Source organism: Olsenella sp. kh2p3, assembly GCA_900119625.1.
Taxonomy (GTDB): Bacteria; Actinomycetota; Coriobacteriia; order Coriobacteriales; family Atopobiaceae; genus Tractidigestivibacter.
The window spans coordinates 1-172160 of record FPKD01000004.1 but is presented as its reverse complement, the minus strand read 5'-3'; the positions used below and the strand labels follow the sequence as shown (position 1 = coordinate 172160).

At 62.9% G+C, this 172160-nt stretch carries 169 protein-coding genes, 1 rRNA gene, 1 other RNA gene, 2 pseudogenes and 1 riboswitch; of the genes and pseudogenes, 68 read left to right on the top strand and 105 right to left on the bottom strand.

All coding sequences use genetic code 11. The annotated features are described in order from the left end of the window. The coding region (locus tag BT122_RS10975) for an MFS transporter (protein ID WP_502685897.1) at positions 1 to 633 on the top strand (633 nt) is incomplete at its 5' end. 104 nt (positions 634 to 737) lie between these two features. Next, the gene (locus BT122_RS06685; protein WP_072355191.1) at positions 738 to 1349 is read left to right on the top strand and encodes a DUF4125 family protein; all 612 of its coding nucleotides are present in this window, start codon (positions 738 to 740) and stop codon (positions 1347 to 1349) included. Positions 1350 to 1430: 81 nt separating this feature from the next. Here the strand turns inward: BT122_RS06685 and BT122_RS06680 are convergent, their stop codons facing one another. Next, the gene (locus BT122_RS06680) at positions 1431 to 2591 is read right to left on the bottom strand and encodes an iron-containing alcohol dehydrogenase (RefSeq protein ID WP_072355190.1); all 1161 of its coding nucleotides are present in this window, start codon (positions 2589 to 2591) and stop codon (positions 1431 to 1433) included. A 335-nt stretch (positions 2592 to 2926) separates the two neighbouring features. Here BT122_RS06680 and BT122_RS06675 point away from each other — a divergent pair, with 335 nt between their 5' ends. Next, positions 2927 to 4144, top strand: a complete 1218-nt coding sequence (locus tag BT122_RS06675) for a hypothetical protein (protein WP_072355189.1) — start codon at positions 2927 to 2929, stop codon at positions 4142 to 4144. Between the two features lie 466 nt (positions 4145 to 4610). Further along, positions 4611 to 5225, top strand: a complete 615-nt coding sequence (locus tag BT122_RS06670; protein WP_072355188.1) for a MurR/RpiR family transcriptional regulator — start codon at positions 4611 to 4613, stop codon at positions 5223 to 5225. A 7-nt stretch (positions 5226 to 5232) separates the two neighbouring features. On the opposite strand, the gene BT122_RS06665 is transcribed toward BT122_RS06670, so the two are convergent. Both BT122_RS06665 and BT122_RS06660 read right to left on the bottom strand, forming a co-directional pair. Continuing rightward, a complete protein-coding gene (locus BT122_RS06665) occupies positions 5233 to 6648 on the bottom strand; it encodes a hypothetical protein (protein ID WP_072355187.1) in 1416 nt (471 codons plus the stop codon). Between the two features lie 132 nt (positions 6649 to 6780). Then, positions 6781 to 7374, bottom strand: coding sequence for a TetR/AcrR family transcriptional regulator (locus BT122_RS06660; RefSeq protein WP_072355186.1), 594 nt, complete (start codon positions 7372 to 7374; stop codon positions 6781 to 6783). Positions 7375 to 7553: 179 nt separating this feature from the next. On the opposite strand from BT122_RS06660, the gene BT122_RS06655 reads away from it, so the two are divergent. After that, positions 7554 to 9677 (top strand): efflux RND transporter permease subunit, encoded by a 2124-nt coding sequence (locus BT122_RS06655; protein ID WP_072355185.1) that lies wholly within the window; start codon positions 7554 to 7556, stop codon positions 9675 to 9677. A gap of 68 nt (positions 9678 to 9745) precedes the next feature. After that, positions 9746 to 12607, top strand: a complete 2862-nt coding sequence (locus tag BT122_RS06650; RefSeq protein ID WP_072355184.1) for a YhgE/Pip domain-containing protein — start codon at positions 9746 to 9748, stop codon at positions 12605 to 12607. Between the two features lie 210 nt (positions 12608 to 12817). Here BT122_RS06650 and BT122_RS06645 read toward each other — a convergent pair whose 3' ends face one another. The 4 genes from BT122_RS06645 to BT122_RS06630 form a co-directional block, all read right to left on the bottom strand. Beyond that, a complete protein-coding gene (locus BT122_RS06645) occupies positions 12818 to 13198 on the bottom strand; it encodes a hypothetical protein (RefSeq protein ID WP_072355183.1) in 381 nt (126 codons plus the stop codon). 9 nt (positions 13199 to 13207) lie between these two features. Next, positions 13208 to 13627, bottom strand: coding sequence for a peptide deformylase (locus tag BT122_RS06640; protein WP_059054946.1), 420 nt, complete (start codon positions 13625 to 13627; stop codon positions 13208 to 13210). 397 nt (positions 13628 to 14024) lie between these two features. After that, positions 14025 to 15461, bottom strand: coding sequence for a radical SAM/SPASM domain-containing protein (locus BT122_RS06635; RefSeq protein ID WP_072355182.1), 1437 nt, complete (start codon positions 15459 to 15461; stop codon positions 14025 to 14027). Positions 15462 to 15938: 477 nt separating this feature from the next. Continuing rightward, positions 15939 to 16367: an Hsp20/alpha crystallin family protein gene (locus tag BT122_RS06630; protein ID WP_059054945.1), complete on the bottom strand. Its 429-nt coding sequence runs from the start codon at positions 16365 to 16367 to the stop codon at positions 15939 to 15941. Between the two features lie 721 nt (positions 16368 to 17088). Here BT122_RS06630 and BT122_RS06625 point away from each other — a divergent pair. Beyond that, positions 17089 to 18207, top strand: a complete 1119-nt coding sequence (locus tag BT122_RS06625) for a DUF3810 domain-containing protein (protein ID WP_072355181.1) — start codon at positions 17089 to 17091, stop codon at positions 18205 to 18207. Here BT122_RS06625 and BT122_RS06620 read toward each other — a convergent pair. Beyond that, the gene (locus BT122_RS06620) at positions 18180 to 19787 is read right to left on the bottom strand and encodes an alpha-amylase (protein WP_072355180.1); all 1608 of its coding nucleotides are present in this window, start codon (positions 19785 to 19787) and stop codon (positions 18180 to 18182) included. The genes BT122_RS06625 and BT122_RS06620 overlap by 28 nt on opposite strands. Before the next feature lie 5 nt (positions 19788 to 19792). Beyond that, positions 19793 to 20053 (bottom strand): hypothetical protein, encoded by a 261-nt coding sequence (locus BT122_RS06615; protein WP_059054943.1) that lies wholly within the window; start codon positions 20051 to 20053, stop codon positions 19793 to 19795. Positions 20054 to 20252: 199 nt separating this feature from the next. On the opposite strand from BT122_RS06615, the gene BT122_RS06610 reads away from it, so the two are divergent. Beyond that, positions 20253 to 20438 (top strand): hypothetical protein, encoded by a 186-nt coding sequence (locus BT122_RS06610; RefSeq protein WP_072355179.1) that lies wholly within the window; start codon positions 20253 to 20255, stop codon positions 20436 to 20438. 120 nt (positions 20439 to 20558) lie between these two features. On the opposite strand, the gene BT122_RS06605 is transcribed toward BT122_RS06610, so the two are convergent. Continuing rightward, positions 20559 to 21437, bottom strand: coding sequence for a type III pantothenate kinase (locus tag BT122_RS06605; protein WP_072355206.1), 879 nt, complete (start codon positions 21435 to 21437; stop codon positions 20559 to 20561). Positions 21438 to 21585: 148 nt separating this feature from the next. On the opposite strand from BT122_RS06605, the gene BT122_RS06600 reads away from it, so the two are divergent. Beyond that, positions 21586 to 23298 (top strand): OPT/YSL family transporter, encoded by a 1713-nt coding sequence (locus BT122_RS06600; protein WP_072355178.1) that lies wholly within the window; start codon positions 21586 to 21588, stop codon positions 23296 to 23298. 346 nt (positions 23299 to 23644) lie between these two features. On the opposite strand, the gene BT122_RS06595 is transcribed toward BT122_RS06600, so the two are convergent. The 5 genes from BT122_RS06595 to BT122_RS06575 are packed head-to-tail and all read right to left on the bottom strand — an operon-like array spanning position 23645 to position 28966. After that, positions 23645 to 24853, bottom strand: a complete 1209-nt coding sequence (locus BT122_RS06595) for a MalY/PatB family protein (protein ID WP_072355177.1) — start codon at positions 24851 to 24853, stop codon at positions 23645 to 23647. A 22-nt stretch (positions 24854 to 24875) separates the two neighbouring features. Continuing rightward, complete coding sequence (locus tag BT122_RS06590) at positions 24876 to 25661, bottom strand: Cof-type HAD-IIB family hydrolase (RefSeq protein ID WP_286130330.1); 786 nt, start codon at positions 25659 to 25661, stop codon at positions 24876 to 24878. A 44-nt stretch (positions 25662 to 25705) separates the two neighbouring features. Next, complete coding sequence (locus BT122_RS06585; RefSeq protein ID WP_072355176.1) at positions 25706 to 26191, bottom strand: YbaK/EbsC family protein; 486 nt, start codon at positions 26189 to 26191, stop codon at positions 25706 to 25708. Positions 26192 to 26249: 58 nt separating this feature from the next. Beyond that, positions 26250 to 26975 carry a metallophosphoesterase family protein gene (locus BT122_RS06580; protein WP_072355175.1) on the bottom strand — a complete coding sequence of 242 codons (726 nt, stop codon included), beginning with the start codon at positions 26973 to 26975 and terminating at the stop codon, positions 26250 to 26252. Further along, positions 26972 to 28966, bottom strand: a complete 1995-nt coding sequence (locus BT122_RS06575) for a BMP family ABC transporter substrate-binding protein (RefSeq protein WP_072355174.1) — start codon at positions 28964 to 28966, stop codon at positions 26972 to 26974. Before BT122_RS06575 ends, BT122_RS06580 begins: the two co-directional genes overlap by 4 nt. 705 nt (positions 28967 to 29671) lie before the next feature. Between BT122_RS06575 and ilvD the strand changes: the two genes are divergently transcribed. From ilvD to BT122_RS06515, 12 genes are all read left to right on the top strand, one after another. Further along, complete coding sequence (gene ilvD, locus BT122_RS06570; RefSeq protein ID WP_072355173.1) at positions 29672 to 31336, top strand: dihydroxy-acid dehydratase; 1665 nt, start codon at positions 29672 to 29674, stop codon at positions 31334 to 31336. Continuing rightward, entirely contained in the window at positions 31333 to 33243 is a 1911-nt protein-coding gene (gene ilvB, locus BT122_RS06565; RefSeq protein WP_072355172.1) for a biosynthetic-type acetolactate synthase large subunit, read from the top strand. The genes ilvD and ilvB overlap by 4 nt, the downstream gene beginning before the upstream one ends. Beyond that, entirely contained in the window at positions 33240 to 33725 is a 486-nt protein-coding gene (ilvN, locus tag BT122_RS06560; protein WP_286130329.1) for an acetolactate synthase small subunit, read from the top strand. The genes ilvB and ilvN overlap by 4 nt, the downstream gene beginning before the upstream one ends. Positions 33726 to 33829: 104 nt before the next feature. Beyond that, on the top strand, positions 33830 to 34834 hold the full coding sequence (gene ilvC, locus BT122_RS06555; RefSeq protein ID WP_032111191.1) for a ketol-acid reductoisomerase: 1005 nt from the start codon (positions 33830 to 33832) through the stop codon (positions 34832 to 34834). A 188-nt stretch (positions 34835 to 35022) separates the two neighbouring features. Continuing rightward, positions 35023 to 35295, top strand: a complete 273-nt coding sequence (locus tag BT122_RS06550; protein ID WP_072355171.1) for a hypothetical protein — start codon at positions 35023 to 35025, stop codon at positions 35293 to 35295. Continuing rightward, entirely contained in the window at positions 35279 to 35557 is a 279-nt protein-coding gene (locus BT122_RS06545) for a DUF4160 domain-containing protein (protein WP_072355170.1), read from the top strand. The genes BT122_RS06550 and BT122_RS06545 overlap by 17 nt, the downstream gene beginning before the upstream one ends. 196 nt (positions 35558 to 35753) lie before the next feature. Next, positions 35754 to 36554, top strand: a complete 801-nt coding sequence (locus BT122_RS06540) for a protein-ADP-ribose hydrolase (RefSeq protein ID WP_072355169.1) — start codon at positions 35754 to 35756, stop codon at positions 36552 to 36554. Beyond that, entirely contained in the window at positions 36499 to 37374 is an 876-nt protein-coding gene (locus BT122_RS06535; protein WP_072355168.1) for an SIR2 family NAD-dependent protein deacylase, read from the top strand. Before BT122_RS06540 ends, BT122_RS06535 begins: the two co-directional genes overlap by 56 nt. 41 nt (positions 37375 to 37415) lie before the next feature. Continuing rightward, the gene (locus BT122_RS06530; RefSeq protein WP_072355167.1) at positions 37416 to 38210 is read left to right on the top strand and encodes an SDR family NAD(P)-dependent oxidoreductase; all 795 of its coding nucleotides are present in this window, start codon (positions 37416 to 37418) and stop codon (positions 38208 to 38210) included. Positions 38211 to 39253: 1043 nt separating this feature from the next. Further along, a complete protein-coding gene (locus tag BT122_RS06525; RefSeq protein ID WP_143189995.1) occupies positions 39254 to 39979 on the top strand; it encodes an AzlC family ABC transporter permease in 726 nt (241 codons plus the stop codon). Beyond that, positions 39976 to 40299: an AzlD domain-containing protein gene (locus BT122_RS06520; protein ID WP_072355165.1), complete on the top strand. Its 324-nt coding sequence runs from the start codon at positions 39976 to 39978 to the stop codon at positions 40297 to 40299. The genes BT122_RS06525 and BT122_RS06520 overlap by 4 nt, the downstream gene beginning before the upstream one ends. 27 nt (positions 40300 to 40326) lie before the next feature. Beyond that, positions 40327 to 41067 carry an alpha/beta hydrolase gene (locus tag BT122_RS06515; RefSeq protein ID WP_072355164.1) on the top strand — a complete coding sequence of 247 codons (741 nt, stop codon included), beginning with the start codon at positions 40327 to 40329 and terminating at the stop codon, positions 41065 to 41067. 2 nt (positions 41068 to 41069) lie between these two features. On the opposite strand, the gene BT122_RS06510 is transcribed toward BT122_RS06515, so the two are convergent. From BT122_RS06510 to crcB, 4 genes are all read right to left on the bottom strand, one after another. After that, positions 41070 to 42485 (bottom strand): DHA2 family efflux MFS transporter permease subunit, encoded by a 1416-nt coding sequence (locus BT122_RS06510; protein ID WP_072355163.1) that lies wholly within the window; start codon positions 42483 to 42485, stop codon positions 41070 to 41072. Between the two features lie 161 nt (positions 42486 to 42646). Beyond that, positions 42647 to 43369 carry an MBL fold metallo-hydrolase gene (locus BT122_RS06505; RefSeq protein ID WP_072355162.1) on the bottom strand — a complete coding sequence of 241 codons (723 nt, stop codon included), beginning with the start codon at positions 43367 to 43369 and terminating at the stop codon, positions 42647 to 42649. Positions 43370 to 43433: 64 nt separating this feature from the next. Further along, complete coding sequence (locus tag BT122_RS06500; RefSeq protein ID WP_072355161.1) at positions 43434 to 43958, bottom strand: nitroreductase; 525 nt, start codon at positions 43956 to 43958, stop codon at positions 43434 to 43436. 877 nt (positions 43959 to 44835) lie between these two features. Next, a complete protein-coding gene (gene crcB / locus BT122_RS06495; RefSeq protein WP_072355160.1) occupies positions 44836 to 45216 on the bottom strand; it encodes a fluoride efflux transporter CrcB in 381 nt (126 codons plus the stop codon). 36 nt (positions 45217 to 45252) lie between these two features. Continuing rightward, positions 45253 to 45327, bottom strand: a riboswitch (Fluoride riboswitch). A 383-nt stretch (positions 45328 to 45710) separates the two neighbouring features. On the opposite strand from crcB, the gene BT122_RS06490 reads away from it, so the two are divergent. The 4 genes from BT122_RS06490 (at position 45711) to BT122_RS06475 (ending at position 49597) form a co-directional block, all read left to right on the top strand. Continuing rightward, positions 45711 to 46283 (top strand): hypothetical protein, encoded by a 573-nt coding sequence (locus BT122_RS06490; protein ID WP_072355159.1) that lies wholly within the window; start codon positions 45711 to 45713, stop codon positions 46281 to 46283. A gap of 57 nt (positions 46284 to 46340) precedes the next feature. Continuing rightward, positions 46341 to 46898, top strand: coding sequence for a tryptophan transporter (locus tag BT122_RS06485; RefSeq protein WP_072355158.1), 558 nt, complete (start codon positions 46341 to 46343; stop codon positions 46896 to 46898). Positions 46899 to 47037: 139 nt separating this feature from the next. Then, positions 47038 to 48858, top strand: coding sequence for an ABC transporter ATP-binding protein (locus BT122_RS06480; protein WP_072355157.1), 1821 nt, complete (start codon positions 47038 to 47040; stop codon positions 48856 to 48858). Further along, positions 48851 to 49597: an energy-coupling factor transporter transmembrane component T family protein gene (locus BT122_RS06475; protein ID WP_072355156.1), complete on the top strand. Its 747-nt coding sequence runs from the start codon at positions 48851 to 48853 to the stop codon at positions 49595 to 49597. The genes BT122_RS06480 and BT122_RS06475 overlap by 8 nt, the downstream gene beginning before the upstream one ends. Before the next feature lie 294 nt (positions 49598 to 49891). On the opposite strand, the gene BT122_RS06470 is transcribed toward BT122_RS06475, so the two are convergent. The 5 genes from BT122_RS06470 to BT122_RS06450 form a co-directional block, all read right to left on the bottom strand. After that, positions 49892 to 50839: an L-lactate dehydrogenase gene (locus BT122_RS06470; RefSeq protein ID WP_072355155.1), complete on the bottom strand. Its 948-nt coding sequence runs from the start codon at positions 50837 to 50839 to the stop codon at positions 49892 to 49894. 72 nt (positions 50840 to 50911) lie between these two features. Next, positions 50912 to 51526 (bottom strand): pyroglutamyl-peptidase I, encoded by a 615-nt coding sequence (gene pcp / locus BT122_RS06465; protein ID WP_072355154.1) that lies wholly within the window; start codon positions 51524 to 51526, stop codon positions 50912 to 50914. 48 nt (positions 51527 to 51574) lie between these two features. Beyond that, positions 51575 to 51769, bottom strand: coding sequence for a hypothetical protein (locus BT122_RS06460; RefSeq protein ID WP_072355153.1), 195 nt, complete (start codon positions 51767 to 51769; stop codon positions 51575 to 51577). Between the two features lie 145 nt (positions 51770 to 51914). Beyond that, positions 51915 to 52259 carry a hypothetical protein gene (locus tag BT122_RS06455; protein WP_286130328.1) on the bottom strand — a complete coding sequence of 115 codons (345 nt, stop codon included), beginning with the start codon at positions 52257 to 52259 and terminating at the stop codon, positions 51915 to 51917. 204 nt (positions 52260 to 52463) lie between these two features. Further along, on the bottom strand, positions 52464 to 53237 hold the full coding sequence (locus tag BT122_RS06450; RefSeq protein WP_072355151.1) for a dioxygenase family protein: 774 nt from the start codon (positions 53235 to 53237) through the stop codon (positions 52464 to 52466). A 192-nt stretch (positions 53238 to 53429) separates the two neighbouring features. Here BT122_RS06450 and BT122_RS06445 point away from each other — a divergent pair, with 192 nt between their 5' ends. Further along, a complete protein-coding gene (locus BT122_RS06445) occupies positions 53430 to 54362 on the top strand; it encodes a carbon-nitrogen hydrolase family protein (RefSeq protein ID WP_072355150.1) in 933 nt (310 codons plus the stop codon). 337 nt (positions 54363 to 54699) lie between these two features. Further along, complete coding sequence (locus tag BT122_RS06440; protein ID WP_286130332.1) at positions 54700 to 55113, top strand: ATP-binding cassette domain-containing protein; 414 nt, start codon at positions 54700 to 54702, stop codon at positions 55111 to 55113. A gap of 240 nt (positions 55114 to 55353) precedes the next feature. On the opposite strand, the gene BT122_RS06435 is transcribed toward BT122_RS06440, so the two are convergent. From BT122_RS06435 to BT122_RS06425, 3 genes are all read right to left on the bottom strand, one after another. Further along, positions 55354 to 56727: an ATP-binding protein gene (locus tag BT122_RS06435; RefSeq protein ID WP_072355149.1), complete on the bottom strand. Its 1374-nt coding sequence runs from the start codon at positions 56725 to 56727 to the stop codon at positions 55354 to 55356. A 195-nt stretch (positions 56728 to 56922) separates the two neighbouring features. Beyond that, positions 56923 to 57621 (bottom strand): response regulator, encoded by a 699-nt coding sequence (locus BT122_RS06430; protein WP_286130327.1) that lies wholly within the window; start codon positions 57619 to 57621, stop codon positions 56923 to 56925. Beyond that, positions 57618 to 58742 carry a sensor histidine kinase gene (locus tag BT122_RS06425; RefSeq protein WP_083432356.1) on the bottom strand — a complete coding sequence of 375 codons (1125 nt, stop codon included), beginning with the start codon at positions 58740 to 58742 and terminating at the stop codon, positions 57618 to 57620. The genes BT122_RS06430 and BT122_RS06425 overlap by 4 nt, the downstream gene beginning before the upstream one ends. 138 nt (positions 58743 to 58880) lie before the next feature. Between BT122_RS06425 and BT122_RS06420 the strand changes: the two genes are divergently transcribed. The 3 genes from BT122_RS06420 to BT122_RS06410 are packed head-to-tail and all read left to right on the top strand — an operon-like array spanning position 58881 to position 62187. Beyond that, positions 58881 to 59834, top strand: coding sequence for an ABC transporter ATP-binding protein (locus BT122_RS06420; RefSeq protein ID WP_072355148.1), 954 nt, complete (start codon positions 58881 to 58883; stop codon positions 59832 to 59834). Between the two features lie 9 nt (positions 59835 to 59843). After that, the gene (locus BT122_RS06415) at positions 59844 to 61013 is read left to right on the top strand and encodes an ABC transporter permease (RefSeq protein ID WP_072355147.1); all 1170 of its coding nucleotides are present in this window, start codon (positions 59844 to 59846) and stop codon (positions 61011 to 61013) included. Beyond that, positions 61000 to 62187, top strand: coding sequence for an ABC transporter permease (locus BT122_RS06410; RefSeq protein ID WP_083432355.1), 1188 nt, complete (start codon positions 61000 to 61002; stop codon positions 62185 to 62187). The genes BT122_RS06415 and BT122_RS06410 overlap by 14 nt, the downstream gene beginning before the upstream one ends. Positions 62188 to 62245: 58 nt before the next feature. Here the strand turns inward: BT122_RS06410 and BT122_RS06405 are convergent, their stop codons facing one another. After that, positions 62246 to 63859 (bottom strand): peptide chain release factor 3, encoded by a 1614-nt coding sequence (locus BT122_RS06405; RefSeq protein WP_072355146.1) that lies wholly within the window; start codon positions 63857 to 63859, stop codon positions 62246 to 62248. Positions 63860 to 63967: 108 nt separating this feature from the next. Beyond that, positions 63968 to 65167 (bottom strand): Fic family protein, encoded by a 1200-nt coding sequence (locus BT122_RS06400; protein ID WP_072355145.1) that lies wholly within the window; start codon positions 65165 to 65167, stop codon positions 63968 to 63970. 172 nt (positions 65168 to 65339) lie between these two features. Between BT122_RS06400 and BT122_RS06395 the strand changes: the two genes are divergently transcribed. After that, positions 65340 to 65585: a hypothetical protein gene (locus BT122_RS06395; protein ID WP_072355144.1), complete on the top strand. Its 246-nt coding sequence runs from the start codon at positions 65340 to 65342 to the stop codon at positions 65583 to 65585. A gap of 27 nt (positions 65586 to 65612) precedes the next feature. Next, positions 65613 to 66317: a DNA alkylation repair protein gene (locus tag BT122_RS06390; RefSeq protein ID WP_072355143.1), complete on the top strand. Its 705-nt coding sequence runs from the start codon at positions 65613 to 65615 to the stop codon at positions 66315 to 66317. A 679-nt stretch (positions 66318 to 66996) separates the two neighbouring features. Here BT122_RS06390 and BT122_RS06385 read toward each other — a convergent pair. The 5 genes from BT122_RS06385 to BT122_RS06365 form a co-directional block, all read right to left on the bottom strand. Beyond that, positions 66997 to 67878, bottom strand: coding sequence for a hypothetical protein (locus BT122_RS06385; RefSeq protein ID WP_143189993.1), 882 nt, complete (start codon positions 67876 to 67878; stop codon positions 66997 to 66999). Positions 67879 to 67934: 56 nt separating this feature from the next. Beyond that, positions 67935 to 68669 (bottom strand): DUF4428 domain-containing protein, encoded by a 735-nt coding sequence (locus tag BT122_RS06380; RefSeq protein WP_072355200.1) that lies wholly within the window; start codon positions 68667 to 68669, stop codon positions 67935 to 67937. Between the two features lie 165 nt (positions 68670 to 68834). Then, on the bottom strand, positions 68835 to 69449 hold the full coding sequence (locus BT122_RS06375) for a response regulator transcription factor (protein ID WP_072355141.1): 615 nt from the start codon (positions 69447 to 69449) through the stop codon (positions 68835 to 68837). Next, positions 69446 to 70957 carry a sensor histidine kinase gene (locus tag BT122_RS06370; RefSeq protein WP_072355140.1) on the bottom strand — a complete coding sequence of 504 codons (1512 nt, stop codon included), beginning with the start codon at positions 70955 to 70957 and terminating at the stop codon, positions 69446 to 69448. The genes BT122_RS06375 and BT122_RS06370 overlap by 4 nt, the downstream gene beginning before the upstream one ends. Continuing rightward, a complete protein-coding gene (locus BT122_RS06365) occupies positions 70954 to 72786 on the bottom strand; it encodes a hypothetical protein (protein ID WP_072355139.1) in 1833 nt (610 codons plus the stop codon). Before BT122_RS06365 ends, BT122_RS06370 begins: the two co-directional genes overlap by 4 nt. Positions 72787 to 72987: 201 nt before the next feature. Between BT122_RS06365 and BT122_RS06360 the strand changes: the two genes are divergently transcribed. Then, entirely contained in the window at positions 72988 to 74238 is a 1251-nt protein-coding gene (locus BT122_RS06360) for an SPFH domain-containing protein (protein WP_072355138.1), read from the top strand. Positions 74239 to 74722: 484 nt separating this feature from the next. On the opposite strand, the gene BT122_RS06355 is transcribed toward BT122_RS06360, so the two are convergent. From BT122_RS06355 to BT122_RS06340, 4 genes are all read right to left on the bottom strand, one after another. Then, a complete protein-coding gene (locus BT122_RS06355; RefSeq protein WP_072355137.1) occupies positions 74723 to 75094 on the bottom strand; it encodes a VOC family protein in 372 nt (123 codons plus the stop codon). 100 nt (positions 75095 to 75194) lie between these two features. After that, entirely contained in the window at positions 75195 to 76400 is a 1206-nt protein-coding gene (locus tag BT122_RS06350) for an MFS transporter (protein ID WP_072355136.1), read from the bottom strand. Between the two features lie 174 nt (positions 76401 to 76574). After that, positions 76575 to 77708: an SGNH/GDSL hydrolase family protein gene (locus tag BT122_RS06345; RefSeq protein ID WP_072355135.1), complete on the bottom strand. Its 1134-nt coding sequence runs from the start codon at positions 77706 to 77708 to the stop codon at positions 76575 to 76577. 133 nt (positions 77709 to 77841) lie between these two features. After that, positions 77842 to 78411 carry a DUF2798 domain-containing protein gene (locus tag BT122_RS06340; RefSeq protein ID WP_072355134.1) on the bottom strand — a complete coding sequence of 190 codons (570 nt, stop codon included), beginning with the start codon at positions 78409 to 78411 and terminating at the stop codon, positions 77842 to 77844. Between the two features lie 167 nt (positions 78412 to 78578). Here BT122_RS06340 and BT122_RS06335 point away from each other — a divergent pair, with 167 nt between their 5' ends. After that, positions 78579 to 79853 carry an ISL3 family transposase gene (locus tag BT122_RS06335; RefSeq protein ID WP_072355133.1) on the top strand — a complete coding sequence of 425 codons (1275 nt, stop codon included), beginning with the start codon at positions 78579 to 78581 and terminating at the stop codon, positions 79851 to 79853. Between the two features lie 224 nt (positions 79854 to 80077). On the opposite strand, the gene BT122_RS06330 is transcribed toward BT122_RS06335, so the two are convergent. Then, on the bottom strand, positions 80078 to 80986 hold the full coding sequence (locus BT122_RS06330) for a LysR family transcriptional regulator (protein WP_072355132.1): 909 nt from the start codon (positions 80984 to 80986) through the stop codon (positions 80078 to 80080). A 113-nt stretch (positions 80987 to 81099) separates the two neighbouring features. Between BT122_RS06330 and BT122_RS06325 the strand changes: the two genes are divergently transcribed. Beyond that, a complete protein-coding gene (locus tag BT122_RS06325; RefSeq protein WP_072355131.1) occupies positions 81100 to 81843 on the top strand; it encodes a carboxymuconolactone decarboxylase family protein in 744 nt (247 codons plus the stop codon). 183 nt (positions 81844 to 82026) lie between these two features. Here the strand turns inward: BT122_RS06325 and map are convergent, their stop codons facing one another. After that, positions 82027 to 82911: a type I methionyl aminopeptidase gene (map, locus tag BT122_RS06320; RefSeq protein WP_072355130.1), complete on the bottom strand. Its 885-nt coding sequence runs from the start codon at positions 82909 to 82911 to the stop codon at positions 82027 to 82029. Between the two features lie 489 nt (positions 82912 to 83400). On the opposite strand from map, the gene BT122_RS06315 reads away from it, so the two are divergent. The 3 genes from BT122_RS06315 to BT122_RS06305 all read left to right on the top strand — a co-directional run bounded on the left by BT122_RS06315 (position 83401) and on the right by BT122_RS06305 (position 85666). Beyond that, positions 83401 to 84438, top strand: coding sequence for a DUF8462 domain-containing protein (locus BT122_RS06315; RefSeq protein WP_072355129.1), 1038 nt, complete (start codon positions 83401 to 83403; stop codon positions 84436 to 84438). A 114-nt stretch (positions 84439 to 84552) separates the two neighbouring features. Then, positions 84553 to 84984, top strand: a complete 432-nt coding sequence (locus BT122_RS06310; RefSeq protein ID WP_072355128.1) for a MerR family transcriptional regulator — start codon at positions 84553 to 84555, stop codon at positions 84982 to 84984. A gap of 382 nt (positions 84985 to 85366) precedes the next feature. Then, a complete protein-coding gene (locus BT122_RS06305; RefSeq protein ID WP_032111229.1) occupies positions 85367 to 85666 on the top strand; it encodes a YhbY family RNA-binding protein in 300 nt (99 codons plus the stop codon). Between the two features lie 114 nt (positions 85667 to 85780). Here BT122_RS06305 and BT122_RS06300 read toward each other — a convergent pair whose 3' ends face one another. Both BT122_RS06300 and BT122_RS06295 read right to left on the bottom strand, forming a co-directional pair. Next, positions 85781 to 86314 carry a flavin reductase family protein gene (locus BT122_RS06300; RefSeq protein WP_072355127.1) on the bottom strand — a complete coding sequence of 178 codons (534 nt, stop codon included), beginning with the start codon at positions 86312 to 86314 and terminating at the stop codon, positions 85781 to 85783. A gap of 276 nt (positions 86315 to 86590) precedes the next feature. Further along, positions 86591 to 87238, bottom strand: coding sequence for an NAD(P)-dependent oxidoreductase (locus BT122_RS06295; RefSeq protein ID WP_072355126.1), 648 nt, complete (start codon positions 87236 to 87238; stop codon positions 86591 to 86593). Positions 87239 to 87380: 142 nt separating this feature from the next. Here BT122_RS06295 and BT122_RS06290 point away from each other — a divergent pair, with 142 nt between their 5' ends. The 5 genes from BT122_RS06290 to BT122_RS06275 all read left to right on the top strand — a co-directional run bounded on the left by BT122_RS06290 (position 87381) and on the right by BT122_RS06275 (position 90802). Continuing rightward, a complete protein-coding gene (locus BT122_RS06290; protein ID WP_072355125.1) occupies positions 87381 to 87740 on the top strand; it encodes a winged helix-turn-helix transcriptional regulator in 360 nt (119 codons plus the stop codon). Positions 87741 to 87786: 46 nt separating this feature from the next. Then, the gene (locus BT122_RS10970) at positions 87787 to 87954 is read left to right on the top strand and encodes a hypothetical protein (protein ID WP_177242203.1); all 168 of its coding nucleotides are present in this window, start codon (positions 87787 to 87789) and stop codon (positions 87952 to 87954) included. Between the two features lie 36 nt (positions 87955 to 87990). Next, a complete protein-coding gene (locus BT122_RS06285; protein ID WP_072355124.1) occupies positions 87991 to 89277 on the top strand; it encodes a sensor histidine kinase in 1287 nt (428 codons plus the stop codon). Next, positions 89274 to 89996: a winged helix-turn-helix domain-containing protein gene (locus BT122_RS06280; RefSeq protein ID WP_072355123.1), complete on the top strand. Its 723-nt coding sequence runs from the start codon at positions 89274 to 89276 to the stop codon at positions 89994 to 89996. The genes BT122_RS06285 and BT122_RS06280 overlap by 4 nt, the downstream gene beginning before the upstream one ends. Positions 89997 to 90154: 158 nt before the next feature. Continuing rightward, positions 90155 to 90802 (top strand): DedA family protein, encoded by a 648-nt coding sequence (locus BT122_RS06275; protein ID WP_072355122.1) that lies wholly within the window; start codon positions 90155 to 90157, stop codon positions 90800 to 90802. 18 nt (positions 90803 to 90820) lie between these two features. Here the strand turns inward: BT122_RS06275 and BT122_RS06270 are convergent, their stop codons facing one another. The 3 genes from BT122_RS06270 to BT122_RS06260 all read right to left on the bottom strand — a co-directional run bounded on the left by BT122_RS06270 (position 90821) and on the right by BT122_RS06260 (position 92591). Further along, positions 90821 to 91141 (bottom strand): ArsR/SmtB family transcription factor, encoded by a 321-nt coding sequence (locus BT122_RS06270; protein WP_072355121.1) that lies wholly within the window; start codon positions 91139 to 91141, stop codon positions 90821 to 90823. Further along, positions 91128 to 91631: an arsenate-mycothiol transferase ArsC gene (locus BT122_RS06265; RefSeq protein ID WP_072355120.1), complete on the bottom strand. Its 504-nt coding sequence runs from the start codon at positions 91629 to 91631 to the stop codon at positions 91128 to 91130. Before BT122_RS06265 ends, BT122_RS06270 begins: the two co-directional genes overlap by 14 nt. 129 nt (positions 91632 to 91760) lie before the next feature. Further along, positions 91761 to 92591 (bottom strand): fructosamine kinase family protein, encoded by an 831-nt coding sequence (locus BT122_RS06260; RefSeq protein WP_083432354.1) that lies wholly within the window; start codon positions 92589 to 92591, stop codon positions 91761 to 91763. A gap of 323 nt (positions 92592 to 92914) precedes the next feature. Between BT122_RS06260 and BT122_RS06255 the strand changes: the two genes are divergently transcribed. Beyond that, positions 92915 to 93418 carry a DUF2798 domain-containing protein gene (locus BT122_RS06255; RefSeq protein ID WP_072355118.1) on the top strand — a complete coding sequence of 168 codons (504 nt, stop codon included), beginning with the start codon at positions 92915 to 92917 and terminating at the stop codon, positions 93416 to 93418. An 84-nt stretch (positions 93419 to 93502) separates the two neighbouring features. Here the strand turns inward: BT122_RS06255 and rpiB are convergent, their stop codons facing one another. Continuing rightward, entirely contained in the window at positions 93503 to 93946 is a 444-nt protein-coding gene (rpiB, locus tag BT122_RS06250) for a ribose 5-phosphate isomerase B (protein ID WP_072355117.1), read from the bottom strand. 105 nt (positions 93947 to 94051) lie between these two features. Continuing rightward, positions 94052 to 95467: an ATP-binding protein gene (locus BT122_RS06245; protein ID WP_072355116.1), complete on the bottom strand. Its 1416-nt coding sequence runs from the start codon at positions 95465 to 95467 to the stop codon at positions 94052 to 94054. A gap of 297 nt (positions 95468 to 95764) precedes the next feature. Here BT122_RS06245 and BT122_RS06240 point away from each other — a divergent pair, with 297 nt between their 5' ends. The 5 genes and pseudogenes from BT122_RS06240 to BT122_RS06220 all read left to right on the top strand — a co-directional run bounded on the left by BT122_RS06240 (position 95765) and on the right by BT122_RS06220 (position 99195). Next, positions 95765 to 96742 (top strand): alpha/beta hydrolase, encoded by a 978-nt coding sequence (locus BT122_RS06240; protein ID WP_072355115.1) that lies wholly within the window; start codon positions 95765 to 95767, stop codon positions 96740 to 96742. Positions 96743 to 97202: 460 nt separating this feature from the next. Continuing rightward, positions 97203 to 97349, top strand: a pseudogene (locus tag BT122_RS11325) (DapH/DapD/GlmU-related protein); the annotation flags it as partial. Positions 97350 to 97390: 41 nt separating this feature from the next. Continuing rightward, positions 97391 to 98023: a flavodoxin gene (locus BT122_RS06230; protein ID WP_072355113.1), complete on the top strand. Its 633-nt coding sequence runs from the start codon at positions 97391 to 97393 to the stop codon at positions 98021 to 98023. A gap of 3 nt (positions 98024 to 98026) precedes the next feature. Continuing rightward, positions 98027 to 98692, top strand: coding sequence for a DUF4405 domain-containing protein (locus tag BT122_RS06225; RefSeq protein ID WP_072355112.1), 666 nt, complete (start codon positions 98027 to 98029; stop codon positions 98690 to 98692). Next, positions 98689 to 99195, top strand: a complete 507-nt coding sequence (locus tag BT122_RS06220) for a YaiI/YqxD family protein (RefSeq protein ID WP_072355111.1) — start codon at positions 98689 to 98691, stop codon at positions 99193 to 99195. Before BT122_RS06225 ends, BT122_RS06220 begins: the two co-directional genes overlap by 4 nt. Before the next feature lie 32 nt (positions 99196 to 99227). On the opposite strand, the gene BT122_RS06215 is transcribed toward BT122_RS06220, so the two are convergent. From BT122_RS06215 to BT122_RS06205, 3 genes are all read right to left on the bottom strand, one after another. After that, positions 99228 to 99545, bottom strand: coding sequence for a type II toxin-antitoxin system RelE/ParE family toxin (locus BT122_RS06215; protein ID WP_072355110.1), 318 nt, complete (start codon positions 99543 to 99545; stop codon positions 99228 to 99230). Between the two features lie 11 nt (positions 99546 to 99556). Beyond that, a complete protein-coding gene (locus BT122_RS06210; RefSeq protein WP_072355109.1) occupies positions 99557 to 99859 on the bottom strand; it encodes a type II toxin-antitoxin system RelB/DinJ family antitoxin in 303 nt (100 codons plus the stop codon). A 102-nt stretch (positions 99860 to 99961) separates the two neighbouring features. Continuing rightward, the gene (locus tag BT122_RS06205) at positions 99962 to 100363 is read right to left on the bottom strand and encodes a DUF2207 family protein (protein WP_072355108.1); all 402 of its coding nucleotides are present in this window, start codon (positions 100361 to 100363) and stop codon (positions 99962 to 99964) included. A 236-nt stretch (positions 100364 to 100599) separates the two neighbouring features. On the opposite strand from BT122_RS06205, the gene BT122_RS06200 reads away from it, so the two are divergent. The 3 genes from BT122_RS06200 to BT122_RS11150 are packed head-to-tail and all read left to right on the top strand — an operon-like array spanning position 100600 to position 102073. Further along, positions 100600 to 101037 (top strand): Rrf2 family transcriptional regulator, encoded by a 438-nt coding sequence (locus BT122_RS06200; protein WP_072355107.1) that lies wholly within the window; start codon positions 100600 to 100602, stop codon positions 101035 to 101037. 27 nt (positions 101038 to 101064) lie between these two features. Continuing rightward, a complete protein-coding gene (locus BT122_RS11155; RefSeq protein ID WP_286130326.1) occupies positions 101065 to 101652 on the top strand; it encodes an NADP-dependent oxidoreductase in 588 nt (195 codons plus the stop codon). Then, a complete protein-coding gene (locus BT122_RS11150) occupies positions 101543 to 102073 on the top strand; it encodes a zinc-binding dehydrogenase (protein WP_353612547.1) in 531 nt (176 codons plus the stop codon). The genes BT122_RS11155 and BT122_RS11150 overlap by 110 nt, the downstream gene beginning before the upstream one ends. A 7-nt stretch (positions 102074 to 102080) precedes the next feature. On the opposite strand, the gene BT122_RS06190 is transcribed toward BT122_RS11150, so the two are convergent. The 4 genes from BT122_RS06190 to BT122_RS11145 all read right to left on the bottom strand — a co-directional run bounded on the left by BT122_RS06190 (position 102081) and on the right by BT122_RS11145 (position 104709). Further along, positions 102081 to 102863, bottom strand: a complete 783-nt coding sequence (locus BT122_RS06190; protein ID WP_072355106.1) for a PhzF family phenazine biosynthesis protein — start codon at positions 102861 to 102863, stop codon at positions 102081 to 102083. Between the two features lie 162 nt (positions 102864 to 103025). Next, positions 103026 to 103430: an ATP-grasp domain-containing protein gene (locus BT122_RS06185; RefSeq protein WP_072355105.1), complete on the bottom strand. Its 405-nt coding sequence runs from the start codon at positions 103428 to 103430 to the stop codon at positions 103026 to 103028. Beyond that, entirely contained in the window at positions 103385 to 104383 is a 999-nt protein-coding gene (locus BT122_RS06180; protein WP_072355104.1) for an IS30 family transposase, read from the bottom strand. Before BT122_RS06180 ends, BT122_RS06185 begins: the two co-directional genes overlap by 46 nt. 194 nt (positions 104384 to 104577) lie before the next feature. After that, positions 104578 to 104709, bottom strand: a complete 132-nt coding sequence (locus BT122_RS11145; protein WP_286130325.1) for a hypothetical protein — start codon at positions 104707 to 104709, stop codon at positions 104578 to 104580. 351 nt (positions 104710 to 105060) lie between these two features. Here BT122_RS11145 and BT122_RS06170 point away from each other — a divergent pair, with 351 nt between their 5' ends. The 3 genes from BT122_RS06170 to BT122_RS11260 are packed head-to-tail and all read left to right on the top strand — an operon-like array spanning position 105061 to position 106365. After that, positions 105061 to 105672, top strand: coding sequence for a TetR/AcrR family transcriptional regulator (locus BT122_RS06170; protein WP_072355102.1), 612 nt, complete (start codon positions 105061 to 105063; stop codon positions 105670 to 105672). Between the two features lie 23 nt (positions 105673 to 105695). Next, positions 105696 to 106112 carry a hypothetical protein gene (locus BT122_RS06165; protein ID WP_072355101.1) on the top strand — a complete coding sequence of 139 codons (417 nt, stop codon included), beginning with the start codon at positions 105696 to 105698 and terminating at the stop codon, positions 106110 to 106112. Between the two features lie 37 nt (positions 106113 to 106149). Continuing rightward, positions 106150 to 106365 carry a PF20097 family protein gene (locus BT122_RS11260; protein WP_072355100.1) on the top strand — a complete coding sequence of 72 codons (216 nt, stop codon included), beginning with the start codon at positions 106150 to 106152 and terminating at the stop codon, positions 106363 to 106365. Positions 106366 to 106530: 165 nt separating this feature from the next. Here the strand turns inward: BT122_RS11260 and BT122_RS06155 are convergent, their stop codons facing one another. Continuing rightward, positions 106531 to 107757 carry an ATP-binding protein gene (locus BT122_RS06155; RefSeq protein ID WP_072355099.1) on the bottom strand — a complete coding sequence of 409 codons (1227 nt, stop codon included), beginning with the start codon at positions 107755 to 107757 and terminating at the stop codon, positions 106531 to 106533. Positions 107758 to 108444: 687 nt separating this feature from the next. Continuing rightward, positions 108445 to 108990, bottom strand: a complete 546-nt coding sequence (locus BT122_RS06150; protein ID WP_072355098.1) for a transposase — start codon at positions 108988 to 108990, stop codon at positions 108445 to 108447. Between the two features lie 209 nt (positions 108991 to 109199). On the opposite strand from BT122_RS06150, the gene BT122_RS06145 reads away from it, so the two are divergent. From BT122_RS06145 to BT122_RS06135, 3 genes are read left to right on the top strand one after another with little or no spacing between them, the layout of a single operon-like run. Continuing rightward, complete coding sequence (locus BT122_RS06145; RefSeq protein WP_083432351.1) at positions 109200 to 109631, top strand: MarR family winged helix-turn-helix transcriptional regulator; 432 nt, start codon at positions 109200 to 109202, stop codon at positions 109629 to 109631. Positions 109632 to 109634: 3 nt separating this feature from the next. Next, on the top strand, positions 109635 to 110300 hold the full coding sequence (locus tag BT122_RS06140) for a nitroreductase family protein (RefSeq protein ID WP_218161964.1): 666 nt from the start codon (positions 109635 to 109637) through the stop codon (positions 110298 to 110300). Then, positions 110291 to 111007 (top strand): SIR2 family NAD-dependent protein deacylase, encoded by a 717-nt coding sequence (locus BT122_RS06135; RefSeq protein WP_083432350.1) that lies wholly within the window; start codon positions 110291 to 110293, stop codon positions 111005 to 111007. The genes BT122_RS06140 and BT122_RS06135 overlap by 10 nt, the downstream gene beginning before the upstream one ends. A gap of 65 nt (positions 111008 to 111072) precedes the next feature. Here BT122_RS06135 and BT122_RS11085 read toward each other — a convergent pair whose 3' ends face one another. Next, positions 111073 to 111258 carry a hypothetical protein gene (locus tag BT122_RS11085; protein WP_218161963.1) on the bottom strand — a complete coding sequence of 62 codons (186 nt, stop codon included), beginning with the start codon at positions 111256 to 111258 and terminating at the stop codon, positions 111073 to 111075. Between the two features lie 1071 nt (positions 111259 to 112329). Between BT122_RS11085 and BT122_RS06125 the strand changes: the two genes are divergently transcribed. The 5 genes from BT122_RS06125 (at position 112330) to BT122_RS06105 (ending at position 115031) form a co-directional block, all read left to right on the top strand. Continuing rightward, entirely contained in the window at positions 112330 to 112701 is a 372-nt protein-coding gene (locus tag BT122_RS06125; protein WP_072355097.1) for a helix-turn-helix domain-containing protein, read from the top strand. Further along, positions 112701 to 113237: an ImmA/IrrE family metallo-endopeptidase gene (locus BT122_RS06120; protein WP_072355096.1), complete on the top strand. Its 537-nt coding sequence runs from the start codon at positions 112701 to 112703 to the stop codon at positions 113235 to 113237. The genes BT122_RS06125 and BT122_RS06120 overlap by 1 nt, the downstream gene beginning before the upstream one ends. A 226-nt stretch (positions 113238 to 113463) precedes the next feature. Next, positions 113464 to 114108, top strand: a complete 645-nt coding sequence (locus BT122_RS06115) for a DUF4417 domain-containing protein (RefSeq protein WP_177242201.1) — start codon at positions 113464 to 113466, stop codon at positions 114106 to 114108. Then, on the top strand, positions 114098 to 114475 hold the full coding sequence (locus BT122_RS06110; RefSeq protein ID WP_072355095.1) for a hypothetical protein: 378 nt from the start codon (positions 114098 to 114100) through the stop codon (positions 114473 to 114475). The genes BT122_RS06115 and BT122_RS06110 overlap by 11 nt, the downstream gene beginning before the upstream one ends. Beyond that, positions 114468 to 115031, top strand: coding sequence for a hypothetical protein (locus BT122_RS06105; protein WP_072355094.1), 564 nt, complete (start codon positions 114468 to 114470; stop codon positions 115029 to 115031). The genes BT122_RS06110 and BT122_RS06105 overlap by 8 nt, the downstream gene beginning before the upstream one ends. A gap of 486 nt (positions 115032 to 115517) precedes the next feature. Here the strand turns inward: BT122_RS06105 and guaA are convergent, their stop codons facing one another. Beyond that, a complete protein-coding gene (gene guaA, locus BT122_RS06100; protein WP_072355093.1) occupies positions 115518 to 117110 on the bottom strand; it encodes a glutamine-hydrolyzing GMP synthase in 1593 nt (530 codons plus the stop codon). 245 nt (positions 117111 to 117355) lie between these two features. Here guaA and BT122_RS06095 point away from each other — a divergent pair, with 245 nt between their 5' ends. Continuing rightward, positions 117356 to 118990 carry an LCP family protein gene (locus tag BT122_RS06095; RefSeq protein WP_286130324.1) on the top strand — a complete coding sequence of 545 codons (1635 nt, stop codon included), beginning with the start codon at positions 117356 to 117358 and terminating at the stop codon, positions 118988 to 118990. A gap of 163 nt (positions 118991 to 119153) precedes the next feature. Here the strand turns inward: BT122_RS06095 and ychF are convergent, their stop codons facing one another. From ychF to groES, 4 genes are all read right to left on the bottom strand, one after another. Next, a complete protein-coding gene (ychF, locus tag BT122_RS06090; protein ID WP_072355092.1) occupies positions 119154 to 120227 on the bottom strand; it encodes a redox-regulated ATPase YchF in 1074 nt (357 codons plus the stop codon). Positions 120228 to 120272: 45 nt separating this feature from the next. Further along, positions 120273 to 121550 (bottom strand): 4Fe-4S binding protein, encoded by a 1278-nt coding sequence (locus BT122_RS06085; RefSeq protein WP_072355091.1) that lies wholly within the window; start codon positions 121548 to 121550, stop codon positions 120273 to 120275. A 460-nt stretch (positions 121551 to 122010) separates the two neighbouring features. After that, positions 122011 to 123651 (bottom strand): chaperonin GroEL, encoded by a 1641-nt coding sequence (groL, locus tag BT122_RS06080; protein ID WP_072355090.1) that lies wholly within the window; start codon positions 123649 to 123651, stop codon positions 122011 to 122013. Between the two features lie 78 nt (positions 123652 to 123729). Continuing rightward, the gene (groES, locus tag BT122_RS06075) at positions 123730 to 124020 is read right to left on the bottom strand and encodes a co-chaperone GroES (RefSeq protein WP_032111278.1); all 291 of its coding nucleotides are present in this window, start codon (positions 124018 to 124020) and stop codon (positions 123730 to 123732) included. A 587-nt stretch (positions 124021 to 124607) separates the two neighbouring features. Between groES and BT122_RS06070 the strand changes: the two genes are divergently transcribed. Continuing rightward, on the top strand, positions 124608 to 125186 hold the full coding sequence (locus tag BT122_RS06070; protein ID WP_072355089.1) for a xanthine phosphoribosyltransferase: 579 nt from the start codon (positions 124608 to 124610) through the stop codon (positions 125184 to 125186). Positions 125187 to 125258: 72 nt separating this feature from the next. Here the strand turns inward: BT122_RS06070 and BT122_RS06065 are convergent, their stop codons facing one another. The 27 genes from BT122_RS06065 to ftsE all read right to left on the bottom strand — a co-directional run bounded on the left by BT122_RS06065 (position 125259) and on the right by ftsE (position 153454). Next, the gene (locus BT122_RS06065; protein WP_072355088.1) at positions 125259 to 127184 is read right to left on the bottom strand and encodes an NAD(+) synthase; all 1926 of its coding nucleotides are present in this window, start codon (positions 127182 to 127184) and stop codon (positions 125259 to 125261) included. Between the two features lie 371 nt (positions 127185 to 127555). Further along, a complete protein-coding gene (locus BT122_RS06060) occupies positions 127556 to 128338 on the bottom strand; it encodes an amino acid ABC transporter ATP-binding protein (RefSeq protein WP_218161962.1) in 783 nt (260 codons plus the stop codon). Between the two features lies 1 nt (position 128339). Further along, complete coding sequence (locus tag BT122_RS06055) at positions 128340 to 129542, bottom strand: amino acid ABC transporter permease (protein WP_083432348.1); 1203 nt, start codon at positions 129540 to 129542, stop codon at positions 128340 to 128342. A gap of 33 nt (positions 129543 to 129575) precedes the next feature. After that, positions 129576 to 130523 carry a transporter substrate-binding domain-containing protein gene (locus BT122_RS06050; RefSeq protein ID WP_286130323.1) on the bottom strand — a complete coding sequence of 316 codons (948 nt, stop codon included), beginning with the start codon at positions 130521 to 130523 and terminating at the stop codon, positions 129576 to 129578. Between the two features lie 389 nt (positions 130524 to 130912). After that, on the bottom strand, positions 130913 to 133345 hold the full coding sequence (tsaD, locus tag BT122_RS06045; protein WP_286130322.1) for a tRNA (adenosine(37)-N6)-threonylcarbamoyltransferase complex transferase subunit TsaD: 2433 nt from the start codon (positions 133343 to 133345) through the stop codon (positions 130913 to 130915). A 211-nt stretch (positions 133346 to 133556) separates the two neighbouring features. Then, positions 133557 to 134054 carry a tRNA (adenosine(37)-N6)-threonylcarbamoyltransferase complex ATPase subunit type 1 TsaE gene (gene tsaE / locus BT122_RS06040; protein WP_072355086.1) on the bottom strand — a complete coding sequence of 166 codons (498 nt, stop codon included), beginning with the start codon at positions 134052 to 134054 and terminating at the stop codon, positions 133557 to 133559. A gap of 2 nt (positions 134055 to 134056) precedes the next feature. Then, positions 134057 to 134674 (bottom strand): uracil-DNA glycosylase, encoded by a 618-nt coding sequence (locus BT122_RS06035; RefSeq protein WP_032111463.1) that lies wholly within the window; start codon positions 134672 to 134674, stop codon positions 134057 to 134059. 43 nt (positions 134675 to 134717) lie between these two features. Next, positions 134718 to 135875 carry an alanine racemase gene (gene alr, locus BT122_RS06030; protein WP_072355085.1) on the bottom strand — a complete coding sequence of 386 codons (1158 nt, stop codon included), beginning with the start codon at positions 135873 to 135875 and terminating at the stop codon, positions 134718 to 134720. An 11-nt stretch (positions 135876 to 135886) separates the two neighbouring features. Then, complete coding sequence (locus BT122_RS06025) at positions 135887 to 137509, bottom strand: bifunctional ADP-dependent NAD(P)H-hydrate dehydratase/NAD(P)H-hydrate epimerase (RefSeq protein WP_072355084.1); 1623 nt, start codon at positions 137507 to 137509, stop codon at positions 135887 to 135889. Positions 137510 to 137515: 6 nt separating this feature from the next. Further along, entirely contained in the window at positions 137516 to 138118 is a 603-nt protein-coding gene (gene acpS / locus BT122_RS06020; RefSeq protein WP_083432347.1) for a holo-ACP synthase, read from the bottom strand. Between the two features lie 3 nt (positions 138119 to 138121). Further along, positions 138122 to 139972 carry a glutamine--fructose-6-phosphate transaminase (isomerizing) gene (gene glmS, locus BT122_RS06015; protein ID WP_072355083.1) on the bottom strand — a complete coding sequence of 617 codons (1851 nt, stop codon included), beginning with the start codon at positions 139970 to 139972 and terminating at the stop codon, positions 138122 to 138124. 175 nt (positions 139973 to 140147) lie between these two features. Continuing rightward, positions 140148 to 141485 (bottom strand): phosphoglucosamine mutase, encoded by a 1338-nt coding sequence (gene glmM / locus BT122_RS06010; protein WP_072355082.1) that lies wholly within the window; start codon positions 141483 to 141485, stop codon positions 140148 to 140150. 318 nt (positions 141486 to 141803) lie between these two features. Then, a complete protein-coding gene (gene rpsI / locus BT122_RS06005) occupies positions 141804 to 142199 on the bottom strand; it encodes a 30S ribosomal protein S9 (protein WP_032111287.1) in 396 nt (131 codons plus the stop codon). A 3-nt stretch (positions 142200 to 142202) separates the two neighbouring features. Beyond that, positions 142203 to 142643 carry a 50S ribosomal protein L13 gene (gene rplM / locus BT122_RS06000; RefSeq protein WP_032111288.1) on the bottom strand — a complete coding sequence of 147 codons (441 nt, stop codon included), beginning with the start codon at positions 142641 to 142643 and terminating at the stop codon, positions 142203 to 142205. Between the two features lie 200 nt (positions 142644 to 142843). Further along, the gene (locus BT122_RS05995; protein ID WP_072355081.1) at positions 142844 to 143161 is read right to left on the bottom strand and encodes a type II toxin-antitoxin system RelE/ParE family toxin; all 318 of its coding nucleotides are present in this window, start codon (positions 143159 to 143161) and stop codon (positions 142844 to 142846) included. Then, positions 143148 to 143429 (bottom strand): AbrB/MazE/SpoVT family DNA-binding domain-containing protein, encoded by a 282-nt coding sequence (locus BT122_RS05990; protein ID WP_072355080.1) that lies wholly within the window; start codon positions 143427 to 143429, stop codon positions 143148 to 143150. The genes BT122_RS05995 and BT122_RS05990 overlap by 14 nt, the downstream gene beginning before the upstream one ends. 56 nt (positions 143430 to 143485) lie before the next feature. Continuing rightward, positions 143486 to 144379 carry a patatin-like phospholipase family protein gene (locus BT122_RS05985; RefSeq protein WP_072355079.1) on the bottom strand — a complete coding sequence of 298 codons (894 nt, stop codon included), beginning with the start codon at positions 144377 to 144379 and terminating at the stop codon, positions 143486 to 143488. Positions 144380 to 144482: 103 nt separating this feature from the next. Further along, positions 144483 to 144854, bottom strand: a transfer-messenger RNA (tmRNA) gene (gene ssrA, locus BT122_RS05980). Positions 144855 to 145159: 305 nt separating this feature from the next. Further along, entirely contained in the window at positions 145160 to 145912 is a 753-nt protein-coding gene (locus BT122_RS05975; protein WP_072355078.1) for a YoaK family protein, read from the bottom strand. Positions 145913 to 146021: 109 nt separating this feature from the next. Beyond that, a complete protein-coding gene (locus BT122_RS05970; RefSeq protein ID WP_072355077.1) occupies positions 146022 to 146843 on the bottom strand; it encodes an HAD family hydrolase in 822 nt (273 codons plus the stop codon). Between the two features lie 147 nt (positions 146844 to 146990). Beyond that, a complete protein-coding gene (locus BT122_RS05965; RefSeq protein ID WP_032111290.1) occupies positions 146991 to 147134 on the bottom strand; it encodes a rubredoxin-like domain-containing protein in 144 nt (47 codons plus the stop codon). Between the two features lie 93 nt (positions 147135 to 147227). After that, on the bottom strand, positions 147228 to 147893 hold the full coding sequence (locus tag BT122_RS05960; RefSeq protein ID WP_059056038.1) for a flavin reductase: 666 nt from the start codon (positions 147891 to 147893) through the stop codon (positions 147228 to 147230). Positions 147894 to 147954: 61 nt separating this feature from the next. After that, on the bottom strand, positions 147955 to 148431 hold the full coding sequence (gene smpB, locus BT122_RS05955) for an SsrA-binding protein SmpB (protein ID WP_059056040.1): 477 nt from the start codon (positions 148429 to 148431) through the stop codon (positions 147955 to 147957). Then, a complete protein-coding gene (locus tag BT122_RS05950) occupies positions 148415 to 149353 on the bottom strand; it encodes a hypothetical protein (RefSeq protein ID WP_072355076.1) in 939 nt (312 codons plus the stop codon). The genes smpB and BT122_RS05950 overlap by 17 nt, the downstream gene beginning before the upstream one ends. Before the next feature lie 76 nt (positions 149354 to 149429). Then, the gene (gene rnr, locus BT122_RS05945; protein ID WP_072355075.1) at positions 149430 to 151481 is read right to left on the bottom strand and encodes a ribonuclease R; all 2052 of its coding nucleotides are present in this window, start codon (positions 151479 to 151481) and stop codon (positions 149430 to 149432) included. Positions 151482 to 151557: 76 nt separating this feature from the next. Continuing rightward, a complete protein-coding gene (ftsX, locus tag BT122_RS05940) occupies positions 151558 to 152484 on the bottom strand; it encodes a permease-like cell division protein FtsX (protein ID WP_072355074.1) in 927 nt (308 codons plus the stop codon). Further along, entirely contained in the window at positions 152471 to 153454 is a 984-nt protein-coding gene (gene ftsE, locus BT122_RS05935; RefSeq protein ID WP_072355073.1) for a cell division ATP-binding protein FtsE, read from the bottom strand. The genes ftsX and ftsE overlap by 14 nt, the downstream gene beginning before the upstream one ends. Before the next feature lie 206 nt (positions 153455 to 153660). On the opposite strand from ftsE, the gene BT122_RS05930 reads away from it, so the two are divergent. Beyond that, positions 153661 to 153873, top strand: coding sequence for a type II toxin-antitoxin system Phd/YefM family antitoxin (locus tag BT122_RS05930; RefSeq protein ID WP_072355072.1), 213 nt, complete (start codon positions 153661 to 153663; stop codon positions 153871 to 153873). Then, a complete protein-coding gene (locus BT122_RS05925) occupies positions 153870 to 154253 on the top strand; it encodes a type II toxin-antitoxin system death-on-curing family toxin (protein ID WP_072355071.1) in 384 nt (127 codons plus the stop codon). Before BT122_RS05930 ends, BT122_RS05925 begins: the two co-directional genes overlap by 4 nt. 89 nt (positions 154254 to 154342) lie before the next feature. Here BT122_RS05925 and BT122_RS05920 read toward each other — a convergent pair whose 3' ends face one another. The 10 genes from BT122_RS05920 to BT122_RS05875 form a co-directional block, all read right to left on the bottom strand. Further along, the gene (locus BT122_RS05920; protein ID WP_059056054.1) at positions 154343 to 155272 is read right to left on the bottom strand and encodes a transketolase family protein; all 930 of its coding nucleotides are present in this window, start codon (positions 155270 to 155272) and stop codon (positions 154343 to 154345) included. A gap of 2 nt (positions 155273 to 155274) precedes the next feature. Beyond that, on the bottom strand, positions 155275 to 156141 hold the full coding sequence (locus tag BT122_RS05915; protein ID WP_072355070.1) for a transketolase: 867 nt from the start codon (positions 156139 to 156141) through the stop codon (positions 155275 to 155277). Between the two features lie 25 nt (positions 156142 to 156166). Then, positions 156167 to 156853 carry a transaldolase family protein gene (locus BT122_RS05910; RefSeq protein ID WP_072355069.1) on the bottom strand — a complete coding sequence of 229 codons (687 nt, stop codon included), beginning with the start codon at positions 156851 to 156853 and terminating at the stop codon, positions 156167 to 156169. A gap of 243 nt (positions 156854 to 157096) precedes the next feature. Further along, the gene (locus tag BT122_RS05905) at positions 157097 to 157744 is read right to left on the bottom strand and encodes a beta/alpha barrel domain-containing protein (RefSeq protein ID WP_072355068.1); all 648 of its coding nucleotides are present in this window, start codon (positions 157742 to 157744) and stop codon (positions 157097 to 157099) included. 33 nt (positions 157745 to 157777) lie between these two features. After that, entirely contained in the window at positions 157778 to 158674 is an 897-nt protein-coding gene (locus BT122_RS05900; protein ID WP_072355067.1) for a dihydrodipicolinate synthase family protein, read from the bottom strand. Between the two features lie 41 nt (positions 158675 to 158715). Beyond that, positions 158716 to 159324, bottom strand: coding sequence for an SIS domain-containing protein (locus BT122_RS05895; protein WP_072355066.1), 609 nt, complete (start codon positions 159322 to 159324; stop codon positions 158716 to 158718). A 44-nt stretch (positions 159325 to 159368) separates the two neighbouring features. Further along, on the bottom strand, positions 159369 to 160109 hold the full coding sequence (locus BT122_RS05890) for a hypothetical protein (RefSeq protein WP_072355065.1): 741 nt from the start codon (positions 160107 to 160109) through the stop codon (positions 159369 to 159371). Between the two features lie 153 nt (positions 160110 to 160262). Further along, positions 160263 to 161573, bottom strand: coding sequence for a PTS ascorbate transporter subunit IIC (ulaA, locus tag BT122_RS05885; protein WP_059056063.1), 1311 nt, complete (start codon positions 161571 to 161573; stop codon positions 160263 to 160265). A gap of 73 nt (positions 161574 to 161646) precedes the next feature. Beyond that, positions 161647 to 161958 (bottom strand): PTS sugar transporter subunit IIB, encoded by a 312-nt coding sequence (locus BT122_RS05880; protein ID WP_032111303.1) that lies wholly within the window; start codon positions 161956 to 161958, stop codon positions 161647 to 161649. Beyond that, the gene (locus BT122_RS05875) at positions 161958 to 162413 is read right to left on the bottom strand and encodes a PTS sugar transporter subunit IIA (RefSeq protein WP_072355064.1); all 456 of its coding nucleotides are present in this window, start codon (positions 162411 to 162413) and stop codon (positions 161958 to 161960) included. Before BT122_RS05875 ends, BT122_RS05880 begins: the two co-directional genes overlap by 1 nt. 414 nt (positions 162414 to 162827) lie before the next feature. On the opposite strand from BT122_RS05875, the gene BT122_RS05870 reads away from it, so the two are divergent. Then, complete coding sequence (locus tag BT122_RS05870; protein WP_059056068.1) at positions 162828 to 163643, top strand: DeoR/GlpR family DNA-binding transcription regulator; 816 nt, start codon at positions 162828 to 162830, stop codon at positions 163641 to 163643. Between the two features lie 6 nt (positions 163644 to 163649). Here the strand turns inward: BT122_RS05870 and BT122_RS05865 are convergent, their stop codons facing one another. From BT122_RS05865 to rrf, 6 genes and pseudogenes are all read right to left on the bottom strand, one after another. Continuing rightward, positions 163650 to 164525: a YitT family protein gene (locus BT122_RS05865; protein WP_286130321.1), complete on the bottom strand. Its 876-nt coding sequence runs from the start codon at positions 164523 to 164525 to the stop codon at positions 163650 to 163652. Further along, positions 164522 to 165637 (bottom strand): peptide chain release factor 2, encoded by a 1116-nt coding sequence (gene prfB, locus BT122_RS05860; protein WP_072355062.1) that lies wholly within the window; start codon positions 165635 to 165637, stop codon positions 164522 to 164524. The genes BT122_RS05865 and prfB overlap by 4 nt, the downstream gene beginning before the upstream one ends. Before the next feature lie 2 nt (positions 165638 to 165639). Beyond that, on the bottom strand, positions 165640 to 165711 hold the full coding sequence (locus tag BT122_RS11320; protein WP_071784273.1) for an SEC-C metal-binding domain-containing protein: 72 nt from the start codon (positions 165709 to 165711) through the stop codon (positions 165640 to 165642). Positions 165712 to 165840: 129 nt separating this feature from the next. Then, positions 165841 to 168438, bottom strand: a pseudogene (gene secA / locus BT122_RS05855) (preprotein translocase subunit SecA); the annotation flags it as partial. A 172-nt stretch (positions 168439 to 168610) separates the two neighbouring features. Next, a complete protein-coding gene (locus tag BT122_RS05850; RefSeq protein ID WP_177242200.1) occupies positions 168611 to 171439 on the bottom strand; it encodes an AfsR/SARP family transcriptional regulator in 2829 nt (942 codons plus the stop codon). A gap of 482 nt (positions 171440 to 171921) precedes the next feature. Further along, positions 171922 to 172037: ribosomal RNA gene (gene rrf, locus BT122_RS05840) — 5S ribosomal RNA — on the bottom strand. Positions 172038 to 172160: the final 123 nt, after the last annotated feature.

Genomic DNA, 172160 nt, shown 5'->3' with positions numbered 1-172160 from the left:
CACGTCTGGACCGTTGGCGAGGCGTTTAAGACTCGCGCCCTCTGGTGCGACATCTTCGCCTTCATGTTTGCCGTGATGGGAGAGTTCCTCATCTGGTCGCAGATCGTGCGCTACTTCACCGTAGACCTCGGCTGGACGCAGCCGTCGCTACTGGGGATGCCCCTCGCCAACGTGATTTACATGGTCATTGGCCTCGCGGGTATCTTCACCATGCCGCTCACCGGCAAGGCATCCGACGCTCTGGTCAAGCGCATGGGTGTCGAGCGCCCGGCACGCCGAATGATGCTCGTGATCTCTCCGCTCTTTGGCATTGCTGGCGTGTTGCTTGCCCTCTCCGGCAACCTGCCCGTCGTCATCGTGGGCATGGTCCTGCTCGCCGTGTACTGGGGCATCGAGCCTGGAGGCGCCGCGGGCTACGCGGGCACCGTCTTCGGTGGCGCGTCCCTCGGCAAGATCTGGGGACTTGCCACGCTCATCATCATGGGCATCGGCCCGTCGTTCGGCACCTTCATGGGCGCCTTCCTCTTCGACACCTTCCAGTCCTACGTGCCCGCGCTCTACTTTGGCATCGGGGCGTACGTGGTGTCGACCATCTCGGCGCTGCTGCTCCCCGGCAAGGTCGAGAGCAAGTAGGGTACGCTGCGCACAAAGCGTGACACCCCCCAGGGGGCGCTGGCTCAGCTGGCGCCCCTCTTTGCAACAACACGAGGAAGCGACCAGCGCGAGAGGTGAGACACATGTCCGTTTCCGAGCTTGTCGAGACAGTTCTGGGCCGCGAGGATGAGGACTTCGAACGAGCGCTCCAGGACCCTGGCCCTCCCTGTGACGCAACGTCATTTGGGCTGGTGCTCAATCGCTTTCGGGGAGCACAGCTTGCGCTTTGGCCGGAGCCCCTCCTCGAGTCCTACCTGCAGGACCTCGAGAACGCCCGCGCATGCGAGAAGTCCATCGTGCTGGAGCGGGCAGCCTACCTCTTTGGCACCTCATACCGACCAGACGCCCATCTCATGCTGCCACCCAAGTCCTATGCGTTCTGCGAGCGAGCAGACCTCATCGCCAAGCTCTCGCTCATCTGGGAGGTTCGAGCCCGCGAGGTGGTACCGCGCTTTACCTCTCGCCTTGGGGTGCTCATCACAGAGGAAGACAGGCCGGGCGCGCCGTCGTACGAGTCGCGCCTGCGGGCGGAGCTCATGTCCTACTCGCAGCGCACCATCGACGAGTACGGGTCGTGGGTCTTTGGGTGCTGGGGCGCAGGGAGGAACCCCAACCTGCAGGCATACGACGGAGCGGCCGTAGAGCTGGGTTTCTCTGGTGCTTACGAGGCCAACTACAAGGGTGCCGTGCTCTAGGACACTGGTGCCTCTCAACGAAGTGCGCCCCTCTCGACGGCATGCCGGGAGGGGCGCACTCTCTTTTCCTACAGGTAAGAACTAGAGTGCCGCGCGGTAGATCTCCACGATATCGTCGGCCGTAAGGGGCACGAAGCTGCCCTTGCTGCCAGCGGCGGCCTTCTCGGCCATCACGCGGAAGTTCTTCTCGTCATCGATGCCAACGGCGCGCAGGTTGGCCGGCATGTCCATGGTCACAAAGAAGAACTCGCGGGTCTTGGCGATGGCGTCGCGCGCCATGGACATGTCGTCGGTGCCCTGCAGGCCCCAGACGTTGCGGCCGTACGTCGCGAACATGGTCGCCGTCTTGACGGAGAGCACGTGCTCCATCCACGCCGGCGTGAGGATGGCCAGGCCCTCGCCATGGGTGATGTCGTAGAACGCCGAGAGCTCATGCTCCATGGGGTGCACGCACCAGGCGTTGGCGGCACCGGCGTTGACCAGGCCGTTGATGGCATGCGAGGCCGCCCACATGAGGTTGGCCCGGGCCTCGTAGTTATCCGGCTCCTCAAGCGCGATGGGCCCGTAGTGAATCATGGTACGGAGAAGCCCCTCGGCCATGCGCTGCTGGACGTAGGCGCCCGGCTCCATGGTGAAGTAGTTCTCGAAGGTGTGGCTCATCATGTCCGCCGTGCCGGCAGCCGTCTGGCGGCGCGAGACGGTAAAGGTGTAGGTGGGGTCGAGCACGGACATCGTAGGCTTCATGCACTCGGCAGCCGTGCCCCACTTCTCGTTCTTGGTCATGTCCGAGATCACGGCGAACGGGTCCATCTCAGAGCCAGTTGCGGAGAGCGTGAGCACCGAGAAGATGGGGAGCGCGGCAGTAATCTTCTCGGGATGAATCACCAGGTCCCAAGGGTCACCGTCATAGCGGGCACCGGCTGCTACCACCTTGGCGCAGTCGATCGTGGAGCCACCGCCAATAGCGAGGACCATGTCGACGCCTGCGGACTTGCACGTCTCGACGCCGCGACGAACGGTCTCGATGCGGGGGTTGGGCTCCACACCAGAGAGCTCCTCTACCTCGACGCCTGCCTGGCCAAGAATGCGCAGGGCCTCGTCGTAGATGCCGTTGCGCTTGATGGAGCCGCCACCATAGCAGAGCAGGGCCTTCTTGCCGTACTGGGCAAGCTCGTCGAGGTGCGAGATCTGGCCCTTGCCAAAGTGGATGGTGGTGGGGACGTGGAACGTGAAGTTGTACATGCTGCTTCCCTTCTCGTGCCGGTAGGCGTCCGACCGCGGACGCCACGTTGGTCTCATGGTAGCGCGTGCGGAAGGAATGCCGTAGTTCCCGCTTCTCGCTTGGCTCGCCCGTTTCTCCTCGCTTCTCGCCCGGCTCGCCACGCTCCTTCTCGCCCCCGCCCCCTCCAGATGCTTCCCATCCCCTCCAAACGCTTCCAGCCTTCAGACGCCTCCCGCCCACTCCAGATGCCGAATTATTGCGCGAAATTGTTTGATATTTACTTCTCAACTGGGATAACATCATCCTGGCGAGAAATAACGCGCAATAATTGCCCTCAGTCAGGCTGGAGGGACCCATGAATCTCACGCTCGATCGCCTTAGTGCACTTGCAGCCATCAGATCCATCCGTTGTGGTACGGCTCCCGGTATGCAAAGTGGCCTCGCATCGCTGAGAAGAACCGGCATCGCCGCCCCGGAACTCCCAGAGGGCAGGAAGCGGTGGAGTGCAAGCTGCATCGACCTCTCCGCACTGGGGTTAGCGCGTGACACGCGAGGAAGCCATCCTATTGAGATTGCTGTACCAAGCGAGCACGACCGCATCCGCTCCAAGACCTTCTCATCAATCCTTCACACCGCCCCGCTTCCAAAGGGCGCATTCATAGACGCTGGGCAGGACTTTCGCATTGCCTCGCCCGAGCTCGTCTTTGTAGAGATGGGCGCCGTGATGCAGCCAGAGGTCCAGGCACTTCTCGGCTACGAGCTCACGGGAAGCTTCTCACGAAACCCCTCAGACCCTCGCGGAGGCACCGTTGCCTACAGCATTCCCCCTGCAACAAGTGTCGAGAAAATCGAGAGGTTCCTCTCGCAGTGCGAGGGTAATGCAGGCGTTGCCCAATCAAGGCAAGTCATTGGGTATGTAGCCAATAACGCTTGGTCTCCCGCAGAAGCGGTTATCGCTGCTCTTATGGCCCTGCCACTGGAGTACCTTGGGTACGGCATGGGACGTCTGGTACTCAACGACCGCCAGATTGCAGCAGACGAGTTAGCCCGCTCTGGCGCCCGCGGGTCACGCGTGCCGGACATCCTTGTTCCCGGAACATGTGTGGGTATCAACTACGACAGCTTCTACCACCTCAACCTGAACAGCGTCATCGAGGCGGCACGCGCGTGCGCCCTGGCTCCAAATGATAAGACGCTGGCGGCAGCTCTTGAGAATGCACGGAGGTCGGTGCGCGATAAGGTCCTTGATGACCTGCGCCGAAACAGAGAACTGGCTGCTCAGGGGCTTGTGGTTCTACCGGCTACGAGTGAGGACCTCTACCGGAAGGGCGGGTTCGACGAGCTGATGCTCGAGGTGTTCCGAACAATCGGGCTGTTGTCTGGCAAGGACATGGCAGAAAGCCGGCGCGCGCTGGCATCGCACGCCGTCTGCGAGCGCAGGCAAACTCTCATCTGGTCGCTTCTCGCTTGGGAGCAAGGACGCAGCTATGCGCGCGAGCAGGTCGAACGCGAGCGGCGAGGGATCCTGAGGATTAAGAATCCCCAGATCATCGAGGTCGACATGGTTATTTAAGGGCCGGCAGATGACCAGCTGCCGAGAGGGGCTTGGCTACCTAGCGCTTGTGGCGACCAGGCGCGAGGCCGCGACGGGGCGCAGCGGTGTTCGGCGGGGCGCGAGGTAAGTGGCCAAGGGCGAGACAAGCGCGGTTGCAATTATTGCGCGTTTTTCCGGGATAATTCTTTCTTTATCTGGTGAAATTCCATTCTCATCGGAAATTTCGTTCAATAATTGGGGACTGTTGGGTGGTTGCCGGAGACTTGCGTGCCGTCACTGGGGACTAGCAGGCCGTTATTGGGAACCGGTTGGTCCGCCGGATTGACAACAGTTGCATTGCCAACGGGCGCAGCCGTTCTCGGCATGCGCCCGCAGCACGCATTACGCTCGCGGGGTCGTTCGGGCAAGCGGGCATGAATGCCGCGCACGTTGCGTAGACTGTTCTCATCCGTACAGATTGGCGACCCGGTGAGCGGGAGGCAGCATGAGCGAGATTGGCTTCCATATCAAGGAGGCAGGCGAGCTCTCGGACGACGAGTTCAATGCCCTGCGCCGTCACTACCTTGTCTACGCATGGGCCGAGAGGGACGAGCACCGCAACCTGCATCGCGACCTTGACGCCATATACACCGAGATAGACGGGCTTGTCGCCAGAGGTGAGCTACTGCCGATTGTGAACTCGCTCAACACGTGCGGGCGTATCGTGATTTTCTCGACGGAGTCTTCCACGTTGGCGCTACGCGAGTTCCAACAGGCCATGCTTGTGGAGGACAAGACCGTCCACCTGGTGCCCGAGGACTCCCCCAGCACCGCGATGCTTGACACCCTCACCCCCAACGACCTGCTCATTGTTGTGACCACGTCGAATGGCTTCGCCCGCAGGCAGCGTGCGGTCATCGAGCGGTGCCACGCCTACAAGGTCATTGTGACGGCAAGCGAGGATCCGGCACTCCACGCCATCTTCGACGACGTGCTGGCCTTTGGCAAGGACGCGGGCGAGGGCTCGTCGCTCCACCGGATCTACGCGACCTTTGGGGTCACGTACTTCTTCGACCGGCTGTTTGCCCAGTACGCGCGGGCGTTCGACCCACTGCTGTAGTCGCTACTTAGCGTGCAGCGCTCTGACCGCCGGAGGCCTTGTGCGTGCGAGAAGAGCGCTTGGTGCCGGTGGTCGCCTTTCTCGTTGCTGGCTTCTTCGCAGGCGCCGTGGTCTTCTTGGCGGAAGCGGCCGGTTTCTTGGCCGGAGCGGACGGCTTCTTTCCCGGAGCGGCCGGCTCCTTTTCCGACGCCTCGTCGAGCACGGCCTGCAGCTGTGCCTTTGCCTCTGCCTCGCGCGCCCGTGCGGCTTCGACGCCCTCCTCGGCACGCGCAACCTCATCCTCGGCAGCGGCCTGATTGGACTTCGCACTAGCAACAGCCGCCTCGGCTTCACCCGCAATCCACTGGGCCGAGGAGAGCTCGGCAGCAGCCCTATCGGCCTCTACCTGGGCTTCGTTGCCCTTGCGGATGGCATCTTCCAGCAGTGCCGCAATGCGGTCCTTCTCTGCCCACGCATCGTGCGCGACAGCGGCAAGGCGCTCGGCCTCCTTGGCGTGCTCGGCAACGGACTGCTGCTCGGCCTTGGTGCGCTCCTCGGCAGCGGACAGCGCGTCGTGAGCCTGGGCGAGACGCTCCTTTGCCTGTTCGAGCCGCTCCCCCGCGCCCGCAAGATCTGCGCTGGCGCTCTTCGCGGCTGCCCGCGCATCTCCCACAACAGAAGCTGCATGCCTGCGCTGCAGGCCATCCTCCTCAAGCAGGCACGGAAGCAGCTGCCGCGCCTCCTCCTGCCACCAACCCCAGCTGTGGTCAACGTCGGCGCCCCAGTACTCAAACGTTGCACCAACGCCCGCGGACGCAAGCTCACCCTGGAGCGTCCGCTGGGTCTCTCCGCCCTCCTCGCCGGCACCAGTACCGCACACGAACGCCAGCTGTAGCCCAGACAGGGCCTCTACCAGCAGCGGGTTGTCGCCAAGCCCGCGCACAAGGTCCACAGGCGAGAAGGCCCGCCAGGCATCGGACATGGCATCCCCCACAACCCAGGCGGCGTCATAGGTGCCCGAGAGTGCGAGAAGCCCGCCGTAGATGCTGGGCTTGCGCAACATGGCGATGGTCGCGTTGAGCGCGCCCAGGCCCGCACCGGCAACGATGGGCGCACCGGCTCCAGGTACCTCGTCGCGCACCAACTGACAAAGCTCGTTCTCGACAAGGTCAAAATACCCGCCAAGGCTTGCTATGCGGTAGTCAGTGGGAGCATAGCCCGCATACCAGCTGGCGTCATCGGCGGAGTCCACGCAGAAGAGCCGCACGCGCCCGGCGTCGATGAGCCCAGCCAGCGCGTCGACCATGCCGCCCTCCTCCCAGCTTGCGCACGAGGAGTCGCCCTCGGGAAACGCGATGACCGGCCGCCCGGCCGTGCCATACAGCGTCACGTCAAAGTCCCCGTCGACTCCGTCGCGGTGCAGGGTGAAGTCCTTGGTCTCCATGTTGCCTCCGTCTCGAGTTCCCAATGCGTCTATTGTGCGCCATTGCTCCGGCCTTCTTCCCGAGCGGGAGGAGAGAGAGCGAGAAGACCTCGCGAACGGGGCGGGAAGGAGCGCGCGCTGCGTCCTTGTCGGCTACTTCCCCTCACGCAGCGCGGGGAGCACCTTGCCCGTCGAGTGCACGAAATCGCTCAGGTACTTGTTGACCTCCTCGATCTCCACGCCAGGGTACTCCCCCATAAGCCAGGAACGGTAGGTCTGGAGCACGCCGCCGGCAATGTAGTCGGTGAGCATGGCGCAGGCCTTCTTCTCCTGCTGCGTGTTTACGGGAATGCGCTGCTGCACCCACTCACGGAAGCGGGACTCGAGCGCAAAGACGAAGGGCTCGATGCTTCTCGACTCAACCAGCTTGCGCGTAAGCTCCCGGTTCTGGTCGAGGTACTCGCCCACCTGCGTGAGCACGGGCAGGGGGTCCTCAAGAAAGCCGCTCTCCACCGCCTTGGAGAGAAACTCCGAGATGGTGTCTGCAGTGTCTGCCATCACGGACCTCATGAGGTCGTCCACGTTGTCGAAGTGGGCGTAGAACGTGCCGCGGTTGAGGTCTGCCTTACGGGCCACGTCGGAGACCGTGATGCTCTCATAGGGCTTCTCAGCGAGCAGCTCCATGAACGCCTCCTTGAGCAGGCGTATGGAGCGTTGCGCGTTCCTGTTCATGCCCCTCTCTGCCATATGTGCTCCCTCCAAGTGCAACAGATGACATTGTTAGTGTACAAGTCCAAACGAAATGGGTCCCGCAATGACCCGAAGTTCTTCTGCGCTCCTCATCGTAATTGAATTCGGGTAGAAAATCACCACGTGTTTGACAACAAACAGTTGATTGAATTGTACCCGGAGGGAGCAGCAAGCAGATGGAACGCTTTTTTCGTGGGGTGCTCCGCCACAGGAAGCTGGTCATCACGCTCTTTGTGATTCTCACCTGCCTGAGCGTGGCGTGCATTCCGCAGGTGAAGATTGACGCCAACATGAGCGACTACTTGCCAACCAGCGCAAAGTCCTCGCAAGACCTCAATGACATGAAGGAGATCTACGGCAACGACATCACCAACGCCCGCGTCTATGTGACGGGCATCTCGCAGGTTGACGCCGCCTCGTTTGACGAGCAGCTCAAGAGTCAGCCGGGCGTCACCTCCGTCTCTTGGCTCGGTGACCAGGTTGACCTCGACAAGCCCATCGAGGTTGCCGACGCAGACACCGTCAAGGAGTGGTACGACGGCGAGGGCTACCTCTATCAGTGCGTCTTCACGAGCGACGTGGACCAGGCCGAGATAGACTCCATCCGCTCGATGGCGCAGGCGCTACCAGGCGCCCAGACCGTGGCAATCGACGGCTCGGCCGTCTCCGACGCTGCCAACATGGCGACGATCAACACGGACATGGCCAAGATCATGACCATCGCCGTGATCGTGGTGTTTGTGATGGTGCTTCTCAACACCACAAGCTATCTGCACCCCGTTGTGATGCTGCTCACCATTGGCGTGGCCATTGCGCTCAACATGGGCACCAACATCTTCCGCGGCACCATCTCCTCCATCACGCAGCTGGTAGCAAGCGTGCTGCAGCTGGCCGTCTCGATGGACTACTCCATCGTGCTGCTCACCAACTTTGGCCGCTACCGCGAGAAGACGGACGACCAGTTTGAGGCCATGGTCATGGCTATGACCAAGTCGTTCCCCGTCATCCTCTCCTCCGCTGCCGTCACGTTCTTTGGCTTCCTCTCGCTGGCTGCCATGCAGTTCCTCATTGGCGCCGACATGGGCATCGCACTGGCCAAGGGCATCGTGTGCTCGTTCTTCTCAATCACACTCTTCATGCCCTGCATCCTGTACAACATGCGCAATGCCGTCGAGAAGACCTCGCACAAGCCATTCTTTAAGTCCTTCAACCGCATGGCCAAGGTGTGCCGCGCCGGTGCGGTGCCTGCGCTAATCATCGCCGTGGTGCTTGCCGTGCCCGCCCTCAAGGCTTCTGGTGCCGTGAGCTTCACGTATGGCTCGGCGGCGAACATCGCGCAGTCCTCGCAGGTAAAGATTGACGGCGACATCATCAACCAGGCATTTGGCGAGTCCCAGACCTGGGCCATCATGGTTCCCGAGGGCAACTGGTCCGAGGAGAACGCCCTGGTGGACGACCTCAAGGCCCTCCCCACTACCAAGAGTGTGCTCTCGTACTCCACCATTGCCGGCTCGGCCCTGCCGCACGAGCTTGCGGACGAGAGCCAGATCAAGCAGCTGCTCAACAACGGCTGGAGCCGCATCGTGCTCACCTCGAACATCCCCGACGAGTCCAAGAGTGCCTTTGACCTGGTAACCACCGTGCGCAACCTCTGCCAGAGCCACTACGGCGACAACTACAAGCTCGTTGGCAACGCCGTGAGCTACGCGGACATCAAGGCCGTCACCACGACGGACAACACCACCGTCAAGATGGCCTCCATCCTCGCCATTGGCGCCGTGCTTCTAGTGATGTTCAAGAGCATCTCGATCCCCATCATCCTGGTGAGCGCCATCGAGGTCTCCATCTGGATCAACGAGGCCGTGCCGTACTTCACCGGCGATACCATCAACTTTGTGGCCTTCCTCGTGATCGATGCCGTGCAGCTGGGCGCCGCCGTGGACTACGCCATCATCTTCACCGAGGAGTACCTGGCGCGCCGCAAGCGTATGAACAAGAAGGACGCAGCGTTCCAGTCTGTTGAGAAGACCGCCCAGCCCATCATCACCTCGAGCTCGATTCTTATCCTGGCCTGCATCGGCATCACCGTGGCCGTCTCAAGCCCCATGATCCAGCAGGTGGGCGAGCTCATTGCCCGCGGCGCGTTTATCTCGGTTGTCGAGATCTTCTTTGTGCTGCCGCTGCTCTTTCAGCTGCTTGACGGCTTTGTGCGCCACACCAGCTACAAGATTGGCTTCTACCAGGAGGGCAAGGAGAAGAGCTCCCTGCCAAACTCCCCCACCACCACGCCCGCAGCCTAGCGGCGGACAAGACACGCATCGACCACGCGACGGGCACCGCCCGCCCCAGACGTTTGGAGTGAACAGCAATGACCACCAAGAACAAGAAGAGCGTTTCCGAGAAGAGCGTCCCCTCGCTTGGGCGCAGGGCCCTCGTGGGGACCATGGGCACGCTCATGGGCTTTACGATGTGCGTGCCGTTTGGCGCCACGCAGGCGCTGGCAGAAGAGGTGAACGGCCAGTCCACCGAGCCGGACTCCAACGCGCAGACAGGCGAGTCCCAGAGTGCAAAGACCGAGGTCGTCTACGCAAGGACTGACGCCACGGGCAAGAAGAGCGGCGTCTACGTGGTGAACGACTTCGACACCCCAACCGCACAGACCGTGACCGACCCGGGCACCTACACCAAGGTCCAGAATCTCTCAACCTCCGAGGAGCTTTCCAACACCAACGGTTCGGTGACGCTTACCACCACGGCCGGCGAGCCCGTCTACTACCAGGGCGATCTTGACGCCTCGACGCAGCTGCCATGGGACGTTGAGGTGACCTACCGCCTGGATGGCAAGGTTGTCTCGCCAGACGAGCTCTCGGGCAAGAGTGGCAAGCTGGACATAGAGCTCAAGGTGACAGGCATGGACGACGACTCGTCTACCTCGGACTTTGCCAAGAGCTTCATGCTGCAGGCGCAGGGCACCTTCCCCAACGACAACTTCCACCTGGATGACTCCGACGACGGCACCGTTGCCGTGGTGGGTGACAACACCCTCGTCACCTACCTGCTAATTCCCGGCACCAACGGCGACTGGCACATCACGGGCGAGGCCACGGACTTCACCTACTCCGGCTGGCAGATAAGCGCCATGCCCCTCTCGATGGACATCAACGTACGCGACGCCGACACCTCCCAGCTCACGGACGCCACCTCCAAGCTCACAGACGGCGTGGACCAGCTGGCCTCCGGCGGACACGAGCTCGCGGATGCGCTTGACCTCATCAACGCTGGCGCGGGAAGCGCGGAGTCTGGCTCTGGCGAGCTGGCGAGCGGCGCAGACCAGCTTGCCGCGGGCACCAGCGAGGCCGTGAGCGGCACGGCGCAGCTCTCGGCGGGCGGCCACCAGCTGGCAGACGGCACCGAGCAGCTCGACACTGGCGCGCAGAGCGCGAAGGCCGGCTCCTCGCAGGTGGCCGATGGTGCGGACCAGTTGTCTGCCGGCACGGCGCAGGCTGTGAGCGGCACGGCGCAGCTCTCCTCAGGAGCCGCGCAGCTCTCGGGCGGCCTTGACCGCCTGGATGCCGGCGCGCAGAGCGCAAAGGCTGGGTCTTCTCAGCTTGCGGGCGGCGCAGCGCAGCTCAAGGCAGCGTTGGAGGCGAAGGATGGCTCGCTCACCGCGCTGAAGTCCGGTGCGTCGCAGGTGGCGGACGGCACGCAGCAGCTCTACGACACCCTCTCGAGCACGCTGCCGCAGCAGCTTGCGGGCATGAACGCCCAGCTCAACACCGCAAAGCAGTCAATCTCCGGAATCCAGCAGGAACTTGCCGCCATTGAGGCCTCTGCGCAGAGCATGGGCGAGCAGGGCGAGACGGCCGTCAAGCAGGCGGAGGACGTGAAGGCAGATCTCGAGGCGCTCTCGCAGGCAACCTCCGGGATGGGGGCAGCGCTGAGCTCTGCGGGAACGAGCGCCGGAACGGCTGCCGGCAAGGCCACGGCGGCCCAGGGCCAGGCGTCCCAGGCGGCGACCGACGCAACCAACGCATACAACACGCTTGCCACGCTCGACCAGGACGCCACGCTCACGGCGGAGCAGAAGGCCGCCGTCGAAAGCGCCATGGAGTCTGCCAAGAACGCGGAAACCAACAGCACAAAGGCCGCCGGAACCGCCGGCAGCGCCGCGACTGATGCCTCTTCCGCGGTGACCACCATTCAGACGCTGGCCCAGGGGCTGCAGGGTATGAGCTCCACCGCAACGCAGCTCCAGACCGACGCGCAGGCGCTGAGCGGCACGCTCTCCTCGCTTGAGGGAAGTGCCACCGACGGCACGGGTATCCAGGGGATGCTCGCGCAGTCGCAGACCGTGCTCACGCAGTCTAGCGAGCTGGTCAAGAGCTCGCAGGAGATGGTGAGCGGCGCGCAGCAGCAGCTGGCGGGCGTCGACCTCACGAGCCTGAAGACGCTCAACGATGGCGCGCACCAGGTGTCTACCGGCGTCGACACGCTTGCTGGGTCGCTCCAGGCGGGCGGCGAGCTCAAGGGTGGCGTGGATGGCCTTGCATCCGGCGCGTCGAGCCTCGACAGCGGACTTGGTACGCTCGCAGATGGCGCTGCCTCCGCGAAGGACGGCGCAAAGCGCCTCTCGGCAGGTCTCGACACGCTGAGCAGCGGCTCCACCAAGCTGGATAGCGGCGCCAAGAGTCTGGCCTCCGGCGCGCACCAGCTGGATGATGGCCTGGGCACGCTTGCTGCCGGGACCTCCTCGGCAAAGGACGGCGCCAAGCGGCTTGCGGCTGGCATCGACACGCTGAGCAGCGGCTCAACCAAGCTCGACGCGGGTGCCAAGGCGCTCGCATCCGGCGCGCACGCCCTTGACAGCGGGCTGGACAAGCTTGCTGACGGCACCTCCCAGGCAGCCAACGGCAGCCACACCCTCTCTAACGGCCTCGACGAGCTGCAGGAGTCCGTCGATGGCATGGACGAGAAGGTCCTGGACGAGCTGCAGGACACCATCGACGAGAAGCTTGGCCGCGGCTACCAGCTGCACTCCTTTGTCGATCCCAGCAACACCAACGTGCGCGAGGTGCAGTTTGTCTACGTGGTTGACGGCGTGAAGAGCGCCGATGACACTAGCAGCAGCTCCGACGACCAGTCGCAGCAGGCGTCCGACGACGAGCAGCAGGACCAGTCGTTCATGGGTCGTCTCGCCGCGCTCTTTACCAGCAGCGACAAGAACGAGTAGTGAGACAGAGGGAGTTTCCCTTTGTCTCATCCTTGGACGAAATCAGCCCTTGGGCGTCAAATTGACGCCCAAGGGCTCACTTTTGAGTAAATCCTGTCAATAAGAGCCCCTCGGGCGCCCGTTTTGCGCCGAAGGCGAGAAAACCGTCAGCGCCGCTGCAAGAAATCGCTGCTCCGGCGCCTCATGAGACAAAGGGAAACTCCCTTTGTCTCATTTGGGCAGCTTGCCCTCGTCCTGCGCACGGCGAATCGCCATCTCCATGTGGGCAAGCATGGGGCCGGAGGAAGACGCGTCCGGCAGGGGCTCGCCGTGGAAGGAGTTGTCAAAGAGCACGCTCATCACGTCATCGAGTGGACTCTTGTAGCCGTCGTCCGTGGCCTTGAGGCCCTGCACGTCGTAGCCCGAGGCCTCAAGCGCAAACGCAATCACGCTTGTCTCGACGCCCAGGTCCGCGGCCACCTCGGGGAGGGTCTTCTCGGCATCAACGTTCTCGATGCCCATCTCGGTGAGAAGGCCGGGGAGGTCAGGGTACTGCGCAAAGAGCTTACCTGCGGGCAGCTCGAGGTCGATGACCTTCTTCTCGTCCGCCACGTCGCCTCCCTAGACCAGCTTGCCGTTGCAGTGGTCAACCATATGCTGCACCATCTGGGCCTCCCAGCCGGTAAGGTCGCGACGGCGCGGCACAAACTTGCCGTCAACCAGCTCGTCGTAGGAGACCTTGACCTTGCCGTAGCGGGTGACCTTGGAGGGCTCGTCGTGCGAGAGGCACCCCTCGACGGTGCGCGTGGCGTTGAGCCCCATCATGATGCGGGGGTTGTAGAGCACGTGCGCCTCGCCATTGTCGTCGAGATAGACCGCCACGGCCTTGGTCTCGCCAATCTGGTTGGCAGCCAGGCACGCTCCGTCCTCGACGGAGCGGAGGGTGTCGATGAGGTCCTGCGCCAGAGGTGCGTCCTCGGGCGTGGCGCGCTGGCACTTCTTGGAGAGGATGGCGTCATCCTTGCAGAGCTCGCGAATCATGTGCGTTCCTTTCGGGAGGGCCGCTAGCCGCCTGAGCAGCCGCAGCCATTTTCAAGCAGGCCATATCTTACCGCCTTGCGCCGCCTGGCGAGAAGCCCGTGGCCAGAGGCTGCAACAAGCCGCGCATTCCGAACGTTTAAGGCGCCCTAACCGTCGTATTTCAGCGGCACCAATATCAAGCCGCGAAATCTAGCCGTTTAAGCTGGTCTAACCGTTCGGAAAATTCCTAACCGGCGAAATCGGGCGGCATCTCGGCTGGGTGACGGCTAACCCGCGGAAATCGCTCCGACGAAAAATCCGAGCGGTTAGGTCACCCCAGCCGCTCGGAAAAGGCGAGAAAGACATGTCGTCGGAGCTGTGCGACCCGCCGCGCAACCGTCCGGCTACGACCGAACCCCTAGTACTTCACCCAGGCGTTGGGGTCGCCGGTCTCCTTTGCGAGACGGTCGGACAGCCTGCCCTTGGGGCTCGCGGCCCAGATGGGAGCGGACTTCTCGGCCCACGCCGCAGCTGCCGCCTGCGTCTTGCTCTCAAGCTCGTCGACGTCCTCGGGGTGTACGTAGTCCGTAGACTTGGCACCGGTCTCATGCACCATCTCGGAGAGCATGCCGGGGTTGTCAAGCAGCGGGCACGGCCTCAGCATGTTGGAGTTGAACGGCTGATGCGCCTGGTAGCTCTTGAAAAGCGGGCTCTTGTAGCACTCAAGCAGGCTCTTCTCGCGGATGTTGGAGTCCGAGTAGTGGATAAACGCGCAGGGCTCCACGTCACCTGCGGCGTTGATGTGCATGTAGCGGCGGGCGCCGGCGATGCAGCCACCCGTGTATTCGCCATCGTTCCAGAAGTCCGCAAAGAAGATGGGCACGTTGTTGCGCCAGTTCTTGCGCACCTTGTCGTACATGCCGGCGCGCTGCTCGGCGGTGGCGAGAAGCTCCACGGGAGCGCCCAGGCCAACGGGCATGTAGGTGAAGATCCACGCAAAGAGGACGCCCTTGTCCACCAGGAACTGGATGTACTCGTCGCTCGTGATGGAGTCATAGTTTGCGCTGGTATAGCACATGGACGCACCAAATGGCAGCTTGCGCTCGCGCAGGATGTCCATGGCGTGCGTCACGCGCTCGAAGGTCCCCTTGCCGCGGCGGGAATCCGTAGCCTCCTCGAAGCCCTCGATCGAGAACGCGGGCATGAAGTTCTTCACCCGGAGCATCTCGTCGGCGAACTTCTCGTCCACCAGCGTACCGTTGGTGAAGGCCGAGAAGAAGCAGTCCGGGTGCTTCTCGCACAGGCGGATGAGGTCGTTCTTGCGCACCATGGGCTCGCCGCCGGTGAAGAGGTAGATGTAGGTGCCCAGATCCTTGCCCTGCGTGATGATGGAGTCAAGCTCCTCGAAGGTGAGGTCCTTGTGGTTGGCGTTGGTGTAGTTGGCTGCCCAGCAGCCGTTGCAGTGCAGGTTGCAGCGGGTGGTGGGGTCCATGAGGATGGCCCAGGGGCAGTTGCAACCCTCGGTGTCGTTGACCTCGCGCTGGCGCGCGCCGCCAATGGTCACGGAGTTCACGAAGAAGTTGTGCACGAAGGTCTTGACGACGTCCTTGTCCACGTTGTTGATGATGTTGTCCACAAGGCGGCGCCAGTTGTTGGTGGGGTCCTTCATGTAACCCATGACCATGTTGAAGAGCCTGAGCTGGGCGTCGTTGATGGAGTCGCCGGAGCCGGCAAACTTGTTGATGAGAGACTCGACCTTGGGCAGGTTGCCATCGAAGTCGTCGTAGAGCATGTTGACACCCTGGTCGACAGCGATGCCGATGGCCTTGGCCTTGATGGACGTGAACGCGGGCATGAGCCTCTCCTTCTCCTGCGGATAACCGCTCTCGGGGCGACCCCTCGCGCCCGCGCTGTTGCGCGCTACGTGGGGCCTGGGTTGGAACAGAGAGTATCATCCCCCAAGCCACTTGAGATGATTCCATTTTTTGAAATAAGTTCAATTCCAACACGCAAACGGTAGGCGGTAGTGCCCGCACCGCGTCGGTCCCCTGGTCTTTTGCCCCTTTCCGTAGACCCTACCCCTCTCCCTTCCCCTCCTCGGCCCTTTCTCGGCCCCCTCCTCGGCCCCTTCCTTCTTTATCGGAATTTGAGAATAGAGTTGCTCGCCAACTGGGCAAACACGGCGCCCGATTCTCAGAAACCGCTAAAGAAGAAGGAGGGGGGCAAGAGGGACCTCGGGGGGCGCCGGGAAGGGACACACAACAAAAAAGGCGCCCCGGCCGAAACCGGGGTGCCGTTGCGCTAGGCGCCGCAAGAGATAAAGCCTACGCTGCTAGTCGATAGCGACCTTCGTGACGTTGGACTTCTCCGCCTGCTTGGGGACGTTGACGGTAAGGACACCGCCATCCATCTTTGCGGTGAGACCATCCGTTGCGGCATCCTTCAGATACACGCCACGGCTTGCCTGCCACTCCGAGGTCTCCTTCTGCAGGTAGTTCTTGTTCTTCTCCTCATCGGACTCCTTCTTGTCCACCGAGATGGAGAGCCTGCCCTCATTGAGCTCGACGTCGACCTCGTCCTTCTTGACGCCCGGGAGCTCCGCGGTCACAACGTACTTGTCGCCCGCGTCCTCGACGTTCATCTTGAATGCGTCATCGGCGCTGATCGCTGCGAGAGGAGCGAAGAAGTCGTCGAAGGCTCCAAACGGCCATGCCCTGCGAAGTGCCTTCTCGTAGTCACTATAAGGAACCATGCCAGCCATCGTTACCACTCCTTCTATGTGGTGGAAGCCCTTTCTCTGGGCTTCCTCGGGTTCACTCTTATATGTTCCCCGCTGCGGTTTCTTTATACAGAAAATCTGAGATTTTCTAAGTCAATCATACTTAGATATTCCTCAAACTTCGAGGTCAGCAGTCAATCCCCCCTCGCACTCCCGAACTTCCCAGAACTACGCACGGTCGCGGTTAAGCTTTGTGTGGCGCTGGGCTTTTTCCCGTACAGTCCCTCACCGTGCGTAAATCCGACATCTGTCGGAGTGGTGGGGTTGCCTCATACAGCCGTCTTCTCCACCCCCGGAGCGCCGCCGGCAGAAACCGGACGTTCCGCGGTTTTCCCGGAGTAAATTCTGTCCGAAAAAAGCCCGACGGCGACGGTGCGGAGTGCAGAACGGTTGTGTTGACACCCCAAGCACAAAGTAGTTTGAAGCCTGATAAACCGCAAGTCAGAGAATTGCCACTGCACCGCGGCCACATAAGAATTCTTACAAAAACTGCCGCTAACCGTGACCCTTCCTGCGGCACTTGAGGCGGACACGGCCCGCCGTGCACTGCCGAGAAGGAATCCGACGTTTCAATCCCCATGGGGCGCAGATTTCGTCGATTTTCTTCTCAACAAGCAACGGCACCAGGCTGTCAAACGACACGATCAGCGCCGAGAATGGCAGGATATGACCAGAGACATTACCAAGATGAAAGGAGCAGCAGATGGCACAGGCGAGCCCGTCGAAGCACGGCAACCCCACCAGGACACGGCTCATAGCCGCCGCCATCCTGGCGGCGGCCTGCCCGCTGCTCTCAATGCTCTTTTCGCAGCCAGCCCTGCAGGCAATCATCTTTCCCGGCTACCGACGGCTCTCGAAGTCCCTTATGTCTGCGCTGGCAGCCGCAACCTCCATTGCTCCCTTTGCCATCTGGGACTGGCTCACCACCGCCCTTGTGGTGGCAGCCATCGTGACGCTGGTACACCGCATCCGCCGCCACAAGCACCTCCTTCCGTGGTTCTCGGTTGTGGCGCTGGTCGTGGCCGCAACGGCGTTCCTGGGCACCGCCGGCTGGGCGCTCAACCACTATGCCCCGGAGCTCTCGCAGGACCTTGGCCTCGAGGTTGGCCAGTACAGCGAAGACCAGCTTGCCGACGCCACCTCGTACTACCTTGACCAGGCGGCCTCACGCGCGCAGCTGGTTCCGCGCGAGGAGGACGGCACCCTCTCCCAGCAGGACTTCTACGAGCTGGCACGCATCGCCGGAGCATCGTACGCACCGCTCTCGCAGCGCTACGAGGTCTTCTCGGGCAGCACCGCCCCCGTAAAGTCGCTCCTGCTCTTTGGCGAGCCCCTGCTCTACAGTGGCCACACGGGAATCTTCTGGGCAGCAACCGCGGAGTCGAGCGTGCCCCTTGACACCGCGGCCGCCGAGCTTCCCTTCACGATGTGCCACGAGGCCGCGCACCGACTGGGCATAGCCAGCGAGCAGGAGGCCAACTTCTCGGCGTTTCTCGCCTGCTCTGCCAGCGACGACGTGCGCTTCTCGTACTCTGGCTACTACTCCGCCTTTAACTACTGCGTGAACGCCCTGCTGGCGCAAGACCCAGAGCGCGCACAGCAGCTGGTCTCGGACGCGCTCGCAGGTGCAAACGGCGCCGGCGTGGCGCTCGTGCTGCAAGACCGCGCCGCCACCCAGAAGCACTACCAGGCCTTCGAAGGCCCCTTTGAGGACGTGGGCACCACGGTCAACGACACCTACCTCAAGAGCTTTGGCGAGAAGGACGGCGTGCGCTCGTACGGCCTGGTTGTTGACTACCTGCTCGCCTGGCTGGACGAGTAGCGCTCGGCGTCGTGCCTGATGCGGTCTGCCTCGCGCTGCGCCTCCTCGGTGGGCGGCGGCAGGTGCGCTCCCAGGTCTGCAGGCACGTCGCGCCCATAGCGCACGATGTCGTTCTCGAGCACGCCCGCCGTATCCTCGGGCAGGTACACCGAGAGGCTCCCGCCCTTGCAGACAAACTCGGCGCAGCCGTCGTCGCCCACGCAGGCGTCGGACTCCCCGCCAAGAACCGAGACCCACCGCTCGCCGGCGTGGCGCGATCCCACGTACATGCGCTTTGCTCCGCCCGCGCAATCGGTGAGCACGCACGCCACACCCGAGCCGCCATGGCGCCCGTCGCCCTCGCGCGTCCAGCCAACAACATCCGGGTCGTCGAGGTAGTCGTGCTGCGGCCCGTAGGCAAAGCGACGCCGCAGCTCCATCAGCAGCGGCAGCTCGCGCACGGCGGGAATGTTGCCGTCGTTGGGCATGCCAAAGAGATCACCGTAGAAGACGCACGGGTAGCCCGCCTCGCGCAGCAGGATGAGCGCGTACGCCGAGGGCTTGAACCAGCTCTGCACAAAGGACTGAAGTGCCTGGCCAGGCTGGGTGTCATGGTTCTCGACAAAGGTCACGGCGCGCGTGGAGTCGGCGCCCACAAGCGTACCGTCGAAGAGGCGTCGCAGGTCAAAGGTGCCAAACGAGCAGGAAGCCTGGTACAGGTGGTAGTGAAGCGGCACGTCAAAGAGGCTCATCGCACGCTCGGCGCCAAGGTAGGCCTTAAGCTCGCCCACATCCGGCGACCAGTACTCCCCCACCGTGAAGAGCTCCTTGCCAAACTCCTGACGCAGCGCCGGCAGCCAGCGGAGAAAGAACTGGCGGTCCATGTGCTTGAGCGCGTCCAGCCTAAAGCCGTCGAGGTCACAGGTCGAGAGGTACCACTCGCCCCAGCGCAGCAGCTCGTCGTAGACGGGCTGGTACATCTCGTCCACGTCGCAGCCCATGAGGTAGTCGTAGTTGCCGTTGTCGTGGTGGTCTACCTGCTCGCTCCAGTGCTTGCCGTCAAAGAGGTAGATGGCGTTCGCGTGCGTTGCCTCGTCGTAGTCCACACCGTGGAAACAGGTCCAGTTCCACTTGAAGTCAGAGTACCTGTTGCCGCGCCCGGGAAAGTCGAAGCGAGTCCAGGCCGTGATTTCGCGAGGCGCTGAGACGGGCTGCTCGCGGTTGTACGAGGCCACCTCGGTCGCGCGCACGCGCTCCGTTCCGTCGGCGCCCATGCGGTGGTCGAGAACCACGTCGGCCAGGGCCTGCATGCCCGCTGCGTGGATCGCGTCGATGGCGGCCAGGTACTCCTCCCGCGTGCCGTACTTGGTGCGCACAGAGCCCTTCTGGTCAAACTCGCCCAGGTCGTAGGTGTCGTACACGCCATAGCCAACGTCGTTTGCACCGGCCATGCCCTTGTAGGCGGGCGGCAGCCACACGGCGGTGATGCCATTGTCGGCAAAGAGCTGGGCATCCTCGGCCAGGCGACGCCAATGCTTGCCGTCCGCGTCGAGGTACCACGAGAAGCCTTGGAGCATCGTGCCGTTCATAAGCGCAGCCACCGCACCTACCCTATGCGCGTGGGGTGCGTGCAGGCAATAACGGCTGCGATGATGGCAACAAGCACAGCCGGCGCAAAGCCGATAAGCCCAAGCACCAGCGACGCGAGGAACAGCCACCAGAACACGCGCAGGCCCGCCCCTATCGCCCAGCCAAGGATGCGAAATATACCCACGACAAGGGCAAACACAAGCCAAACCGCCAGGACGGCCAGCATGACCGGCGCAAACAGAATGGCGAAGAACGATGCGAGAAGAAACGTAATCATGGGACCTTCCCTTCGGGACGCCAACGGGGCATCCACCCATTACGGGAAATCCTACCCCTTTAGGCCAAGGGGCTTACGCCAGCCACAATGTCCGCGCCCTGTGCAGCATCGCGAAACACACTTGAAACAATGTTGCCAACGTGTTACAAATAAGCTGTAAAAACTGAAGGCCGCTCAAGAAAGTTGCAGGTGACGGCATATGCCCAGCATTTCCACGTCCAGTCCGCTCATCATCCTCGTCGTGTTTCTCATCATGATCGCCCTGCTCTTTGGTGCCGTGCTGGTGGCAGCGGTGGCACAGGCAATCGTGAACAAGGTGCGCGGCCAGCACGGGCCGCAGGAGAACGTGACCACCTACCCCACCATGCTCTATCCGCGCTACTAGACGCTGACCACAAGCGAAGAGCACACAGGCGAGAAACCCGTAGGCGACTCGCGGCGGCCCGGACGGGATTGCCCGCCCGGGCCGTCCTTGTGCGCAGGCGCAAACTGCCAGCTACCCGGGCTATCCCCTGCGGACGACCCCAAGGCGCAGCTGGTGCAGCCCGCGCAACGTGAGGGTCTCGTCCACCACGGCCGCATGCGACATGAGGGGAGCCACGCGATTGGCGCCGCTTCCCGTAAGCACGACGCAGGTCTGCCCACCAAGCTCGGCAAAGATGCGGTCGAGAAGACCATCGACGCGAGCCACCTCGCCAAAGACCACGCCAGACTGCATGGCCTCGCGCGTGGAGCGGCCGATGGCCGCCTTGGGCGCATGCAGCTCAATCACGGGCAGGCGGGCTGCGGCGCGGGAGAGCGCCTGTGCCCCAAGCGCAAGCCCCGGCGCGATGATTCCGCCGAGAAACACCCCCTCGGCATCAATGACCTCGATGTTCATGGTGGTACCAAAGTCCACCGCAACAACTGGAACCCCGTACGTGGCACGTGCGGCTACCACGTCTGCTATGCGGTCAGGCCCAACCTCGGCAGGGTCGCTGTAGCGCATGCGCAGCCCCGTCCTGAGACCGGGCCCCACCACCACGGGACGCGTGCGGCACGCTGTTTCCAGGGCCGCCGACCAGGCCTCCGTTAACGATGGCACCACGCAGGAGAGAACCGCGTCGAGCGGTGGCTCGGCAAAGGTCGCCGCGCGCTCCGGAGCAAGCGAGCGCTGCTCGGCGACGTCGCGGGCAAGCACGCCCAGCACCTGTGCCACCTGCATGCGAGCCTCGTCGGCCGTGAGCCTCTCGGGCGTGGTGAGCTCCCAGGTACCAAGCGGCTCGTCCGTCTCGTCAGCGTCTGCCGAGAAGAGCCCAAAGCCGGTGGAGGTGTTGCCAACGTCAACGGCAAGGACACAGCGCTTCTTGGCTGCCGCGGGCCCGGTCTGCTCGCCCTTTCCCATGTGCGCTCCCTTCGACGACGACGCAAAGGCCATTCGCTATACTCTAGCAAGTCCGCGCGCATGTCCGGCGCGCGGCACCGGTAACCCGACTCCTCGGCCCGCAACCGCCGGCCACCAGGGGGAGCGGATATACACAAAGGAGAACAACATGGACAATCCCTCTGGCCGCGCCTCATGGCGTGGGCAGCTGACGGCGCGCGGCGTCGTTATTGGCTGCATTGGCTGCGTCGTCATCACCGCCTCCTCGGCCTATACGGCACTCAAGCTGGGCGCGCTGCCGTGGCCCATCGTGTTTGCGGCCATCGTCTCGCTCTTCTTCCTCAAGCTTCTGGGCAACGCCAGCCTGAACGAGGCAAACGTCACCCACACCATCATGTCTGCTGGCGCCATGGTTGCGGGCGGGCTTGCGTTCACCATCCCCGGCGCGTGGATGCTGGGGTACGCCAATGAGGTGGGCTTTGCCCAGATGCTCGTCGTGGCGCTTGCCGGCACTGGCCTGGGCCTTGTTGCCACCGCCATCATCCACCGGCACTTCATTGTTGATGCGAACCTCGAGTTTCCCATGGGCGCCTCCGCGGCGCAGACCCTACGCGCAACCGAGGCCGGCGGCAAGACCGGGCGGCGCCTCTTTGCGTCGATGGGGCTCGCCGGCGCCTACGCCGTGCTGCGCGACGCGCTTGGCGCCGTGCCCACCATGCTGGCCGCGCTTCCCATCCCCGGCGTGAGCTTTGGCATCTACAACTCACCCATGATGCTCTCGGTGGGCTTTCTCGTGGGCGGCGTGGCCGTGGCCTGGTGGTTTGCGGGCGCCCTTCTCGCCAACTTTGGCATTGTGGTTGCAGGCAGCGCCGCGGGACTTTGGGCCGTCGATGCCGCGCAGGGCATCGTGAAGAGCCTGGGCATGGGGCTCATGATGGGCGCTGGCCTGGCGGTGGTGGCCAAGGACATCGTGCCGCAGCTTGCGGGCATCGTGCGCGGCGTGCGGGGTACCGGTAACGGCACGGGCGCGGACGGTAACGGCGCGGCCGAGTCGCTGGTCACTGGCAGCGTGCGCACCGACGCCGGCACGTTTGCGGTGATTGTTGCCGCCATCGTGGTTCTCATGTGCATGGGGCTTGGACTTCCGCCGGTGGTGAGCGTTGCGGTGGTGCTTCTCGCCTTTGTGACCACCGCCATGAGCGCGCAGTCATGCGGACAGACGGGCATCGACCCCATGGAAATCTTTGGCCTTATCGTGCTGCTGCTTGTCTCGGCGTTTGCGCAGGTACGAGAGGTGCAGCTCTTCTTTATTGCCGGCGTGGTGGCCGTTGCCTGCGGGCTTGCCGGCGACGTGATGAATGACTTCAAGGCCGGAAGCATCCTTGGCACTGACCCGCGCGCCCAGTGGCTGGGTCAGGCAATTGGCGGCGTGCTGGGAGCCGTGGTCTCCGCGGCGGTCATGATGGCGCTGGTTGAGGCCTATGGACCGGATGCCTTTGGGCTGGGCAAGGAGTTTGTCTCGGCGCAGGCGAGCGTTGTGGCCACGATGGTCTCGGGCATCCCCAGCGTCCCTGCGTTCGTGATTGGCCTTGCGGCGGGCATCGCGCTCTACTGGGCCGGGTTGCCGGCAATGATGCTGGGGCTTGGCGTCTATCTGCCGTTCTACATGTCGTTCACCGCTGCGCTGGGCGCGGCGCTCAAGTGGGCGATTGACCGCGTTCGTGCCGCGCGCACGGCCAGCCTGCCCGCGGACGAGCGCGCCGCGCGCGACACCGACGCGCAGGAGGCAGGGGTGGTCATTGCCTCTGGCGTACTGGGTGGCGAGTCGATCGTGGGCGTCATTATCGCGATGGTGAGCGTTATTGCGGGGCTTACGGCGTAGGGGCCGCTCGCCGCGAGGAAAACGCACCTTCGGCGAGAAACCGGCGCCCGAGAAGCCCTTTTGGCAGCAAGTGGGAACCAAATGGCGCTCCCGGCGTCATTTTGGCGCCCGAGCGAGGGTTTCCGAAGCAAGTGCGTACGAAAGGGGCCCTCGGGCGTCATTTCGACGCCGGAGCGAGGGTTTCCGACGCAAGTGCGTACGAAACGCCCCTTCCGGCGTCAATCAGGCGCCGAAAGGGGCGTTCTAGCAGGGATTACGTCCAAAACGAGCCCTCCGGCGCCCTTTTCTCGCCGGAGGGAGTTTTTTCTCCGCGCCGCACGCAACGCGCCGGCGCCGTGCCGCACCGCTAGGCGTTGAACACGTAGCAATCAAGTCGCCCAAAGGCCTCCTGCACACGCGAGAGCGGCAGCGCGAGATTCATGCGCACGTGGCAGGGCCCGTGGAACGCGCGGCCATCCTGCCAGTCAACGCCCACGCGCCATCCTGCGCGCTCGACCCACTCGATGTCGCGGCCGTGGCGCTCGCACCACTCGCTACAGTCGAGGAACAGCATGTAGGTCCCCTCGGGCCGGCTCACCTGCACGCCCTCGAAGTGCTCGCCGATAAAGTCGCACGCCCAGGAAATGTTGCCGTCCAGCACCTGCAGCAGCTCCCCCAGCCAGGCCTCGCCCTCGCTGCTATACGCGCCGATAAGCGCGTGCATCGAGAGCACGTTCATCGAGTTGTAGCAGGACTTCCTGCTCTTTGCCACAACGCGATCGCGCAGGTAGTCGTCGTAGACGATGTGGTAGCTCCCCACCAGCCCAGCCAGGTTGAAGGTCTTGCTCGGCGCGTAGAGCGCCACCGTGCGCCGGCGGGCGTCCTCGCTCACGGACTGCGTGGGCACGTGTGTGTGCCCTGGCAGCACCAAGTCGGACCAGATCTCGTCAGAAATCACCACGCAGTCGTGCTCGCGGTAGACCTCCATTGCGCGCTCAATCTCCCAGCGCTCCCACACGCGCCCGCAGGGGTTGTGCGGCGAGCAGAACACCGCCACGTGGATGTGGTTCTCCTCCAGCTTGGCGGCCATGTCCTCATAGTCCATGCGCCAGACGCCCTGCTCGTCCTTGACCAGCGGCGACAGCACAATCTTGTAGCCGTTCTCATTTATGCAATGCGTAAATCCAATGTAGGTGGGGCTGTGGAGAAGCACAGCGTCGCCCGGGGCGGCAAAGACCGTGAGCGTGGAGACCAGCCCGCCAAGCACGCCGTTCTCGTAGCCAATGTGGTCCGCCGTCAGGCCGCGCACGCCGTTCCTCCGGGTCTGCCAGTCAATGATTGCCTGGTAGTACTCATCGCGCGGCGAGAAGTAGCCAAACGCCGGATGCTGGATGCGCTCGGCCATGGCACGCGTGATGGAGGGCGCCGTGGGGAAGTTCATGTCGGCAACCCACATGGGAATGGCGTCGAAGCCCTCCGCCGGCGCCTCCGGCGCCATGCCGCCCGAGCCAAGCGCGTCGACCGCGATGGCGTCCATGCCGTGCCGTTCCATGATTGATGTGAAGTCGTACGTCATGCTCGAATCCGTCCCTTCCAGGCTATACCAGTCCCAACCTTTCGCAGGCGTTCCAGATGCCATCGCTGTCAACGTCGTCGGTCACGATGTCGGCGATTCCTTTCAGCGAGTCCATGGCGTTGCCCATGGCCACCCCCAGCCCAACGCTCCTGAACATGCCCTCGTCGTTCCCGCCATCGCCAAAAGCAATGGCCTGCTCGGGGCTAAAGCCCAGCATACGCAGCATGCGTTTGACGGCAGGCTCCTTGCCTCCGCCTTTGGGGATCACGTCGCAAAAGGCGTCAGTCCAGCGAGCAAGCTCCACGTTGTCGGTGGCATCCGTCAGGATGTGGTCGTCTTTGGGCGGGAAGAACGCGTTATAGAGATAGATGTCGTTTTCGAGGGCTTGCTCTGGATTGTCAACCTCAAAGTGTATGTCAACGCGCTTCTCGTGGCGGGTCACGGTGTCATTCTTGTACGAGATGTAGCAACGGTCCTTCTCGATAAAAAGGCAGGGGTACAGACCGGCTTTGGTCTGGCGCACGGCAATCTCTACATCACGCCTCTCGTGCGGATGGCTGTACAGGACTTCGTCGTTGGTGTAGCAAAGGGCGCCGTTGAACGTGATGAAGGCCGAGAAGGGATCCAGGTCAAGCGAGTCCAGCATGTACGGAGCACGACCGGTAGCAAGCACGACCGTGATGCCATTTGCCGCAAGCGCACGCACGGCTCGCTTCGTCGACTCCGGCTCTCCCTTCTCTCTAAATGAGAAGAGCGTTCCGTCCACATCGAAGAACGCGACTTTGACGTCTTTGGAATCAGCGGCCACGCGCAATCCTTTCTTCCAGAAGGCAGGCGACCCACGCACGGTCACTACTCGGCCATGGCCTCTCGCCAGTCCTTGCACACGTCCACCCAACCCTGCGATGCCGAGCAGCGCTCCAGCTCGGGAAGGGTGAGGCCAATCGCGCTGCTCTCGCTTCCCGCCGCGGGAAACACGCGATCAAAGCGGCGCAGCGAGACGTCCAGGTACGTGCGCACGCCGGGCTTCACGGCAAACGGGCAGACGCCACCCATGGGGTGACCCACCACCTGCGGCAGGTCATCGGGCGCCACAAAGCGCGGCTTTGTCCCAAACTCACGCTTGAAGGCCGCGCTCCACAGCTTGGCATCGCCCGCGCACACCACGAGAACGGCGCCATCCCCCACCGCGCACGCCATCGTCTTGGCAATGCGCGCCGGCTCGCAGCCCAGGTCGCGCGCGGCCAGCTCCACCGTGGCGCTCGACTGGTCAAACTCGATGATCTTGTCGGCAACGCCAAAGGGCTCGAGGTACGCTCGGACGCTCTCGACGGACATGGGCCTCGTCCTCTCTCAACGGCTGCCCACTTGCCGGGCAGCATCACAAGAGAGTAGCCTACCACCGCTGGCCGTAGGACTGACCGGCGCCGAGGACGCCTTCCTCGTGCGAGGCAATGCCGTCGCTCTTGCGCAGCGCTCGCTTGTTGACCAGATGTTCCTTCCAGCCGTACGAGAGCTGCGACGGCGTGGGCGCGTCCAGCTCCACGTGGCCAAAGGCGTTAACCACCCGGGTTCCGCAGGCAAGCTCCCTCTCGCGCGAGAAATTCGTGATGTAGTTGGCGTGCACGTGACCGTGGACCATAAGGGCGGGCCGCCAGCGCTCGAGCAGCGTGTTGAAGCACTCGAAGCCGCGATGTGGCAGGTCGTCCAGGTCTCCCACGCCGCGCGCGGGCGCATGGGCGAGAAGCACGTCGAAGCCGCCCAACAGGCGGATGCTCGGCTCGACCTTGCGGATGCGCCGGCGCATCTCCTGCTCGGTGGACATGTAGGTGCCGTCCTTGTAGCGCATGGAACCACCCAGCCCAACAATGCGCAGGCCACGGTACACGTAGACCGAATCGTCCACGCAGATGCAGCCCAGGGGCGGCTTGCGGCGGTAGCTCTCGTCGTGGTTGCCATGCACGTAGAGCACGGGACACGTGAGCATGGTGACGAGAAACTCCAGGTAGTCGGCATCGAGGTCACCCGCCGCCAAGACAAGGTCAACGCCCTCGAAGCGCGAGCGGCGGAAGTTGTCCCACAGCATGCGCTCCTCGACGTCGGCAATCGCGAGGATTTTCATGGCCGCGGCTCCCCGGGCACGCTGGTAGCTGCCCCGGCGACGCCGCTGCCCGCCAGCGAGCCACCGGCCGTCAGTCCGCCGGCTGCCAGCCCGCCAGCCAAGGACGTCTCGTCAACGGGATGCCAGTTTGCAGGGAGAATGCCCTCCACATTGTCGTTGAGCCAGTCCATGGACACGACGTCCTGCTCCCTCAGCCTAGGCGAACCCGCCGGCTGCACCACGCCCGTCTGGCTTCTCAGCTCGCCCGCAAAGGGATCGAGCACGCCGCGCTCGATGCCGTGCGTGAGCTGGTCGACGAGCTTGCGCGAATAGTAGGGCAAATCGTCCGAGAGGCGCAGCCCAATGACCCCCGACGACATGCCGTACCAGTAGCTTACCGCCTGTGGACGCGCGGCGTCACCGGCGTCCTGCCAGGACCCGTTGAGAAGCCCCTGCACGATAAGCTCGTAATAGCGGCCCCAGTTCCAAACCGGCAGGGCCAGGTTGTGCACGCGGCCGTTCACCATCTGGTAGAGGCCCAGCGCAAGCGGGTCGTCCCAGGGCGCAGTGACGTCCGAGCCCGACATCACGGTGACGCCCTCGTCGGCCATGTGGTGGTAGAGCGAGTCACCGCCACGCGTGGACCAGACCAGCCGCACCTCGACCCTGGGGTCCACCAGCGCCGCGCCAATGGCAAAGGCGTTTATCTCGGCAACCGACCCAAACATGGGAACGTTTGCCTGGTAGCCCACACGATGGTTGGTGGCAAAGCTCGCCGCCAGCGCGCCCGTCACGAACTTGGCCTCGTACATGCGCCCGTAGTAGGAGCGCACGCGACTGTGCGGAAGGTTGCAAGAGCAGTTGAGGAAGTGAACCTCCGGGTGGGCAATAGCTGCCTTGGCCGTGTTCGCCATGAGCGTGGGCGAGCAGGTAAAGATTACGCGCACACCCTGCTCAACGGCCGCGTCCACTACGGCAGTGAAGTCGTCTGGGGAGGAGCAGTTGTCGTAGGCAACGGTCTGCACCGTGCCGTTGAAGCGCTTCTCGACCTCAAGACGTCCGGTGTCGTGGGCACGTGCCCAGCTCGAGGTTGCCAAGGGCCTCTCGTAGAGAAACGCCAGGCGAAGCGGATTGGCTGGCGAGTAGGGCGTGTGGTACGAGAGCCGCGAGAGAACGCCGCCGCGGGAGGTTGGCTCTGCCTCTGGCTCGCTTACCAGCACCACATCCTCGCGCGGGCCCGCCAGCGCAAGCTCGGACCACAGGCGCCCCAGCCGCTCGACCACAATGGAGGGCGGCGTGTCCAGAAGGCGCTCGTCCGGGAAGTAGCTCAGGTACGCGAGAAGCGCGTCACCGCAGGTTGCGTCCAAGTGCGAGCCGCCCGCACGCTGGTAGAGCGAGCGGAAGTACTGGTAGGTGGAGGTAAGCTCGCGCACGGCTTCGTCGGGCCAGGGCGAGACAAGGTCACGTCCGAGAAGCGCGGCCAGCCGTCGGTAGGAGCCCTCGCGTGAGAACTCGATGTCGTAGGTTGGCACTGCTCGCCAGAACTCGAGGAACTCGCCATAGAGTCGGCGCTCCGGGGCGTCCCACTGCTTTGGGAGCAGCCGCGTGACCTCGGCCTCGATGGAATAGGCGCCCAGGTAGCGCATCACGGAGGTGCGCTTGTTGCCCTCCTGGACGTAGAAGCGGTGCATGTACTCGTAGACCTTGACGGGGTCGCGGAAGCCCTCCGTGGTCTGGATGGCGTAGAGGTTTGACCACTTGGCCGCGAACTCCGTGGTGGGCGCAAGGACGGGCATGAAGGTGCGCGAGAAGGAGCGTTGGCGGCCCTCGGTGCGAGTGCCGGCCACCATGTCGAGCGGGATCTCCATGGTGCCCAGACGCACCTCGCCGGCAGTGTCGCCAGGGGCGAGCACGGAATCGAGCGCAGGCAGATAGGGATAGATGCCCGCCGACGTGTCGCGGCGCAGGTCTCGCTCGCCGCGACGGAGGGCCTTTCTGTACTCCTCGCTCATGGTGGCGGACGTCTCCTTTCGTGCGCGGTGGCGCGCGGCGAGCGTGGCTTGTCGCGGGCGGTCGCGGGCGGTCGCGGCTGGGCGCGAGCGCGGTCACTTGTTCAGACAAGTATATCTTGACCGGAGCAAATGCGACTGCCACGCCACGCAATGCCGCGGATTCTCGCCATTTAGGAATTTTCCGAACGGTTAGGGGGTTCTAACCGTTCGGAATGCGCGGCATCCCAGGGGCGCCGCGGATTCTCGCCATTTAAGGAGTCCTAACCGTCCAAAACGCGCGGCACAGTAAGTCCGTGACGCCCGAAGGCGGGTTTCCGCAGCAACTGCGCACAAAAGGGGCCCTCCGGCGCCGGCGCGTAAATCACCTCGTCATCTGTGGAATTTACTTCCTCGTTACAGCACATCACCAGTACGTAGCGTAGAATCGTCCGCACAGTTTCAGAGCAAATGCGATGACAGGGCGAGTACTTGCCACGCCATCCCACAGCAAGCGGGACCAATGAGAACCCGCGGTGGGTGGCAAGGAACATTCCCTCGAGCTGCTCGGGCGAACGCGCACCGCCTCTGGGCCACCCCCCACGCAGGCAGCAGCGCAACTACCTCGGGCCGGAGCCCACCGTGACGGGCATCGGGAGAACGCACCACGTCTCACCTGGAATCGCATTTCTCGCACGAAGAAGGTTGCGCAGGAAGCGAGAGGTGACCATGGAACTTCGAAGCGATGCCATCAAGCGGGGCCTGGCCCGCGCTCCACACAGAAGCCTGCTCAAGGCCGACGGCCTTACCGACGAGGAACTCGAGCGTCCGCTCGTGGCGGTCGTCTCGTCCCAGAACGAGGTCATCCCCGGCCACATCCACCTGGACAAGATCGCCGACGCCGTCAAGGCCGGCGTCCGCATGGCCGGCGGCACTCCGCTGCAGGTCAACACCATCGGCGTCTGCGACGGCATCGCCATGAACCACGAGGGCATGCGCTACTCGCTCACCAGCCGAGAAGTGATCGCGGACTCCGTCGAGTGCGCCGTCCAGGGCCACCAGTTCGACGCGATGGTCCTGATCCCCAGCTGCGACAAGGTCGTCCCCGGCATGCTCATCGCCGCGTGCCGCCTGGACATCCCCACCGTGCTGGTCTCCGGCGGCCCCATGCTCGCCGGCCGCGGACGCCACGGCGAGGAGACCGACCTCAACAGCCTGTTTGACGCCGCAGGCCAGGTGACCGCCGGCACCATGACCGAGGACGAGATGCACTGGCTCGAGAACACCGCCTGCCCCACCTGCGGCAGCTGCTCGGGCATGTTCACCGCGAACTCCATCTGCTGCCTGGCCGAGGCACTTGGCATCGCGCTTCCCGGCAACGGGACCATCCCCGCCGTCTACTCCGAGCGAATCCGTCTTGCAAAGCACGCCGGCATGAAGGTCATGGAGCTGCTCGAGAAGGGCATCACCGCCCGCCAGATCATCGACGCCCGCGCCGTGCGCAACGGCATGGCGCTTGACCAGGCCTTTGGCGGCTCGACCAACACCATGCTCCACCTCACGGCCATCGCGCACGCCGCCGGCTGCCCCGTGACCATGGACGACTGGGACAAGGCCTGCTCTGCCACGCCCAACATCGTGCGCCTGGCACCGGCCGGCCCGCTCCACATCCAGGACTTGAACGACGTGGGCGGCGTCTCGACCATCATCGGCGAGCTGGGCCGCTCCGGGCACCTTGACCTCACGGCCAACACCTGCCACGGCACCATGGCCGAGTGGGTCGAGCAGTGCCCGCCCGTGGACGGCACGGTGGTGCGCCACATCGACAACCCGTACTCCCCCGACGGCGGCCTCAAGGTCATGCGCGGCACACTCGCGCCCGACTGCGGCGTGGTCAAGAAGAGCGCCGTCGATCCCAGCATGTACAAGCACACCGGCCCCGCACGCGTCTTCGACTCCGAGGAGGCCGCCTGCGAGGCGATCTTTGGCGGCAAGATCAACCCCGGCGACGTCGTGGTGATTCGCTACGAGGGCCCCGCCGGCGGTCCCGGCATGCGCGAGATGCTCACCCCCACCTCCGCCATCTGCGGCATGGGTCTGGCAAAGTCCGTCGCGCTCATCACCGATGGCCGCTTCTCCGGCGCGAGCAAGGGCCCCTGCGTGGGCCACGTGAGCCCCGAGGCCGCAGCTGGCGGCCCAATCGCCCTGGTGCACGAGGGCGACCAGATCTCCATCGACATCGAGGCCGGCACGCTCGACCTGCTCGTCGACGAGGACGAGCTGGCGCGCCGTCGCGCCGCCTGGGAGCCGCCCGCGCCCAAGTACACCACGGGCGTCCTCTCCCGTTACGCCAAGCTCGTGACCAGCGCAGACAAGGGGGCATACCTGTCATGACGAACACCGACAGCCACGCGGCGTCCGTCGCCGAGAAGCTCGCGCGCAAGCAGACCGCCATCGAGGGCAAGCCCTTTGGCATGGGCTCGCACTCCGAGTACGAGGGCAAGACCATGACCGGCGCCCAGGCGATCATCGCGAGCCTGGAGTGCGAGGGCGTCGACACGATCTTTGGATACCCCGGCGGCCAGGCCATCAAGATCTACGACGCGCTCTATGACTCCAAGCGCATCCACCACGTGCTGGCCAGGCACGAGCAGGGCGCCACGCACATGGCCGACGGCTACGCCCGTGCCACGGGCAAGGTGGGCGTGGTTCTCGTCACCTCGGGCCCTGGCGCCACCAACACCGTGACGGGCATCATGACCGCCTACATGGACTCCGTACCCCTGGTGGTCATCACCGGCCAGGTCACGCGCGGCGTCATTGGCACCGACTCGTTCCAGGAGTCCGACATCGTGGGCATCACCATGCCCGTCGTGAAGCACTCGTTCCTGCTGCAGTCGACCGACGACCTCACCCGCACCTTCCGCGAGGCGTTCTACATCGCCTCCACCGGTCGCCCCGGCCCCGTCCTCATAGACATCCCGAGCGACCTCTCCGGAGCGCAGATGGTCTTCCACTACCCGGACTCCATTAGCATCGCCAGCTACAAGCCCACCTACCGCGGCAACGCACGGCAGGTCAAGCAGGCCGCGCAGCTCATCATGAAGGCCAAGCGCCCGCTCATCTACGCCGGCGGCGGCATCGTGACCAGCCACGCCTGCCAGGAGCTGGTCGAGCTCTCCGAGACCATGGACATCCCTGTGGTGACCTCGCTCATGGGCAAGGGGGCCATGCCCTGCTCGAACAAGCACAACCTGGGACCCGTGGGCATGCACGGCTCGAAGTACGCCAACATGGCCGTCATGGAGTGCGACCTGCTCATCGCTGTTGGCGCGCGCTTCTCGGACCGCGTGACCGGCAAGGTCTCCGAGTTCGCCCCGCACGCCAAGGTCATCCACATCGACATCGACCCGGCGGAAATCGGTAAGATCGTGAACCCCACGGTGCCCATCGTGGGCGACGCCAAGGTTGTTCTCGCCTCGCTCAACGAACGCCTGCACAAGGAGGACGCAAAGCCCGTGGACGACGGCTGGTTTGCCGAGGTCTGCTCGTGGCGCGACCGCTGGCCGTTCTACACGGACGACTTTGCAAGCAGTGTGGACTACCCCGACAAGATTGCGCCCGAGGTCGTGCTCTCCATGCTCTCCGACAAGCTCAACCCCGACGCCTCGATCGTCACCACCGAGGTGGGCCAGCACCAGATGTGGGCGCACCAGAACATCCGCCGCGAGCACGCACGCACGTTCCTCTCGTCCGGTGGCGCCGGCACCATGGGCTTTGGCTTCCCCGCCGCCATTGGCGCCAAGATCGGCTGCCCCGACGACGAGGTGGTCTGCATTGCCGGCGACGGCTCGTTCCAGATGAACGTTCAGGAGATGGCCACAGCCATCCAGGAAAACGTGCCCGTCAAGGTGATGATCATCGACAACAGCGCCCTTGGCATGGTCTACCAGTGGCAGAAGCTCTTCTACCACGAGCGCTACTCGTTCACCAAGCTGCGGGACGTCCCCGACTTCGTGAAGCTGGCAGAGGCCTACGGCTGGCGCGGCAGGCGCATCTCTCGCCCCGAGGAGGTCGAGGACGCGCTCAACGAGATGCTCGCCTCCAAGGAGCCGTACCTCTTGGACGTCGTGATCCCCACAGACCAGACGGTCTACCCCATGGTGGCCCCCGGCGCGCCTATCGACGACATCATCGGTGCCCTGGACGTGACACTGGGTGGCGTGCGCGTCTCCGGCAAGGGCTTTGGCAAGGACGGACGCCCCGCCACCGCCGAGGGCGAGAAGGACGGTGACGAATGATGAAGCACATCCTCTCCGTGCTGGTCGAGAACAAGCCTGGCGTGCTCTCGCGCGTCACCGGCATGATCAGCCGCCGCGGGTTCAACATCGGCTCGCTCACCGTGGCGCCCACCGAGGACGAGAGCCTCTCCCGCATGACCATCATCGTCGAGGCCGACGACGTGGGCTTCGAGCAGATCACCAAGCAGCTGCACAAGCTTGTCTCGGTCTTCAAGATCTCTGACCTCACCGAGGACGACGCCATCGAGCGCGAGCTGGTGCTCTTCAAGGTCCAATGCACCCCCGAGCGCCGCCACGAGATCATCGAGATCGCGGGCGTCTTCCGCGCCAACATCGTGGACGTGGGCAAGAACACGCTCACGATCGAGGCAACGGGCACCGAGAGCAAGCTCGACGCGCTCGAGGACCTCTTCCGCAGCTACGGCATTCGCCAGCTCACACGCACCGGCAAGATCGCGATGTCGCGTGGGCACGACCAGTAGCGCCCCGCTGGCCGGCGCCTGCGCACGGCCCTACGAACACGGTTCAACCCGCCAGACGGCGGATGAACATAGAAGGAAGCGGCACAAACGAAAGGAAGTACGACATGGCCGTCACCATCTACTACGAGAAGGACTGCGATCCCTCGATCATCCAGGGCAAGAAGGTCGCCATTATCGGCTACGGCTCGCAGGGCCATGCCCACGCGCTGAACCTCATGGACTCCGGCGTCGACGTGCGCGTTGGCCTTCGCGAGGGCTCCAAGTCCGCCGAGAAGGCCCGCGAGCACGGCCTCAAGGTGACGGACATGGCGACGGCCGCCAAGGAGGCCGACGTCGTGATGATCCTGACCCCCGACGAGACCCAGCCGGCGGTCTACAAGGAGTTCATCGAGCCCAACCTCGAGCCGGGCAACACCCTGGCCTTTGCCCACGGCTTCAACATCCACTACGGCTACATCAAGGCTCCCGAGGGCGTCAACGTGATCATGGTTGCCCCCAAGGGCCCGGGCCACATCGTGCGCCGCCAGTACACTGAGGGCTCCGGCGTGCCTGACCTGGTCTGCGTTGAGACCGACGCCACCGGCGACGCGTGGCCGCTGGCCATGTCCTACGCGTGGGCACTGGGCGGCGCCCGCTCCGGCCTCATCAAGGCGACCTTCGCCGAGGAGACCGAGGAGGACCTCTTTGGTGAGCAGGCCGTTCTCTGCGGCGGCCTGGTCGAGCTGGTCAAGGCCGGCTTCGAGACCCTCACCGAGGCTGGCTACCCCGAGGAGCTTGCCTACTTCGAGTGCTATCACGAGATGAAGATGATCGTGGACCTCATGTACGAGAAGGGCATCCACTTCATGAACTACTCCATCTCCAACACGGCCGAGTACGGCGAGTACTACGCCGGTCCGCTGGTCATCAACGACAAGTCGCGCGAGGCCATGAAGTACATCCTCAAGCGCATCCAGGACGGCTCGTTTGCCCAGGAGTTCGTCGATGACTGCAACAACGGCCACAAGAAGTTGCTCGAGGAGCGCGAGAAGATCAACACGCACCCCATCGAGACCACCGGCGAGCGCGTGCGCTCCATGTTCTCCTGGCTCTCGAAGGACGAGGACTAGTCTCACGCTTGCGTGAGCTAGGCTTTGCTGCCTGACAGCCCCGCCGGAACCCAGTTCCGGCGGGGCTTTTCGTGCTTGCTTTGACGCTCCACCCCAGGCGGGACTTGCAAGCTCGGGTCTTGGTATCATTCAGTCAGAGATTGTGGTGCATTCCACCAGCTTACTCGCCTGCCAGAGGGTGATTTCAAATGATGTATCCATTCATGACGCTCAATGATGATACCGAGATTGTTCATTCCGACATGAACAAAGATGGCCGCGTGAAGGTATATATCGAGAAGCCGGATGCTCGGGATGGATTTCATCATGTGACGTGCTGGCTCCCCGAAGGCACCTGGGAAGCCAACGACGGCTTTTCCGAGGAGGAGCTTCGTTACTTCAAGGACATAGTTCGCTCCACTTCTAACCTTATCCTTGAATTCGCTGCAAACGGAGGCTTTGAGAATGCCTCAGGTTTTTAGGATTGGCCCCTACTGGGTCTATTTCTGGGCGAACGAAAGCGATCAGCTCGAACCCATACATGTTCACGTCTCAGAGGGAGCGCCAACGAAAAACGCAACCAAGATTTGGATTGCCGCATCCGGAAAGACCTATCTCGCGAACAACAACTCCAAAATTCCGCCCAAAACTCTGCGAAATATCATGCGCATCGTGGAGGCAAGGAGCGAGGAAATCATCGCTATGTGGGAAGAGTACTTTGGCGAAGTGCGCTTCTACTGCTAGGCAGATGCATTTCGCTATCTGCGCGACTTCACTCGCCAATAGTGCGCGCAAGAACTCGTCGCGCCTCCCAGCAGTTCCCTCGCGGTAACCAGCCCACTTTATAGTGCGTACTTCCCTATCTGCTCTCAACGCGACAGACTTGAACCAGTGGAAGCGGCGGGCTGTCATCGGTGCCCGCCCGGCTAGGGAGGCAGCCATGACGCAAGACGAGCGGCCCGAGTACCTCATAAACGCACTGCTAGAAGACCCTGCCTGCGCATACGCCGTCGACGGGCGCATCGCCATGCCGCCCTCGTGCGAGGACCGCCGCCACCTGCTGCGCGCCCTCATGAACGTTCGCATGCCGGAACCCGCGAGCGACGAGCTTCTCGCCATCCAAGACGCCTACCTCAAGGAACGCCTGGCAGATCGGGGCGTCTCGCATGTGGCAGCCCTCCCCTTCAACACAGACGGCATCACCGTGTGGCGCGGCGACATTACCACGCTCGACGCCGATGCCATCGTGAACGCCGCCAACAGCCAGATGCTCGGCTGCTTTGTCCCCAACCACCGCTGCATCGACAACGCCATCCACACCTACGCCGGCATCCAGCTACGTCTTGCCTGCAAGCGCATCATGGACGAGCAGGGTAACGAGGAGCCTGCCGGCACGGCCAAGCTCACTCCGGGCTTCAACCTACCGGCTGCGCACGTTCTCCACACCGTGGGGCCAATCGTCCCCACGGGGGTTCCGAACGCGCACGACCGCGAGCTTCTCGCCAGCTGCTATCGCTCCTGCCTTGAGCTTGCCGCCACGCACGACCTGCGAAGCGTTGCCTTCTGCTGCATCTCCACCGGCGAGTTCCGCTACCCAAACCGCCAGGCAGCGGAGGTGGCAATCCAAGCCGTGCGCAGCTTCAGGCGCAAGCATCCCAACCAGTCCCAGATGAAGGTGGTCTTCAATGTCTTTAAGCCAGTGGACGAGCAAATCTATCGAGACCTCCTCGCAGGCCGCTGAGAAGATCGCGGCCTGGCTGGACGAGAACGATGCTGTGCTTGTGGGTGCTGGCGCGGGTCTCTCGGCTGCCTGCGGCCCAGAGTTCGCCTACACCGGGGAGCGCTTCGAGCGCCTCTACGGAGACTTTGCCCAGCGCTACGGCTTCCAGGACGAGTACTCCGGTGGTTTCTATCCCTACGACACTCCGGAGGAGCTGTGGGCGTGGTGGTCGCGCGTCATCTGGCACGAGCGCTACGTTGGGCCAGTGGGCAACGCGTATCGTGACCTGCTGCGCATTGTGGACGGGCGAGATTACTTTGTCCTCACGACCAACGTAGACCACCAGTTCCAGCGGGCGGGCTTCGACAAGCAGCGTCTCTTCTACACGCAGGGCGACTACGGCCTCTTCCAGTGCTCGGTCCCCTGCCATCGCCGCACGTACGACAACTACGACGCCGTGCGCCAGATGGTAGAGGCCGAAAAGGACCTTCGCATCCCCACCGAGCTGGTGCCGCGCTGCCCCGTGTGCGCCGAGCCCATGACCATGAACCTCAGGGTGGACGGCCGCTTTGTGGAGGACAAGGGCTGGCACGCCGCTGCCCGCCGCTACGACGCCTTCGTTCGAGGGCATGCCCACGGCAAGGTGCTCTACCTGGAGATTGGCGTTGGCGCAAACACGCCGGGCATCATCAAGCACCCGTTCTGGCAGCAGGTGGCCGAGAACCGCAACGCTCGCTACGTGCAGCTCAACCTCGGCGACGTGATTGCCCCGGCGCGCATCGCCGAGAGGTCCGCGTTGTACGATGGGAACGCAGCGGAAGTGCTCTCGAAGCTTGCATGAGACAAGGGGAGTGTCCCTTTGTCTCATAAGGAGGCAACGTCATGCGCATAGCGTTGATCACGGGTGCGTCGAGCGGCCTGGGCCGCGAGTACGCGCGCTGGGCGAGCGACCACGGCGACTATGACCAGATTTGGGCCGTGGCTCGCAGACGCGAGCGCCTAGAGAAGCTGGCGTCGGAGCTTTCGACTCCCGTGCGGCTGGTTCCTCTCGACCTCACGGAGAAGTCCTCGATCACGCAGCTCAAGGGACTTCTCGACGAGGCAGCGGCGCAAGACACAGCGCGTGGCGAGAAGTTCTCCGTGGGCCTTCTCGTCAACGCGGCCGGCCTGGGGAAGTTTGGCACCTACGCCGACATGACCTGCGAGGAGGTCGACACGATGGTCGACCTCAACTGCCGCGCGCTTGTCGACGTGACGCAGGTGGCGCTTGCGCACATGGAGCGCGGCGGGCGCATCATCCAGATTGCGTCCAGCGCCTCGTTCCAGCCGCTGCCGGGGCTCAACGTGTATGCGGCGAGCAAGGCGTTTGTCCGCAGCTACACGCGGGCACTCCGCTTTGAGCTGCGCGGACGCGGCATCTCTGTGACGGCCGTGTGCCCGCTGTGGGTGAAGACCGAGTTCATCGACGTCGCGCGCCAGACGGCCAACGGCCAGACGGTGCGCCACCCCTTCCCCGTGCTGGGCGCGCGTCGGGTGGTGCGCTGGTCGATGCTGGTCAACGCCGTGAACTACCCCATCGCCACCTGCTGCGTGACGGGGTTCCTCATGAGGGTTGCCGACAAGATCATCCCCGCGCCGGTGATCATGTGGATCTGGGAGGGCGTGCGGAGGATTTAGACGCGGGTGCGAGCCCGAAATGCCGGCGCATCCTCCGGTGACGCCGGAGGGCACGTTTTTGCAGGCATTTCGTCTGAACCACGCCCTCCGGCGTCATTCTGGCGCCGGAGGGTCCCTCTCGTACGGAATCCCGCTATTACCGCAGCTCCGGCGTCATTTATTCTCCGGAAGGTGCATCTCGTACGGAATCCCGTCGGAAGCCCCTGCTCCGGCGTCGATTTCTCTCCGGAAGGATCATCTCCGCAGCCATGGCGGTTGGAACCTTCCCTCCGGCGTCATTTCGACGCCGGAAAGCCTTCTCATACAATCCCGTCGGAAGCCCTCCTCCCGGCGTCATTCTGGCGCCGGAGGGTCCCTCTCGTACGGAATCTCGCTATAAACGCAGCTCCGGCGTCATTTCTTCTCCGGAAGGTGCATCTCGTACGGAATCCCGTCTAAAACCCCTGTTCAGGCGTCATTATCTCGCCGGAGGGCGCATTTCAGCAGAGAAGGTCATTGCATTCTCGCACAGGAGAGTCGCTTCTCGGCGAGAACAGCTTCCTGTCTTAGCGCGGTCCACCGCCAGGGCCGCCCGCGCCCCGAGGTCCACCAAAGCCGCCAGGGCCACCATGCCGATAAGGGCCGCCGGGGCCAGGCCTCATGCCGCCTCCTCGCGGGCCAGGATCGCCCCACCCGCGACCCCAACCGCCCCACATGCCAGGCCCACCAAACCAGCCACCCCACATGGGACGACCCCAACCAAAGCCCCCAAAGAGGAGTCCGCAGAACAGTCGCGCTGCTAGCGCTACCAGCAGGAATACAACAATCAAGAAGAGGATCATCGCGCTCACCTCCGGAACGGTCGGCAGCTGGACTACCGTGTCCGCCCCAAATGGGGCACGACCGCCGGCCGATGACGAGAAGGTACCCACCCCTCGTAGCGCCAGGCAGCACCGTTCCAGGTACCACACTTCTGCCCCAATGCTCCGGCGAACCTGAAAGCCCCCGTCTGCAAGCGGGTGTACTATGGCAACCCAACTGCTCGGAACAAAACAGGAGCCTTAGTGCAAGAGGGGACAAAGACAACCGCCCGGGAGGTCCTGGCGGCCGCGTGGCCGGTCATGCTCTCCTACGTTGCCGTGGGGCTGCCCTGCGGTGTGCTGGCCGCCAAGGCAGGCATGACGCCGCTCATGAACTTTGTTCTGGGGTTCTCGTTCCTCTCTGGCGGCGGGCAGTTCATGATGAGCAACCTGTGGCTGGCCGGGACGCCGCTGTTCTCGATCATCGCCTCGGTGGCGGCCATCTCCACGCGCTTTGCGCTCTACTCGGCGTCGCTCGCGCCGCACCTCAGGCGCTTTGGGCGCAGGCAGTCCCTGGCGATTGCCTGCTGCTACACCGAGGAGGCCTATGGGATCACGCTCTCGCGCCTGACCTCGGGCGAGGCGTGGACCGCGAGCCATGCGCTGGGCCTCAACGTGTGCGTGCAGCTCACCTGGGCGGCCTCGTGCGCGGCCGGTGCCGCGCTGGGTTCCGTGGTCGACATCCCCACCGCCATCGCCGGCTTTGCGATGACCTCGCTCTTTGTCTACCTGCTCTACGCGCAGCCCCATGCGCGCGGCACCGCGTGCGCAGCGCTGGGAGCAGCCGCGACCGTTGCGCTCTGCAAGTGGAACGGGCTGGGCGGCGTGGCCGTGCCGCTCGCAGCGCTTGTGGGCGTGGCCGCGGGGATGGCGTCGGGGATCGTGCCTCGGCGGGGCAGCTGCGGCCGCCCGGGAGGTGACGGGCGATGAGCACCTCTCAGTTCCTGGTGCTTTGGCTCACCTCGTTTGCGTTCATTCTCGCCTGCCGCGTGGTGCCCGTGGTTGCCCTGCGCGGACGGCCCCTCTCGCCGCGCGTGGTGGAGGCGCTGGGCTACATCCCGCCCGCCGCATTTGCTGCCCTGGTCGCGAACGACCTGCTCTCCCCCACCATGTTCGACGCCGGGGCTTGGACGGGGCTCATGCCGCTTGTTGCTGCAGGCGTGGTGGTGCTCGTGGCGTGGCGCACCCGCTCGATGCTATGGTGCTGCGTGGCGGGAGTCGCGGCATACGTGCTGCTCTCGCTGGTCTAGCGGCACCGGAAGGCAGGAGGCGGGAGCATGGTCGAGCAGAGCTTCGAGGTCGAGGGCGAGAAGGTCACCCTTCGAGCGACGGAACCGGCTGCGAGCGGAGACGAGCACGTGGCCCGCGTTCCCGTGGTCTACCTGCACGTGTTTGAGGCTGACGGGGCAGACGTGTGGCAGCGCCTTGGCGAAGGCGGCATGCCGCCCATGACCCTCGTGGCGATAGAGCCCAAGAGCTGGGACAACGACCTCACCCCGTGGCCGGCCCCGCCCACGTTTCGAGGTGGCAGGCCCTATGAGGGCCTTGCCGGAACGCAGCTCGAGCTTCTCGGCCGGGCGATACTGCCAGATGCCGAGGCCCTTCTCGCCCAGCACGGCATGGCGCCGTCCTTCTCGGCTCTTGCGGGCTACTCGCTGGCGGGGCTCTTTGCCGCGTGGGCGGTAACGCAATGCAGCCTCTTCGAGCGTGTCGCCAGCGTGTCGGGCTCGCTGTGGTACCCGGACTTTGTAAAATACGTCGCTGGTAACGGGCCCAAGTCCTGCGTGCGGCGTGCGTACTTCTCGCTTGGGGACGCCGAGCCGCGCACACGCAACCGCGCTATGCGGAGCGTCCTTGAGGACACGCAGCAGGTGGAGGAGAGGTTCGAGCGGTCTGGCGTAGACACGCGGTTTGAGCTCAATCCCGGAAACCACTTCACCGACGAGGACCTGCGCACCACGCGCGGCATCCGCTGGCTGCTGGAGGACGGGGGCGCGAGCGACGTGCCGGTAGCCTAGGCCTAGGCCGCCTGTGCCGGACGCGCGGTGACCCACGCCATCGACGCCAGCGGCACCACGGCCACGCACGCCAGGAGCAGGTACGCCTCGCGCGTGCCAACCATGGTCGCCCAGGCCATGTTGGTGGCCCCCACCTGCGCCGCATTGACGATGGCCGTCACCACGCTGGTGCCTATCGCGCCTGCAAGCTGCTGCAGCGTGTTGATAACCGCGTTGCCGTCGGCCTTGATGGCTGGGGGCAGAAACGAGAGCGACTCGGTCATGGTGTTGCCCACCATGAGGCTCTGGCCAAAGGCGAAGCATACGTAGATGGCGATGGCGGGCGCGGTGGGCAGGCTCTGCGAGAGCGCGGCGAAGAGTGCCGTGCCGAGAAGCGCACAGGCGGCGCCCACGAGGATGGGCCTTCTCGGCCCAAAGCGGTCGAGAATCTGGCCAGAAAGCGGCGCCATGCAGGCGCCCACCACGCAGCCGGGCAGCAGGATGGATCCGGCCTCGGTCTCGCCGGTGCCCATCACAAGCTGCGAGTAGTTGGGGATGAGAAACGACAGCCCCAGCACAACAAACTGCAGGCAGACAAGGGCAACCACACCCATCACAAAGCGGTGCCGAGAGAAGACGGCAAGGGAGATGAGCGGATGGTCCGCTCGCCCTTCTCGCCGCACGAAGAGGACGAGAAGCACCGCGAACGCCGCCAGCAGAGAGAGCTCGGCGGGGCTTGTCCAGCCAAGGCTGGAGCCCAGGTCGACGGCGAAGACCAGCGTGGCGAAGGACGCGGCGATGGCCAGCCAGCCGGGGACGTCGAAGGGGTCGCGCGTGACCTCGTGGCTCTGGCGGATGGAAAGAACTCCCAGGACAAAGGCTACGCCGAGCACAGGCAGGAGCGCCGCGAAGATCATGCGCCAGCCGAAGTTCTCGGCAAGCCAGCCGCCCACGGAGGGGCCAACCGCCGGCGCCATGGCCGTGACCAGCGTGCCGATGCCCATCATGACGCCCATGTTCTTCTTGGGCGCCTGCTCGGTGATGATGTTGAACATGAGCGGGAGCGCGATGCCGGTGCCCACGCCCTCGAGGATGCGGCCGCACAGCAGCATGGGGAACGAGATTGCGGTGAAGCCGCACACGATGCCAGCGATGTAGAAGGCCATGGCCGCGATAAAGACGCTGCGGGTGCGGAAGCGCCGGTTGAGGTAGGACGACGTGGGCACCACCGTGGCAAGAACCAGCAGGTAGGACGTGGTCATCCACTGGACGGTCGAGGTGGTGATGTTGAACTCGGCCATGAGCGAGGGGAACGTGACGTTCATGGCGGTCTCGACGGTGACGCCGGAGAACGACATGATGCCGGCGGCGATGACAGACAGGACGAGACGTGCGTCGAGCACGCGCTCGAAGCCGTTTGTGGTGGTGCTTTCCTTCATGGTGCGACTCCCGTGATTGGCTGGTCGCGGCGGAAATGTCTCTGGTTCCGCACGGGACACAGGCACTATAGCCAATACGCGGGAATCGCGCTTTCAGTTTCGCGCAGGGCTGGGGGCGGACGCGGAGCGCGGGGCTGCGGGCAGCGCGCCCACGCGAGGCGCTAGGCCGTGGGCTTCGGTGGGTCTGGCAGCTCGCAAACGTCCTCGAAGTGCGTAATGCCTGCATAGGGTGCCAGGCGAGGATCCGCCATGAGCGCGCGAGCCTCCTCGGCCCTGCCCCAGTAGTGCATGGGGAAGAGCGCATGGGTGCCGACGACGTCCATGAATGCGGCGATTCCTGCCGTCGGGTCCTCGAGGCGCGGATCGATTGGAACAAACGCCAGGTCAACGGGGCCGTGAGCAATGCGCTCCAACTCTGTGCGGAAGAACTTCTCGGACGCCGCGTTCTGCTCGGCAGGGCGCGCCCACTGCCAGGAGTTGAGGTCACCGGAGAAGTAGATCGTGGTGCCGCACGCACGGACGAGAAACGCCACGCCCTCGTCGTTGGACTCGAGGGTCTGGACGCGGAGCGTAGTAGGGTCGGGGCCGGACGCGGCAGGCAGCTGCAGCTCGTAGGCCATGTGCGGCTCGACGGCGGTCACGCGGGCATCCGTCGGCGCGTTAGCGGCGACATCCTTGTCCAGCACGTAGCTCACGTTGGGGAACTGCTCGCGAAGCGGCCAGATGCACTGACCGTAGTGGTCGTGGTGCTCGTGCGAGACAAACACGACGAGCGGCAGGCCGTGGCGAAGCTGGGGAAGCTCACCCGTGTACCAGTCGAAGAGCAGCGTGCAGGCCGAGAGCTCGACCGCAAAGCCGCTGTGGTAGATGTGCGTGACGCGCATGAGACCTCCTCCGTTGGGGCGTCCCGCCAGAAACGAGGACGGGACGCGATGCGATTCTAGACGGTTACTCCGCCCAGAAGACGCGGCCGTCCTTACGCGCGGGCTGAGGCTTCTCGGCGTCGGGGTAGCCGATGACCACGTGGCCAATGCCCTCGTAGTCGCCCTCCACACCAAGGCTTGCCAGCAGCTCCTTGTAGCGGGGCTCCTCGAACTCCTCCTTGGCGCGGTGAATCCAGTGGCCGCCCAGGCCAAGTGACTGCGCCGCGAGCAGCATATTCTCGATGGTCGCCGAGCCGTCGTACACGCGCGTGGGCATGGCAGCGGGGGCGAGAACCACGAGGACGACGGGTGCGCCGTAGAACGGGTCCATGCTCTCGGGTGCGCCCATGATGCGGCGGTTCTCCTCGGCCAGCTCGTCGTGCAGCTTGCGGTTGGTCACCGCCACGATGATGGGCGACTGCTTGCCCATGCCAGACGGCGCCCAAAGGCCAGCCTCGATGACGCGCTCGACAAGCTCGCGCGCGACGGGAACCTGCTTGAACCGTGGGGTGCTACGGCGCTCACGGATGCACTTCTCGACCTCGTTCATGGCTCCTCCAATGCAGTTGGAAACGCTCGGCCCACCCGGTGGCAGGTCTCGCTTCACCATTTTCTTCCCAAACCGTTGTCTGGGATATCAGAACAGCACTTGCCGCCGGTAACAGCGCTTGCCGCCGGTAACTGCGCTTGCAGCCGGTAATGGGTGTCCGCGAGGGCGGTCACATTTCATACGCCAGCACTGCGGAAACGCCCCCTCCGGCGAGGAAATGACGCCGGAGCACAGGCTGCCGACGGGATTCCGTACGAGATACGCCCTCCGGAGAGGAAATGACGCCGGAAAAGGGAGTTCGTACGGAATCCCGTCTGAAACCCACCTTCGGGCGCCGTTTTCTCGCCGGAGCGAGGGTTCTGTGCACCGGCTGCCATAGCGAGCCTCCCGGAGCCGTCACGGGGGCCGCCTCGGGGGCCGTCACGGGGGCCGTCTCGCCCTCTCCCCACGTAGATTATCGCCATTTCTTAATCGTCGCTTACGTTTGCCCAGTTGTCGCGTATCGGTTTTAAGAAATGGCGATAAACTACGCAAGCCGGGGCATTACGGTAACTACGCAAGCCAGGGGCATTGCCCAAAAGACGGACCAAGCAGGATCACGGGCAGGCCGAGAAGGCCCCCGGGCACCGCTTGGGAAGCTCGTATGTCCAAGTCTCCGGTTCGTGGCAGTTTGTGGAAAACGTTTGATATGAGTGCCTACAAGTGTCAATTCTCTGACCTGCGGTTGAACAAACATTGAACCGTCTTGTACTTGAGGTACCCTCGAAAAACTGCCACCAACCGGCAATACGCGCCAACGAGCCTCGCGGAGAGGGGCAAGCTCTCGGAGGGCTAGGCAAGCCCTCGCAGGGGCCAAGCGACCCCCCTCAGCCGGCGCTTACGCAGCCACTTGCTGGGCGAGAAGCACTGCACCCATGCCCAGGCCGGCGCTCAGCATTACGTACACCACAGCAATCAGCGGCTCGCCGCGCTGCACCAAGCCAACGCTTTCCAGCGCAAACGTGGAGAACGTGGTGAAGCCGCCGCAAAGGCCCACCTTGAGGAAGAGGACGAGCCGCGAGTCAAGCTCGTGGCCTGCGGCAACGGTGGCAACGATAAGCCCAATCACAAACGCGCCGACAACGTTCGTGAGAAGTGTCGCCAGCGGGAACCCCGCATCCCCGACGCTCTTGAACGGCGCAAGCGAGATGAGGTAGCGGAGAAGCGAGCCGAGCGCTCCCCCAGCGCAGACGGCAAGGCAGTCAAACAGCACAGGCATGGTCGCGACCTTCCAGACGAGACGGGCGAGGTTCCGCCCAACGCAGAAGCCATCAGCACCATGCGGTTTGGCGGGCACGCCCGCCGGGGAGGCCTCATTCCCCAGCCGGCAGCGTAGCACAGCAGGCGGATGCCCGTCCTTCTCGCCTACGCCATGCGACTTCGGCTCCGCGTTACCAAGGCTTAACAAAAATGGGGGTTGCGGTGGCGGACGTAACGGGCGTAAAGTGTGCGCCAACGAGCACGAGCCGCCCACGCGGCAGGATTCACGAGAGGAGCGCAGAGATGAACCGCATCGCCACGAACGTCGCACGTACGTCCATGAACTGGTGGTGGCGCGATTCGCAAGCGGTCGGTCGATCGTGAGTCTCTCGCGCCATACATTCGCGACTTAAGAGGGCTCCCGGTTTGACCGGGGGCCCTCTTTCTTGTTCCAGCACACCCTACGAGCAATTCCAAACCACACCAAGCGCCACAACCAGAAAGGAACCAACCATGTCCGAGAACACCAACACCAAGCAGGCCCGCACCGTCACCTCCGAGGATCACGGCAAGCTGGACGTCCGCGCCCTCGTGCTTCTCGCCGTGCTCCTCGCCGCCGGGTTCATCCTCAACTTCACCGTGGGCAAGGCCATCTCCAGCGTCTCCGGCGGACTCATCAGCCCCGAGTTCATCATCTCGGCCTTCTGCCTCACCATCCTGGTAGTGCGACCCAACGTCGCCCAGGCGCTGGTCATCGGCCTCATCTCCGCCGCCGTGATCCAGATCACCACCACCTCGCCCTTCGTCGACTTTGCCGCCGAGGGCGTGGCCGCCATGCTCATGGCCGTCATCGTGAGCGCCGGCATGCGCGGAGGCGCCAAGAAGTTCGTCCCCGCCATTGGCACCTTTGTCACCACCGTGGTCTCTGGCGTCATCTTCATGATCATCCGCATCGCCATGGTCGGCGCCGCCCAGGAACTCGCCGCCGCCATGCTCCCCGTGGTCTTTGCGACCGCCGTCTTCAACGCCATTCTCGTCCAGGCGCTCTACGTCCCCGTATGCAAGGCCCTCAAGGTCAACGCATAGCACCCACCCGCCCGCAGCCTCACCCACCGTCAGCAGCGCAACCGAAAGGAACCCACCATGTCCGAGCAGAACGCAAACCAGGCACGCACCGTCACCACCACCGAGCGCTCCGGCAAGGCCGACGTCTCCTCCCTCGTCCTTCTCGCCGTCCTTCTCGCCGCCGGCTTCATCCTCAACCTGACCGTGGGCAACGCCCTTGCCATCGTGGGCATCAAGCCGCAGTTCATCATTGCCTCCTACGCGCTGGCGATCCTGCTCTCCAGGGCCGGCTTTGGCCAGGCGGCAGTCTTTGGCCTGGTCTCCGCTGCCGTCATCCAGCTCACCACGTCCATCCCCGGTCTCAACTTTGTGACTGAGCTTGTCGCCGCGCTGGTGATGGCCGCCCTCATCCGCCGTCCCCTCAAGGTTGGCGGACGCGACATCACCCCGCTTGTCGCCGCCTTCTTGACCACGCTCGTTTCCGGCGCGCTCTTCGCCGTAGCCGGCACGCTCATCATGGGTGCGGCTCTTGGCACCGTGGTCGTCAAGATCCCCCTCGTCCTGGGCACCGCCGTCTTCAACGCCGTCGTGGTGCAGGCGCTCTACTTCCCCCTCAAGAAGGTCCTCAAGAAGTAGTTCGTCTACGATAGTGAACCGCGCGTGAGGCAAAGGGACAGTCCCTTTGCCTCACGCATGGGGCAGGGACGCTCCTTGCCCCCACTCCAGCATTGATATGAGACAAGGGGACTGTCCCTCTGTCTCACGAAAGGCTCTTATGACCGCACGGGAAGAAAAGCCCATCATCGAGATGAGCCACATCACGTTCTCCTACGACGCACCGGCCGAGGGAGGCGCCGAGAACAGCGAGGACGCCGCGCTGCGCGACGTGTCGCTGAGCATCGGCGCGGGCGAGTTCGTGGGCGTGATTGGCCCCTCGGGCGCCGGAAAGTCCACGCTCGCGTCCGTAATGTCGGGCGCCATCCCCCACCACTACCGCGGCGCGCTCTACGGCGCCACGCTGGTGGACGGGCACGACACCTGCGACGTCACGCTCACCGACATCTCGCAGGTGGTGGGCAGCGTCCTGCAGGACATCGACACACAGATGGTGGCCTCGGTGGTCGAGGACGAGATGCTCTTTGGCCTCGAGAACTTTGGCGTCCCCCACGACCAGATCGAGGAGCGCGTTGCCCAGACGCTCGAGACCGTGGGCATCTCCAACCTGCGCGACCGCGAGATAGCCACGCTCTCGGGCGGACAGAAGCAGAAGGTGGCCATCGCCGCCATTCTCGCCATGCGCCCGCGCGTGCTGGTACTCGACGAGCCCACCGCCGCGCTCGACCCCGCGTCCTCGACCCTCGTCTTCGAGACGCTGCGAAAGGTCCGCGAGGAGGGCGTCACCGTGGTTGTCATCGAGCAGAAGGTGGCGCTGCTCTCGGAGTACTGCGACCGCATCCTGGTTATGAGCAAGGGGTCGCTGGTGCTGGACGGCACGCCGCGCGAGGTCTTCTCGCACGGCGACGAGCTGCGGCGCATTGGCGTCGACAGTCCGCGCGTGGCACGCGTGTACAACTCGCTTGCAAAGGACGGCCTGGTTTCCGGCGCACCGTGCCTCACCGTGTCCGAGGCGGCGGAGGTCATATCTGGCCTGGTGCAGCCCGCGTCAAAGACGAGCTGCCACGTGGCAAGCGCCGAGGAGGGAGCACGCGAGGCGGGCTTCCGCGCGGGCTCCAAGCACGTAGCCACGCCGCGCCCGCACGCCGAGGGCGCTCAGCCCGTGGTGAGCCTTGAGGACGTGAGCTTTACGTACCCGGGCGGAACGGCTTCCGTGGACCACCTGGACATGCGGGTGTATCCCGGCGAGGTCGTGGGCATTGTGGGCCAGAACGGCGCCGGCAAGACCACGCTTACCAAGCTACTCAACGGCCTGCTGCGTCCCGCGTCGGGCACCGTGCGGATGGCCGGCCTCGACACGCACGAGGTTCCCACCAGCGCGATTGCCGCGCACTGCGCGACCCTCTTCCAGAACCCGGACTACCAGCTGTGCAAGGACACCGTGCTCGAGGAGGTCGCGTTTGGCCTCACGCTCCAGGGCGTGGACGAGAAGGACGCGCGCGAGCGTGCCAGCGCGGTGATCGAGCACTTTGGGCTGCCCGCAGACGAGGCGCCCTTCTCGCTCTCGCGCGGCCAGCGGCAAATGGTGGCACTGGCATCCGTGGTGGTGATGGAGCCGGAGGTGGTGCTTCTCGACGAGCCTACGAGCGGCCTTGACTACCGCGAGTGCATGACCGTAATGGACACGGTAAGCAAGATGGCCGAGCGCGGCTGTGCCGTAATCATGGTCTGCCACGACATGGAGGTCGTCTCGGACTTTGCCGAAAGGATCGTGGTCATGGCAAACGGGCGCATCCTCGACCGCGGCGGCACACTCGAGATGTTCTCCAACGCCAAGCTCATGCAGGAGGCAAGCGTGAGGGCGCCGCAGGTCATCGAGCTGTCCGAGGTTCTCGCACGCGATCTTTCGCCCGAGTTTGCCGGAATCAGCCAGGTCTCTGGCATAGTCGACCTCACCGAGGAGATGGTTCGCCGTGGTTAACGTGATCGACTACGTGCCGGGAGACACCCTGCTGCATCGGCTGAACCCCGTGACCAAGCTAGGCATTGCCGCGGCAATCATCATTGCGATTTTCCTGGCCGACACCTACCCCATGCTGCTGGGGCTTCTCGTCCTCACCTTTGCGCTGGGCGCCTACGCGCATGCCACGTCCAAGCTGGTCTCGCTGCTCAAGCTGCTTGTGCCGCTTGCGGTGGTGATGCTTCTGCTGCAGACGGCGTTTGTGCGCGGCGGCGAGCCAGTGTTTGCGTGGATGACCACGGAGGGCCTGGTCACGGGCAGCAAGGCATGCCTGCGCCTGATGGGCGTGGCGCTGCCGCTCATCCTCATGCTGAGCGTGACCAAGCTCAACGACCTGGCAAACGCCTGCGTCGAGGTGCTGCACATTCCGTATCGCTACGCGTTCACGTTCACCACGGCGCTGCGCTTTGTGCCCGTGTTCAGTCAAGAGATGAACGCGATCATGGAGGCGCAGACCGCGCGTGGCGTTGAGTACGACACCAAGAACCCCATCCGCAAGCTGCAGCTCATGCTGCCGCTGTGCGTGCCACTGCTGGTGAGCTCGGTGGGAAAGACCGATGCGACGGCGCTTGCCGCCGAGCAGCGCGGCTTCTACCTGCGCACGCGCGAGAGCAGCTACAAGCGCTACCCCATGGTGGGACGCGATGTGGTAGTGCTGGTTGCGTGCGCTGCGCTGGTGGTTGCCGGCGCGCTGCTGTAGGGGCAGCGGGGCGACGCGGTGGCGCGCGGGTCCGGCGGCGCGGGGGTTCGGCGGCGCGGGGGTTCGGCGGCGCCGGAAGGCCAGTATCCGCAGCTACAGCGACTAAAACTCCCCTTCGGGCGTCAAATTGACGCCCGAAGGCGCATCTCGTACGGAATCCCGTCTAAAACCCTCGCTTGGGCGCCGTTTTGACGCCCAAAGGCACGTTTCCGCAGCTACAACGTATAAAACTCTCCCTCCGGCGCCAGATTCTCGCCGGAGGGAGGGTTTTCTTCACGCCGCCGAAAGAAGCCCCTAGAGCTTCTCGTCCAGGCCGTGGAGCATATCGGCGGACTTTCTCAGCGCCTCAAGCTCCTCAGGCAGCAGGTCGATCTCCACGATCTCCTTGGCGCCCGTGCTGTCGACGATCGTTGGCACCGAGATAAACGTGTCGTGGATGCCATACTGCCCGTCGAGGTACACCGAGACAGGCATGATTCGGTTCTCGTCGAAGAGGATCGACTTGGCGATGGACGCCGTGCTCGACGCAATGCCGTAGCAGGTGTTTCCCTTGCGGCTAAAGATGTCCCAGCCGGCCTGCACCGTGCGCTTGCGCAGCTCGTCGCGGGTGACACCGCGCGTGCGCGAGGCGTTGTCGCGCAGGACGTCGTCCACGCGCTTGCCGCCGATGGTCGCGCTGTTCCACGAGACGATCTCCGAGTCGCCGTGCTCGCCTAGCACGAATGCCTCGACACTGTTGGATGCTAGATCGTACATGTCGGACAGCGCGCGGCACAGTCGCGCGGAGTCGAGGAAGGTACCGGAACCAATCACGCGCTCGTGCGGCAGGCCAGAGACTTTCCAGGTGTAGTAGCTCATCACGTCAACGGGGTTCGATACCACCAGGAAGATGCCGTCAAAGCCCGACGCCATGACCTGCTCGACCACCGAGCGCACCACACCAAGGCTGGGCTTGAGCATCTCGAGGCGGTCGTTGGAGTCCTTGGGCATGGGTGCCGCCGCGGTGACAATGACAATGTCTGCGTCTGCACACTCGCTGTAGTCGCCGGCGTGCACGTTGACGTTGCGGTTCATGAAGAAGACCGAGTCACGCATGTCGAGCGCCTCGCCCACCGCGTGCTCGTGGTTCACGTCGATGAGGCACACGTCACCGCAAAGCCCCTGGTTGATGATGCTGAACGCGGTAGTGGACCCCACCTTGCCAGCGCCTACGATAACGACTTTGGTGTCCTTGAAGCTCATGTGGTTCCCCTTTCTGGCTCGCGGACGCTTGGGCTGCCGGGCAATGCCAGGGGCCAGCGCCACGCGACGAGCCTAGCCCCACGAGCAGGCGCACTCAAGACCGCTCACGATTCCTTGCAGCATGAGCGCAACCGGCATGCTGGGAGTTGCCTTGGCCAGATGGCATGCCTGCTCGGGCGAGTTGGGAACGTGCACAAAGCCGGCACGCGCCGTAGACTGGGATGCCGCGAGCGCATTGAGCACCGAGAAGAGCACCGCATTGCAAACGTAGGTCCCCGCGGAGTACGAGACGGCGGCAGGCACGCCGGCGTCGACCATCGCCTGTGCCATCGCACGAACGGGCAGCGTCGAGAAGCGTGCGTCCGGCGCGCCTGCCAGGAGGCGCGTTGCCTGGGGCTGCTCGCCGTCGTTATCGGGGATGCGTGCGTCCGCGTAGTTGATGCCCACGAACTCCGGCGTCACCTTGGCGCGGCCGCCCGCCTGTCCTACGCAGAGCACAATGGAGGGGTTCTCGCGCTGGATTGCTGCAAGGACCGCGGCGGGCCCACGGTGGAAGGACACGGGAATGCGCTCGCGCACCACCGCATGGCCTGCGATGACCTGCGGGAGCGCCTTTACCACCTCCCACGAGGGGTTTGTTTGCTCGCCACCAAAGGGCTCGAAGCCCGTGACCAAGATTTTCTCCATGCGCGTTGACCTCCTTTGACTTGGCGAGAAGCGCCCCCCTGGAACGCACTAGGGCTTGAAGGTTATTCCCACGCCGACAAAGGGCTTCCAGCCGTGCTTGCCAGCGGCCTTGCGGCGGTAGTTCTCCTCTGCCTCCTCACGGTCTGCCTCGTCGCACATGCGCTTGTACTCCTCAAAGTCAAGCTCTCCCCTGCGGTACTGCTCGTATGCCTCTTCCAGCTCTTCGTCGGTGTAGCGTGCCATGGCAACCTCCCGTCCTGAAGCAACGCGCCGAAGCCTCTGCCTCGGTTTTCTCGACTATACCCGACGGACACGACATAAATAAGAGGCTCAGGGATGGAAGGCATGGAGCACGGAAAGGAACTCCGTGCGGTCGAGAAATGGCGCCCTAGCAGTAGAGCAGAGCGGCGTTCGAATGAACGAACTCATCGAAGAAAGCCAACTCATCCTTAGAGAAACTGCCTTCCCATGGAGTCCAGGTATACAAAGGCAACTCGCACCTTATGGAGTCAAAGCCGCTCTCCGTGGGCCTCTCGAAATGAACCAGAACTTTATCGATGCCGTCCTCATGAATCAGGTCAGAATGTACAACTTCGGTTCCGTCATCAAACGTGAGATAGGGATGCATCACGGCAATCGCCTCCATTCGATGGGCATAACGATTGGCTTGATCATGATTATAGCCAGCAACGGCATGCCCCCTTTCCAGCGCTGTAACCATGCGGCTTGGCATGTAACGTAAGGGCCTCGGTTCCGCGGATCCTCGCTGGTTAGAGTGTCGTAAGCGATACAGATTCGGCTGCGAATGTGTATCGACTTGCCACACATTCGTTGCCCGAATCTGTAGCGACCTGCGCGGGATACAGATTCGGGTCCAAACCTGTATCGCACCGTCCCACATTCGTCGCTCAAATCTGAGGCACCTCTCGGCAGCGCGTCACGCAAATGCGTAGCTGGTCATCGATATCGCGCCGAGGTTGCGTACGTCATTGAAGACCTCAGGCTTCTCGCCCTCGGACGCTCCGAGCACCGTGAGCAGCGGCAGGTAGTGATCGGGCGTGGGCACGGCGTATGCCGCATGCGGCAGCTGCTGGTAGTTGATGACCTTCTCGTCGTCGCGCGCCTCCACGGCCGAGCGCACCGCAGCGTCAAACTCGTCACAGGCCTTGGTGCCTGCGGGGTTGTCCCACTCGACCTCGCGCAGGTTGTGCACCACATTGCCGCTTCCCAGCACCACAAAGCCCTCGTCGCGCAAAGGGGCCAGGCGTCGGCCCAGGTCGTAGGCGTAGCGCGCGTCGCCAAGCGCGTTCACCGAGAGCTCCACCACGGGCACGTTGGCCGCAGGCAGCATGTGGTAGAGCGGGGTCCACACACCGTGGTCGATGCCCCAGGTGTCGTCCACCATGACGTCGCTGCCGAGAAGCTCCTGCACGCGCGCCGTGAGGCCCGCGTTGCCAGCGGGGCGATACTTGATTGCGTAGAGCTCCGGCGGGAAGCCGTACATGTCGTTCACCTGGCGCGGCGTGGGGTCGCTCTGCACCAGCGTGCCGCGCGTGAACCAGTGCGCCGAGACGGCGAGAATCGCGCGCGGCGCGTCTGCCAGGACCTTCTCGCCCATCGCGCGCAGGCCGTGCGCCACCTCGTCGTCGCGGAGCGCCATCATGGGATCGCCGTGACCCACGAACACTGCCATCTGCCTCTTGTCTGCCATATTGTCCTCCATCGCTACTAGGTATCTTCTTTATACCAATCATCTGCCACCCATACTACACGCCGATAAATGCTATGCAAGAGGTATCTTTTGGCATACCAAGGGATACGCCGTGCTTGCGCTCTGGCAAGACACGGTTCTCGGAACTACAATAAGGCCCGCTATATACCCCACCCCCGTACGGAGGCACCGATGAGAGGCATCCAGGACACCTGCAAGATTGCCGTGGTGCAGTCGCACCCAAGGCCGTTCGACCGAGACGCCTGTCTGGCCGGGGCTATCGAGGCAATCCAGCGCGTGGCAGAGGAGCACCCCAGCGACCTCGTGGTGCTGCCGGAGCTTCTCATCCCCGGCTATCCGCATGGTCTGACCTTTGGTTTTGTGGTTGGAGCGCGCGAGCCCGGCAGCAAGGAGCTGTGGAAGCGCTACTACGACGGCTCGGTTGTGGTGGGCGGTCCCGAGACCAAGGCGCTGGCCGCCGCGGCGCGCGAGACGAGCGCATGGGTGAGCGTGGGCGTCTCCGAGCGCGACGCCACGTCCGGCACGCTCTACAACACCAACCTGGTCTTTGCGCCAGACGGGCGCCTCGACGCGTGGCACCACAAGCTCAAGCCCACCGGCGCCGAGCGCCTGGTGTGGGGCGACGCGCAGGACCACTACTTCCCCGTGAGCCAGACGCCGTGGGGTCCCATGGGCACGCTCATCTGCTGGGAGAACTACATGCCGCTGGCGCGCGCGGCGCTGTACCAGAAGGGCGTGGCCATCTATCTGGCCCCCAACACCAACGGAAACCCCGAGTGGCAGGCGACGGTCGAGCACATCGCCATCGAGGGCCGCTGCTTTGTGGTGAACTGCGCGCCATACCTGCTGCGCGACGACTACCCTGCGGACCTTCTCGCATCGCCCGAGATAGCGCGCCTGCCCGAGGTGGTGTATCGCGGCGGGTCGAGCGTGGTCGACCCGTTTGGACACCCGGTGCCCGGCGCGGAGCCGCTCTGGGACACCGACGGCATCCTCTACGCCACGCTCGACATGCAGCAAGTGCCAGCCTCGAAGTGGGAGTTTGACCCCGTGGGACACTACGCGCGCCCCGATGCCGTGCGACTTGAGGTGAACGACATCTAGCGGGGCGGCAGCGTGGGATTGAAGTTGCCCGGCAACGGGATTCCATTGCCGGGCAAATTAATCCCGCCGCCAGAAATAGGCTCTCGGGCGACATTTTCTCGCCGGAGGGCGCATTCTTGCAGCGGGTGAGTACGAGATGCGCCCATCGGCACCGAAATGACGCCGGAGCAAAGGGTTCCGACGGGATTCCGTACGAGATGCGCCCATCGGTGCCGAAATGACGCCGGAGCAGGGCTTTCGTCCGCTATCGCTGCGGGAATGTGCCCTCCGGCGTCATGAGGTGCCGCCGAGAACGCCCGTCCTCCTCTCCCGCCTAGGGCCTCTCTCATAGTTTGGCCTGGCGGACCGCCAGAACGACTACATGCGCAGCTATTCGGGCGGCATTGCCCAGCGCCTCAAAATCGCCCGCGCCATGATGCACGCGCCCAAGATCCTCTTCCTGGACGAGCCCACCACCGGCCTTGACCCCAACTACCGCGAGATCCTCTGGCGCGAGATGCTCAACCTCAACCGGGAGGCCGGAACCACCATCTTCCTCACCACACACTACATGGAGGAGCCCGAGCGCCTGGCACGCCACATGGTAATCGTGAACCATGGGCAGATCGTGGCCAAGGGTACCTCCCCCGAGCCCAAGGCCCTGGTCCCCACGCTGGAGTGGAGCGTGATCGGCATGGTCGCGGCCATCGCGCTGATGGGCGGCTTTGGCTTTAGGCGCTTCCACCGTATGGTCGTGGGCGCACAGAAGTAGGGCGGAAGCGCTGGCGCACGAGAAGCACTTCTCGCACGTGTCGGCTGCCAAAACTCGCCCTCAGGCGAGAAAACGGCGCCCGAGCGAAGGTTTCGTACGGAATCCCGTCCAAAACCCGCGCTCGGGCGTCAAATCTGCGCCTGAAAGGCACTTTCGGTACTCGCCAGCTGCCAAAACGTGCTCTCCGGCGTCACCGTACGCCAGGGGGCACGCCTCGCTGTACCACAGCGCGAGAAGGGGCTACGCCTCGAGGCTCCACTTCCATGCGGGAACAATTCGCACGCGCCGTCCGGATTCCAGCACTGCCTCGCCATCCTCCCTGAGCGTAATCACAACGCCGTTGGGCATGCCGGTGCGCCCCATTGCAACCTCAAGAGACCCAAGCTCCCGCCGCCGTGTCTTGGGGATCTCCATGCCCGCCGTCACCTGGATAAGCTCGCAAGGAGAGGAAGCGAGGACGTCCCCCACAAGGAAGTCGACCTTCTCACGCCGTGCGGTTGGGGCGGTAAACGAGGTGACCGTCTCCGCCCTGCCGCCCCGCGTCCTTCGGCCCAGCTCGGCAAAGACCGCCGTCTCAAGGCGCTTTCCCACATCCTGTTGATTGGCCCGCGAGCAGGCGTACGTCATACCGGCATCCGCCGCATACACTTTCTGAATGGCCGTGGAGTCAGGCGAGAGCGACGTGGAATGCTCGGGCAGAAGCGACAGAAGATGCGCCTGGCAGAAGAGGCGAACCGTCTCGTTGACCGTTTCCCACGAGGTTTTGTATCCAACCTCTCTCAGGGCCTCCACCAGCCGATTGACCGAGAGCTCGCAACCGGTGTTTCTCAGGCAGAAGAGAGCCACCTGGTTTGCCAGGGCAATGCCAACCCGCCCGTAGCGCTCGACCACGTCACGCACAACGACGTCGCGCACGTACGCCTGTAGGAGGGCAATCCTTCCCTCTGGCTCCATCCGCTGGACCCCCGGGAAGCAGCCGATGACAAGAAACTGGTCGTAGGCAGACTCAAGTGCCGTCCTCATCTGCGGCGAGACGGCACCCGTATCCCTTAGCTCGTCTGCGCTTGGCGTTTGGATGCCCTGGAACGCGCAGAACTCCCTGAACGAGAGGGGGTGCATTGGATGTTCCAGGGAGCGTCCCCGGAACCCTGAGGCGATCTCGTCCGCCGACAGCTTTGAGGAGGAGCCCGTAATGACCAGGGTTACCTTCTCGCGCTCCGCCACGCGCTGGCAGAATCCCTGCCAGTCGTCTGCCTCCTGAACCTCGTCGAGGAAGAGATAGCACCCCTCGCTGCGCGCGGCGGGCACCTGGCGCCAGTACTCCTCGATTACGTCGTTGAGCAGGGTTGGAGGGGCGGGCCGCAGGCGATCGTCGGCAAAGTTGAAGTAGAAGACGCGATCCCTTTGGACCCCGCTGGCGAGAAGTCCATTGATGAGTTGGAAGGCAAAGAACGTCTTCCCGCATCTGCGGATTCCCGTGATGATGTGCACGAGGTTGAACGGAGCCGGCTTGGGAAGCGCGCCCACGATTTCCTGTCGCTCGACTACCTTTGGAAAGGCAAACTCCCTTGCCTCTCGCACGAGCGCTGCGTAGTCCCGATTCGTTAGCGACATCGCTGCTCCTTAGATACTTCTCTTCATTGAAGAGAAGTTTATCAGAAGACTTCGTCTTGCTGACGAGAAGTGAGAAGCGGCCGCTGCCAGAACGTACCCTCCGGCGTCACGCGAGAATGCAGCGGGATTCAGTTGCCGGGCAATGGAATCCCATTGCCCGGCAAATCAATCCCATTGCCCGGTAAATCAATCCCATCACGCACGGTAGTAGTACACCGCGATCTGGGTGCGGTTGCGCAGACCCAGCTTGGCGAGAATGGCCGAGATGTGATTGCGCACCGTGCCCTCGCTCATGTAGAGCGCGGCAGCAACCTCCGCGTTGCTCATCCCGTCGGCAATGGCGCGCACCACCTCGCGCTCGCGCTCGGTGAGGCCGCACATCTCGGGCTCCCCTCGCCGCGGCCGCGTACCATCGGCCGAGAGCGCGGCGGCCCTCGCCAGCACCTCGCCCTCGAGCACGCTCTGCCCTGCCATCACGGACCGCAGCGCCGGCGCGATGGTCGCCACGTCCTGCTTGATGAGGTAACCACGCGCCCCCAGACGCAGCGCCCGCACGATGTAGTCGTCGTCGGAGAACGTGGTGAGGAAGACCACGCGCGCCGCAGGATCGGCGGCAAGGATCTTCTCCGCAGCGCTCAGGCCGTCACCGCCCGGCATCTGGATGTCCATGAGTGCCACGTCAGGCGAGCAGGACGAGTAGAGCGAGACGGCCTCCTCCCCGCTGGTACCCGTTCCCACCACCTCGACGTCCGGCTCCGCGCCGAGGATGGTCGCCAGCGAGCGCACCACAATGGCGTCGTCGTCCACCACGATGACCCTCATGCCTGCAGCCGCGTCCGCCCTCGTGCTGTCGCTCATGCCTGCGGCCGCATCTGCCCTCATACCGTCACTCATGCCTGCCCCTTCCTGGGAATGGACGCAAACACCGAGAAGCGCTGTCCGTCCGAACCCACCAGAAGCGTTCCGCCAAGGCCCTCCACGCGCTCGCGCATGCCGCGCAGCCCCATGCCGCGCCCCTCGAGGCCAGCGGCGTCCGCCGGCACGTCACCGTCATTCTCGACGCGCAGCTGCCAGAGGCCCGGCAGTCCCGTAACCCGCACCGTCGCGTAGCTGGCGCGCGCATGACGGGCCGCGTTCGTGAGCGCCTCGCGCGTCACGGCGACAAGGCAGCGACTCACCTCGGCGGGCGGCGCGCCCTCAAGCCCACAGTCCACGTCCACGTGCGCGATGCCGCTCTGGCCGGCCAGCCGGTTGAGCTCCACACCCACGTCGACGGCCGAGTCCTCCAGCGCGTGGACACTCGCGCGCATGGAGGTGAGCGCCTCGCTCAGGCCGTCCGAGAGCTCGCCCAGCTCGCGGACGGCTGCAGCGTCGTCGCGATGCACCACCTTGAGGGCCTCGACCTCCAGCACCAGACGGGTGAGCTGGTGTCCCACTGAGTCGTGGATCTCGCGCGCGATGCGCGTGCGCTCGGCCAGCGCGGCGGCGTGGGACTCGTAGGCGCGCGCGTCTTCAAGCTCGCGGTTCTTCTCGCGCAGGTCGATGACCTTGTCCTGAAGGTCGTCCTGCAGGGCGTGGAGCTGGCGTTCAAGTCCAACGGCGCGACCGCAACGCCGCGAGAGCGCCATCGAGCAGGCCACCAGGGCGAGAAGCACCACCGCCGCACCGGCAGGCACGCCAGCAGCCCACGCCCACACAACGCAGCACGGCGCCAGCGCCAGCGCCCAGCGCGAACGAAGGCGGGGCAGGTCGTAGCAGGCAAGCGGCAACGCCACCCACGCGTCCGGCACCAGCGCGGCAAGCGCGCACGCAACGCAGCACAAGGCCTCGGCAGCTCCCGCCCGGCGCCCGTGCGCAAGCTCGAAGCCGGCGCTCGCGCCCACGGCGGCGAGCAGCGCCACCACGCGCACGGCATCCACCTCGCCGTCCAGCACCACAAGGGCCAGGCAGGCGAGAAGCACCACGCACTTGTCGGCAATTCTCTCCATAGCCGCAATTATACGGACGCCACGCAATTCTCCGCCCCTCCCGCCGACAGTCGGGCAAAGCCATGACATTTGTCACGCCCAACCGGTGCAACCGGTGACTCCGCTCACTTCCCGCCCGACGCACACCGCGCGACACTGTTCCCAAGGCAGACGAGAGGAGCCCACATGGCGTCTAACGAGGCGGTCGTTCGCATCCGCAACCTGGTCAAGCGCTACGGGGAGCTGGTGGCCGTGGACCATCTGTCGCTTGACATCGTCCCTGGCGAGGTGTTTGGGCTTCTCGGCCCCAACGGCTCGGGCAAGACCACGACCATCAACTGCATCCTGCAGCTCCTCTCGTACGACCACGGCGAGATTGAGCTCTTTGGCCAGCCCATGCGCCCCACCAGCTACCAGCTCAAGCGCCGCATTGGCGTGGTGCCGCAGGAGGTCGCCGTCTTCGACGAGCTCACCGTGCGCGAGAACGTGGACAGCTTCTGCGCGCTCTACGTGAGCGACCGTGCGCGCCGCCGCGAGCTGGTGGATGCGGCCATCGACTTTGTGGGTCTCCAGAAGTTCGAGGGCTTCCGTCCCAAGAAGCTCTCCGGCGGCCTGCTTAGGCGCCTCAACATCGCCTGCGGCATCGCGCACCGACCGGAGCTCATCATCATGGACGAGCCCACCGTGGCCGTGGACCCGCAGAGTCGCGAGTCCATCCTCTCGGGCATCGAGCGCCTCAACGACGAGGGCGCCACGGTAATCTACACCTCGCACTACATGGAGGAGGTCGAGCGGCTCTGCTCGCGCATCATGATCATGGACCACGGGCGCAGCGTGGCAAGCGGCACCGCCGACGAGCTCAAGGGCATGATTGGGACAGGCGAGAAGATCTCGGTGGAGGTGGGCGAGATGGGCGACGCAACGCTCGAGCGTGTGCGGTCACTCCCCCACGTGCGCGCGGCCGAGATGGACGCGAGCGTGCTGCACGTGCAGTGCACCTCGGGCGCGCACAACCTGGCGGACGTTCTGGGCGTGCTCTCGGGGGCGGGCGTCTCGTACGGGCGCGTGCTCTCCGAGCCGCCCACGCTGAACGACGTCTTCCTCGAGATCACTGGCCGCGCCCTGCGCGACGAGGCCTAGGGGGCAACCATGCTCGCAAGCCTAAGGAACAGCGTGCTCTCGCTCGTGCGCGACAAGGCCCTCCTTGTGTGGGTGCTGGCCTTCCCCATCATCATGACCTGCATCTTCATGGGCATGTTCTCGGGAATCGAAGACGCCTACACCGCAGTGGGCTCCACGCTGGGCGTGGTACGCGACGAGAGCTACACGGCTGCCATCGGACTGGACGAGACAATCCAGGCAATCTCGGACGCCTCATCCGATCAGCACATTTGCGACGTGACCTACTACGAGAGCGCCGCGGAGGCGAAGGCCGCGGCAGACGCGGGCGAGGTTGACGCCTACCTCACGGTGGACGGCGAGGGCACGCCGCGGCTCAACGTTACCCACGCGGGCATCGCCGAGAACGGCAGCCTCCCCACCTCGTTTCTCGTCGAGGTTCTCGACTTCTACCTGCACGCGCGAAACGCCGTCGAGAAGGTCGCGGTCACGCGGCCGGAGCTTCTCGCCACGGGCGATGCCCAAAGCGCCTTTACCGGCAACGCCGTCCAGACGGTGCAGCTCTCCGCAACCAAGAACCCGCCCAGCGCCGACGCACGCTACTACTACGCGCTTCTCGCCATGGCCGCCGGCATGGGAGCCACCGCCGCTATGGACTCGGTGCGCCGGCTTCTCCCCACCGCGGGGCCGCTAGGCGCCCGACAGACGCTCGCCGCCGTGCCTCGCTGGCGCATGCTCGTGGGAGCGCTTCTCGGCGCGTGGCTTTGCCAGCTTGCGTGCCTGCTTGCGGCGACCCTCTTCATGTGGGGCGTTGCGGGCGTTCCCTTTGGCGACAACGTCCCCGGGGTGGTTGGCGCGCTTGCGGCATCGTCGCTCATGGCGTGTGCGGCCGGTGCTCTCTGCGGAACCGTCACGCACATGGAGACGGGCATGATATCCGGCATTACCTGCCTGCTCTCGCTCTTCACGGGCCTCTACGGCACTGCCTCGCAGCAGCTTGCAGACTCTATCGAGGCCACGGCGCCGGCACTTGCGCACGCAAACCCCCTCTGGCAGACAACCAACTGCTTCTACTCGCTGCTGTACTACGACACGCCCAGCGCATTTCTCGAGAGCTTCGTCGCCCTGCTGATAATGGCGCTCGTTTTTCTCGCCCTCGCGTCCATGCGCATGAGGAGGACCTCGTATGACCACCTTTAGGACCTACCTCAAGATCTTTCTCTCCCACCGGGTCTACATAGCCATCTACCTGGTCATGCTTTCGCTCGTAGGCGTGACTATCGGACTCTCCACAAGCTCGGCCGCCACAGGCGAGTTCCAGCCGACCTCCGTGAACGTGGCCGTCATCGACCGCGACGGCTCCGAGCTCTCGGCCGCGCTTGCGAGCCACGTGCTTGCCGGCAACAACCAGGTGGACGTGGCGGACGAGAAGCGCGCCATCCAGGATGCCGTTGCGCGCGACCAGGTGAGCTACCTGCTCGTTATTCCCGCGGGCTGGGGAGAGGGGCTGCTCGACGCGGCACGGCAGGGCACGGAGGCGCCCAACCTCGAGACGTACGTCTCGTACTACTCGGGCGCCGGCAGGCTTGTGGACGTGGAGGCCACCGGCTACGCCGACGGGCTCTACGGCATGGCGGCAACGCTGGGCGGCAGCGGGGCGGACGTGATTGCCGCCACGGACGCGTCGTGGGAGGGCTCCACCCGGGTGAGCATGATTGAGCAGGCTGCGGCACCGCTGCCGGCGAGCATCGTCGCAGCTGCGGAGTTCGCCTCGTACCCCATCTTCTCGAGCGCGATGGTCTGCATCGCGGTGCTCATGTCCTCCGTAGGACGCCAGCCCGTGCGCGACCGCAGGCTGGCCTCGCCCGAACCCGCCCATGCGCGCAACCTGGCGCTTCTCGGCGCCTGCGTCACGATTGCGCTTATCGCCTGGGCGTGGAACTTTGGCCTTGAGGTTGCGGTGCTTGGCGGCTCTGCGCTGGCGAGCTCACCCGTGCAGGTGGCGCTTGTGGGGGCAGCGCTTCTCGTCTATGCGCTGGTGTCCGCAAGCGTTGGCTTTCTCGCCGGGCAGCTTGGCGTGAGCGAGAACGCCGCCAACGCGCTTGCGAACATCCTGGGCATGGTGATGTCGTTTCTCGGCGGGGCGTGGACGGGTCTCTCGCTGCTGCCCGACGAGCTTCTCGCCGTGGCGCACTTCACGCCGGCGTACTGGGTGACGCTGGTGGTGGAAGGCGCTGCCGGCATGGGCGAGGTGAGCACCGCAACGGTGCTACCGCTCGTGGGGAACCTGGGCATCTGCGCCCTGTTCGGCGTGGCCGCCGTCCTGGTAGGCCTGGCGCTGGGACGCAGCCGCTCCCGCGCCCAGGTGGCCTAGCGCCCGCGGGATTAAGTTCCCCGGCAACGGGATTCCATTGCCGGGGAAGAAAACCCCGCTAGAAGGTGACGTTGCCAAACTCCGAGAGGCGCAGGTCTGGGTTGTGCTCGATGGCCCAGTCCAGGTTCCAGTCGCTCGTGAACAGCAGCAGCCGGCCGCCGCGCATGTCCTCCACGCGGCAGGTCTCGCGCGTGAGTTTGAGCGTGCGAACGTCCAGCTCGTCGGGCGAGTTCTGAATCCAGCGGATGATCGAGTACGGCAGCGACGTCCTGCTCACCTCGACGTGATACTCGCTCCTAAGGCGCTGCTCCAGCACCTCAAACTGCAGCACGCCCACGGCGCCCACAATGACGCTCTCGAGGCCCGTCCCAAGCTCGCGGAAGATCTGGATCGCGCCCTCCTGCGCCAGCTCCTCCATGCCCTTCACGAACTGCTTGCGCTTGAGGGTGTCCACCTGCGTGATGCGGGCGAAGTGCTCGGGCGCAAAGGTGGGGATGGGCGGGTACTGCACGCGCATGCCCGGCGCGCAGATGGTGTCGCCAATCGAGAAGAGGCCCGGGTCGAAGAGGCCCACGATGTCGCCGGCGTACGCCTCGTCCACAGTGGCGCGGTCGTCTGCCATCATCGCCGTACCGGTTGCAAGCTTGATGGTGCGGTCACCTTGCATGTGGTAGGCGTCCATGCCGCGCTCGAACTTCCCCGAGCAGATGCGCACGAAGGCGATGCGGTCGCGGTGGCGGCGGTCCATGTTGGCCTGGATCTTGAAGACAAAGCCCGAGAACTCGTCGCGCGAGGGGTCCACGGCCTCGCCGCTCAACGTGTCGGTGTAGGAGAGCGGCGGCGGGGCCAGGCGCAGGAAGTCCTTGAGGAAGGGCTCCACGCCAAAGTTGGTGAGGGCCGAGCCAAAGAACACCGGCGTCAGGCGGCCGTGGCGAACGGCATTGAGGTCAAACTCGTTGTCCGCGCCATCGAGCAGCTCGATGTCGTCCATCAGGTTCTTGTGGTTCTCCTCGCCGATAAGCTCGTCCAGCGCGGGGTCGCCCAGCTCGGCCTCGATCTCGCCCACCTTCTTGGTGGCGTTTGCGTGGCCGTCTCCCTCGAAGGCAATCACACGGCGAGAGTTGCGGTCGAAGACGCCCTTGAAGTTGCGCCCCGAGCCAATGGGCCAGGTCATGGGATAGGTGCCGATCCCCAGCACGTCCTCGATCTCCTCCATGAGGTCGAAGGGGTCACGCGTGTCGTGGTCGAGCTTGTTCACGAAGGTGAAGATGGGGATGTGGCGCAGGGTGCAGACCTTGAAGAGCTTGATGGTCTGGGCCTCGACGCCCTTCGCGCCGTCGATGACCATGACCGCCGCGTCGGCAGCCATGAGCGTGCGGTAGGTGTCCTCGGAGAAGTCCTGGTGGCCGGGGGTGTCAAGGATATTCACGCAGGAGCCGTTGTAGGTGAACTGCAGGACGGAGGAGGTCACGGAGATGCCGCGCTCCTTCTCGATGTCCATCCAGTCCGAGACCGCGTGACGCGCGCTGGCCTTGCCCTTAACCGAGCCCGCCGTCTGGATGCTGCCGGTGTAGAGCAGGAGCTTCTCGGTAAGCGTCGTCTTGCCGGCGTCCGGGTGCGAGATTATGGCAAAGGTGCGCCGCGAGGCCACCTGTTCCGCAATGCTAGGCATGTGCTTCCCATCTTGTTTCTATGCAACTGACCTCGCGTATTGTAGCTAACGCAGGGCCACGCGCGCGGCATTGCACAAAATGCCGAGACGGACGAGCACTCTGCGGACTCACAGACCAGAAAGCATACGCCTGATTCCCTGGACATCTGAGATCTGGTCAAGCACATGGAGTATGGCATCAGACTGGAAATACTCTCCACGCCGCCTGTTCCCCATGGGACGGAGCATCCCGTACTCGCACGCCCTATTCACCAGCGCAGATGCAGCGCGAGAAGTAATCGAGAGTTCATGTGCGACAAAGGCAATGTCTACGACCGGCTGGCGAACCAGCAGAGACGGCAGCTCTCGTATCCTCGCACCATGCCGCTCAGTCATTGCTGCGCTCCATCCCTCCATCACGGCATCAAGCTCTCTTGAAGCTCTGTATCCTACATGGCAGGAGAGTTCCAGCGCATTCGTCAGCTGGGATACAACCCCAGCGATGTCGCCTTGCTGATAGTTGGCAATTGAATCCAGATAGGCATCAATGTTATGGAGAAGTCCCGCAGAGACCGGGAGCGTTGCATATGTGAGCACCCCTTCGTCGCGAAGTACCTTGTGGATGAGGGCGCGACCAGTTCTGCCGTTACCATCAACAAACGGATGAATCGTCTCCAGCTGCGCATGAATGATCGCCGCCTTCGCCACCGCGCCCACATCTCTGCGGCTCGCAAACGCCACCAGGTCGTTCAGGAGACTAGGAACGCGTTCGGAGACCGGTGGGACAAAAGTCGCTCCATGGGGGCTATATGGGGTTCCCCCAACCCAGACCTGCTCGTGGCGAAGCTGGCCGACAAACGTCTGCCCCCCTCGGTTGATCAGAGCCTCATGAACAGAGAGGATTCCGTCCACGGTAATGCCACCCGGCAAGTCTAGTGCCCTGTTCATGGCAGCAATGTTGCCTGCAATGAGACGAGCGTTTTCTGGAGCGCTGTCAGACAACTCGGCAAAAGCCACGTTTCGAGCGCTCGAGGTAAGACTCTCAATCTGGGAGCTTGCCGACGACTCGCTGCGAAGCAGCAAGTTTGGAAGCTGATACCCCTTCGACCGCTGCTCGCCATCAAAGCGGCCAAGAAGAACAAGCACTTCTTGTATACGAGTCTCAACCTCATGCGGAAGGCTCACCTCTTGCTCCGCAATGAAGGGCGGGACTGCAGCTTGGTATGTGCTGCCAATCTTCCTGCGTGCGCTCTTTGAGACGCCTTCAAGCGCGTCCGGGTCAAAGTGCCAAGGCACCGTATCGAATGTCACGCACGGCCAACCGCTCATGTGCAAACCGCCATTCGCTTCTCTTAGTATGAAATAACGGAAGCGAAGTTAAATTCACTTCCGTTATTAGTATATAAAAGAAGCGAATGCAAGGTGTGCCTGATGCATTGAGACCATGGAGCGCTCATCGCGTCCACCGTGTCATACTGGGTCACAGTCCAAGGAGGCACGCATGACGAGAAGCACGAGAATCGCTGACACCACGCGCGAGGAGCGCATCCAGATCGTTGCCGAGGCGCTTGCCTGGGGCGACGACTGCGGGGACTGCTCGCTGGACGCTTGCGGCATCGACAAGTTCTACCAGCCCTACATCGACGGCGAGCTTGAGCTGGCCGAGCTCAACATGGCCCGTGCGAGCACGAAATACGTGCTCGGCGACGCGGACCGCGGCGATCGCGGCATGAGCTGCGTCATGTAGGCAACGCTGGCCGGGGAAGGCGGATCTATGCAGTGGGTCGAGGACAGGCTGCGCGAGCTTGCCGACAAGGACGGCCAGTACCGCGAGTTCAACGCGCGGGTGGTGGCGACGGCCGACCCCGCGACCATGCTTGGCGTGCGGGTTCCCAAGCTGCGCCGGCTGGCGAGGGAGGTCTCCCGCTCGGGCGACCGCGACGCGTTTCTCGGCGAGCTGCCGCATCGCTGGTACGAGGAGTACCTGGTCCACGCCTTCGCGCTCAACGAGACGCGCGAGGTGGAGCCGGCCGTGCGCCTGTTGGACGCACTTCTCCCCTTTGTGGACAACTGGTGCGTGTGCGACGCGCTCAACCCGCGCGCGTTTCATGACGAGAAGGCCCTGAACGGTCGGCAGCGGGAGGCGCTGCTCCCACTCGCCCAGCGCTGGATGGGCTCCGAGCATACCTACACCAGGCGCTTTGGCGTCTCGATGCTCATGCGGGACCTTCTTGGTAAGGGATATGACCCCTCGCAGCTGCGCATGGCGATTGCGGCCGACAACGGCGAGTACTACGTGCGCATGATGATTGCCTGGTACCTTGCCGAGGCGCTTGTCCCCCACGAGGACGATGCACTTGCTGCTATTGCGTCGCCCGAGCTTGACCCGCAGCTTCGGCGCATGGCAATCCGCAAGGGCATCGAGAGCCTGCGCGTGCCCGCTGAGACCAAGGATGCGCTGTGTCGTCTGCGCGGGTAGGTGCGCCGTCCGACGGGCCCGGCGCCCGCTGGCCCGGCGCCCGGTGGCCCGGCGCCCGCTGGGGCGATGGCGCATAGATTATCGCTATTTCTTAAAACCGATACGCGACAACTGGGCAAACGTCACCATCGTTTAAGAAATGGCGATAACCTATGAGGGGCAGAGACCAAATCGCCGGCGGAGAAGGTGCTTTCGCATGCGCTTGCTGCGATAACGTGCCCTCCGGCGAGGATTCAACACCGTCGCGGCAATGAAGCGATACACATTCGCGCTCCGAATGTGTATCGACCTGCGCGGGTCACACATTCGGGTACGAATCTGTATCGGAAGAGGCCTGGGCTGACGCCGGAACGGAGGCTCCCGACGGGATTCCGCACGAGATGCGCCCTCCGGCGAGAAAGCGGCGCCGGAACAGCGACTTTGGACGTAATCGCTGCGAGAACGCATGCTCCGGCGTCGAAATGACGCCGGAGCGAAGGTCTCGTACGCACCTGCTGCGAGAACGCGCCCTCCGGCGAGAAAGCGACGCCGCAACGGGGGTTCCCGACGGGATTCCGCACGAGGTGCGCCCTCCGGCGAGAAAACGACGCCGGAACAGTGACTTTGCACGTAATTGCTGCGAGAACGCGCCCTCCGGCGCCAAAACGACGCCGGAGGGCCACTTCCTGCGTACTTGTCGCTACATCGCAAACGGATACTCGCCGAGCGTGTCGTACGTCTCGTCGTCGTAGACCTCGATGGTGCCCTCGACGTTCACCAGCTGGTCAAGGCTCGCGACGTCATCGTCGCTGAACCACATGAAGCTCTCGACGTACTTCCCAGGCTGGATCGTCTCGACCAGCACGGGGTCCACCATCTTGCCGTCAACCGAGAACGTACCGTACTGGGAGACGGCGGTAATAGCCTTGTCGGACTTGTTCGTGATCTTTACCGTGTAGCCGGGGTCGCCCGCCCAGTCGGCCTTCTTGTCGACGATCTCGATGGTGCAGATGTCGTCATCGGCGATGGTCTGCCCGATGGGAATAGCGGCCTCTTCGCTGGTGCCGGCCGACGTCGTCCCAGCGTCCGTTCCCGTTGCGGTCCCGGTGCTGGTCCCCGTGATCGCGCTGGTATCGCCATCACCAGCCGCGCCACTGGTCGCAGCGGCACCGCTCGAACTCGTAGACACCGTCCCCTTCTCGAACATCATCTTGGTGCCGCTCTCCTCCAAGGTCAGAACGCCGTTGGCGAGAGTGACGGGAACGCTCTGCCCCTCGACGGTGAACGTGGCCTCGGAAGCGCTCTTTGCCTCCCAGGTGCCAGACATCTCCTCGCCCATTACGTTCATCGAGAAGGTCTTGTCCTCCTTGACGCTCATCGTGACGCTCAGGCCCATGTCCTCCATGAGCTTGATGTCATCGGCGCTGGTGGCCTCGCCGTTCTCCTCCATGCCCACGAGCTTCCAGTCGCCAACGTAGTTCTTGGCCGCGTCTCCGCCGCCTGCGCAGCCCGCCAGCACGAGGCAGAGCGCGAACACCGACACCAGCATGGCCACCCATTTCTTCCTGATACTCACTTCCACCACTTCCCTTCTCCTCTCCAATGGCGCCGTGCGCCACAACTCCCCAAGCCAGATTCCTATGCGCCCATGGCCCCGCCGCAGTACTCGCAGCGGCCGTTGGCGTCCGGAATGGTCGTCGCACCGCAGAACGGGCAGGTACGCGCCGTCTTTGGCGCGGCGGCCGCCGCGACCTTCTCGCGCTCGCCCTCGCGCAGCTGCGTGAGCGCATCGCGAATCTCGCCCGCCTGCCGCTCGGCCTCGCGGAACTCCACCGAGTTGCGCTCCTCAATCCGGTAGTCGTTCACCTTGAAGGTAATCGAGTCGTAGTAGGGCACGTTCACGTGGATGGTCACGTAGACGTCGTAGTCCACGTCATACCGGGGCGGCTCATAGCTGTGCTGCTCGCCGTCCTTGTCCTTCCAGTAAAGCTCGGTGCGGCTCTCGCGCGTCTCGGTGTCGCAGCCCGTGACCTGCGAGAAGTCCAACACGTCCGGATTCGCGTCACGCCAGCGCGAGCCCGACGTCACCAAAAAACGCCCCGCATCCTCATCCAGGAGCACCTTGGTGTCGCAGCCCAGCGTGCGCGTGACATTGAAGGCCGTAACGCGCTCCTTGTTGGCCTCACGCCAGTCAAGCTGCTCGCGGATCTGCTCGACCGTAGAGCGCCGCCTGTCGCTGAAGAACGGCGAGAGCTTCTTGGCGCACTCCTTGCAGAGGTTGCCGTCCTCGAGTTTGCGATTGCCGAGAAGCCCAATCTCGCCGCCGCAGATGCTGCAGGTCTTCTTCTCGAACATCTTTCCGAACAGTCCCATGGTCACTGCTCCTTTCCGCCTCGCACGGTTGTCCCGCGTCCCCCAACGCCCGTCACCTCAGATTGTGTCGTTCGCCCGCAGCGCACAGAAGTGCCCCGCGGCCCATCCAAGGCCACGGGGCATGATGCGACGTCCAAAATGAGACAAAGGGACTGTCCCTTTGTCTCACATCCCGGGGACGATGAGACCGTTGGAGACGGCGTGGACTGCCAGGCGCAGGATGTTGTCGTAGCCGGTCTTGGCGAGAATCTCGGAGATGTGTCGCTTGACCGTTCCCTCGCTCAAGTAGAGTTCCTGGGCAATCTCTTTTCTCGTCTTTGACTCGCACACAAGGCGCAGGATGTCTATCTCCACCGGCGTGAGCTCGACGCCGTCGGGGATGATGCCCCGCTTTGCCAAGGGAAACGTAGAGTAGCCCTCCATCGTCGAGCGAATGATGCCAAGAAGCTCGCTTGTCCCTACGTTCTTGTAGACAAAGCTGTCCACGCCCGCCTCGCGCGCCCGCTCGACAAACGTGATTTCGGGAAGGCCCGTCATCACCACCACCCGAACGTCAGGCAGCTCCTCCTTGATGAGACGCGCCGCCACGATGCCACTCGAGTCGTTCTCGGTGCACACGTCGAGAAGCGCGCAGGTGGCGCCGGTGCGTCGCGTTGCCTCCAGGGCATCCGCGGCATTGGCGAGAGACGCCACAACCTCCATATCCTGCTGCGCGTTGATGGTGCAGGCAAGTGAGTCCCGAAGCATTGCCTGGTCCTCTACAAGAACGATGCGAATCATGCGTGCCCCCTCTCATCCTGGGCTTCTGGGGTGAATGCCTGGTCCTCTGAGCCGAACGCACCGGCAAGCACCTCTGATACCGCGCCCTCTCCGCTCGCCGGCAGCACAACCTCGACGGAGAAGGGTGGCCCAGCGCTCACGTCAAACGAGGCGCCCACGGCCTCAGCAATCCGCCGCATGCCGGGAATGCCCGTGCCCTCGACTATTTCCTCTGGCACACAGCCGTCGTTGGTCACGGACATCGACGCCGCGCCACCGGGACCTCGGCAAATCCGCACGTCCACGCGGCGCGCCTGAGCGTGCTTCGCGGCGTTGGTCACCGCCTCGAGGACTATCTCCGCAAACGCACGGGCCACCGTCTCGTCCGACGGAAGCTCGCCCACCACCCGAACCTCCACGCCAACAAGCGAGAAGGCGCTGCAGATGGACTCCAGGCCAGCACTTGCGGCAGGCAGGTCCGTCTCGGCAAGGTCATCTACGATGCTGTTGAGAAGCCCCGTGACCTGCTTAAGCGTCCGCGGGTCGTCGCGGTCGTCCTCCAGGAAGCGATGGAGTATCGAGAGGCGCGAGCCGATGGTGTCGTGCACGCGCGCCTTCATGCGCATGATTGCCTCGGCCTCGGCCACCTTGCGGACCTGCTGCATCGACGCGCGCAGCTCCTCGTTCGCCGCCTCCAGGAGCCGGTTGACGCTCTCCAAACGCGCGTTGATCGCCACCTCCTCGGTCACGTCAAGCGCCATGATGCGTCTGCAGCGACGCTTTCGCAGCACCACCGTATCGCGCACAAAGAGGCGGGCCGTCTGAGAGTCAGTCTCAATGATCAGACGGTCATGGTCCACCTCCCTGGCATGGGACTCAAGCCGCCCCCACAGTCCACGGGCGTCCGCAAGGTCCGTCGCAAGACCCAACGACGTGAGACTCCCACGCATGGCGTCGTTCATGAAGAGAACCTCGCCACGCTCGCTTACCCACATCACGCCCTCGGGCAGGGCGTCCAGGGCATCTACGAGCGAGAGACGCGAGACCGAGGTCTTGCTGTCGCGAACGTCAAGTGCCAGCGATGAAAAGACGCGCGCCGCGAAGAACGAGACGTCTGCGATCAGGAGCAGCGAGGAGCCCTCCCCCATTGCCGCGATGACCGGCGGTGTACAGCAGACGAGAAGCGCCACCTCCGCCGCCATCCAGGGACGACGCAGGTGAATGGCGCACACGCCTCCCAGCACGGCGGTAAGGGCGTTTGCCCAGAGCAGCGACTCCACTCCAAGGTGCACGGGATGCAGCCACAGGAGGATTGCCCCTTGGTTCTCCAGCGCTGAATTCGACACAGCGCAGACAAAGAGCAGGTGGATGGCGAGCATGACCTCATACCAGACGCGAAGCCAACGAAATCTGCCATCATGTCGCACCGAGCCATAGCACGCGTGAATCGTCTGGCCAGCGGCAAGAAGGTAGGAGAGCCCACAGATAACCATGAGCGTCGAGGCCCTCATCGAGAAGAGATGGTTCACTTGTCCCCGCCTCCTCCACGCGTGGCAGCTCCCACAGGCATGCGAATCGCTGCGTTGAGCGAGGTTGGGGACAGCTCAAGGGAGAGAGTGCCGCGGGAACCCTTGAGGTCTTCTCGCAGACTCGCCGCTGCGGCCTCCAGACGCGCCGCGTCCATCTGTGCCACGTCCAGCGCCGCGCGCATCTCAACGTGCCTCTCGTCACCGCTCACAAAGAGCATGAGGATCGGGTCGACAGCAAAGAGCGCAACGGAGGCCACGTCGTACAGGCAGTCGTAGAGCACGCTCACCACCGCGGAGGGAAGCTCGCCATCCAAGTTCACCACTGCCGCACAGTCAACGCCAATGGAGCGCAGGTCAGATGCCGTCTCGTTAAAGACGAGCTGCAGGCGGTCGCGGTCGAACTCGGGATCGCTCCTCTCGGAGAGGACCAGGGCGCCCTTGCGCTTGCAATAGGCCACGAGGAGCTTGACCTCGGTGAGCATGTCCCGCCTTTGCGCACGCTCACCCGCCTCGCTCCCCTTTGGCAGCGCAGCGAGAAGCTCACGCATGTGGCTCACCTTGTCCGAGATGGACCCTTCAATACTGCTGAGCAGGCGTTCCTCGCTCTCGAGGCGCCACAGCTCGCGACGGACGCCGCTCTCGTGCCGAAGGACCTCGTTGCTTCTCCGCAGGCGCTCCTGACTTTCGGTGAGAACACGGCGCTGCTCGTCCAAGAGAGTCACGTCCTCGGCGAGAAGAGCCGCCCCGCCACTCACCCCGTAGACCTTGAAGAGCGTATGCGGGATGGCGGAGGTCCTGAACCTCGTGACCCTGTCATGCGTCCGTGACTGGGCGACTCGTAACGTGAGGTCGAAGACGGGAGCAGGCACCGGACCGGCTGAATTGGTGGCAAAGGCAACCGAGCCGTCTCGGTCGACGACTTTGAGGTCGAGGGGAAGGCGCGAGAAGGCCTCGCCATACCACGAGTACGACGGCAGGAGGCCAAGATCTAGCGCAAGCTCCAGAAGCATCACCACTATGAGGGAGTAGTTGAGGGAGAAGTTCGTCTTGATGGCAAGCTCGTTGCGCAGCGCGTACATGAGGCAGTAGGCAACAAAGGGAACTGCCGTCATGACGAGAAGTGCGATGACGCCGTGCAGCCGCCGACGCGACGCGGCAAAGAGAAGAGCAAAGAAGCCTAGGTACTCCGCAGCATAGACCGCCACCGCAAGCCAGTAGCCCCAGTTGTAGACGTAGGCCTCCTGCCAGTCTGACCTCGAGATGTCAACAGAGAAGACCTGCAGGTGCATGCCGTTGGTGAGCACCGAGGCAATGATTGCGGCGCTTGCTGCCCAGGCAACCCGTCTCAGGAATACAGCCCAGGGCTTGGCATCCAGCGCCGCCGCGCGCAGAGCGCACAGCAGGCAGAGCAACGGAATGAATGTCATGGGCACGTAGTAGAGGTACCAGAGAAAAGCAATGAGCTGAGGGCTATTGATGGGACACCGATACTTGATGAGCACGTCGAGCATCCATAGGCCAACGAGCAGCGCCACGCCCTTGAGGCAGTGGCGAATCTGCGCGTCCGAGCACCGCATGTGGACAGAGAAGCCCCAGAGCGCTGCTGCCGGAGCCATGAGAATCATGAATCCCGAGGTGGCAGATGGCCCCACGCTGTAGGAATCCGGCGGTCGGAAGGGAGACCAGCGCAAGAGCATGGTGCTGCCCGGCTTGGGCGAGGGCATGCTGCCAAACACCTGCATGGCGAGGAGGGCCAGGCACAGGAGAACCCCTCCGGCGCATGCGCCGGCGATAACCTTTCGCGCAAACGTGTCATCAGACCTGCTCACGCGGGTGCCCCCTCCCACTCGCGCCTCAATGGCGGCCCATAACCCCATTTTAGTCGCGCCAGATACCGCGCTTTGGGTCGCGTGGCCAACGTTCGGCAGGCGTTTTGGGACGTTCGGTAATTCCGCCATCGGGGCATGCGAATCACCCTGATGGTGAGGGCGACCGTGCCCAACGGAAATAACGACGAAGGAGCGTGAACCATGGGACTTCTGAGAGCTGGAATGGGTGCCGTGGGCGGGGTTCTCGCCGACTCCTGGCGCGAATACTTCTACTGCGACTCGCTTGACGCGAATACCCTCGTGGTCAAGGGACGCAAGAGGGTTTCGGCGCAGGGACGCTCGTCGAACACGCGCGGCGAGGACAACATCATCTCGAACGGATCCGTCATCGCCGTGAACGAGGGCCAGTACATGATCATCGTGGAGCAGGGCGCAGTGGTCGAGGCGTGCGGCGAGCCCGGCGAGTTTGTGTTCGACAGCTCAACGGAGCCAAGCCTCTTCTTTGGCGAGGGTAGCTCGCTCGGCGAGAGGATACGGGCGTCGTTCGAGCGCGTGGGCACGCGCTTCTCGTTTGGCGGTGACACGGGCAAGGACCAGCGCGTCTACTTCTTCAACGCCAAGGAGATTGTGGGCAACAAGTACGGGACAGCCGCTCCGGTGCCCTTCCGCGTGGTGGACAACAACATCGGGCTGGACGTGGACATCTCCGTGCGCTGCAACGGCGAGTACTCCTACCGAATAGTCGACCCGCTCATGTTCTACAAGAACGTGTCCGGCAACGTCGAGCAGCCCTACACGCGCGACAAAATCGACTCGCAGCTCAAAAGCGAACTGCTCACCGCGCTGCAGCCGGCGTTTGCGCGCATCTCGGCCATGGGTGTGCGCTACTCGGCGGTGCCCGCGCACACGAAGGAGCTGGCTCAGGCACTCAACGAGGAGCTCTCCGAGTCCTGGGGGCAGATGCGCGGCATCGAGGTGGCGGCGTTTGGCGTGAACTCCATTGTTGCCTCTCCCGAGGACGAGGCAATGATCAAGGAGCTTCAGAAGGCCGCAGTAATGCGCGATCCCACGATGGCGGCGGCAACCCTGGCGGCATCGCAGGCGGACGCTATGCGCATGGCGGCGTCCAACAGCACCGGCGCGGCGATGGGGTTCATGGGCATGGGGATGGCCAACGCCATGGGCGGCGGCATGAACATGCAGGGACTCTACGGCATGGGTGCCGGAGGCGGGGCGACGCCGGCCACGGGCGGCGGGGCGCCGGCAGCAGCCTCGGCGCCAACCGCAGCGCCCGGCACCTGGACCTGCTCGTGCGGGGCACAGAACACCGGGCGCTTCTGCGGAAACTGCGGAAGTCCAAGGCCTCAGCCGGCAGACGGACCGTGGACCTGCTCGTGCGGAGCACAGAACACGGGACGCTTCTGCAGCAACTGCGGAAGTCCGCGCCCGTAGGCGACTCTCGGGACGATTGCCGCAAGAATGTGCCCTCCGGCGAGAGCGCGTCGCCGGAGGGCCTCATGTGTTGCAAATCGCATCAAAGTGGCCTCTCCGGAGACAATAAGTCGCCGGAGAGGCCGAAATGTTGCAGGGCGCGCCAAATGTAGCCCTCCTGCGACGAGAAGCGCGGGCCCTCCGCGCCTTTGGGTGCCTGCCGCCTCGCGCGTCCCTCTCGACCCCAGGTCCGACGGAGTTTAGCTCCTTTTCTTAATCGCAAGCCACACCAACTGCGCAAACGTGGGTGCGGATTAAGAAAAGGAGCTATTCTCCGCGAGGAAGGGGCGGAGGTGACGCCGGAGCGAGGATTTCGTACGCCGCGGCTGCGATAACGTGCCCTCCGGCGCCAAATTGACGCCGGAGCGGCAACTTCGTACGCACTTGCTGCAAAAACGAACCCTCCGGCGTCGCCGACCAACGCCAGTCGGCGCCGGCGCTGCCCCTACCCCTTCGCCGGGATAATCTCAATCCACTGGCCCTCGGGGTCGGCGATGAAGTAGAGCCCCATCGCGTGGTTCTCGAACACGATGCAGCCCATCTCCTCGTGAAGGCGATGGTACGCGTCGTAGTCGTCTACCACGAAGGCAATGTGCGTGTCATCGCCGCCGTTGGCGTAGGGCTCGGTGCGACCGCGGTTCCACGTGAGCTCCAGCTGGAACGGCGAAGCGTCGTTCTCCATGAACGTGTTTGTCCAGGAGCCGTCGTCCGGGCCGGACTCCCTCACCACGTGGAAGCCAAGCGCCTTCTCGTAGAACGCAATGGTCTTCTCCTTGTCCAGAACATGCGTGCAGCGATGGACGAACTTTGCATTCATGGTGACCTCCTTAGAAAAACGCGGACGCGAGCACCTGCCCGCGTCCGCTCGTGTTGCGTGCCCGAATCTCAGGATACCAGCGACAAACGCCGCGCGGCCACTACCGCTTGGCGAGCATCTTGCTGAACGACGTGTCGGAATGGCGCGCCCACGTCACGTAGACAATCACGCTCAGCACGCAGGCGAGAGAAACAATCGACCACATGGCCGAGTAGCCCAGCCCCGTGATGAGCGAGCCTGCAATGCCTCCGCCCAGGCCGTAGCCAATGTCGTAGCCGCAGAGGAAGGTCGAGTTGGCCGAGCCGCGCGTCTCTTCGGTCGAGGTGTGCACCGCCATCGACTGCAGCGACGGCTCGAGACCGCCAAAGGCGTAGCCGGCAAGCACCGCCGAGAGGATATAGGTCACGGCGTTGGGGACAAACGCCAGCAGCAGGAACGCAACGAGCATGGCCGCGTTGCACGAGTAGACGAAGAAGGCCTCGCCGCGCTGGTCAACAAGCTTGCCCAGGGTGATGCGCACCAGAAGCAGCATCCCGGACATCACGAGGAAGTAGATGGATCCCGAGGGCAGCGAGCTCTCGGCCGCAAAGATTGCCACGAAGTTCTCAAGTGCACCAAAGGTGAACATGAAGACGAGCATGGTCACCGTAGCGGGCAGCGAGTCGCGGTTGATGATGGTGCGCAGGTCGAGCTTCTTCTTGGGCACGTCAACCTTGGGCGCACGCACAAAGGCAAAGAGAACCAGGCCCAGGCCGGCGATAGCGGCGGCCACAGCGTACAGCGCGTTGAAGCCAAAACCCTCCATGAGCGAGAGGCCCAGCGCCGGCGCGATGGCCGAGGCAAGCGCCGTCGCCATGCCAAAATAGCCCATGCCCTCGGCAAAGCGCGGGCGGCAGATGACGTCTGACGCCACGGTGGCCGTGGTTGAGTTGGAGAACGACAGGCCAACGCCATGCAGCATGCGAACGGCAATCGCCACAGAGAGCACGGGAACAAACACGTAGCCCAGAGGCGCAAGGCCCATGAGGACAAGGCCCGCAATGAGCGCCGCCCTTCGAACGCCGTTGTCGAGCCACCAGCCCACGAATGGCCTGATGATCACGGCAACAAACGAGAACGCCGCAGCGCAGATGCCCGCCACGGCCTCGGTGCCTCCAAGGCTCTGTATGTAGAACGGGAAGGTAGAAAGGCTCATGATGTGGTTTGTGAAGACGCACAGGTTCACCAGGATGATTAGAACCAGCTCGCGCGTCCACAGCTTGGGCTCGCCCTTGCCCTTGGTGGCAGCAGATGTTGCTTCTGTCAAAAAGATCCCTCCTAGACGGGTTGAAGTGACCGTCCAGCAGGAATCGATCGTTCGCAGCGCGCGGATACGTCACGGCTGGACGGCGTAGCCATCAATTGGACTTACGCCGTGCGGCAGCTCATTGACGTAGTGCAGTATAGCCGAGAAGTGCGGACTCGGACGGGAACGCCAGCGTTAGCCTTGCCCCTCGGCCTGCCCGTGGGAGCGTTGCGGCTTGGGGACGTCAATGCTCCCCGCGCCGGGAGACCAGTACCCGAGTTTGATTCCGCGCTGGTAGACGGCGACTGCCTTGGCAAAGTACCCGCGCGCGTTGAGGTGCGTCCAGTCCGAGCGCAGTTGCTTCGATATACAGCCCAAGCGCGCGTCTGCCACGTCCTCTTCGGTGGGCGTAAGGCCCGAGATCTCAAGCCCGTGCTTGATGAGAAAGACGCGCATGTTAATGAAGTGGTCGCCAAAGGCCTCGCGAAGCGCCGTCTCCCAGCTGGTCTCGCGCGGCGCGTAGTCCTCCGTAAAGGGCTCCTGGCTTGTGTCGCCAACGGAGGTGCCGGGGTCATCGGTGTCGCCCAAGATGAGGTAGTCCTCGCAGCCGGAACGGTCAATCATCGCGCGGTACTGGTCGATGAGGACCTGGTAGTCGCCACCCCAGCCGCCGTTGCTGCCTATCTCGAGCACGAGGATGTCGCCCGTGTGCTGTGTGCCCTCGTCTACGACCTCGGGGTCTATGTGGCTGATGGGCTGCTCGACCGCGTCCGATCCCGCGTCCGCCTCCGCCCCCTCGTCCGACTCCGCCTCCGCGTCCGACTCCGCCTCCGCGTCCTCATCCGACTCGGCATCGTCGTCTTCGTCCTCGCCATCAGGGTCAACAGAGGCGTCCGCGTTGTCAATGTCGAGCGTCACCCACGGAAGGGCACCCTGCATGACGGCTATCTCCTCCGATGTTGCACCGGCAACGCCAAAGTTGTATGTATCGAGCCCCGTGAGCTGCGAGAGCACCTGGGGATACGACTGGTAGCTGGTGTCGTACAGCTCGCCGTCCGCAAGCGAGACAAGCGCGTCCGTATCGTCGTCGGCACCCACTCCCTGGGTCATGCTGTCGCCCCAGCAGACAATCTCGCGTGTGTCATCATCGCTGGTGCCGGGGTAGAAGCGCCAGTCGAAATCGTCTGGATACGAGAAGTCCTCCTCGGCCTGCTGGGCGCCCTCCTCGCCCGTATCCGTCTGGGAGTCATCGCTCGCAGAGGACTGCCCACAACCGGCAAGCGACGTCACCAGCGCAGCCGTGGCAACAATAACGCCAAGTCTTCTCACAAGCGCACCTCCCCTTTGCGCGAATCTTCTCCTGACTACTAGAAGGATACCCACGCTCAAGGGAGGTGCGAGAAATCACACGGTACGTACCCGTAGCCAAAAAGCGACGCCCTTCGCGGGCGTCGTCGGAAGGCTACATCTCGCTGCCAGACTCGGCTTGCAGCGACGCTGCGTCCGCGTTCTTCTCGGCCTTGGACTCCCCCACGTGCGAGAAGCACTTGGCAAACACCAGACGCGAGATGGGACCCGCCGCAAAGAGGTTCCACAGGAGCGCCATGGGGAAGTTCTTGATGAGCGTACCCACCCAGATGGCGGGGAGCTGCGCCACGGGCATGCCCGCAAGAATCACGTTGAAGAGGACGCTCGCAACGAGGCTCATCGTGGGGCACATGATGAGGACGGTGCAGCACGAGCGAATGGTGCCCCGGATAAAGGTGCTGTCGCGCTTAGAGTCGGTGAGGCGTGCCGCCAGCGCCGCGCCGCCGCGCGTGCCCCAGAGGTTCGAGAACAAGAACACGAAGAGCCACATGTACGAGGCCTCGACCAGAGCGCCAAGGAACACGTCGTTGGTCATGTTGGAGAAGCCGCCAGGCATGGTGGGGATGCCCATCTTCCAGGCCACGTTGTAGACCTCCATCCCGTAGGCCATGGTGATGGACATGAGAATCCCAAAGATGACTCCCTGTGCCTTGTTCTTAGGCATGCCTTGCTCCTCTCCGCCGCGCTTGCCCTGGGGTTCGCGGCACACAAAAAAAGGACTCTTCGTCACTTCGGGTGGATAGCACATCCCTGCGATGATGTGGCCGAACCCTCCGGGCGGTAGGATATTGCCGTGCAGGAAAGGGCCGGACATCCACCTGGGAGGCGGCGATGGAAGCACGGGCCGGGATGCTGGCGCAGCTCTTCGAGAGGTCGATGGGGCTCGGGGCGGAATGGGAGGTCTCGGACGTCTGGTTCGAGGAGAAGGGGGATGCTCCCAGCGAGCTCCACATCCGCGTGGCGCACGTGAGGGGCCGGGCGGTGGAGTGCCCCGAGTGCGGGCGGAGGTGCGGCGTCTACGACACGCGGGAGCGCACCTGGCGCCACCTCGACATCTGGCAGTACGAGACCATCGTGCACTGCGCCGTGCCCAGGGCGGACTGCCCGGAGCACGGCGTCCGCACCGTGCGCATGCCCTGGGAGGTGAGGCCGAACTCGCACTTCACGGCCCTCTTCGAGGCCCAGGTCCTTGCCATGGCCCTCTCCGGGCTGACGGCGGTCCAGATAGCCTCGGCGCTGCGCATGCCGGACGGGGCCGTGTGGCGGATGCTGAGGCGCGCGGTCGCCGAGGCCAGGGAGGCCGCCGACTACTCCGGCGTCGCGAGGGTGGGGATCGACGACACCGCCTGCAGGCGCGGGCAGAGCTACATCTCGGTCATGGTGGACCTCGACGGGCAGAGGGCCATAGGCGTCACGGAGGGCAGGGACAGGGGCGCGCCGGAAAGGCTCGCCGGAGAGCTGGAGGCCCACGGCGGCAGCAGGCTCGCCATCCGGGAGGTCACGCGCGACATGTCGGAGGCCTATGCCCTGGGGGCCGCCGATGCCTTCCCGGAGGCAATCCAGACCGTCGACCGATTCCATGTGTCGCAGCTCTTCTCGAGGGCCACCGACAGGGTCCGCTGCCGGGAGGCGAGGTCGTCCGAGGAGAAGAGGCGCCTGCTCAGGGGCACGAAGTACTGCTGGCTGAAGCGGCCGGAGAACCTCACGGAGCGCCAGGCCGCGAGGAAGGCCTCCCTCATGGGCGAGCACCTGCTGACGGCAAGGGCATGCGCCATGTCCGAGGCGATGAGGGCCGTCTATGCCCGCCCGGACAGGGAGTCCGCCGGCAGGGAGCTGGACCGCGTCGTCTCCTGGATCATGCATTCCAACGTCCCCGAGATGAAGGTGGTGGCGGGGACGGTCAGGAAGGAGCGGGAGGGCATCCTGAACTGGTTCTCCAGGAACGCCACCAACGCCATCCTCGAGGGGCTCAATTCCGTCATCCAGTCGATCAAGAGGGCGGCGAGGGGGTTCAGGAACGTGGAGTACTTCAAGACGATGATATTCCTCAGGCTCGGCCGCCTGGACTTCTCGGCCCAGCTGGCCGTCTCATCCGCTACCCACTAGAAACAGCGAAGAGCCAAAAAAAGGCGTGCGGCCGCCCACCGAGGGCAACCGCACGCTTTGCTGACTACACCTTTTCGCCGCGGAGGATGGCATTGTGGGGCATCCAGCTCGCGACGGCTTTGCGCTACACGCAAGGAAGACCATAGCACGCACGCGACGCGGCGCGACAAAATCAACACGTGGCGAGAGGGGCGACGATAAGGCCGACGATAAGGCCCGTCGCCCTAGGCCCGTACACCCGGCACACCCTCGCCCAGGCCCTCGACCAGGTCAATCACCGAGCGCACCAGGCCGCCATCCGCATAGGCGTCCTCGCGTACGCACAGGTAGAAGGTGGTATGTGCCTCCGAATCACGGATGGGAACAAAGACCCGCTCGACCTGGCCATCGTCACTCGCGCCGGCGCCGACGACGTCCGGACGCACGAGCACGGGCGCATCGGACGAGAAGCCCAGCATGCGCGTGGTGCGCATAAGCTGGCGCCAGACTTCGAGGTCCTCCTGCACCACCACGTGCGCGTGCGGGGTGGTGCGACGGTGCATGTCGCCCCAGAAGCCGATACCGCCAAAGAGCAGGAACGTCTCGCCATCGAGGTCCTCAAAGCTCACGCTCTCACGCTGTGCCAGCAGGTGGTCCTTTGGCGCCGAGAGGTACAGGCTCTCGCGCATGAGAAGCACGCTGCGCATGCTCGGTGCTTCTCGTGTGCAAATGGCCAGGTCGATAAGGGAGTCGAAGAGGGCGCGCTCAACGTCCGCCTCGTCGCCCACCATCTCGGAGCTCACGAGCGCACCGGGCATGCGCTCCACGATGAGCGACGTGAGGTACCACAGCGGCGCCGGCGCGATGGTCCCCACACGCAGCACACGCTCGCGCCGCGATGCGTCGAGAGACGCCTGGCGCATGCGCCTCTCGGCGGCGAGAAGCTCCTCGGCGTGCGGCAGCAGCTCGCGTCCCACGCGGTTGAGCGCAAGCGAGTTCTTGCCGCGGTCAAAGAGCGCCACGCCAAGATCCTCCTCAAGATGCTGGACGGAGCGGCTGAGCGCCGGCTGGGAGATGTGCTGCTCGCGCGCGGCGGCCGTCACCGAACCTGTGCGGGCAACGGCAACAAAGTGGCGTACCTGGTCGGTGTTCATACGGACGCACCCCTCTCCCAGCAATGCACTTTGTGCATGGCAAGAACCCATAGCGGCATTGTACTTCTCGCCTGTGCGGCTGCATCATTGGTAGAAAAACTAAGGAGGGCACCATGAAGCAGACCGCAGGCAGAGACCAGCTGGGCACCATCGCCCCACTCTTTGCGCACCTCAACGACGACGTGCTGTTTGGGGAGGTGTGGGACCAGGAGGCCATCGACATCAAGACTAAGTGCATCGTGACCGTGACAACGCTCATGGCGTCTGGGGTGATCGACTCCTCGCTTACGTATCACCTTCAGAACGCCAAGGCTCACGGTGTGAGTCGAGACGAGATTGTGGCCGTGGTGACGCACGCGGCCATGTACTGTGGCTGGCCCAAGGGCTGGGCCGTTTTCCGCATGATCAAGGAGGTCTGGGGCGACGACGAGCAGGTCGGCGCCAACAGCGTCGATGCGCCACAGGGGCTCTCGGAGATCTTCCCCATGGGCGAGCCCAACGACGCCTACGCGCAGTACTTCATTGGGCGCAGCTGGCTCGCGCCGCTTGGCGATCCACAGCTGGGGGCAGCCAACGTGACCTTCGAGCCGGGCTGCCGCAACAACTGGCACGTGCACCACAAGGGTGGCCAGGTGCTCATCTGCGTAGCTGGTCGCGGCTGGTACCAGGAGTGGGGCAAGCCGGCGCAGGAGCTGCACCCCGGTGACGTAGTGAGCATTCCACCCGAGGTCAAGCACTGGCACGGCGCCGCGCACGACTCTTGGTTCCAGCACATCGCGCTTGCCGTGCCCGCCGAGGGTGCCAGCGCCGAGTGGCTTGAGCCCGTCACAGACGAGGAGTACGCGCAACTGGCATAGGCGCAGGCGGCATCCGTTCGCTCACGCAAGTCGCCGGAAGCACGCTTTCCTCAGCAAAACCCGCAAAAATAGCCCCTCCGGAGACGATTTGTCGCCGGAGGGGCCAAGTTGGATGCAATTCTCGCCAAAAGGGGGCTTCCGGAGACTTTGCTTCCGGCGGCAACCGCCGGGCAGCTTGTCTCGCTACCAAGACAGCAGCTCGTACCCATCATCGGTGACCACCAACTGGACCTCCCACTGGGCGGAATCCGAGCCGTCTGCCGTGCGCACGATCCAGCCGTTGGCCTTGTCGGTCGTGATGTCGGGCGCGCCTGCGTTGACCATGGGCTCTATGGTGAAGCACATGCCAGGCACCAGGATGGGGCCGGTACCGCGCTCGGAGACAAAGCTCACGAACGGGTCCTCGTGGAACTCGCGACCAATACCATGGCCGCCGTACTCCTCGACCACGGTGTAACCGGCCTCGCGGCACAGCTCGTTCACCGCGGCGCCCACGTCGCCCAGGTGCCCCCAGGGACGAACGGCTGCAAGGCCCGCCTCAACGGACTTTTTGCATGTCTCAACCAGACGCCGGCGCTCGTCCGAAACCTCGCCGATGCAGTACATGCGGCTGGAGTCAGAGAAGTACCCGCCCTTTATGGTGGACATGTCAACGTTGATGATGTCGCCATCCTGAAGGACGTCCTTCTCGTTGGGGAAGCCGTGGCAGATGACGTCGTTGATCGAGGTACACACGCTGTAGGGGTAGCCCTCGAAGTTGAGGTCGGCCGAGACCGCGTCGTGTGCCGAGAGGTACTCCTCGACCCAGCGGTTGATGTCCATGGTCGAGACGCCCGCGGCGATGTGCTCGCCAACGTAGTCGAGGACGCCCATGTTGACGGCGGCCGACGCCTTGATACCCTCGATGTCTGCGGCGGTCTTGAGGAGCGAGCGGGGCAGGACCTCCTCGCCGTCAAGGTACAGGCGCTCCATGCGCTCGTCCGCAGGGCCGTGGCACTTCTTGTACTTGCGACCGCTCCCGCACCAGCAGGGGTCGTTGCGCCCGGGAACGGGCAGCTTGTCAAACATGGCGATTCTCCCATCGGGTCGAGCTTGGCTACCGTTTCAACGATACCCTCGCAGGGCGCCTGCCGACGCCGGGATTGCAAGTTAGACGAATCTAATCACAGGCGAGGGGCCCGTGCGCGGTGTGCGCTCGGCGCATGCGCGCCCCGGCGGCGTGCGACGGGCTCCCAGCAGCGTGCGACAGGTCCCAGCGGCGTACGGCAGGCCCTCGCGTGCGACTCAGTGCAAGGCCTACCCTTGGCCAAAATTTGTACAATTTGACATTCAGATGCCTGTAATTCCCGGTTGGCTTTTCTCGCGTGCTACTAAAATGCGGACATTTTCGAATGTGGGCAACAAGGAATCTCAGGGATAGCCGAACCAACGAGCAGTGACAGACGAGCAGTGACAATACTGCTATCCGTCTCTATCGGCTGAACTATAAAGAACTATAATTTCCCTAAGGACTATAAAGAACTATAAGTAGATTCGGCAACTATAGAGGATTCTAAGATGACGAGAAACCCCTACTCCCTGCTCTTTGGCAAGGCGCCATCGCAGCTCATAGACCGAGTTTCTCAGCGCAGGCTAGTCGTGGAGGACTTCACAGATCCCAGTCCTTCCCAACAGATTTACGTTGTCACAGGCGTCCGTGGTATAGGCAAGACCGTTTTTCTCACCGAGGTCGAGAGGGAAATTGAGCAGGTCGACGGATGGATTGTGGTTGAGCTTAACCCCAATCGCGACATGCTCACATCCCTGGCTGCAAAGCTTGCAAGCCAAGACGCTCTTGCAAGGGTATTTCAGAGGGCAAAGATTAATCTATCGTTCTTTGGATTTGGGCTCGAGGTAAGCGGCTCTGCCCCCATCACAGACATTGAGACTGCCCTCGCAAAGATGCTCCAAAGCCTTGCCAGGGACAACAAACGGGTACTCATAGCAATCGACGAGGTCTCTCGCACACAGGCAATGCAGGAATTTGCCAGTTCGTTCCAGATATTTGTCCGTCAGGACCTTCCCGTGTTCCTACTGGCAACCGGTCTATACGAGAACATCAGCGACCTGCAGAATGCGAACAACCTTACCTTTTTGTATCGTGCGCCAAAGATAGAGCTGGCGCCGCTCAACGCAGGCGCAATTGCAACCAACTATGAGCGGACCTTTGAAATCACCCGAGATGAAGCACGGAGGATGGCGGCCCTCACCATGGGATATTCGTTCGCGTTTCAGGTTCTTGGCTATCTCACCTGGAACGCAGACGGAAGCTGGCGTGACGTAGTCGATGACTATCGCCAGTACCTGGACGAATATTCTTACGAGAAGATATGGTCGGAGCTTTCGGAGCGAGATCGCGAGGTTTCTCGCGCCATTGCAAACTCGACCGATGGCAGAATTCAGGGCATTCGAGCATCGCTTGATATGGCGTCGAATCAGTTCAGCCCTTATCGCGACCGACTCATTCGAAAGGGCATTGTCGACGGCAGTACGCATGGATACCTCAGCTTCACGTTGCCGCTGTTCAACGAGTTCGTCCTTGACCAGCCGCGTTAAGCAGTAATGAAGAACGCCTTTAGACGCTGAGAAGGCGCCAACGAATATGTAGTACTGCTCCGATGTAATATATTGACCTGACTTTAGGTTCACATCTATCTCGGGAGGCACCGCATGTACACCATAGGCCAGGTGTCGCAGATGTTCGACCTGCCTGTATCGACGCTGCGCTACTACGACAAGATGGGACTCCTCCCTGGGCTGGCGCGCACGTCGGGTACCCGCCGCTTCGACGAGGAACAGCTGGAAGCGCTGCGCGTGATCGAGTGTCTCAAGCGCTCCGGGCTGGAGATTCGCAACATCAAGAAGTTCATGGACTGGTGCCAGGAGGGGCCCAGCACGTACGCCGACCGGCTGGAGCTCTTCCGCAAGCAGAGGCGCGAGGTGGACGAGAAGATCGCCGAGCTAGAGCGCACGCGCGCAATGCTCAGCTGGAAGTGCTGGTACTACGGCAAGGCGTGCGAGCAGGGCAACGAAGACTTTGCGGCCAACCTCCCTGAGGGGCTCCCCGAGGATGGTCGCCGCCTGTGGGACGCTGCGCACTAAGGGACTGTCAAGACTGCCTAGCGGCGAGACGCCCAGTGGCGACCGCAGTTCCGCGGATTCTCGCCGGTTAGGAAAATTCCGAACGTTTAAGCCGGGTTAACCGTTCGGGATGCGCGGAGCCGTCAGAAAGGCGCGTAGTTTCGCCATTTAGACCAGGTTAACCGTTCGAAATCCGCGTCTTACGATACGCCGAGAAGAACACCTGCTGCCATTGCCCCCTCGGCCCTGCCGCCACGCTACAACGTGCACGCTTCAAGGGGAAACGCTGGTGCCGCAGCGTTGCGGCGCCCGCGCGTGGTAACCTGCCATAGCGTTATTACCAGCGAGAAGCGCGCCCCAAAGCTGCGCACTCGAAGCCCCGCGCTTCCACACAGGAGGAACCATGGAACTCACCGGCCGTCAGATTCGCCAGCTCCGCAGCATGGCCAACCGACTCGAGGCGACCATCGGCGTTGGCAAGGCCGGCATCACGGACGCCGTCGTGCGCCAGACCGACTCGGCGCTCGAGGCAAACGAGCTCGTCAAGTGCTCGGTCCAGGGCACCTCGGGCATGGACACCCGCGAGGCTGCCATTGCACTCGCGCGCCCCACGCACGCCGAGGTCGTCCAGGTAATCGGCCACAAGTTCGTGCTCTACCGCACGTCTCAGCGCGAGGACATCGAGCACATCCAGCTGGTGTAGAGCCCGGCTCTGCGCTCTGGGTACGGCCCCAACGAAGGAATGCGACAAAGCGCGACGACCTTTCGTCGCATATGCGACAACTATTGCGTCGCATATGCGACGGTCTTCTCGTTGCTACATCCTGTACGCAGCAACAACCTCGCCGTAGTAGGCAATGTGCATGTCGTGGTTGGCGTCACAGTCGGTGCCGGGCACGTCCTGCGGATAGAAACGGTCAAGGATGCCTGCCGGCAGGGCGTTGCGGTCCTGGGGCTGACGGTACACCACGCGGCACTCAAGGGTGATGGCGGCCTCAGCGATTGCTGGCACAGAAACAACCTGGGACTTCACCGTGTGCAGCCCCAGCTCGGCAATCTTATCGATATCGCGGCCGGTGACGCTACCCGCGCGGCCCAAGATCTTGCGGTCGAACCCCTTCCCTGGAATGCCAATGGTGAACTCGCCCGTCTCGTCCAACAGCGTGCGGGTAAAGCGACCCTCGCGCACAAAGGTCACGAACACCGGACGCGCCCACTCCACGCCCAGCATTCCCCACGAGATGGTCATGGTGTTGGCCTTTCCGCTTGCCGCGCTGGTAAGCAGCACACCCTTGTTGACGGCCGGTAGAATCTCGCCCGCGTGCTCGAGCACGTCGATCTTCTCGCCCATGCAATCGCTCCACTTCTGAAGGTCCCACGCCAAGGCGCCTGGGACAGCCCGAACTGTCAGGGTTGTACCCAGGCGCCGGCGACGCGTGTCGGAAAACGGAGGGCACGTTATCGCAGCTATTCCGTACGAGATGGGGCTCCGGGCGTCAATCGGACGCCCGAAGGCGTGCTTTGGCAGCGAGTGCGTACAAAACCGCCCTTCCGGCGCCGTTTTCTCGCCGGAAGGGCGATTCTTGCAGCTAGCACGTACGAGAAGCGCCTATCAGCGTCACCGTACCTACTTGCTTACAACCGAGATGCGCTCGCGGATGTGATTCCCGGACTCGACCTCGTCGACCATCGCGATGGCGTAATCGGCGTACGAGATAACAGACTCGCCCTTCTCGTTGGGCGTAAGCTCCTCGCCCGCGAGGGTGTACTCGCCGGTGCGCTCACCCTCGGCCTGGAAGTCCGCCGCTGGCGAGACGTACGTCCAGCGCACGTCGTCGCAGGTACGCAGGAAGTCGAGGGAGCGCTGCGCCTCAGAGGCCACGCCCTTGAAGGCGTCGGGGAAGTCTGGCGTCTGCGCCAGAGTCATGGTGTGCTCGGGGTTCACAAAGAGGGAGCCCGCACCGCCAACAACCACCAGACGCACCTCAGTACCGGCGAGAACATCTGCCAGGTGCTCGACAGCATCGGGAACAAGGTGCAGGGTCTCCTTAGTCCAACCACCCACGGCGTCAACCACAACGTCAAAACCCTCGAGCTGCTCGCGAGTAAGCGTCAGCGCATCCCCCTGAAGGAAGTGCTGCGCCTGGGAATGGTTATCACTTCGAGCGATGGCGGTGACGTCAAAACCGCGGCGAACCGCCTCCGCCACGACGAGGCTACCCACGCGACCGTTTGCGGCGACGACGGCAATCTTCTTGGTGTTGTTCTGGCTCATGGTGATTCCTTTCTTCACTGGCGTTGGCGCAGTGCCATCGCCCTCCTGACACTTGCAACCTTACGGAGAGAGGTGCATATTGGGAAGTAAGCACAATAAAGTGCTGTAAGTACCTAAAGGTAACTATTGGAGGCTACCAGCCATGTCGCAAAACGAAGAACTTCTCAGCAAGCTACCGGCATGCCCGGTGGAGACCACGCTCACGCTCATTGGCAACAAATGGGAGGTCCTCATCCTGCGCGACCTCATGGAGGGGACCAAGCGCTTTGGAGAGCTGCGGCGCTCGGTGGGGCACATCTCGCAGAAGGTGCTCACCAGCCAGCTGCGCGCCATGGAAGAGGCGGGCCTCGTGCATCGCGAGGTGTTTGCCGAGGTGCCGCCGCGCGTGGAGTACTCGCTCACACCGCTGGGCAAGAGCCTCCAGCCCGTTCTTGACTCAATGCGAGACTGGGGCACCGAATACAAGCGCCACCTGTCGGACGGCACGCCGATGGTAGAGTAGTTCCACGCAGGCCCCCTGATAACCACGACGAGAGGTACGCGCTGCAATGACGTCGAGGCAGACCATACGCCACCGGCTCCTTGTCTCCAATGTGATCATGGTCGTGGTACCAGTCCTCGTGACCGCCCTTGTGGGCGTGGCGTGCCTCGCCGTGATGCTCAACACGGCCAGCGGCAAGGGTCTGGGGCTCGACAGCGAAAGCGACTTCTACTAGGCGGGCACCACGGCGGCCGAGCTGGTCGAGAAGACCGTGGACAACGCTGCGCCTGCGTCCGTCTCGTACGACGGCGTCGCCTCCATCCTCCAAGGGCAAGGTCTTGACCTCGCCGTTATTGAGGATGGGGGCGCTGTCTTCTCCACCAGCGGCGTCACGGATACGGATCTCTCGTTTGCCCTCGCTGCCAGCGCCACGGGCGAGAGCCCCGTCACAATGCGCTCCGGCGAGCGGACCATGTTCCTAAAGGCTGAGGCGGCCGAGGACGGCGCGATAAGCTACCAGGTTGCCGTCTTTGGCTCGCTCACCGAGGTTGCAGACGGCACCATCAAGCAGATGGCCGTGGCCAGCGCCTTCATCCTGGCGCTCACCGCTGCCCTCTCGGTCTACCTGGTGAATCGCTTCTGCCACCGCTACGTGTTCGACCGCATCGAGTGGTCGCTGGGGCACCTCGAGGAGGGGGTGCAGCAGCTCTCTGCCGGCAACCTCTCCTACCGCATACGCTACGATCGCGACGACGAGTTTCGCCCCATCGCGGACTCGTTCGACCGCATGACGGCCCAGCTACAGGCGTCAGAGGAGCGCCAGCAGCGCGACCAGCGCAACCGCCAGGAGCTCATCGCGTGCATCTCGCACGACCTGCGCTCCCCGCTCACCTCCATCCGCGGCTACGCCGAGGGGCTGCGCGACGGCATTGCTACCACGCCCCAGATGCGCGAGCGCTACGCCACGCGCATCGCCTCCAAGGCCGAGGAGATGGACGGCCTGGTGTCCGAGCTGTTCATGTTCTCCAAGCTCGACCTGGGCGACTTCCCGCACGAGGAACGACCCGTGCGCGTGGACACGTTCCTGCAAAACGTGCTGGACAACCTCGCGCCAGAGCTCGAGCGCACGGGTAACACGCTTGCCCAGGTGGAACTTACGCCTGCAACGGCGCTTGCCGACGAGAGACTCCTGCGCCAGGCGGTGACAAACGTGCTGCTCAACGCCACGAGGCATGCACCCGGCAGCGCGATTACGGTTCGCGCGAGCGTCGCGCCGGACGGCAGACACGTTGAGGTTGCCATCGCCGACAACGGGCCCGGCGTGCCCGCGGAGTCGCTGGAACGCATCTTCGAGGTCTTCTACCGTACCGATCCGTCGCGCACCGCAACATCTGGGGGCAGCGGACTTGGCCTTGCCATCGTACGGCGCGCCATGCACGCGATGGGCGGTGAGGCTACGGCAGAGAACGTCGAGCCGCACGGGCTGCGCGTGATCCTCACGCTGCGCGTCGCCGAACAGGCCGCCGCCGAGAACAGCACGGGGGAGGCATCCGCATGAGCAAGATCTTGATTGTCGAGGACGACGAGGACATCGCCGAGCTTGAACGCGACTACCTTGAGGCAAGCGGCTTTGACACAGCCCTTGCACATGATGGTCGCAAGGGCCTCTCGCTTGCGCTGGGAGGTGGCTTTGACCTGGTCATTCTTGACCTCATGCTGCCGGGCGAGGACAGGCTTTCCATTTGCCGGTCCATCCGCGAGCGCTCCGGCATCCCCGTCATCATGGTGACCGCGCGTGGCGAGGACATCGACGTAATCCGTGGCCTAGGCATTGGCGCCAACGACTATGTGACCAAGCCCTTCTCGCCAAGCGTGCTCGTGGCCCGCGTGAAGGCGTGCCTCGCTTCCGTCGAGCGTGCGAGCAGTGCCGCCACAGCGGCCGCCGAGACAAACGAACCCCAGGCAGACGACCTTGTTTTTGGTGACGTGCGCATCTGTCCCGCCTCGCACACCGTGAGCGTGGCGGACAGCGAGGTCACGCTCACCAACCGTAAGTACGAGCTGCTGCTGTTCTTGGCCCAGCGCCCCGACACTGTCTTTAGCCGGCAGGCCCTCTACGAGCGCGTGTGGGGCGAGGACGCCGTGGGCGACGGCGCCACGGTCACGGTCCACGTGAACAGGCTACGCGAGAAGCTCGAGCACGACCCGGCGCACCCGGCGCTCATCCAGACCGTGCGCGGCGCGGGCTACATCCTGCGCTCGGAAGCTGGCAGCTAGCGCTGACGGACGGCCCATAGCGCTGCGTCAGCTGCCTCCACCATGTTTAGCTAGCGTTTATCTTTGCGTACCAGAGCGTTTAGCGCGCCCCCTTAGCATGTCCCACCGTCAAGAAGCCAACACGGCGCCGCGGTGGCGCCCATGCTAGGGAGTGTGCCATGGAGTCCTTTGTCCTTTCCTTTGTCGCCCAGTACGGTTACCTGGCGCTTGCCGCGCTGATCTTTCTCGAGAACGTCTTTCCGCCCATCCCCAGCGAGGCCATCCTCCCCGCTGCGGGCTTTATGTCGAGCATCGGATCGCTCTGGCTTCCCGCGGCAGTCCTCGCGGCAACCATCGGGTCACTGTTGGGCGCCTACGTCCTCTATGGCGTTGGTCGCGTCCTTAGCCAGGAGCGCCTTGAACGTCTGATGGGCACCAAGCCCCTGCGCATGCTGGGCTTCGAGCCCAACGACGTCTCCAGCGCCATCGGCTGGTTCAAGAAGCACGGGCAGGTCAGCGTCCTGGTTTGCCGCTGCATCCCCGTTGTGCGCAGCCTCATCTCCATTCCCGCCGGCATCTCGGGCATGGGTGTGCTGCGCTTCTCGGCATACACGTTCCTTGGCTCGCTGGCCTGGAACACCGTCCTCTGCACGCTGGGCTATGTCGCTGGCTCTGCGTGGGAGAGTGCCTCGGCGGGTGCCACGCAGACCATCGACGTGATGACCCTCGTGGTGATTGCAATCATTGTTGTTGTAGCGGCAATCTGGGCTGCCAAGCGCGCGATTCCCGCCATCAAGAACGCGGTGCGCTCCGAGGGCGCCGAGTAGAGCGAGAAGGCCAGGTGGCTACGCGCTGGCCTTGTAACCATTGCATGAGCAGTCGCCCAGCTTGGCGTCGGCTAACGTGAATCCCGAAAAGAAGTTCGCGAGTCCGGCCGCCACCTGTGGGTCTATCGAGTAGTGGCACCAACGGCCCTCTCGCCGGCAGCGCACTATGCCGCAGCTGCAGAGCACCTTCATATGGTGGGAGAGCGTGGGCTGCGAGATGTTAAGGTCCGCGAGCAGGTCGCACGCACACGCCTCTCCGCACGAGCCCACCATGCGGACAATGGCAAGGCGATTCTCGTCTGCCGGGGCCTTGAACACCTCGGCATCAATCTCGCTCATCCGTATCCCCTTTGTGCACGTGTCCGGTTTTATCGATCCCCATTCTCACACGAAGGTCGACAAGGCGGAGCAAAATGTCCTCGGCGCATGCTGCGTAGTGCTCCTTTGGTCCGCCCGTGGGATCTTTCAGACCCCAGTCTTCACGGTGAGCACACGGAAGCATGGGGCAGGCGACTCCGCAGCCCATAGTTACCAGCCAGTCCACGCGCGTAGGCAGCTCGGAGAGGTACTTGGGGCGCAGCGTCACGATAATCTCTGGCGGAATCCCTCGGCGCGAGAGCTCCTCCAGGGCACCTGCATCGACATGGGAAGCTGGGTCAGTTCCCGCCGAGAGGAACGTGGCCTCGCCGGGCATCATTCGTTCCGCCAGAGCCTGGGCCATCTGGCTTCGGCAGGCGTTGTGCGTACAGACAAAGGCGACAACTGGGCGGGCTATAGCAACTGGCTCGGCAGTCGCGTCGGTCGTCGTTGCGCTTGGTTCTCTCGTCATATGCCTCCCCCCTTGCCGCAACCATACCCCTATCGCCGTTGCCACACATTCGTTCACGAATGTGTGGCGGGCGCAGGATGATACAGATTCGCACGCCGATTGTGTTGCGTGCTCCCGCGGCGCAGCACCCTACGCATAGCGCCGGGCAATGGAGAGCGCAAGCCCCACGTAGCTCTCGCCAAAGAGCACGCAGTGCAAGAGCACCGGCACCAGCTGGTGGATGCCCACGCGCTCACGCCAGCCATCTGCCAGCGGCGACACCTCGTTGTAGCCGGCAAGAAGATCGTCCAGGTACGCGCAGCCAAAGAGCTGGAGCATGGCGAGGTCGGTCTCGGCGTGGCCACCCGAAGCCATGGGGTCGATAAGCGCGGCGCCGGTAGCCGCGGCGCGGGAGCCATCGGCAGCCCACAGGAGGTTGCCGGCCCAGAGGTCGCCGTGAATGCGCGAGCAGAAGTGGCCCTGGCTGCGAACAAGCTCCGGCTCCGGGGAATCGAAGTCGCCAGCTGCCATGCGGTCTGCCACATGGGTGAGAAGGCGTACCTCCGAGTCATCCACCAGACCGTCATCGCGAATGGAACGCACATGGGGCATCACGCGCCACTCGGCGCACGCAGCACCCCATCCCTGGCTATCAGCCGGCTCGTCAGGCACCACTGGCGTGAGCGAGCGGCCAATCACGTAGCCAGTGCCACTCCAGCCAGGGGGCGGGCAGCCATACCACGACGCGCCGGCAGCGTGCGTGCGCGCGAGCGCGGCACCGGCGAGACGGGCCTTCTCGCGCGTTGGCGCCCCCTCGGCGATGCGCTCCTCGAGTAGAGAATGGGCGTCCGCCCGCACAACGCGTGAGCAGACAAGGCCGCCGTGTTTCTCGGCCTCTCCAAGCCAGCGCAGCCCGGAGGCCTCACCCGTAAGGTCAGCCCGTGGGTTGTCATCTCTCTTCTCGAAGGTCTCGGACATCATGCCACCCCAAGCACAGGCATCACTTCAAAGGAATCCATCGGCGAGTATAGCCGCTGACCAGGTAGATTGCATCACCAATAGCACCCATTGCGAGACACGCATCAGCACCACCAAGCCGATAATGCTTGCGGAGAATTGCTCCTTAAGGGAAATCCCACGCTTTTCGGCTGTCTGTGAAAAGTTTGTCCGCATCCCGATATCGCATCGAAATTGCTGGCGCCCGGCATGTTACGGTCATTGGCACATATCCATTGCAGGTACTCTTGGAAACGCACACCCTCCCGGTGATAACGAACAACACTGCATCAACCCGGGAGGTCTACATGCCGAAAAACCGCGTCCAAACAGCCATTTTCACCATCATGATGGTCCTCGTCATGGTGTATGGGATGATTTGCTACAACATCACGCTCGAGGTCGGCAGCCTATCCAACTTCGTCTTTCTCGAGGCCCTGCCCGAGCTTGCATTTATGGGACCGATCGCATTCCTTATCGATATGCTTGTTGTCTCCCCCATTGTGTCGCGTCGCGCGGTCAAGGTGGTTGGGCCTCACCCCCAGACCCCCTTTGCGATGGTCGCTGCCATCTCTGCGCTGAGCGTCCAGCTGATGTGCCCGCTCATGAGCCTTGCCGCAACGCTCATCATCAAGCGCCCCGCCAACGTCGACATCCTTGCAACGTGGATCCAGACTACCGTCCTCAACCTTCCCATGGCGTTCTTCTGGCAGTTCTTTGTTGCTGGTCCCGTTGTCCGCGGGGTCTTTGGTGCTCTGTTCGGCGAGAAGCGCGATATCGCAGACAACGCCGCAGAGCAGGTTGCGCGATAGGCTCGATCACGGGGTCCCAATGCAAACTCCTATAGCACCGCAATGGCGCCGCCGACCCAATGCCGACGGCGCCATTCTCACCGGCTACTGCTCGTTCTCGATCTGGGAAATCTTCGCGATACGACGCACGTGGCGCTCGTCACCGCTGAACGGCGTGTCGAGGAACGTGTCCACGATCTTCAGCGCAAGGCCGGGGCCGGTCACGCGAGCGCCCATCGTAAGGATGTTGGCATCGTTGTGCTGGCGCGTTGCCTCGGCAGAGAAGCAATCGCCGCACAGCGCGGCGCGGATACCCTTGAACTTGTTGGCAACAATCGAGACGCCGATGCCCGTGCCGCAGATGATGATGCCGCGCTCGCACTCGCCACTCTGGACCGCGCGGGCCACCTTGGAGGCGTAGTCCGGATAGTCGACGGAATCGGTGCTGTAGGTGCCAAAGTCCTTGTACTCCAGGCCACGCTTGTCCAGGTGCGCCTTGACCTCCTGGAGAAGCTCATAGCCGCCGTGATCACAACCCAAAGCAATCATTTCTTATCCTTCCCTCGTGGATGGCCCGGTCGGCGGAAGCGCCAACGCAGGCGACACCTCATGGTACGACCTCGCGCCCGAGCAATGCGCCCTCATGGCATGGCGTCACGACTCGAGCATCTGCGCCGCATCAACCAGCCACAGTTTTTCCTGTCCGCGAGCCTTAGCAACCGTCCCCTCTGACACCTTATACTTCGAGAACAGCACATACGTCCTTGCGGCCGCGCCTGCAAAGACATCGGAGCGCTGGGCGAGAAGCCGCAATGCCTCTGTCTCGTCGAATTCGTTTCTCCACTTACACTCGCCAACCAGCAGATTCGAACAGCTCGCATCTGCTGCCACAACGTCCACGTCCGCCCTCTCGCGCGCAACAGGGTCGGTTCCCCACCACTTGCCAAACGTTGTCGCAATGAACCCCAGATTGCCCGCAGCGTTCTGGCGCTCGACCCACTGCAGGCACACGTCCTCAAAACGATCCCCCACATATGTGTCAAGTGCTTGGCCCGCAACAACCTGAGCAGCAGTCGCCTCTCCAGAGCCAGTCTCCACTGCTCCGGTATAGGGGCTCACAAACCGATACCAAAATGCAAAAAATGGATCTCTCAGGCGATAGGCCCCTTTCCTAGACCGGCTGGGGTTCTCTCCAAATGGAACCCGGCGCTCGATTATCCCAAGTCCTTCAAGCGTCTGCAGATACTTGCCCACAGAGGGTTGTGCCACCCCAGACCTATCCGCTATCTCGCGAGGCTTTGTTGCGCCGGACGCAACAGCATCCAAGACCGAGGTGTAGAGGGTCGTCTCGTTAAGCTCCTGTCGAAGCAACATCTGGGGTTCCTCGAAAAGCAGGCCATAGGGATCAAAGAACAGCCTTGCTACGTTCTGCCCATAAGACTCCCCTGGACGTATCTGCGCAAGATAGTAGGGAGTGCCGCCAAATGTGACGTAATACTCAATTGCCTCCTGGGGGCTTGTATTTGGAAGCATGAGCCTTGCGTCGAAGCAATCGAATGGCTTTAGCTCAATCTGCGCCGTGCGCCGCCCGTAGAGCGGACTCTTTTGTCCAAGCACCTCGCTCTCCATGAAGCCCTGATTAGAGCCGCAAAGCACCAGCGTCATATTGGTTTGCAAGAGCTTATGGTCAATCGTTGACTGCAGAATTGAAGGCAGTCCGGGATTTGCCTTCGCCGCATAGGGGAACTCGTCAAACACAAGTAACAACGGGGCCTCATTCCCAACAGCACGGCTGCCAACAAAGGCAAGTGCATCTCCCCAAGAGGCAAAAGGCGCTATTGGCATCGAGAAGGACGATGCTATTGCGCTTGAGAACTCCGACAGATTGATAGCGTCAGACTTCTCTTGAGCGGTAAAGAAGAGACAGCGCTTATCCTTCGCAAACTCCGTAAGGAGCATGGTCTTCCCGAGTCGACGCCTTCCGTATACGACAACCATCTCGAACCGTCCCGTATTGAAATGCTGCTCGAGCGCGGACAGTTCTCTCTTTCTTCCGACAAACCGTTCCATGGACGCCTCCGCTGTTGGCGAGACTAGCCTGGTTGCCAGGTCCCACCGTACCGATGGAAAGAGTACGAGTTCTATCTAAGATACTACAGAGTAACTTACTAAAAAGTATCTTAGCTAATTGCATCCTCCCCGACCCATGAACCTAAGGAACAACTCCCAAAAATCCCCCATGCAAATGTGTGCAAAAGGCGTGCGTCAGGCGGGTGTTGCAATTCTACCTTGACCTAAAGTCAGGTTTAGATTCTAAGGTTCATATAACAGCGTGACCGTCAGCAGACAACCAGAGGAGCCACCACGATGCAAACCGAGAAGCTCGAGCTTACGCAGGATTGGGACAAGACGTTCCCGCAGGACACACGCGTTGACCACGAGAAGGTAACGTTCGTGAACCGCTACGGCATCACCCTCGCAGCAGACCTCTACAAGCCCAAGGGCGCGCAGGGCAAGCTTCCCGCCATCGCGGTAAGTGGCCCCTTTGGCGCCGTGAAAGAGCAGGCCAGCGGCCTGTATGCCCAGGAGATGGCAACCCGCGGGTTTCTCGCCATTGCCTTTGACCCGTCATTCACCGGCGAGAGTGGCGGCCAGCCCCGCCGCGTGGCCTCCCCCGACATCAACACCGAGGACTTCTGCGCTGCGATGGACTATCTAAGCTGCCGCGACGACGTAGATCCGGAGCGCATTGGCATCATTGGAATCTGCGGCTTTGGCGGTATGGCAATCAACGCAGCCGCGCTCGACCCGCGCATCAAGGCGACGGCGGCCATGACCATGTACGACATGTCGCGCGTGACCCGCGAGGGCTACTTTGGCTCCAGCGACAACAAGGAGGCCCGCGACGAGCAGCGCCGCACCTGGGCCGCCCAGCGCACGGCCGACTACAAGGCCGGCGAGTACACGCGCGCCGGCGGGGTGGTGGACCCGCTGCCCGATGATGCGCCGCAGTTCGTGCGCGACTACCACGACTACTACAAGACGTCGCGCGGCTTCCACGACCGCTCGGGCAACTCCACCGATGGCTGGAACGCCACAGGCACCATGTCGTTCATGAACCAGCCGCTCCTGGCAATGGCAGGCGAGATAGACAGCCCCGTCCTTCTCGTTCATGGCGAGAAGGCCCACTCGCGCTACTTTAGCGAGGGCGCGTTTGCGCAGCTCAGGGGTGACAACAAGGAGCTCATGATCATTCCGGGCGCCAACCATGTGGACCTCTACGACAACCGCAACGCCATTCCCTTCGACAAGCTCGAGGCGTTCTTCGACAACAACCTTCGATAAGAAGTGCCTGTCGAGAGGACCATACATGTACGAGGACGAGGGAGAACTCACACCCGAGCAAATCGAAGGGCTTCTCGCCGCCATGGACACCGGCAAGGAGGTGGTCGCAGGCTCGAAAATCCATCGGATTATGGTGACCGCCTCAGAGCGAGCCATGCGCATCACGTCTCGCATGAACGCCCAGTTCAACAGTATGTCGGACACGCTCGCCCAGCTGGAGACCCTGTTTGGAAGGCCGCTTCCCAAAGGAGTTGGGCTCTTCCCACCCTTCACCACGGACTGTGGCCTCAACACGCACCTTGGCGAGGGAGTCTTCATCAACTCGGGCTGCCGCTTCCAGGACCAGGGCGGCATCTACATTGGCGAACGGGCGCTCATTGGCCACAACTGCGTCATTGCCACGCTCAACCACAACATGGACCCTTCGCGGCGCGGCAACGTCACTCCCTCCCCGGTGCACATTGGCGCAGATGCCTGGCTTGGAGCAAATGTGACGGTCCTGCCCGGGGTGAACATCGGAGACGGCGCCGTGGTGGGCGCAGGAGCCGTTGTCACGAAGGACGTTCCAGCACGAACGCTCGTCGCAGGCGTCCCCGCACGAGAAATCAGGCGGCTCTAGACCGCACGTAGAGAGAAGGAAATTGCACTATGAGACAAATCGACCGCAGGTCATTCCTTGCGCTGGCAGGCGCCAGTCTGACCGCATTTGCCCTGGCGGGTTGCTCGAGCCAGAGCCCCTCTACGGGTTCATCGAATGCTAGCTCTCAACAGACTTCAACAGAAACCGACGCCTCCATCACCCCTGCCGGGAAATCCATTGTGGTGTACTTCTCGGCCACCGGAAATACCAAGAGCATTGCCGAGAAGATCGCGGCGACCACAGGCTCCGACATCTACGAAATCACGCCAGCGGAGCCCTACACAACCGCAGACCTCAACTACAACGACCAGAACAGCCGAACAACGCAAGAGATGAATGACCCCTCTGCCAGGCCCGCGTTGGGCGGCGACGGCATCGACCTCTCTCCCTACACCACCGTGTACCTGGGTTACCCCATCTGGTGGGGAGACGCGCCCCGCATCATGAGCACCTTCGTGGAGAGCATCGACCTGAGCAGCGCAACGGTTGTCCCCTTTGTCACCTCGTCGAGCAGCCCCATCGGAAGCAGCGCAAAGAACCTGCAGAGCCTGGCAAACGGAGGCACCTGGAAGGACGGCGGTCGCATCGACGTTTCCGCCAGCGACGACGACATCAAGGATTTTGTCGAGAAGAACAGGTAGCCCATGAAGTCCAAGCTCCTTTCAAGGCGTGCGGTAGACATTGCCCTCTTTGTTGCGATGCTGGTGCTCATGTCACACCAGGTTGTGCAGGACGCGTATCACGAGTGGGTTGGGATAGCCGCCCTGGTGCTTCTCGTCACGCACCTCGTCCAGAACCGCACGTGGTTTGCGGCTCTCCCCAAAGGCAAGCTCACGGGACGCAGGGCAGCAACCCTGATCCTGGATGCGGCGCTTGTCGCGAGCTTCCTTGTCACCATGATGACCGGCATGGCAATGAGCAGCTATGCGGTGCCGTTTTTAAGTGGTATCGTGCCCGTAATGGTCGCTCAGCGGTTGCACCTTGCAAGCTCCTACTGGACCATGGCGCTGGCGGGACTGCACATCGGAATGCACTGGAGCGCCATAGCAGCACGGTTCACCAAGGGGCGCAAGCCAGTGGCCGGAGGCGCATTGCTCCTCTTGGGCATCGCCGTGTCCGCTTTTGGCCTGGCGGTGTTCCTGCGCGATGGCGTCCCCGGATACATGGTGATGCTGGTCCCCCTCCCATCCTTTGAATACTCAAAGGGACCTGCGTTGGTCCTGGCGGAGAACGCCTCGATGATTTGCTTCTTTGCCTTTGCGTCCGATACTGTACTCATGATCACTCGGACCAGGAAAGAGCGCTCGTGACCAAACTCTACATAGATGCCGACGCCTGCCCCGTCATTCGCGAAGCCCTGGCAGCAGCCAGGGCGCAGGGCGTTCCCTGCATCATCGCCGGCAACTCCACCCAGAACCTCGAGCGCCACCTCCGCGCGTCAGACCCGCGCGAACCAAAAGACCCTGCGCACCCAGACCGCAGCTTCTGGGCAAGCACCATCCAGGTGGGCGTGGGCGCCGACTCCGCAGACTTTGCGATTGCCTCTGCCATCACTTCCGCCGACGTGGTGGTGACGCAGGACATTGGCCTCGCGGACATCGTCCTTGGCCGCGGGGCCTGCGCCATCGGTGTACGCGGTCACGTGTACAACCCGCTCACCATTGACTCGATGATGTTCATACGCCATGAGGAGAAGAAGGTGCGCCGCGCAGGAGGCAGAACCAAGGGTCCGGCAGCCTTCACGGATGAGGACAGGGAGCGCTTCTCGCACAACCTTGCCCGGCTTCTGCAAGAAGCGCGCCAGGTAGAGTAGCTACGCCAGTGCTCGTTCGATTTTGAACGGAGCTAGAACAGTCTCGAGATGCGGCGCTCAACATCGCTCTTACCATAGACGATGCCGAGTACGTAAACGGTATTGTTACCTACGTTGTATAACGCCAGGAAGTTGTCCGATTTCGCCCGTCTGAGCTCGCGTCCGTTATCCAGCGTTGTCAAGGCTCTGTTCCTCAAGGGTAGGCGCTCAAGTCCCTTAAGCACGTCCAACATCCGCTGCACCGTCTTCTCCGCGGCAATTGGTGACCCAAGCTTAGTGACTATATGCGTCTGAATTGCTCGAAGGTCTTCAAGTACGCTTGGGGATATCTCGACGGAGTATTCGGACATAGCAGCTTCCCCTATCGGCTGTCAGAGAGCTGACGAGCTGCCACCGATAGGGGCACGCCCCTTCCTTCTTCAACCTCTGCCAAGCCGGAGAGAATCTTCTCGCGAAGCTCGGCATCCGTCATCGCGTCTGCATCGACTGATTTCGGGACCTCCGGTAGCGCAACCTTGAAAGGAATGCCTCCTGTAAGCGCAACCTGCCGCAAGAAGATGTCCACCGCAGTTGATGTCGAGAGCCCAAGCTTTCCGAGCACCGACTCCGCTGATCGCTTGACCTCGGGATCAACACGAAGATTAAGTGTTGCTGTCTTCTGCATAGTAATCACCTCAACGCAATAATAACGTAAATGTAATTACTTATACGTTGCATTGTATTCCAATCATCAGGCAAACCAGGTGAACAGCATTTGGAATCCTCGCTAGAAGGCGCCGCCTCCTCCGCCTCCGCCGGAGAACCCGTCGCCCGAGCCGGAGCCCGAGGAAGCCACGGTGAACGCGGCATTCAGGCTGAACCCCATCGATGTCGCGGGCGCAGGAGTCCCGTAACCCGTACCGCACCAGACGTATGTCGGCGAGAAGTCAGGGTCATCCACAACGTCCGGCGCAGCCACCCCAAGCTTCTCTATCACCTGCTCGGAGACGCCCAGCACAACTGCCATCACGAGAAGGCGATTCCACAGGACAACGTCTTGTGGAACGGCCTCGTCGAGGTCGGTGAAATCGAGAAGCCACCTCTTCAGGGCCTTCATCTTCGCCTTGATCTCGATTGCGTTGTTGGAGAGCTTGGGCATGCGCTTGCCGACCCTCGAGATGAGAAACACGTCGACCAGCAGGGTGCCAACTTTGAAAAATAGTTCGCGGGCAAGCGGAGCAGGGCGAGCGGCTCATGCGAACGCCTGGCGGCTGTCCAGCAAGAAGCACCGTCGGCACGCCACCTACAGATAGAACCATGTGTGGGTACTATAGGCGAGTCGCAAGTTGTATCACTTACTGATACATTAATGAGGCAGCAAGAGACCGTTGCACGACCGACCAAAGCACCCGAGGGGAACAGGACATGGACACAAAGTTCTCGACGGCCATCCACATGCTAATCCTGGTGTCCGAGGCGAAGACCCCCATGAACTCGGAGCAGATTGCTCATAGCGTGGGGACAAACGCCAGCTACATCCGCAAGGTGGCCACCCGTCTCAGCCGGGCGGGAATCATCGAGGGACGGCGCGGCGTGAGTGGGTTTTCCCTGCTCAAGGCACCAAAGGACATCTCTCTTCTCGAGGTGTACCGCGCGGTCGAGCAGAGCGAGGACGTCCACGTGTTCGACGTCCACCAGAACCCCAGCGACGAGTGCATCGTGGGGCGCAATATCCGCCCCGTGCTCAACGGGATGTTCCGGCAGGCGGAGCAGGTGGTCGAGCGCGAGCTGGCGGGCGCGACGCTTGCAGGCTGCATAACGCAGATGCGTAAACAGATCGAGAGCAACGAGAAGACCGAGTAGGTCACCCGCAACAGGAGGAAAAAACAAATGAGGGCTGCAATTCTGGACAAGTACGACAAGAACGGCACGACCCTGGCAGTGAGGGATGTCCCCACCCCCAAGCCGGCAGCGCACGAGGTGCTCGTGCGTATTCACACCGCTGCCGTAAACCCGCTGGACAATATGATAATCCGTGGAGACGTTCGTCTCATCGTCCCCTACCGCACGCCGCTCGTGATGGGAAACGAGTTCTCGGGCACCGTAGTACAGGTGGGTACCGCCGCCATCAAGTTCAAGCCCGGCGACCGCGTGTACGGACGCATGCCGCTCGCGAAGATTGGGGCATTCGCGGAGTATGCCGCAATAGATGAGGGAGCGCTTGCGCTCGTCCCCAGCTACCTCTCCATGGAAGAGGCCGCCTGCGTGCCACTGACCGCGCTCACCGCCCTGCAGGCGCTGGACATCATGGAGGCGCAGCCTGGTCAGACGCTGTTCATCTCCGGGGGGGACGGGCAGCCTTGGCGCCATGGCGATCCCCATTGCCGCGCGCATGGGCCTCACCGTCGCGACCAACGGCAGCACCCGGAACGAGGAGCGCGTCCGCAACCTGGGAGCCAACGTGTTTCTCGACTATAAGACCCAGCGCTACGTCGATGAGCTGCACGACGTGGACTGCGTGCTTGACACCCTGGGCGAGCGCGAGCTGCCGGACGAGTTCAGCGTGCTCAAGCCGGGCGGGCACCTGGTGTCGCTACGCGGCATGCCCAACGGGCGCTTTGCCAAGCGAGAAGGGCTGCCTGCGCTCAAGCGGGCGCTGTTTGGCCTTGCGGGCCACAGGCTCGACAAGATGGCCGCGCGCAAGGGCCAGACGTACGACTTCATCTTCGTGCACGAGGACGGCGCGCAGCTCGAGCGCGTCGCGGAGCTCTTCCCCGCCGAGCGGCCGCTTGCCGTATCGATCGACGGCACGTACGGCCTCGACCAGGTGAACGACGCCCTCGAGCGCGTGAGGTCCGGCCACTCGTGGGGCAAGACGCTGCTGCGCATTGGGGTCTAGCTCGACGTCACACGCTCAGCTCCGACGTCGAGAACAGGACTGCCTTTCCCGCGATCTGTACGCGGTTTCCCATGGCACTCGCGTACAGATCGCCTCCCCGTTCAGAGGACTGATGGCACACGAGCCTCGACTTTCCCAGCCTCGCGCACCAGTACGGGGCGATCATGCAGTGCGTGCTCCCGGTGACGGGATCCTCGTCCACGGCGAGCTTGGGGCCAAACACCCTGGACACGCAGTCGTAGCCCTCCCCCGGCTTCCCCTCGGCGGTCACCGCCACCAGGAGGCCATCCAACCCCTTCACGAGCTGCAAGTTTGGACGCAACTCGCGAACGTCCCCCTCCGACGGAAGCACCAGCAGGAGGTCGCGGTCAAGATACGCCTCGACGGGCCTTACCCCTATCGCCGCCGCCATGGAATCGGTGACGGCGACAGGCCTGCATTCGTAAGCGGGAAAGTCCATCACGAAGAGGTCTCCCCTCCGCCTAACGGAAACCTTCCCCACCTGCGTGTCAAAGGAAATCTCCGCAGCGTCCCGACAGTAGAAGCTGAGGAGGACAAAGGCAGTGCCAAGGGTCGCGTGTCCGCAGAAGTCAATCTCCCCACCGGGGGTGAACCAGCGCAAGTGCCAGCCTTGCGGCTCTCGTACGACAAATGCCGTCTCGGAGAAGCGGTTCTCCTTCGCTATGCTTTGCATCATCTGACTGGAGGGCCATTCGTCGACAACGCAGACGGCAGCCTGGTTTCCATGGAAGAGCCGGTCGGTGAACGCGTCTACGATGTACTGCCTCATTGCGACCTCCTGTGAGACGAGAACTCAGCCCCCTAAAGGGCAGCCCCTCATACCGACGGAAACGCCAAGGGAAAAATTCCGGCCAACCAACGCATTAATGGTACCAGGGTTAGGAACAAATGAAGGCGAGGGCATTGCCCCCCCCGCCCGCCATCCCCTCGTCTATGTCTTCGGTACGGGCACGCCAAAGTTGCAGAGGTCGTCAGTGTCGGTCATCTCCGCCCAGCGGACTGACAGAAGCTGCGCGTATAGCTCGGGCCACATGCCGTACGGGCCAAGAGAGTAGCCGTCGTTCACTTCTACAAGCAATGTCCGTCCGTCCGAGGCAACCCCAAAATCGGCAGCGTACCCGGCAGGCGCGGTGGAATACGCGGCGATCGTCTGCTCGACGACCTCCCTGCTCGGCGCTTTTGACCAATCGCCGCGATAGTACCGCACGTCGAGGATTTCCCCATACTTTACGAAGCACCGATACTCAGATAGAAAATTGACCACTTCGCTGCAGATGACGGCCCAAATCGTCAGAGCAAGTGCAACGCCTCGCCGTGGTATACCTCCCAGGGGCACCTCCAGCCGTAGCGCTTGCGTGGCCTGCGGTTGAGGTCATCGTACGCCTTCCGGACCTCCTCGTCGCTGACGGCCGACAGGTCCGTGCCCTTCGGGAAGTACTCCCTGAGGAGCCCGTTGGTGTTCTCGTTGGTCCCCCTCTGCCACGGGTGGTGCGGGAGGCAGAAGTACACCGGCGCCCCCAGGGCGTCCTGCAGCTCGGACGCCGCCGCGAACTCCGAGCCCCTGTCCAGCGTCACGGTCCTGACGACCTCCCCGGACAGCGCCCGCTCCACCACCGCGTTCACGTCCGCGCTCGAGCCGGACGCCGCCTTGCCGCCGACGAGGTAGCCGCTCGCCCGGTCGACCTGCGTGACCAGGCGCGGCCCGCCGGCCTTGCCGACGACGGTGTCCCCCTCCCAGTCGCCGATGCGCGTGCGCCCCTCCGCCTCCGGCGGGCGCTCCGAGATCTCGTGGGTGGCCCTGATCTTGCCCCTGCGCTCCTCGGAGCCCCTCGCGTGCCTGCGCTTGCCGCGGTGCCTGAGCCTCCTGCGCATGGACTGCCAGCCTGGCAGCTCGCAGTCCAGCGCCCCGGAGCCGACGGCGCGGCGGATGGTGCTGGCGCTCACCGCCTCGGACGGCGCCTCGGCGCGCATCCTGCCCGCCACCTGCTCCGGGGACCAGTGCCTGTCGCGGATGAGGGAGGCGACCAGGGAGCGCCTGGCCGGGTCGCCGAGGGCCCTGGGGCGCCTGCAGGCGAGCCTCCTCGCGTCCGCCCGCGCCTGCGCGGTCGAGGCCCTGTAGACGCACCCGGGCGACGTCGACGCGGCCCACCCGTTCCTCGCGATCTCCCTCGAGACGGTGGACTTGTCCCGCCCGACCTCCCGCGCGATGCGGCTCACACCCTCGTGGTCCCTCCAGCGGACCATGATGTCCTCGCGCTCCTCGATGCCAGGATGGCTGTAGCGGCCCATGCCGGTCCCCTCCAATGGACGTCGTCGCAAGCGCCATTGTAGGCCCCGTGGGCCGCTACCTCGTGTTTTGCCGTTGCGCTAGCAGTGAAGATTCGCCTCTAAATCCTCGCATCGAGCGTGCAGTTTCTGAGAGCATGAGGAAGGCTGCCTATCAACGTGATAGGCAGCCTTCCTCCTTGCGGTGTGGGTTTGGGCTAGCTCAGCGGCTCCAGCTCGCGGTAGAGCGGGTCTCCGTCAGCCACGAGGACATCCCGCCACCATTGCGGACTCTCGACGCTCGGCTCGCAAAGCGTGTCGAGGAGCTTGCTGAGAAGCTCTGGCGGCATGCTCTCTAAGCCTTCGCGCATCGCGTCGAGCATGTAACTCTCGGGCGAGTACAGGCAAAGGTCTGCGCGTAAGTAAGCCATGTCCTCGGCCTGAGTGAGTTCGATCGTCTTTGCTTCGTTGATGCATGCTTACCATGCTGTGATTATGGCGGTTCAAGTTGGCGAGACTTTCGCTGGGCAGTCCTTAAGGGGCGTTTCCGTTGGTGCTCATTTGATGCCTAAATCGAAGTGGCGCCCTCGCTCTCGATGAGATTGCCCGCCTCTCCGGCATCTTGCATGCTTTCTTGACAGGTGACCGAACGGTAACTATACTAGGTTACCGTTCGGTCACCTAGTATAGAGAGGACTGATATGGAACCGGGCACGAAGGATCGGATCACAGAAGCAGCGCTGCGGTTGTTCTCCGAAAAAGGGTATCTGGGCGCGTCTTTGAGCGATATCGCAAAGCAGGTCGGAATCTCGAAGGCCGCCCTTTATAAGCATTTCGCCAGCAAACAAGAGATCTTGGATCACATCGTCGCGCGGATGGATGAGCTGGACACTGAGCGATCGCAGCGGTTCTCCATGCCGGGGAATGAGCTGGGCAGCACTGCTGCCTATAAGGAGATTCCCGCCGAGAAGATCCGCGCATACAGCAAGGCGCAGTTCCTGCATTGGACGGAGGAGGAATTCCCCTCCCGTTTTCGCAAGATGTTGACGTTGGAGCAGTATCGGGATTCGGGCATGGCCGAGCTGTACCAAAAGTATTTGGCAGGCGGCCCCGTTGAATACATGGCGTCGGTGTTCGGTGAGATTACAGGCTCTGAAGACGCGGCTTGGCAGCTTGCACTGGAGTTCTATGGGCCGATGTTCCTGTTATACGGCTTGTCCGACGGGGGAATGGACGAAGCGCGCGCAATGGAGCTGCTGGACGATCATGTAAGCCGATTCATTGGCCAGATAGAAGCAGGAAAGGCTCGTTAAGCAGCGGGTAAGGAGGGTTCCCGATGACAAAGCTTTACTTCGGCGATACGACCACCATAGCCACAACGATCATGATTCTTGGTCTTGTCGTCTTCATCGGCTACACGATCGTCAACCGCGGCAGCGTCCAGCACTGGGGAATGCGGGGGCTGCTGCTCCTTGCGTTCGGCCTTGTCGTTTGCTGCTTCGCGGCGGCGCGCGACGGGTTGGACAAGACCATTCAGTCCTCCATCGATGGGAGTTGCGCGGCTGGATTGTTCCCGTTGGTCAGTATCCCAACCGTTGTAGGGTGCATTGGTGCCCTTGTCATTATCGCGTCTGCCATCGCCATGCTCATCGCGAACTCGCAACAGGCTAAAGAACTCTGCTTTTGGTTTATGGCGTCAGGCGTTGCCGTGAAGATCATGGTCGTGGAAATCGCGAGAGTTATTGCGCTGTAATCCCGACCGATAACAAAATGCATGGAAAGGAGCAACTATGAACTGCCCTGAATGTGGCACGAGTATGGAACAAGGTTGGTTATTTGCCAGCAAAGACGGCGCTTTCGGGTTCGCAAGTCGGGTTCCCGGCGTTTTCGAGAATGCGCGGAATGCCGAGGGCTTCGTGCAAATCACCGAACCGAAACTAGGATGCCGAACTAGCGTGGAAGCTTGGCATTGCGCGGGCTGCAAGGTTGTTGCATTCAAACACTAGCTCCCGCCACGCTCTGCGCCGATACGCTTGCCTCCGCCCTCAATCATGCTCGACCCGCATCGCCCCTCTCGAGGCCTCGGGTACGTTGTCGAGTAGTGCGGAGCTTTTCGAGGCAGGGGGTTCTGCACGTATCCAAGCTACTTGGTAGCTGAGCCTCTATACCACCTACCAATGTAGGTCCTCGTCGCCTTTCATGAAGTCGATCATGTTGAGGTGCCTGACGCCCTCGCGCCGCTGCAGGAGCGGGTCCAGCGTGAAAAGGTAGCGTGGATACCCGTCTCTGATGTGACTGAACGGCCTGTACTCACGCTCCTCCACGTCGCGGTCAGAAATCGTCATGGATACCTGTATGTAGGCGTAGAGGTCGTGCTTCCTGGCGATGAAGTCGCATTCCAGCTTGCCGATTCGCCCGACTGAGAGCCTGTACCCCCGGGACCTCAGGTAGACATAGAGCGCGTTCTCCAGGGAGGGGCCGAAGTTCAGCCGTACATCGACGTTCCGGGCAAAGTAGATCCCGGGGTCGGCGAGGTAGTACTTCTCCTCTCCCCTGAGAGACTTCCTCGATTTCACGTCAAAGCGCTGGCATCTGTAGAGGATCTTTGCGTCGACGAGCATCTGGATGTACGCAGACACGGTCCTTCTCTCGACGGCGATCTTCTCAACGTTTCTCAGGTGGTCGACCAGATTGGTAAGGCTTGTCGGAGCGCCGTAGTTGTTGATGACGTAGGTCATGACGCGCTCGAAGGCTTCGATGTTTCGTATCTTGTTTCGAGACCGGATGTCCTTCTTAAGGATTTGCTTCACGACGTCTTCAACGTAATGGGCCTTCGCCTCGACGTCATCATATTCAAGGGAGCGAGGAAAGCCGCCGTAGCGAAGATATTCCTCGAATTCAGCCCTGTCGTCCTTCCTCTCGACTCCCAGGAACTTCTTCATGGCAAGGAATTCGCTGAACGACAAGGTAAACATCTCGAATTCGACGTAGCGCCCGGTGAGCTTGGTCATGAGCTCTCCGGAGAGGAGATAGGAGTTTGAGCCCGTTATGAAGATTGAGAAGCCGCCATCGGTGTTGAAGGCATTCACGACCTCTTCGTAGCCGCGGACGTTCTGGACCTCGTCTATGAAGAGGTATTTGAAGCCATCGTCGACAAGCCGTGATTCGATTGCGGCCTCTAGTTGGTCGGATGTCTTGATGGAACGGTTGCCGCGCTTGTCGAGATCGAGGTAAACGATGTCTTTCTCTGGGACCCCTCGTTCCTTGAGCTCTTCGACGATGGTCGCCATGAGGCACGATTTTCCGCATCTGCGTATTCCTGTGATGACCTTTATCAGGTCATCATCGTAGAATGGGCGAATCTTCTTCAGATATTGCTCTCTGCGAAACAGCCTCATGGTAGAGCTCCTCCTGGCTGTATTATATGCCGGGAGGTGAAGTTTGGCGTTTAAGGCACCAATATTTTTATATTTTGGATAATTGGTTTCTTAAATTGGGTTTATCGTTATTCCCACTCGATAATGAAAAACAGCGCAGTTTACAGTACCAACTCTGGCATTAACCTGGGCTTACCATTATTCCACATGCTCAGGAGGGGCCCGAAATCGCAGTACCAGTACAGTATCAGCGGTGGTACCGCTGCAGTACCACCCCGCGCCTGCAGTAGTCGCTGGTACCGTTCGACAGCACCTTTCACCTGCGGGAACGCGTTAGGAGAATAATCACTGGCGCTGCAATCGGTCCCAGACGCGATTTTCTCGAAACGGCGCCCGCGCGAACCCCGGAGAATAATCGGCAACTTTCGGGAATAATTGAGATGACCTGCGCAAACAGCTCATCGAAGAAGCAGTTTCCCGAGGTCACCTCCAAGCCACCCGCCACCAGTGGAATAATCCTGCCCCGGCTGGAACGCATCCGGAGGCAGCGGGGCCCTCAACGGCCGACCTCGTCCGATGCATCCTCCGATTGCCCAGAAGGCGCCCAGCGCCGCGGAGCCCACCGACCAACGGGCGGGGCTTCGGGCACCGCCGGCCACAACATGGAGCACCCAGAACCAGGCCACCTTGAAAGGCTCTTCGCTGTTTCTAATGGGTAGCGGATGATACGGCCAGCTGGGCCGAGAAGTCCAGGCGGCCGAGCCTCAGGAATATCATCGTCTTGAAGTAATCGACGTTCCTGAACCCCCTCGCTGCCCGCTTGACGGACTGGATGACGGAGTTCAGCCCCTCGAGGATGGCGTTGGTGGCGTTCCTCGAGAACCAGTTCAGGATGCCCTCCCGCTCCTTCCTGACCGTCCTCGCCACCACCTTCATCTCGGGGACGTTGGAATGCATGATCCAGGAGACGGCGCGGTCCAGCTCCCTGCCGGCGGACTCCCTGTCCGGGCGGGCATAGACGGCCCTCATCGCCTCGGACATGGCGCATGCCCTTGCCGTCAGCAGGTGCTCGCCCATGAGGGAGGCCTTCCTCGCGGCCTGGCGCTCCGTGAGGTTCTCCGGCCGCTTCAGCCAGCAGTACTTCGTGCCCCTGAGCAGGCGCCCCTTCTCCTCGGAGAGCCTCGCCTCCCGGCAGCGGACCTTGTCGGTGGCCCTCGAGAAGAGCTGCGCCAGCATCCCGGCCCGTGCTTCCATCGCCGCCTCCCAGGTGGATGTCCGGCCCTTTCCTGCACGGCAATATCCTACCGCCCGGAGGGTTCGGCCACATCATCGCAGGGATGTGCTATCCACCCGAAGTGGCGAAGAGTCTAAAAGAGCAGGTCAAATCCCTATCGGCTTACTCCGATTCGTTGACAAGTCAACTTATGAAGCATATGATTGACTAGCCAACGATTGGAGGCGGCATGGACAAGGCCGGCACTCACATGGCTGTGCTCACAAGGCAGCTCAACCTGTTCCTCAACCGCGAGCTCGCGGGAAGGGGGATAACGGCCTCGGAGCTGCCGTACCTGGCTCAGCTCTACGAGCGCGATGGCCTCTCGCAGGAGGACATGGCGCGCACGCTCTCGGTGGACCGGGCGGCGGCGTCGCGCACGCTCGCGGCGCTTGAGCGCAAGGGGCTGGTCGTGCGTGGCGAGGACCCCGGCGACAGGAGGGCCCGGCGCGTAACGCTCACGGACGAGGGCCACGAGCTCGAGCCGCGGATCCGGGAGGTGCAGGCGGCGTGGATCGCCCACGTGACACAGGACATGGCGTCGGACGAGGCGGAAGCGTTCGGCAGGCAGCTCGCGCGGATGGCCGGACGGGCCCGCGAGCTCAACGGGCAGGAGGGATAGGCCATGGCGATGACGATGGAAGAGGCCATGCGAGCGCGTCACATGGTGCGCAGGTACACGGGCGAGCCGCTCTCCGAGGAACATGTGCGGCTGCTCGAGGAGCGCATCGAGGCGAACAACCGCGAGCACGGGCTGGGCATACGGCTCGTCCGGGGAGACGCGAAGGCCGTGAGCGGCGTGATGCGCCTGACGGTGGCCAAGAACGTGAGGGACTACTTCCTGATGGCCGGGGCCGACGAGGACGGCCTCGACGAACGGCTGGGATATGCGGGCGCCGACCTCATGCTCTTCGCGCAGACGCTCGGGCTTAACACCTGGTGGGTGGGCGGCACGTTCAACCGCTCCGACGTCGCGTCCCGGGCGGGCGCAGACAGGCCCGTCGGCATCGTGGCCGTGGGACACGGCGCGACGCAGGGCAAGCCCCATAAGACGAAGGAGGCCGGGCAGGTGTCCTCCTACGAGGGGCAGGCCCCCGCATGGTTTGAGCGCGGCGTCGAGGCGGCGCTTCTCGCTCCCACGGCGCTCGCCAAGCAGGCGTTCTTCCTGCGCGGGAGAGGCGACGAGGTCTCGATCGAGTGCGACAACGGCATCTTCTCCGGCGCGGACACCGGGCTCGTGAAGTACCACTTCGAGCTGGGCGCCGGCAGGGGGAGTTTCCGGTGGGCGTGAGCCTTGAGTCGCAAGTCGAGCTCCTGCGCGGCATGCTCGACGCGAGCGAGCGCGCCGTCGCCGTCACTGGCGCGGGCATCTCGGTTTCGGCCGGCATCGCCTCGATGGAGGGCATGGACCTCGCCGCGACCCTTCAGATGATGTCCGAGACTCTTCTTCGGGCGGTGCCTGGCCGCTACTACCGGGGCGTCTGGAAGGGGTTCCTGCGTGGCATGTACGAGGCGGGACCGACGCCCGCGCACCGCGCGCTGGCGCGGCTCGAGGCGGACGGCAAGATACGAGGCGTCGTGACCACCAACATCGACTGCCTTCACACGCTGGCAGGCTCCGGGAACGTCGCCGAGATCCAGGGGAGCTTCGCGAAAAACACCTGCCTCTCTTGCGGGGCGGAGGCCGACGACCCTATGCTCTGGGCAGACGGGTCTTGCCCGAGATGCCCCGTGTGCGGCGGCTCACTCTCAATCTGGCCGGTCCATCACCGCGTGGCGCTCATGCCCTCGGAGGTCGAGAGGGCACGTGCCTGGGTTTCGCAGGCGGATTTCCTTCTTGTGGTGGGCACCAACGGACCCTACGCCGGGACCTACCTGGACTGCCTTCCGAGCGGCGTGCGCGTCGCGCAGGTCAACCCAAAGAGCACCCACTTCGACGGCCTCGCCGAACTGAACGTGCGGGCGGCCGCCGACGAAGTCCTGCCGGCGTTGCTTTGAACGCGAAAGAGGAAGGCCGCTTGTCACGTTCGACAAGCGGCCTTCTTCGCTTCTAGGGGCTCTTTTTAGCTCAGGGGCTCGAGCTCGCGGTACAGCGGGTCTCCGTCTCCCACGAGCGCGTCCCACCACCACTCAGGCGACTCCACGCCGGACGCGCAGAGCATGTCCAGGAGCTTGGCTCGCGCATCCGGGGGCAGCTGCTCGAAGTCCTCGCGCATGGCGTCGAGCGTCGCCTTGCTCGTGCTCATCATGTCGTTGCAGATCTACTTCTTCTCCTCGAGGCCATAGCTCTCCGGCGAGTACAGACAGATGTCTGCGCGGAAGTATGCCATTTCCTCTTCCTGCTTGAGCTCTTCCCACTTCTCCTCGTTCATCATGGTTCTAATCTCCTCTCTGTCCCCAGTGCCAAGAATGGTGGCTCTGGGCTGCTACAAATTCCGCTACAAATAATCACGAAAGGAGCGTTTTCTAGTGAAGCAAAGTGGTGCGCCGATTACTCGAACACACCACTTCTGAACTGCGCTTTTGTTGTTTTTTTGGGTCGGAGTGCGAAAGACTGTTGTGCCCCGCTTTTTATTCCCACTCGATAATTAAAAACAGCGTCTTTTACAGTACCAGCCCAGGCCTTGACCTGGGCTTTTTATTAGTCCCAGTTCCCTGGAAAGGGCCGAAAACCGCAGTACCAGCACGGTACCAGGGGTGGTACCGCTGCGGTACCACCCCGGACCTGCAGTAGTTGCCGGTACTGCTTGACGGCCCCTCCCGCCTGCGAAAACGCCGAAAAGGAATAATCGCTGGTACTGTAACCGGGCTTGGGAGCGAATCCACCCGTTAAGACGTTTTCGCGGGCCGTGGAGAATAATCGGCAACTTTCCAGAATAATGGCAATGACCTGCGGATACGTCAATTCCTGAGCGTTGTTTTCCGGCATTACCTCCCAGCCGCCTGCAACAGACGGAATAATCCCGCGACGACAAGGTTCCGCCAATCAGATCCGACGTCGCCCCCACGCAGTAATTTCGTGCATCGGCCCGACAGCCCTCGCCACCCTTGCATCGCCAGGAATCTCGGGCGTTGCGAAAAGAGTTCGGGCGATTGACGTTCGCGTCGGATGCCAAGGTCATTCGCTTCATGTTCAGCGACTATAGGGCCAGCGCGAGCTTTTGCGTGGGAGACGGAAACGGCGGGTCTAGCATCTGGCGATAGGCAAGACGAGCGACTTCCTCCAGCTCTTTGAAAACAAACCCTGTTAGATTATTCAACTGTTAATGTTGACTATTTGAACGCGTTGAGTAAAATACATTCCAGAGAAAGGAGCGGCAATGAGGACAACGACTACAGAGCTTGGCAAGAGGCTGAGGAAGCTGAGGATAGACATGGGAGAGACATTGGGTGACATGGCCGACCGCCTCGGCATCACGCCCTCCTACCTTTCCGCCATCGAGAAAGGCAAGAGGCCAGCGCCCACGGGCCTGGTTGACAAAGTCGCCGATCTTTACTCGCTCTCCGATGTCGCAAAGCACGAGCTTTCCGCCGCTGCGGACAAGACGCTCAAGAGCGTCAAGGTCGAGCTGGACGGCGCCTCGGATTCCAAGCGCGATGCCGCGCTCTGCTTCGCACGTTCCTTCGATGACCTGGACGACGAAACGGCAAAAAACGTACTGAAACTATTGAAGAAGAAGCGTGATGCCTAGTGCCCGACTGCTCTGTCGATTATTCCGTCAGCCCCCGTTCTCGTGAGGACCTCAGGAACCTGGCAGCCGAAATCCGCAAGGTCCTTGACCTCGAGGACGTCCTGTATTTCCCGATTGTCGAGCTTCTCGACGTCCTCGAGGAAACACTCCCCGGATTCACCTACAGCATCATCGATGATGACGAGCTCCCGGCGAACAAGCATGCGGAAACGAACGTCTATACCGGGGAAATCAGAATCAAGGAGAGCGTCTACGAGGGCGCCCGAAGGGGCAAGGGGCGCGACCGCATGACCATCGCCCACGAATTCTCGCACTTCATGACTCTTTGCTTCCTGGGGTTCAAGCTGAGCAGAACCATCGGCGGCGGCAAACCACGGACCTACGAAGACCCCGAATGGCAGGCGAAATGCCTGGCTGGCGAGCTCCTCATCCCACACGATCTCGTCCGAGGCATGACCGCTGACGAGGTTGTCGAAAAATGCGGGGTGTCGATGGATGCCGCCAGATACCAACTGGAAGTGGCTTCGCGACGATGAGCGGGAGGAAGGATATAGCGCATTTCCCATAGAGACGCCACGCGCGGGCTGCCGCTACCAACAGCCGCCCGCGCGCAAGGCAGGGCAGCACGATGGCCGTCCCGAAGCAATGTCCATTGTGCCACGCCTCTGTCCAATCGAACAGATATAAACATCGTTTATTCAAGGACGGTGATCGTCAATGGACGATTCAGCAGTCGCGGTCGCCGAACCGCGCAAAGGTTGCGTGGACGTGTTCAACGAGTTCATGCTCGATGGCGCCACGTTGGCCGGTTACTACAAGATTCCAAGGATTGAAGGTACGGACGCCGCCCCCGAGAGGCTGGTGCCCTTCTCGGAGGTCCTGAGCGGCCGAGCCGCTCCGGCACCCGGTACGTGGGTGTGTTTCTACGAAGATGACTACAAGTTCGAGCCATTCTGGCGCGAGCCCAAGAAGTACCTCGACCTGCTGGGCCGATTCGACGGGGTTGTCGCGCCCGATTACAGTCTTTACGCGGACTTCACCCCATCGCAGCTCATCTGGAACACCTACAGGAACTACGCCTCGGGCGCCTGGCTTCAGCATCTCGGGTTCAACGTTCTCGCCAATGTGCGGACCGCAGGATGGGACTCCGCCTCCTATGCGATTCCCCCAGCGCCCCGCAACAGCACCATCGGCATAGGCTCCCATGGCTGCGTGAAGCGACTCGACAACCGCGCGCGATTCGTCACGGACCTGCGCATGGTCTGCGACCTGCTAGAGCCGAAGCGCATCGTGGTCTACGGCACCGACGCTTACGGCGCCTTCGACTATCCCCGAGCCCTCGGGGTCGACATCCGCGTCATCCCAAGCGCGATGTCTGTCAGGATCGGCGAGGCCCATGAGCGGTAAGCCGAAATGTGGCCTCTCGCGGCACGAGGCCATCGGACACACCTTCCCCGAAAACCTTCCGGGGCTCCATGCGGAGTTCCCAGAGTATCCTTCTGATTTGAGCTGGAACAGCTCGAAGGGAAAGAGGATAGCGACCATATCATCCGACGATCCCGTGGCCACAGCCACGCGATTCGCAGGACTCGCCAGCTCGGGGTTCACCTCGGAGAGACAACTGCCCAACGGCTACGTTCGAGAGCTGGCTGATGGCAGCCATGTGACGCTGAGGGTAACCTCCTCCAGCGACGGGTCCCCTGCCGTCGACTTGAACATATCGAGCGAGGGCCATATTCGAAAGATTCATTTCACGAGGAGGATGCATGGATAAAGTCAATCATATGCTGAGCGACGAGGAGAGGAAACTCGCCGCCTCGCTCGTCGGCACCAGGATCGAATACATCGAGGGATATCACCTCGATCTATTCGACGACTACGTCCTCTACCACACGGCGCGCATCGGCATCGACGGCCGAGGCTCGGTAGACCTGAGCAACGGCTTCGTGGCCCTCAGGCTGCCCAACGGATGGACGGAGGACACCGGAGCGCTCGCGCTGGGACCGTCCGCAGGGGGCCTCTGGCTTCCCGAGGGGACCGCGCCCGCCAAGCTGCACGTCGGGGAAACGGTCCGGCGCATCGCGATCGTGGACGACGAGGACGTGATATCGAAAGACGGCCGGCCGAGGGCGACGGTCTCCTTCACCCAGGCGATGGTCCTCGAGCTCGAATCCGGGTTCCTGGCGCTCGACAAGGGAGACTGGACGGACGACTACGTGCACGTCAGGCGGGGCGGCGACCCGGACGCCCTCCTGACGGACTGCTCCGCCCCCTGGCTCGAAGACGATGGCTGGTCCGACGCGTACCGGCGCAGGACGACTTGGCTCTGACCATCGCCGCACCGCTGCCGCCGGCCGCCGTGCGCCCTCTCGGGGCCGGGTCGTCCGCCGCGGCCCCTCCCCGCGAAGCCCGAAGCAATCATCAAAGCTCGAATGAGCCAGCCGGCCGATTGCCTAGTGCGCCGTCCTGGCGGAGAATCCGGGCGCCCTCCTGCTTCGCGCCATCACGGGACCGTCTTGGAACCCGGACGTGAGAGAAATGCGACATGCACCCGTATGGAGCGAAAAACGCTTGGTACTGCTTGCCGGCGATTCCCGCCTGCCGGCGACCTGGAAGCGGGCTATAAAGGTCCCGAGAGAGCCCGCACGGGATGCTGGCGGATTCCAGGTCAGGAGGGCATCCGGGAAAAGAAGCCGAATCGGGGACATAGAAGCGAGCGGCGGGCGCGGAAGCCGCTGCAGATGGCCCGCACGGGGCCGAAAAACAATGAGGCCGGCTCGAACGGAGCCGGCCTGGTGAAGTATACTGTCTCGAGCTTACTCCCACTCGATCGTGGCTGGCGGTTTAGGCGTGACGTCATACACCACGCGGTTCACGCCGTCGACCTCGTCCACGATACGACTAGAGATGCGACCGATCACGTCGTAGGGCAGCTTTGCCCAGTCGGCGGTCATGGCGTCTGTAGACTCCACCGCACGGACGATGATGGGGCGACGGTACGTGCGCTCGTCACCCATCACGCCAACGCTCCTGATGTCGGGCAGCACGGCAAAGTACTGCCAGCAGGCGTGCTCGGAGTTGCGGTCGCCCGTCTCCTCAAAGAGGCGCTGATTGTAGGCGTCAAGCTCCTCTCGCACGATGGCGTCGGCATCCTTGAGGATGGCGAGCTTTTCGGGCGTCACCTCGCCGATGATGCGGATGGCAAGGCCAGGGCCGGGGAACGGCTGGCGCCACACCATCTTGGCGGGCAGCCCCAGTGCAATGCCCAGCTCGCGGACCTCGTCCTTGAAGAAGTGGTCGAGGGGCTCGATAAGGTCAAAGTGCACTCCCTCGGGGAACGGGATCAGGTTGTGGTGGCTCTTGATGGTTGCCGCCTTGCCGCCGGTCTTGCGCGCGCCGGACTCGATGATGTCCGGGTAGATGGTGCCCTGCGCAAGCATCTCCACGTCGCCGATCTTCTTGGCCTCGTCGAAGAATACCCTCCAGAACTCGGTGCCAATGAGACGGCGCTTCTTCTCGGGGTCTGTCACGCCGGCGAGCATCTTGGCATAGCGCTCCTCGGCGTGCACGTGCACGAGCGGCATGTGGAACTGCTCGCGGAAGACCTCCTCGACCATCTCGGGCTCGCCCTTGCGAAGCATGCCGTGGTTCACAAACACGCAAGTGAGCTGGTCTCCGATGGCACGGTGCACCAAGGCCGCCACCACGGAGGAGTCAACTCCGCCAGAGAGGGCGAGAATCACCTTGCGCGACCCAACCTGCTGGCGGATCTCCTCGACCTTCTGGTCGATGATGCCCTCCATGGTCCAGTTCTTCTCGAGGTGGCACACGCCAAACAGGAAGTTCTCCAGCATGCGCGTGCCGTACTCGGTGTGGCGCACCTCGGGGTGGAACTGCGTCGCAAAGAGGCGACGGCGCGGGCACTCCATGACGGCGACGGGGCAGGTGTCCGTACGGCCGGTAACCATGAAGCCCTCGGGGGCACGGCTCACGGAGTCGCGGTGGCTCATCCACACCGTCTGGCCGCCCTCGGGTGTGCCGTCGAGAAGAACCGAGGAGCCAAGGCGCGTGAGCGTTGCCGGTCCGTACTCGCCCTTGTCGGTGTGCGCAACCTCGCCGCCAAGCTTGACGGCCATGATCTGCTCGCCATAGCAGAAGCCCAGGATGGGGATGCCTAGCTCAAAGACGCGCGCATCCATGTCTGGCGCACCCTCGGCGTAGACCGAGGCGGGACCGCCGGAGAGGATGATGGCAGAGGGGGCCATTGCCGCAAGCTCGTCTGCCGAGATGTCACATGGGACAATCTCTGAGTAAACGTGCAGGTCACGAACCCTGCGAGCAATGAGTTGCCCGTACTGGGCCCCAAAGTCGAAGACCGCCACAAACTGCTTGGGCCTTGCCTCGGACATGCGCGTCTCCCATCCCCGGCTGCCGCCGGACAAAATGCGTATACGTTGTAGAGGATACTACCGAATGGCCACGTAAAGGATTCCCAAGGATTGAGGACACCGTATGTACGTCGGCTTTTTCTCCCCTCTTCATGGAGCGTTCACGCACGTCACGTATGATGTGCCAGTTATGGCGATGCCCTTGAGTAGCGCCAACATTGAACAAGAACCGCACGATGTCCGCCTGGACACGGTAAGGGGGCCCCGTGGCCGAGAGAAGAAGGCACCACCGTCGCATGTCGTCTGAGGAGCAGGACCATCTCTCCGCAGAGCGCTACGGCACGGGCGGCGGCCGCAGCAGCGCCGGTTCTGACGCACGCCAGCTCCACAGCACGCCGCTTGTACAGGGCCGTCATGTCGATGCGAGCTCCTACTCCCATGCCAGCCACACCACAAATGACACCCATGCGGCCCACCTTCGCGGCGGCGAACTGGACGAGATGGACCACGCTGCGTCCCGCGCGGATGGTGTTGGCTACTACGTCTCCAAGCGCAAGCAGGCAAAGCGCAGCCACCGCGTGCTCAAGGTCGTGGTGATTTCGCTTGTCGCCGTTCTTGCCGCGGCGGGTGCAGCCTTTGCTTGGTATATCAACAACATCAACAGCAAGCTCTCCAAGGGCATCGACTCGAGCCTCCTCAACCAGCTTGTTGCCCCCACCAAGACGGACGACCCTTTCTACATGCTGCTCCTTGGCGTTGATCAGGATGAGGAACGCACGGAGGAGTGGGGGGCAGACCAGTCGAACTTCCGCACGGACTCCATCATCCTCGTGCGCGTTGACCCGCCCAACAAGAAGGTCACGCTCATCTCGATTCCCCGAGACACCATGGTCGACATGGATGAGCACGGAACTCAGAAGATCAACGCGGCCTACTCGTTTGGCGGCGCCTCCTACATAGTCGAACAGGTCTCCAAGCTCGCGGGCGTGAACATCTCGCACTACGCGGAACTCAACTTCGAGGAGTTCACCTCGATTGTCGACACGCTCGGTGGCGTGGAGGTCACGCTTCCCGTGGCCGTCTCGGACATGGAGTACTCCGGCATCGACCTGCCTGCCGGAACCCAGACCCTCAACGGCGAGCAGGCCCTCGGCCTCTGCCGCAGCCGCCACGCCTATGACGACTACGGCGGCGGTGACTTCTACCGCTCCGCCAACCAACGCATGGTCATCGCGGCAATCATCCGCAAGGTCCTCGAGAGCGACCCCACCTCGTGGCCCAATCTCATCTCCCAGCTGGCAGACAGCGTAACCACGGACCTCTCGGCAACGGACATCCTCTCGCTGGCCAATCAGTTCAAGGACCTGGACACCGAGAACGACATCTACTCCGGCTCGGTGCCCACCACGTCGCAGTACATCAACAACCTCTGGTACGAGGTCGTGGACGAGGACGCCTGGAAGACCATGATGGAGCGCACCGACGCAGGCGAAACGCCCTACTCGGACTCCTCGCAGGACTTCACCGCGGGCGTTGCCGGTTCCGTGAGCACGAGTACGGACAGCTCGAATTCCTCAGACACCACCAGCACCAGCTCGGACCCCTTATATTCTGGTTCCGTCCTAGTGCTCAATGGCACTGCGACCCAGGGGATTGCCTCCAATGCCGCCAACGCCCTCATGGCGGCGGGCTTCTCTGCAATCGCCGGAAACGCAGACTCGACGAGCCACACAACCACGACCATCGTGTACAACACCAGCCAGACCACTTCTGCGCTGGGCGAGGCAAAGGGCGTTGCCGAGAAGCTCGGACTCTCCGTGACCCCCACAGAGAACCCCGGGACCTACTCCGACAACTACGACGTGGTGGTTATTCTCGGCACCGACTACAAGAGCCAGTAGACCCATCGCCACCATCGCCCTCGTCCCTCTCGTCCAGAGCCTTGCTCCTTCGTTCTTTATCGGAATCTGAGAAATCAAGTTCCCGTCAACTGCGGAAACGTTGGGTCCGTTTCTCAGAAACCGCTAAAGAACGAGGGGAGGGCGGGAGGCGAGAGGGCGGAGGCTATACGTTGAAGCGGAAGACCATCACGTCGCCGTCCTGGACCACGTAGTCCTTGCCCTCCATGCGCAGGCGGCCGGCATCACGCGCGCCGGACTCGCCGCCCAGCTTGACGTAGTCCTCGTAGCTGATGGTCTCTGCCTTGATGAAGCCCTTCTCGAAGTCGGAGTGAATGACGCCGGCAGCCTCGGGGGCCTTGGCGCCAATGCGCACCGTCCAGGCACGGACCTCCTTGGGGCCAGCGGTGAAGAAGCTCTGGAGGCCGAGCAGGTGGTATGCCGCACGGGCCAGCGTCTCGAGGCCAGAGCGCTCGAGGCCCATGGACGCCAGATACTCGGCGGCCTCATCCGGGTCGAGGTCTGCCAGCTCCGCCTCAACCTCGGCGCAGATGGGAATGGCGTCCTGGCCGTTGATCTGGGGCTTCTCGCCCAGCTGGTCCTCGTCGCAGTTGGCCACGTAGAGAATGGGCTTCATGGTGAGCAGGAAGAGGTCATGAGCAGCGGCGCGCTCGTCGTCGGTCATGTCCATCTCCGCCGCGCGGTGACCCTCGTTGAGCCACGCCTGCAGGCGCTTGGCAACCTCGAGACGGGGCGCCATCTCTTTGTCGCGCTTGGCCTCCTTCTCCAGCTTGGGGATGGAGCGCTCGAGCGAGCCCAGGTCTGCGAGGACGAGCTCAGTCTGGATGGTGTCGACGTCCGCCGTAGGATCGACAAACGCGCCGGTACGGCCCGTCTCACGCATGACGTTGGGGTCCTTGAAGTAGCGCACGACCTCACAGATAGCATCGCAGTTGCGGATGTTCGCCAGGAACTGGTTGCCAAGGCCCTCGCCCTCGTTGGCGCCCTTCACCAGGCCAGCGATGTCAACGAACTCGACCGTGGCGGGCACGATCTTTGCGGGGTGCACCATCTCGGCGAGCTTGTTGAGGCGCTCGTCGGGGACGTCGACCACGCCCACGTTGGGGTCGATGGTGGCGAAGGGGTAGTTTGCCGCAAGCCCGCCCTTGCGGGTAAGCGCGGTGAACAGGGTCGACTTGCCCACGTTGGGAAGTCCCACGATGCCGATGGAAAGTGACACGGTATCTCTCCTTCTTGGCCTTGGCCTCTTGCCAGTGGCCTCTTGCTACTTCTTGCTATCGTCCAGCTTCTCAAGGGTGTCAGCCGCCTTGGAGAGCTGCTTCTTGCCCTGCTCCATGAGTCGCTGGGCCTCCGCCTTGGCCTTTGCCTTCTGACGCGCTATCTCCTCGGCGTTCTTGTCAGGAACGACCAGCTCGCTTGCGTCCTGCGGCCGCATGGAGAGCGCGCCCTCGGGGCATGCCTTCACACAGGCAGCGCAGTTCACACAGTACGCGGCCATGGTGTGCACGTGGCCGTTATCGTCGAGGTCGAGGGCATGCGTCACGCACACCTTGGCGCAGTCACCGCAGGACGTGCAGAGGTCCGGGTCAACCACGGGCACGTCCAGGCTGATGTCTGTTGCCAGCTCCTGGTCGTGCTGGAGGCCGCCCATCATGAGCTTGCGATTCTGCGTGAGGATGCGCTGGCGGTTCTGGTTGGTCTTTGCCCCCACCGCGTTCTCCAGCTGACGCTGCAGCTCGTTCAGGCGGTTGGCGTGATCGGTTATCTTCTTGGCAACCGCCTGGGCGCCGGCGAGCTTGGGGCTCGAGCGCGTCACGAGGTTCTCGGTTGCATGGATGGCGGAGCTCACAAACTGGCTGCGGCGGTACTCGCGCGTGAACTCGTGCGTAAGGTTGTCCTTGTCGACCTCAAGGCCAACCGCGGACTTGGCCCACTCCTCCGCCGTTCCGATGGCCTCGGTGTAGAAGTCCTCGCCCGTGGTGGTACGGCAGCGGTCGCAGATGCCAAGCGGCAGGTAGACAGACACGTTGGTGTAGTCCACGAGAATGGAGAACCACAGGTCGCGCGAAATCATGCCCACGCACGGGAGAAGGACCTCGTTGGGCTTGGGCAGGCGCTTCAACGCGCGGGTGCACGTGACGTAGCACTGCTCGTACGCCGAGGCGGCGCGGGCGATGTTGTCGTAGAGCTGCTTGGCCATGTGGCGACGCGTGTTGAAGACCTCGGTGGGGCAAGCGGCCTGGCAAAGTCCGCACTTGCGGCAGGAGTCCGTGATCGTGACCGACTTGTTGTGGATGTCGATCGAGTGCGTGGGGCACACGTCCAGGCAGACCGAGCAAACGTCCTCGCGCTCGGCAGAGCAGCGCAGGCAGCGGCTGGAGTTGCACCAGGGCTTCTCCTTGTAGTCCGCGGGGTCAAAGACCTTGCGCTGGCTTGGGTCCTGGGCAAGCGAGTCCGCAAGGCCCGCAAGAGGGTTCTGGACCGCCTGCCAGTTATCCTGGATGTCGATGATGTCGTCGAGAATGTCACGCTTCTGTGGCATCGCCTCTCCCCTCTTCTCGGCGGGGTGACCGCACGCAGCTCCCCCGCGGTGCGTGTGCCTGCACACGCAACCGTTACATTGTACCGTCCGCGGACGAGAAGCCCCGCCACAGGCGAGAAGCGCACAAGGAAGAGACCAGTAGGCCGGAGGCAAGGGGCCGGGGTCTCCCGTTTCCGTTTGGCAGGGACGCCACAGGAGCTATTGGGATGCCGCGCGAGCTGTTGGGATGCCGCGCGAGCTGTTGGGATGCCGTGTGAGCTGTTGAGAAGAGAATCGACATTTCTGTTCAGTCCGGGGATCCAAAACGTCGGATTTCTTCTCAGCAGGCCCCCAGAGGCAACGTGCGCAGTCCACCGGGCTGTGACGAAAAAAGACCCCGGGTGCCATGTGGCACTCGGGGTCCTGAAGTTCACTCGGTCGAGTCGCGTGACCGAGGAGCAGTACTGGGCCTACCTAGCCCTTAGTACATGCCGCCACCCTGGCCGCCAGCAGCGGCTGCCTTGGAGATGGCCTCCTCGATGGTGGTGTCCTTGGGCTCGTCGGAGACAGTGGCCTCGGTGATGAGGATGAGGGACGCCACGGAAGCGGCGTTCTGGAGCGTGGTGCGGGTGACCTTGACGGGGTCGAGGACGCCCATCTCAATCATATCGCCGTAGTTGCCGGTCGCGGAGTCGAGGCCCTGGCCCTTGGGCAGGCTCTTAATCTTCTCGACCACAACGGAGCCCTCGTAGCCAGCGTTGCTCGCAATCGTCTTCACAGGGGCCTCGAGCGCCTTGCGGATGATGTCGACGCCGATCTTCTCGTCAGGATCGGAGGTCTCGACGGTGTCGAGCGCGGGGGTCGCAGCCAGGAACGCCACGCCGCCGCCGGCGACGATGCCCTCCTCGACGGCCGCACGGGTGGCCTGCAGGGCGTCCTCGATGCGGTGCTTAATCTCCTTGAGCTCGACCTCGGTAGCAGCGCCAACCTTGATGACAGCGACGCCGCCGGAGAGCTTGGCCAGACGCTCCTGGAGCTTCTCCTTGTCGAAGTCGGAGGTGGTGTTCTCGATCTCGTTCTTGATCTGGGCAACGCGCTCCTCGATGGCGTCCTTGGAGCCGGCGCCGCCAACGATGGTGGTGTTGTCCTTGGTGATCTTGACGGACTTGGCGCGGCCGAGCATCTCGGCGGTGACGTCGGTAAGCTGGACGCCAAGCTCCTTCATGGCAACCTGGCCACCGGTGAGGATGGCGATGTCCTCGAGCATGCGCTTACGACGGTCGCCATAGCCAGGGGCCTTGACGGCGGCAACGTTGAGCGTGCCACGGAGCTTGTTGAGGATCAGCGTGGCCAGAGCCTCGCCGTCCACGTCCTCGGCGATGATGAGCAGCGGCGCGCCCTGCTTGGAGACGGCCTCGAGGATGGGCAGGATGTCCTGGATGTTGGAGATCTTCTGATCGGTCATCAGGATGTAGGGGTTATCCAGCTCCGCAGTCATGTTGTCATTGTTGGTGGCGAAGTACGGGGAGATGTAGCCCTTGTCGAACTGCATGCCCTCGACGGTGTCGATGTCGATGCCGAAGGTCTGGGACTCGTCGACGGTGATGACGCCGTCCTTGCCCACGACCTCCATGGCGTCAGAGATCTTCTCGCCAATCTCGGGGTCGCCAGCGGAGATGGTGCCCACGGAGGCAATCTGCTGCTTGGTCGAGATCTCCATTGCGGAGTCCTTCATCTCGGCCACAACGGCGTCGACGGCCTTGTCGATGCCGCGACGGATGGCGATGGGGTTGGCGCCAGCGGCGACGTTGCGGAGGCCCTCGTTGACGATGACCTGTGCGAGCAGCGTAGCGGTGGTGGTGCCGTCACCCACGGTGTCGTTGGTCTTGGTGGCGACCTCCTTCACCAGCTGGGCACCCATGTTCTCGATGGGATCCTTGAGCTCGATCTCCTTGGCGACGGAGACGCCATCGTTGGTGATGGTGGGGGCGCCATAGGAGCGCTGCAGGGCGACGTAGCGGCCCTTGGGGCCGAGCGTGGTGGTGACGGCGTCAGCGAGGGTGTTCACGCCCTTGGCAAGCTTGGCGCGGGCGTCGGTGCCAAAAACAATGTCCTTAGCCATGTTGTGCTTTTCCTTCCAGATGAACCCTTGGCGGGTGAGTTACCAGCTAAAGCGATGCGGGCGAAGTTGCCTCGCGAGCTACTCCTCAATGATGGCGTAGATGTCATCCGCGCGGAGAAGCAGGAAGTCCTCGCCGTCGACCTTGACCTCGTTGCCACCAAACTTGCCGTAGAACACCTCGTCGCCGGCCTTGACGTCAACGGGAATGCGGTTGCCGTCCTGATCGCGCTTGCCCTCGCCCACGGCGACGACCTTGCCGCGCTGCGGCTTCTCCTGGGCGCCCGAGGAGATGTAGAGACCAGAAGAGGTCTTCTCCTCCTTGGGTGCGGGCTTGACGAGGACGCGGTCTCCCAGCGGCTTAAGAGTCATAACCAAGAACCTCCTTTTAGGGCGCCGTACGGCGCTTGAACCTGTGACGGCGGGCGCGTGGCCGCGCCATCCAATCCAACGCTCAACTATGTACCCATCCGGTTGGGGTTATACCGTCGAGATGAGAAAAATCTTACGAATGAGACTTAGATTTTCTAACTGGTGAGGAACTAGGGGCGCGGCGGGGCGCATCTCTCGGCCTTCGCGCAGGGGTTGCTTGCGCGCGGTCCGTGCGGAATCGCGCCTTTCGGCGTCGTTTTGCCGCCCGAGAAGCCCTTTTGTACGCAATCGCTGCGGCAACGCGCCTTCGGGCGTCATTTTTGGTGCCGGAGCGAGGGTTTCGTACGCGATTGCTGCGGCAACGCGCATTCGGGCGTCAATTCGGCGCCCGAACAGGGGTTTCGTACGCGATCGCTGCGATAACGCATCTTCGGGCGCCGCTTTCTCGCCGGAGACGCACTTCCCGTCAACACCCGCCATCCGCCGCCATCCCCCGCCCGCAGCAAATCACCGCAGCTCGTGATATTAAGCTTGCTCGCAATGCGTACAATGGGATGCACGTCAGGCGCCGAGGAAACGGGGATTGCATGCGGGAGCTCGAGGAGAGGATCAAGCAGGAGGGCATTGTCCGCGAGGGCAACGTGCTCAAGGTGGACAGCTTTCTCAATCACCAGTGCGATGTCGCGCTGTACGCGGACATGGGTGACGAGTGGGCGCGGCGCTTTGCCGGCCGGCCTGTCGACAAGATTCTGACCATCGAGGCCTCGGGCATTGGCATTGCCTGCGTCGCAGCCACGCGCTTCAACAACGCCCCCGTGGTCTTCGCGCGCAAGTCGCAGTCCATCAACCTTGATGGCGAGCAGTACGTTGCCCGCGTGCACAGCTACACCCACGGCAACGACAACACAGTCATTGTTGCCAAGCGCTTCCTCAATAAGGGCGAGCACGTCCTCATCATCGATGACTTCCTGGCCAACGGGTGCGCGCTCGACGGCCTCATCGAGATTTGCGAGCAGGCCGGCGCCATTGTCGAGGGCATTGGCATCGCCGTCGAGAAGGGCTTCCAGCCCGGCGGCAAGCGCCTGCGCGAGAAGGGCTTTGATGTGGAGTCGCTCGCCATCGTGAAGTCCATGGACGCAAAGACCGGCGAGATTGAGTTCGAGTAGCCGCCCGCATCAGGTGATGCGTCAAACCCAACCGCACAAGCAAGGGGCCCGCACGCTGCGGGCCCCTCTCTTTTATAGCTCCTCCAGTTCGCGCAGCCAGAGCGCGGCGCAGGCATCCGACGGCATGCGCAGGTCTCCCCTGGGCGAGACGGCCGCCGAGCCAACCTTTGGTCCATCCGGCAGGCAGCTGCGCTTGAACTGCTGGGCAAAGTAGCGCCGGTAGAAGGTCTTCTCCCACTTGAGGATCGTTGCGTCATCGTAGGTGTCGCCAAGCGCGTAGCGTGCCAGGCGGTACGCTTTGCGCGGCGGCGTCCCGCGACGCAGGACCTCGTACAGGAAGAAGTCGTGCAGCTCGTAGGGGCCAACAAGGTCCTCGGTGCGCTGAGCGATGGTGCCGTCCTTCTCGGCAGGCAAAAGCTCCGGCGAGACGGGTGTGTCCAAGACGTCGTAGAGGACCTGGGCCTCCTCGTCGTTTCCGCAGGTGTCGGCCACGTAGCGCACAAGGTGACGCACGAGGGTCTTGGGCACGCTCGCGTTGACGGCGTACATGGACATGTGGTCGCCGTTGTAGGTGGCCCAGCCAAGTGCCAGCTCGGAGAGGTCACCGGTGCCAACCACCAGGCCGCCCTCCTGGTTGGCAATGTCCATGAGCACCTGCGTGCGCTCGCGCGCCTGGCTGTTCTCGTACGTCACGTCGTGGACGGACTCGTCATGGCCAATATCGGAGAAGTGCTGGCGCACGGCGTCGGAGATGTTGACCTCGCGCAGATCGCAACCGAGGACGTCAGCCAGCGTCGTGGCGTTGCCGTGCGTGCGTCCGGTGGTGCCAAACCCGGGCATGGTCACGGCAATGATGCCAATGCGGTCCAGGTCAAGCAGGTCAAACGCACGGGCACACACCAGAAGCGCCAGCGTGGAATCAAGTCCCCCCGAGACGCCAATCACCACGTGGCTCGAGCGCGTGTGCGCAAGGCGCTTGGCCAGACCGCGCGCCTGGATGCTCAGGACGTCCTCGCACCTCTCGGCACGGCGCTCTGCGTCTGAGGGCACAAACGGGTGCGGGTCGACAAAGCGCGTGAGCGTGGTAAGGCTGAGCGTAAGCGAGAAGTGCGTGACCGTATAGCCCATCGCCTCGGGAGCCGGAGCCGTGACAAAGGTGGACATGCGACGGCGCTCTTCGCAGAGAAAGGCCACGTCAACCTCGCTTGTTGCGGCACCGCTCCCAAAAGGCTCCGCCTCCGCAAGCATGCGGCCATTCTCGGCAACCATGTCGTGGCCGCCAAAGACCAGATCCTGCGTGGATTCGCCCGCACCCGCCGATGCGTACACGTATCCGCAGATGAGACGTGCCGACTGCCCAGTAACGAGGCTGCGACGGTAGTCAGCCTTGCCAACGATAGCGTTGGACGCCGAGAGGTTGCAGATAAGCGTGGCCCCCGCCAGCGCGTGATCGGTCGAGGGTGGGTTTGGAATCCAGAGGTCCTCGCAGATCTCGGCGGCCACCACGAGCTGCGGCAACTCGTCGCAGGCGAAGAGCTGACGGGTGCCAAAGGGCACGCCCGAGAAGCCAGCAAAGTCCACGGGCACGCAGTCCTTGGGCCCCACCGAGAAGTGACGAGACTCGTAGAACTCGTTGTAGGTGGGGATAGCCCGCTTGGGAACGATGCCCAGCACGCATCCGTGGGCAAGGGCTATCGCGCAGTTGTAGAGCTTGGCGTTGGTGCGGACTGGCGCGCCGAGAAGCACCAGCGCATCGATGTGGGAGGTCCGCTGGGCGATTATCCCCACGGCCTTCTCGGCAGCGTCAAGAAGCGCGTCTTGCCAGAAGAGGTCCTCGCAGGTATACGCCGTCACACAGAGTTCCGGCAGCACGATGACGCGCGCGCCCTCCTCGATGGCCGCATCGATCTGCCGCAGGCAGGAGGCCATGTTGTACTCCACGTCCGCAACACGGACCTCGGGCGTCCTTGCCGCAACCTTCACGAATCCGTCCTGCATCTTTCCCTCCAGGGTCTTCCGGGGGACTTCGCTGATGCGGGCCGGGATCTTGCCGTCTGGGACGAGAGGCCCGCCCGTATAAGACCTAAGGGTAGCGCATCGCATGGACGGATGGCACGGTAACCAGCGACCCCGGAACAGCGCTTCTCGCAGGTTGAGAAGGAGAAAAGCGCGTCTTCGGCGAGAATATGGCGCCCGAGAGCCCCTGTTGTACGTGATTGCCGCGACAACGTGCCCTCCGGCGCCAAAATGACGCCGCAGCGGCGTTTCCGTACGCAGTCGCTGCGACAACGTGCCCTCCGGCGCCAAAATGACGCCGGAGGGCAGATTTCGGAAGCGGACAGAAAAAGCAGGGCAGCGGCGACGAGGCCCTACAGGTACCGGGCGAGGAACTCGCGGGTGCGGGGCTTCTCGGGATTGGTGAAGATCTTCTCGGGGCTGCCCTTCTCGGCAATAACGCCCTTGTCCATGAACACGACCTCGTCGGAGATGCTGCGCGCGAACGCCATCTCGTGCGTCACCACGACCATGGTCATGCCCTGCGAGGCTAGACGGCGCATGACCTCGAGGACCTCGCCGGAGATCTCGGGGTCGAGAGCCGAGGTAGGCTCGTCGAAGAGCATGAGGTCGGGCTTCATGCAGAGCGCGCGGGCGATGGCCACGCGCTGCTTCTGCCCGCCAGAGAGCGTGTTGACGTCGGCCCCGGCAAAGTCCGCAAGGCCCACGGAGTCGAGGTTGGCCAGCGCGACCTTCTCGGCCTGCTCCTTGGTCATCTTCTTGAGGGTCACCGGCGCAAGCGTGCAGTTGTCCAGCACGTTCATGTTGTTGAACAGGTTAAAGCTCTGGAAGACCATGCCGATCTTCTCACGCAGGGCGTTGATGTCCACGTGCTCGGCAGCAAGGTCCTTGCCGTGGAACCACACGTGGCCGGCATCCGGCGTCTCGAGCAGGTTGATGCAGCGCAGAAGCGTTGACTTGCCGGATCCGGAGGCACCGATGATGGTCACCACCTGGCCGGGCATCACGGTAAGGTTAATGCCTCGAAGGACCACATTGGTGCCAAAGGACTTCTGCAGCCCCTCGACGCGAACCACGGCCTCCTGGGGATTGGCGGCGTCCGCAGCGGCGGCGCCCACGTTCTTCTCGTCTGCCATGCTACTTCTCGCCTCCTGCCTTCATCTGGTTGGACACGCCCAGCACGGGCTCGGTCTTTGCGTCGAGCCGCTTGGCAAGCTTGCCCAGAAGCCACGACGCCGTTGCCGTCATGATGAGGTAGAAGACCGCAATGACGAGATAGGCGTTCAGCTGCTTGTAGTAGATGCCCGCGATGGTCGAGGCAGCAAATGCCAGGTCAAACACGCCAATCACCGAGAGGACCGAAGAGTCCTTGATGTTGATGACCAACTCGTTGGAGAGGCCGGGAATGGCGTAGCGAATGCCCTGCGGGAAGACGACCTTGACCATGGCCTGCCACTGCGAGAGGCCCAGCGAGCGCGCAGCCTCCATCTGGCCCTTGTCGACCGACTCGATGCCGCCGCGCAGGACCTCCATCATGTACGCGGTGGAGTTAAGCGAGATGACCACCAGGCCGGCAATGAAGCGCGACCACACGGCGTTGATCTCGGTCACAGACATGCCCGAGCCGCTGAACAGGCCAAACCCGGCGTAGTAGATGATGACGCCCTGGACCAGCATGGGCGTGCCGCGAACCACGGTGCTGTAGACCTTGGCAAAGCCCACGCCCACCTTCTTCCAGAAGCGGACGAAATCGTTGTCGGGGCGGTCAATGCGCTGGATGCGCACAAAGACCAGAAGCATTGCCAGCACAAAGGCGATGGCCGTGCCAAAGACGGCAAGCTCGATAGTCGTGAGGATGCCCTGCAGGTACGTGGCGTAGCCCTGCTGGAACATGTAGAGGATCTGCGTGAGCATGTCATCCTGCGGCATCCCAGAGGAAGCCGCGGCGGCGGCCCAGGCGCTCGCAAAGCCCATGACCGCACGGTCAACAAAGAGCACGATGGCGAGCGCCCAGATCACGTAGGACCCCAGGCGCAGCGCCCGACGCGCACCGGGCTTCACGAAAGGCGCCACCTGGCCATACGTATTCCAGTGCGTGAGCTTGAAGACAAGCCCCACCGCCGAGAGCACCAGCCACGCGGCCAGCACGTAGTACATCACGACCTCGACCGTGAAGGCATGGGCGAGGAAGCTCAGCGCCGGACGCGGCTGGCTGGAGAACCACATCCCCACAAACGCGACGGCGGAGGTGCCAAGAAGGACGTAGCGGTGGTCTCGGCGCAGCCACGCCGCAAAACGGGCGCGCCGGGTTGTCGCCGGAATTGATGGTGCATCTGACATGTTCTTGCTTCTCCCTGCTGTGTGCAACGCGCGCTATGCGGGCTGGCGGTCCATGCAGTCATCCCACATGCTCTGGCGCTCGTCCGCCGAGATGCCGTCGATGACCTCGTTGATCTTGGCGAGAACCGCATCCTGACCCTTGGCGATGGCCGCGTTGTCGGGGTTGGAGGCGTCCGTGAAGCCCTCGCCGTCGGCAAGGTCAACCTTCTTGAGGGTGGGATAGTCCTTGAGCAGGCGCGGCAGCGAGAGGGACGAGAAGGTGATGGCGTCGCAGGTGCCGTTCATAAGACCGTCGACCACCAGCGGCACCGTGGCCACCGGCGTGAGGTGGTTGACGTTGGGGATCTGGTCGATGAGGTCGTCGTAGAAGGTGTCCTTCTGGCCAAGGACCGAGGCGCCCGAGAAGTCCGAGAGCTTGGTGGCATCAGCGTAGGGCGAGTCCTGCTTGACGACCATGATGACCTCATCGTCGATGTAGGAATCGGAGAAGTCCGCGGACTGCGCGCGCTCATCTGTGACGGACATGCCAGCGCAGATGATGTCAATCTGGCCATTGACCAGCGAGTCAACCAGGCTGCCAAACTCCATCTTCACCGCGACGGGCTCCATGCCCAGCGCGTCGGCAATCTTCTTGGCCACCTGTACGTCATAGCCGTCGGCATAGGCGCCGTCGACGTTCTCGATGGGGATGGTGGTGTCGCTGGCCGAGGATTCCTGCCAGTTGTAGGGGGCGTAGGCCGCCTCCATGCCCACGCGCAGGGTCTTGCCGTCGCCCAGCTTGAGGGAGTCTGACGAGGAGGTGTCACTGCTGGTGGAGGAGGTTGTGGAGGAGCTTGCGGATGCGTCGCTCGACTGGGCGGCAGGGCCGCATGCCGTGAGGACGGTCATCCCTCCAACGGTGAGGGCCGTGATGCCCGAGGCCCTGAGAAAGTCTCGACGAGAAAATGAGCCAGACGCGTGCTGGATGGGATGCTTCTTCATGGTGGTCCTCCCTGGACGATCCCCGCTGTTCCCCTTTCGCGCGACGCAACCGGAGGGGACCCATTCCCCTCCCCCTTGCAAGCGAGACGCGCACATGCGACCCGATGCGAGAAAGTTACGCGCACACGGCAACGATACTCCTCTGGTCGCGACGTGCCCCGATAGTCACAGTGAGGTAACAATGGGGACTTTCACTAAGCAGAGCAATTGATTTGATATTTGATGCTATTGCCCATGCAAGCACATGAGACTAGAGGAGCCCTGCCAGAGGAGCCTCTCCGCTACAGATTCGTCTCCGAATTTGTGACGCGCGCAGGTCGCTACAGATTCGTTGCGCGAATGTGTAGCGCCAGTCGCCGCGCATGAGACAAAGGGAAACTCCCTTTGTCTCATTCCCAGCTGGGCGGAATGGGGGCGTCGGTCGTGGACCAGGCACCAAGAGGCGCGTTGGGGTCGGCGTCGAGCGTGAGCGGCGCGAAGTTGCGCGCCCGATAGCTTCTCAGCGCCGCGACGCTGATCATTGCCGCGTTGTCACCGCAGGCCCGCATGGGCGGCACGGTCACGCGGACGCCGCGCTTGCCAAAGGCCTCGCGGTACGCCTCACGCAGCTGCGGGTTTGCGGCGACGCCGCCGCCCACGCAGAAGTCCGAGACGCCCGTCTGCTCGACTGCCGTCACGGCCTTGGCAACCTGCACGTCAATGACCGCCGCCTCGAAGGAGGCCGCAAGGTCGGGCAGGTCGATGGGCCGGCCGGCGCGGTTCTCGCCTTCGATGTAGGTGATGACGGCCGTCTTGAGGCCAGAGAGCGAGAACTGGTAGTCACCGCTGTGCATCATCGCGCGCGGGAAGTGAATGGCACGCGGGTTGCCCTTGGCGGCAAGCCGGCTGATCACCGGGCCTCCGGGGTATCCCAGGCCCAGCGCCTTGGCCACCTTGTCGAAGGCCTCGCCCACAGCGTCATCGATGGTGGTGCCCAGGATCTGGTAGTCGCCCCATCCGCGCACGTAGACAAGCATGGTGTTGCCACCAGAGACCAGGCTTGCCACAAAGGGCGGCTTCAAATCCGGCGTCTCGAAGAGGTTGGCGAGAAGGTGCCCCTCAAGATGGTGCACCGCAATGAGCGGCAGATCCGTTGAGGCGCAGAGACCCTTGGCAAACGCCACGCCCACTACGAGAGCCCCCACAAGGCCCGGACCGGCGGTGACGCCAACGGCGGAGAGGTCCGCGGCAGTAAGGGTGTCGCAGCCAAAGTGCGCACCCGCCTGCGCCATGGCCTCCTCGTAGACGCCCACGATGGCCTCGACGTGCTTGCGGCTGGCTATCTCTGGTACCACGCCGCCAAATCGGGCATGGAAGTCAATCGAGGTGGCAACCACGCTTGCGCACACGGCACCACGGGAGTCCACCACGGCCACGGCCGTCTCGTCGCAGGAAGACTCTATCGAGAGGACCAAGTCACCGGCAGCAGCCAGGGCCTCCTTGCACGCGGCGTCTCTCGGCCCGGCGAGAATGGGCCACGGGCGGATGGAGGCGTGCGGCTCGGGGCGCTTGCCCAGGGCCTCGACGTCACCCGCAAGCGGCAGCTCCGCGCGCAGGATAAGCGCGTCGTGGTCGGATGCGTAGTAGCCCGGACGGCGGCCAACCTCAACAAAGCCCAGGTGGTCGTAGGTAGCCCGGGCAGGCTCGTTCTTCTCGTCTACCTCGAGCGAAGCGGTCTTTGCGTTGAGAACATGTGCGTCGTAGCACAGGCGCGCCACCAGGCGTGACGCCACGCCCTGGCGACGGTGCCCCTCCTCCACGGCAACGTCGCAAATTTCGAAGTCGTCGCCGGCCATCATGCCGCCGGCAAAGCCGATGATGCGGCCCAGGTCGTGCGCCACCCACCAGCTTCGGCCCGGCTGTGAGAGCTCCTCGTAGAAGAGTTTCTCGGTCCAAGGCGTGTGAGAGGAGACCGAGAAGGCCGCGGCCTCCAGCGCCGCGACGGCAGGCAGATCGTTCACCGACATGGGACGCAGCTGCAGGTGCCTGTCGGCCAGCGCGTCATCCACACCCGTGACCTCGACGCTTGCGGGCGCCTTGAGGCCCAGGCGCTTGCGCTCGTTCTCCTCGGCGTCCGAGAGGCGCGTGTAGATGGGCAGCACAAGCGCCGGATCCCCGGAGTCCAGGGGCGACGCGGCCGCGGCTAGCGCCAGGCCCTCGCCCGTGGGATACCACAGGGTCTCGTCCAGGATGTTCGTGAAGCCGGCCGCCTCAAAGCGCGCGCGGTACTTCTTGAGCCCGTTGCCCGTAAGGACAAGCCGGGACGCGTCCTCGCGCGCCGACCACGTAGCCACGCACTCGTCGGCTTTGCAGACAGTCTCGGTGGCGAAGGTGCGATGCGCACCGGCGTCATCCAGCTGGTAGATGCCGGGGTAGACCTCGCCACGCATGGCGTCGTCCGCCACGGCGAGAAGCCCGCGCACGCCGGCTTGCCAGGCGCCCCATGCCGTGGCGTCGAGAACCGAGACGCCGTGGAGCGGCTTGGAGAGCCCGCACGAGAGACCCTTGGCCGTGGCGATGCCAATGCGCACGCCCGTGAAGCTGCCGGGGCCGCGCCCCACCAGAATGCGGTCGAGGTCAACCATGGTGTGGCCGCAGTCCTCGAGCGCCGCGAGCGCTGTGGAGACCAGCTCGACGTTGGCCTGGCGGCGGCACATGTGGTCGCACGCCGCAAGGACGCGGGGAGCCGAGCCAGGCTCCCAGGAAACCACTGCGCACGCAAGCATGTCGGTGGACGTATCGATGGCAAGGGCCAGACCCTTGGTGTTGGTATCGCTCGTCATTCTCATCTGACTCCAGAGACGTGGCATTATCACGAGGGATAGTGTAGCGCGGGCAATGCGGGCAGGCGTCGGCGGGCGCCGCGCTACCCCCAGAGCACACGCGATTCTCGCCGGGAGCTGTTGAGAAGGAATTCGACGAAATCGGCTTACTGAACGCCGTTATGTGTACAAAAACGGCGGAACAACTCCCGCACGGAGAAGCAACCCCCGCCTACGCCGCGGCCGCCACCAGCGCGTCCACCAGCTCCTCGCCACGGGCGTCATGCGCAACAAAGCGCACCTCGCGCGGGGGCTCCTCCCCCGGCGCCGCCTCGGCATCCAGGCGCGTGACGAACACGTCCACGCGCGCGTCGCCAATCTCGCCGGCAAACTGCTCGCCCCACTCAATCACGCAGACGCCATCGGCGCCCAGCACATCAAAGAGGCCGGTGTCCTCGAGCTGTTCCGGGCGGTCAAGGCGGTAGAGGTCAAAGTGGTCGAGGTCCATCTCGCGCCCGTGGTAGACCATCTCGATAGTGAAGGTGGGGCTGGTGACATCCGCCGTCACGCCCATGCCCGCGGCAATGCCTTTGGTAAGCTGGGTCTTTCCCGCCCCCAGGTCTCCCGTAAGCACCAGCACGTCTCCCTCGTGGAGAAGCCCGCCCAGCACGCGGCCGAGCGCGATGGTCTCCTCCTGCGACGTGGACCTAAACGACGCCTCTCGTGCCACGGCTACTCCTTCCCCGGACCAGGCGGGTTGTCCCGCAGCCACTGGCCAACCATTGCAAGGTCACTCTCGAGAAGCGGCTGCCAGTCCGAGTGGTAGATGCAGGCCGCCGGGTGAAACGTAGGGCACACCACAAAGTGCCCGGTCTGGTACAGCTTGCCGCGCAGCGACGTGACCCCCGCCTCGGTGCGCAGCACAAATTGAGAAGCAAAGTTCCCCAGGCAGACAAGGACGTCCGGCCACACGGAACGGATCTGCTCGCGCAGGAAGGGCGAGCAGGCCGCAATCTCCTCGGGCTTGGGGTTACGGTTTCCGGGCGGGCGGCACTTCACCACGTTGGCAATGTAGATCTGGTCGCGCGTAAGGCCGGCAACCGAGAGGAGCGAGTCGAGCTTGTGCCCGGCGGCACCCACGAAGGGCTCGCCCTGCAGGTCTTCATTTCTGCCAGGGCCCTCGCCCACGAACATAACGCGCGCGTTGGGATTGCCCACGCCAAACACGAGGTTGGTGCGCGTCTGCCCTAAGGGGCAGAGCTGGCAGTTGCCCATGACGGCGCGAATCTCCTCGAGCGTGACCTCCTGCGGACCCTGGTGCTCATGGCCGGGGATGTGCATCACCGACATCTCTCCATCGCCCTCCAAGAGGCTGGCGCGTTCACGCCGGCGCCTAGACATAGACCTTCTCGAGACGCATGCCAAAGTCGCATACGACCTCGTAGTTGATGGTGTCGCGAAGCTTTGCCATCTCGTCGGCGGTGATCTCCTCGTCACCGTCGCGTCCGATGACGGTCACCACATCGCCCATCTCGACCGGCTTAGCGGGTCGGTACGCGCGGGCGTTGTTCACGTCTACCGCAAACATGAACTGGTCCATGCAGATGCGGCCAACCTGGCGGCAGCGCGCACCGTTCACAATGACGTCCATGTTGTTGGAGAGCGTGCGCGCAAGGCCATCGGCATACCCAATGGGCACGGTTGCCACCTGCATGTTCTGCTTGGGAACGCGCCAGGTGAGTCCATATCCCACGCCATCGCCCACGCTGGGGTAGATGGCGCGGGTGACGCGCCCGCGTACGCTCATGACCGGCTCAAGCTGGATGCGCGGCGCCGTGGTCTCGGCCGGTTGCAGGCCGTAGAGGCCAACGCCCACGCGACACATGTCGTAGTGGCACTCGGGATGCAGAACCGTGCCCGGCGTGTTGTCGCAGTGGACAAGCCCGGTCTCCAGGCCGGCCTCGCGCACGATCTGGACGGCCTCGTTGAACCGGTTGAGCTGCAGGGCAAAGTCCCAATCGTCAATGGCATCGGCAGTTGCGAAGTGCGTGAACATGCCCGCGCACTCGAGCCCGCGGTGAAAGTCGATGGTGCGCCTCAGCTCAAGCACGTCCTCGCGACGCACGCCAATGCGCGTCATGCCGGTGTCCACGGCCAGGTGGTAGCGAGCCACCTTACCCGACGCGGCAGCGCACTCGCCCAGCGCAAGGGCAAACTCGGACGTGTAGACCGATGGCATGATGTCATAGTCCACAAGCGTCTGCACGCAGTCCATGGGTGGCTCGGAGAGCATGAGGATTGGCCACTCGATGCCCGCCTGGCGCAGCTTCACGCCCTCCTCGACAGTAGCCACAGCAAACTGGTCGGCACCGGCAGAGTGCATGGCACGCACGCAGCGCTCTGCCCCGTGACCATAGGCGTCAGACTTCACGACGCACATCATCTTGACGCCAGGCTCCAGGAGCGCCTTGAACTTGCGCGTGTTCCGCTTGAGGGCCGAGAGGTCAACCTCAACCCAAGCCCACCTGCTTGCAGGGCTCTGAACTGCCATGCCTTCGCTCCCTAGTTGTTCTCGTCACCGTTGTCGGCGTCGGGGAAGGTCACGCGCTCCCCCAGTGCGTCGTCTGCAATGCCCAGCTCGTCGATGATGTCCGAGGCCATGACGCCCCTCGAGCCCATGCGCTCCGTCGCAAGCGTTGCGGCATAGCCGTGAAGCTCGCAGGAGAGGGCGCAGAGAAGGGGCAGGTTGTCCACGCGACCGTAGGTCTGCGCGAGTTTGGAGACAATGATGCCACCCAGGACGTCGCCCGAGCCTGCCGTGGCAAGCGCCGCGGGACCGGGCTTGGGAAGTATGGCCTGTTCGACGCCCACGCAGCCGGTTGCAGTGCCCTTGGCAACCACAACCAGCTCGGAGCCACCGTCGGACCACACGATCTTGCGCGCGTCCTCAAGCTGGTCCACGAGCGAGGCGGGCGGGTTCTCCTCCTTGCCTACCAAGCGGCCAAGCTCGCGGCGGTGCGGCGTGAGCACCAGCGGCGTGCTCCTCCGGAGAATCTCCGGGAAGTCCTGCAGCTTGCCCGAGGTAAGACGGGCGATGCAGTTGAGTGCGTCCGCGTCGAGCACAAGCGGGGTGGGAGATGCGAGAAGAGCTGAGACAACGGCAACGGTGCCGCCAGAGACGCGCATGCCTGGGCCGGCGAGAACCGCCGAGCGCTTCTCGGCCAGCTTGGTCACTATGGGCACGGCCTCCTTGGAGATGGTGCCGTCCTCGTCGCAGGGCAGCCCCACCACGGGAATCTCCAGCACATGTGCCTGTACCTGCGGCACGATGCACGCGGGCACGGCCAGGGTCACGTAGCCGGCACCCGCGCGGGCGGCCGCGCGGGCAGCCAAGATGGGCGCGCCCACAAAGCGAGAGGACCCGCCCACAACAAGCACCGAGCCACGAGAGAACTTGTCGACGGCCGTGGTTGGCGGCACCATCACGTCGAGGTAGTCCTCGAGGTCGGTGCGCCAGGCCACCGGATCTGCCTCGACCACAATCTGCTCGGTCTGCTCGGCAAGCGGCGCCACGACAATTGAGCCGCACACGTCGCGGCCGTCGTCGGCGAGAAGGCCGGGCTTCAGGCACAGCATGGTCACCGTGAGGTCCGCAACCACGCAGGCGCCAGGCGCCTGCCCCGTCTGGGCAGAAAGGCCACTGGGCACATCCACGGCCACCACGCGCACGCCCGAGCTGTTCACGCAGTCAATCCAGATGTCGAAGGGGGCTCGAACCTCGCCGTGAAAGCCCGTGCCCAGCATGCAGTCAAGCGCCACGTCAGAGGCCGAGAGAAGCCCCTCGAGCTCGTCGCGGGACGGCCCCACCAGCGTAGAGACGCCCGCGCGTACGGCGCGCTGCGCCACCTGGCGCGCTAGGTCGCCGGAGAGCTGGTCTGGCTCGATGGGCGTAACCACTTTCACGTTGACACCATGGGCGAGCAGGGCCTCGGCTGCAACCCAGCCATCGCCTCCGTTGTTGCCCATACCGGCAAGAATCACGGCATTCTGGACGTCACCCAGGGCAAGCGCCTCCTGTGCTGCGGCGCATCCTGCACGGTGCATGAGCTCGGAGATGCTCACACCCACACGGGTGAGCGCGACCTCTACGCGCTTGACGTCTTCGACGTTGAGTACGGGCTGCATATCGTTCTACTCCTTGGCTGGCTCGGCCGGCGCGGATAAATCCGCGGCTCCCCCGGCATCGCCTTCCTCTTGTGTCATCTGGGTGTCGGCGACGGAATGCTCTCCCGGCACGCCAGCCATTATCCCATCTTGCGCCTGTTCAAGCTCATCCAACACAGAACGCGCTTCACGAAACGAGGCAGCAAGCTCGCGCTCCGGGTCGGGACGGTCATCGGGCTGGGGACGAACCTCGTCTGTCACTGCCACGGCGTTGGCAACCGCCACGTCGCGCGTGTACGAGAGAGAAAGCGCCACCTCACGCACGCCACCCTCGCGGGCAATCTGGGCGGCGCGGCCGGTAAGCAGCGCACGGGGCCTTCCCTGCGCGTCCATGGTCACCGAGACATCCGAGAAACCCACGCCGTTCGAGAAGCCCGTGCCCAGCGCCTTGACAACTGCCTCTCGCGCCGCAAAACGCGCCGCGTAATGCTCGGCCGGGCGCGCGCATGCGTCGCAGTAGGAGCGCTCCTCCTCCGTAAACACGCGGCGGAGAAACGACGGCCTGCGGCGCATGGTGCGCTCCATGCGCGAAATCTCGAGCATGTCGACGCCAATGCCAGCCAGGGCCATGCGCTACTCCACCGTGACGGACTTGGCGAGGTTCCTGGGCTTGTCCACGTCGCACCCACGCGAGCGGGCAACGTAGCGAGCCAGCACCTGCAGGTGAACAACGGCAACAATGGGGACGAGAAGCTCGTCCTCCACAGGCGGAATCCACAGCACGTGCTCGCAGAGCGAGGCCACGGACTCGTCACCGTCGGTGGCTACCGCCACGCAGGTGGCGCCGCGGGCGATGACCTCCTGGATGTTCGAGACGGTCTTGTCGTGCACGCGGTCCTCGGGGACGATGGCCACCACCGGGAAGCCAGGCTCGAGCAGGGCGATGGGGCCGTGCTTCATCTCGCCCGCAGGATATGCCTCAGCGTGCAGGTAGCTAATCTCCTTGAGCTTGAGCGCGCCCTCGTAGGCAGTGGTGGAGTTGACGCCGCGGCCGAGGAACAGCGCAGAGTGAGCGCGGCGGAAGACGGTCGCAGCCTGCTTGTCCTGCCAGGCACGGGAGAGCACGGTGCGGATAAGGTCAGGCAGCGTGGCAAGATCGGCGTAGTGGCCGCTCACCTCGGCGGCGTCCATGTGGCCGTTGGCCTGCGCCAAGCGCAGCGCAAAGAGCGCGCAGGCCACCATCTGGGCGGTGTAGGCCTTGGTGGAGCACACGCAGACCTCCGGGCCAGCCTGCACGTAGAGCACGCCGTCAGACTCGCGCGCGGCGGAGGAGCCCAGCACATTGGTCACGGCGAAGACCTTGCAGCCCATGCCCTTCATGCGGCGTGCCGCCGTGAGGGTATCTGCTGTCTCGCCGGACTGCGTGATGATCAGGCAGAGGGTATGGTCGGTGATGAGGACGTCCTGCTCGTAGTTGAATTCGGACGCATACTCGCAGACAACCGGAACGTGCGCCCAGGTCTGGATGAGGGTGCGGGCGATAAGCCCCACGTGGTAGGAAGTGCCGCAGGCAATGATGAAGATGCGGTCCACGGCCGCAAGGTCCTTCTCGCTCATGCGCAGCTCGTCAAGGAGGATGCCCTTCTCGCCCAGGCGGCCCTTGAGCAGGCGCTCGATAGCCTCGGGCTGCTCAGAGATCTCCTTCTCCATGAAGTCGGCGTAGCCACCGAGCGTTGCGGCCGAGGCATCCCAGTCGATGTCGAAGGTGCTGGGGTGCTCAACGGTAGTGCCCTCGGAGTCGTAGACGGTCACCTTGCCGGACTCCTCGAGGCGTGCAATCTGGCCGTTCTCGAGCTGGACGACATGAGACGTCACGCTTGCAAGCGGCGTGACGTCGGAGGCTGCGTAGGCGCCTTCGGGCGTGGAGGCCACCACGAGCGGCGAGCCATTGCGTGCAACGACAAGCTGGCCGGGGGCGTCGGCACACACAACGGCGAGCGCCCAGGAGCCCTCAAGGCGGCTCACGGCGTTGCTCACGGCAGCAACCAGATCGCCCTTGCAGGGGCCGGCCCACGCGTCCTCGACGAGGTGCGCCACGACCTCGGAGTCTGTGTCGGAGGCAAAGGTGTGGCCATTGCGCGCCAGGTAGCTGCGGAGCTCGCGGTAGTTCTCGATGATGCCGTTGTGGACAATGGCAATGCGGCCGGTGCAGTCCAGGTGCGGGTGGGCGTTCTTGTCGGTTGGAGCGCCGTGAGTGGCCCAGCGCGTGTGCGCGATGCCCGTAGTTCCCGTGAGGTTGGCGGTCTTGCAGCGGTCGGCCAAGATAGAGACGCGACCGGCGCACTTCACGCCATGGAGCTCTCCATCGGGCGACAGAACCTCGACGCCTGCCGAGTCATAGCCGCGGTACTCAAGCGTTGCCAGCCCGTCAAGAAGGAACTGAGCAGCCTGCTTCTTGCCGGTGTATCCCACGATTCCGCACATGTTTGGCCCCCTCGCTTACAGTTTTTGGTTAGCGTGCACGTTTTTGCGCCATCTTGGCAAACGATGCATAGAGTCTATCAGCCACAGGTGGTGGCCCTGTAGCCAAGCTGGTATCGACGGAGAGAAACCACGCCGCCGGGCTTGGAACTCGGCGGCGCGGACAAGGCGATGCGCCCTACTCCTTGAACGGCTCCAAGGCCTTGAGGACAATGGCATTGGCCTCCTGGCACAGGCGCTCCTCCGGAGCCTCGGCAAGCACGCGGACCAGGGGCTCGGTGCCCGAAGCGCGCACCAGCACGCGACCGTTGCCCTCGAGGAACTTCTCGGCCGCTGTCACAGCCTCCTTGACCTCGGGCGCAGCCATGGCTGCGTCCTTGTCGGCAACGCGCACATTCACGAGCTGCTGCGGATAAAGCGTGACGGGACGCGTGAGCTCGGAGAGCTTCTCGCGCTCGGCACGCAGGACCTCCATGATGCGAAGGCTCGTCATGATGCCGTCGCCGGTCTTCTCGAGGTCGCCAAAGATGATGTGGCCGGACTGTTCGCCACCCAGGGTGTAGCCGTTCTCCATCATGCATGCCCACACGTTCTTGTCGCCCACCGCGGTCTTCTCGTAGGAGATGCCGGCGGCGTCAAGCGCCTTGAAGAAGCCAAAGTTGCTCATCACCGTGGGAACCACGGTGTTCTTGGCAAGACGCCCGTGCTTTGCCATGTAGGTGCCGCACACGTAGAGGATGAGGTCGCCGTCGACCAGGCGGCCGCGCTCGTCCACGGCCAGGCAGCGATCGGCATCGCCGTCGTAGGCAAAGCCAACGTCGAGGCCGTTGCGCACGACGAAGTCCTGCAGGCGCTGGATATGGGTCGAGCCGCAGTCGACGTTGATGTTGAAGCCGTTGGGCGCGTTGTTGATGACGTGGGTCTCGGCGCCCATGGCATCAAAGACCGGGCGGGCAACGCTGGAGGCGGCGCCGTTTGCGCAGTCCAGGCCCACCTTGACGCCCTGCATGGAGAAGCCGCAGGAGGCAATGAGGTGCGCGATGTAACGGTTGCGGCCCTGCATGTAGTCAACGGTGCAGCCAATGGCGTCACCGGTGGCGAGAGGAACCTCGAGCTTGCCGTCGATGTAGTCCTCGACCCGCTCGAGCACGTCCTCGTCCATCTTGTAGCCCTCGCGGTTCACGAGCTTGATGCCGTTGTCCGTAAAGGGGTTGTGGCTTGCGGTAATCATGACGCCACAGTCAAAACCGCCATCGATGACCTCATACGAAACGCCAGGCGTGGGGATGACGTGCAGCATGTAGGCGTCGGCGCCACTGGCAACCAGGCCTGCGACCAGCGCGGACTCGAACATGTAGCTCGAACGGCGGGTGTCCTTGCCAATGAGCACGCGTGCCTTGGCGCCGCGACGAGCACCGTAGTACCAGCCTACGAAGCGCCCGATCTTATAGGCGTGGTCAACATTGAGGCCCTCGTTGGCCCTGCCCCTAAAGCCGTCGGTTCCGAAGTACTTCATTTCTCGCTCCTTGTTTCGGGGTACCGGTCGTGCACAGACGGGTGTGATTTTACCAGTTACCTGTGGCCACACTGTGGGGAGCGGGCCCCTCGAATTCCGGCGCGTCCATCCTTCTCCCAGCCTCCCCATTCTTTAGCGGTTTCTGAGAATCGAGCACCGCGTTTTCCCAGTTGGCGAGTAGCGCGATTCTCAAATACCGCTAAAGAACGGCAAGGAGGTGGGGGCAAAGGGGACGGAAGGCAGGTGCAGGCCCGACAACTAAAAATCGGGACCCGCAGCAAGTGCGGGTCCCGATAAGGGGCAAAGCGACGAGAAAACCTAGCGCTTCGAGAACTGCGGGCGCTTGCGGGCCTTCTTGAGGCCGTACTTCTTGCGCTCGACGGCACGGGAGTCACGGGTGAGGAAGCCAGCCTTCTTGAGCTCCTCGCGGTACTCGCCAGCCTGGAGAAGGGCGCGAGCAATGCCAAGGCGGAGAGCGCCGGACTGGCCGTTGATGCCGCCGCCATCGCAGCGGGCGAGGACGTCGAAGGACTCGGCGGTCTCGGTCAGACGGAGGGGTGCAGCAGCGTTGTCAACGAGCTGCTGACGGCCAAAGTACTGTGCAGCGTCGCGGCCGTTGACGACAATCTTGCCGGTGCCGGGAACGAGGCGGACGCGAGCGACAGCCTCCTTACGACGGCCGGTGCCGGTATAAACAACGGTGTTGTCAGCCATCGGTTAAGCCTCCACATCGATCTTGACGGGGTTCTGAGCGGCGTGCGGGTGCTCGGGGCCAGCGTAGACCTTGAGCTTCATGCCCTGCTTGCGACCAAGGGTGGTCTTGGGGAGCATGCCCTTGACGGCGTGCTCGATCACGCGCTCGGGGTGCTTGGCCATGGCCTCCTTGAAGGACTCGGTCTTGAGTCCGCCGAGGTAGCCGGAGTAGCGCCAGTAGGACTTGGTGTTTGCCTTGTTGCCGGTAAGAACGACCTTGTCGGCGTTGATGACAATCACGAAGTCACCGGTGTCGGCATTGGGGGTGTACTGGGGCTTGTTCTTGCCACGGAGAATCATGGCAGCCTGGGTCGCGAGGCGACCGAGCGTCATGCCGTCGGCGTCGATGAGCACCCACTTGCGCTCGACTTCGCCCGTCTTGGCGAACTGAGTCGACTTCTTCACTTGACTCCTCCTACACACATCTTGAATGGCTGCCTCTGGACAGGCCGCCGTGCTTTTTCGAAACAGAGGTTACGGGGCTCTGGGTGGAAAAGCTTTAAAAGTATACAGCCATAGACGCCCTGTTTTGCGAGCTTTTTTTCCACACAATTTTGACAAGTGAAAGGACCCTGCCTCACGCGCGGTGCAGCAGCGCGTTCACATTACTCCGAACTGCCCAGAATGTGATAACGCCAGTTTGTTGAGAGGTGGTAGAGGCGAAGAAGGGTCACCACGCTGCCAGCTTCGTCGACCTGGTACACGGCGATAAACACCCCCAGCTGACGCCATCGCAGGCCCGAGTCACCGATGAGGGAGCCATGCCCAGGCAGCATGGACACAAGCTCTAGAAAAGAATCGTATCTCTGGAGAAAACGAGCGGCGCTCTGTTTGCCTGACTGTGTCTCGCAGTAGGTCACTGCCTCCTCAATATCATCGGCAAAGGCGTCTGTAACCTCCACTCTATAGTTATTTGAGTCCATGTCGTTCTCTTAGCTCTCGAGACAGTTCACGAGCGTCGCGCGTTCTCCCGCTCGCCACATCAGACAGGGCAAGCTCAATCCCATCCCAAAACTCCTCGTGAGAAGAAACCGTATTCGGCAGGGGCGGTTCAGACGAGAGAGTTGCGTGATCACCATCGAGCCGCCACCACACGCGCGCCTCATCGCCAATGCCCAAGGCGGTGCGAATCTCTTTCGGAATGGTTGTCTGGCCACCTTTGGTGAGCTTAGTAGTCATGGTCAAGGCCATTGCAACCTCCTGTCAATGACATCATTGAATTCAATGATAGCGCAGAAAGAACGCCCCTACAGAAACGCGCGAATCTCGTCGAGATGGCTCATTGCCTCCTGGCGGCCCTGCAGATAGAGGCGCAGGAGCGGCTCGCCATTGTGCTCGGAGGTGCGAATCTTCACCGGCTCGGGCGGCCTCAGCACCAGCGCGCGCCCCTCGGCCTCTAGGCCGGCAAGTTCTTCTCGCTGCGCGTTGTAGCGATCGGCGCGCGTGGCAAGGGCCTGCTCGTAGTAGGGGTAGGCGTCGTAGCGGTGGGTCCTCAGGATGGCGCGCTCGGTGGCTCCGTCCTTGATGTAGGTGCGATCCTGCGTGAGCACTACGAGCGCACGGTCTGCGGGCTCTGCACCGGGGACCTCGGGCGCGTCGTCGAGCCCCATGGCAACGGCAAAGGGGATCGAGTCTGTGGTGCCGCCGTCGAGGTAGCGGTGACCGTCTATCTCGACCATCGTCGAGACGCCTGGCAAAGACGCGGACGCGCGGGCCTTGGTGGCGTCGAGCCTCTCACCCTCCACGGGCAGATAGGCCGGCGTGCCAAACAGCACGTCGGATGCCACGAAGTACATAGGCGTGAGGTCCTTGTCAAAGACATTCAAGTCGCAGGGGTCAATGTGATTCTGGACCTCGTCGTACATGAAGTCGGTCCCGGCGAGGTTGCCCGTGCGCACCAGTGAGAGGAGAGACATCATGCGCGGGTCGTCGCGGAAGGTCAGCATGATGCGCATGGTGCGGCCAATCTGGCGCGAGCGGTAGCTCACTGCGTTGAGCGCGCCCGCCGAGACGCCCCACACGCTCTTGAACGAGCTGGTGTAGATGCCGTTCTCGAGAAGGACGTCGAGAACGCCGGCCGTGAAGATGCCCCTGTAGCCGCCGCCCTCGAGGACGAGGGCGGGCTTGTCGTTGCTGCCCATAGACCGCCTCCGAATACGAACTGTCACGTTGCCACGCCACGCGCGACCATCCAACTATACAAAAAGCGTCGAACCCCATTACGGGGTTCGACGCCTACGCTTTTGGTGGAGGTGCGGAGAATCGAACTCCGGTCCAAAGCACGTCCCTGACAGGTGTCTCCAGGCTCAGCTGCCGGTTAAGTCTTGGAGGCCGCGCACCCGGTAGCCCGCGCTTAGCCTCCCAGCCGGTTTGATCTTAGCGCGCGGCATACCGACTACATCCGCGCGAGCGTCTCCCTAGAATGACGCCGCCCCGGGAGCGGGAGAGACCCCCGGTTTGACGCGCTGGTTAGTTAAGACTAAGCAGCGAGAGCCAGCTGAGGCTCGTAAGAAGAGTTGTCGTCAATTCAATTTGACGGTTCCCCTGTTTTACGTGGCGAGGAGACCACGGCCTGCTGCCCATCTCAGATGCACCCTGTCGAAACCAGTCACCCCCAGAGATGGAATGGGGACACTGCCACCATACGCGTTATCAGAGAACAGCGGCTCATAGCCGTGTGGAGTAGTGTACCCAAAAGGGAGTTATTCTCCACCGTGCTTGTCGAAAAAGCCCTTGCGGAGAAAAACGGGCGCCGAGAAGCACGTTTTATACGCAACCGCTTCGGAAATCATCGCTCGGGCGTCATATCGCCGGAGGGCACGATATCGTGGCGATCACGCACAAAGTCGCTGTTCCGGCGCCGTTTTGACGCCGGAGGGCACGATATCGCGGCGATCACGCACAAAGTCGCTGCTCAGGCGTCATTTTGACGCCGAAGGGCGCTTCTCCGCAGCTCCAGCGGCTCCGGCCCCAGCGCCCCCGGCGGCAGCAGCCGCCGCAGCGCGCTCGCGAGCGCGCTTCTCGCGATCTTGGAACATCACGACAAACGAAACCAGGAGCAGCGCGGGGCTCACGAGAATCGCCCTCAAGCCCAGCGCCCCAATGACGCGGCTGCCCGCAATCGCGCCAATGGCAAAGCAGAGGATCACCCCGTAGTAGAGCAAGCATCCCTCGAGGTACGCGCGGTCCTTCTCGTGCACGTAGTCAACGAGCTTCTGGGTACCGCTGCGCAGGTTGCCAATGCACATGGTGGTGGCAAAGCCGTTTCCATGGAGCTTCCTGAACGCCTGTACCTGAATCCCGCAACCCAGAGATGTGAGGCTGTTAGCAATGAGGTTGAGGTCATCGGGGATGAACGCCACCAAAAAAAGAAGAGCCGCCTCGACGAGAAGCGCGGTCTGGCGCCAGTGCAGGCGACGCTCCTTGGAGAAGATCTTGATGGAGTGCGCAAGGGCGATGCCCACCGCGAACGCGATCACGGGCACAGCGTAGTGAAGGGCGCGATCCACGTCGCCGTCGGCAAGGTTCACGCCAAAGAGCAGGATGTTACCGGTCTGCGCGTTGGCAAAGACCTTACCGCGCGCGAGGTACGAGTACGCATCCATGAGTCCGCCCGAGAATGCGAGAATTGCCGCCAGCTCGATTGACTCCGACGTCTGCCGTGCGCGCTTCATGTACCAGGGCCTCCTAGCCTCGCGGGGCGTCGCCTAGTCATGCGCCCCACCGGTCGCTCGCCGCAACGCCGGCCCCAAGCCGCCACAGCCCCGCCATTGTAGCGCAGGGCTAACACGCCTGCGGCTCTATGAACTTCTCGACCACTTCTGCAAGGATGCCGTCATCGCAGCTGGAACGGGCAGCGTAGCCTGCCAACCCGTCGATGCCGTCAGTGGCATTCGAGACGGCAACGCCAAGCCCCGCAGCCTCAAGCATGGGCAGGTCGTTGAGGGAATCCCCCACCGCGATGGTCTCTGCCACGTCGACGCCCAGGATGCGTGCCAAGGCGCGCAGTCCGTGGCCCTTGTCCACGCCCTCGGGGAGGTACTCGAGGTAGCGGCCCGACGAGAACGTAAATGAGGTCCCCGGCACCGCGCCGATCTGCTCGGCCATCCGGTGGAGGAAAGCGAGGTCATGCCTCACAAAGAGAATCTTTGCCAGGGAGACGCCACGCAGGAAATCGATGGAGGCGCCATCGAACTCGCGGTACGCCATGTGGCCGTCGAGGTAGCGCTTGTCGTCTTCCGGCAGGTTTGCCGCCCACACAACACCATCGCTCTGGTAGATGTGAACGCCCACGTCAAAGGCCTTGCCCCGCTCGAAGAGGCCGCGAATTGTCTCAAAGGGAAGCGAGTGGCTCTCAAGGGGATGCGGGTCGCCCGCGCGATTGATGGTGCCGCCGTTGTACGAGATCACGTACGTCCCGTCGAGAAGATCCGCCGGCGCAGAGGAGAAGCTCTCGAGCACCGAGGAGTACGACCTCCCCGACGCCGGCACAAAGAGAACGCCCAGCTTGCGCATGCGCCGTATGGCGTCGATGTTTGCCTGCGGGATGCTGTGGTCGTGCGCGAGAAAGGTCTCGTCCATGTCGCTCGCAACCAGCTTGTACATGCGCATCTCCTCACCGACAGAATCGCAATGCCTCGGGCGTGCCCCATCGTAATGAAACCCTGCCTCATGCAAGGGGACGGGCCTCACCGCTCGCACGGCGCCAGCCCGTCCCCATCAACGCGAGAAAAAACTCCCGAAGCGTCGAGGCTACTCCTCGACGAGCTCGAACATGTCGGGGCCAACGCCGCACACGGGGCAGACGTAGTCCTCGGGGAGCTCGGGGGTGTCAACGGTGACCTCGTAGCCGCAGACGGTGCAGCGGAAGGTGTAGGTCTTCTTCTCGTCAGCCATGATGGTTCCTCTCTCTTGGATACAACTAACGACCGGGTCGAAAAAATGCTACCTCAGAGCTTACATCAACCGTGGCACACCACGGGTGGAACGCTAGTCGATCTTGGTGAAGTTCTCCGGACCAACGCCGCAGACGGGGCAGCGGAAGTCTGCCGGAAGCTCCTCGTCGGTGGTCTCGTAAACGTAGCCGCAGATGTTGCAGCGGAAGTGGTGCTTGGGCGCCGAGACGGGCACCACGGGCTTGGTTGGGTCTTCTCCCTCGATGTAGGAGGATGCCTTGGGCGGTGTCTTGCCCTTGAGGACGCTGTGGTAGTAGGCGTAGGTCATAGGTTCCTCATCCGAGACGCGCTCGGCATCGCAGACCTCGCCGATGAACATCACATGGGTGCCCAGGTCGATGGTGTTCACCACGGCGCAGCAGACCATGGCGCAGGCATGCTCTGGCGTGTAGGGGTCAAAGAGCAGCGACGTCTTGGTGGTGATGCCCTCGAACTTGTCAACATCCGCCGAGCTCTTGAAGCCAAAGCGGCCAATGAAGGGCATGTCGGCCGTCTTGGAGACCACCGTGAGCGTGAAGTGCTCCGCCGCCTTCACGACCTGGGTGGTGTGGTTCTGCTTGTTGAGTGTGATGGCAACCTGCAGCGGGTCGCCCGTCACCTGCAGCGCGGTGTTGATGAGACACGCACCAACATTCTCGCCGTCGTTAGCCGACACCACATAGAGTCCGTACGAGAAGCTAAACATCGCCTTTGCGTCCATGGGTCTCCTCTCCTCGACCTTGCGGACCAGACGTTCCCATCATATCGCCCGACGGCGCGAGCTAGCGGCTCCTCTCCTTGAGCGCGCGTTGAATCTCGCGGTCGGTATCGCGGCGGGCCATGTCGTCGCGCTTGTCGTAGAGCTTCTTGCCGCGGCAGAGGCCAATACAGAGCTTCACGCGGTTGTGCTCGTCGAAGTAGAGCTCAAGCGGGATGAGTGCCATGCCCTTGGTGCGGAGTTTGCCGTCGAGGTAGTCGATCTGGTGGCGGTGGAGCAGGAGCCTGCGCTTCCTGTCGGGGTCCACGTTCCACACGCCGCCGTTGGAATAGGGGTGGATGTGCACGCCATGCAGCCACACCTCTCCCCCACGGATGAGGCAGAAGGCGTCAGTGATCTGCGACGCGCGCTCGCGCAGGCTCTTGACCTCGGTGCCAGTGAGCTCGACGCCCGCCTCGAAGGTCTCGTCCACAAAGTACTCGTGGCGTGCCGCGCGGTTGCGCGCGATGGTCTTCTTCTCGCGCTTAGTTGGCTTGGGCATCGCCCGCACCCCCGTTTGCCTGCGAATCGTTCGTGTCACCGGAGTCAGCGGCATCGCCAGCGGCGGCCTCCTGGGCCATCTCGGCATCCGTGTCGCGGATGAGCTGCAAAAGCGTCATGGCCGCGGGCTCGCCCACCAGGTCACGGGCACGCAGCGTGAGGTTGGTGGCAACGTCGCGCTCGCCTGCGGTGGCAGCGTCTTGGGCGCACATGAGCAGGCAGATGGCCACCTCGGCGTTTGCGCCATCGGGCAGTCCCTCCTCGGCGAGGAGGTCTGCGGTTTCCTTGTCCGTCACGCCATCCGGGTCTCGCTCTGTGCCAGCGGCCTGGTCGAGCGCGGCCCTGAGCGCCGAATCCTCCACCTCGAGGCGCCTTGCTGCACGAAGTGCGGCGGCAGCCGTGCGCGACTTGCCCTGCGCCTCAAAGTAACCGGCAAAGTTGAGGAAGGCACGTGCTAGGTGGCGCGCCTCGCTCGCGCGCTCGAAGCAGCTGTACGTGAGCGCCAGGTACTCCTGCATGTCTCCGTTGGTGCGGTAGAGGTCGGCAAGGTCAAGACGGTAGCCGCAGTTCATGGGGTTCCAGCGCACGGCCTGCTTGAGCGCCTCGACGCCGGCGTTGTAGTCGCCGGTGCGCACGCACGCAAGCGCGAGGTCCGCATAGAGGCGGTCCAGAGGCTCGCCCACGTCATGCAGGGTGCGCGGGTCGCGCTCCACGCGACGGTAGCACAGGCGGTCAAAGATCGTGGGGAAGCTAAACCACTGGTCGCTCTCGGTGGCTGCGCAGTTGCGGTCGACGTACTCCTCGGCGTCCTCGGCGAGGCGGGCGAGAAGTTCCCGCGCCGCGTCGTCCTGTCCCTGCAGGATAAGGCCCTCGGCCTGCTCAAGGCTGTCTATCAGTGTGCTCTGGCTCTGCTCCTGGTCCATGTCCCTCTCCCCTGGCCCTTTAGGGGCCAAACTCACGCGCGAGACGCGCGGCATGCACTGCTCGTTAGTCTTCCCATTATCGCGCGGCGTCACGCGCGTCCGCGAGCGCAAAGTCGATCCTTCCGCGCGGGACGTCCGTCTCGGTGACCAGCACGCGCACGCGCGTGCCCAGCCCCCACACGCGACCGGACTCCTCGCCCGTAAGGGTCATGCGGTCCTCGTCGTACTCGAGCCATTCCCCGCCAAGGGCGCGCGCGGGCAGCAGCCCCTCGGCGCAGGTCTCGTCGAGCATGACAAAGAGTCCAAAGCGTTCGCAGCCGCACACCACGCCAGAAAACACTTCTCCCACGTGGACTGCGTAGAGCTCGGCCATCTTGATGTGCTGGCTTGCGCGGGCAGCGGCATCTGTGGCGCGTTCCATCTGCGAGCACGTGGCACAGAGCTGCGGCAGCTGGCCTGCAATCTGCCCCTGCTCCTTGCTGCCAAGCGTGCCGGCGAGAAGCGCCTTGAGCGCGCGGTGCACAAGCTCGTCCGGGTAGCGCCTAATGGGGGATGTGAAGTGGCAGTACGCCTGCGCCCCCAGGGCATAGTGCCCCTGGTTGGTGGGCAAATAGATGGCACGCTTCTGCGCGCGGAGGAGAAGCGCGCTGGCGAGAAGCTCGCCGGACGTCCCGCGGGCAGCATCAAGAACGGCATTGATCGCCTCGGGCTCGCCCGCAATGAGCGCTTCTCGTTGGGCGTTGCCGTCAATGAGCCCCAGCTCCATGAGGGGACGGACCGTTGCGCGAAGGTCTTCCGGCGACGGTCGCTCGTGCACGCGGTAGGCGCAGGGCACCTCGCGGTCTGCAAGCATACGAGCCACGGACTCGTTGGCAAGAAGCATTGCCTCCTCAACCAAGCCGGTCGCTCGTGTGCGCGTACGCACGGTCACCCCGGTAGGATGCCCCTCCTCGTCGAGCGTGACCTTTGGCTCCACGATGTCGAAGTCAATCGAGCCGCGCTCCTCGCGAATGCGCTCGCGGAGGCCGCGGATGCGGTCAAGTACGCGCAGCGCCTCCTCGAGCACCTGGGCGTCCTTTTGGTCCTCGTGCAGCGCTGAGGCATCCACGCGGCCGGCGAGCAGGGCATCCACGGTGTCATAGTCAAGGCGCGCGGTCGAACGAATTGCCGAAGTCATGGCCTCGGCAGCCACGAGATTGCCGGCGGCATCAAGCTCCATGCGCACGCTCATGGCCAGGCGGTCCTCGTGCGGCCTCAGCGAACACACGTCGTTGCAGAGGCGCTCGGGAAGCATGGGCAGCACGCGGTCGACAAGGTAGGCCGAGCAGGTGCGGCGCTTTGCCTCATTGTCGATGGGGCTGTCCCAGCCCACGTAGTGCGTCACGTCGGCGATGTGCACCCAGAGCTCAAAGCCGCCATCCTGGAGGCGCGTGGCAAAGACCGCGTCGTCGAAGTCTCGCGCGTCGGTGGGATCGATGGTCACGCAGCGAAGAGAGCGCAGATCCCGACGGCCGGGCTCGCGCTTCAAGGCCTCCTCGACACCGGCTTGGATGCCCTCTGCTTGCGCAAGTGCTGCCGGCGGGAACTCCGTGGCCAGCCCATAGGAGGCAATGACGGACTCGATATTGAGGTCAAGCTCGTCCGAGGAGCCAACGCGGCGCTCGATGGTCACCACAGCGGCGCTGTTGCGGGTTGGGTACTCCGCGATGCGCGCAACCACCACGTCGCCCTCCCCCACGCCGAGACGGGCTGGCGAATCATCCTCGGGAACAACAAAGAAGTCGCGGCCAAGGCGTGCGTCGAGCGGCACCACGGCACCCAAGGGGCCTGCCGGCTCAAAGCGGCCAAGGAAGGTGGTCTGCGCTCGGGTGATGACGCCCTGCACCAGGGCGACCTTCTCGCCACCACGGGCGGGGAAGACCGATACCGTGACCTCGTCGCCGTTCATGGCCTCGCGCAGCCCCCGACGAGCAACGCGAAAGGTGCCCTCGGGTGTCTCGACCGTCGCCATTCCGGGCCGGGACACGCGCAGCGTACCGGTAAGCGTAGGCGAGCGGCGCATGGCCGCCTTCCCGCCTCCGCGCCGGTGACCGCCGCCACGCCGAGCCCCCGGTCGTCTTCTGCCCATGAGTCCTCCTTGAGAAAACGGGGCGGCGCGAACAAGCCGCACCGCCCCAACTACCAGCAAGTCTTTAGTGCCCGCCTTAGACCTTGAGGTAGCGCCTCATGGCAATGGCAGAGCTAAAGAGGCCAATGAGAACGCCAAGGATCAAAAGGCCGCCGTAGGTGAGGTAAAGCGCCTGGGGCGACACGTAGAACGAGAGGAACTTGAGGCTGTTCTCGAGCCTGGGCATGACGTAGCTCATACCAGCCGCAAGCGCGGCGATGGCAAGGCCCGCGCCAATGAGCGACTCCAGCGTGCCCTCCATGATGAAGGGCCCTCGTATGAAGCCGTTCGACGCACCAACCAGGCGCATGATGGCAATCTCCCTGCGACGGGCGGTGATGGCAAGGCGAATGGTGTTGTTGATGAACACGAACGCCACGAAGATGAGAAGCACCACGAGCACGACGGCGGCAACGCGCACGATGTTGGTGACCGAGAAGAGCTTCTCGACGGTGTCGCGGCCGTACTGGACATCGCTCGAGGGATTGTCGGGCGTATCGCAGACAGACTGGAAGGTCTCGTCGGCAATGAGCTTCTCGGCCGTGCCCTCAACCTCTTGCGGGTCGGTGAGTTTGATCACGAGCGAGGCCGGAATGGGGTTCTGCCCATCGAGTGCGGCCACGGCATCGGAGGCGTTCCTCTGCGACATCGAGGTGCGGTACTGCTCGAGGTTCTCGTCCTTGCTGCGGTACGTGACGGACTCGACGTTGTCCCAGCCCTGGATCTCGGACTGGAGCTGCTCAACGGCGGTCTGGTCGGCATCGTCGGCGAGGAAGGCCTGGATGGTTACCTTATCCTCGACGCTGCCCACCATGTTGCTGAGCACGTTAGATGCAAGGACAAACGCACCGATGATAAAGAGCGAAAGGAAGATGGTGACGATTGCGCCGAGCACCGTTGACCAGTTCCTGCGGAAGTGGTGGCCGGCCTCGCGCAGCGAGTAGGTGAAGTTAGAGGGCACCATAGTAGCCGTAGCCTCCCCTCTCCTGGTCGCGGACAACATGGCCAGCTTCCAGCGCAATGACGCGCTTACGCATGGAGTCGACCATCTCGCGGTCGTGGGTAGCCATGACCACGGTTGTGCCCTCGCGGTTAATGCGGTCGAGCAGCTTCATGATGCCCAGCGAGATGGCCGGGTCGAGGTTGCCCGTGGGCTCGTCGCAGATGAGCAGCGGCGGACGGTTGACCATGGCCCTTGCAACGGAGACGCGCTGCTGCTCGCCACCGGAGAGCTGGTCGGGGTAGTTGTCTTGCTTCTCGGCAAGGCCAACAAGGCGAAGCACCTCGGGGACCTGCACGTTGATAACGGCGCGCGGCTTGCCGATGCACTCAAGGGCAAAGGCGACATTCTCGTAGACCGTCTTGTCCGGCAGGAGCTTGAAGTCCTGATAGACGGTGCCAATCTGGCGACGGAGGTACGGAACCTTCTTGTTCTTGAGCTTGGTGAGGTCCTGGCCGGCGACAAGAACCTGGCCAGAGGTCGCGCGGCGCTCGCACGTGATGAGGCGCAGAAGCGACGACTTGCCCGAGCCGGAGTGACCCACGACAAAGACGAACTCGCCGGGATAGATGTCCAGGCTCACGTCCTCGAGGGCGGGCTTGTTGGGCTGGGCCGGATAGATAAGGGTCACGTTCTTGAACGAGATGGTAGGGGTGCCGGTACGTGGTGCGACAGGCGCGTCGTTTCCAGCGAGAGATGCAAAGACGCTGGTGTAGGGACGCTGCTCGCTCGTGGAGTCTGCAGGATCGGATGCCGTGACGACGTGGACCGCCTCTGGTGCGTTTTCTGTTGCGGCAGGCGTCTGCGACTCGTCCGCGTTCTCGACGGGCTCGATGTCTGGCACGTTGCTTACAATGTGCCCGCTGGGGGGCACAAGCCTCATGCCATCCTCGCCTGACCCCTGTCGCTCTGTGCTGCGAAAGTGGTTGGCCACGAAAGCTCCTTCTTCTTGCATAGCAGATGCAGATACATCCGCAATGATACCAAGCACTGGCGTAACGACATGCGAGCAGCCTTGCACGAACAGAGAACACGCAGATAGAAGCCACAAGAAGGCCACAGGCATATCAAGCAATACGTCTGAGTCGTTAATGTTATGGCTATAATTTAAGCCATAACATGAGCCTAAGGAGGTTTACCATGGCGGCGCTTACACTGGGTCTTGCAGAGGCAAAGAACAACTTCTCCAAGGTAACGGCAGAGGTCAACCGAACCGGACGTCCCGTCACGGTACTCAAGAACAACAAGCCGTGGGTTGTCATTCAGCCAGCATCCGCAGCTTCCAACATCGTTGATGTTGCCGTCGACTTCATGGATGAGTACTCGTCGGTATTCTCAGAGCTCGCAAAATGACAGCCGCAACGCCCTTCTCCAAAGAAGTCGTCTTGGCCATTCACGCCGAAGCTATAAAAAAGTTTGGAGGCGCCACGGGCATCAGAGACGAGGGGCTGCTAGATTCTGCCCTAGCTCAACCATTCCAAACCTTCTCTGGCGCAGACCTCTACCCGGGAAAGATTGATAAAGCCTGCCGTTATGCTTTTGGGATTATCAAAGACCACCCATTTATCGACGGCAACAAGAGAACCGGAGCGGCACTCCTCGGCACATACCTCAGGATCAACGGAATCGGCTTCTCACCAGAGCCCGCCAGTTTCCTTCGGGCAATGATGAACGTTGCGGACGGAAGCATGAAATACGAAGACCTCGTCAGCTGGGTAAAGTCAGTTATGTAACCGTTGAACAATATCTTTATTCACAGCAGGCGCCCGCGACGGCCGTTACACCGTCGCAGGCACCTGCATGAACGTTGTTTCTCCCACCTCTAGGCGCGGACAAACTCCTCGACCTGACGGGCAATGCCGGCGCCGTCAAGGCCAAAGTGCTCGAGAAGCACGTCGCCGGGAGCGGAGGTGCCGAAGCTCCTCATGCCCACAAGACGCATGGGCGTTGGGCGCTTCTCCGCAAGAAGCGATGCCACAGCAGAGCCCATGCCCGTCTCGACCATGTGCTCCTCGACCGTAACAACGCGACCGGTCTTCTCGGCGGAGGAAAGAATAACGTCCTCTGCGAGCGGTTTAACCGAGAACACGTCGATGACTTCGGCAGAGATGCCGCTCTGCGCCAGGATGTCAGCCGCGGCCAGCGACTGTGCCACCTCGACGCCACAAGCGAGGATGGTAACGTCGGTCCCCTCGCGCAGGACGCCCGCATACGGGAGCCCGCCAACGAAGGACTCGTCGTAGACCTCGGGCACCTTGTGACGGCCCATGCGCACGTAAACCGGACCAGGCGTGGTAGCGGCAATGCGAATGGCCGCCTTTGCGGCGCGGTAGTCTGCCGGCACGAGAATGCGCATGTTGGGGAGTGCCCTCATCATGCCGATGTCCTCGAGCATCTCGTGCGTCGCGCCGTCCTCGCCCACCGTAATGCCGGCGTGCGTGGGGCACACCTTCACGTTGAGGTTGGAGTCGCAGATGGTGTTCCTGATCTGGTCGTAGCAGCGGCCGACTCCAAACACGGCAAAAGACGCCGTGAAGGGGATGCGCCCGGTAAGGGAAAGACCCGCAGCCACGCCAATCATGTCCTGCTCGGCAATGCCCACGTCCACAAAGCGATCGGGGTATGCCTTCTGAAGCTTGTTGGTGGTGGTTGAACCGGCAAGGTCGGCGTCGACCGCGCAGACGTTCATTCCCTCGTTAGCCAGCTCGACGAGCGTCTCGCCAAAGGCTTCGCGTGTTGCCCTCTTACCCATGGCTAGGCCTCCTTTTCGATCTGGGCGCGCTCTGCATCGAGGTCGGCCAGCGCAAGCGCGGTCTCTTCCTCGTTGGGAGCCTTGCCGTGCCAGCCTGCCTCGTCCTCCATGAACGAGACGCCCTTGCCCTTGATGGTGTCGCACACAATGGCAGTGGGCGCCGCCGAGAAGGCGAGCGCGTCCTCAACCGCGGCGTGCAGGCGCTCGATGTCATGGCCATCGGTGTGGATAACGTGCCAGCCAAAGGCCGCAAGCTTGGCGTCGACGTCACCCAGGGAGTTGACCTTGCGAACATCGCCATCAATCTGCAGGTTGTTGAGGTCGAGGAACATGGTGAGGTTGGAGAGCCCGTGGTTGGGGGCAAACATCAGCGCCTCCCAGTTGGACCCCTCCTGCAGCTCACCGTCACCGCACACGCAGAACACGTGACGCGGGCGGGAGCCCTCTGGTGCGTCCGCCTTGAATCCCAGTGCCGCGCCGGCGGCAATGGAGAGTCCCTGTCCAAGAGAGCCAGAGCAGACCTCTACGCCCGGCAGCGCGTTCCTGTCGGGGTGTCCCTGCAGACGCGTGCCAAGCTGGCGGAGCGTCCCCAGCTCGTCATCGCGGACCCAGCCAACCTGGTGGAATGCGGCATAGAGCGCCGGCGCTGCATGGCCCTTCGAGAGAATGAGGAAGTCCCTCTGGGGGCTTGCGGGGTCATCCTCGTCGTAGTTCATCACACCTGTGAAGAACAGCGTCGCAAGGATGTCCGTGCATGACAGCGACCCGCCGGGGTGCCCCGACTTTGCCTTCGACACCATGGTGATGATGTCGTGGCGCATCGAGTTTGCGATGAGCCGCACCTCGTGCGTCGTTCTCGTTGTGCTCATGTGTCTCCTCTCGAGACGGTCGTGGCTAGGCCTGCTCCCCTGTGACCTTAGCCCAATCCGCGTCGAAGCGCTCGCGACCTTGGTCGGTGAGCGGGTGGCGCAGGCACTTCTTGAGCGCGGCGAAGGGCACGGTTGCAATGTCTGCACCCAGGAGAGCCGCCTGGGTCACGTGGTTGGGGGTGCGCACGGAGGCGGTGATGATCTCGGGGCCGTCCTCCTCGTCCCAGTAGCCGTAGGTGTAGTTCTTGACGCACTGAACCACGGTAGCGAGCTGCTGGATGCCGTCGTCGCCAATGTCATCGAAGCGGCCAACGAAGGGGCTGATGTAGCGGGCGCCGGCAGAGGCGGCGAGAAGCGCCTGAGGAGCCGAGAAGACAAGCGTCATGTTGACGCGGATGCCCTCCTTGGCAAGCGTGTGCGTAGCGGGAAGGCTCTCCTCGCAGATGGGGAGCTTGATCACGATGTTGGGTGCGAGAGAAGCGAGGCGCTCGCCATCGGCAATCATGCCCTCGGTGGTCTTTGCCTGGGACTCCGCCGAGACGGGCAGTCCCTCGCAGATCTTGCAGATCTTGACCATGTGGTCCTCGAAGTCGGCCAGCTTTCCGCCAGTCTTTGCATAGAGCGACGGGTTGGTGGTAACGCCGGCGAGAACCCCCCAGCTCTCCGCCTGCTTGATCTCGTCCAGGTCCGCTGTGTCAATAAAGAACTTCATGACGATCCTCCCTCAACTTGCCATGTGGACCGCAAATATGCGGCATATTCCATGCTATGCAGAGTCCTCGTGAACGAGGCGTACCTACCGCCCACCTGTCGGCTTCGGTCCGTGAACGCCGTGAGGTATGCAGGTTAGGTGATGGGGGCGCAGCGTCGCGATAAGAGAAGCGGCCGTGCAGGGCAACGCGCACGCGAAGACCCACACGACCGCCTTTCTGGCATCTATGGTTCTGACCTAGACCTACTCGCCCATCTCCGCGCGGGTTTCGTCGATGATGCGGCGCACCTCGGCGGCATTTGCGGCGATCTCGTCCGCGGAGCCCTTGGTGAGCAGGCTTCCCATGCCGCAGGTGTCAACGCCGGCGCGCACCCACTCGGCAAGGTTGTCGAGGTTGATGCCACCGGAGGCCATGAGGGGCATCCAAGGCGTGGGGGTCTTGAACAGCTTCACGAGCTGGACGCCATAGGTGTTGGAGATGGGGAAGCACTTGATGTAGGCAGCGCCCATCTCAAGGCCCTTCACAGCCTCGGTGACCGTAGTGCAGCCCGGCGCATAGGGGACCTGGTAGAGGTTGCACACGCGCGCGACCTCCTCGGACTCCATGTTGGCCACGACGAACTCGGCGCCCGACATGATGGCGAGGCGGGCGGTGGCGGCCTCCATCACGGTGCCGGCGCCAACGCACATCTTGTCACCGTACTTGGCCTTAACAGCGGCAATCACGTCGCCGGCATTAGCGTTGGTGTAGGAGATCTCCATTGCGGGCACGCCACCCCTGACCAGGCCGTCCGCGATCTCCAGGCCGCGCTCGACGGTCTCGACCCTCACGACGGCGAACGCGCCGATCTGCGCGAGTCTCTCGGTGACCTTGGCCTTCTGAAGCTGCATTTTTTTCTCCCTCTTTCTCGCTATACCTGCACGCTACTCGTGCGCGATGCCGTAGTGGTCGAGCATGGCGCGGACCTTCTCGTCCACCTCGGGCGTGGTCTCCGCCACGGGCCTCCTGGCCGGGCCCACGGGGACGCCGGCGAGCTCGAGAGCGCGCTTGAGCGTCTGGGGCGTGGAGCCCATGTGCAGGACGTCGCGGATGGGCTCGACGTCTGCCTGGTAGGACGCAGCGGCCTCGGAGTCGCCCTCCTCGAGGGCGCGCCACAGCGACACGACTACGTTAGTGATGAGGTTGGCGGTACCGGCGATGGCGCCTGAGGCGCCGAGCGCATGGGCGGCGGAAATCTTGCCGTCGGAGCCCACGAGCACGTCGACGTCCTTACCCCTGGCGGCCTCGATGTAGGCGGCGAGGTTCTCCATGTTGCCGGAGGAGTCCTTCACGCCCTTGACGTTGTCGATCTCGGCGACGCGCGCCACGACCTCGGGCGAGAGGTTGGTGCCCGTGGACTTGGGGATGTTGTACATGAGCACGGGAATCTTGACGCTCTCGGCGACAGCCTCGTAGTAGCCCTCGATCTCGGCATCGGAGACCTTCATGAAGTAGGGGTTGATGACCGAGACGGCTGAGGCGCCGGCGTCCTCGGCGCGCTTGGACATCTCCACGGCCTCGCGCGTGGAGCAGGAGCCGGTTCCCACGTAGACGGGCACGCGGCCGGCGACCTTCTCGATCACGAACTTCGAGAACTCTATCTTCTCGTCCGGCGTGCACACGTGGAACTCGCCGTTGGAGCCGAAGGTGAAGATGCCGCTCGCACCGCCCGCGATAATCCTCTCAACGAGCTGCTCGCCCGCCTCGTAGTTGATGGTCTGGCCTTCGTCGCGCCTGAACGGCGTGACCATGGGGACGATGACCCCGGAGAACGTTGACATGCTTGAAACTGCCTTTCTGCCTGTCCTTACGGATGGGTCTACTACTTGCCTGCGCGGATGGAGGCGCCGAGGGCTCCGCCTGGGTGCCAGGTGACGTACTTCTCGGGAGTGAGGCCAAACTCGTTCTGCAGCAGAATGGAGAGGCACTGCAGCTCGATGACCTCGGCCAGAATGGAGGCGCGTGGCGGCTTGTTCATGGAGTCGCCCTCCTGCTTGACGCCTGCGACTAGTACAACGTCACCCTGCTGGGCAAGCCAGGACTGCGGGTTGCCCGTGAGGGCGATGATCTTGGCACCATTCTTCTTGAGGCAGGTGACGGTAGCCTTGAGCTCGCCGGTCTCACCAGAGTTGGAGATGGCGATCACAATGTCGCCAGGAAGCACCTGGCCAGCACTGCCGTGAACGCACTCGGTCCCGTGAAGCTCGTAGGTGGGCGTGCCGGTCGACGAGAAGAGCGAGGCTGCATAGCCGGATACGTGGCCAGGCTTGCCGATGCCCGTCACGTGCACGCGGCCACCATTCTTCTCGGCGTCGAGGATGAGCTGCTTGGCGGCGCTCAGGGCATCAAAGTCGATGCCAGCGACGTACTCGTCGAGCGAGGTCTTCACAATGCCGAGGAACTCCTCGACCTGCTCCTTATCAGTTGCCATTGTTTCCCCTTTCCTTCTATGTAGGAGCCGGAATCGTTCCGGCGCTACTTCTTTTCCTTGACGTGGTGACGTGCCAGAGTCTCGCAAATCTGGGTTTCCAGGGAGCCAAGCGTGTCTGCCATGAACGGGCGCGTGATGCCCAAGTAGAGATAGCCAGACGGATGCTTGACCCAGTCGCCCCAGAGGAGGAGGCGAATGGAGTTGCCCTGACGCACGGTCTTGTAGAACTTGACGTCCTTGTACGTGACGACCGTGGCCTCCTTGGGATCTGACTTCTCGTAGATGTAGACGTACTTGCTGCCAAAGTCGACGACTCCGGTCTTCATGAAGAACTTGCCGAGGAACCTACCCATACGCTTTGACACGAACCACGCGGCGGTGAGCGACAGGATGAGCGCCAGGAGGAACCACACGTTGCCGGAGGCGTTGGCCACAACGCCAAACCAGAAGGTGAGGAAGAGCAAGGCGAGCACCGCAAGGAGGAGGAGCACGCCCTGAAGCAAGAGCCTCTTCCTGTCCTCCCCAACCGAGAGCTCAAGCTCGTCCTCGGGCAAATCGGGAATGGCTATTGGCTTGGCCATCCCGATGATGTCTCCGAGAACCGCGTCGCTCGCCCTTCTCGCCTTGTCGGCGGAGGAGTCCTGAGCGTGGCCCCCGATCTTCTGCGGACCCTTCGAAGGCTCGGTGGATGCAGCCGGCTTGCTCTTGTCGGCCTCGTCGCGCTCGACGGCTTTGGGGTTGGACCTTGCGGAGGATGCTTTGCTGTTTTGCTTCTTATGTGCCACTGGTCTCCCTTCGTGTTGCCCACACCGGTGTCGTTGCGTCCGATGGGACCGCTTGTTCCCAGATTGGCGAAGGGGCGCCCGTGGCGTGCCGCGGGCGCCCCTGAAATCAAACGCTAGGGCTGAGTAGGAAGTGCAATTCTGGTTCCCGTACGACTAGGCGAAGAGGCTGCCGATGCCGTAGATGATCGAGCCGACAATGTTGTAGTCGACGTTGGGGAACGAGGCGCCGGCGATTCCGAGCGAGGCGAACGCAGGATAGAGGATCAGCGGGCCGGCGCAGAGGAAGATGCCAACGAGGAACGAGCCGAGCAGGGCGCCACGCCAGCCACCGTAGGCATAGCCGCAGACGCCGCAGGTGCCACCAGAGAAGAAGCAGATGCCGGCAGCAGGAATCATGATGGTCGGGCTGTGGAAGGCGACCATGAAAGCCATGGCAACGAGGCCACCGAGGAACGAGCCGATGAAGCCGATGATGACGGCGTCAGGCGCGAACGGGAAGATGGCGGGGCAGTCGACGGCAGGACGGGCATCGGGGATGAGCTTCTCGGAGATACCCACGAAGGCTGCGGTGATCTCGGCGATGAACTGACGCACGCCGTAGATCAGGACGGACATGCCAGCGGCGAACTGGAGGCCAGCGAGGAACGGCCAGATCCACCAGATGTCGTTGCCGAAGTAGGAGGTGAAGGGCTTGCCGTTGGCAAGGGTGTCACCAAAGTGACCGGTCACGAAGCAGGCGATGGTCACGATGTAGAAGAGCACGATCATGAACAGGGCCACGGAGAAGACGAAGTCACGGAAGAGCTTGAAGAACTCGGGGAGGTTGGCCTCCTTGACCTCGTTGTTCTCGATCTCCTTCTCGTTCTTCTTGGCGAAGAGCTTGCCGCAGTAGCCGGAGAAAGCGTAGCCGATGCAGTTGAAGTGACCGATGGCGAAGTCGTTGGAGCCAGTGAGCTTCTCAACGAAGGGCTGGCAGAGCGACGGCAGGGCAGCGCCGCAGAAGCCGAGGACAACGCCGCCGCAGATGACGGTGACGGCGATGGGGGCGCCCAGGGCGATGAAGACCAGCGCGAGGACGCAGGCGAAGTACAGGAAGTGCTGACCGGTCAGGAAGATTGCCTTCCAAGGGGTGATCTTGGCGAATACGAGGTTCATGACGAAGCCGAAGACCATGACTAGGGCGACCTCGGTGCCGTAGGTGTCAAGCGCGAGAGAGGTTGCGACCTCGACCTGCGTCACGACGCCCTGCACGTTGAAGGCGGTGGAGAACATGGCGCCAAAGGTGGTGATCTGTGCGGACATGGCGCTGGAGCCGATGTTGAAGATCATGAAGCCGATGATGGTCTTGACGGTGCCGGCAAACGTATCAACCGCCGACTTCTTCTGCAGGAGCAGGCCGACAAGGGCGATGATGCCCATAATCAGCGCTGTGTCCCTCATCTGCATGAGGAATGCGTTCAGCATGTGATAATCCTTCCGATGAAACTGCGGGTTCTCCCGCTCGTGTGGTGCGTTGTCCTACCCAGCTACGTGTTTGCTACCTGCGGGGCTCCTCGCCCTTGTGCTCGTCAAGCCACGCGTGAAGCTTCTCGCGGATCTCGTTCTTGTCGACGAGGTTCTTGATGCCAATCGCGGAGGGAACGCGGGGATCCTGGGAAAGCTCCTCGGTGAGGTCGATCATCGTGATCACGAGGTCGCCACGGAAGCCGATGATGGAGTCGAGGTTGCCGTGCTCGGTCTCGATGGGGAGGTTGTCCTCTTTGATGACCTGGTCGCACTTGATCTTGAGCATCATCGAAGAGCCCATGCCAGCGCGGCAGCACACCAGAGCGTGATACTTGCGGTCCATTACATACCCCTTTCCTTAGCGTGGACAAGGTCCACGACTTCCTTTGCATCCTTGCAGGCGTCGAGCTTGGTAAAGAAGTCCGGATCGGAAAGAAGCTCGACCAACGACTGAAGCGCACTCAGATGCGAGTCGTTGTCCTTCGCGCTGAGCGGGAACAGGTACTTCACCGGATCGTTGTCCTCGCTGCCAAACTCGACAGGATTCTTGAGCGTCACAATACCCACGGCAGACTCGAGAGCTCCGCTCTCGGGACGGGCGTGCGGGAGCGCCACGTGCTCCGTGATCACGATGTACGGGCCAAGTTCGTGGACACCCTTGATGATGTCGTCAACGTAGCCCTCCGTCACCTTGCCATTGGCAACCAGAGGAGCCGTTGCCTTGCGAATGGCATCCTCCCAGTCGCTCGCCTCGACGTTGAGCTGAACTAGGCTCTCATCGAGAAGATCGCTGAGCATGCAACCACCTACCCTTCCTTGAATCTCGGGCAACCACGTACGGCCGCCCCTCAATGACCGTTCGTAACTGTGACACTAAACGAACACCTTCGCAACTAATTGTTCATATTCTCGGCGCAAATTTTCCCCAATGTCGCTCAGCGGTCTATTGAATCATTGTGCATTCATGCTTTCTAGCTGCGGTTTTTAATATTTTATTGAATGATGTATCACTTAATAGTTATATATATGTAACTATTTTTATGTAATTACGAACGAAATTTACGAACGATAAAGCATTGTTCATCTTATTGATATAAGCGAAAAATATAGGTATTAGAGCATCAATCTTTATGTTCGATTGACTATCAATAGACATTTTCACTTCGTATAATTGATTCCGCCAGCGCAGTGTTATGGAGGGCGGAGGCGGACATGAAGAGAAGCAAGGCCTATATTGCCGCTCGCAGGGATGCCATAGTCGCCCTTCTCGAGCGAAAGGGTCAGGTGGGCGTGGCAGAACTTGCCGACCACTTTGGCGTCTCGACCCTCACCATACGGCGCGACCTTGATTATCTGGAGGAGCAGCACGTACTGTCGCGGCAATACGGCACCGCGACATTACTCAATCCTCTCGGGCGCCCCTCGGGCTCACGCCAGATTCGTGCCAACAAAGCCATTGCGCGCGAAGCCGCCAAGCACGTGAATGACGGCGACTGCATCTTCATCAACGCCAGCTCCACGGCACTTTCCATCATCTCGTACATCACGGCGCAGGACGTGACCGTTATCACCAACAACGCGAAGGCGCTGCTCCTCACCGAGCGCCCAAACGCATCGATTATCCTTACCGGCGGCGAGATTCGACCCCCAAAGGCCTCCATGACTGGGGAGTTTGCACTCGAATGCGTGAAGCGCATCACGGCAACCAAGTGCTTCTTGGGCGTGACGGGCCTCTCGCCCACCTATGGCCTTACCTCCGCAACCGCCCCCGAGCCCGCAGTCAACGCGATGATGCTCGAGCGTTCACGCGTGCACGTGATAGTTGCGGACTCTTCGAAGATTGGGCAGACATCGAGCTTCCAGTTTGGATCCACCGATGAGGTCGACCTGCTCATCACGGATTCCGGCGCTACCGACGAGCAGGTTGAACAGCTTAAGGAGTATGGCGTTTCGGAGGTCATACGGGTCGACCTTGGTCCCAGCTCGATGCAGCTCGCCGAGGATGAGGCGGAGCTGCGGGAACCCTAGAGGTGCCTAGCGCTTCTCGATGCTCTTGAAGCCCTCCCCATATACCTCGTGAACCTCAGCGATCACTACGATTGCATCGGGATCCGTCTCGGCAACTATTTCTTTGAGGTGAGCAATCTCACCGCGCGAAAGCACGCAGAAGAGGACGGGCCGCAGCTCACGGCTCCACATGCCCTTTGCCTCGAGCTCGGTGCAGCCTCGGTCAAGCTCCATCAGAATCTGCCGGGCGATTCTCTCATGCTTCTCAGAGATGATATAGGCTGCCCGCTGGACGCGCGGACCATCTACCACGGCATCGACCACGCGTCCGCAGATATACATCGCAACCGCGGCATAGAGCGCGTTCTCTATCGAGAAGACCGGCGCCGAGAGAGCGACGATGGCGCCGTCGACCACAATGGCCATGCTCCCAACGGATGCCCCCGTCTTTCTCGCTATCAGCTGGGCGATGATGTCGGTCCCGCCGGTGTTGCCACCCGTTCGAAAGACCATCCCAAGGCCAACACCCGTGATGACGCCGCCCCACAGCGCGCAGAGAAGGAGGTCTCCCTCGCCCAGAATGGGAACAAGGGGAACTATAGCGTCGGTGAGCACGCCCGAGACAATGATTCCCGCTGCGGTGAGAACGGCGTAGCGTTTGCTCCCCGACTTGACCACGTAGGCAAAGAGCAGGACGTTCATGACAATGGACTGGATGCCCACTGGAAGGTTGACCCCCACCTGAAGAGCAAGGGCATGAAACACCGTTGCCAGGCCCGTAATTCCACCAGCAGCCAAGCCGTTAGGGATCTCAAAGCAGTCGAGACCAAAAGCAAAAAGGAGCGAGCCAAAGAATATGAGGGCGGCGTCGAGCGCCACCTCGCGCCAGCTGAGCTTTCTCACTGCTCCGGCCTTCCGGCAACCACCCATCTGTGATAGGCAATGATGAACTTGTCGAGGTCGCCGTCCTGGAGGACCGAGTCAACATTGCCGGTCTCCATTCCCGTGCGCAGGTCCTTCACCAGCTGGTAGGGATAGAGAACGTAGCTTCTGATCTGGTTGCCAAAGCCAATCTCGTGCTTTGGCCCGCGAAGCTCGTCGAGCTCGGCAGCGCGCTTCTCAAGCTCCATCTCATACAGGCGGCTGCGAAGAATCTTCATCGCAAACGCCTTGTTCTGGAGCTGGCTTCGTTCGTTCTGGCACGTGACAACCGTACCGGTTGGGATGTGCGTGATGCGCACGGCAGAGTCCGTCGTATTGACACCCTGGCCACCGTGGCCGGTTGCATGATACACGTCGATGCGCAGGTCTTTGGGGTCGATATCCACCTCAATGTCATCAGGCAGTATCGGCAGCACCTCCACGCCAGCAAATGTGGTCTGGCGGCGCTTCTTCTCGTCAGTGGGAGAGATGCGCACCAGGCGATGCACGCCCTGCTCGGCGCGAAGCATGCCGTAGGCGTTGTGTCCATGCACCGTGAAGGTGGCATGGTCTATGCCGATGACCTCCGCCTGAGGCGCGTCGTTCACGTCTACCGTCCAGCCGCGCCTGTCGCAGTAGCGTAGGTACATGTGGAAGAGCATGTCGCACCAGTCCTGGGCCTCAAGACCACCTTGACCAGGTGTCACCGTCACAATTGCGTCACCGTGGTCGAGGTCATCGGTGAACCAGCTGGAGAGCTCAAGCTCGGTGAGGTCATGCTCGAGGGAGGAGGCAATCGAGGCGGCCTCGGCGAGAAGGTCATCGTCTGAGGTCTCCTCGCCAAGCTCGAGAGCCGCGCGCGCATCCTCTAGCTTTGCGCGAGCCGCATCGATGCCGGCAACGTCGGACTTTGCAGCTGAGAGGCGCGCCATGGTCTCGCGAGCCGCATTGGCATCGTCCCAGAAGCCTGGTGCCATGCTCTCCTGCTCGAGCTGTGCGACGGTCCCCCGCAGCTCGTCAACATGGAGGTAGCCCTCGACCTCGTCGAGCCGTGCGGATAGGGCGTCGAGTGCAGAGCTATCGATGTCGGCCATGGCTACCTGTTCCTGCCGTGGCAGTTCTTGAACTTCTTGCCGCTACCGCAGGGGCAGGGGTCATTCCTCCCCACGCCAACGTAAGGGTCGGGATCCTCGTCCTTGCGATAGGTGCGAGGCTTGCCGGCGCCGGCGTTGGCATTGCCGTTGCCGCCCTGCTTACGCGGTGCGTCTGCGGCAGAACGGCGTGCAGGCACACTGTGGTCACCATCGACCTCGGCAGGACCGGAGTACTGGGCACCGCGCAGCTCATCGGAGAGTGCCTCGTCATCCCCCTGGGGCTTAGCAGGAGCCGTGGGCCGCACGGCGATCTCAATGCGGAGAATGGTGCGGAGAAAGTCCTCGTACATGGTATTGACCAGCTCGGTAAAGGCGGCGTAGGCCTCGCTCTTGTACTCGACGAGCGGGTCGCGCTGGCCATAGCCACGCAGGCCAATGCCAGTCTTGAGATAATCCATCTCCTGCAGGTATGTCATCCAGCGCGTATCAATTACGCGAAGCATAACCTGGGCCGAGAGGTCGCTCATAATCTGGTCGCCCAGGCGCTGCTCCTTCTCCTTGTAGCAGGTGTTTACAAAGGCATCGACGGCATCGGTGATGTCTCCCTGGTCGGAGTCAACCGTGAACGTAGGTCCGTCGGTACGGCCCGTGAGGTCGCGCACCCACTTGTCGAGGCCTGCAAGATCCCACTCCTCCGGATCGGCCGTCTCGGAGCAGTACTCGTTCACCTTGCGTTGGACGGTATCGTAGGTGACCTCCTCGACGTGGCTCATGAGGTCCTTGCCGTCCAGGATCTTGTTGCGCTCCTCGTAGATGACCTGGCGCTGCTTGTTCATAACGTCATCGTAGTCGAGGACGCTCTTACGCATGGCGAAGTTGACCTCTTCGACCTTGCGCTGGGCGCTTTCAACCGCGCGCGTCACGAGCTTTGACTTGATGGGCATGTCGTCGGGCATGTCGTACTTGGTCATCATCGCCGAGATGCGGTCCATGCGGTCGCCGCCAAAGAGGCGCATGAGGTCGTCCTCAAGGGAGAGGTAGAACTGGGTCTCGCCGGGATCGCCCTGACGGCCAGAGCGACCTCGCAGCTGGTTGTCAATACGACGGCTCTCGTGGCGCTCGGTACCAATGACGGCAAGGCCACCGGCGGCAACCACGTGCTCGCGCTCCTTATCGCAGATTGCCTTCGCCTTCTCGAGGGCGGCAGCGCGCTGTTCCTCGGTGGGTACGACTGGCTCCTCGCCCTCCTTCACTGGTGCATAGAAGCCCTGCTCGCGAAGCATGTCCTCGGCCATTGCCTTGGGGTTACCGCCAAGAAGGATATCCGTACCACGGCCAGCCATGTTAGTTGCAATGGTTACAGCGCCCTCACGGCCCGCCTGCGCAACGATCTGCGCCTCGCGCTCGTGGTACTTGGCGTTGAGGACGTTGTGCTTGATGCCACGCTTGTCCAGAATGCGAGAGAGGCGCTCTGAGTTCTCGATCGAGACAGTACCCACAAGACACGGCTGCCCCTTGGCGTGGCGCTCGGCCACGTCATCGGCGACAGCGTTGAACTTGGCAGCCACTGTCTTGTAGACAAGATCGTCGTGATCCACGCGAATGACGGGCTTGTTGGGCGGAATCACCTGCACGGGGACGTGGTAGACCTCGCGGAACTCTGCGTCCTCGGTCATGGCAGTACCAGTCATGCCCGAAAGTTTGTCGTACATAAGGAAGTAGTTCTGGAGGGTGATCGTGGCAAGCGTCTGGCTCTCTTCGCGCACGAGGACGCCTTCCTTGGCCTCGATTGCCTGGTGCAGGCCCTCGGAATAGCGCCTACCCTCCATGATGCGGCCCGTGAACTCATCGACAATCTTGACCTCGCCATCGACAACCACGTACTGCTGGTCACGGTGGAACATGTACTGCGCCTTGAGGGCCTGCTGGAGGTGGTTCACCAGCTGTCCGGAGGGATCGGCGTAAATGTCATCGATGCCAAGGTTGCGCTCGATCTTCTTGAGGCCCTCGTCAGTCGCAGCAATGGTGTGCTTGGCCTCGTCCATCTCGAAGTCAACGTCTGGAGTAAGGCCACGGACCGCGCGGGCAAAGTCCTTGTAGGTACCTGCGGATTTGGTTCCCGCGCCAGAGATGATAAGCGGCGTGCGCGCCTCGTCGATAAGGATGGAGTCAACCTCGTCGACGATCGCATAGTGATGCCCGCGCTGAACACGAAGGCTTGGCCGCGTAACCATGTTGTCACGCAGGTAGTCAAAGCCAAACTCGGAGTTTGTGCCATAGGTAACGTCTGCCTGGTAGGCAGGCTTCTTTAGGTTGAGCCTCATACCATTCTGGAGCAGGCCTACTTTAAGGCCCATGAAGCGATAGATCTGGCCCATCCACTCGCTGTCTCGCTTGGCAAGATAGTCGTTCACAGTCACAATGTGTACGCCCTTGCCCTCAAGAGCGTTGAGGTAGCCAGCAAGCGTTGAGACCAGGGTCTTGCCTTCGCCGGTCTTCATCTCGGCGATGGTGCCGCGATGCAGCGCGATGCCGCCAATAATCTGCACGTCAAAGTGACGCATGCCCGTCGTCCGACGGGACGCTTCCCTCACGGCAGCAAATGCCTCGGGGAGAAGGTCATCGAGCGTCTCGCCGTTTTCGATGCGCTCGCGGAACAGCTTTGTTTGGCCGCTCAGTTCCTCGTCGTCCATGGCGCTAAAGCGCGGCTCGAGGTCGTTGACATGCGCGGTGATGCGCTGGTATTCCTTGAGGTCCTTGTCGGCTCCAGCGGAAAGCAATTTGGAGAGAAAGTTTGGCATGGGCAGTCCTTCATACTGTTTGATGGGCGGTGACTATCCACCGGCACATGCATTTTTCACTTTACCCATAGCAAACTCACCGTGGTGGCGAGGGGCATGGTCTCACTAAAAGCGCACTGTATTCTCGGTGTTAATCGTGGGGAAACCAAGCTCGTATAGGCGGATAGGAAATTTAGTCCCCTTCGGATCGAGCGGCGGGGCCACCTTTTGCCCCATTCCCTTTTGCGCTCATCGCCTTCCGGAGACGCTTGGAGGGCGGCATGTGTGTCCTATCGACAAAGCGAACGGCAAACCTCTTGTAGCGCTGCTCGGCTTCGAACACTCTGCCACTTGCCCTTAATGCCTGTATGAGAACTTCAACGGCATCTTCGCGCAGGTCATCCACGGCTGTTGCCGCATCGGCAAGCCTGGCGGATATCCTATATCTGCCAAGTCTCAAGGCGGCCTCTGCCCCCGCGACCATAGCGTCAACGTAAAGCTCGCGAAGCTCCTGCCGGCGCGCCACAACATATCCCATAAAGTCCCGCGTGGGCACAAAGAGGTCCCCCGTATAGAGCTTCTCAGACCTTATGGCGGCATCCAATACACGCATGTCATCTCCCTCAGATGCCAGGGCTTCCCTGGCGGCCTCCTCAAACTCCAAGAAATCGCATTCGATGACTGCAGGATCGAGCGAGACAGACCTGTCGCCCCTACTTGAGAGGAAGGGGTCAAATCCCGGCGCCACTGCCGAGATTTCCTTTCTCAATGTACTCGTTGCCTGGTAAATCTTGTCAAGACCTGCTTTGTAGTCGCAATCAGGCCAGAGCTGCTCAATGATTTCGTACCTCTTTGCTGAGAGCTTTGGATGCAGCGCAATAAACACCAGCATCGCCTTGGTGGCACGTCGGTCGATATGCCATTCAGGCACCTGTTTACCATCAACGTTGAGCGAGAATCCACCGAGAAGACCAAGCTTCAGCCTAACTCCCAATGCCGCCTCGGCAAGTCCTTCATCATCACAACGGCCCGCAGGCTGTCTTCTCGGACGCACGGTAATGCTGGAGGTTGACTGGAGCAATGGAATCGGCGGAATCGCAGTCGCCCAAGTATGGGGAATTAGGTTCCTCAGACGCTCGGGAACATCGCCTTTCCCCGAGAGCAAAACCCTAAGGAGCCAGATTTCGTCACTGGGTAGGGCAGCGCCTCCACGTATTCGCTGCGAATCCTGCAGGTCTTCGTCTCCGCCAAGCGCAGAGCGCACAAGCTTGGCAACAGCAGAGAGCTCCCCAGTATCGCATGTGTCCTCCCAATTGGGTGGAACCGCGCCAATGCCCATGCTCGAACCCGCAGCTGCACAACACAACACATTGGCTTCCGCTTCAAGATGGGCAAACCCTGCGCGTCCCGCAGCCCCTGCCGCAATAGCACTTCGTAGTCCCGCGCTTCGATAATCGCCCTGCACATATTCGACCGCGGCACCCATCATGAGGGCAGCCACGCGAATCAGCTCATTTCCTGACCGCTCTGCTTCACTTACCAGGGCATCTATGGACGAGAGGTCGCACGAGCCATGCGCAAGCGCGTCGAGCGCCAATAGGAACGTCTCTTCATCCCTGAGAGCCGAGTAGCCATCTCGCATGAAGAACTCTCGCGCCAAGGAGTCCGAAATGCAATCGCTCATTCTGTCATCCCCGAGAAGAACGCAGGCAATAGCCATATCGAGCCGCAACAGCGCAGTCGCAAGCGAACCCTCCATACTTGAAAACACACGCGGCCCCACAAGGCGCTGGACAGCGCCCGGGCGTCCATCGCGCAGCAGCTGAACCGCCTGCAAATGCGCAGCAAGACCAATGGGTTCCACGACATCATCGCCGCGCGAGGAAACACTCTCGCCAGCAAGCACCGCACGGCACCCCAGGAGGAGTGCATCCGAAGGCGTCACGCCAGCGAGAGAAGACAACTCTGACCGCTCCTGCGAGGATATAGTCTCGGGAAGCCTAAACCCCGGATCCCCAAGAGCCGATAGAACCAATTCGATAGATGCCGCGCGCTCAGAAGTTATAAGAGACCGGGCTTGCGCCTGCCCAACTAATCTCCGAATAAGAGCAACCTCCCCAACGTCAATGAATTCCTCAGCGTGCCCAAGGATCACAGAGGCAGCCGCCTCGGAAGAAGAAATGCGCGCAATGGCGGCTGCCCTATCAAACGCGCCCCTCTCAACCAGCATTCTAAGCGCTGAATCAAAAAGCGCTGACAAGGGAGCTACCTTTGGGGAAAGCGAAGCGCTGCACGCATTAACACCATCGAGAGTGTCAATCCCAAAACACCTAAAAGATGCGTCATGACAAGAGATTCCAAAGAGAGGGGCACTCTCTTCAAGGCCGGCAGCAATCTCACTTGGATCTATGCACGTCACGCTTGCAACGTCGTCAAACGTCCCACTACCAAGGAGAAGCATGGCAAGTCGCGTCGATATCTCATCATCGAGAAGGCCGGGGCGCAAGGTTGCACCAACGAGGTGCTCAAGCGCTTCGAAATACGTACTACCCGCAACAAGCGTATCGACATGAGAGGTGCCGTTATCACGAAGCAGTGCACTAACAAGCGAGGGAATGCCACCAGTAAGAGAACGTACATCATAGAGAGGATCACTTGGCCCAAGCTCAAGGACGTCGCCAACGAGAAGGTCACTGGAGGTAAGGCGAATTGCACCAGAGAGTCTTTCAGCGAGTAAATCGTCTTCTGGCAGCAGGCTAACGGCAACGGATGCTCCAGAAGTTACCATTCTTGAAATCGAAGCGGCCTGCCGATCAACAACAGATTCATCGCCCGCAGGCACATCATCGAGAGCGACTCTGACAGACTTGCCAGCAAGGCACTCCCTCTCAACCTGTCGAGCCAAACGGGCGAGCCGACGAGCAGCCGAGGTGCCATCAATACCATAAAGCCGGAGATAGTGCGTGGTTGAAGAATTTCGCCCTTTGCTGACGAAAGACCTAAGAGCGGTTGACTTTCCCATCCCTGGCTCAGAGCACATGACAAGCAGATCTGAAGTTCGGGGTTCGGATAGAAATGAAGACACCAAGCGTGGAGTAAGGCCCCACGAAGAAAGTCTCCTAGAAATGCAGTCCGACACCTCATCAACGGGCACAACGGCAGGACGGCGATGGACTTTGATAGACATAGCTCAACACCTCACCCTTCCAAATGCTCTATGGGAGGGCGGTACACAAGAACGGTCACCACCCCCCAATGGAAACCGGTGACCGAAAACTATCATTGATATGTCGAGCGTACGAGAGAAACCGGATGAACGGCAAACAAATATTGTCAGAAAGCTGCAAGCAAGCCGTAAGGCGGACAGCGACGCCCACCATGCCTAATAAATGGGCCGCGCCCCGGGCCGGGCGCGGCCCAGGCATGCGGACGAGGGGCCAGGCGCAAAAGGAAAGGGGCCCCGCGCTCGGCGCGGGGCCCCTCCTGGCGAAAACGCCCCCAGTCGGCCAGCGGCGTCCTGGTCTCCCACGGGCTGGACCCGCAGTACAATCGGCGCTCGGGGGCTTAACTTCCGGGTTCGGGATGGGACCGGGTGTGCCTCCCCTGCCATGGCCGCTGGCCGTCTGGGGGCGTTCTGCCTCCGGGGTGGTCCCACCGTGCCCTGGGGGCCGCACAGCGCGCGCAAGCGTCGAGTCCCCCCGGGACCGCCCATGGGAAGGGCATGCGGAGGAGCTCGGCCGATT

Excerpts from the sequence above, each read along its gene's own strand:
- BT122_RS06685 (WP_072355191.1), top strand. The coding sequence starts at position 738 with ATGTCCGTTTCCGAGCTTGTCGAGACAGTTCTGGGCCGCGAGGATGAG.
- BT122_RS06680 (WP_072355190.1), bottom strand. The coding sequence starts at position 2,591 with ATGTACAACTTCACGTTCCACGTCCCCACCACCATCCACTTTGGCAAG.
- BT122_RS06675 (WP_072355189.1), top strand. The coding sequence starts at position 2,927 with ATGAATCTCACGCTCGATCGCCTTAGTGCACTTGCAGCCATCAGATCC.
- BT122_RS06670 (WP_072355188.1), top strand. The coding sequence starts at position 4,611 with ATGAGCGAGATTGGCTTCCATATCAAGGAGGCAGGCGAGCTCTCGGAC.
- BT122_RS06665 (WP_072355187.1), bottom strand. The coding sequence starts at position 6,648 with ATGGAGACCAAGGACTTCACCCTGCACCGCGACGGAGTCGACGGGGAC.
- BT122_RS06660 (WP_072355186.1), bottom strand. The coding sequence starts at position 7,374 with ATGGCAGAGAGGGGCATGAACAGGAACGCGCAACGCTCCATACGCCTG.
- BT122_RS06655 (WP_072355185.1), top strand. The coding sequence starts at position 7,554 with ATGGAACGCTTTTTTCGTGGGGTGCTCCGCCACAGGAAGCTGGTCATC.
- BT122_RS06650 (WP_072355184.1), top strand. The coding sequence starts at position 9,746 with ATGACCACCAAGAACAAGAAGAGCGTTTCCGAGAAGAGCGTCCCCTCG.
- BT122_RS06640 (WP_059054946.1), bottom strand. The coding sequence starts at position 13,627 with ATGATTCGCGAGCTCTGCAAGGATGACGCCATCCTCTCCAAGAAGTGC.
- BT122_RS06635 (WP_072355182.1), bottom strand. The coding sequence starts at position 15,461 with ATGCCCGCGTTCACGTCCATCAAGGCCAAGGCCATCGGCATCGCTGTC.
- BT122_RS06630 (WP_059054945.1), bottom strand. The coding sequence starts at position 16,367 with ATGGCTGGCATGGTTCCTTATAGTGACTACGAGAAGGCACTTCGCAGG.
- BT122_RS06625 (WP_072355181.1), top strand. The coding sequence starts at position 17,089 with ATGGCACAGGCGAGCCCGTCGAAGCACGGCAACCCCACCAGGACACGG.
- BT122_RS06615 (WP_059054943.1), bottom strand. The coding sequence starts at position 20,053 with ATGATTACGTTTCTTCTCGCATCGTTCTTCGCCATTCTGTTTGCGCCG.
- BT122_RS06610 (WP_072355179.1), top strand. The coding sequence starts at position 20,253 with ATGCCCAGCATTTCCACGTCCAGTCCGCTCATCATCCTCGTCGTGTTT.
- BT122_RS06605 (WP_072355206.1), bottom strand. The coding sequence starts at position 21,437 with ATGGGAAAGGGCGAGCAGACCGGGCCCGCGGCAGCCAAGAAGCGCTGT.
- BT122_RS06600 (WP_072355178.1), top strand. The coding sequence starts at position 21,586 with ATGGACAATCCCTCTGGCCGCGCCTCATGGCGTGGGCAGCTGACGGCG.
- BT122_RS06595 (WP_072355177.1), bottom strand. The coding sequence starts at position 24,853 with ATGACGTACGACTTCACATCAATCATGGAACGGCACGGCATGGACGCC.
- BT122_RS06585 (WP_072355176.1), bottom strand. The coding sequence starts at position 26,191 with ATGTCCGTCGAGAGCGTCCGAGCGTACCTCGAGCCCTTTGGCGTTGCC.
- BT122_RS06580 (WP_072355175.1), bottom strand. The coding sequence starts at position 26,975 with ATGAAAATCCTCGCGATTGCCGACGTCGAGGAGCGCATGCTGTGGGAC.
- BT122_RS06575 (WP_072355174.1), bottom strand. The coding sequence starts at position 28,966 with ATGAGCGAGGAGTACAGAAAGGCCCTCCGTCGCGGCGAGCGAGACCTG.
- ilvD (WP_072355173.1), top strand. The coding sequence starts at position 29,672 with ATGGAACTTCGAAGCGATGCCATCAAGCGGGGCCTGGCCCGCGCTCCA.
- ilvB (WP_072355172.1), top strand. The coding sequence starts at position 31,333 with ATGACGAACACCGACAGCCACGCGGCGTCCGTCGCCGAGAAGCTCGCG.
- ilvN (WP_286130329.1), top strand. The coding sequence starts at position 33,240 with ATGATGAAGCACATCCTCTCCGTGCTGGTCGAGAACAAGCCTGGCGTG.
- ilvC (WP_032111191.1), top strand. The coding sequence starts at position 33,830 with ATGGCCGTCACCATCTACTACGAGAAGGACTGCGATCCCTCGATCATC.
- BT122_RS06550 (WP_072355171.1), top strand. The coding sequence starts at position 35,023 with ATGATGTATCCATTCATGACGCTCAATGATGATACCGAGATTGTTCAT.
- BT122_RS06545 (WP_072355170.1), top strand. The coding sequence starts at position 35,279 with ATGCCTCAGGTTTTTAGGATTGGCCCCTACTGGGTCTATTTCTGGGCG.
- BT122_RS06540 (WP_072355169.1), top strand. The coding sequence starts at position 35,754 with ATGACGCAAGACGAGCGGCCCGAGTACCTCATAAACGCACTGCTAGAA.
- BT122_RS06535 (WP_072355168.1), top strand. The coding sequence starts at position 36,499 with ATGTCTTTAAGCCAGTGGACGAGCAAATCTATCGAGACCTCCTCGCAG.
- BT122_RS06530 (WP_072355167.1), top strand. The coding sequence starts at position 37,416 with ATGCGCATAGCGTTGATCACGGGTGCGTCGAGCGGCCTGGGCCGCGAG.
- BT122_RS06520 (WP_072355165.1), top strand. The coding sequence starts at position 39,976 with ATGAGCACCTCTCAGTTCCTGGTGCTTTGGCTCACCTCGTTTGCGTTC.
- BT122_RS06515 (WP_072355164.1), top strand. The coding sequence starts at position 40,327 with ATGGTCGAGCAGAGCTTCGAGGTCGAGGGCGAGAAGGTCACCCTTCGA.
- BT122_RS06510 (WP_072355163.1), bottom strand. The coding sequence starts at position 42,485 with ATGAAGGAAAGCACCACCACAAACGGCTTCGAGCGCGTGCTCGACGCA.
- BT122_RS06505 (WP_072355162.1), bottom strand. The coding sequence starts at position 43,369 with ATGCGCGTCACGCACATCTACCACAGCGGCTTTGCGGTCGAGCTCTCG.
- BT122_RS06500 (WP_072355161.1), bottom strand. The coding sequence starts at position 43,958 with ATGAACGAGGTCGAGAAGTGCATCCGTGAGCGCCGTAGCACCCCACGG.
- crcB (WP_072355160.1), bottom strand. The coding sequence starts at position 45,216 with ATGCCTGTGCTGTTTGACTGCCTTGCCGTCTGCGCTGGGGGAGCGCTC.
- BT122_RS06490 (WP_072355159.1), top strand. The coding sequence starts at position 45,711 with ATGTCCGAGAACACCAACACCAAGCAGGCCCGCACCGTCACCTCCGAG.
- BT122_RS06485 (WP_072355158.1), top strand. The coding sequence starts at position 46,341 with ATGTCCGAGCAGAACGCAAACCAGGCACGCACCGTCACCACCACCGAG.
- BT122_RS06480 (WP_072355157.1), top strand. The coding sequence starts at position 47,038 with ATGACCGCACGGGAAGAAAAGCCCATCATCGAGATGAGCCACATCACG.
- BT122_RS06470 (WP_072355155.1), bottom strand. The coding sequence starts at position 50,839 with ATGAGCTTCAAGGACACCAAAGTCGTTATCGTAGGCGCTGGCAAGGTG.
- pcp (WP_072355154.1), bottom strand. The coding sequence starts at position 51,526 with ATGGAGAAAATCTTGGTCACGGGCTTCGAGCCCTTTGGTGGCGAGCAA.
- BT122_RS06460 (WP_072355153.1), bottom strand. The coding sequence starts at position 51,769 with ATGGCACGCTACACCGACGAAGAGCTGGAAGAGGCATACGAGCAGTAC.
- BT122_RS06455 (WP_286130328.1), bottom strand. The coding sequence starts at position 52,259 with ATGCCAAGCCGCATGGTTACAGCGCTGGAAAGGGGGCATGCCGTTGCT.
- BT122_RS06450 (WP_072355151.1), bottom strand. The coding sequence starts at position 53,237 with ATGGCAGACAAGAGGCAGATGGCAGTGTTCGTGGGTCACGGCGATCCC.
- BT122_RS06445 (WP_072355150.1), top strand. The coding sequence starts at position 53,430 with ATGAGAGGCATCCAGGACACCTGCAAGATTGCCGTGGTGCAGTCGCAC.
- BT122_RS06435 (WP_072355149.1), bottom strand. The coding sequence starts at position 56,727 with ATGTCGCTAACGAATCGGGACTACGCAGCGCTCGTGCGAGAGGCAAGG.
- BT122_RS06430 (WP_286130327.1), bottom strand. The coding sequence starts at position 57,621 with ATGAGTGACGGTATGAGGGCAGATGCGGCCGCAGGCATGAGCGACAGC.
- BT122_RS06420 (WP_072355148.1), top strand. The coding sequence starts at position 58,881 with ATGGCGTCTAACGAGGCGGTCGTTCGCATCCGCAACCTGGTCAAGCGC.
- BT122_RS06415 (WP_072355147.1), top strand. The coding sequence starts at position 59,844 with ATGCTCGCAAGCCTAAGGAACAGCGTGCTCTCGCTCGTGCGCGACAAG.
- BT122_RS06410 (WP_083432355.1), top strand. The coding sequence starts at position 61,000 with ATGACCACCTTTAGGACCTACCTCAAGATCTTTCTCTCCCACCGGGTC.
- BT122_RS06405 (WP_072355146.1), bottom strand. The coding sequence starts at position 63,859 with ATGCCTAGCATTGCGGAACAGGTGGCCTCGCGGCGCACCTTTGCCATA.
- BT122_RS06400 (WP_072355145.1), bottom strand. The coding sequence starts at position 65,167 with ATGAGCGGTTGGCCGTGCGTGACATTCGATACGGTGCCTTGGCACTTT.
- BT122_RS06395 (WP_072355144.1), top strand. The coding sequence starts at position 65,340 with ATGACGAGAAGCACGAGAATCGCTGACACCACGCGCGAGGAGCGCATC.
- BT122_RS06390 (WP_072355143.1), top strand. The coding sequence starts at position 65,613 with ATGCAGTGGGTCGAGGACAGGCTGCGCGAGCTTGCCGACAAGGACGGC.
- BT122_RS06380 (WP_072355200.1), bottom strand. The coding sequence starts at position 68,669 with ATGGGACTGTTCGGAAAGATGTTCGAGAAGAAGACCTGCAGCATCTGC.
- BT122_RS06375 (WP_072355141.1), bottom strand. The coding sequence starts at position 69,449 with ATGATTCGCATCGTTCTTGTAGAGGACCAGGCAATGCTTCGGGACTCA.
- BT122_RS06360 (WP_072355138.1), top strand. The coding sequence starts at position 72,988 with ATGGGACTTCTGAGAGCTGGAATGGGTGCCGTGGGCGGGGTTCTCGCC.
- BT122_RS06355 (WP_072355137.1), bottom strand. The coding sequence starts at position 75,094 with ATGAATGCAAAGTTCGTCCATCGCTGCACGCATGTTCTGGACAAGGAG.
- BT122_RS06340 (WP_072355134.1), bottom strand. The coding sequence starts at position 78,411 with ATGCCTAAGAACAAGGCACAGGGAGTCATCTTTGGGATTCTCATGTCC.
- BT122_RS06335 (WP_072355133.1), top strand. The coding sequence starts at position 78,579 with ATGGAAGCACGGGCCGGGATGCTGGCGCAGCTCTTCGAGAGGTCGATG.
- BT122_RS06330 (WP_072355132.1), bottom strand. The coding sequence starts at position 80,986 with ATGAACACCGACCAGGTACGCCACTTTGTTGCCGTTGCCCGCACAGGT.
- BT122_RS06325 (WP_072355131.1), top strand. The coding sequence starts at position 81,100 with ATGAAGCAGACCGCAGGCAGAGACCAGCTGGGCACCATCGCCCCACTC.
- map (WP_072355130.1), bottom strand. The coding sequence starts at position 82,911 with ATGTTTGACAAGCTGCCCGTTCCCGGGCGCAACGACCCCTGCTGGTGC.
- BT122_RS06315 (WP_072355129.1), top strand. The coding sequence starts at position 83,401 with ATGACGAGAAACCCCTACTCCCTGCTCTTTGGCAAGGCGCCATCGCAG.
- BT122_RS06310 (WP_072355128.1), top strand. The coding sequence starts at position 84,553 with ATGTACACCATAGGCCAGGTGTCGCAGATGTTCGACCTGCCTGTATCG.
- BT122_RS06305 (WP_032111229.1), top strand. The coding sequence starts at position 85,367 with ATGGAACTCACCGGCCGTCAGATTCGCCAGCTCCGCAGCATGGCCAAC.
- BT122_RS06300 (WP_072355127.1), bottom strand. The coding sequence starts at position 86,314 with ATGGGCGAGAAGATCGACGTGCTCGAGCACGCGGGCGAGATTCTACCG.
- BT122_RS06295 (WP_072355126.1), bottom strand. The coding sequence starts at position 87,238 with ATGAGCCAGAACAACACCAAGAAGATTGCCGTCGTCGCCGCAAACGGT.
- BT122_RS06290 (WP_072355125.1), top strand. The coding sequence starts at position 87,381 with ATGTCGCAAAACGAAGAACTTCTCAGCAAGCTACCGGCATGCCCGGTG.
- BT122_RS10970 (WP_177242203.1), top strand. The coding sequence starts at position 87,787 with ATGACGTCGAGGCAGACCATACGCCACCGGCTCCTTGTCTCCAATGTG.
- BT122_RS06280 (WP_072355123.1), top strand. The coding sequence starts at position 89,274 with ATGAGCAAGATCTTGATTGTCGAGGACGACGAGGACATCGCCGAGCTT.
- BT122_RS06275 (WP_072355122.1), top strand. The coding sequence starts at position 90,155 with ATGGAGTCCTTTGTCCTTTCCTTTGTCGCCCAGTACGGTTACCTGGCG.
- BT122_RS06270 (WP_072355121.1), bottom strand. The coding sequence starts at position 91,141 with ATGAGCGAGATTGATGCCGAGGTGTTCAAGGCCCCGGCAGACGAGAAT.
- BT122_RS06265 (WP_072355120.1), bottom strand. The coding sequence starts at position 91,631 with ATGACGAGAGAACCAAGCGCAACGACGACCGACGCGACTGCCGAGCCA.
- BT122_RS06260 (WP_083432354.1), bottom strand. The coding sequence starts at position 92,591 with ATGATGTCCGAGACCTTCGAGAAGAGAGATGACAACCCACGGGCTGAC.
- BT122_RS06255 (WP_072355118.1), top strand. The coding sequence starts at position 92,915 with ATGCCGAAAAACCGCGTCCAAACAGCCATTTTCACCATCATGATGGTC.
- rpiB (WP_072355117.1), bottom strand. The coding sequence starts at position 93,946 with ATGATTGCTTTGGGTTGTGATCACGGCGGCTATGAGCTTCTCCAGGAG.
- BT122_RS06245 (WP_072355116.1), bottom strand. The coding sequence starts at position 95,467 with ATGGAACGGTTTGTCGGAAGAAAGAGAGAACTGTCCGCGCTCGAGCAG.
- BT122_RS06240 (WP_072355115.1), top strand. The coding sequence starts at position 95,765 with ATGCAAACCGAGAAGCTCGAGCTTACGCAGGATTGGGACAAGACGTTC.
- BT122_RS06230 (WP_072355113.1), top strand. The coding sequence starts at position 97,391 with ATGAGACAAATCGACCGCAGGTCATTCCTTGCGCTGGCAGGCGCCAGT.
- BT122_RS06225 (WP_072355112.1), top strand. The coding sequence starts at position 98,027 with ATGAAGTCCAAGCTCCTTTCAAGGCGTGCGGTAGACATTGCCCTCTTT.
- BT122_RS06215 (WP_072355110.1), bottom strand. The coding sequence starts at position 99,545 with ATGTCCGAATACTCCGTCGAGATATCCCCAAGCGTACTTGAAGACCTT.
- BT122_RS06210 (WP_072355109.1), bottom strand. The coding sequence starts at position 99,859 with ATGCAGAAGACAGCAACACTTAATCTTCGTGTTGATCCCGAGGTCAAG.
- BT122_RS06200 (WP_072355107.1), top strand. The coding sequence starts at position 100,600 with ATGGACACAAAGTTCTCGACGGCCATCCACATGCTAATCCTGGTGTCC.
- BT122_RS11155 (WP_286130326.1), top strand. The coding sequence starts at position 101,065 with ATGAGGGCTGCAATTCTGGACAAGTACGACAAGAACGGCACGACCCTG.
- BT122_RS11150 (WP_353612547.1), top strand. The coding sequence starts at position 101,543 with ATGGCGATCCCCATTGCCGCGCGCATGGGCCTCACCGTCGCGACCAAC.
- BT122_RS06190 (WP_072355106.1), bottom strand. The coding sequence starts at position 102,863 with ATGAGGCAGTACATCGTAGACGCGTTCACCGACCGGCTCTTCCATGGA.
- BT122_RS06180 (WP_072355104.1), bottom strand. The coding sequence starts at position 104,383 with ATGGGCCGCTACAGCCATCCTGGCATCGAGGAGCGCGAGGACATCATG.
- BT122_RS11145 (WP_286130325.1), bottom strand. The coding sequence starts at position 104,709 with ATGCCGCCAGAGCTTCTCAGCAAGCTCCTCGACACGCTTTGCGAGCCG.
- BT122_RS06170 (WP_072355102.1), top strand. The coding sequence starts at position 105,061 with ATGGAACCGGGCACGAAGGATCGGATCACAGAAGCAGCGCTGCGGTTG.
- BT122_RS06165 (WP_072355101.1), top strand. The coding sequence starts at position 105,696 with ATGACAAAGCTTTACTTCGGCGATACGACCACCATAGCCACAACGATC.
- BT122_RS11260 (WP_072355100.1), top strand. The coding sequence starts at position 106,150 with ATGAACTGCCCTGAATGTGGCACGAGTATGGAACAAGGTTGGTTATTT.
- BT122_RS06155 (WP_072355099.1), bottom strand. The coding sequence starts at position 107,757 with ATGAGGCTGTTTCGCAGAGAGCAATATCTGAAGAAGATTCGCCCATTC.
- BT122_RS06150 (WP_072355098.1), bottom strand. The coding sequence starts at position 108,990 with ATGGAAGCACGGGCCGGGATGCTGGCGCAGCTCTTCTCGAGGGCCACC.
- BT122_RS06145 (WP_083432351.1), top strand. The coding sequence starts at position 109,200 with ATGGACAAGGCCGGCACTCACATGGCTGTGCTCACAAGGCAGCTCAAC.
- BT122_RS06140 (WP_218161964.1), top strand. The coding sequence starts at position 109,635 with ATGGCGATGACGATGGAAGAGGCCATGCGAGCGCGTCACATGGTGCGC.
- BT122_RS11085 (WP_218161963.1), bottom strand. The coding sequence starts at position 111,258 with ATGATGAGCACGAGCAAGGCGACGCTCGACGCCATGCGCGAGGACTTC.
- BT122_RS06125 (WP_072355097.1), top strand. The coding sequence starts at position 112,330 with ATGAGGACAACGACTACAGAGCTTGGCAAGAGGCTGAGGAAGCTGAGG.
- BT122_RS06110 (WP_072355095.1), top strand. The coding sequence starts at position 114,098 with ATGAGCGGTAAGCCGAAATGTGGCCTCTCGCGGCACGAGGCCATCGGA.
- BT122_RS06105 (WP_072355094.1), top strand. The coding sequence starts at position 114,468 with ATGGATAAAGTCAATCATATGCTGAGCGACGAGGAGAGGAAACTCGCC.
- guaA (WP_072355093.1), bottom strand. The coding sequence starts at position 117,110 with ATGTCCGAGGCAAGGCCCAAGCAGTTTGTGGCGGTCTTCGACTTTGGG.
- BT122_RS06085 (WP_072355091.1), bottom strand. The coding sequence starts at position 121,550 with ATGCCACAGAAGCGTGACATTCTCGACGACATCATCGACATCCAGGAT.
- groL (WP_072355090.1), bottom strand. The coding sequence starts at position 123,651 with ATGGCTAAGGACATTGTTTTTGGCACCGACGCCCGCGCCAAGCTTGCC.
- groES (WP_032111278.1), bottom strand. The coding sequence starts at position 124,020 with ATGACTCTTAAGCCGCTGGGAGACCGCGTCCTCGTCAAGCCCGCACCC.
- BT122_RS06070 (WP_072355089.1), top strand. The coding sequence starts at position 124,608 with ATGCGGGAGCTCGAGGAGAGGATCAAGCAGGAGGGCATTGTCCGCGAG.
- BT122_RS06065 (WP_072355088.1), bottom strand. The coding sequence starts at position 127,184 with ATGCAGGACGGATTCGTGAAGGTTGCGGCAAGGACGCCCGAGGTCCGT.
- BT122_RS06060 (WP_218161962.1), bottom strand. The coding sequence starts at position 128,338 with ATGGCAGACGAGAAGAACGTGGGCGCCGCCGCTGCGGACGCCGCCAAT.
- BT122_RS06055 (WP_083432348.1), bottom strand. The coding sequence starts at position 129,542 with ATGTCAGATGCACCATCAATTCCGGCGACAACCCGGCGCGCCCGTTTT.
- BT122_RS06050 (WP_286130323.1), bottom strand. The coding sequence starts at position 130,523 with ATGAAGAAGCATCCCATCCAGCACGCGTCTGGCTCATTTTCTCGTCGA.
- tsaD (WP_286130322.1), bottom strand. The coding sequence starts at position 133,345 with ATGACGAGCGATACCAACACCAAGGGTCTGGCCCTTGCCATCGATACG.
- BT122_RS06035 (WP_032111463.1), bottom strand. The coding sequence starts at position 134,674 with ATGTCGGTGATGCACATCCCCGGCCATGAGCACCAGGGTCCGCAGGAG.
- alr (WP_072355085.1), bottom strand. The coding sequence starts at position 135,875 with ATGGCAGTTCAGAGCCCTGCAAGCAGGTGGGCTTGGGTTGAGGTTGAC.
- BT122_RS06025 (WP_072355084.1), bottom strand. The coding sequence starts at position 137,509 with ATGCAGCCCGTACTCAACGTCGAAGACGTCAAGCGCGTAGAGGTCGCG.
- acpS (WP_083432347.1), bottom strand. The coding sequence starts at position 138,118 with ATGGCCCTGGCTGGCATTGGCGTCGACATGCTCGAGATTTCGCGCATG.
- glmS (WP_072355083.1), bottom strand. The coding sequence starts at position 139,972 with ATGTGCGGAATCGTGGGATACACCGGCAAGAAGCAGGCTGCTCAGTTC.
- glmM (WP_072355082.1), bottom strand. The coding sequence starts at position 141,485 with ATGAAGTACTTCGGAACCGACGGCTTTAGGGGCAGGGCCAACGAGGGC.
- rpsI (WP_032111287.1), bottom strand. The coding sequence starts at position 142,199 with ATGGCTGACAACACCGTTGTTTATACCGGCACCGGCCGTCGTAAGGAG.
- BT122_RS05995 (WP_072355081.1), bottom strand. The coding sequence starts at position 143,161 with ATGGACTCAAATAACTATAGAGTGGAGGTTACAGACGCCTTTGCCGAT.
- BT122_RS05990 (WP_072355080.1), bottom strand. The coding sequence starts at position 143,429 with ATGGCCTTGACCATGACTACTAAGCTCACCAAAGGTGGCCAGACAACC.
- BT122_RS05985 (WP_072355079.1), bottom strand. The coding sequence starts at position 144,379 with ATGGGCAGCAACGACAAGCCCGCCCTCGTCCTCGAGGGCGGCGGCTAC.
- BT122_RS05975 (WP_072355078.1), bottom strand. The coding sequence starts at position 145,912 with ATGAAGCGCGCACGGCAGACGTCGGAGTCAATCGAGCTGGCGGCAATT.
- BT122_RS05970 (WP_072355077.1), bottom strand. The coding sequence starts at position 146,843 with ATGTACAAGCTGGTTGCGAGCGACATGGACGAGACCTTTCTCGCGCAC.
- BT122_RS05965 (WP_032111290.1), bottom strand. The coding sequence starts at position 147,134 with ATGGCTGACGAGAAGAAGACCTACACCTTCCGCTGCACCGTCTGCGGC.
- BT122_RS05960 (WP_059056038.1), bottom strand. The coding sequence starts at position 147,893 with ATGGACGCAAAGGCGATGTTTAGCTTCTCGTACGGACTCTATGTGGTG.
- smpB (WP_059056040.1), bottom strand. The coding sequence starts at position 148,431 with ATGCCCAAGCCAACTAAGCGCGAGAAGAAGACCATCGCGCGCAACCGC.
- BT122_RS05950 (WP_072355076.1), bottom strand. The coding sequence starts at position 149,353 with ATGGACCAGGAGCAGAGCCAGAGCACACTGATAGACAGCCTTGAGCAG.
- rnr (WP_072355075.1), bottom strand. The coding sequence starts at position 151,481 with ATGGGCAGAAGACGACCGGGGGCTCGGCGTGGCGGCGGTCACCGGCGC.
- ftsX (WP_072355074.1), bottom strand. The coding sequence starts at position 152,484 with ATGGTGCCCTCTAACTTCACCTACTCGCTGCGCGAGGCCGGCCACCAC.
- BT122_RS05930 (WP_072355072.1), top strand. The coding sequence starts at position 153,661 with ATGGCGGCGCTTACACTGGGTCTTGCAGAGGCAAAGAACAACTTCTCC.
- BT122_RS05925 (WP_072355071.1), top strand. The coding sequence starts at position 153,870 with ATGACAGCCGCAACGCCCTTCTCCAAAGAAGTCGTCTTGGCCATTCAC.
- BT122_RS05920 (WP_059056054.1), bottom strand. The coding sequence starts at position 155,272 with ATGGGTAAGAGGGCAACACGCGAAGCCTTTGGCGAGACGCTCGTCGAG.
- BT122_RS05915 (WP_072355070.1), bottom strand. The coding sequence starts at position 156,141 with ATGAGCACAACGAGAACGACGCACGAGGTGCGGCTCATCGCAAACTCG.
- BT122_RS05910 (WP_072355069.1), bottom strand. The coding sequence starts at position 156,853 with ATGAAGTTCTTTATTGACACAGCGGACCTGGACGAGATCAAGCAGGCG.
- BT122_RS05905 (WP_072355068.1), bottom strand. The coding sequence starts at position 157,744 with ATGCAGCTTCAGAAGGCCAAGGTCACCGAGAGACTCGCGCAGATCGGC.
- BT122_RS05900 (WP_072355067.1), bottom strand. The coding sequence starts at position 158,674 with ATGTCAACGTTCTCCGGGGTCATCGTCCCCATGGTCACGCCGTTCAGG.
- BT122_RS05895 (WP_072355066.1), bottom strand. The coding sequence starts at position 159,324 with ATGGCAACTGATAAGGAGCAGGTCGAGGAGTTCCTCGGCATTGTGAAG.
- ulaA (WP_059056063.1), bottom strand. The coding sequence starts at position 161,573 with ATGCTGAACGCATTCCTCATGCAGATGAGGGACACAGCGCTGATTATG.
- BT122_RS05880 (WP_032111303.1), bottom strand. The coding sequence starts at position 161,958 with ATGGACCGCAAGTATCACGCTCTGGTGTGCTGCCGCGCTGGCATGGGC.
- BT122_RS05875 (WP_072355064.1), bottom strand. The coding sequence starts at position 162,413 with ATGCTCAGCGATCTTCTCGATGAGAGCCTAGTTCAGCTCAACGTCGAG.
- BT122_RS05870 (WP_059056068.1), top strand. The coding sequence starts at position 162,828 with ATGAAGAGAAGCAAGGCCTATATTGCCGCTCGCAGGGATGCCATAGTC.
- prfB (WP_072355062.1), bottom strand. The coding sequence starts at position 165,637 with ATGGCCGACATCGATAGCTCTGCACTCGACGCCCTATCCGCACGGCTC.
- BT122_RS05850 (WP_177242200.1), bottom strand. The coding sequence starts at position 171,439 with ATGGGAAAGTCAACCGCTCTTAGGTCTTTCGTCAGCAAAGGGCGAAAT.